Source organism: Micromonospora sp. WMMC273 (genome assembly GCF_027460285.1).
Lineage (GTDB): Bacteria > Actinomycetota > Actinomycetes > Mycobacteriales > Micromonosporaceae > Micromonospora > Micromonospora aurantiaca.
The window spans coordinates 1,248,695-1,475,132 of record NZ_JAPZBE010000001.1; the positions used below are offsets into that span (position 1 = coordinate 1,248,695).

The following is a 226,438-nucleotide window of genomic DNA, read 5'->3' on the forward strand; positions in this document are numbered from 1 at the left end:
GCCCGCCGCCGCAACCGGCCCGCCGTCCCTGTCGTTTGTCGCCAGGACGGGGGACGGGGGCGGACGATGACCGAGCAGCGGGGCGGGGCGCTGCTGCGTACCGGGTCCAGCCCGGGGCGGGCCACGTTCCTGGAACTCTTCTTCGACCTGGTCTTCGTGTTCGCGCTGACCCGGGTCTCGCAGCGCCTGATCAACGGCATCGAGGGCTCCGCCGGGGCGGTCGCCGCCGAGGTGGGCAAGACCCTGCTGCTGTTCCTGGTGCTCTGGCAGGTCTGGACCCTCACCACCTGGGTGACCAGCCGGTACGAGCCGGAGCGCATGGTCATCCAGTTCGTGGTGGTCGGCACCATGTTCGGCAGCCTGGTGCTGGGGGTGACGCTGCCCCGGGCGCTTGAGGAGCGGGCGCTGCCGTTCGCGCTCGCGTACGTGGCGGTGATGGTCGGCCGGCCGCTGCTGATCGCGGCGGCGCTGCGGAGGCATCCGCGCCGGATGGTTCCGCTGCGGCTGGCCGCCTGGGCCGGATTCAGCGCCCCGCTCTGGATCGCCGGCGCGCTGTTGCCCGGCCCGCGCCTCGCGCTGTGGGTCTTCGCGCTCGCCGTGGACCAGGCGGGCACGTTGCTGGGCTGGCCGCTGCCCCGGCTCGGGGCGTCGCGGGTTCGCCGGTGGCAGGTCACCGGGGAGCACCTCGCCGAGCGCTACCAGCAGATCTTCCTCATCGCGCTCGGTGAGTCGATTCTGGTGATCGGCGTGACCTACAGCGGGAAGGAGTTCTCCGGCGAAGCGGCGGTGGCGTTCGCGATCTCGTTCGTGATCACGGCGTTGCTCTGGCGGATCTACTTCTACCGGGCCGGTCACCTGCTGGCGGAGGCGCTGCGGATGGCCGGCACGCCGGGGCGGCTGGCCGAGTCGGCGGCGCAGACCCACCTGTTCATGGTGCTCGGCGTGCTCAGTGCCGCGGTCGGCTACGAACTGGTCATCACCCACCCGTACGACACGGCCCGGCCGAACTGGCTGGTCTTCGTGGTGGGCGGCCCGGCGCTGTTCCTGGCCGCCCGCTCCCGGTTCGAGTACGAGATCTTCGGCCGGGTGTCCCGACCCCGGCTGGCCGGGCTGCTGGTCCTGGTGCTGCTCCTGCCCGCGCTGGCGACCGTGCCGGCGATGTTCGCGCTCGGCGCGGTGGCCCTCGTGCTGGCGCTCGTCGCGTTCGCCGACGCCCGCCGGGCCTGGCACCGGCCGCCGGAGCCCTCCGCCTCGCCGATCGGGCGGGAGGCGCTCGACGAGGCCGGCCCCGAGGCGTGAGCCGTCAGGCGGCGGTCGGGCGGGACAGCGACGCCAGCGCGCGGCGTACGTCGGCCAGCGAGACGGTGGCCGAGTCGTCCAGGTCGGCCAGGCCGGCCTCGATCCACTGCCGCATCAGCGTGGTCACGCCGATGCCGCGCGCGTCGGCGGCGGCACGGACCCGCTCGTACGTCTCCAGCGGGAGCCGGACCGACCGGCTGACCATCGGCACGTCGGTGTCCGGGGTGGGCAGCTGCGCCGGTGACGTGTCGTCGATCAGGTCGGCGAACGCGTCGCCTCCGGCGTGGAACCGCTTGGTCGCCTCGTCACGGTGCATCGTGACCGCCTCCTCGTCGGCGTGATCTCCGCACCACCTCGTCGTAGCGCTTGGCCTCGACGTCGCTCAGCTCGCGGGCGGAGAGGATGTCCCAGTCGTTGTCGGTGCTGTCGGCCTCGGCCAGCAGCACGGCGAGCCGCCGGCCCCGGTGGTCGGTGGCGTAGACCACCATCACGTCGTCACCGAGGTGCCGGATGACCCGGCGGTTGCTGTGCAGGGCCTCCCAGACTTCCCCGGGCGTGACGTCGTAGACCCGCAGGTTAGCCAGCGCCTCGTCGGTGAAGCTGAACCGGTTGGCCACGGGCGAAGCGTACCACGCACGTAACACGCGTCCGGCTGTCACGAATTTCGCCGATCATCCGTCCGGAGTGACAGGATGGGCCCTATCCCCTCGTAGGAGGTCCGTGGTGAAGCGTCAGGCGTACCAGCCGATACTGATCACCGACGCCCCGCGCAGCCAGGACGACCAGCTCAACAGCCGGCAGAAGCGATACGTGCTGATGATGGCCATCCGGGTCGCGTGTCTGGTGGCGGGCGCGATCCTGGTCGGCGCGAAGGCCCCGCTGCTCTGGCTCTGGCTGCCGCTGTGCGCGCTCGGCATGGTGCTCGTGCCCTGGCTCGCCGTGCTGCTCGCCAACGACCGGCCGCCCAAGGAGGAGCACCGGCTGGCGAACCGGTTCCAAAAGCGGCGCCGCGAGGAGCCCGCGCCCACTGCTCTGACCGCCGAGGAGAACCCGCACAAGATCATCGACGCCGAGCCCTGACCGGCCCGGGCGGAGCACCGCCCGGACCGGCCACCGCCGTCAGGGAGCCGGGCGGGCGCCCACCGTCGTCACGGCCAGCGCGCCCAGGTCACCGGCGCGGGCCAGTGCGGCCCGCGGGTCGGCCCCGGCCAGCCACGCGGTGAGCAGCCCGGCCGCGAACGCGTCCCCGGCCCCGGTCACGTCCACCACGTCCACGCCTGGCGCCGGCGCGAACTCCACCACGCCGCCGCGCTCCACCCACACCGCGCCCGCCGCGCCGCGCTTGACCACCACCCGGTGCGCCACAGCGGTCAGCGCCCGCGCCTGCGCCGCCGGGTCCAGCCCGCCGGCCAGCACCGTCGCCTCGTCCGTGTTGACCAGCAGCAGGTCGACGTCGCGTACCCAGGTCAGGAACGCCCCGCCGACGCGCCGCAGCGGCGCCGCGGACGCCGCGTCGACGCTGACGGTCAGCCCGCGCTCGCGGGCGGTGGCCAGCGCGCGTAGGCCGGCGCCGCGCGACCCGACGTCCAACAGGGCGTACGCGGACAGGTGCAGATGCCCGGCGTCGGGCGCGGCGGCCAGCGCCGCGTCCACGTGCGCGGCGGTCAGCCGCAGGTTCGCGCCCCGCTGGCTGATCATCGTGCGCTCCCCGTCGTGGGCGAGCACGATGACGGTGCCGGTCGGGTAGCCCTCGTGCCGCTCGACCGCGCAGTCGACACCGATGCGGGTCAGCTCGGCCACCCGCTCCCGGCCGGTCTCGTCGTCGCCGACGGCGGCGACAAGCGTCACCGCGGCGCCCTGCCCGGCGAGCCAGGCCGCGGTGTTCGCCGCCTGCCCGCCGCCGCTGAACCGGATCCCGGCCGGGGTGTCCGAGCCGGTGGCGAGCGGCCCGGACAGCACCGCGAGCACGTCGGTGATCACGTCGCCGACGACGACTATCCGCGGCGTGGCGCTCATGGGACGCGGCGGGTCGCCGCGGCGACCGCGATCCGGGCCGCGAGGTCGGCGTTGCGCAGGATGATCCGGACGTTCACCGCCAGGCTCGCGCCCTCTGTCGCGGAGTGGAAGTGCGACAGCAGGAACGGGGTGACCGCCTTGCCGGTGATCCCCTCGCGGGCCAGCGCGGCCAGTCCCTCGGCGAGCGTGCGGTCGTGCAGCGCCGGGTCGAGCTGCTCGTCGGCGGGCAACGGGTTGGCCACCACCAGGCCGCCGTGGTGCACGCCGTGCGCCGCGCGGGCGGCCAGCACGTCCGCCACCTGCTCCGGCGACTCGACCGACCAGTCCAGGTCGAAGCCCGCGTCGGTGAGGTAGAAGCCGGGGAAGCGGCGGGTGCGGTAGCCGACCACGCCCACCCCGAGCGTCTCCAGCCGCTCCAGCGTGGCGCCCACGTCGAGGATCGACTTCACCCCGGCGCAGACCACGGCGATCGGCGTCCGGGCCAGCGTGACCAGGTCGGCCGACTCGTCGAAGGTCTGCGCCGCCTCCCGGTGCACGCCGCCGAGCCCACCGGTGGCGAACACGCCGATCCCGGCCGCCGCCGCGACAGCGCTCGTGGCCGCCACCGTGGTGGCGCCGTCGGCGCCGGTCGCCGCCGCCGGGGCCAGATCACGGACCGAGAGCTTGTTCACGCCGTCGACGGTGGCGAGCCGGGTGAGCTGGGCGTCGTCCAGCCCCACCCGCAGCTCGCCGGCGACCATGCCGATGGTGGCCGGCACCGCCCCCGCGTCCCGTACCGCCTGCTCGATCTCGCGCGCCACCCGCAGGTTGTCCGGGCGGGGCAGCCCGTGCGAGACGATCGTGCTCTCCAACGCCACGACCGGGCGGCCGTCCCGCAGGGCGTCGGCCACCTCACTACCGAGACTGATGTGAAAGTTGGTCACGTCGGTTACCGTACGGGCCGCTTCCGGCCGGGGCCCAGGTGGACCGGGGCGGACCGACCTGCAAAACTGGAACGCCGGAGGTGGAGTCGTGAGCACAGAGGTTCTCGAGCGTCCCGAGCTGAAGGACGCGGACACTGGTCCGGAGATGTTCCACTACGTCCGCAAGGAGAAGATCGCCGAGAGTGCCGTCATGGGCACCTACGTGGTCGCGCTCTGCGGCGAGACGTTCCCGGTCACCAAGGCGGCCAAGCCGGGCTCGCCCGTGTGCCCGAAGTGCAAGGAGATCTACGACTCGTACGCCGAGTGATCCCGGGCGGCTCCGCCGCCCCTGGACGTAACCTGCGGCGGTGACCACCTCCACCGCCCTGCTCCTCGCCGACCTGACCGGCGTGGCGGTCTTCGCCGCCTCCGGCGCCTCCGCGGCGGTGGCGAAACGGCTCGACCTGTTCGGGGTGGTATTCGTCGGCGTGGTCGCCGCGCTCGGCGGCGGCATCTTTCGCGACCTGGTCATCGACGAGGTCCCCCCGCTGGCGTTCGCCGACTGGCGCTACGCCGCCACCGCGGCGGTCACCGCCACCGCCGTGTTCTGGCTGCACCCCCAGCTCGCCCGGCTGCGCACCACGGTGCTGGTGCTGGACGCGGCGGGCCTCGGCCTGTTCACCGTCACCGGCACGCTCAAGGCCCTCGACGCCGCCGTGCCGGCCGTGGGCGCCTGCATGATCGGCATGCTCACCGCGATCGGCGGCGGGCTCGGCCGCGACCTGCTCACCGGCGAGATCCCGGTGGTGCTGCGCCGCGAGATCTACGCCCTGGCCGCGCTCGCCGGTTCGATCGCGGTGGCGCTGCTGTCGGCGTGCGGACAGGCCACCGCCGTGCCGCTCACCGGCGCCGCGCTGTTCGTGTTCGGGCTGCGCCTGATCGCGCTGCGCCGCCGCTGGTCCGCCCCGGTGGCGACGATGCGGCCGCCGCGCACCGGCACCCGGGGACCACTGCCCTGACCCGCCTCCCGCCGGGGTGGGCGGATGTGACAGGCGTGGCGTCGAGTGGGGCGTACGGCCCGCGCTGGTTATGCTGAACCGGCCTTCGCGGCACCGGATGCGCGAGGGCGTTTTCATGGGCGGCGGCTCCCGTGGCCCCGGTCGGGCCCGCCGCCGTCCGCGGCGGAGAGGAGCTACGCGTGCCACCGCGGATGCCGGCGCTCGACACGTTCCCGCCCCTGCGCGCGTGGCAACGCAAGGCGCTCGTGGAATACCTGCGCCGCCGGACCGAGGACTTCACCGCGGTCGCCACGCCCGGCGCCGGTAAGACCACGTTCGCGCTGCGCATCGCCGCCGAGCTGCTCGCCGACGGCACCGTCGAGGCGGTCACCGTGGTCGCGCCGACCGAGCACCTGAAGACCCAGTGGGCGCAGGCCGCGGCCCGCGTCGGCATCCAGCTCGACGCCGCGTTCCGCAACGCCGACCTGCACTCCGCCGCCGACTTCCACGGCGCGGTGGTCACCTACGCCCAGGTGGGCATGGCGCCGCAGGTGCACCGCCGGCGCACCATGACCCGCCGCACGCTCGTCATCCTGGACGAGATCCACCACGCCGGCGACTCGCGTACCTGGGGCGACGGTGTGAAGGCGGCGTTCGAGCCCGCGGTACGCCGGCTGATGCTCACCGGTACGCCGTTCCGCTCCGACGACAACCCGATCCCGTTCGTCAGCTACGAGCGCGGCGGCGACGGGCTGCTGCGCTCCCGTGCCGACTCGGTCTACGGCTACTCCGACGCGCTGCGCGAGGGTGTGGTCCGGCCGGTGCTGTTCCTGGCGTACTCGGGGGAGACCCGCTGGCGCACGAACGCCGGTGAGGAACTGGCCGCCCGCCTCGGCGAGCCGATGACGCAGGACCTGATCGCCCAGGCGTGGCGTACCGCGCTGGACCCGGCCGGCGACTGGATGCCGCAGGTGCTGCGCGCCGCCGACGCCCGGCTGAGCGTGCTGCGCGCCAACGGCATGCCTGATGCGGGCGGCCTGGTCATCGCCAGCGACCAGCAGGTGGCCCGCTCGTACGCGAAGCTGCTGGAGCAGGTGACCGGTGAGAAGGCCGCCGTGGTGCTCTCGGACGACCAGGGCGCGTCCGCGCGGATCGCGACGTTCGCCGCCTCCCGGCAGCGGTGGCTGGTCGCGGTGCGGATGGTCTCCGAGGGCGTCGACATCCCCCGGCTCGCCGTCGGCGTGTACGCGACGAGTGCCAGCACCCCGCTGTACTTCGCGCAGGCGATCGGCCGGTTCGTCCGGGCCCGCCGTTCCGGCGAGACCGCGTCGGTCTTCCTGCCCAGCGTGCCGCACCTGCTCGGGCTCGCCAGCGAGATGGAGGCCGAGCGGGACCACGTGCTCGGCAAGCCGAAGGACCGCGAGGGTTTCGACGACGACCTGCTGGAGCGCGCCCAGCGCGACGACGGCGCCAGCGGGGAGCTGGAGAAGCGTTTCGCGGCGCTCTCCGCGACCGCCGAGCTGGACCAGGTGATCTTCGACGGCGCCTCGTTCGGCACCGCCGCCCAGGCCGGCACGCCCGAGGAGGAGGAATACCTCGGTCTGCCCGGTCTGCTCACCGCCGACCAGGTCTCGCTGCTGCTGACCAAGCGGCAGGCCGAGCAACTCGCCGCGCAGAAGCGCCGGGCCGCCCAGCGGACCGCTGAGCCGGCCGCTGCGGTCCCGGCGGCGGCGCCCCCACCGATGAGTGCCGCCCAGCGCCGGGTGGCGTTACGGCGGCAACTGAACGCCCTGGTGGCCGCGCGGCACCACCACACCGGCCAGCCGCACGGCAAGATCCACGCCGAGCTGCGCCGGATCTGCGGCGGCCCGCCCAGCGCGCAGGCCACGATCGAGCAGCTCGAGGAGCGCATCGCCACCGTGCAGACCCTCTGACGGGTCGGCCGGGACGACCGGGCACGAAAAACCGGCCGGAGGCTCCCCTTGCGGGTGCCTCCGGCCGGTCATGTCGGGTTGTGGACTTGTTGTCGGACCTCAGTTCGCCATCAGATCGGCGCCTCGCCAGCTGAACTCCGGGTCCGACGCGTAGCGCACGGTGATCTTGACGAGATCCTCCGCGTACTTGTTCGCGTGGTGCCCACAGAACACCAGCTCGCTCCCACCCGCCAGAGTGATGCGGAGCTTGCCGGCAGCATTGCAGCGGTCGCACCGTTCATCGGCGGCCGGGGGGCTCACCGTCTCGGGCGGCGGCGTGAGGGTCGGGGTCATCGCCTTCCTCCTCTGGTCGTCACCGATGAACACTCTCTTCGGTTGCTCACCTATCGTGCAACACCCATCTCGGGCCCTGCCTTCCCTGTGTGCCCGCGGGGGACCGAGGTCACACCTGGCGTGGAGGACAGTGTGCCGTGCACCAAGGGTGCCACGTCAACGATCACAAACAGGCAACCGAACGATCACCAAAGAGTGTTCTACGGCTGGTGATCAAACCGGCACGATTTGTTGACGTGCGCGGTCAGTCCAGGTAGTCGCGGAGCACCTGGGAACGCGAGGGGTGCCGCAACTTGGACATGGTCTTGGATTCGATCTGCCGGATGCGTTCCCGGGTCACGCCGTACACCTGGCCGATCTCGTCCAGAGTGCGCGGCTGGCCGTCGGTGAGGCCGAAACGCAGGCGCACCACGCCCGCCTCACGCTCGGACAGCGTCTGCAGGACCTGCTGGAGCTGGTCCTGCAGCAGCGAGAACGACACCGCGTCGACGGCGACGACCGCCTCGGAGTCCTCGATGAAGTCGCCGAGCTGGCTGTCACCCTCGTCGCCGATGGTCTGGTCGAGCGAGATGGGCTCCCGGGCGTACTGCTGGATCTCCAGCACCTTCTCCGGTGTGATGTCCATCTCCTTGGCCAGCTCCTCCGGGGTGGGCTCGCGGCCCAGGTCCTGGAGCAGCTCACGCTGGATGCGGCCGAGCTTGTTGATCACCTCGACCATGTGCACCGGGATGCGGATGGTGCGGGCCTGGTCGGCCATGGCGCGGGTGATGGCCTGGCGGATCCACCAGGTGGCGTAGGTGGAGAACTTGTAGCCCTTGGTGTAGTCGAACTTCTCGACGGCGCGGATGAGGCCGAGGTTGCCCTCCTGGATGAGGTCGAGGAAGGCCATGCCGCGACCGGTGTAGCGCTTGGCCAGGGAGACCACCAGGCGGAGGTTGGCCTCCAGCAGGTGGTTCTTGGCGCGCTCGCCGTCCCGGGAGATCCACATCAGGTCGCGCTGGAGATCGCGGACCAGCTTCTCCTCGCCCTCGTCGGCGGCGCGCAGCCGCTCGGCGGCGTAGAGGCCGGCCTCGATCCGCTTGGCCAGCTCGACCTCCTGCTCGGCGTTGAGCAGCGGCACCTTGCCGATCTGCTTCAGGTACGCCCGCACGGAGTCGGCGGAGGCGGTCAGCTCGGCGTCCCGGCGCGCCTGCTTGAGCGCCTCGGACTCCTCGTCGTCCCACTCGAAGTCGTTGTCGGTGGCGGAGCTGGCCGCGTCGGCCTCGGCGGCCTGGGTCAGCTCGGCCGGCTCCTCGACCACCACGTCCTCGATCGCGGCAGCCAGTTCCTCCGGGTCGATCTCACCGTCGGGGCCCTCGGCCTTGCCACCGGCCTTGGCCGGCTTGGCCGCGGCGGTCTTCGCCGCCACCGTGGCCTTGGTGGCGCGGGTCGCCTTGGTGGCCTTCGCCGGGGCCGCGGCCTTCGCCACGTCGGCGGTGGTGGCCTTGCGCGCGGTCGCCTTCCGGGGGGCCGGTGCGGGCGACTCCTCGGCGGCCGGAGCCTGCTTCGGGGCGGGCGCGGCGGCCTTCTTGGTGGTCTTGGCGGTGGTCGCGCGGGAGGCCGGGGTGGCGGACCGGGCGGCGGCGACGCGGCGGCGGGTGCTCGCCGAGCCGTCCACCACCACCGTCACGCCCGCCTCGGAGAGTGCGCGGAGGATCTTCTTGGCCTGGGCCGGGGTCACCTCAGCGGACTCGACGGTGCGCGCGAGCTGGGCCGACGTGAGCTGGCCGCCGGCGCTCTGCGCGTGGGCGATCAGGGTGTCGGTGAGCGAGCGAACGTCGGCGCCGGTCTGGCGGGGATCTGTCACGAAGACCTTCCGGAGGCGAAAGAGCGAGCACGGCCGGGTCGTCCGGCGCAGCATGGGACGGCCGCGCCGGGCGAGTCGTTGAGGACCCCCGTGTCCCGGCCCGTCCGGTCGCTGGCGGTCCGTGGCGCGTGGGCAGGGTGAATTGTAACGCCGTCTGCCGCGATCATCCCGCGCCGCACGGCGGACCCGCGGTCCGGGACCGCAGATTCGGCGCAGATGTGGACTTTGTAAGGATGATACCCGCGCGCGAGACGGCCGGTCCCGATCGTGCGGGAAGGGGAGAAACATGATCACCTCGACGCCCACGGCGCGGGAGTTGCTCACGATCGCTGTCGACGTGGCCCGGGAGGCCGCCGCCACCGCGTACCGGATGCGGGTCGAGGGTGTCTCGGTGGCCGCGACCAAGAGCACGGTGACCGACGTGGTCACCGCCGCCGACCGGGCGGTGGAGCGGCAGGTGGTCGCCGCGCTGCGGCAGCGGCGGCCCGGCGACGCGGTGCTGGGCGAGGAGTACGGCGCGGGGGAGACCGGCCCGGCCGGCGACGACGGCGTGCGCTGGATCCTCGACCCGATCGACGGAACCGTGAACTACCTGTACGGGCTGCCCTACTGCGCCGTCTCGCTGGCCGCCGAGGTGGCCGGTGAGGTGGTCGCCGGGGTGGTTCGCAACGTCGTCACCGGCGAGGAGTGGACCGCGACGCTCGGCGGCGGCGCGTGGCGCGACGGTCAGCGGCTGCAGGGTTCCACCGCGACCGATCTCGGGCAGGCGCTCGTCGCCACCGGGTTCGGCTACGACGCCGGCCGCCGGGCGCACCAGGCGCGGGTGGTGACCGAGCTGATCCCGCACATCCGGGACATCCGCCGGATGGGCGCCGCCGCGCTCGATCTCTGCCTGGCCGCCGAGGGGCGGGTGGACGCGTACTACGAGAAGGGGCTGGCCGACTGGGACCTGGCCGCCGGCGGGCTGGTCGCCCGGGAGGCCGGGCTGCTGGTGACCGGCCTGTCCGGCCGCCCGGCCGGACCGGACATGGTGCTCGCGGCACCGCCGGCGCTGCACGGGCCGCTGCACGACCGGCTGGCCGACCTGGACGCCTCCGGCGGGCCGTGACCGGCACCAGGCACGCGACGGGGCGGCCTCCCCCGCAGGGAGACCGCCCCGCGTCGCCGGGCCGCCGTCGGCTACTTCTCGATCGGCATCGGGCAGGTCTCGGGCGGCGCCTGCGGCGCGCCCAGGTCGCCGAGCGACTGGTTGACCTCGGTGGTGGTGGCGAGCTGCTGGAACTGGTTGCCCAGGACCACGTCGACCACGTCGTCCTTGCGGTTCGCGTCGAAGTCCTGGTTGGCCTCGTTCAGGAAGTACGCGCGCAGCAGGTGCGCCGAGCCGACGGCCTTGGGCCCGAACCGCAACTGGGCCACGCCGTCGAACGCCTTCTTCTCGTTGCCGACCTTCTTGACCTGGAACTTGCGGTTGCGGAAGTCGTCCGCGACGCTGCCGGCCCGGCCGGCCTCGTCGGTGGCGTTGTAGACGTTGATCTTGACGTCCTTCTGCTCCCGCAGCCGCAGGTCGACCAGCGGCCAGCCGTCCGGGCAGGCGGCCGCCGTACCGGCTGTGCCCTGGCTGTCCTTCAGCACGGCGACGACCACGACGACCAGGGCGACAGCCGCCAGCAGTCCGACGACAACGAGTGCTCGCACTCGCGCAAAACTCATCCTGGGCGCTCCCCGGACAGTGATTGGGTGGTGGCGGGCGACGCGGCCGGGCCGCGACCGGTCGGCCGTCAGTACGCCGCTGAGGTTAACGCTTGTCCGGCTCAGGCGTGGAAACAGTCCGACATACCGGCGCGCCGGGCGGTGAACCGGTAGGACTACCCCTATCTTCGTGTCGCCTGAGTCACATTGGGAACAACTTCGGGCGCAGAGGCGTACATCTCTCCCGCGAGGGCGGTATACATGCCTCGCCCACAGGGGGGGTAAGGTTCCGCGCTCACCGGGGGCATTTCGCACCGGCGGGCCCGGCCCACCGCTCGTCGGGTCGGGTGCCCGACAGAGATGGTGGCCGGTCAGGGGAACCGAAACGGCGTCGTCCGGCGTTACAACCGGCAGCGACAATATCGATATTGGAGAGTGAAACCGATGGCCACCGACTACGACGCCCCGCGTCGCGACGAGGTCGACCTCGGCGAGGACAGCCTGGAAGAGCTCAAGGCCCGGCGGGTCGACTCACAGTCGGGCGCCGTGGACGTCGACGAGGCCGAGGTGGCCGAGAGCTTCGAGCTGCCCGGCGCCGATCTGGCCGACGAGGAGCTCACGGTCAAGGTCCTCCCGATGCAGCAGGACGAGTTCCGGTGCGCCCGCTGCTTCCTGGTCCACCACCGCAGCCAGCTGGCGGTCGAGCGCAACGGCGACCTGATCTGCCGCGAGTGCGTCTGATCCCGACCGGGGACACCAGCGGCGGCCTCCTCGACGGGGCCGCCGCTGTTCGAGCCGCCGCCGTGCGCGCGTGGCCGGGAGCTGCTTGACTCGTACGGGCGGCTGCCACGCCGCGCGGAGCAGGAGGGCGGACGGGTGAGCGAGCGCAGCGAACAAGTCGGCCCGGACACGCCCGGCCCGGAGGTACCCGGCCCGGACAGCCCGGACACCGAGGAGCTGGGCGCCACCGTCGCCGCCCTGACCGCCGACGACATCGCGCCCGCCCGCCGGCGGCAGCTGCTCACCCGGCTGGTCGGACAGGCACGCGCCCGCGGGATCAGCGACCTGTTCAAGCCCCGTGCCGCGGTGCGCTGGATGACCGACACGGTCGCCGAGGTCGCACCGCACGTGCCGATCCGTGACCTCGCCACGCTGCGGCGGCACTTCCCCGGCCTGGACGACGAGGCGCTCGCCGACCGGCTGGTCCGCAACGCGTCCCGCGCCACCGCCGGGGTCGGCGCCGCGGGCGGCGGGGTCGCCGCCGTCGAGTGGGCGGTGACGCCCACCCTGCTCTCCGCACCCGTGCTGCTGGCCGCCGAGACGGTGGCAGTGGTGGCGATCGAGCTGAAGCTGATCGGCGAGCTGCACGAGGTCCACCGGGTGGCGCTGCCGGCCGGCGGCACCGGCCGTGCCGTGGCGCTCGTGCAGTCCTGGGCCACCCAGCGGGGGATCAACCCGATGATGCCCGGTGTCGGGGTCAGCGCGGTGCTCGGCACCGCCGCCCGCCGCGAACTACGCGACAGCCTGATGCGCCGTTTCGGGCGCAACCTCACCACGCTCGGGCCGTTCCTGACCGGCGCCGCCGTGGCCGGCTACCTCAACCGCCGGGCCACCCGCGCGCTCGGCGAGCAGCTGCGCAAGGACCTGCGGCGGACCGCGCGGGCCCTGCCGGACAAGCCGTCCTGACCGGCGGCGCCGAGCCTCGGCGGCAGCGCCGGGCCGGGCCGCGAAGGACCGTCAGGCCGCGTCGCGGGCGGCCAGCAGGGCGGTCGCCAGCTGGACCGGATGCCGGGTGCTGACCACCCAGAACGGAGTCGGGTCGGCCGGGTCGTCCAGCACCACCTGCACCGCACCGCCGATCCACGGCCGCTGCACCACGAAGGCCAGCGGGTCGGAGCCGACACCGAGCACCTCGCGCCGGCCGGCCGCGTCCAGCGGCACCACATCCGCGACGTACCGCACCGGCAGGTGGGCGTCGTCCACCCGCAGCTCGCCGTCACGCACCTCGACCCGGATCCGGCCCAGCCACCACAGGCCGGCCACGGCGGCGGGGATCAGCAGGACGAACGGCAGCCAGGCGCGTACCCCGGTCGCGCCCATCCACAGCTCGACCGCGAGCAGGACGGCCGCGGCCAGCCCGGCCGGCCAGGCCCACCAGGGCAGCCCGAGGCGCTCCGCGTACGGCGCGGCGGTGGCCGTCGGGGCGGCCGGAGATGACGACTGACGCACACAGACGAGGGTACGGCGCGCAGGCGGCCCGGCAACCGGCAGGATGGCAGGGGCACCCCGCAGGACCGGACGGAAGAGGATGACCGTGACAGATGTCGTACCCGTGCCCGTGCGGCTGCTCGACCCGGAGCTGCCACTGCCGGCGTACGCCCATCCCGGCGACGCCGGGGCGGACCTGGTGGCCGCCGCAGACGTCGAGCTGCCCCCCGGCGGCCGGGCCCTGGTCCCCACCGGCGTGGCGGTGGCGCTGCCGGACGGCTACGTCGGGCTGGTGCACCCCCGATCCGGACTCGCGGCCAGACTCGGCGTGACGGTGCTCAACGCGCCCGGTACGGTCGACGCCGGCTACCGGGGTGAGATCCTGGTCAACCTGATCAACCACGACCGGGACACACCGGCCAGGATCAGCCGGGGTGACCGCATCGCGCAGCTCGTGGTCCAGCGGGTCGCCCGGGCCGAGTTCCGGCCGGTGGCCGAGCTGCCCGGGTCCCGGCGTGGCACGGGCGGGCACGGATCCACCGGCGGGCACGCCGGGTTGGTCCCGGCGCCGTCCGGCGGGCAGAGCGAAGAGGTGGCAGGGTGAGTGTGAACAGCGGAGGGTGGGCGCAGTGATCTTCTCCCGGAAGCGGGCCGACGAGGCGCGTGACAATGGGGTCCTCGACGCCGAGGAGACCCCGTCGGCGCCGGACCGCGGCCCGTACGACGTCAGCGAGGCGCCGGACGCGCCTCGCCTCGACCTGGGCAGCCTGCAGATCCCGGCGGTGCCGGACGTCGAGGTGCGGGTCCAGGCCGACCCGCAGGGCGTGATCCAGCAGGTCGTGCTCGTGCACGGGCAGAACGCGCTCCAGCTCGGCGTCTTCGCCGCGCCCCGGTCCGAGGGCATCTGGGACGAGGTGCGCGAGGAGATCCGCCAGTCGCTCGTGAACGACGGCGCGACCGCCCGGGAGGTCGAGGGCGAGCACGGGCCCGAGCTGCGCGCCCGCGTGGGTACCCCGGACGGGCCGACCGACCTGCGGTTCGTCGGCATCGACGGCCCGCGCTGGATGGTGCGTGGCGTCTTCCAGGGCGCGGCCGCCACCGACCCGGCCGCGGCCGGCCCGCTCGCGGCCTGCCTGGACGGCCTGGTCGTCGACCGCGGGCAGGAGGCCAAGCCGGTGCGCGAGCCGCTGCCGCTGCGGCTGCCCCGCGAGGTCGCCGAGCAGCAGGCCGCCGACCAGCAGGAGGTCTGAGCCACACGTGCCCGGGCCCGGCGCCGATCGGCGCCGGGCCCGCGCCGTGTCCGGTTCGCCGGCGGCGGTACGCGCGACACGCCGCTCCCGCCGGCGGGCCACACCGGCGTACGCTGGCGGGACGGTTCCGCCGCCCGCGGGGCCCCGCTGTGGAGAGGGTGACGCGGAGGTCATGACGACCGACGAGAGCCGGGGGTCGCTGCGGCGGCTCCTGCACCGGCTCACCGCGAGCGAGGCCGAGATCGAGGCGCAGGAGCTGCGCCGGGAGAGCGCCGAGTCCGGCGGCACGCCCGCCCACCAGTGCAACAGGGGTCAGGTGGTGTCGGTGGCCGGAAGGCTGCGTACCGTCGTCTACACGCCCCGCACGAACCTGCCCACGCTGGAGGCCGACCTCTACGACGGCAACGACGTGGTGACGCTGGTCTGGCTGGGCCGCCGGCACATCGCCGGGATCGAGCCGGGCCGGCACCTGACCGCGCGCGGCCGGGTGGCGGTGCGTGACGACCGCAAGGTGATCTACAACCCGTACTACGAGCTGGAGTCGCCGAAGTGACGACCGGACAGCAGCACACCCCGTCGGGCCTCGGCCCGCAGGACGAGGAGCGGCTGCCCAGCCTCGCCGAGCAGATGGCCGACCAGCTCGGCGGATGGCGCGGGCTGGTCGAGTCGAGCATCCCGGTGGTGGTCTTCGTGATCGCCAACGTGATCGGCGAGCTGCGCCCCGCGGTGTACGCCTCGGTGGCGGTGGCGCTGCTGATCGCCGGGCTGCGGCTGGCCCAGCGCAAGCCGGTGCGGCACGCCGTCAACGGGCTGTTCGGCGTCGGCATCGGCGCGTTGCTGGCGCTGCGCACCGGCGACGAGCGCGACTTCTACCTGCCGGGCATCCTCTACGGCATCGGGTACGGCCTGGCGCTGCTGCTGTCGGCCGCGATCCGGCAGCCGTTGGTCGGCTGGATCTGGTCGGTGCTGGTGGCCAAGGGCCGCTCCGAGTGGCGCGACGACCCCAAGCTGGTCCGCACCTTCACCCAGCTCACCGTGCTCTGGGGCGTGGTGTGGCTGGCCAAGGTCGGCGTACAGGCCGGGCTCTACCTGGCCCACCAGGACACCGCGCTCGGCGTGGCCCGGCTCGCCCTGGGCTACCCGCCGTACGCGCTGCTGCTGCTGATCACGGTGTGGGTGGTGCGCCGGGTCACCCGGGAGACCGCGCCCACCCCGCTACCCGGCTCCTGAGGCCGCCTCAGGCGCGGTCGCGGTGCCGGTCCGCGCTGGCCGGGCCGAGGATGACCGTCCGCACGTCGTCCTCCACCGCGGTGGTGCAGACGAACACCAGCTCGTCGCCGGCCTCGATCGGGTCGTCCGGGGTGGGCACCAGCACCCGCTTGCCGCGCACGATCGCCACCAGCGCCGCGTCCCGGGGGATCGGCACCGCGTGGATCGGCTGCCCCACGTAGGGCGCTGTCGGCGGCAACGTGATCTCGACCAGGTTCGCCTCGCCCTGGCGGAACGTCATCAGCCGGACCAGGTCGCCGACGGTGACCGCCTCCTCGACCAGCGCCGCCATCACCCGCGGCTTGCTCACCGCGACGTCCACGCCCCACTGCTCGGTGAACAGCCACTCGTTCTCCGCCCGGTTGACCCGGGCGACCACGCGGGGCACCGCGAACTCGGTCTTGGCCAGCAGCGACACCACCAGGTTGACCTTGTCGTCGCCGGTGGCGGCCACCACCACGTCGCACCCGGCCACGTCGGCCTCCTCCAGGCTGGCCAGCTCGCACGCGTCGGCGAGCACCCAGTCGGCGGCCGGCACCCGGTCGGGCCGCAGCATCTTCGGCTGCCGCTCGATCAGCATCACCTGGTGGCCGTTGTCGATCAGCTCCTGGGCGATCGAGCGGCCCACGTTGCCGGCGCCGGCGATGGCGATCCGCATGGCTCAGTGCCCCCCTTCCGGCGGCGCCGCCGCCACCGACGTGACCGGGCCGTTGATGTCGTCGGTCACCAGCATGTAGACCTGGTCGCCCTCCTGGATCACCGTGGAGGTGGTGGGCAGGGTGCCGATCCCGAACCGGTTCAGGTAGGCCACCCGGGCGCCGACGGCCTGCTCCAGCTGCCGCAGCGGCCGGCCGATCCAGTCCTTGTGCACCGGAACCTCGATGATCGAGACGGTGCTCGTCGGGTCGCGGAAGATCTCCACGTTGCCCTCGGGGACCAGGTGGCGCAGCATCCGGTCGGCGGTCCACCGGACGGTCGCCACGGTCGGGATGCCGAGCCGCTCGTAGACCTGGGCGCGGCGCTGGTCGTAGATGCGGGCGGCGACCCGGGACACGCCGAACGTCTCCCGCGCCAGCCGGGCCGAGATGATGTTGGAGTTGTCGCCGCTGGACACCGCCGCGAACGCGTCGGCCCGCTCGATGCCGGCCTGGCGCAGCACCTCGCCGTCGAAGCCCGCACCGGTGACCGTGATGCCGGCGAAGTCCGGCCCGAGACGGCGGAACGCGTCCGCGTCCTGGTCGATCACCGCCACCGAGTGCCCACGCGACTCCAGGCTGTGGGCCAGGGTCGACCCGACCCGGCCGCAGCCCATGATCACCACATGCACGGTGTCCGCTCCTCCCACGGCGCCGCCCGCCGACCCGTCGCCTGCGAGCCTGCCACGTCCTCCCACGGGACGGGGGACCGAACCGTACCGCGCGGCCGCACGCGGGGGAGATCGACCACCCCCGCGCCCCGGACCCGGTGGTCGTACGCTTGGCGGTTGTGGCCCGACCCACCTCGCTGCTGAAGCGACTCCTCCTCGGTCGACCGTTCCGGTCCGACCGCCTCCAGCACACCCTGCTGCCGAAGCGCATCGCGCTGCCGGTCTTCGCCTCGGATGCGCTCTCCAGCGTGGCGTACGCCCCGGACGAGATCCTCCTGACGCTGTCCATCGCCGGTGCCTCGGCGTTCTTCTTCTCGCCGTGGGTGGCGCTCGCGGTCGTCGTGGTCATGCTGACCGTGGTGGCGAGCTACCGGCAGAACGTGCACGCCTACCCCTCCGGCGGCGGCGACTACGAGGTGGCGACGGTCAACCTCGGTCCCAAGGCCGGCCTGGCGGTGGCGAGCGCGCTGCTCGTCGACTACGTGCTCACCGTCGCCGTCTCGGTCTCCTCCGGCGTGGCGAACCTCGGCTCGGTGGTGCCGTTCGTGGCGACCCACAAGGTGCTCATCGCGGTCAGCGCGGTGGTGCTGCTCACCGCGATCAACCTGCGCGGCCTGCGCGAGTCCGGCACCGCCTTCGCCATCCCCACGTACGGCTTCGTGATCGTGATCGGCGGCATGCTGCTGACCGGGCTGGTCCGCATCTTCGTGCTCGGCGACGACCTGCGCGCGCCGAGCGCCGGCCTGGAGATCCAGGCCGAGCACAGCGTCACCGGGTTCGCGCTGGTGTTCCTGCTGCTGCGCACGTTCTCCTCCGGCTGCGCCGCGCTCACCGGCGTGGAGGCGATCTCCAACGGCGTACCGGCGTTCAAGAGCCCGAAGTCGAAGAACGCGGCGACCACGCTGCTGCTGCTCGGCGGCATCGCGGTGGCGATGCTGGTCGGCATCATCTGGCTGGCCCGCCTCACCGGCCTGCAGTTCGTCGAGGACCCGGGCAGGCAGATCGTCTCCGGCCCGGACGGGTACGTGCAGAAGACGGTCACCACCCAGCTCGGCGAGACCGTGTTCGGCGGCGGCTCGGTGCTGCTCTACGTGGTCGCCGGGATGACCGCGCTGATCCTGTTCCTGGCCGCCAACACCGCCTTCAACGGCTTCCCGGTGCTCGGCTCGATCCTCGCGCAGGACCGCTACCTGCCCCGCCAGCTGCACACCCGCGGCGACCGGCTGGCGTTCTCCAACGGCATCCTCTTCCTGGCCGTCTTCGCGATCGTGCTGATCGTCGGTTTCCAGGCCGAGGTGACGAAGCTCATCCAGCTCTACATCGTCGGGGTGTTCGTCTCGTTCACGCTCTCCCAGGCCGGCATGATCCGGCACTGGAACCGGCACCTGCGCCGCGAGCGCGACCCGGAGGCGCGCCGGCGGATGATCCGCTCCCGGGCGATCAACACGTTCGGCATGGTCATGACCGGCGTCGTGCTGATCATCGTGCTGGCCACGAAGTTCCTGCTCGGGGCGTGGATCGCGATCGTCGCGATGGCCGTGATGTACGTGGTGATGCTCGGCATCCGCCGGCACTACGACCGGATCGCCGAGGAACTGGAACCGACCGAGCAGCGCGGCGTCCTGCCGGCCCGCAACCACGCCATCGTGCTGGTCAGCAAGCTGCACAAGCCGACGCTGCGGGCCGTCGCGTACGCCCGGGCCACCCGGCCGGACACGCTCACCGCCGTCACCGTGAACGTGGACGAGCAGGACACCCGCGATCTCCAGGCCGACTGGGAGCGCCGCGAGCTGCCGGTGCCGCTCACCGTGATCGACTCCCCGTACCGGGAGATCACCCGCCCGATCCTCAACTTCGTCGCGTCGGTGCGCCGGGAGTCGCCGCGCGACGTGGTCACCGTCTTCATCCCCGAGTACGTGGTGGGCCGCTGGTGGGAGAACCTTCTGCACAACCAGAGCGCGCTGCGGCTCAAGGGGCGGCTGCTGTTCGAGCCGGGCGTGATGGTGACCAGCGTGCCGTGGCAGCTCGCGTCCACCGCCAGCAAGAACCTGGACCGGCTGGACGCCACGTTGAGCCGGGGACCGGCGCGCGGCCCCCGGGTGGCACCGCAGAGCACGCTGCCGCCGCCGGTGGCGTCCACGCCGTCCGCGCCCTCCGCCGAACGGGAGGAGCGATTGTGAGCGCCGACGAGCGTCCCGTTCCTGTGCCGACGGCGCAGCGGCCCGGGCTGGAGGAGGCCGAGCGGGTCGAGCTGACAGTCGACGCGGTCGCGCCGGGCGGGCACTGCGTGGCCCGCGTCGGCGGGCAGGTGGTCTTCGTCCGGCACGCGCTGCCCGGCGAGCGGGTGGTCGCCGAGGTGACCGAGCTGCACCGGGGCTTCGCCCGCGCCGACGCGGTGGAGATCCTGGACGCCGCACCGGACCGGGTCACCCCGCCGTGCCCGTACGCCCGGCCGGGCCGGTGCGGCGGCTGCGACCTCCAGCACGTCGCCCCGGCCGCCCAGCTCGACTGGAAGCTCGCAGTGGTGCGTGAGCAGCTCACCCGGCTGGGGGGACTCACCGCGGAGCAGATCGACGCGCTCGGCGTCCACGTCGAGGCGCTGCCCGGCGGGCCGCTGGGCTGGCGCTCCCGGGTCCGCTACGCGGTCGACGCGGCCGGCCGGGCCGGGCTGCTCAAGCACCGCTCGCACGAGGTGGTGCCGATCGACAGGTGCCTGATCGCGCACCCGGCGATCCAGGACCTGCCGGTGCTACCGCCCACCGGTGCCCGCTGGCCCGACGCCGACGCGGTGGAGACGGTCGCCAGCACCGGCGGGGACGTCGCCGTGGTCGCGTACACCGATGGGGTTCCGACGGCGGTGAGCGGGCCGGAGCGGGTCCGGGAGACGGCGGCCGGGCGGTCCTTCACGCTGCCCGCCTCCGGGTTCTGGCAGGTGCACCCGGCCGCGGCGGACGCGCTGACCGGCGCGGTCCTCGACCTGCTCGACCCGCGGCCCGGTGAGACGGCCTGGGACCTGTACGGCGGGGCCGGCCTGTTCGCCGCCGCGCTCGCCGAACGGGTCGACGGGGCCCGGGTGACGCTCGTCGAGTCGGCGCCGGACGGGGTGGCCGCGGCCCGGCAGAACCTGGCCGACCTGCGCGCCGTCGAGGTGGTCGCCGCGCGGGTGGAGGCGGCGCTGTCCCGGCGCCGGATCACCGGACCGGTCGACCTCGTGGTGCTCGACCCGCCGCGCTCCGGCGCGGGCGCGCCGGTGGTCCGTGCGGTGGCGGGCGCCGGGCCGCGCGCTGTCGCCTACGTGGCCTGCGACCCGGCCGCGTTCGCCCGGGACGTGCGCACGTTCGCCCAGGAGGGCTGGCGGCTGGCCGCGCTGCGCGGCTTCGACCTGTTCCCGATGACCCAGCACGTGGAGCTGGTGGGCCTGTTCCTGCCTGGCTAGCCTGACCCGATGAAGATCGTCGGGCTGATGTCGGGCACCTCCTACGACGGGGTGGACGTGGTGGCCGCCGAGTTCACCGCCGACGGCGACACGCTGCGGCTGCGCCCGCTCGGGCACCGCGAGCTGGCGTACCCGGACGACCTGCGGGCCGAGATCGCCGCGCTGCTGCCCCCGGCGGCCACCACGATCGAGGCGGTCTGCCGGCTGGACAACCGGCTCGGCGAGGTGTTCGCCGAGGCGGCCGCGGCCGGCGTCGAGCTGGCCGGGGGCACCGCCGACGCGGTCGTGTCGCCCGGGCAGACGGTCTTCCACTGGGTCGAGGACGGCCGGGTGCGCGGCACGCTCCAGCTCGGCGCGCCGGCCCGGGTGGCCGCCCGGGTGGGCGTACCGGTGCTGCACGACCTGCGCTCGGCGGACGTCGCCGCCGGCGGCCAGGGCGCGCCGCTGGTCCCGGCGTTCGACGCGCTGCTGCTCGACCCGGCCGCTGGTGCTGCACCCCGCGCCGCGTTGAACCTCGGCGGGATCGCGAACCTGACGGTGGTCGCGCCCGGCGCCCCCGTCCTCGGGTACGACGTGGGCCCGGCCAACGCGCTGCTGGACGCCGCCGCCCGGCGTTTCCTGGACCGGCCGTGCGACGCCGACGGCGCCCGCGCCGCTGCCGGGCGGGTGCACGAGGCGCTGCTGGCCCGGCTGCTCGCCGAGCCGTACTACGCCGCGCCGCCGCCCAAGTCGACCGGTAAGGAGCTGTTCCACGGTGGCTACCTGGACGCCGCGCTGACCGGGCTGGGCGAGCCGGTGGCCGCCGACGACGTGCTGGCCACGCTCACCGAGCTGACCGCCCGCACGGTGGCCGACGCCTGCGACCGGCACCGGGTCACCGAGGTGGTGGCCGCCGGCGGGGGAGTGCGCAATCCCACACTCCGGGCACGGCTGGCTGCCCTGGGTGCGGGACGCTGGCGGCTGCGCACCACCGACGAGCTGGGCGTACCGGCCCAGGCCAAGGAGGCGTACGCGTTCGCGCTGCTGGGCTGGCTGTCCTGGCACGGGCTGCCGGGCGCGGTGCCCTCGGTGACCGGGGCGTCCCGGGCCGCCGTGCTCGGCTCCTGGACCCCGGCGGGCCCGTCCGTCACAGCGCCCCGCCCACCCGCGCCCCGGCGGCTGGTGGTCGACGCCTGACCTGGGTCGATGCACGGCCGGGCTGCGGACTGTTCCGCGGCCGATAGACTCTCCGGTCATGAGTGTTGAAGAGGGCACGGCCAACCACGGTCGGCTGCTGGGCACCGTCCGCGGCCCGCAGGACGTGAAGCGGATGACCGCCGAGCAGCTGGACATCCTCGCCGCCGAGATCCGTGACTTCCTGATCGCCAAGGTCTCCCGCACCGGCGGCCACGTCGGCCCCAACCTCGGTGTGGTCGAGCTGACCCTGGCGATGCACCGGGTCTTCGACTCCCCGCGTGACCGGCTCCTCTTCGACACCGGCCACCAGGCGTACGTGCACAAGATCCTCACCGGCCGGCAGGAGGGCTTCGACAAGCTCCGCCAGCGTGGTGGCCTCTCCGGCTACCCCAGCCAGGCGGAGAGCGAGCACGACCTGATCGAGAACTCGCACGCCTCGACCGCCCTGTCGTACGCCGACGGCCTCGCGAAGGCGTACGCGCTGCGCGGCGAGAAGCGCTCGGTGGTCGCCGTGGTCGGCGACGGCGCGCTCACCGGCGGCATGTGCTGGGAGGCGTTGAACAACATCGCGACCGCCGGCAACCCGCTGGTGATCGTCGTCAACGACAACGGCCGGTCCTACTCGCCGACCATCGGCGGCCTCGCCGACCATCTGTCGTCGCTGCGGCTCAACCCCGGCTACGAGAAGGTGCTCGACACGGTCAAGGACGCGCTGGGCAACACGCCGTTCGTCGGCAAGCCGATGTACGAGGTGCTGCATGCGGTCAAGAAGGGCATCAAGGACGCGGTCGCCCCGCAGGCCATGTTCGAGGACCTCGGCATCAAGTACGTCGGCCCGGTCGACGGCCACGACGTGCCGGCGGTCGAGGCGGCACTGCGCGCCGCGAAGAACTTCGGCGGCCCGGTGATCGTGCACGCGGTCACCCGCAAGGGCTACGGCTACCGCCCCGCCGAGGACGACGAGGCCGACTGCCTGCACGGCCCCGGCGCGTTCGACGCCGAGACCGGCAAGCTGCTCGCCGTGCCGTCGGTGAAGTGGACGAACGTCTTCGCCGACGAGCTGGTCGCGATCGCCGACGAGCGCCCCGACGTGGTCGGCATCACCGCCGCCATGGCCGAGCCCACCGGCATCGCCACGCTCGCCCGCAAGTACCCGGAGCGGGTGTACGACGTGGGCATCGCCGAGCAGCACGCCGCCACCTCCGCCGCCGGCCTGGCGATGGGCGGGCTGCACCCGGTCGTGGCGGTCTACGCCACGTTCCTCAACCGCGCGTTCGACCAGGTCCTGCTGGACGTGGCCATGCACAAGCTGCCCGTCACGTTCGTGCTGGACCGGGCCGGCATCACCGGCCCGGACGGGCCCAGCCACTACGGCATCTGGGACATGTCGGTCTTCGGTGTGGTGCCCGGCCTGCGGATCGCCGCGCCCCGCGACTCGGCCACGCTGCGCGAGGAGCTGCGCGAGGCGGTCGCCGTGGACGACGGCCCGACCATCCTGCGCTTCCCGACCGGCACCGTCGCCGCCGACCTGCCGGCGGTACGCCGGGTCGGCCCGGTCGACGTGCTGGCCGAGTCGGCGCGTACCGACGTACTGCTGGTAGCGGTCGGCTCGTTCGCCGGCCTCGGCGTCGAGGTCGCCGCCCGGGTCGCCGAGCAGGGCTACGGCGTGACTGTGGTCGACCCGCGCTGGGTGCGCCCGGTGCCGGCCGAACTGGTCGAGCTGGCGTCCGCGCACCGGCTCGTGGTCACCGTGGAGGACGGCGTACGCATCGGTGGCGTCGGTTCCGCGCTCGCCCAGGCGATGCGCGACGCCGACGTCCGCGTACCGGTCAAGGACATGGGCGTACCGGCCGACTGGCACCCGCACGGCACCCGCGCGCAGATCCTGGCCGATCTGCGGCTGACCGCGCAGGACGTGGCGCGCGACGTCACCGGCTGGATCTCCGGCCTGGACGCCGCCCCGGTGGACCCGGCCACGAACGGAGCCCGGGCCCAGAGCTGAGCCACCGCCCCGCCTGACTCGTCGATCTTGCACTTGCGGCCCTCCTGATGTCGGTTTCGCCCGATAAAGGAGGGCCGCAACCGCAAGATCGCGGGGTGTCTGGGGTCGAGGGAGGGTGTTGTGGAGATTCGCGAGGCTGGGTTGGGGGATCTCTCGGGGATCGTCGGGCTGCACAGCCGGGCGCGGGTGGCCTACTACGGGGCCGGTGGGCTGCCGGTCGGGGAGATCCTCACTCCGGAGCTGGCCCGGGAGCAGCGGGAGGGCTGGGCGGCGGCGATCAGCTCGGCGCACAAGCGGGTGCGAGTCGCCATCGTGGACGGCGCCCTGGCCGGTGTGCTGGCCGTGGGGCCGCCGCACTCGTCCGACCTGGATCCGCGGACGACGGCGCAGCTCTACCAGATCCACGTCGACCCGCAGCGCTGGAGCCGAGGCGTGGGCAGTGCGCTGCACGCGCTGTTCGTGCGTCACCTGGCGGACGAGGGGCTGGTGCTGGGCGTGCTGGAGGTGTGGGAGCGCAACACCCGGGCTCGCGCGTTCTACACCCGCCACGGCTGGCGCCCCGACGGCACCTCCCGCCCCGGCCCAGCCGAGACCCCCTACCTGGGCATGCAGCTCAGCCCCCGTTGACCCGGTGGGGTGATCATGAGGTTGGCGGTGGTTCGTGTCCGGTTTGTCGCGGTCAACTTCATGATCGACGGGGTGGGCCGACCACGGGGGCCGGTCAGGGGGTGGGGAGGGAGCGGTACCAGGTCTTCTCGGTGCCGGCCAGGCTGAACGTCTGCCTCTGGTCGGTGTGCTCCACCACCACCAGGCCGGGACGGTCCACCAGACGCGTCGTGCCGGGCGGGGCGGAGAACGAGGCGTCCCGGGTACGCCAGGACAGCACCGCCAGCGGCCGGCCCGGCATCGGCAGGTGGTACGCCTGAAGCGTGGTGGACCGGTCGGCGGGGGAGACCACCGGGGTGCCGCCGTCGGCGGGCCGGTAGACCACCGCCGTCATGGTCGCGCCCGGCGTCTCCCAGCTGAGCTGCTCCAACTCGCCCGGCTCCCCGTCACCGAGGGCCACCGAACCGAGCGAACGCGTCGCGATCTTCGCCATCGGCCAGGACTCCGGCGCGGAGCGGGGCGCCTCCCGGTCGCCGATGCGGCGCGGCACACTGCCGAACGGGCCCCGCTCACCGGCGAGCACACAGGTGTCCAGCCCGGTCAGCGCGCGCTTCCCGGCACCCGTCTCGTCGCGTACCAGGGGGTAGCGGGGCGCTTCGGTGGCCGTACCCAGGTCGAGGACGCGGTCCGCGGCCCGGCCGCGCGGCAGCGACGGCGTGGCCCGCAGCGTCGCGGTCAGTTCGACGGCCCGGCAGGCCGGTACGGCGACCGGGTCGCTGACGCCGTCGGTGCCGCCGAGCACCTTGCCGTCGGGGCCGGTCAGGCGTTCGACGCGGGCCGAGGTGAGGTAGCGGCGGCCGGACGGCTCCCGCACCGGCAGCACGTCGGAGTAGACCAGGTAGCCGGGGTCGGTGTACTCGGTGGCGTGGACGACCCGCCAGCGCTGCCCGTCCCGGTCGAGTTGCAGCAGCCACGAGGCGGCGTCACCGGGCACGTCGGCGGCGACCAGCGCGAGCGCCGACCCGGCGACCTGACCGGAGAAGAGGATGCCGGACGTGGGCACGTGCACCCGGTCGTCCACCGGGGAGCGCCAGTCGCGTACCGCTGTGGTGATCGCGGCGGTGGCCGCGGCGTCGCGGGCCAGGCTGCCGCGCGGCGGCCACACCGCGAGGGTGCCGTCCAGACTGTCGTAGCCGACCCGCAGGTCCGCCGGCCGCCGCTCGGCGACCGGTCCGCAACCGGCCGTGACCAGCAGCAGAGCTGCCAGTGCGATGCCCGTCGTAGCGCCTCGGCGGGCTGAAAGCACCCTGATCCCCTCGCCGGTCGTCGGTCGGAAGCCCACATGGTACGAGACGGCCGGTCACCCGGCCGCGCCCGGCTCACCCTTTCGGCCGATCGGCCACTGCGGAACGTGACGGGCGATTCGGGTACCAATATCCGGCTCCGGTAGACTCCGCCGACTGTGACGCCTGCCGAGACCCGCGGCGCCTCGACGCCGGACGCCGCCGCACCGACGGGCCACCGCGCCGTCACCCTGGACCCACCATCGGTCACCATCACCGCCGAGCCGGAGCCGGCGACCACCACCCCGCCCGAAGCGCCGGCCGAGCCGGAGGCGCCGGGCGCACGGCGCGCGCGCCGGTGGCGGTGGACGCGCCGCCGGATCGACCTCACCGTGTACGGCGGATTCCTGCTCGCCGCGATCTGGGTCACCAGCGGCATCTGGGTCGACCCGGCCGGGCGGGTCGCCGCGCTCTACAGCAGCGACCCGGCGCAGGTGCAGTTCTTCCTGGCCCACTCGGTACGGGTGGTGCTGCACGGCGAGTTCCCGTTCTTCACCGAGCAGTTCAACTACCCCGACGGCGTGAACCTGATGGCGAACACCGCCATCCTGGCGCTCGGCATCCCGATGGTGCCGGTGACCCTCCTGTTCGGACCGGCGGTCTCCTTCGTCACGCTGGTCACGCTCGGCCTGGCCGGCACCGCCGCCGCCTGGTACCGGGTGCTGTCCCGGCACCTGATCCGGCACCGCCCGGCCGCCGCCGTGGCGGCCTGGTTCTGCGGCTTCTCACCGGCCATGCTGTCGCACGCCAACTGGCACCCGAACATCATCAGCCAGTTCCTGCTGCCGTTCATCGTGTGGCGGGTGCTGGTGCTGACCCGGTCAGCCCGGCCGGTCCGCGACGGCGTGCTGCTGGCGCTGCTGGTCACCGCGCAGGCGTTCATCAACGAGGAGATCCTGCTCTTCACCGCGCTCGCGCTGGGCGTGTTCCTGATCGCCGTGGTGGTGCAGCAGCGGGAGCGGTGGAGCACCGCGTGGCGACCGCTCGGCGCCGGGCTGGCGGTCTGCGCGGCGCTGGCCGGGGCGCTGCTGGCGTACCCGCTGTGGGTGCAGTTCGCCGGCCCGATGGCGTACCACGGGCTCAGCGACGCGGTGCGCGACTACGGCAACGACATCGCCGCGTTCTTCGCCCCCGGCTCGCCCACGTTCGGCGGCAACGAGCGCGCCAACGTCAACCTCGCGCCGAACTACTCGGAGGAGAACGCGTTCTTCGGCTGGAGCCTGTCGCTGCTCGTCGTGGGCATCGTGGTGTGGCTGCGGCGGGACGTGATCGTCCGCGCGCTCGCCGCCACCGGGCTGTTCTTCGCCGTGCTCTCCCTCGGCGAGCGGATCTCCTGGTGGGACCGGGAGATCGCCACCGGCCCGTGGGAGCTGCTGGTACGGCTGCCGCTGCTCGACGCCGTGGTGCCGACCCGATTCGGCCTGATCACCGGCGTGACGGTGGCGATCCTGCTCGCGTACGCGGTCCGGCGCGCCTGGGCGCTGCGCGGCGTGGACCGGCGGACCGCCCGCAAGCTCACCGCCGCGGGCCTGGTCCTCGCGCTGCTGCCGATCGCGCCGATGCCGTTGCAGGTCACCACGCGGGAGCCGGTGCCGGAGTTCATCACCGCCGACAGGTGGCGCAAGTACGTCGGTCCGGATCAGACGCTCGTCTCCGTGCCGGTGCCCGCGATGGGCAACACCGACCCGATGCGCTGGGCGGCCAGCACCAACCTCGACTTCAAGATCCCCGGCGGCTACTTCCTCGCGCCGCGCAACGGCGTCACCGGCGACCCCGGGCGCTTCGGCGGCCGCCCCAGCGGCATCGGCGAGATGCTGCGGGAGGTATCGTCCACCGGCCGCACGCCGAAGCTGGACGACCGCCAGCGGCGCCGCTACCTGGACGAGCTGCGGCACTGGAACGCGGCGGTGGTGGTGCTGCCGCGCGACGAGCAGAACGCCGAGCCGCTGCGCCGCACCGTGGAGCAGCTGGTCGGCCCCGGACGGCAGGAGCTGGACGTGTGGCTGTGGGACGTGCGGAAACTGACCAGCCGGTCCGCCTGACCGAACCGGCGGTCCCCGCCCCCGCGCCCCGCCGCCGCCGGCCCCGCCCGGTCGACGTGCTGGTGGTGGCCGGCTACCTCGGTCTCGCCGTCCTGCTCACCACCGGCCAGTGGCGCCGGCCGGAACGGCTGTTCCACCAGGCCGGCGACCAGATGCTGTTCGAGTGGATGCTGGCCCGGGCCGCCCGCGCGGTCACCGGCGGCGAGAACCCGCTGTACAGCGGCGCGCTGAACGCCCCGGACGGGGTGAACCTGATGGCGAACACGTCGGTGCTCGGACTGGGCGTGCCGCTCACCCCGGTCACCGTCGTCTTCGGCTCCCAGGCGGCCTTCCTCGTCGCCGTGACGCTCAGCCTCGCCGGCACCGCCACCGCCTGGTACGCGCTGCTCGCCCGCCGGCTGGTCCGCTCCCGGGCCGCCGCCGCGGTGGGCGGCCTGTTCTGCGGCTTCGCCCCGGGCATGGTGGCGCAGGCCGGGGCGCACCTGCACATGGCCGCGCAGTTCCTGGTGCCGGTGATCCTCGCGCTGGTGTTCCGCCCGGCCGGCGATCGGGTCCGGCGCGACGGCGTGCTGCTCGGGCTCGCCGTCGCGTACCAGGTGTTCCTCGGCGAGGAGGTGCTGGTCTTCCTGGCGCTCGCAGCCGGGGTGTTCGCCGGGGCGTACGCGCTCGCCGACCGGGCCGCCGCCCGCCGCCTGGCACCGGTGGTGGCCCGCCGGCTGGGCGTCGGCGCGCTGGTGGCGGGCGTGCTGCTGGCGTACCCCCTGTGGTTCCAGTTCGCCGGGCCGGGCCACTACCGGGGGATGCCGTTCCACACCGAGGGCTACCGGCTGGACGTGGTCTCGTTCGTCACCACCGCCCGGCAGAGCGTCGTCGGGGACGCCCGCCGGGCCGGGCTGCTGTCGCCGAACCCGACCGAGCAGAACTCGTTCTTCGGCCCGTTCCTGCCGCTGCTGGCCGTCCTCGTGGTGGTGCGGCTGTGGCGGCGGCCGCTGGTGCGCGCGCTCGCCGCGTGCGGCCTGCTGTTCGCGCTGCTGTCGCTCGGTTCCCCGATGGTGGTGAACCGGCACGACACCGGGCTGCCCGGCCCGTACCGTCTGCTCGCCGGGGTGCCGCTGCTGGACCTGGTGGTGCCGGCGCGGTTCGCGCTGGTCTGCGTACCGGTGCTCGGGGTGCTGCTGGCGCTCGCGCTGGACCGGGTCCGGCACGGCGGCGTCCGCACCTGGGCGCCGTGGGCCGGCGCGGTCGCCGCGGCGCTGCTGCCGCTGGCGCCGACGCCGATCCGCACGGTGCCGGTCGCGCCGGTCCCGGCCGTGGTGTCCGGCGGCGGCTGGCGGGAGTACGTGCCGGCGGGCCGGACGCTGGTGCCGGTGCCGCCGGTGACCGGGGCGGCGGTCAGCCCCGCCATGTTCTGGTCGGCGCGCACCGGGCTGGCGTTCGACGCGCCGGGCGGCTACTTCATCGGCCCGCGCTCGGCCGGCGACCCGGCGGCCCGCTGGGGCGCGCCGGACCGGCCCACGTCGCTGCTGCTGCGCCGGGCCGCCGAGACCGGCCGGGTGCCGCCGGTCGGCGAGACGGAACGCCGGCAGGCGGTCGACGACCTGCGGCACTGGCGCGCGGCGGCACTCGTGCAGGGCGACTCGTCACCCGGCGACCCGGTACGCGCCACAGTGGACCTGTTGGTCGGCCCCGGCCGGGACGTGCCCGGCGGACACCTGTGGGACGTCCGCCCGCTCGTCGGCTGACCGGCGCGGAGTCACACCCGGTCGCGGACGTCCCAGATCCACACGTCGTCGACCCGCTGCGGCGGGCCGAGCAGCTCGGCCATCAGGTCGCGCAGCACCGCCTCACGCGGGCCGGCCCCGAGCACCACCACCGAGGCCCGCCAGAAGCGCAGGTCGTCCACGGCTTGGCGGCGGTTCTCCTCGGTGATCTCCGGAACCTCGTTCGCGTCCATCGTGGAGTAGATGAGCGTGCTGGTGGGCCGGTTCGGAGCGCCGAACACGCCCTCGCCGCGCTCGTTCGGGCCGATGAAGTAGCCACCCGGGATCGGGAACTCGTGCCCGGTCAGCGCGCTCCAGCGCAGCGTGTGCAGCCCGTGGACGTTGCTCGGGATCGGCACCGGCACGAGCGTACGGCCCTCCGGCACGTACGGCCGCCAGCCGCCCGCGGTGATGAAGTGCGGCGGCGGGTCGATCCGCTCGGCCGGCAGCGGACGCGGGATCAGCGGCAGCACGGCGGCGGCGATGGCCACGAGCCCGGCCAGGCGCAGCACCCGGCGGCGCGTTTCGCGCGCGGCCGTCCCGCCGTCACCGTCGTCGTCTCCGCCGTCGTCGGCGCCGGAGCGGGGGGCGGGCACCGGCGGGCGGCCGGCACCGGCCAGCGCGTCCCACGCCAGGGCGAGCAGGACACCGACGGCGGCCACCACGACCAGGCTCAACCGCGTCGGCATCATCATCTCGACCAGCGGCAGGTCGTCCGGCACGTACGCCCACGGGCCGTCGATGTCGGTCTCCGCGCCGTTGAACCGGACGACCGGGCCGATCGAGGCGATCGTGAACAGCACCACCAGCGCGGCCAGGATCCGCGCCGGCACCGACCGGCGGACCAGCAGCACCAGCGCGGCCAGCGCCACCAGCACCAGCGGCCAGCCGAACCAGGTGTTCTGCTCGGTCAGCCCGATGGTCTTCTCCACCGCCTCGTCACCGGCGATCGTGTCCCGGGCGAACGTGACGAAGGCGACCAGGTCCTCGCCCCAGTTGTGGAAGACGCCGCCCTGCAACCCGCGGTAGGACTGCGGGCCGTTGAACTGGAACCAGATCGGGTACGCGGTCAGCAGCAGCGCCAGGCCGCCGCCGAGACCGAGCGCGGCCACGAACGACCCGGCCCGCTCGCGGGCCGCGCGGGGCCGCTGCACCGCGTACGCCACCACGACGACCAGGCAGGCCAGCGCGGTCAGCAGCAGCATCTCCTCGTTGATGAAGATCTGGTACGCGACCAGCAACCCGAGCGCCGGCCCGTTGCGCCGCCAGCGGCCCGGCTCGCCCAGCCGCAGCACCCGGGCCACGATCAGCGGCAGCAGGAAGTTCGACACGAAGTTGGGCTGGCCGTTGGCGTGGTGCACGATGCCCGGCGCGAAACCGAGGAACGCGCCGCCGACGAACGCCCCGGCCCGGGACCGGACCAGGTGCCGGGACAGCACCCAGTACGACGTTGCCGCGGTCGCGGACAGCGCGGCGCCCAGGTAGAGCGCGTACATCACCTGCGGGCCGAGCAGCAGCGTCAGCGGCGCCAGCGGCAGCGTCACCCCGAGCAGCGAGGTGTTCGCCATCATGTTCACCCCGTCCGGCGCGTTCTGCCGGGTGGTGAAAAGCGGGTTCTCCAGGTGCTGCACCGAGTACGCGCCGTGCGCGAACAGCCACTCGAACCAGCTGTGGTCGGTGGGCAGGTGCGAGGAGACCCGGTTCTCGACGTCGCCCCAGTAGTTGAGGCAGACGAGAACGCCGAGCAACACATAGGCTCCGATGGCCAGCACGTCGGCGCGGGCCGGCCGGCGACGTGCTCGGCGTGGCGGGTCGGCCACGACGGCGTCCGCCTCGACGGGCGAGGGGTTCAACGAGGGGTCCACCACGGGCACGGCCACGACGCGCCATCGTACAGGCGGTTCGTCACACGGCCGGTCACGGTCGGGCGGCGGCTCGGCGCGCGGGAGAGGATGGTCGTGACCGTCATCGATCTGGGGGAGCTGCGCGACGACGCACCGCCCGGCCCGGTGCCCCGCCCCCCGCGTGCCGTCGGACGGCCGTTCCGCCTTCTCGTGGTGCTGTTGGTGGCGTTGCTCACGCTCACCGCCGCGACGCCGCCGCGAGGTCCGGCCGAGTGGACGCTGCCCGGCGGGCTGGGATCGGCCGTGTTCGTCTCCGGCGACGTGGTGTACGTGGTACGGCCGGACCGCGCAGGCGCCGGCGGCGGGCGGGAACTCCTCGCGTACCGGGGCGACCGGGAGCGGTGGCGCAGCCCGCTACCCGGCGTGGGCACCGCCGTGTCGGTGTGGGAGCAGGACGACCGGGTGATCGTGGCCGGCCGGGGCGTCGACGACACGGACTGGCAGACAATCACGTACGACGCGGCCACCGGCGCGGACGTCTGGCGCCGGCCCGGGATCGCGTTCGCGGTGGGCCGGGTGCTGCTGATCCAGTCGGCCGCATCCGACACCACGACGTCGATCGGAGGGCTGGACCCGGCCGACGGCCGTACGGTGTGGACGGCGCCCATGACGGGCGCGCTGGGGTTCGACGCCGAGCCGGCCGGGCCGGTACGCATGGTGTTGTCCCCGGCGACCGGGGAGACGGTGGTCGTGGACGTGCGCACCGGCGCGCGGCTCGTGGCCCGCGACCTGTACCCGGTACGACGGCCCGGCCCGCGCCGGTTGCAGATCGCCCGCGGGCTGCTGCTGGAGTTCCGCGACGGCGACGGGGCCATCGAGGCGTACGACCTGGGCACGCTCCGGTCGCGCTGGACCGTCGCGCGGAAGCTCGTCGGCCACGTCGAGGGTTGCGGCGCCCTGCTCTGCGCCGTCGGGCCGGCCGGCGGGATGACCGCGCTCGACCCGGCGACCGGCGCCGTGCGCTGGAACGTGGACCGGTGGGCGGGCGTGGCGGCGGAGCGTGGCGGGCGGCTGCTCGTCGGCGTCCCCGACACCGCCAGCGACGACGGCCTGGCGGTGCTCGACCAGGACGACGGGCGGCTGATCGCCGACCTGGGCGGCTGGAGACCGGTCCCGCAGCACGAGTCGGGCGGGCCGCTGCTGGCGACACGGCCGCTGGGCGGCGGCAGACGGCTCCTGGCCGAGGTGGGACTGTCCGGCGATGCGCCCTCGATCCGGGGCGCGCTCACCGGCACCGACTGCACCACCGGCGTGACGCTTCTGGTCTGCCGCCGGCCCGGTGGCGACTACATGGTGCGGCGGCTGACGTGAGCCCGGTGATCGAGCTGGGGGAGATGCGGCACGGCGAGTCCGCCGACGAGCCGGTCGCCGCACCGCCCCGCCGGCCGCCGGGCCCCACCGCGCGGGTGGCGCTGCTCGGCTGCCTGGTGCTGCTCGTGGTCACCGCTGCCGCCGGGCCGCCGCGACGGCCCGAGCCGATCCGGGTGCCCGCCCCGCAGGGCGCGGCGTTCGTGGTCCTGCCGGACCGCGTGGTGGTGGCCGACGGCCCGGGCGCGATCGGCCGGGGTGGGCGGGTGGTCGCCGCGTACCGGCTGCCCGGTGGGGACCCGGCGTGGCGGTTCGCGCTGACCGACGGCGACCACGTGCTCGGCCTCACCGCAGTGGCCGGGGGACTGCTGGTGACGAGCAGCCCGGCCGGGGACGGCGACTCCGTGTCGGCGATGCTCGACCCGGCCACCGGCACGCTGCGCTGGCGGCAACCCGGCTACCCGGTCCGGACCGCGTCAGGCGGGCTGCTGCTGGAGAACCCCCGCCCGCCCGGTGCGGGCACAGTGCGGGCCGTGGACCCGGCCTCCGGCGAGGTGCGGTGGACGCTGCCCGTACCCGGCCAGGAGGTGGGGTACCGCCGCGACGACCACGGGGTGACGCAACTCGTGCTGGTCACCCCGCAGGGCCGGGTGACCGTGTACGACGCGGACTCCGGCGCGGTCGCGCACACCGGCCGGGTGGCGCCCGCGGCCGATCGCGCCGCCTACCGGTACGCGCAGGTCGTGGCCGACCTCCTGCTGGTCGAGGACGCCCGGGGCACTGTCACCGGGTACGGCCTGGACCGGCTCGACGAGCGGTGGAGCCTGCCGGTCGGCTCCCGCGCCGGGCTCTGGTTCGCCGACTGCGCCGGGATGGTGTGCCTGCGCGACCAGGTGGGCGGCGCGCAGGCCCTCGACCCGGCCACCGGCCGTCCGGCCTGGACGGACGAGCGCTGGCTGGGGATGGGACCGGTCGGCGACCGGCTCATCGCGGCCGAACGCGGCGTCGGGGAGGAACTGGAACTGTCGGCGCTGGACCCGCCGACCGGCCGCGTGCTGGCCCGGCTGGGCCGCTGGCGCGTCTCCGGCAACGACCTCCCGTCCGGGCCGCTGCTCGGGCTGCGCACGCTCACCGAGGACCGCACGCTGGTCGGCGCGCTCGACGTGGCGGCCGGGCAGGTGCGGATCCGGGGGATCCTGCCCGGCGCCTGGTCCGAGTGCGCGGACACGGGTACGCAACTGGTGTGCCTGCGCCCGACCGGTGGCATGGCGATCTGGCCGGCCGGGCGCTGATCACCAGTTGGCCTGCGCCGGGGCCGGCGGCAGCGGCGTCGACTCGGGCCGCAGCACGTACGCGATCCCGCCGCTGCCCACCTGCCAGGCGCGCTCGAACGGCGCGCGCGGCACGGTGCGGCGGACCCGCTCGTCGTCCGGCGCGTACGGGTCGTTCAGTACCGGGTCGCCGTCGGCGGTGAAACCGGCCAGCACCATGAGGTGTCCCCGGGTGTCGTAGTCCAGTCCGGGTACCTGACCGGCGGTGAACGCGGCCGAGACGATCAGCGGGATGCCGGCGGCCACGAACAGTTCCGCCTCGGCCAGCGAGCGCAGCCGGGTGACGAAGGCGTCCACCCCGTGCGTCGCCGCGTACGCGGTGTTGAACGGCCAGTTGCCCGGCCCGCCGTAGGCGTGGTCGTAGCAGTGCCGGGCGGCGTGCACCACCTGCGGGCGGGGGCCGGGCGGCGCCACCCAGGCGTACCGGTCCGGGGCGGGGCCGGCGTCCCAGAAGTCGAGCACCATCGACACGCAGGTGGGGCTGCACCAGGAGTCGCCGCCGCCACCCCAGCGGGTCTCCCCGGCGGCGTGCAGCCGCTGCGCGTAACGCGGCACGTCCAGCACCCGCCCCCACGCGCGCGCATCCCCGGCGCCCGTGGCCTCCGTGCCGGTGGGCGGGTCGGCCGAGGCGACCACGCCCACCGTGCGCAGCACCGGGCCGTCGGGCGCGTCGAGGCGGCGCAGCAGGGTCACCCGGACCTGCCAGCCGGTCACCGTCGCGCCGGTCACCCGCAGCGTGTCCGCGGCGACCCGCGCCCGGTCGTCCTCCTGCCCGGGTACCGAGGCGCGGTGCACGGCGCTGTCGTCGGCCCCCCAGTGGCCCAGGTCGTACCAGCCGGTGGTGGCAGTGCCGCCGGCCCAGCCGCGCAGCTCGACCCGCAGCCAGCAGCCGGGCGGGGTGTCGGCGATCCACGAGGGCACCAGCTCGGTGACGCCGAAGCCGGCGGACGTCACTGGGGAGGCCCAGGTGCCGGCCGCGTACTCGGCTGTGGTCCCGGAGTGCGGGTCGGTGTGCGCGACCGGGCCGGCCGCGCCGTCGGGCGTGAGCCCGTCCGGCCCGTCGCGCAGCCCGTCCACACGACCCAGGTCGCGGTCCGCCGGGAAGCGGAACCGGCGGTATGCGATGTCGCGGCCGGTCATCGGGAACCCGCCCGGCACGGACGTGGCAGCCGGCTGGAGTGCGTGTCGATCATCGCCGCCGAGCATCGCGTACCCGAAGGTTTTCTGCAACGGCCGCACGCGCCGGGGGCCGTAACCCACCGACCCGCCCCGCGGTCACGGACCGTGGTTGCAGCCCGACCCCGGCAGAGTCACCGCGCAGCGGTATCTCCGGCGCTGCGGAGCGGTCGGCTGTTTCCCCTGGTCAAGGCGATTCGAATCGACGGGGCGTTCGATGTGCCCTGTGGGCCTACATCACGGTGCGTGATACCACGCCGAATCGTCCTCGGTGTTACGGCGAGTGACAATCGTGATCCGCGTGCCGGTGGCCGTCGGCTCCTGCGGCTGCCGGTTTTGCCTGCCGCACTAGGTTGTCAGGGGTCACGAGGTGGGAGGCCGGGATGCGGGTACTGGTGGTCGAGGACGAGCGCAACCTCGCCGACGCGATCGCGCGCGGGCTGCGCAAGCGCGGCATGGCTGTGGACGTCGCCTACGACGGCGACGCCGGGCACGAGGCGGCGTTCGTCACCCGCTACGACGTGGTGATCCTGGACCGTGACCTGCCCGGCGTGCACGGCGACCGGATCTGCGCCGACCTGGCCACCTCCGGCGCGCTGACCCGGGTGCTGATGCTGACCGCCAGCGGCACCGTCGCCGACCGGGTGGAGGGGCTGCAGCTCGGCGCCGACGACTACCTGGCCAAGCCCTTCGCGTTCGACGAGCTGGTGGCCCGGGTGCAGGCGCTCGGCCGCCGCGCCACCCCGGCCGCGCCGCCGGTGCTGGAGGTGGCCGATCTGGTGCTCGACCCGGCCCGCCGGGTGGTGAGCCGGGGCGACGTGCCGCTCGACCTCACCAACAAGGAGTTCGGCGTGCTCGCCGAACTGCTCAAGGCGCGCGGCGCGGTGGTGTCCAGCGAGGAACTGCTGGAACGGGTGTGGGACGCCAACACCGACCCGTTCACCACTATCGTCCGGGTCACCGTGATGACACTGCGCAAGAAGCTCGGCGATCCGCCGCTCATCGACACGGTCGTGGGCGCGGGGTACCGCATCGGTGGGGTACGGCAGTGAGCGCGCCGGCCACGCGCCGGGTACGGCCGACGCTGCGGCTGCGGCTGACCCTGCTCAACGGCGTGCTGCTGGTCGGCGCCGGGGCGATCCTGGTGCTGCTGGCCTGGCTGCTGGTCCGCGACGCGCTGCGCCCCACCGACGAGCTGCTACCCGGCACCACAGTGGTGCTCAGCGACGGGCGCACCCTCGACGCCGGGGAGTGGCAGCGGCAGCTCGTCGACGCGGCGTCGCAGGAACTGCTGGTCAAGGGGCTGCTCGCGCTGGCGGCGATCAGCGTGGTCGGGGTGGCCGGGGCGTACCTGGTGGCCGGGCGGGCGCTGCGCCCGCTGCACCAGGTCACCGCCACCGCCCGCCGGCTCGGCGAGGCCACGCTCGACGAGCGGATCGGCTGGTCCGGCGCCGACGACGAGGTGGCCGAGCTGGCCGAGACGTTCGACGCGATGCTCGACCGGATCAGCGGCGCCTTCGAGGCGCAGAAACGGTTCGTCGCGAACGCCTCGCACGAGCTGCGGACGCCGCTGGCGGTGATGCGTACCGAAATCGACGTGACGCTCAGCGACGACGACGCCGACCTCGCCGAGTACCGCCGCATGGCCGGCGTGGTGCGCGACGCCTCGGAGCGCGCCAACGGCCTGGTCGACGCGCTGCTGGTCCTGGCGCGCAGCGAGGCACAGACCGGCCGGCGGCTGGGCCGGCGCGCCGAGTCGGACCTCGCCATCGGCACCGCCAACGCCCTCTCCGCGGTCTCCCGGGAGGTCGAGCGCATCGGCCTGAAGGTGCACACCTCGCTGCGCCCGGCGCCGGTGGTCGGCGACCCGGGCCTGCTCGACCGGCTCGCCGGCAACCTGGTGGAGAACGCGGTCCGCTACAACCACCTGCACGGCCGGATCTGGGTACGCACCGGCACCGACGGCGAGCGGTCCTGGCTGGTGGTGGGGAACACCGGCTTCGAGGTCGCCCCGGCCGACGTACCCGGGCTGTTCGAACCGTTCCGGCGCGGCGGCCAGGAACGCACCGGCGCGCGCGGCTCCGGTCTCGGCCTGTCGATCGTGCGCGCCGTCAGCGACGCGCACGGCGGCACGGTGAAGGCGGTCGCCCAGCCCGGCGGCGGCCTGGAAGTGACTGTCACGCTTCCGTCGGCCGACCCGGCGGCGGCCACCTGACCGCCGAGCCGGCCCGCCCGGCCGGTGAGACGGCCTCATCTTTTCGTGCGGGCGGCCTCGGCTGTCCTGGCCGGACCCGACGGTGGTCGGCCCCCGGCGCACGGTGGTCGGGCAGAATGCGCCGCCCGCGCTGGACGCGGAGCCGGGGATCAACGGAGAGTAAGCGCAGCGACGCCTCACCCTGCTCACCCACCGGAGCTGCCCGTGACCCACCACTCGGCCCCGCGCCGCCGCCGCATCCTCGCGGTCCTCACCGCCGGCGCCCTCACCGTCGCCGGCCTCTCCCCGGCCACGCCGGCGGCCGCCGCCGCGCCCGGCCACGACAAAGTGGTCCACACCGTCCCCTCGGCCGCCTCGCCCGACGTCCAGGACGGCTCGGTCGACGCGATCCACGACGCCGGTACGAAGATCATCGCGGGCGGCTCCTTCACCCGGGTGCAGAACCGCAACTCCGACGTCGACATCCCCCGGGACTACCTGCTCGCCTTCGACAAGGCCACCGGGCAGGTGGACACCGCGTTCGCGCCCACGCTCGACAACGAGGTGACGGCGGTCGTCGCCGGTCCCACGGCGGGCACGGTCTTCGTGGCCGGCAAGTTCAACACCGTCAACGGCGTGACCCGGCGCAAGGTGGCCCTGCTCGACGTCGCCACCGGGGCGGTCGTCACCAGCTTCGCGCCGCCGGCGTTCAACGGGCTGATCAAGGACATCGCGCTGGTCGGTGACCGGCTGCTGGTCGGCGGCATCTTCACCACGGCCGGCAACCCCAACCCGCGCGGCGGGCTCGCCTCGCTCAACGCCACCACCGGCGCGGTCGACAGCTACCTCACCACCACGCTGACCGAGAACCACAACTGGGACGGCGTCAGCGGCGCCAAGGCCGGCGTGGGCGCGGAGAAGCTCGCCGTCTCCCCGGACGGCACGCAGCTCGTCGTCATCGGCAACTTCAAGAAGGCCGACGGGGTCCTGCACGACCAGATCGTCAAGATCGACCTGGGTGCCACCGCCGCCACCGTCGCGGACTGGAACACGGCCCGCTACACGCCGCGCTGCAAGTGGCAGTCGTTCGACTCGTACGTCCGCGACGTCGCGTTCTCCCCGGACAACAGCTACTTCGTGGTGGTCACCACCGGTGCCCCGTACGGCGGGACGCTCTGCGACACCGCGGCCCGCTGGGAGGCCGCCGCAACCGGCGACAACCTCCAGCCGACCTGGGTCGACTACAGCGGCGGCGACACGTTCCTGTCCGTCGGCATCAGCGAGCAGGCGGTCTACGTCGGCGGTCACCTCCGCTGGCTCAACAACAGCACCGGCGCCGACAACGCCCGGGCCGGTGCGGTCGGCCGGGCCAGCATCGCCGCCCTCGACCCGGTCAACGGCCTGCCGCTGTCCTGGAACCCGGGCCGGCACCCGCGCGGCATCGGCGCCTCGGAGATGCTCGTCACCGAGTCCGGCCTCTGGGTCGGCGGCGACACGCTCTGGATCGGCAACTTCCAGTACCGCCGCGAGCGGATCGCGTTCTTCCCGCTCGCCGGCGGCAAGGCCCCGCACCCGACCAGCACCGCCACGCTGCCCGGCAACGTCTACCAGGCCGGCCTGCCGAAGCCGACGAACGTGCTGTACCGGGTGAACGCCGGCGGCCCGCTGGTCGCCGCCACCGACGGCGGACCGGACTGGGCGGCCGACACCAGCTCCAGCCCCAGCCCGTACCACAACACCGGCAGCTCGACCTCCAGCTTCAACACGGTCGGCAGCCTGGACGCGACGGTGCCGGCCGGCACCCCGGCCGCGCTCTACAGCGACGAGCGGTACGACCCGGCCGGTGGCGCGGAGATGCTCTGGCAGTTCCCCGTGCCCACCGGCACCGAGGTGCACGTGCGGCTCTACCTGGCCAACCGGTACGACGGCACCTCCGCCCCGAACACCCGCGTCTTCGACGTCGCGCTGGACGGCACTGTCGTCCTCGACGACCTGGACCTGTCCGCCGGCGTCGGGCACAACGTGGGCACCATGCGGGAGTTCACGGTGACCAGCGACGGCACCGTCGACATCGAGTTCCGCCACGTCAAGGAGAACCCGCTCGTCGACGCCGTCGAGATCGTCAAGACCGGGCCGCCGCCGACCGGTACCGGCGAGGAGGTGCAGGTCCGCTCGTACGACGGGCTGACCGGCGTCGGTACGCCCAGCCCGGTGGCGAACCCGGACGAGACGGTGTGGTCCGCCACGCGTAACGCGTTCTGGGTCGGCGGGACGCTGTTCTACGGCGCCGAGGGCGCGCTGTGGCGGCGTACGTTCGACGGCACCACGTTCGGCACTCCCGAGCTGGTGGACCCGTACCACGACCCGTACTGGGACACCGTGGTGACCAACTCCGGCCCGGCGGGGCAGACGTACGTCGGCGCGACCACCGGCTTCTACGCCGAGATCCCCAACGTGACCGGCATGTTCTACCGGGACGGGCGCCTCTACTACTCGCTGAGCGGGCAGAACGGCCTGTTCTGGCGCTGGTTCACGCCCGACAGCGGTGTGGTCGGCGCCGACCGGTTCACGGTGGCCGGGGCGAGCGGATTCGCCGACGCGGGCGCGCTGTTCGCGGCCGGCACCACGCTCTACAAGGTGAACCGGAGCACCGGTGACCTGTCCGCCGCCGACTGGACGGGCGCCGCTCCGTCGACGACGTTCACGGTGCGCAGCGGCCCGGCGGTCGACGGTGTCGACTGGCGGGCGAAGGCGGTGTTCGTCGGCCCGTGACGCGGCAGTGCCCGCCGGCCCGGTCCCGCACCCGCGGGGCCGGGCCGGCGGCTTGTTCCGGCCGGCCGGCGATGGCATGATCGACCGGTCAGCCCGAGAGGTGGAAGGGGGTGTGGTCGATGTCCGTCGTGAACCGTCCCGCGCCCCGCGTTCCCCGCTGACGTTCCCACTCCGCCGGGGCGCGCTCCCCACAGGAGGAAGCACAATGAGTGCACAGATCCACTGCGTGACAGTCGAGACCGACGACCCGTACGCCCTGGCCGGCTGGTGGGCCCGCGTGCTGGACCGCCGGCCCGCCGACGACGACCACCCGGGCGACCCGGAGGCGGTCCTCGCCGCACCCGGCGGGCACGGCCCCGACCTGCTGTTCGTCCAGGTGGGCGAGCGGCACGGCAAGGGCGCGTTCCACCTCGACCTGCACCCGGCCGAGGGCACCCGGGACGAGGAGGTGGCGCGGCTGCGCGACCTCGGCGCCACAGTGGTGGCCGACCGGCGCCGACCGGACGGCACCGGTTGGGTGGTGCTGGCCGACCCGGAGGGCAACGAGTTCTGCGTGTGCCGTAGCGCCGCGGAACGGGCTGCGTCCGCCTGATCCGGAAACGACACCGGGCCCCCGCCGTGACGGCGGGGGCCCGGTGCGTGAACCGGTGTCAGTCCTGCTTCTCGATCTCGCCGCGCATCGCCACGAACTCCGACTGGAGCTCGGCCGCGGACTTGAAGTAGACCACCACCATGCCGAGGCTGCCCCGGTCGGCCCAGATGCAGACGGCCACCGGTACGTCCGACGCCTTGCCGTCGGAGCACTTGGCGTCGCCGCCCAGCGGGCCCGCGTCGACCGTCTTGAAGTCCTTGGTGGCCAGGTCCGGGGTGACCGCCGCGGTGGCGTCGGCCAGCTCCTTCTTCGGGTCCGCCATGACGCCGGACACGGCCACGATCATGACCAGGTCCTTCTTGGCCGGGTCGCCGTAGAACGCACCGACGGTGCTGGTCGCGTCCGGCACGTCCTTGCTGAGCTCGGACTTCATCTGCGCCGCGGCGGACTGCAGCTGCGGGTCGGTGACCTTGGCCCGGCCGCCGAGCGTCTGCGGCTCGACCACCCGGGTCTTGGTGGCGGTGACCACCTCGTCGACGGTGTCCTTCGTGGCGAAGTAGGCGGCGACACCGCCGCCGACGCACAGCACCAGGACCACGGCGAGGACGATCAGCAGGACCTTGCCGACGCCGGACTTCTTCTTCGGCGGGACCGGCGCACCGAGCTGGCCACCGTACTGCGGCTGCTGCGGAGTCTGCGGGTAGTCACCGCCGTACTGCGGCTGCTGCGGCGGCTGGAAGCCACCGGGCTGTTGCTGGGGGGAGGGGTAGTTGCCGGAGTAGGGACTGGACGGCGGCTGGGACATGTAGGCAGCTCCTGTGAGAAAACTGGACGCGTGATCGTAGCCAGCACCACCGACAACCCGCTGTCCCGCCCAAGGGCGACGACCGAAAACTGCGACCTGCCCGTGACCTGGGCCGCAGACGCCGATCGCGGTGGCCGGACCGTCCGGAACGGACAGCCCGACCACCGCGATCGATGCGTTGCGGTCGCCTCAGCGCAGGCTTGCCACGCCGCGCGGCAGGAACCGCTTGCCGGTCACCCGCTCGGAGGTGCCGGTCCGGTCCAGGTACGGCGTGACGCCGCCCAGGTGGAACGGCCAGCCGGCGCCGAGGATCATGCACAGGTCGATGTCCTGCGCCTCGGCGACGACGCCCTCGTCGAGCATGAGCCGGATCTCCTGCGCCAGCGCGTCCAGCGCGTTCTGCCGGACCTGCTCGGCGGTGAGCGGCTCGTCGCCGACCACGAGCAGCTTCGCCACCTCGTCGTTGATCTGGTCGTCGACCACGATCGGCTGGCCCGAGTCGGCGATCCGCTTGAGGTTCTCGCTGACGCCGAACCGGTCCGGGAACGCCTCGTGCAGGGTGCCGCCGACGTGGTACGCCACGGCCGGCCCGACGAGCTGGAGCAGCGCCAGCGGACGCATCGGCAGGCCCAGCGGGTCCAGCGCGCTGTTCGCCACGTCCAGCGGGGTGCCCTGGTCGACGGCGGCGAACACGGTGCCGAGGAAGCGGGTCAGCAGCCGGTTCACCACGAACGCCGGAGCGTCCTTGACCAGCACCGACGACTTCTTGAGCTGCTTGCCGACAGCGAACGCGGTGGCCAGCGTGGCGTCGTCGGTCCGCTCACCGCGGACGATCTCCAGCAGCGGCAGCACCGCGACCGGGTTGAAGAAGTGGAAGCCGACCACCCGCTCCGGGTGCTCCAGCTCGGCGGCCATCTCGGTGATGGACAGCGAGCTGGTGTTGGTGGCGAGCACCGCCTCCGGCTTGACGATCTTCTCCAGCTCGGCCCAGACCTGCTTCTTGACGCCCAGGTCCTCGAACACGGCCTCGATGACGAAGTCGGCGTCGGCGAAGACGGACTTGTCGACCGAGCCGGACACCAGGCCGTACAGCTTGGCGGCGGTGCCCTTGTCCATCCGGCCCTTGCTCACGGCCTTCTCGATCTGGGTGTGCACGTAGCCGACGCCCTTGTCCACCCGGGACTGGTCCAGGTCGGTCATCACGACCGGCACCTGCAGCCGCCGGGCGAACAGCAGCGCGAGCTGGCTGGCCATCAGGCCGGCACCGACGATGCCGACCTTGGTGACCGGGCGGGCCAGGCCCTTGTCCGGCGCGCCGGCCGGGCGCTTGGCCCGCCGCTGCACCAGGTCGAAGGCGTACAGGCCGCTGCGCAGCTCCTCGGAGAAGACCAGGTCCGCGAGGGCCTCGTTCTCCGCCGCGGTGCCGGTGGCGAAGTCGGCGTCCTTCGCCGTCTCCAGCAGATCCAGCGCCTTGTACGCGGACGGGACCGCGCCGTGCAGCCGCTGGTCGAGGGTCTGCCGGGCGAAGTAGAGCACGCCCGCCCACATGTCCTTGTCGACCTCGGGCCGGGTCACGGCGACCTCGCCCCGGACGACGCCGGCGGCCCACTCCAGCGACCGCTCCAGGAAGTCGGCCGGCTCCAGCAGCACGTCCGCGATGCCCATCTCGGCCGCCTGCTTCGGCTTGAGCATCTTGTTCTGCATCAGCGGGTTCTGGATGATGACCTGCGTCGCGGCCGGGATGCCGATCAGGTTCGGCAGCAGCTGCGTACCGCCCCAGCCCGGGATCAGGCCGAGCGAGACCTCGGGTAGCGCGAGGGCCGCCGCTCCCGCCGACAGGGTCCGGTAGTGGCAGTGCAGCGCCAGCTCCAGGCCGCCGCCCATCGCCGCGCCGTTGACGAACGCGAAGGTGGGGACGGCGCTGTCCTTGAGCCGGGCGAAGACCCGGTGGCCCAGCCGGCCGATCTCCAGCGCCTGGTCGCGGTTCTCCAGCGCGGGCAGGCCGACGATGTCCGCGCCCACGCAGAAGATGTACGGCTTGCCGGTGACCGCGATGAACGCCGGCTCCGCCGCGAGCGCGGCGGTGATCGCCTCGTCCAGGCTGGTCAGACCGGCCGGGCCGAAGGTGTTCGGCTTGGTGTGGTCGAAGCCGTTGTCCAGGGTGATGAGGGCGGCGGGCCGGTCCAGCCCGGGTACGGCCACCTGGCGCAGCAGCGCCTTGGTGACGACCTCGTTCGGTGCGGCGAGGCTCACTTGTCTCCACCCTCCCAGTGCGGGTTCTCCCAGATCACGGTGCCGCCCATGCCGATGCCGATGCACATGGCGGTGAGGCCGTAGCGGACCTCGGGGTGCTCGGCGAACTGGCGGGCGAGCTGGGTCATCAGCCGGACGCCGGAGGACGCGAGCGGGTGACCGATGGCGATCGCACCGCCCCACGGGTTGACCCGCGGGTCGTCGTCGGCGATGCCGAAGTGGTCGAGGAAGGCGAGGACCTGCACCGCGAACGCCTCGTTCAGCTCGAACAGGCCGATGTCGTCGATGCTCAGGCCGGCGATGCGCAGCGCCTTCTCGGTCGACGGGATCGGGCCGACGCCCATCACCTCGGGCTCGACGCCGACGAAGCCGAACGACACCAGGCGCATGCCGACCGGCAGACCCAGCTCGCGGGCGGTGTCCTCGGCCACCAGCAGTGCGGCGGTGGCGCCGTCGTTCAGGCCGGCCGCGTTACCCGCGGTGACCTTGCCGTGCGGCCGGAACGGGGTCTTCAGGCCGGCCAGCTTCTCCATCGAGGTGTCGCGGGGCGCCTCGTCCACGGTGGCCAGGCCCCAGCCCGCCTCCGGGTCGCGGGTCGCCACCGGCACCAGGTCGCCCTGGAGCTTGCCGTTGGCGTACGCCTTCGCGGTCTTCTGCTGCGACGCCAGCGCGAACGCGTCGGTGCGCTCCTTGGTGATGTGCGGGACGCGGTCGTGCAGGTTCTCCGCGGTGGAGCCCATCACCAGGGCGGACGGGTCGACGAGCTTCTCCGCGACGATGCGCGGGTTGGGGTCGACGCCCTCGCCCATCGGGTGGCGGCCCATGTGCTCGACGCCGCCGGCGATCGCGACGTCGTACGCGCCCACGGCGATGCCACTGGCCACTGTGGTGACGGCGGTCATCGCGCCGGCGCACATCCGGTCGATGGCGAAGCCGGGCACGGTCTTGGGCAGGCCGGCCAGCAGGGCGGCGGTGCGGCCGATGGTCAGGCCCTGGTCACCGATCTGGGTGGTGGCGGCGATGGCCACCTCCTCCACCTTCTCCGGCGGCAGTTGCGGGTTGCGGCGCATCAGCTCGCGGATGCAGCGGATCGCCAGATCGTCGGCGCGGGTGTTGGCGTACATCCCACCCGCCTTGCCGAACGGGGTACGGACGCCGTCGACGAAGACGACATCCCGGACTTCACGGGGCACTTGGAGCCTCCCTCGGCACGGGCATTTCCCCGGATGCTACTCGCCAGTAACCAAACGTGGCACCACCCCCCGCGTGGCCCACCTCACACCTGCCACCGACGTTACTGCTGGGGGGTGCGCAGCGCCTCGGTAAGAGCGGGCAGCAGCAGACCGATCTGCCACTCGCGGGCGCCGAACCCGCGCAGCGTCTCCGCGACCGTGTCGTCGGTGATCTCCGCGGGCGGCTGCCACGCGAGCCGGCGGATCGAGTCCGGCGCGATCAGGTTCTCCGCCGGCAGGCGGTGCGCCCCGGCGGTGCCGACCACCACCTCCCGGGCGCGGGCCAGCCGCCCGGCCGCCACCGGGTCGCGTTCGGCCCACCGGTGCGGCGGAGGCGGCCCCTCCACCGCCGGGCTCACCGGCAGCGCGTCGTCCGGCAGCTGGCGCGCGTCGTCCAGCGCCGCCAGCCAGGTACGCGCCAGCCGGCGCACCGACCGCCCACCGAACCCGGGGAGCGTCAGCAGCGTCTTCTCGTCCTTCGGGTCCAGTTCGGCGGCGGCCACGATGGCCGAGTCGGGCAGCACCCGGCCCGGCGCGGCGTCCCGGCGGGAGGCGATCTGGTCCCGCGCGTACCAGAGGGAACGCACCCGGGCCTGGGCGCGCGCGCCGCGTACCCGGTGGATGCCGGACGTGCGTCGCCACGGCTCGGCGCGCACGCGCGGCGGACGGGCGCCGTTGCGCACCAGCGCGTCGAACTCCTCCGCCGCCCAGCCGGACTTGCCCTGCCGCTGCAACTCCTCGTCCAGCGCGTCGCGCAGGTCCACCAGCAGTTCCACGTCCAGCGCCGCGTACGTCAGCCAGGACTCCGGCAGCGGCCGGCTGGACCAGTCGGCGGCGGAGTGGTGCTTCTCCAGGCTGAACCCGAGCAGCTGTTCGGTCAGCGCGGCCAGGCCGACCCGCTCGAATCCGGCCAGCCGGGCGGCCAGTTCGGTGTCGAACAACCGGCGCGGGCGCAGCCCCACCTCGGCCAGGCAGGCGAGATCCTGGCTGGCCGCGTGCAGCACCCACTCGGTCTCGGCGATCGCCGCGTCCAGGGCGGACAGGTCGGGCAGCGGCAGCGGGTCGATGAGCGCGGTGCCGGCGCCGCCGCGGCGCAGCTGCACCAGGTAGGCGCGCTGGCTGTAGCGGTAGCCGGAGGCACGTTCGGCATCGAGGGCCACCGGGCCGGTGCCGGACGCGAAGCGGGCCACCACCTCGTCCAACTCGGCGGGTGTGGCCACCGGGGCGGGCGTGCCGTCGCGCGGCGCGGTGAGGGGGACGGCCGCGCCCGTGTCGGTCTCGGTCCCCGCGTCCGCCGGCTCCGGCAGGGCCGACGTCGGAGGGGCGGACGCCTCTCCGGTACGGCTTTCGGCGGCCCGACGGCGCAGGGGTGGTTCGTCGGTCACCTGACAACCCTAGTAGGCCGGACGATCCGGTGTGCGCAGCCGGTCCGGCGCGTGTCGGCGCGATGGCCGTCGGGTGACCGGAAAGGTGCGGGTTGCGGGGCCGTGAGAGGGTCGGACAAGGGGGAAGACAAAGCCCGTTCCCGCCGGTACGGTCCATCGAGCCGCGAACGGCGTACGGGTGCCGCAGCGGGTCGGGGGGCGTCGGCGAGGCCGACGGGGAGGACGGGCGAGCATGACAGGCGGGTACGGAACCGGCGACGACGTGCCGGGGCAGGGCGGCGAACCGGCAGCCGACCGGCCGGGACCGCTGCCGCCGCGTTTCGCCCCGCCCGCCGGTTCGGCAGCGGTGCCGGGGTCGTTCCCCGGTGGATCCGAGTGGTCCGGCAGCCCCGGCTACCCGGCGCGGGCCGCCGTCCAGCCGCCCGCCGTCCAGCCGCCCGCCGTCCAGCCGCCCGCCGGCTACCCGAACCGCCCGGACCAGGCCGGGACGCCGCAGGCGACGCCCTACGCGGCCTCGTCCGGCGTCGCGACCCCGCCCGCCACGACCCCGCCCGCCACGACCCAGCCGTCCTACGGCTCCGCGCCGGCCCAGCCGTCGTCCTTCGGCTCCGTACCGGCGCAGACCTCCCGGCCCGCCGCCCCGGCGTACCCGGGACAGCCGGCCGCCTCGCCGTCGTATCCGGGCCGGCCGGTCTCCGCGTCACCGTCCTATCCGGGCGGGCCGGGCTCGTCGTCGTACCCGGACCGGACGCCCGCCGCACCGCCGTACCCGGGCCCGTCCGGCAGCGGCCCGTCGTATCCCGGCCAGCCCGTGTCCGCGCCCGCCTACCCGGGGCAGCCGGTGTCGGCGCCGTCCCAGCCCGGCTCCGCGTACCCCGGTCAGCCGGCCCCTGTCAGCGGCCCGGCCGGCTTCGGCGCTCAGCCGGCGCGGCGCAGCCGGGTGGCCGTGGTGGCGCTGGCCCTGGCCGCGGTGCTGGCGGTGGTCACCGGCGTGCAGGCGTACCAGATCTACCGGCTCGACGACCGGCTCGCCGCCGCCGACAAGCGGATGGCCGAGGGGCAGGGCGCGGACGCCGACCGGCTCGAGGGCCTGGAGCAGCGCGCCGGCAGCCTGGAGAAGCAGGCCGACGCGGCCTTCAACCCGGAGGCGGTGGCCAGCGCGGTCCTGCCGAGCGTGTTCCGGGTGCGGGCCGGGCAGTTCACCGGTACCGCGTTCGCCGTCGGCAAGCCCCCGTCGGGCGGCGGCACCACTCTGCTGACGAACTTCCACGTGGTCGAGTCGGTCTTCACCGCCGGTGAGCGCAAGGTGTTCCTGGAGCGCAAGGACCAGCGGTTCGAGGCGACGATCATCGCCACCGACAAGGACAAGGACCTGGCGCAGCTGCAGACCAGCGCCAAGTTCACCGGACTGGTCGCGGCCCGCGCCCCGGTGCGGTCCGGCCAGCAGATCATCGTGGTCGGCGCGCCGCTCGGATTGCAGGACAGCGTCACCACGGGCGTGGTCAGCGCGTTCCGCGAGGACGAGCGCGGCGGAGGTCCGGTGATCCAGTTCGACGCGCCGATCAACCCGGGCAACTCCGGCGGCCCGGTGATCAACGGCTCGAAGGAGGTCGTCGGCATCGCCACGGCCAAGGCCCGCAACGCCGAGGGCATCGGGCTGGCGGTGCCGATCAAGACCGCCTGCGACCGGTTCCGGCTCTGCTGACGGCGGCCACACCGGCCCCGCCGCACCGCATCGACCCCGGCCCGTCGGGCCACCCCGCGGGGGACCAGCACATCTGGAGGAACGACATGTCCTACCCACCGGCCGGGGGCGACAACCCGCCCCCGGCGCCGGGGGGCACGGTCTACGGCAACCCGTACGGCAGCCGGCCCGCGCCCCAGCAGTACGACCCGAACCAGCCCGCGCCGACCCTGCACCAGCCCGCCGCGCCCGACGGCGCCCCCGGGTACGGCGGATACCAGCCCACCGCGCCGGGACAGCCGGGCTACTCGCCCGGCGCCGCCCCGGTGCCCCCGCCGGCGCAGCCGATGTCGGCGCCGCCGGTGTCCGTCCCGCCGGTCTCCGCCCCCGGTTACGCGCAGCCGATGTCGGTCCCGCCGGCGTCCGCTCCGCCGGTGTCCGGCCCCGGCTTCGCGCCGCCGCCGATGTCCGGGCCGCCCGGCCCGTACGGCCCGCCGGCCGCCGCGCCGGCGACCGGCGGCGGCCGGAAGTGGGCCGCGCTGGTGCTCGGCCTCGTGGCCGCGTTGCTGTTCGTCTTCGGCGGCGTGATGACGTTCCTGTACGTCTCCACGAACGGCGAGCTGGACAAGTCCCGGCAGACGGTCAGCCAGCGTGACGGCACGATCTCGGCGAACCAGCAGGAGATCGAGAAGCTCAAGGGTGAGCTGAAGACGGTCCAGGAGCGGCTGTCGGACACCCAGCAGGACCTGACCGGCACCAAGAACGACAGGGACGAGCAGGCCCGGCAGAAGAAGGTCATCGCGAGCTGCCTGGACAAGCTGACCACCGCCATCGCGGCGGCGTCGCGCGGCGACCGGGCCGGCTTCGAGGCGGCCAACAAGGGCCTGGACAAGGTCTGCGACGAGGCCGAGAACTACCTCTGACCGCGTCCGTCCGAAGGCCGCCCCGGCTCGCCCGGGGCGGCCTTCGCGCATCGGGCGTCAGCGGCGGAGCCGGCCGGGCGGCGTAGAGGGTACGACGGTCAGGCGGCGCCCGCCGAGCGGCGGGTGGGCAGCGCGGTGACACCGGGCGGCGGCAGGCCGGCCGTGGAGGCCAGCAGCGTGCACCAGCCGAGCAGGTGCGGACCGAGGTCGGCGCGCAGCGGCGTCCACGAGGCGCGGATCTCGATGTCCCCGGCGGCGGGCGGCCCGGCCAGCTCACCGAACCGGGTGGAGAGCGTCTGGGTGACGGTGCCGCCGATCGCCCGGTGCCCGGCGCCCTGCGCGTCGAGCGCGTCGGTCAGCCAGGTCCAGCCGACGCCCGGCAGCAGCGGGTCGCTGGCCAGGTCGACCTCCAGTTCGGCGGTGACGTACGTGACCAGGCGCAGCGTGCCCTGCCACGCCTCGTGCCCGGCCGGGTCGTGCAGCAGGATCAGCCGGCCGGTGGCCACCTCGTCGTCGTCGCGCATCACGGCGGCGGAGAGCGCGAACGCGTACGGGGCCAGCCGCTGCGGCGCGCCGACCTCCTCCAGGACGATCTCCGGGCGGGGTGTCACCGATCGCAGCCCCGCGACCGCGCGAGCGAACGTTTCCGGGAGCGCGATCGGGGGGGCCATGCGGGCAGCCTATGCCGCGCTCACCGCACGGCGCGCGACGGCACGCCGGGTGATCGACGGTTGAGGGCCTTCCTTCTACGTCACAAATGCGGACGGTGAGCGCGGGCGCGCGCCGGGGGCGTGGCACGATGGCCGCGATGACCACCGACACCACGGGCACTGCCGCCCGAGACGGAGAACCCCGCCGCGGCGGGCCGGCCGACTCGCCCTTCGTCCGCGCCTGCCGGCGCGAGCCGGGCCCGCACACCCCGGTCTGGTTCATGCGCCAGGCCGGCCGGTCGCTGCCGGAGTACCGGGAGATCCGGGCCAACGTGCCGATGCTGGAGTCCTGCCGCCGGCCCGAGCTGGTCACCGAGATCACGCTGCAGCCGGTGCGCCGGCACGGCGTGGACGCGGCGATCCTGTTCAGCGACATCGTGGTGCCGGTCGCCGCGGCCGGCGTCGACCTGGACATCGTGCCCGGCACCGGCCCGGTGGTGGCCGAGCCGGTCCGGACCGCCGCCGACGTGGAGCGGATCAGCCCGATCGGCCGCGACGACGTGTCGTACGTGGACGAGGCGGTCCGCCGGCTCGTCGTCGAGCTGGGCGACACCCCGCTGATCGGCTTCGCCGGCGCCCCGTTCACGCTCGCCAGCTACCTGGTCGAGGGCGGGCCGTCGCGGACCCACGCCAAGACCAAGGCGCTGATGTACGGCGACCCGGACCTGTGGCACGCGCTGTGCGCGCGGCTGGCCGAGGTGACGCTGGCGTTCCTCCAGGTGCAGGTCGACGCCGGGGTCTCCGCGGTGCAGCTGTTCGACTCGTGGGCCGGCGCGCTCTCCGAGGCCGACTACCGCCGTTTCGTGCTGCCGCACTCGACGTACGTGCTGGGCGGGCTCGCCGACTCCGGCGTGCCGCGGATCCACTTCGGGGTGGGCACCGGCGAGCTGCTCGGCGCGATGGGCGAGGCCGGGGCCGACGTGGTGGGCGTGGACTGGCGTACGCCGCTGGACGTCGCCACCGGCCGGATCGGGCCGGACAAGGCGGTGCAGGGCAACCTCGACCCGACGGTGCTGCTCGCCCCCTGGCCGGCGGTGGAGACCGAGGTGCGGCGCATCGTCGAGCAGGGCCGGGCCGCTCCCGGCCACGTGTTCAACCTCGGTCACGGCGTCCTGCCGGAGACCGACCCCGAGGTGCTGACCCGGGTGGTCGCGCTGGTGCACGAGCTGACCGCGCGACCGGAGCGCTAGGAGGAGACAGTGGTGCGACCGTGGCGGGTGGCGATCGTCGGTGGCGGGATCACCGGGCTGGCCGCCGCCGTCCGGTTGCGCGACCGGGCCCCCGAGAGCACCGAGGTCACCGTGTACGAGCAGTCGGGCCGCCTCGGCGGCAAGCTGTTCACCGGTGAGCTGGCCGGCGGGCCGGTCGAGTTCGGCGCCGAGTCGTTCCTGATGCGCGACCCGGCCGGTGGCGAGTCGGCGGCGGTGACGCTGGCCCGGCGCCTCGGCCTGGACGCATCGATCGTGCACCCCACGGTCGGGCAGGCCGCCCTGCTCGTCGACGGCACGTTGCACCAGGTGCCGGGCGGCACGCTCGTCGGCGTACCCGGGGATCTGGACAAGGTGGCGGCGGTCGCGCCGCCGGCCGCGGACGCCGACCGCGACGGGGGCCGGCCGCTGCTGGCCGACGGCGAGGACACCTCGGTCGGTGAGCTGGTCCGCAAGCGTCTCGGTGACGCGGTGGTGGACCGGCTGGTCGACCCGATGCTCGGCGGCGTGTACGCCGGGCGGGCCGACGACCTGTCGCTGGTCACCACGATGCCGGCGCTGGCCCGCGCGGCTCGCGCCGAGCACACGCTCGTCGGTGCGGTACGCGCCGCCCAGGCCGCCGCGCCGCGCGCGCCGGGCGCCCCGGTCTTCGGCACCCTCGCCGGCGGGCTGAGCACGCTGGTCGAGGCGGCGGCGACGGCGAGCGGTGCGACGATCCGCCGGGGCGCCGCGGTACGCGAGCTGCGGCGCACCCCGGACGGCTGGCGGCTCACCGTCGGGCCGACCCGCGACGCCGAGCACGTCGAGGCCGACGCGGTGCTGCTCGCGGTGCCGGCCCGCCCGGCCGCCCGGCTGCTCGCCGCCGCCGCGCCCGAGGCGGCCGACACGGTCGGCGCGCTCGACTACGCCAGCGTCGCCCTGATCACGCTCGCCCTGCCCGGCCCGGCCCTGCCGGAGCTGTCCGGCTTCCTGGTGCCCGCCGTCGAAGGGCTGACGATCAAGGCGTCCACGTTCTTCACCACCAAGTGGGGGCACCTGCGGCGGCCGGACGGGCTGGCGCTGGTGCGCGCCTCGGTCGGCCGGTACGGCGACGAGACGTCGCTCCAGCTCACCGACGACGACCTGGCCGACGTGGTGCACCGGGAGCTGTCGGCGGTGCTCGGCGCGCCGCTGCCGGTCCCGGTGGCCCGGCACGTGCAGCGGTGGGGTGGCGCGTTGCCGCAGTACACGCCCGGGCACACCGCCCGGGTGGCGGCGGTCCGGACGGCGTTGCGCGCCGCCCATCCGACGCTTGCGGTGGCCGGGGCCGGCTACGACGGCGTCGGCATTCCGGTCTGCGTCCGCTCCGGCGAGACGGCGGCCGAAGAGATCATCACGGCACTGGGAGGATCGGCAGCATGACCGAGCAGACCAACGCGGCGCGGCTGCGGGAGCTCAACGAGACCATCCGCTACACCATGTGGTCGGTGTACCGGGCCACCAGCCCGCTGCCGTCGCTGCGGGAGAACGTCGTCGACGAGGTCGAGTCGCTCTTCACCGAGCTGGCCGGCAAGGACGTCACGATCCGGGGCACGTACGACGTGGCCGGGCTGCGCGCGGACGCCGACCTGATGATCTGGTGGCACTCGTCGTCCAGCGACGCGCTCCAGGACGCGTACCTGCGGTTCCGCCGCACCACGCTGGGCCGGGCGCTCACCCCGGTCTGGTCGCAGATGGCGCTGCACCGCCCGGCCGAGTTCAACAAGAGCCACATTCCGGCGTTCCTGGCCGACGAGCAGCCGCGCGCCTACCTGTGCGTCTACCCGTTCGTGCGCTCGTACGAGTGGTACCTGCTGCCCGACGCCGAGCGGCGTGAGCTGCTGTCCGAGCACGGCAAGATGGCCCGGGGCTACCCGGACGTGCGGGCCAACACGGTCGCCTCGTTCGCGCTCGGCGACTACGAGTGGATGCTGGCGTTCGAGGCCGACGAGCTGCACCGGATCGTCGACCTCATGCGCGACCTGCGGGCCTCCGGCGCCCGCCGGCACGTGCGGGAGGAGATCCCGTTCTACACCGGCCGCCGCCGCCCGGTCGCCGACATCGTCAACTGCCTGGTCTGAGCGTGCCCGGCCGGGACCGCGAGCGCGGTCCCGGCCGGATCCCGGTCAGGCGGTCGTCGTGCAGGACAGGATGCCGGGCACCGGGTTCGTCGCACCGGCCGAGCCGGTGAAGCCGAACGAGGTGCTGGCACCCGGTGCGAGTGAGCCGTTGTAGGCCACGTTGCGTGCCGTCACCAGCGTTCCGCTGGTGGTGACTGTGGCGTTCCACGCCGAGTTGACCTGCTGGCCGTTCTGGTAGTTCCAGCTCACCGACCAGCCGCGGATCGGTGAACCGCTGCCGTTTGTCACCTTCACCTCGGCCTGGAAGCCGCCGCCCCACGAACCGGTGATCGCGTACGTCGCGGTGCAGCCACCGGCCGGGTTCGGCGTGGTCGGGGGCGGGCTGGTCGGCGGCGTGCTGGTGGGCGGGGTGCTCGTCGGCGGGGTGCTGGTGGGCGGCGTACTCGTCGGCGGAGTGGTCGGGCCGGAGCCGCCGAAGTCCACGTCACTGCACAGGTAGTAGGACTGGTCCAGGTGGCTGGCCTGCCAGATGGTGTAGACGATGTGCCGGCCGGTGCGGCCCGGCGCGTTCGCCGGGATCTGGATGGACACGCCGTCCACCTCACGCGTCCACTGGCTGGCCGGGGTGTTGCCGATCTGGCCGACCAGTTCCAGGTCGCTCCAGCGCAACGGCGAGGTGAGCGCGTTGAAACCCTGCTTGGTCACGTACACCCGGATGTAGTTGGCGCCGTGGCTGGCCTGGTCGAAGAACTTGACCCGGAAGCTGTTGGTGACCGGCACGGTCTTCCAGGCGCCGACCGTGTCGAGCGCGTTGTACCGGCCGCTCTGGGTGCGACCGCCGCTGCACAGCTGCCCGTCCGGGATGGCGCCCTGGTGGTTGCCGGCCACGCCCTCGCGGAACAGGCCGTTCCAGTTCCACATGGCGTTCGGGTCGGCCTGCCACGCCTGCCAGCACATCGGGTCCTGGGTGGCCATGGCCGGGTTCTGGAAGTCACCGCCCCAGCGCTGCCAGCAGCTGTAGGCGCGCGAGGCCGGGTCGACGACCGACCCGTGCGCCGAGGCCGGGCCGGAGAACGCGGTGGTGAGCAGCGCCGCCACCACCGCGCAGACGGCGAGGATCGCCGCCGCGAGCGGTAAGGGGCGGCGGTACGGAGTGGACATGGGAAAGCCTCCGGGATGGGGTGTCGGTGCACGACGCCCGGACTGTCGGGAGTTGCCCTCTCCCGCGTGGCGGCTCCGCCCGCACGCTGCCACAAAAAGCGACAAACGTCAATGAGTCGGGTCGCGGCGCATCGGGGTGTGCGGGATGCCGTCCTCGACGTAACCGGGGCCGTCGACGGCGAAGCCGAACCCGGCGTAGAAGCCGACCAGGTGCGTCTGCGCGTCGAGCACGCACGGCCCGTCGCCCACCACGGCCAGGGCCTCGGTCATCAGCGCACCGGCCAGGCCCGCGCCGCGCGCCGCCGGCGCCACCACGACCCGTCCGATCCGTGCGACGCCGCCGGGGTCGGCCAGGATCCGCAGGTACGCGACCACGGCGCCGTCGCTGCTCAGCCACAGGTGGCGGGTGCCGGGCTCGACGTCCCGGCCGTCCAGTTCCGGGTACGGGCAGGACTGCTCGACCACGAACACGTCGATGCGCAGCCGGAGCAGGTCGTGGAAGGTGCGGGCGTCCAGGTCGGCGAAGCCGGCCAGGTGGGACTCGACGGGCATCGGCCCAGGGTAGGCGGCGCGTCTCCGGCCGCTCGTGCTCCCCCCGGCGCGACACGTCGGCTCGGCGCGCGTCAGGCCGGCGCGGCCCGGCGCGTTCAGCCCTTCGACGTGCGCAGCCCGGTGGCGGTGGCGGTGACGGCGCGCTCGAACCAGGTGCCGGTGTCGGCCGCCGAGCGGGTCCAGACCGCGACGCACTGGGTCACCCGGCCGTGGTGCAGGCAGCCGTAGCGGTGCGGGAAGCGCGTGCCGTCGGACACGGTCATGGTCGCCGACACCACCCGGCCCGGCACGCCCAGCCCGGCGGGCAGGTCCGCTGCGGTGTGTCCGGCGGTCACCTGGCCGCCCTCCTCGTCGCGCTCGCACGCCTCCAGCACGCCGAAGACCTGCCGTACCGCGTCCGCCGCCGTCTGCTCGTCCGGGTAGACCACCGTCTCCTGGGCGATCTCGACGAACTCGCCGGCCGGGGTTCCCTCCGGCGTGACGAAGACCCGGGTGGACGCGACGAGCCGCCGGTCGAGCAGGGGCAGGGGGCGACCGCAGGCGACACCGTCGGAGTCGAGCCGCTCGCTGGCGTGCTCGGGCTTCTCGGCGAGGCCGGCCAGGCTGCCGGTCGCGGCGTACCGGTCGCGCAGCGCCGCGGCGGCGCCGCCGTCGGTGGGCGAGGGCGCGACGAGCGCCGGATCGGGGGCGGGGGCGGGCTCGGTGGCGGGAGAGCAGCCGGCGAGGGCGGCGGTCAGAGCCGCCGCGATGATCATCCGTCGGGACACCGGAGGGATGCTAGACGGAGATCGACGCCGGTGGGCGCCCCGGGAGCGCCCGCGTCAGGCGGGGCGGGCGCCGACCGCGTCGCGTACCTCGGCGCCCTGCTCGCCCTCGACGGCGCGGGCGCAGTGGGCGCAGCAGAAGAAGCGGCCGGAGACCTCGACGCCGTGCCCGACGATCTTGATCTGGCAGTGCTCGCAGATCGGCGCCATCTTGTGCACCGCGCACTCGAAGCAGTCGAACGTGTGCCGCGACCCGTCGACTGTGCGCACCTCGAACGCCATCCAGTAGTCGTTACCGCAAACCTCGCAGGTTGCCATGCGAAACCCCCCGAAAACGGACCTGTCATCCGAGAGTCGCGCAGACGACACCATCGAGCAACCGGAACCGGCGAACCTGATCCGGCCCCACGGCGAGTCGCTCCCGGCGTGTCGAGCGTTGACCCCGGTGACCGCCGAAAATCCCCGGAGGATTCGTGATCAAGCGCAACAAGCTCTTCGGCAACCAGACCCGGGTGACGTTCTCGCTGCCCCGGGACGCCCCGGCCGGCACTGTGAGCGTGGTCGGCTGCTTCAACGGCTGGGAGCCCGGCCGGCACGAACTGGTGCCGCGGCGCGACGGCACCCGTACCGTGACGGTCCGGCTCGCGCCGGGGGAGTACCGCTTCCGCTACCTCGCCACCGGTGGGGTGTGGCTGGACGACGAGGCCGCCGACCAGGTGGACGAGGCCGGCGGCCTGCTGCGGCTGTGACGCCGCCGTCAGCCGGCGCTGGGCTCCAGCCGCACCGAGATCGAGTTGACGCAGTGCCGGGTGTCCTTCGGGGTGAAGCCCTCACCCTCGAAGACGTGCCCGAGGTGGCTGTCGCAGCGCGCGCAGCGAATCTCCACGCGCCGCATGCCGAGCGTGTTGTCCGGGATCTCCTTGACCGCGCCCGGGATGGCGTCGTCGAAACTCGGCCAGCCGCAGTGCGAGTCGAACTTGTCCTGGCTGCGGAACAGTTCCAGCCCGCAGGCCCGGCAGTGGTAGACCCCGGGGGTTTTGGTGTCGACGTACTCACCGGTCCAGGGCGCCTCGGTGCCGGCCTCGCGGAGCACCCGGAACTCCTCGGGGCTCAGCCGGACGCGCCATTCGTCCTCGGTACGGGGCAGTTCGTTGTCGGAAAGACTCACCGTTCCACGGTACGTCGGGTGTCGGTGGCATCGCATATGGTCGCGTGATGGCGGGCAGGAGTGCGGTCGAGGAGATCGAGGTAGCCGGGCACACGGTGCGGCTGAGCAGCCCCGATCGGGTGATCTTCCCGCAGCGCGGCTTCACCAAGGCCGATGTCTTCCGCTACTACCTGGCAGTCGGCGACGGGATCATGCGCGCCCTGCGCGACCGGCCGACGACGCTCCAGCGCTTCCCCGACGGCATCGAGGGGGAGATGTTCTTCCAGAAGCGGGTGCCGCAGCGGGGCGTGCCCGCGTGGGTCAGCACCGCGCGGATCGCCTTCCCCAGCGGCCGCCCTGCCGACGAGCTGTGCCCTGCCGACCTGGCCCACGTGGCCTGGGCGGCGCAGATGGGCACCGTGGTGTTCCACCCGTGGCCGGTGCGCGCCGCCGACACCGACCGCCCCGACGAGCTGCGCGTCGACCTCGACCCGCAGCCCGGGACCGACTTCGCCGACGCGGTGACCGCCGCCGGTGAGCTGCGCGGGCTGCTCGACGAGCTGGGCGTGCCCGGCTGGCCGAAGACCTCCGGCGGCCGGGGCGTGCACGTCTATCTGCGCATCCAGCCGCGCTGGACGTTCGTGGAGGTCCGCCGCGCCACCATCGCGCTGGCCCGGGAACTGGAACGCCGCCGCCCCGAGCTGGTCACCACCGCCTGGTGGAAGGAGGAGCGCGGCGAGCGCGTGTTCGTCGACTTCAACCAGACGGCGCGGGACCGCACCATCGCCTGCGCGTACTCGCTGCGCGCCAACGCCCGCGCCACCGTCTCCACCCCCGTCGACTGGGACGAGCTGCCCGAGGTCGACCCGGACGACTTCCACCTGGGCACGGTGCCGGCCCGGTTCGCCGAGCGCGGCGACCCGCACGCCGGCATCGACGACGCCCCGTGGGACATCACACCGCTGCTGGAGTGGGCCGAGCGGGACGCCACCGACGGGCTGGGCGACCTGCCCTACCCGCCGGAATACCCGAAGATGCCCGGCGAGCCGAAGCGGGTCCAGCCGTCCAAGGACCGCGACCGCCCCCGCCCCTGACGGCGTGCGCCGGGCACCGGGTCACGCGCTGCAAGGGCCGCCGTGGTCGTTGCGGTGGCCGCACCGGCCGGCGCCGTCGAGCCGGGCGTCGCACCAGACCCGGGTACGCACGAACTGGCTGTCCTCCTCGCTCAGCGTGGTCTCGCCGAAGTCGAGAACCGTGACGTGGCCGAGCGAGTCGCGCAGCGTCACCGCGAGGGCTGCTGCCTCGTCGGCGCTGGTCAGCGTGGTGGGCAGGTGGATGATCCAGCGCTGTGCGGTCATCGTGGCCACCCGCCCGGCGGGGCGTCCGGGTCACGGAGACGACAGGCGCGGTGCTGGGACTGCCACTGCCGCAGCGCCTGGCGGACGCGTTCGGCCTCGGTCCGCGTGGTGACCAGCTCACGGCTCAGCCGATCGAGTTCGTCGGCCACACGGTCGAGGTGGTCGCGTACCTGGGCCGGGTCGAGGCCCCGCCAGCGCCGGTCGAAGAAGGCGGCGCGGACGTGGTGCGGAAGCAGGCGTTCCCCGGTCACGTAGATCACCGCACGGGTGCCGTCTGCTCGGCGACGAGCGTGAGGATCTGCCGGTCGGTGAGCCCGCGCAGGTCGAGCACCCGCCGGCCCAGCGGTGCAGCCGGCACGGGTGGGGCGCCCGGTCGTTGCGGCAGCGCGGTCCCTCGGGCCACTGCTCGGGGGCGTGCACGGTGATCGCCCGGACCGCGAAGGTGACATCCTCGGCGGTGACGTAGGGCGGAAGCGGAATGTCGCCCAGGATGCGATCGATCGAGTCCATGACTCTCCTTTGGAGATCGGCGCCAGGTGCGGGGACGGATGCCGGGATGAGGTTTCGGGGAAAGGCATCCGTCCCCGCGAACCCGCCGCGTCCCCGGCGGGCACCACAATGGTCAATTCACCTCTGGCCCGGGACAATCTTTCGCGGCAGAATGCAGACCAAGGGATGAGGTGCCTTACGCGACAACACCAAAGGAGATGACGTGGACGACTCGGGAAGCACCGTCCCGCGTAGGCAGCTCGGCAGATATCTGAGAGAACTTCGCGAAGGCGCGCACGTCACGGTGACCGCGGCGGCCAAGGAACTGGAATGGTCGGCGCCCCGGATCTGGCGTTACGAAACGGGCCAGGTGCCGATGCACCCGAACGACGTGGAGGCCATGTGCCGCGTTTACGGCGCGTCGCGAGAAACCATCGAAACCATGCGCGCTCTGGCCCGGGAAACCAAGGCGCACGGCTGGTGGCACAGCTACGGGGAGGCAATCAAAGACTGGTTCAAGCTGTACGTGGGCCTGGAAGCCGCCGCGACGAAGATTCGCAAGTACGAGGCCAATTTGGTACCGGGCTTGCTGCAGACCGTCGAGTACATGACCGAGGTGATTGCTACCGACAACCCGCAGTTGAGTGACGCGGAGCGGCAAGCGAAGGTGGACGTCCGGCTGCGGCGGCAACGGCTGCTGGCCCGTGCAGTGCCGCGAGCTCCCTACCTAGACGTGATCCTGAATGAGGCGGTGCTACGTCGACCGCTGCGCGATCTGTCGGCGATGGGTAGGCAAATCGATGCCCTGGTGGTGGCGAGCCAACAGCACAACATCCGTATCCGGGTGCTCCCACTCAGCGCTGGTCTCTACCGCTGGGCGTCGGCCGGAACTTTCACGATGCTCGACTTCCCGACCGACGTGCGGGAACCGGAGCCGACCACCATCTACATGGACGGTCCATGCGGCGCGGCATACCTTGACAAGGCTCACGAGATCCAGACCTACGAGGACGGATGGCGCTCGCTCGGTGAACGGGCGCTCGATGCTGATGAGTCCCGCAAGCTGATGATGACGATAGCTGAGGAGATGACCGATGGGACGTGATGGAGTGTGGCGCAAGTCGTCCCGATCCGGCGGTGAAGGCGATTGCGTCGAGGTGGCTGGTTTCGCCGATGCGGTCGGAGTGCGGGACACCAAGGATCGGCAGGGGCCGGCGCTGAGCTTCGACTCGACGGCCTGGACCCGGTTCGTCGGCGCGATTCGCACGGGCCGCTTGAACGACCGGGCCTGAACTTGATGGGCGGCGGGTCTGGTGCCATCCAACTCGGCACCAGGCCCGCCGCCCATGCCGTTGGCCCGGCCCCGGCCGAAGCGATCGAAGCAGCGTTGGGCAGGGCGGGGCTGCATGGCCACGGAGTACCTCCACATGCGTGGGGAGGACGAGATCTGGGGTCTGGGGCTGGAGCACGTTGACGGAGCACCCCCACGCGCGTAGGGAGGACACCAGCCCGGACGTCCGCTGCCCGGCGGGCACCGGAGCACCCCCACGTACGGGGGGAGGACAAGGATCTTGACCTTACGCACGTGGGGGTGCTCCGTTCGGCCAGGGCGGCATCCCAGACCGCCGCCAGTCCTCCCCACGCACGTGGGGGTGCTCCGCCGGAGGACTTCCTACCGCCGACGAACGCCGGCCCCTCTCCACGCACGTCAGCGTTTGGTCAGAAAAGTTTGGGCGAGTCCGCTGAGAAGTAGACGCCCTGAAACAGGTCCTTGCGGGCGATTTCCAGGTTGCGTGCAGCGGTGTCCAGCATCCGGGCGAGATCGTCGCACCCGACCGTCATGGACACCGTGCGCTGCGCCCGTTGGGTTCTCCTGATCGCCTGCTCGATGTTGAGCAGCACCTCGGAGACCTCGCGGAGTCCCGCCTCCCGGGCGGCATCCTCGGGGGTCTGGTCAAGATCAGACATCGCGGTCCTTCCGGGGGCCGAGCGGACCCAGCGTACGGCTTCGTGCGGGGGTTTCCCGAGCAGCCAACGGTCACGGCGTGGTGCCTCCCGGTTCCGGGGATGCCGGGGGGCCGATAACGATCATGTAACGGGCGCGAACCTTTTGCCGGGCGTCACTGCTCTTTCTCGGCATCGGCCCGCCGGGGCCAGGAGAGGACGTCGGATGAAGCTGGTGTGGAGGCGGGCGATAGAGGCCCGTGGGCTGCTGCTCGCCGCCGCTGTCGCGGCACTCGTCGCGGTCGCGCTTGTCACCGGGCTCTCCGACTACAACCGCCGGGCGGTCGAGGCGGGCGCGCGGGCGGTGCTCGACGCCGCCCCGGCCGAGGAGCGCAGCCTGCTGATCAGCGGCTCCGGCGGTGCCGACGCCGCCGCGTTCGCCGAGCGGGACCGGGCGGTACGGGAGCAGTTCGCGAACGGGCTCGGTGGCGCTCCGGTCACCGTGGCCGCGACCCGCTCCGGGACCGGGCGGGAGCTGACCGGTGACGTGGGCGCCGCTCGGATCGACGACGACCCGATGTTCGCCAACCTGGCCACGCTCGACGACCTGCCGGCGCACGCCGAGCTGGCCGCCGGGGCGTGGCCGGTGCCCGGCAGCAACCCGTTGCAGGTGACGTTGCCGGAGAAGGTGGCCGCGCAACTGAGCCTGGAGGTCGGGGAGCGGGTGCCGCTGTACGACAGGGGCGCGGAGCGCGCCGGCACCGTGGTGGTCGTGGGCACGTGGCGGCCCCGGGACGCCGCCGAGGCGTACTGGCGTCTCGCCCCGGGGGTGGGGGAGAGCCAGGGCGACGCGGAGATCACCTCGTACGGGCCGTTCGCGCTGGACCCGGCCGACTTCGCCCGTACCTTCCCGGGCTCCACCTCGGCGGCCTGGGTCGTCGACCCCGACCTGGTGGCGGTCGAGCCGGCCCGGCTGCCCGCCGTGACCACGGCGCTGGACGAGATCACCGGGAAGCTGCCCGAGGCCACCGGCCTGGGCTCCTCGACGCAGCAGGTCAGCCACCTGGACCGGCTCGTCGACCGGCTCAGCCGGGCCGACCTGGTGGGCCGGTCCGCGCTGCTCACCCCGCTGCTGCTGATCGTGGTGCTCGGCGGGTACGCGCTGGTGCTTGTGGCCGCGCTGCTCAACGAGGACCGGCGGGCGCAGACCGCGTTGCTGCGGGCCCGGGGCGCCGCCCGGGGGCAGATCGCCGGGCTGGCCGTACGCGAGGCGACGCTCGTGGTGGCGCCGGCGCTGCTGCTGGCCCCGGCGCTGACCGGGCAGGCGATCCACTACCTGGGCGCGGACCTGGGGCTGGCCGGCGGCGATCTGGCCCGGGTGTGGGTGGTGGCGGTCGGCGCGGCGGTCGGCTGCCTGCTCGCCATGGTGCTACCGGCGATGCGCCGGGCCGGCACGTACGTCGCAGACATGGCCGCCCGGTCCCGCCCCTCCCGGGGCGCGGCGGTGCAGCGGGCGAGCGTGGACATCGCGCTGGTGGCCCTCGCGGTGCTCGCCTGGACCCAGCTGCGGCAGTACTCCTCGCCGCTGGCCGGCGCGAACGGCAGCCTCGGCATCGACCCGCTGCTGGCCGCCGCGCCGACCATCGGCGTGCTGGCCGGCGCGGTGATCGCGCTGCGGCTGCTGCCGCCGACCACCCGGCTCGCGGAACGCTTCGTCGACCGGCGGACGTGGAACGCCACCATGTTCGGCATGTGGCAGGCGGGCCGCCGCCCGCACGCCGGCCCGGTGCTGCTGCTCGCGCTCGCCGTCGGCGGCAGCACGCTCGCCTGGTCGCTGGTCGCCTCGTGGGAACGCTCGCAGCGCGACCAGGCGCAGCACACGGTCGGCGCGGACCTGCGGCTGACCGAACGGGACGGCACCGCCCCCGCGGATCGGGCCGCCCAGCTGGCCGCCGTACCGGGCGTGGACCGGGTGCTGCCGGCCTGGCGTGACGACGTACGTGTGGGCCGTGAGGCCCGGCCGGCGACTGTGGTGGCGCTGGACGCCGCCGCCGCGAAGGGGATGATCCGGCTCGACGACGCCGGCGGTGACGCGTCCACCGGCGCCCTGCTGGACCGGCTCGCGAACGGCCGGACCGCGCCGGCCGGCGGGGTCCTGCCCGAGGGCGCGAAGACGCTGTCCGGCACCGTGCGCACCCCGGTCGAGAGCATGTTCGACCGGCCGCAGGTGGCAGTGACCGCGTTGTTCACCACCGACGCCGGGGCCACCTGGCGGGTCCGGCTGGCCGAGGCCGGCGGCGACGGGAAGCCGGTGCGCTTCTCGGTGCCGCTGCCCGACAGCGGCGGCGTCCCGCTGCGCCTGGCCGGCGTCGAGGCCGACGGCGGCGACGCCACCGGCAGTTCCTATCGGCTGCTCCTGGACGAGCTGCGGCTCACCGACGCCGCCGGGGCAACCCTGCCGGTGCCGGTGGAGGGGGCGTGGCGGGTGATCGACCCGGGGTCCGGGCCGCGCGACACCGCGAAGGCGAGCCCGGCCCGGATCGACGGTACGCAGGGCTTCGACGTGCCCGCCGGGCTGTTGCAGTTCGCCCGGATCCCCTCGTCCCGGTTCGCGCTGGTGCCGCAGGCGCCGGACCGTCCGGTGCCGGTGCTCGTCACCCCCGGCGTCGCAGCCGCGATGAGCGTCAAGACCGGCGACACGGTCAAGCTGTCTGTGGCCGAGGTGACGCTCGAGGTCACAGTGGTCGGCCAGGTCGCCGCGATCCCCGGCACCGGGGGCGACGGGGTACTGGTGGACCTGCCGACCGCCACCACGCAGCTCCTCGAACGCAGCGGCGGCGTCCGGCCGGTGGCCGAGTGGTGGCTGGACACCACGCCCGTCGGGCACACCGCTGCCGCCGATGCGCTCGCCCCGACCGGCGGCACGGTGCTGCTGGACCGGCGGGCGGTGGCCGCCGAGGCCGCCGAGGATCCGTACTGGCAGGGCGCCCGCACCGGGCTGCTGGCCGCCGCGCTCGGCTCGGTGCTGCTCGCCCTGGTCGGCCTGGCGGTCGACGTCTGGGCCACCACCCGCCGCCGGCTCACCGAGTTCGCGGTGTTCAACACGCTCGGCGCGAACACCCGGCTGCTGGCCCGCGCGTACCTCGCCGAACAGACGTTCCTGGCCGCGATCGGCGTCGGCGTCGGCATGCTCGTCGGTGCCCTCGTCGCGGCCACCATGGTGCCGCTGGTGATCCTCACCCCGGCCGCCGGTCGGCCGGTGCCCGAGGCGGCCTTCACAGTGCCCTGGGCGCCGATCGGGGCGACGGCCGCCGGGCTGCTGCTCGCCGCGCTCGCCTTCGCCGCCCTCATCACCACCGGCATCCGCCAGCGGGTCGCCGCCGCGCAGCTCCGGATCGGAGGAGAACGATGAGCCTTCCTGGTGCCGCGCGCCGGGTCCGCGCATACGGGGGGCAGTTCCTGCTGCTCGCCGTCCTGACCCTGGTGACCGCCCTGCTGATCACCGGCGTGCCCCGGGTCGCCGACCGGCTGACCGGGCAGGGGCTCACCGAGTACGTGGCCGGACAGCCGGTGGCCCGCCGGGATCTCACCTACAGCACCGGGCCGACCGCGTTCCCGCCGACGACCAGGACCGCCGTGACCGGTCACGCGGCCGAGCTGGCGCGGATCGAGAACACGATGCCCGGCGTGGTCCGGGACACCGTCGGCCAGCGCTGGTACGTCGCCCAGACCGTGCCCGGACGGCTGCGCGGCCCGGCGCTGGCCCCCGAGAAAGGGCTCATCGACCTGCACCTGCGCGCCGGAACCGGCATCAAGGAGGCCACCACCCTGGTCGACGGGCGGTGGCCGGAAAGCGGGATCACCCCGGCCGGCGCGGTCGAGGTGACGCTCGCCGAGACGATCGCCGGCACGCTCGGCGTGAAGACCGGCGACCGGTTCCTGCTCCTGATCCTCGACCAGGACGACAACGTGCTCAAGTCCCTCCCTGTCGCACTGGTCGGCGTGTGGCGGCCGAACGACCCGGCCGACGGCGTCTGGGACACGCTGCCGTCGATGCTGAAGCTCACCCCGCCCGAGGGCGACGGCGACCCGTTCGTGGGCGTCGCCTACACCGCCGACGGTGGCGTCGACGAGGCCGTCGCGACCGGCTGGCCGGTGAGCTTCGGCTGGCGGTACCGGATCGCCCCGGACCGGCTCGAACCGGGCCGCCTCGACGCGCTCATCGCCGGTGTCGACGGGCTGGAGCGCACCCGTCCCGCCGTGGCGACGCTCAGCCAGGGCGTGGACATCCCGCTGCGGCGCTTCGCCGACTCGCTGGCCGCCGCGCGTACCCTGCTCGCCGTCATCGCGGCCGGGCTGCTCGCCACGCTGGCCGGGCTGACGCTGCTGGCCGCCCGGCTGGCCGCGCGCCGCCGCCGCGCCGAGTTCCACCTGATCCGGGCCCGCGGCGGTTCGACCGGCGCGGTGCTGCGCCGCGGCCTGGCCGAGTCGCTGCTGGTGCTGCCGGCCGCGGCCGGGGTCGGCTGGCTGCTCGGCGGGCTGCTGCCCGGCACCGGGGCGTCGTGGCGCTGGGTGGTGCTCGCCGGGCTCCTGGCCACGCTGCTGCCGCCGCTCGCCGCGCTCGCCGTCGGCCGCCGGGCCGGTGGCCGCGCCGACCTGGGCGGCCGGTCGCCCGCCGTCCGGCTCACCGTCGAGGTGGTGGTGCTCGGGCTCGCCGTGCTCGGCGCGTTCCTGCTGCGCCGCCGCGGGCTCACCGCCGGCTCGGTGGACCCGCTGCTGGTCTCCGTGCCGGTGCTGCTGGCGATCGCGGCGGCGCTGCTGGCGCTGCGCGCGTACCCCTGGCCGTTGCGGCTGGTCAGCCGCGTCGCCGCCCGGGCGCGCGGCAGCGTCGCGTTCCTCGGCACCGCCCGCGCGGGCCGGGCCGCGAGCACCGGGCCGCTGGTCGTGGTGGTGCTCGCCGTCGCCACCGCCGCGTTCTGCGGCGTGGTGGCGACCGGCATCGAGACCGGCCGGGACACCGCCGCCGCCCAGGCCGTGCCCGGTGACCTGCTGGTACGCGGGGAGCGCTTCACGCCGGACACCGCGGAGAAGCTGGCCGGACTGCCCGGGGTACGCGCCGTCGCGCCGCTGCTCACCGTGCCGGCCGAACGCCCGTACTCCGACCGCGCCGGACGCCCCGCCCCGATCACCGAGCTGCGCGTGGTGCTCGTGGACGGGGAGCGGTTCGCCGACGTGGCACGGCAGGCCGGCGTACCGGTGGACGTGCCCGACCCGGTGCGGGCCCGCGCCGACGGGAGCACGCCGCTGCCGGCGCTCGTGTCCCCGGCGGTGGCCGAGGAACTGGCCGACGCCGGGCTCGCCGACGCCCGGGGCGAGCGGCCCGCCTGGCTGGACGTGCAGGGCAACCGGCTGCCGGTGCGGACCGCCGCCACGGTCGACGGGTTCGCGCTCGTCGGCGAGGGCGTACGCCGGTTCGTGGTGCTGCCGTGGCCGGCGTTGCCGGCCGACGCGCCGCACCAGCTCGCGCCCACCGGTTTCGTGCTCGCCGGGTCCGGCGTGGACGCGGCCGAGGTGGACCGGGTGGCGCGGGACGGGCAGCGGCGCTACCTGCGCATCGGCGGTGTCGACGCCGGGGACAAGGCCCGCGCGCCGGAGGTGACGACCCGGGCGGCCGTCCGCGCCGACCTGGGCGGCACCGGCGTGAACGGCCTGCTGGTGTTCGGCTTCGTGCTCGGTGCCGGAGGCGGCGCCGCGCTGGGGCTGCTCGGGCTCGCGCTCGCGGTGCTCGCCGGGGCCCGCTCGCGCGGGCAGGTGCTGTCCCGGCTGCGCACGATGGGCCTGTCCCGCCGGCAGTGGCGCGGACTGCTGATGGTGGAGCTGACGCCGCTGGTGCTGGTGTCGGTGCTCACCGGGGCGGTGGTCGGCGCGTTGCTGCCGCTGCTGCTCACACCGGTGCTCGGCCTGCCCGCCTTCACCGGGGGCGTGGAGGTGCGCCCGAGTTTCGAACCCGGCCTGGTGGCCGGGGTGTCGGTCCTGGCCATGCTGGCCCTCGGCTTCGCGATCACCGTGGAAGCCGTGAACAACCGCCGGTTGCGCCTCGGCGAGGTGCTGCGGCTCGGAGAGGAGAGCTGACATGACCGCGACCGCTTCCGGCCACCCGGGCCCGGCGCGTCTCACGCCGCGTGACGAACCGTCGTCTGCCGTACCGGACCTGGCGTCGCTGCAACAGCGGGCCGCCCAGCGGGCCGCCGAACGGGCCGGTGGGCGCGACCGGCTGCGCGGGCACATCGTCTGCGACGGCCTGGTGCGCATCTTCAAGACCGAGGGCGTCGAGGTCGTCGCGCTCCAGGGCCTCGACCTGGTCATCGACCGGGGTGAGCTGGTCGCGATCGTCGGCGCGTCCGGCTCCGGCAAGTCGACGCTGCTGAACATCCTGTCCGGGCTGGACACCCCGACCGCCGGCATCGCCCGGGTCGCCGACTACGACCTGCTGTCGCTGTCGAACAAGCGGCGGCTCGCGTACCGGCGGGACGTGGTCGGGTTCATCTGGCAGCAGACCGGCCGCAACCTGCTGCCGTATCTGACCGCGCTGGAGAACGTGGAACTGCCGATGAAGCTGGCCGGGCGGGCCGGCGGGGGACGCAACCGGCGGGAACGGGCCCGTGAGCTGCTGGACATGGTGGGCGTCGGCTACTGCGCGGACCGCCGGCCGGGCCAGATGAGCGGCGGCGAGCAGCAGCGCTGCGCGGTCGCCGTGGCGGTCGCCAACGACCCGGAGATCCTCTTCGCCGACGAGCCGACAGGTGAGCTGGACGAGGCCACCGGCGCCGAGGTCTTCGCCGCGCTGCGCACCATCAACGCCGAACTGGGGGTCACCATCGTGGTGGTCACCCACGACCACGCCGTGGCCGGCCAGGTCCGCCGTACCGTCGCGATCCGCGACGGCCGCACCGCCTCCGAGGTACGCCGGACCGCGCGCGTGACCGCCGACGGCGGCACCGAGATGGTCAGCGAGGAGTACGCGGTGCTCGACCGCACCGGCCGGATGCAACTGCCGGCGCAGTTCGTGGAGGCGCTGTCCCTGCGCGACCGGGTCCGGCTCAACCTGGAACCCGACCACGTCGAGGTGCGCCCCGGCGACCGGACGCACGCCGAGGAGAGTGAGTGATGACCGACCAGACAGTGGTGCTGCCGGCGGAGCCGGGGACGGCCGTCGACGACGTGGTCCGGGTCGAGGGGGTGAGCCGCACCTTCGGCAAGGGGGAGCACGCCGTGCACGCCGTACGGGACGTCTCGTTCACTGCCGGACGCGGCGAGCTGGTCGCCGTCCGGGGCCGCTCCGGCGCCGGCAAGACCACGCTGCTGAACCTGGTCGGCGGCCTGGACCGGCCGGACGCCGGGCGGATCCGGGTGGCCGGGCACGACGTCACCGCCGCGGGTGAGCGGGAGCTGCTGTCGCTGCGCCGGGGCACCATCGGGTTCGTGTTCCAGACGTTCGGCCTGGTGCCGATCCTGTCCGCGGCGGAGAACGTCGGGGTGCCGCTGCGGCTGGCGAAGGTGCCGGCGGCCGAGCGGGAGCAGCGGGTGGCGGTGCTGCTGGAACTCGTCGGGCTGGGTGGGCACGCGGCGCAGCGCCCGTACGAGCTGTCCGGCGGCCAGCAGCAGCGGGTGGCGGTGGCCCGGGCGCTGGCGAACGAGCCGGACCTGCTGATCGCCGACGAGCCGACCGGTCAGCTCGACTCCGAGACCGGGCGGTCGATCATGGACCTGCTGCGCGCTGTGGTGCACGCCCGGGGCATGACCGCACTGGTCGCCACGCACGACCCGGCGCTGATCGAGCTGGCCGACCGTACGCTCACACTGCGCGACGGCCGGCTGATGTCGGAGGACTGATCCGGGTGCCGGGCCGCGCGCCTTCGGGCGGCGGCCCGGTGCCGGGTTGCGGCGGGTCGCGCCCGGGTCAGAGCGCCAGCTTCATGCCCTCGTGGCTGGCCACGAAGCCCAGGTCACGGTAGAACCGGTGCGCGTCGGCGCGCTGCTTGTCGGTGGTGAGCTGCACCAGCGCGCAGCCGTGCTCCCGGGCCCGGTCGATCGCCCAGCGCATCATCGTCCCGCCGAGCCCTCGGCCGCGCCGGTCGGAGCGCACCCGCACCGACTCGATCAGGCAGCGTTCGGCGCCGTGCCGGCCCAGTCCGGGGATGTACGTGAGCTGGAAACAGCCCACCAGTTCCCCGCCGTCGTCGGCCACGATCAGATGGTTTCGCGGGTCCGCGTCGAGGTCGGCGAAGGCCCGCTCGTACGCCTCGTCCACCTCGGGCAGGTCGCGGGTGCGGCCCAGCACGTCGTCGGCGAGCAGCGCGAGCACGGCGGGCAGGTCGGCGCGAACCGCCTCCCGGAAGATCACCTCGGTCACCGGGCCAGCCTGGCACATCGCCGCGCGCCGGTGCGGCCCGGGCGGCGTCCCGACGCCTCGCCCGGTCGTGCCGTCCGGTTGCGCCGTCCGTGGTCAGCGGTCGTCCAGCCAGCTGCGCAGCGCCCACCACCAGTGCACGGTCTCCGGCACCGTGCACCGCGCCCCCTCCTCGACCGGCGGCCCGCCGGTCAGCTCCCGCAGCCGCCGCAGCCGGTAGCGCACCGTGTTCGGGTGGACGTGCAGCTCGGCGGCCGTCTGGTCCAGCCGCTGGCCGTGGTGCAGCCAGGCGAGCGCGGTGCCCGCCAGCTCCCGGTGGAACTCGTCGGCCGGGTCGAGCGCGCCGAGCAGCGTGCCGCGCAGCAGCTCGGCCAGCAGCGGCTGGGCGGCGAGCGCGGTCTCCCCGGCCAGGTCGGTGACCTGACGCAGCCCGCGCAGCCGCCGGTTCGCCGCCGTGGCGAGGGCCGCCACGCAGAGCGCGTACATGTCCGGGGCCCGCGCCAGTGGCTGCGCGGGCGCCACAAGCGTCAGCAGGTCGGCCGGTACGGCGTCGGGCGGTCGCGGCAGCAGCCCGGCCAGCCGGTCCCCGACCGTGCCGAGCAGGCCGCCCCGCGCGGTGAGCTGCCGGTGCAGCGCGTACGCCCGGACCGGGTCCGGTGGCGCGGCAACCAGGCAGTGATAGCGCCCGTCCGGCCGCAGCCCGAACCGGGTCAGCTCGGCCGGGGACAGGCCCGCGGGGCCGTCGCGCAGCAACCGCCGCAGCAGGTGCGCCCGAGCCGCCGCGCCGGTACCGGCCAGCTCCCGCTCAGCGCCGCGGTGCCCGTCGACCACCGCCCGCTCCACCGCCGCGGCATACCGGCCGATGGTGAGCAGCCCTTCCAGCAGCACCTCGTCCGGGATGCCGGCGGCCCGCCCGTGCCGGACCACCAGCTCCACCGCGCGGTCCCGCCCGGCCTGCACCCCGCGCAGCAGCCCGGCCACCGAGACGCCCTGCGCGGCCCGGTCCGCGCCCAGCCGGCGGGCCTCGGCGAAGTCGCGTCCGGCCGGGTCCTCACGGCGTTCCAGCGCGCCCAGGCCGCTCGTCAGCAGCAGCACGACCTGGCGGCGTACCTCGTCGGCCGGCAGCCGGGCCACCTCGGGGGAGTCCGCGCGGGCCGCCCGCGCCACCTCGTCGACGGCGGCCGGATCGGCGGACAGGTCGCGCAGCAGCGCGCCGAACGTCGGGGCCTGTCCGATCCGGGTCATCGGCGTCCGCCGCCCTCCGGTTGTCGACGCGGCACAACCGGGCCGCGCGGGCGTTGGCGTCGGGTCCCTAGCCCGGGCGGGCGGCCGGTTGCTCTCCTGGTTGTTACCGCAAGGTAACACCGCTCGCGCCACTGAGAAACGTCGATGTCGTACCGGCTGCCAGGAGGCATCCATGACACCCGTGCCACAGCACCCGTCCCGTACCCGCCGCCGTGCCGGCCTGGCCGTGCTGGCCGCGCTCGCCCTGGTCGCGCCGACGCCGCTCGTGACCGCGCCCGCGCCGGCCGCCGCCGCAGCGCTCCAGGAGGTGATGTTCGTCGGCAACAACTGGGACGGCACCGCCGACGTGATCCGGTCCCGCGGCGACTACGCCAGGCTCGGCCGGATCAACGTGATCCCGGACCGCGCCGCGCGGCTGCGCGAGATCTACCTCAACCCGATCAAGCTGGCGTTCTTCCTCGGCATCCGGCAGGGCCCGGGGGAGGGCCACGACCAGCTCATCGACGACATGTACACCACGCCGGACGGCACCGCGCTCGTGGTGTCCCGGCCCAGCTTCGCCGACGTCGTCTCGATCGACCTGGCCACCGGCGCGCTGCGCTGGCGGTTCCCGGTCTCCGGTTACCGCGCCGACCACATGGCCGTCTCGCCGGACGGCACCCGCGTCGCGGTCTCCGCCTCCACCTCCAACACGGTGCACGTGCTGGACATCCGCACCGGTGCGCAACTCGGCTCGTTCGGCGCCGGTGACAAGCCGCACGAGAACATCTACACCGACGGCGGCACCCGGCTGTGGAACATGTCCATCGGCGAGGTGAACACCGACCTGGACGCGCCGTGGCTCGACTGGACCAAGGGCGACCGGCGGATCACCGTCGCCGACACCAGCACGTACCAGGTGGTCAAGGTGATCGACATGCGGGACCGGCTGGACGCCGCCGGCCGCCGGGACCTCTCCGACGCGGTCCGTCCCGCCGTGTTCACCCCCGACGGCAGCCGGCTCTACTTCCAGGTGTCCTTCTTCAACGGCGTCGTCGAGTACGACGTGGCCACCGACCGGGTCACCCGCGTCGCCACGCTGCCGAAGAACCCGGCCACCAGCGAGGACCGCACCACCTGGGTCAACGACTCCCGCCACCACGGCCTGTCGATGAGCCCCGACGGCACCCGGATCTGCGTCGCCGGCACCGTGGACGACTACGCCACGGTGCTGGACCGGGCCACGCTGCGCGAGGGGCCGCTGGTGCCGGCGAGCAAGCCGTACTGGGCCACCGTCAGCGGGGACGGCCGGGACTGCGTGATCTCCGAATCCGGCGCGGACCAGGTCACCGCGATCAACTTCGCGACCGGCCAGAAGGTCGCGAGCGTCCCGGTCGGCGACCACCCCCAGCGGGTGCGCATCGGGCACATCCCGGAGGGCTGGACGCCCCCGGCCGCCGGCTGACCGGGCCGCCGGTCTGCGGCACCCCGGGCGCCGTCGATCGGCGGCGCCCGGCGGGCCTGGGCCGCAGCCGACATCCGGACCCCTTCGCCGGACGGACCGTCACCGGGCGGGGCAGCGCAGCCCCTCCCGGGGGACGGTGAGCGAGATCAGGTACGCGTCGACCGCCGAGGTCACGCACGACGTCTGCGGGTAGGCGGTGTGCCCCTCGCCCTCCCAGGTCAGCACCCGCCCCACACCGAGCATCGACGCGAGCGCCGGCGTCTGCTCGTACGGCGTGGCCGGGTCACCGGTGGTGCCGACGACCAGGATCGGCGGCGCGCCGTTCGCCCGGCCGGTCGGGTACGGATCCCGCTCGCCGGGCCACTCCACGCAGCCCAGCATGCCCACCGCCAGCGCGGGGCCGAACAGCGGGTACTTCTGCCGCCACTGCGACTGCAACGAGCGGACCTGCTCACGGGACGGCTTCTCGGTCTCGTCGGCGCAGTTGACAGCCAGGTTGGCGTCGAACAGGTTGGAGTAGTGCCCGTCCGGCTCGCGGCCCGCGTACGAGTCGGCCAGCTTGAACACGCCGTCCGGGTCACCGCCCTGCAGGTCGTCGATCGACCGGGCCAGCTCCTGCCAGCCCTGCTCGGTGTAGAGCGACGAGATCACCGCGTAGAAGACCCAGCCGGCGGTGGCCTTGCGGCCGTCCTGCGCGCGGACCGGGGAGACCTTCGCCTTGGCGATCGCGTCGGTGACCGCGCCCCGGGCGTCCGGGGCGATCGGGCAGCGGCCGGCGTTCGCCGCGCACCAGTCGGCGAAGTTGTCGAACGCCCGCTCGAAGCCCTTCGCCTGGCTCTCCGACCCGGCGATCAGCTTCTGCTGCGGGTCGACCGCGCCGTCGAGCACCAGGGCGCGCACCCGCTGCGGGTAGAGCTGCGCGTAGGTCGCGCCGAGCAGCGTGCCGTACGAGTAGCCGAGATAGGTCAGCTTGTCGTCACCGACCGCCGCGCGGACCGCGTCCATGTCCCGCGCGGCCTGCTCGGTGCCGTAGAGCGGGAGCTGGTCGCCGTACTTCGCGCCGCACCGCTCGCCGATGCGCCGGTTGAGCCCGACGAAGCCGTCGAACGACGACTGGCTCTCCGGGTCGGGGTCGTAGCCGAAGCTGGCGTCCAGGTCGGCGTCGGAGATGCACTTGACCGGGCTGGACCGGGCCACCCCGCGCGGGTCGAAGCCGACGATGTCGAACCGGTCGGTGATCGCCGTCGGCAGGCCGCCGAACGCCGGGCCGAAGGACAGGTAGACGGCGGTGTCGACGCCGGACGCGCCGGGACCGCCCGGGTTGATCACCAGTGAGCCGATCCGGTCGCGCTGCTTGGTCGAGCGGGCCCGGATCAGCGCGATCTCGAACGTCTCACCGGCGCCCGGCCCGGCGGTCGCGCCGGTGGTGGCCCCGGTGCCCCAGTTGCGTGGCACCGCGATCCGGGCGCAGTCGTAGCGCATGTCCGCCGCGCCCCGGCCGACCAGCTCGTCGGGCACCTCCGGGCAGGCCCGCCACTCCGGTGCGGTACCCGGCGGGGCGGCCTCGCCCTCGCTCTCGGCGCGCGGGGCGAACGCCGGCAGCGTGCAGCCGGCGGTGAGCACCACCGCCGCGACGAACGCGGCCAGGACGGGCCGGAACCGGCGGGTCCGGTCGGGTAAGCGGGTCACGTGGGCGCCCTCCATGATCGTGTCGACCGTCAGGCTACGCCCGGCCGCGGGTGTCACCGACCGTCGCCGCCGGATCGCCGCGCAGCACCTCGTCGACGTCGTAACGGATCGGGCGGTCGAGCTGGCCGTAGTCGCAGGAGCGGGGATCACGGTCGGGACGCCAGCGCAGGAACCGGGCGGTGTGCCGCAGCCGGTCGCCCTCCATCGCGTCGTACGCCACCTCGACCACCAGCGCCGGGCGTAGCGGCTCCCACTCCAGGTTCTTGCCGCCGGTCCACCGGCTCACCCCGCCCGGGATGCGCTGACCCCGCTCGTGGTCGCCGTGCACCCACGGGTGCTCGCCGCCGACGTCGCGGTAGGGCTCCAGCTCGTCGAGCAGCTCCTTGCGGCGGGCCATCGTGAACGAGGAGCTGACGCCGATGTGGTGCAGCACGCCGTCGTCGTCGTAGAGGCCGAGCAGCAGCGAGCCGACCACCGGCCCGGACTTGTGCCAGCGGAAACCGGCCACCACCGCGTCCATCGTGCGGGCGTGCTTGACCTTGGACATGAGCCGCTTGCCCGGCTCGTACGGCAGGTCGGCCGGCTTGACGATCAGCCCGTCGAGCCCGGCGCCCTCGAACACGTCGAACCAGCGGCGGGCCGTCTCCGGGTCGGTGGTCACCTGGGTCACGTGCACCGGCGGGCGCACCCCGGACAACGCCTGCTCCAGCCGCTCCCGCCGCTGCGGATAGGGCTGGTCGATGAGCAGCTCGTCGTCGATCGCCAGCAGGTCGAACGCGACGAAGTCGGCCGGGGTGGTCTCGGCCAGCAGCTTCACCCGGGAGGCGGCCGGATGGATGCGCTGGGCCAGCAGCTCGAAGTCGAGCCGCGGGTGCCCGCCCGGGCCGTCGCGCCGGATCACGATCAGCTCGCCGTCGACCGCGCAGCGGGCCGGGAGCTGCCGGCGGGCCTGCTCGACCACCTCGGGGAAGTAGCGCGTCATCGACTTTCCGCCCCGGCTGGCCAGCTCGACCTCGTCGCCGTCACGGAACACGATGCAGCGGAAGCCGTCCCACTTCGGCTCGTAGGTCAGGCCGGCATCGCTGGGCAACTCGGCCACGCTCTTGGCGAGCATCGGCTCGACCGGAGGGTTGATCGGCAGGTCCACGGCGACCAGTCAACCAGACCCCACCGACAGTGGTGGCGCAGATCACCGCCGGTGGCCGGGCGGCGTGTCCCGTACCGGTCGCGTTCGTCACCGCCGCCCGAATGGTGAAACCGCAGGCCAGAGCTACCGTCGCGGCGTGCCGGAGTGGAGTTGCGGATGCTGTGGGCGCTGGCGGGTCAGCGTCGAGTTGATCCGCGGCCGCTACCGCTACCGGCTGGCGCACCGCTATCCGCCCGAGCACGGCGGCGGCGTGAACGTCCTCGGCGAGGTCGGCTCGGTCACCGAGCTGGAGCGCCTGCTGAAGCGCTACGCCCCGGTCACCCTGGCCGACCTCCACGAAGCCGCCTGACCCTCCGGCCGGCCGGCGAACCGCCGATCTTGGAGTTGTGGCACCTCGCAAATCCCGCCGAACGGACATCCTGGGCGCCACAACTCCAAGATCGACGCGAGCGGGCGAGCGGGGCGAGGGGCGGCGAGTGGGGCGGCGCGGGAGCGGAGCGCGGGCATAGCCTGGGGGGACCGTCCACGGGGGAGGAACGCCGATGCGGTTCACCGAGTCCGTCGAGATCGCCGCCGACGTCGAGCGGGTCTGGGAAGTGCAGAGCGACGTCGAGCGCTGGCCGGAGTGGACGCCGTCGGTCACCGCCGCCCGTCGGCTGGAGCCCGGTCCGCTGCTCCTCGGCTCGACGGCCCGGCTGGAGCAGCCCCGGCTGCGCCCGGCCGTGTGGCGGGTCGTGGAGATCTATCCGCCGTACTCGTTCGCCTGGGAGTCGGCGAGCCCCGGCGTGCGCACCCGGGGTGAGCACCGGCTGATCCCGCTGGAGGACGGGCGCACCCGGGCCGAGCTGATCCTGGCGCAGACCGGTCCGCTGGCCTGGCTGATCGGACTGCTCGGCGGGTCGATGATGCGCCGCTATCTGCGGCAGGAGGCGGACGGGCTCAGGCGCCGCTGTGAGCGGAACTGACCGTCTTCTCCAGCACGGCGAGGCGGTTGCCGTTCTCGTCCGGGCGGTGCGCCACCACCCGGTAGCCGCGGCCCGCGTACAGGGACAGGTTCGCCGCGCTGTCCGCGCCGGTGAACAGCGCGAACCGGGTCACTCGGCCGGCGCACGCCTGTTCGACGGCGTCCAGCAGCCGCCCGCCGACGCCCTGGCCCTGCTGGTCGGGGGCGACCGAGAGGCGGCCCACGTGGGCGGTCTCGCCGTCGAGGCGGGCGCGTACCGAGCCGACCAGGCGGGTGCCGCGCCGGGCGGCGAGCACCACGTCCGGCCCGGCAAGCGCCGCCCGTACCTCGTCCAGCGTCTCGGTCAGCGGCGGCAGGAACACGTCGCGGTAGCGCTGCGCCTCCACCAGGTACGCGGCACGCTGCACGGTGAGGATCTCCCCGGCGTCGGCGAGGCCGGCGGCGGCGATGGTCACGTCGGTCACCGGCTCAGCACACCACAGCGCTCCCGGGCAGCCGTACGCTGGCGGGGGTGTTCCCATGAGCGTGGAGGTGACAGGCGTGCCGGAGCTGACGTACCCGGAGGTGGGCGCGACCCGCGACGGCGCCCTGCCGGCCGGTTACCACCACCTGCGCCACCGCGTCCGGCTGCCGGACGGCGGTTTCCCGCTGGCGGCGGACGCGGTGCTGGGCTGGCGGCTGCACCGCGCCGCGGGCGTGGTGATGCGCGCGGACGCGCCGCGCGCCGCCCCCGGGGTACGTGTCACGCCGGGGGTCGGTGTCGGCCCGGTGCGGCTGTGGGGCCCGACCGAGGTGGTGTGGACGGTGGACGAGCCGGACCGGGCCGGGTTCGGCTACGGCACGCTGCCCGGGCACCCGGAGGTCGGTGAGGAGGCGTTCCTGGTGACCCGGGGCGCCGACGGAGTCTGGTTCGAGGTGACCGCGTTCAGCCGCCCGGCGCAGTGGTACGTGCGGGCCGGCGGGCCGGTCGTGACGGGTTTCCAGCGGGCGTACGCCTGGTGGCTGGGGCGGACGCTGCGGCGGCTGTGCCGGCGGCGCTGAGCGGTCAGTAGCGGGCGAAGGAGCGGATCGGGGCGCGCGGGCCGTACTTCGGCGCCTGCACGCCCGCCGCCTCCAGCAGCACGCACACCCGGCCGCGGTGCCCCCGGAACGGCTCCAGCAGCGCCAGCATCCGGGCGTCGTCGCCGCGCGGCTCCCCGGCCAGCGCCCAGGCGACGGTGTTCGGCACGTGGTAGTCGCCGACGCTCACCGCGTCCGGGTCCCCGTACGCGATGCGCACCACCTCGGCGGCGGTCCACGGCCCGATGCCGGGGAGCGCGGTGAGCCGCCGGGTGGCCTCGGCGGAGTCGGCGCAGCGTTCCAGCCGGTCCGCGACGGCCGCCGCGCGGCGCAGCGTGTCGGCGCGCCGCTGCTCGACTCCGAACGGGTGGAACACCCAGTACGGCGTGGCCGTCACGGCGGCGGGCTCCGGCGGCAGCAGCAGGGGTTGCAGCGGGCCGGGGGCGGGCTCGCGGAAGTGCCGCACGGTGGCGGCGTACGCCCGGTACGCCTCCTTGCCGGTGACCTTCTGCTCGAAGACGGCCCGCAGCAACCGGGGGAAGATCTGGCCGGTGGCCGGCATCCGCAGCCCGTGGTGCGTGTGCGCGAGGCGGGCCACCAGCGGATGCGTGGCGGCGAGCGCGGCGAACCCGGTCAGGTCGTCGCACAGTCCGGCGATCCGGTCGGCCCGCTCGACCACCCAGCCGGCGCCCGGGCCGTACCCCTCGGCGGTCAGCTCCCCCGCTTCCGGGCGCAGCGCCAGCGTGGCCGGGCCGTCCGGGGTGCGGGTGGCCCACCAGAATGTGCCGGCGGCGATCCGCGCGCACGGGTCGTACGGGCTGAACGTGAGCGCCCGCACCGACGGGGCCAGGCGGTAGCCGGCCGGCGGGCGCAGCGTACGGCGGGCGTCGGGCGAGGTCACCAGGCCACTCTGCCACGCGGCCGGGCCGTGACGCCGGGCACGCCCGGCCGGGAGGCGGGCCGATGCCGGTGCGGCCCGCCTCCCGGGGTTCACGACGGTGACCGGCCGTGCCCTCCCCGGCGGCGACCGGTCACCGTGTCCTGGTGCGTCAGTACGAGTAGTCCGAGCCGCCACCGGAGGAGCTGCCGGCCGCGGGCGGCGCGACCGCCTTGGGCGTGCCGGTCGGCAGGCAGGTCAGGTTCTTCTTGCCGTTCGGGTCGACCACGAACCAGGTGCCGCCGACGCCCTGGCCCTTCCACTGGCCGGGCTTCTTGTCGCCGATGTAGCGGTAGACCGGCCAGCCGCCGATGGTGAGCTGCCGCGTGCCGTCCTGGCGGGTGATGGTGCCGACCTTGTCGTCGGAGACGCCCTGCAGCTTCGGGTTGCCGTCGGTGAGCGACGGCGGCCAGACCTCGGCGCACTTGTCCACGCAGTTGGACTGCGGCGGGTCGTCGGAGTCCTTGTCGAACCGGTACAGCACCCAGCCGTCCTGGTCGGTGACGACGCGGCCCATCCGGGGCAGCTTCTTGCCGACCAGCTCGTCCGTGATCTTCACGTTGGCCGGGGGCGCCTTGTCCGCTACCGGCTCCTCCTCGGGAGCCGCCGACGCCTCCGGTTCGGCCGCCGCGGTGGGTTCGGCCGCGGCGACGGCGACCGGCTCGGCCGCGCCCGAGTTCGCCCCGTTGTAGCCTGCTGGGGCGCAGGCCGTAAGTGCGACCATCGCGCTCGCGACGATGACGGTCGTCCGCTTGTGGTGTGCCACGTGCCCTCCTCGTTCTTGGCAGTTCGCCGAGTAGTACGGGTGCGGCACTGTCAAGGTTGAACCGGCAACGGTGGCACATTTCACAGTGGACCGATTGAACCGATGGGCGTCCCGCTGCGTGCGTCAGCACGAGGGGGTCCGTCGGCCGGGCACGACACGACGGCGCCGGGTGGCTCAGCCACCCGGCGCCGCTTCGCGTTCGATCAGATGTCGTCCACAGTCACCAGCGTGCTGGCCACCCCGTTCGCGTCGACCGACTGCACCTGGAGCTTGTCGATGTCTCGCACCGAGGTCCACGTGGACGCGCTCAGCTGTAGCGGAAGCTGGTTCTGGTTCGTTCCGTAGCCGCCGACCGGCACCGACCAGCTGGAGATCACCTCGCTGGTGGCGTCCTTGCGGACCACCACCAGCCGGCACGTGCGCGGCCCCGGCAGGCGGCTGAGCTGCACCGCGATCTGCGTGCCGTACTCCTTGCGGGCCAGCCACATCGTGGTCTGCACGCCCGTCCCCGGGTCGGTCGCGTTGTGCTGGTCGCCCTCGATCGGCTCCCCGCCGACGCCCGGGTCGTTCGGGTTGCCGGGCTCGCCGCTCGGCGCGACGCTCGGCGCGGCCTGCGTCGGCACCGCCTGCGGCGGCGCGGGATCGTCGCCGAGCATCCCGGCGGCGACCCCGCTCAGGCCGCCGAACACCACCACTGCGGCCGCTGTCGCCAGCAACTGCCGCACCCGGGTACGACGCCGGTCCCGCCGTACCGCCACCAGCGTCCGGTCCAGCAGCGCCGGATCGGTGTGCGTCTGCTCCAGCGCGGCCATCGCCTCGCCGTCGATGCCGGAGAGCAGCCCCACCACCGGGACCATCGTCTCCAGTTCCGCAGCGCAGGCCCAGCAGGTGGCCAGATGCTCCTCGAACCGCTCCGCGTCCTGCGCGTCGAGCACGCCGAGCGCGTACGCGGCGACGTCCATGTGATCGGCCCGGCTCATTCGGTCACCCCCCTCTCCTGCAGAGCCGTGCGCAGCGCGCGCAGCGCATAGTAGACCCGCGACTTGGCGGTACCGAGCGGGAGCCCCAGTTCCTCGGCCGCCTCCGGCACGGTGCGCCCCCGGAAGTACGTCGCCACCAGGATCTCCCGGTGCGACTGGCTCAGCGTACGCAGCGCGTCCGCGACGGTCATCGTGCGCAGCACCCGGTCGGTGCTGTCCGACTCGGCGAACATGGTCAGATCCCGGTCGTACGTCTCGGGCGGGCGGGCCTGCTCGCTGCGGTGCTCGTCGATGGCGATCCGCCGGGCCACGGTGACCAGCCAGGGACGCAGCGAGCCCTGGCCCTGCACGCCGAGCCGGTGGGCGTTGCGCCAGGCCCGCAGCAGCGTCTCCTGCACGATGTCCTCGGCGCGCTGCCGGTCCCCGCCGGTCAGGCGCATCACGAACATCAGCAACGGGCCGGCGTGCTCGGCGTACAGCAGGCGGATCAGCTGGTCGGAGTGGCTGGCCTCGGCGGAGGTCGCCTGGTGGCGTCCGGGAGCGGGTCGCGGCGGCACCGGGTCATTCTGGCGATCGGCGGACCGGGCGTCGACCCCCCGGCCCGAACGCGAGGCGCGCGAGTGTGGTTGTGCCCGGGCGAACATCCACTCGGGCCGCGCCACTTCGCCGTGCCAGCCGGCCGCCACCGCATGCATGCAGACCTCCGCTGTCCAATGACATCAGCCGGCCCCCCACGGGCATGGCCGCCCGGTGATACGCAGCGATCAGCCGATCGGATCAACGTTTGACGGAAAAGATTCCCGGCGGTGGGGGAGTGGAGTCGACGGCGTCCGCGTCGTGCACCACCGCCGCGCCGCCGGTGAACCGGTCCAGCTCGGCACCGGCGAGCACCCGGCCGGGGAACCAGTCGCCCGCCGCCCGCCGGGTCAGCTCCGGCACCGGCGGCTCCACCCGGGACGCCACCAGCACCAGGTTGCCGTAGCGCCGGCCGCGCAGCACCGCCGCGTCACCCACCAGGCAGGCCCGGGGCAGCACGGTCCGCACCGTCGCGACCTGGGCGCGGGCGTGCCGCAGCGGCGGGCCGTCGGCCACGTTCGCCAGGTAGCTGCCGCCGGGCGCGAGCACCCGGGCCACCTCGGCGGCGTACTCCACCGAGGTCAGGTGCGCGGGGGTACGGGCGCCGGCGAACACGTCGGCCACGATCACGTCGTACGCGCCGTCCCGGCTCGACGTCAGCGTGGCCCGCGCGTCGGCCACCCGGACCTTCAGGCGCGGATCCGACGGCCAGGGCAGCTCACGGCGGACCAGCTCCACCAGCGCGCCGTCCACCTCGGACACCCGCTGCGTCGAACCGGGCCGGGTGACCTGCACGTAGCGGGGCAGTGTGAGCGCGCCGCCACCCAGGTGCAGCACCCGCAGCGGCGTCCCGGCCGGCGCCACCAGGTCCAGCGCGGCGGCGAGCCGCCGGACGTACTCGAACTCCAGGTGCGACGGGTCGGTCAGGTCCACATGCGACTGCGGCGCGCCGTCCAGCAGCAGCGTCCAGGAGCCCGCACGGTCGGCGTCCGGCACCAGCTCGGCCCGGCCCGTGTCGACGTCGGCCACCACCCGGTCGGAGTCGCGTCGCCGGCCCATCAGCGCCGCATCCCGCGCGCCGCGGCGGTGAGCACCCGGTGCAGCAGCCGCGCATCGCCGAGCATCCCGCGCAGCCGCCGTTCCAGCCCGGCGATCGGCACCAGGTTCTGCGGGGCGCGCGGATCCTTGTACGGGGTGGAGGCGAACCGGGGCAGCGTCACCAGCGACAGGTCGGCAAGCGCGATCGCCTCCGGCACGGTCAATTCGGCCGAGCACTCCACCCGCACGATGCCCGCCCACGGTGCGCCCGCGCGTACCGGCAGCCGCAGATACCACGACCAGCCGCCCCACGCCGTGCCCAGCCGGAACACCGGGCAGCGCTCGCCCGGCGCCAGCCCGGTCACCACGGCGGTGAGCCGCCCGTCGAGGTACTGGCTGTGCTGCGTCTTGATGTACCCGAGCGTGCGCGGCAGGTTGCGCCGGCTGCGCAGCGGCCCGTCCACCACCAGCAGGTCGCCGTCGGTGCGTACCGCGTCGGAGACGGCCACCTCCAGCGCGGTCAGCGGCGCCTGCACCGCCGCCGGCAGCTTGCTCAGCTCACCGGTGCCGCTCACCCGGTGCACCGGGTACCGGACCGAGCCGGCGACCACGTCCTGCGCCGACGGGCTCGCCGTGAACAGTCCCCGGCCCACCCGGGCACCGGCCATCTCGGCGGCGCCCCGGTCCAGGTCGCAGCGCACCACACCGGCCGCGTACGAGGCGGCGATGCCGGGGAACGAGCCGCCGTCCTCCTCGGCCGTCCAGACGCTGGCGTCGATCCGGCGTACCCCGTCGACGAGCAGCACCACGTCCGGTGACCGCACGTCCGCGCGGGGGCCGATCGCCCGCCAGTCGGTGGCCGGCAGCTCGACGTCGGCGTCGACCTGGGCGCTGCTCGGCGCGGCCGGCCCGGCGCCACCGGCCGCCTCGAACGACGCGCCGTACGCCGGATCCCAGGCGTCGACGAAGAACGCCGGCGACGGCCCGGTCACGCGGCGCTCCGCCGGGACGCGCCGGTCACAGGCCGGTCCGTTCCACGCGGGCCGTCCGCGCGTCCTTGCGGACCTCGAACCGGACCGGGATGCGCTCGGCCAGCGCCGGCACGTGGGTGACCACGCCGACCATCCGGTCGCCCCGGGCGGCCAGGTTCTCCAGCGTCGCCGCGACCGTGTCCAGCGTCGCCGCGTCGAGCGTGCCGAAACCCTCGTCCAGGACGATCGACTCCAGGCTGGCGGCGGTGGTGGACATGCCGGCGAGCTGCTCGGACAGCGCCAGCGCGAGCGCCAGCGACGCCTGGAACGTCTCCCCGCCGGACAGCGTCCGCACCCCGCGCCGCAGCCCCGCGTCGTGGTGGTCGACCACGAAGAACTCACCCTTGTCGTGCACCAGGTCGTACTGCCCGCCGGACAGCTCCCGCAGAATCCCCGACGCGCCGTCGACGAGCAGGTCCAGCGCCTCGGTGAGCAGCCAGCGCTCGAAGTTGTTCGCCCGCAGGTGCGAGGCGAGCGCCCGCGCCACCCGCGCCTCGTGCTCGTGCCCGGCCCGCTGTTCCCGCAGCTCGGCGGCCTGCTCGCGGCGCTCGTCGAGCCGGCGCAACTCCGCCTCGGCCCGCTCCACCGCCACCGCCACGTCGCGCGGCGCGTCCTGCGGCGCGTCCAGCCCGGCGGCGGTGAACAACGCGGCGATCCCGCCGGCGACCTCGGCCGCGGCCCGCTGCGCCGCCTCCACCGAGTCGGCCAGCCCGTCGCGGTCCGCGCGCCGCGCCCGCGCCTGCTCGCCGGCCCAGCCGGCCAGCGCCGTCCACGCCGCCGCCACGTCGTCCCGGTCGGCGGCCGGTGGCCCGAAGCGGGCCAGCCCGTCGCGTACCGCGTCGAAGTCACGCCAGGCCCGGCGCAGCCGCTCCTGCGCGGCGTCGAGCGAGCCCCGCGCCCGCCGGGCCGCCTCCCGGCCGGCCCGCACCGCGCCGGCCGCCTCCTCCAGCGCGGTCCGCAGCCGCGCGTGCTCGGCCAGCGACTCGCGCAGCCGCTCCGGCGCCGGCGCGTCCGCGAGCTGCTCGTCCAGCTCGGCCAGGCGCGCGCCGAGCTGGTCGTGCTGGGTACGCGCGCGCAGCAGTACCCGGTCGGAGTCACGCGCGGCGGTGTCGCGTTCCTGCACGACCCGCTTGGCCGCCTCGCTCGCCGCCCGCGCCGCCTTGCCCGCCTCGATCGCCCGGCTCACCGCCGAACCCTTCGGCACCGCCGGCACCGTGGTGACCGTCTGCTCGCACACCGGGCACGGCGCGCCGCCGACCAGGTGCGCCCGTAGCGCGACCGCCTGGTCGGCGGCCTTCGCGTCCTCGTGCGCGCGGAACGCCGACTCCAGCTCCGTCTCGGCCCGCTGCGCGTCCGCCCGCGCCGCCGCCAGCGCCGCGACCGCCGCGTCGTGCTCGGTCCGCGCCGCGTCCACCGCCGCGCGCACAGTCGCCGCCTCCGCGGTCAGCCGGTCCCGGTCCGCGTACGCCTTCAGGTGCAGCCGCAGCGCGCTCTCGTCACCGGCGGCGGCCAGCTCCCCGCGCAGCTTCTCCTCACGCTCCTCGGCCAGCCCGACCGCGGCCGCCGCCTCGTCCGCGGCCACCCGGGCCGCCGCCACCGCCCGCGCCAGCTCGGCGGTGCCGTCCGGCGCCCGCACCCCGGCCAGCACACCCAGCTCGGCGTCGAGGGCGGCAAGCGCCGCGGCCCGCTCACCCGCCGTCGCACGGGCCTGCTCCCATTCGGGTACGGCGGCAGCGACCGCCGCGGCCAGTTCCCGCATCGCGTCCACCCGCTCCCGGGCGGCGGTCAGACTCTCGTCGTCGACGTCGGCGAGCCCGCCGAGCATCTTGTCGACGGTCTCCAGCTTCGCCTCGGCCTGCCCGGCCCGCTCGACCGCCTTCTTCTGCACCGACTCGTAGACGCCCAGCCCGAGCAGGTTCACCAGGATCTGCTGGCGGGTGGCCGGCTTGGCGTGCAGGAAGTCGGCGAACTGGCCCTGCGGCAGCACCACGCACGAGGTGAACTGCTCGTACGGCAGCCCCACCGCGTCCAGCACCGCCTGCTCCATCTCGGCCGGGGTGCCCGCCACCACCTCGCCCAGATCCTCCGGGCTGAGCCCGGTGTCGAGCTTGGTGACGTCGAACCCCGGCGGCATGAGCTGCAGACCGGCGTTGGCCGTCTTCACCGTGCCCCGCCCGTCGCGGCGGACCACCCGGGTCGCCACGTAGCGGTCCCCGGCGGATTCGAAGACCAGCCGGACCCGCGCCTCGGTGGCCGACGGCGCCAGCGCGTTCGCCAGCCCCCGGGCGCCGCCCCAGCGCGGCACCGTGCCGTAGAGCGCGAAGCAGATCGCGTCGAGCACCGTCGACTTGCCCGAACCGGTCGGCCCGACCAGCGCGAAGAAGTCCGCGTCGGTGAAGTCGACAGTCGTCTCGTCGCGGAACACCGTGAACCCGGCCATGTCCAGTCGCATCGGCCGCATCAGTGCTCCACCTCCTCGAGCAGCTCGTCGAAGAGCTCCCGGACACCCTCGTCGGCGTGCCCGCGGCTGTCCAGGTAGTCGCCGAACAACTCGCCCGGCGACCGGCCGGCCCGCTGAGCCGTCCGTGTCCCGCTGCCCGGCGCGGGCACCAGCTCCGGGTCGATCCGGATCTCCAGCGCCCGGGGCAGCAGCTCCTGCACCTCCTCGCGCAACCCGGCCCGGGGCTGCTCCCGGACGTAGACGCGCAGCCAGCCCTCCGGCGCCTCGATCTCGGCGAGCTGCGCGAGCGTGCCGCGTACCGTACGCAGCGGCACCGCGCCCGGCACCGGCACCTCGCGGATCCGGGCGGCGGTGGTGGCGGTCACCTCCACGATCGTCACCGAGCTGACGTTCTCCTGCTCGCCGAAGTCGACGGCGAGCGGGCTGCCGCTGTAGCGGATCGGGCACGGGCCGATGACCCGCTGCGAACGGTGCAGGTGACCCAGCGCCACGTAGTGCGCGTTGCCGGGGAAGACCGTGGCCGGAACCGCGTATCCGAGCACCGTGTGCGCGTCCCGCTCGCCGCCGCCGGTGCTCGCGCCGACCACTGTGAGATGCGCGGTGACCAGGTGCACGCGGTCCGGCTCGGTGAAGCCCTCGGCGAGGCGGTCCAGCACCCGGCCCAGGTGATCGGCGTACGTCTGGTTGGCCTCGGCCGGGGTGAGCGTGTACATCTCCACCGCGCGCACCGCGTACCGCTGGGACAGGAACGGCAGCGCGGCGACCCGCCAGCGCTCCCCGCCGGCGGTGACCCCGTCGACGACGTGCTCGTCCGGGTTCTCCCGGACGCTGCCGCGCAGCGTGATCCCGGCCGCCTCGGCCCACGGGCGCAGCGCGTCCAGCGCCGCGCCGTTGTCGTGGTTGCCGCCGATCGCCACCACGTCGGCGCCGGTACGCCGCAGCGCGGTGAGCGCCCGGGTGACCAGGCGGGTCGCCTCCGGGGTCGGCGCGGCGGTGTCGTACAGGTCACCGGCGACGATCACCAGGTCGGGCCGTTCGCGCTGGGCGATGTCGATGACCTGGGCGAGGACCTGCTTGTGCTCCTCCGCCCGGGACTGCCCCTTGAGGACCTTGCCGACGTGCCAGTCGGAGGTGTGCAGGATCTTCATCTGGGTGCCGCCTAGAACGGGATGTCGTCGTCGGAGGAGCCGGAGCCGACCACCGCGAACGGATCGGCGGCCTGCGTGATCGACCGTAGCGTCTCCGAGGGCGCGCGGCCCGCCTCCGAGACCCGGGTGGCCCACGCCGGGAACGGGAACTCCAGGCAGAGCGGCACCGGGATGTCCGGCTGGTTGACGAACATCGTGCCCGGCTTGGCCAGCAGCGCCCGCTGCCGCTGGGCGGGCGGCAGGAAGCCGTACTCCGGGCGGGACGCCTCGGCCGGGTCGAGCCGGCCCACCACCCGGATCGCCGAGTTGGTGACGATCCGCCGTTCCACCTCGCTCGCGGTCTGCTGCGCGCCGACCAGGATCACGCCCAGCGAGCGGCCCCGCTCGGCGATGTCGAGCAGCACCTCCTTGATCGGCGACGAGCCCTCCCGCGGCGCGTACTTGTTCAGCTCGTCGAGCACGACGAACAGCAGCGGCTTGGCGGTGCCGGCCTTCTCCTTGCGCTCGAACTCGCTCTTGAGCGTCACACCGACCACGAACCGCTGTGCGCGATCCGGCAGGTTGTGCAGGTCGACCACGGTGACCTGGGCGCTCTCCGCGGTGTTGATCGAGTGCGGCCGGCGGGTCGCCAGGTCACCCCGGATCAGCCGGCCCAGGTCCTTCTTGCTGCCGATCAGCCGCCGGGCGAACGCGTTCACAGTGCCCAGCCCGACCGCGCTGCCGGCCCACTCGCCGCGCGTCTCGTCGTCGTTGAGCTGCTCGACCACGTGGTCGACCAGATCCGCGTACGAGCCGAGCCGCACCCCGTCGATGCTCACCCCGCCGTCGGCCGGCTGGGCGTAGCGGGCCAGGTGCGCGGCCACCGAGTGGACCACCATCGTGTACTGCTGGCGCTCGTCGTCCGCGTCGGCGAACACGTACGGCAGCAGGCGGTCGGCGCAGAACTCGGACAGCGTCCAGTAGAAGCTGTCCACCCCGGTGAGCCGGCTGCTCACATCCGGCGTGCCGGAGGAGTCGCCGACCCGCGGCGGGGCGTACACCCGCACGTCCGGGAACGCGCCGGCATCAAGGCCCAGTTTCGCGTACGCCGCCCGGGTCGGGTCGTCGAGCCGGCTGTTCGGGTGGTCGAGGAAGAGCAGGTCCTCGCCCTTCACGTTGAAGATCAGCGCCTTGGCGTTCACGGCGTCGCCGCCCAGCACACCGGAGCGGAACACCGAGTAGAGCAGGAACGTGGCGAAGCTCGTCTTGGTGGCGACACCGGAGATGCCGGAGATCGACACGTGCGCGCCCCGGGTGCCGTCGAGGAAGTCGGCGTTGAGGTAGACCGGCACGCCGTCGCGGCCCATCCCCATCGGGATCCGCCGCTCCATCCGGTCGAAGTGCAGCGCCCGCGCCCGCGCGTCACCCTCCGCCCGGTGCACCACCGCGCCCGGCGTCGGCGGCACGTAGAACTCCGGGTCGACCCGCGTGGTGGTCACCTCGGCCGCCTCCTGCACCTGCGCCGGCAGCGTGCCGTCGGCGATGGCGAAGACGTCGGAGTCGAACTGCGCCCCCTCGTGCCGGGCGCGCACCTGGGTCACCACCCCGGCGATCGTCACCGGCTCACGGTCGGGCAGGTCGCGGCGGGTCACCACCACGTCGTCGAGTTGCAGGTAGCTGCCCGGCGCGACGGCGGTCCAGAAGGTGAGCGGGGTGGCGTCGGCGGTGCCGAGCACCCGGCCGACACCCTCGCCGGGCCCGTCGAGCTGATCGTCGGTCATCGGCGGTCTCCGGTCGGCTGGTCGTACCGTTGGCGGTGCACGTCGTGCATCCTGCCCGAGGGATGCGACAGGTTGCCACGCGACGCGGCGGACGCCACGCCACCCGTGCGCCGAACGGTAGCCCCCCGAATCCGCCCGACCACGATGCGTGCGTTTCCTCCACGTTCGCCCGCCGCCCGCCGGACGTGTCGTTCCACTCGTCGCCTGCCCGTCCACGATCCGGCGACGCCGGTACGTGCCGTCCCGAGCAGCAGGAGTGGCGTCCCGCGTGTCAGGACGACGCGAAGATCTTGGTACGAAAGGGCCCTTATAGGGGCCGTTTGCTACCAAGATCTCGCGTGGCGCGTGCCGCGTGCGGGTCAGGCGGCGGGGGCGGAACCGGCGGGCGGGGTCTCGGCGGCGTCGCGGGCGTAGCGCAGCATCAGCACGCCGTCGCCGGCGGCCAGCACGTGCCGCAGCGGCAAGTGACGCGGGATGCTGGTGTCCCCGGCGGTGATCCGGCCCGGACCGGCGCCGGCGAGCAGCGGCGCCACGGTCAGGCACAGTTCGTCGACCAGGTCGGCCGCCGTGAGCGCGCCGAACAGGTGCGGGCCGCCCTCGCAGAGCAGTTGGTCCAGCCCGCGCCGCCGCAGCTCGGCCAGCCCGGCGGCGAGATCGACCCGCCCGGGCGCGTCGGCGTGGCCGGTGCCGCAGCGGACCACGTCTGCCACGTCGGTCAGCCCGGGCGGCGGTTCGGCGCCGGGTTGGGTGAGCACGATCGGCCGGACCGGGGCGTCGGCGAAGGCGGCCTGCGCCGGGTCGAGGTCGAGCGAGCCGGAGACGACCACCAGCGTCGGGAACTCGGCCAGCCCGTGCTGGCGCCGCCAGGCCCGGCGTTCCGGGCTCAGCCGGACCGCCCGGTAGCCCTCGTGCCGCAGCGTGCCGGCGGCCACCACGAGGCCGTCGCAGAGCATCCGCAGCAGGCCGAAGACCCGCTTGTCCGGCTCGCCGGACAGCCCGGCCGAGTATCCGTCCAGAGTGACCGCGCCGTCGGCGCTGGCGACGAAGTTGACCCGCAGGTGCGGGCGGGCCGCGCGGCCGTAGAGCGCGGTGAGCTGCGGATCGGTGAGCGCACCGGTGACGGGTGCGGGCCAGATCCGTTCGATCGGGGTTCCGACGGTCATTCGCCGGCCGGACCGGTGACCGGCGGGGTGGGTTCGGGGGTACGGTGCTGGCAGTCGCACCACTTCCGGCCAGGACAGTCGTCGTGCCGCCGTTCCCGGCAGGCTCGGCAGATCATGCAGGCAGCCTATGCCCAGGAAGGACGGGACGTCGTGTCGCGTCAGATCTTCCAGCTCATGGTGTCGCTGGCCGGCGTCCGGCCGCCGGTGTGGCGGCGGGTGCTGGTGCCCGGCGGCTACACGCTGGACCGGCTGCACCGGGTGATCCAGCACGCGATGGGCTGGCGCGACTGCCACCTGCACTCGTTCGACGTCGACGGCCGGCAGTACGGCGAGCCCGACCCGGACGGCGAACTGTCGCTGCGCGACGAGCTGGACGTCCGGCTGGACGCGCTGGTGGGCAAGGGCGATCGCTTCCGCTACACGTACGACTTCGGTGACTGGTGGGAGCACGACCTGGTGGTGGAGGACTGCTGCGCCGCCGACCCGGACGAGCGCTACCCGCTCTGCCTGGACGGGGAGCGGGCCTGCCCGCCGGAGGACGTGGGCGGCCCGGGCGGATACGCGGTCCTGCTGGCCGCGCTCGCCGACCCGGCGCACCCGGAACACGTGACCATGCGCGAGTGGGCCGGCCCGGCTTTCGAACCGGCCGCGTTCGACCCCGACCGCGCCACCGTCCTGCTGCGCCGCTGCTGCTGACCTGAACCCCGAGCCACCTCCGCACCGCCGACGCGGTAACGAAATGGGAACGCTCCCAACGGTCTATTGACACCCCTGTCACCTCCCGGCAACCTCATGGGAGCGCTCCCGAGAGTGGTGCGGATCTCCCTCCTGCCCGCTCCGGCCCGCGCGACACGCACCCCCCACCACACAGCAGATATCGCCTCACCACCGAAAGAGGGGTCTCGGATGAGCGTCCCAATCCGTCGTCGGCGCTTCGCGGCCATCGCGCTCGCGTCCGTCGTCGTGCTCGGCACCACCGCCGCCTGCGGCGACGACTCGGACAGCGGCGACAGCGGCAGCGGCGGCGGCCCGGTCACGCTGGTCGTCGACGTCTTCGGCGACCAGGGCTTCGGCTACGAAGAGCTGTACAAGCAGTACGAGGCGGAGCACCCGAACGTCAAGATCCAGGAGCGGGGCAAGGGCCTCGGCCTCGGTGACTACAACACCCGCCTCACGCAGCAGATCACCGCGGGCTCGGGCGCCGGCGACGTGGTGGCCCTGGAAGAGGGCACGATCGTTCAGTTCTACGCCCAGGCCGACAAGTTCGTGAACCTCGCCGACCACGGCGCGAACGACCTCAAGGGCAACTTCCTGCCGTGGAAGTGGGAGCAGGGCACCACCCCCGACGGCAAGGTGCTGGGCCTCGGCACCGACGTCGGCTCGATGGCGCTGTGCTACCGCAGCGACCTGTTCAAGGCCGCCGGGCTGCCCACCGACCGCGAGCAGGTCGGCGCGCTCTGGCCGACCTGGGACGAGTTCATCGCCACCGGCCAGAAGTTCGCCGCCGCCGACAAGAAGCACAAGTTCGTCGACTCGGCGACCAACTTCTACAACGTGGTGCTGATGCAGGTCGCGGGCCAGGGCACCGGCTACACGTACTACGACAAGAGCAACAAGATGGTCATCGACCAGAACCCGGACGTGAAGACGGCGTACGACCTCACCACCAAGATGATCGCCGCCGGGCTGTCCAACAACCTCCAGTCGTTCTCCAACGAGTGGAACGCCGGCTTCAAGAACGGCACCTTCGCCACCATCGCCTGCCCCGCCTGGATGACCGGTGTCATCAAGGGCCAGGCCGGTGACGCGGCGGCCGGCAAGTGGGACATCGCCAAGGCGCCGGGCGCCGGTGGCAACTGGGGCGGCTCCTTCCTCGGCGTGCCGAAGTCGAGCAAGCACCAGAAGGAGGCCGCGGAGCTGGCCAAGTTCCTGACCAGCGCCAAGGGTCAGATCGGCGCGTACAAGGCGGTCGGCAACCTGCCCTCGAACCCGCAGGCGCTCACCGACCCGGCCGTGGCCGACTCGACCAACGACTACTTCAGCAAGGCCCCGGTCGGCAAGATCTTCGCCGCCGGTGCCACCGACCTGAAGCCGGTCTACCTCGGCCCGAAGAACAACGCGGTCCGCACCGCGGTGGAGAACAGCCTGCGCGCCGTGGAGCAGGGCAAGTCGGCCGGCGAGCAGTGGCAGACGGCCCTCAAGAACGGTGCGGCCGCCGGTAAGTAACCGGTTGAGCCGCCCGCGGGTGGCGTCGGCAGCCCGGCTGCCGGCGCCACCCGCGGTGCCCGCAGAGTCCGGCGTCGCCCGTGTGGCGGGTGACGCCGGCCGAGGAGAAGGACTCCCCATGAGCCTCGACCTGCACGCCGCGGCGCCGCCCGAACCCGGCCCGCCGCGCGCCGCCCGTCACTCGCGCCGCCGTGCCGCCTCACTGACGCGCCTGGACCTGAAGTACTCGCCGTACCTGTACGTCCTGCCGTTCTTCGTGATCTTCGCCGTGTTCGGCGTGTACCCGATCGCGTACACGGTCTGGATCGCGCTGACCGACCGGTCGCCGCTGAACTCGACGATCTCGTTCGTCGGGATGGACAACTTCGTCGAACTGATCACCGAGGACCCGCAGTTCTGGAACGCGGTGGTCAACACGTTCGGCATGTTCCTGCTCTCCACGGTGCCCCAGCTGCTGCTGGCGCTGATGCTCGCCAATGCGCTGAACCGGAAGCTGCGCGCGCAGACGTTCTTCCGGATGGCCATCGCGATGCCGATCATCACCTCGACCGCTGTGGTCGCGCTGATCTTCTCGATGATCTACGCGAAGGACTTCGGCCTGGTCAACTGGCTGCTCGACAGCGTCGGCCTGGACCCGATCGACTGGCGGGCGAATCGCTTCGCGTCCTGGTTCGCCATCTCCACCATGGTCGACTGGCGCTGGGTCGGCTACAACGCGCTGATCTACCTGGCCGCCATGCAGTCGATCAGCAAGGACATGTACGAGGCCGCGGCGCTGGACGGCGCCTCCCGGCGGCGCCAGTTCTGGTCCATCACGGTTCCGCAGCTGCGCCCCACGATCATCTTCACGCTGATCATCTCCACCATCGGCGGCCTCCAGCTGTTCACCGAGCCCCTGCTGTTCACCAGCGGCTCGGGCGGTCTCTCCGGTGGTTCGGAGGGCCAGTTCCAGACCATCACGATGTACCTGCTCGACGTGATGAACCAGCGCTTCCGGTGGGGCTACGCCGGGGCGGTCGCGCTCGTGCTCTTCGTGCTCATCGCGTTGATGTCGGCGATCAACTACCTGCTCGCCCGCCGCATCAGCTCCGACAAGTGAGGTGACGAGATGACGACCACCGCCGTCCGCCCGCCCACCCGGCAGAGTCCGCCGGTCAAGACCGCCCACCGCGCCGAGCGGCTCTGGAAGGCCAGCCCGCTCACCATGATCGGCCTGATCTTCGGCGTGCTGCTGTCCCTGTTCCCGTTCTACTGGATGATCGTGATCGCCAGCCGGACGAACGACGCGGCAAACTCCTGGCCGCCGCCGTTCCTGCCCGGCGGCAAGCTCGGCGAGAACATCGAGCGGGTGCTCGCCAATAGCGACGCCAACATCGTCAAGGGCCTGATGAACTCGTTCCTGGTCTCCGGGACGATCACCGTCGCGACGGTGTTCTTCGGCTCGCTGGCCGGCTTCGCGTTCGCCAAGCTCCGCTTCCGGGGCAAGAACGCGCTGCTGCTGATCATCCTCACCTCGATGATGGTGCCGATCCAGCTCGGCGTGCTGCCGCTGTACATCCTGATGGCGAAGCTCGACTGGCTGAACACCATGCCGTCGGTGACCGTTCCGTTCCTGATCGGCGGCTTCGGCATCTTCATGATGCGCCAGTACGCAGAGCAGGCGGTACCGAACGAGTTGATCGAGGCCGCCCGGGTGGACGGCTGCTCCACCTGGCGGGTGTACTGGCACGTGGTGGCGCCCGCGCTGCGTCCGGCCGCCGCGGTGCTGGGCCTGCTGACCTTCATGGAGCAGTGGAACCAGTTCTTCTGGCCGTTCGTGGTGCTGGCGGACCCGTCCAACCCGACCGTCCAGATCTCGCTGCGCAGCCTCAACACCGCATACTTCGCCGACAACTCGCAGATCTTCGCCGGTACGTTGATCGCGACCCTGCCCCTGTTCGTCGTGTTCGTTCTGTTCGGCCGCCAGATCATCGGCGGCATCATGGAAGGCGCCGTCAAGTCGTGAGCAACCCAGCAAGCCCGCCCGCCGTCGGTCTCCTCGACGCCGGTCCGGCCCTGACCTTCCCGCCGGACTTCCTCTGGGGTGCGGCCACCGCCGCGTACCAGATCGAGGGCGGGGCGACGGAAGGCGGCCGTACCCCGTCGATCTGGGACACCTTCAGCCACACCGAGGGCCGGACGGTGGCCGGGCACACCGGCGACGTGGCGTGCGACCACTACCACCGGATGCCTGATGACGTGCGGCTGATGGCCGACCTGGGCCTGCGGTCGTACCGCTTCTCGGTGAGCTGGCCGCGGGTGCAGCCGGGCGGCACCGGCGGGGTCAACCAGGAGGGCATGGACTTCTACCGCCGGCTGGTCGACGAGCTGCTCGGCCACGGCATCGAGCCGTGGCTGACGCTCTACCACTGGGACATGCCGCAGCCGCTGGAGGACGCGGGCGGCTGGCCGGCCCGGGACACCGCAGCCCGCTTCGCCGAGTACGCCCACCTGGTCGCCGAGGCGCTCGGTGACCGGGTGAAGTACTTCACCACGCTGAACGAGCCGTGGTGCTCGGCGTTCCTCGGTTACGGCTCCGGCGTGCACGCGCCGGGCCGCTCCGACGGTGCGGACGCGGTCCGGGCCGGGCACCACCTGATGCTCGGTCACGGCCTGGCCGTGCAGGCGGTACGCGCGATCCGCCCGGACGCGCAGCTCGGCATCACCGTCAACCTGTACCCGGTGACTCCGGCGAGCGGGTCGGCGGCGGACGCCGACGCGGCCCGGCGGATCGACGCGCTGGCGAACCGGTTCTTCCTGGACCCGGTGCTGCGCGGGTCGTACCCGGCCGACCTCGTCGCGGACCTGCGTCAGGTCACCGACATGGGGCACGTGCGCGACGGTGACCTGGCGACCATCTCCACGCCGCTGGACATGGTCGGGATCAACTACTACAGCCGGCACGTGGTGGCCGCGCCGGTCGAGGGCGCGGAGCCGGAGCCCTACTGGCGGGCGCCGTCCTGCTGGCCGGGCAGCGAGGACGTCCGGTTCGTCACCCGGGGTGTCCCGGTGACCGACATGGACTGGGAGATCGACGCGCCGGGCCTGGTGGAGACGCTGGAGCGGGTCCACCGGGAGTACACCGACCTGCCGCTCTACGTCACCGAGAACGGCTCGGCGTTCGTCGACGAGCTGGTCGACGGCCGGGTGGACGACCCGGATCGGCTGGCCTACTTCTCCGCCCACCTGCGCGCGGCGCACGCCGCGATCGAGGCCGGTGTGCCGCTCAAGGGCTACTTCGCCTGGTCGCTCCTGGACAACTTCGAGTGGGCCTGGGGCTACACGAAGCGGTTCGGCATGGTCTATGTCGACTACGACAGCCAGGCCCGGATCGCGAAGTCCAGCGCCAGGTGGTACGCCGACGTGATCCGACGCAACGGACTGCCCGCACAATAAGCTGGGCCAGCCAGTAACGGGCGGCCCGGCGCCGACGCCTCAATCGGTGCCGGGTCCGCCCGACCGTCGGAGGAGCACAACGATGACAACGCAGCGCACCCGCTCGCTCGGGCGCCCGACCCTCGACGCGGTCGCGGCCCGCGCCGGCGTCGGGCGCGGCACGGTCTCCCGCGTGGTCAACGGCTCGCCGCAGGTCAGCCCGGAGGCCCGGGCCGCCGTCCAGCAGGCCATCGCCGAGCTGGGGTACGTGCCGAACCGTGCCGCCCGTGCGCTGGTCACCCAGCGGACCGACTCGGTCGCACTGGTCGTGTCCGAGTCGGGGGAGCGGGTCTTCACCGAGCCGTTCTTCGCGGCCATCGTCCGGGGCGTCAGCTCCGGGCTGGTGGAGACGCCGATGCAGCTCTGGCTGGCCATGGTGCAGTCGCCGATCGAGCGGGAACGGGTCGAGCACCACCTGACCAACCAGCACGTGGACGGCGTACTCCTGCTGTCGCTGCACGACGCCGATCCGCTGCCCACGCTGCTGGAGGAGCGCGGCCTGCCGACAGTGCTCGGCGGCCGTCCGGCGCGGATGCTGCACCCGAACGCGCAGCCGGCGTGGTTCGTCGACATGGACAACGTCGGCGGCGCGCGGCAGGCGGTCGAGCACCTGTTCCGTCAGGGCCGACGGCGGGTCGCGACCATCGCCGGCCCGCAGGACATGGGCGCCGGCCTGGCCCGGCTCTCCGGCTACCAGGAGGCCGTGCGTGCGTCCGGCAGCCGGGTCGATCCGGGCCTGATCGCGTACGGGGACTTCAGCGAGGGCAGCGGCACCGCGGCCATGCGCCGGCTGCTCGACGTCTGCCCGGAACTGGACGCGGTGTTCGTCGCCTCCGACCTGATGGCGTTCGGCGCGTTGCGCGCGTTGCGCGAGGCCGGCCGCCGGGTGCCCGAGGACGTGGCGGTGATCGGCTTCGACGACGCCCCGATCGCGCGTCAGGCCGAGCCGCCGCTGACCACCGTGTTCCAGCCGGTGGAGGAGATGGGCCGGCAGATGGCCCGGCTGCTGGTCTCCCGCATCCGGGGCGAGGAGGTCCCCTCCCCGCACGTGCTGCTGGACACCGAGCTGATCCACCGGGCCTCCGCCTGACCAACCCCGGCGGGGGAGCCGGTCAGGACCAGCGGCGCAGCTCGCGGCGGGCCAGCGAGGCGCGGTGGACCTCGTCGGGGCCGTCGGCCAGGCGGAGCGTGCGGGCCGCCGCCCACAGCTCGGCCAGCGGGGTGTCCTGGCTGACCCCGGCTCCGCCGTACGCCTGGATGGCCTTGTCGATCACCCATTCAGCCATCAGCGGGGTAGCGATCTTGATGGCCTGGATCTCGGTGTGCGCGCCCTTGTTGCCGACGGTGTCCATCAGCCACGCGGTCTTGAGCACGAGCAGGCGGGCCTGCTCGATCCGGACGCGCGACTCGGCGATCCACTCACGGACCACGCCCTGCTCGGCGAGCGGGCGGCCGAACGCGACCCGGTCGAGCACGCGCCGGCAGAGCAGCTCCAGGGCCCGCTCGGCCATGCCGACCAGGCGCATGCAGTGGTGGATCCGGCCGGGGCCGAGCCGGGCCTGGGCGATGGCGAACCCGGTGCCCTCCTCGCCGACGAGGTTGTCCACCGGCACCCGGACGTCGGAAAAGTCGATCTCGGCGTGCCCACCGTGCGGGGCGTCGCTGTAGCCGAAGACCCGCATGCCGCGGCGTACCGTCACGCCGGGGGTGTCCCGGGGGACCAGGATCATGCTCTGCTGGCGGTGCCGGTCGGCGTCCGGGTCGGTCTTGCCCATCACGATGAAGATCTCGCAGCGCGGGTCCATCGCCCCGGACGACCACCACTTGCGGCCGTTGATGACGTAGTGGTCGCCGTCGCGGACGATCCGGGTGGCGATGTTCGTCGCGTCCGAGGACGCCACCTCCGGCTCGGTCATGCAGAACGCGGACCGGATCTCACCGGCGAGCAGCGGCATGAGCCACTGCTTGCGCTGCTCCTCCGAGCCGAACTCGGCCAGCAGTTCCATGTTGCCGGTGTCCGGCGCGGCGCAGTTGAGCGCCTCCGGGGCCAGGTGCGGGCTGCGGCCGGTCAGTTCGGCCAGCGGCGCGTACTGGAGGTTCGTCAGCCCGGCGCCGTAGCGGGCGTCGGGCAGGAACAGGTTCCACAGCCCGCGCTCCCGCGCCTGCGCCTTCAGCTCCTCCATCACCGGCGGGCGGGCCCACGGGTCGCCGGCGGCGGCCACCTGCTCGTGGTGCACCGGCTCGGCCGGGTACACGCACTCGGTGAGGAACGCCTCCAGCCGCTGCCGCAGCTCGACCGTCCGGTCGTCGTACGCGAACTCCATCTAGCTCTCCCTCACCGCGTGCAGCCCGTGTGCCACGAGCGGCGCCACCATGTCGCCGATCCGGTCGAAGCCCTCGCCCAGCGTCTGCCCGAGCGTGTGCCGGTAGTGGATGCCCTCGCAGATCACCGCGAGCTTGAAACAGCCGAGCGCCACGTGCCAGTGCAGCGGGCCGACGTCGACGTCGCTGCGCCCGGCGTACCGCTCGATCAGTTCGGCGCCGGTGGGGAAGCCGGCCCGCGGCCCGATGCCGTCGGCGACCGGGTTGCCCTCGCCGTGGTCGCTGTCGCCGAGCACGTCCCAGTACGTCAGCAGCAGCCCGAGGTCGGCCAGCGGATCGCCGAGCGTGGCCATCTCCCAGTCGAGCACCGCCCGCACCGCCACCGGGTCGACGGTGGCGAGCAGGTTGTCGAGCCGGTAGTCGCCGTGCACGATCCGGCCCGCGTTCGCGCCCTCGGGCACGCTGGCGGCCAGCGCGTCGCGCAGCTCGTCGATGCCGGGCAGCGGCCGGCTGCGGGACCGGTCGAGCTGGCCGGCCCAACGGCGTACCTGCCGGGCCAGGTAGCCCTCCGGGCGGCCGAAGTCGGCCAGCCCCACCTCGGCCGGCTCGACCCGGTGCAGCGTGGCGAGCGTGTCCATCATCGCCACGGCGAGGTCGCGCCGCTGGGCGGCGGTGAGCGCGTCGGTCTGCTCCCGCCGTCGGTAGACCTCGCCGTCGACCTTCGCCATCAGGTAGAACGGCGCGCCGATGACGCTCTCGTCGGCGCAGAGCAGCAGCGCCTCCGGCACCGGTACGCCGGTCGGCGCGAGCGCCGAGATCACCCGGTGCTCGCGGGCCATGTCGTGCGCGGTGGCCAGCACGTGCCCGAGGGGCGGCCGGCGCAGCACCACCTCGCGGTCACCGGCGTGCAGCAGGTAGGTGAGGTTGGACTTGCCGCCGGCGATCAGCCGCGCCGACAGCGGCCCGCTCAGGTCCGGCCGGTGGACGGCCAGGTGGGCGGCGAGCCGGTCGAGGTCGAGCCCGCGGGGGGCCGGACCGGTCGAGGGCGCGGCGACATCGGCGGCCGGATCGGTCATCCGATTAGTTGATGGCAGCTCAGCTTTGTTGTCAAGGTCGGGTTTTCCCGGCGGGACATGCCCTTGCAACAGGGGCGAAATGGTCAACCGGCAGGCTGGGCCCCAGCCTGCCGGCCGCTCGGCCGGCCCGCCGAGCGGAGGGGATCAGACATGCTGCTGAGAGTTCGGGTGACCCTGCCGGACCGTCCGGGCACGCTCGGCCAGGTGGCCCGGACACTCGGCGTATCCGGCGCGGACATCGTGCAGGTGGTGGTGCTGGAACGGCTCGGCGGCCGGGCGGTGGACGACTTCACGGTGGTCTGGCCGGGTGCGGCGCGGGTGGAGCGGATGCTCGCCGGGCTCGCAGCGATCCCCGGCGTCCGGGTGGACGGGGTGTGGCGGGCGATCGGCGCGCCCACCACCACCGGGCAGGACGCCGAACTGCTCGCCCAGGTGGCGGCGAACCCGGTCGACGGGGTGGCGACGCTCGTCGACGCGGTGCCGGGGCTGCTCGCCGCGGACTGGGCGGTGGTCGCCGTCGTACCCCTGGACTGGGCCTCGCGCAGCGGCGAGGCCGGCGTCGCCGCCATCGGACATGCGAGCTGGCGGGCGCCGGTGCCGCCGCGGCTGCCGGAGGTGACCCCGCTGCGGGCGCGCGCCATGACCAGCCCGGACGGGCACCACTACGCGGTGGCGCCGTTCGGCCGGGCCGGGCTGGTGCTCGTGGTCGCCCGGGACCACAGCGAGCCGCTCGCCGCCGCTGGGTTCCACTCCACCGAGGTGGACCGGCTCGCCCAGCTCGTCCGCGCCAGCGCGGTGATCCTCGGCGACCGGCTGGACCTGGTCGGCACGCCGCCCGTGACCACCGTCACCTGACCGGACGGCCCGCGTCACCCCGGGGCAACGGGCCCGCAACAGGCGCACGGCATGGTCGGTGCCGAGGAAGGGAGACAACCATGGCGCTGTGGCGGATCCGAGCCACCGTGGACGACCGGCCGGGCTACCTGTCGGTGCTCACGGCGAGCCTCGCATTGCGCGGGGTCAACATCCTCAGCGTGCAGGTGCACACCACCGAGGCCGGCGCTGTCGACGACTTCCTGGTCGACGCGCCCGAGCAGGTGACCGAGGCGGAGCTGCGGGCCGCCGTGGAGCGGGGCCGGGGCCGGGACTGCTGGATCGCGCGCAGCGGGGCGCGCGGGCTGGCCGACGAGCCGACCCGGCTGCTCGGGCTCGCCGGGCGGCTGGTGCGTGACCCGGAGGCGACCGGCGAGGTGCTGCGGACCCTGCTCGGCGCCGACACGGTGACCTGGCGTCCGACGCCCGCCGCCGCGCCGGGCGGGGTGGGCGGCACCACGATGGTGCTCGCCGACCCGGCCGGCGGCGCGCACGAGCTGCACCGCCGGGAGCCGAGCTTCACCCCGGCCGAGTACGCCCGCGCGCAGGCCCTGGTCGAGTTGGCCGCGACGCTCGCCCGGCGGGACGCCGACCGGATCACGCTGGTGCTGCCGGACGGCGGTGAGGTGTCGGTGCGGGCCGCGACCGCCGAGGACGTCCCCGGCGTACGCGACCTGCACGCCGCCTGCTCGGCGCGCAGCCGGCAGCGGCGCTACCTGAGCGGTGCGGCGGACCCGTCGCCGGCCCGGCTGCGCCGGCTGCTGGAACCGGCGCGGGGCGTGACACTGCTCGCCACGGCGGGCTCCGGCGGGGCGGCGGAGCCGGTCGTGGCGATGGCGAACCTGCTCGGCGAGGGCGACGAGGCCGAGGCGGCGCTGCTGGTCCGCGACGACTGGCAGCGGCGGGGCCTCGGCTCGGCGTTGCTGCGCCGCCTGGTCGGCCACGCCGACCGGGCCGGCTACGCCGCCGTGCTGCTGCACGTGCAGTCCGAGAACACGCCGATGCTGCGGACGCTGCGCCGGCTGGACCGGCCGGTGGCGATGGAACGCGACGGCAGCGTGCTGACCGCGACGCTGCCGCTGGCCCCACGGCCGCGAGTCGAGCCCGCCGCGCGGGCCGAGGTGACGGTGCCGGCGCAGCGGTCGAGTTGAGCTGACGGCCGCCGGCCGGATCCCGGAGGTGCGCCGCAACGGCGCGGCACACCCGAGGGGTACGGCCCGGACGGCCGAAACCGGCGCGGTCACGCGCCACAGGGGCCGACCTCCGATACGGGGGACGGTGACACGGCGGGGCTCCCGATGCGGGGGCCCCGCCCGTCTGTGTGCGATCAGGTGGCCGGGTAGCTGCTGTAGTCGGGGAAGTTGCCGTAGAGCCGGCCGTCACCGCCCACAGTGACCGCCTGCACGAGCAGGTCGCCGCCGACGAACGCGCCCTTCCAGGACGCGCCCCGGCCGCCGAACGGCTCGTCCCGGTCGCCCCGGGAGCGCGGCTTGTTGATGCCCACCTTGAACGCCTGCAGGTCCACCGCCAGCTTGCCGGCGAGTTCCTCGTCGTCGCAGGCGAGCGACGCGACGAGCGCGCCGTTCGAGGCGTTCATCTGAGCCAGCAGCTCGTCGGTGGTGTCCACCACGACGATGGTGTCGACCGGGCCGAACGGCTCGGCGTGCATGAGGCGGGACCGGCCGGGCGGGGCCAGCAGCACGGCCGGTGCGACGTACGCGGACGTGTCCTGCCCGTCCAGGAACGGCGCGCCGTCCAGCTTGCCTCGATGCAGCGGCACGGCACCGCCGCGTACCGCCTCGTCGACCTTGCGCCGCAGCTCGTCGGCCTTGGCGGCGCTGATCAGCGGCCCGAAGGCCAGCTCGGGCAGCGGGTCGCCGGCCGACCAGTCGTCGCCGACGGCGAGCGGGTGCCCGAACCGGATCGAGCGGACAACCGGCAGGTACATGTCGAGGAACTCGTCGACCAGGTCGCGCTGGACCACGAACCGGGGGTACGCGGTGCAGCGCTGCTTGCCGTACTCGAAGCCCTTGCGCAGGTGGGCGGCGAGCGAGTCCCACTGGGAGAAGTTCCAGATGCCCCAGGCGTTCAGGCCCTCCTGCTCGATGAAGTGCCGCTTGTCGCAGTCGAGCAGCGCGGCGGCGACCTTGCCGCCGTTGGAGCGTCCGCCGACGAACGCCACCGCGCCGATCTCCGGCGCGCGGACGAGTACCTCGGACAGTTCCTCGCCGCTGCCGGACAGCAGCGTGGCGGGCAGCCCGGCGCGGCGCATCAGCGCGTGCGCGACGGTGAGGCAGACCGCGCCGCCCTGCGACGGCGTCTTGGCGATGACCGCGTTGCCGGCGAGCAACTGCACCAGCTCGGCGTGCACCAGCACGCTCATCGGGTAGTTCCAGGAGGCGATGTTGCTGACCGGGCCGGGCAGTGGCTCCCGCCCGTCGGCGAGCATCCGCTCGATCTCCTGCACGTACCAGCGCACGCCGTCCAGCGCGCGGTCCACGTCGGCGCAGGCCAGCCGCCACGGCTTGCCGATCTCCCAGACCAGCAGCAGGGCGAGCAGGTCGCGGTGTGCGGTGAGCGCGTCGAGGGCGTCGGTGACCCGGGCGACGCGCTCGGCCAGCGGGGTCCGCGCCCACTCCCGGTGCGCGTCGGCGGCGTGGGCGACGGCGGCGCGGGCCGTGTCGGCGTCGAGCCGGGCGAGGTTCACCAGAACGGTGTTGTCGACAGGGGTGCGTACGGCGGTGGGCGTGCCGAGCGCCCGCCAGTCGCCCTGGACGAGGTTGTGCAGCGTCGTGGTGCCGTCGGGGCCGGTGCCGAACGCCTCGGGCGTGGCGGCCACCGCCCGGGCGAGGGTGTCGGACCAGGAGGTGCCCTCGGCGAGTCGTAGAGCCATCGCGATCTCCTCAGTGTCGTCCGGGGAGCGGCGGCGTCGATGGCACCGCAGGTGAGGCGTACTGTCCCGCGGGCCGAAGCGGCCGGGCAACCGTACGCTCGTATGCCAGGACGGCCGCGCCGCCGGCGACGCCCTCGCGGGCGCATTCGCCACCGTGGCGATGCCGCTGAGCTGGGACCGAACGCGCTCGATATCGAGGTTAATCGATGGTGTGATCCAGCTCCCGATGGTTACCCGCGAGTACGCCCGGCGCCTCGGATCAGCGCGCTCTTCCCCTGTGATGAACGGCGCATTACATTGTCGATTGTCCATGTGGGAGCGCTCCCGAACCTCTCACGGACACCCCACCACCACCGCCACGCGCGGCAGCCGGAGCCCTGCGAGACCGTCCCCGCTCCGGCTGCCGCCCGGCGCCAGCCACAGGAGCTCGCCATGCCCCGTCCGATTCCGCCGCCCGGAGGCCGGTCCCGGCTGCGCCGGTTGCTCGCCGTCGGCGCCGCGCTGGCCGTCGGCGTGGCCACGGCCGTCGCCGCCCCGCCGCCCGCGTCCGCCGCCCCGCAGGCCGCGGCCACGTTCAACTACGCCGAGGCGCTGCAGAAGTCACTGTTCTTCTACGAGGCGCAGCAGTCGGGCCGCAAACCCTCCTGGAACCGGGTCTCCTGGCGCGGCGACTCCGCGCTCACCGACGGCGCCGACGTCGGCATCGACCTCACCGGCGGCTGGTACGACGCCGGCGACCACGTGAAGTTCGGCTTCCCGATGGCGTTCAGCGCCACCATGCTGGCCTGGGGCGCGGTCGAGTACCGCGACGGGTACGTGGCCTCCGGCCAGCTCACCCACCTGCTGAACAATCTGCGCTTCGTCAACGACTACTTCGTCAAGGCGCACCCCGCTCCGAACGTCCTCTACGGACAGGTCGGCAAGGGCGACGACGACCACAAGTGGTGGGGTCCGGCCGAGGTGATGCCGATGGTGCGGCCCGCGTACAAGATCGACGCGAGCTGCGGCGGCGCGGACCTGGCGGGGGAGACGGCGGCCGCGATGGCCGCCTCGTCGATGGTGTTCCGGCCCACCGACGCGGCCTACGCGGACAAGCTGCTCGGCCACGCCAAGCAGCTCTACACGTTCGCCGACACCGTGCGGAAGAGCTACCACGAGTGCATCACCGACGCGACGAGCTTCTACAAGTCGTGGAGCGGCTACCAGGACGAACTGGTCTGGGGCGCGATCTGGCTGTACCGGGCCACCGGCGACGCCACCTACCTGGCCAAGGCCGAGAGCGAGTACGACAAGCTCGGCACCGAGCCGCAGTCCACCACCCGCTCCTACAAGTGGACCATCGCCTGGGACAACAAGCAGTTCGGCGCGTACGTGCTGCTGGCGAACCTGACCGGCAAGCAGAAGTACGCCGACGACGCCAACCGATGGCTGGACTACTGGACCGTGGGCGTCAACGGGCAGCGGGTGCCGTACTCGCCGGGCGGGATGGCGGTGCTCGACTCGTGGGGCGCGCTGCGGTACGCCTCCAACACCGCGTTCGCCGCGCTCGTCTACAGCGACAAGACCACCGACACCACGCGCAAGGCGCGCTACCACGACTTCGCCGTCCGGCAGATCAACTACGCGCTCGGCGACAACCCGCGCAACTCCAGCTACCAGATCGGCTTCGGCGCCAACTCGCCGCGAAACCCGCACCACCGCACCGCGCACGGCTCCTGGTGGGACAGCCAGACCGTACCGACCGAGACCCGGCACGTGCTCTACGGCGCGCTGGTCGGCGGCCCGTCGGCGGCGAACGACGCGTACACCGACAGCCGGTCGGACTACGTGATGAACGAGGTCGCCACCGACTACAACGCCGGCTTCACCTCCGCGCTGGCCCGGCTCGCCAACGAGTACGGCGGCAGCCCGCGCGCCGGTTTCCCGTCCGCCGAGACGCCCGACCTGGACGAGCTGACTGTGGAGACCACAGTCATGCAGGCCGAGCCGCGCGCCACCGGGCTCAAGGCGATCATCTACAACAAGTCGGCGTTCCCGGCCCGGGCGCTGACCACCGGTAAGTTCCGGTACTTCTTCCGGCCCGACGGCACCGGACCGGTGACAGTCACACCCGGCTACACCCAGGGCTGCCCGTCCCCGTCGGCGGCGAAGCAGTTCTCCGGCGACATCTGGTACGTCGAGGTCGACTGCACCGGCTACACCATCGCGCCCGCCGGGCAGTCGCAGCACCGGATGGAGGTCCAGTTCAAGATCGGGGTGCCGGAGGGCGGCACCTGGGACCCGACGAACGACCCGTCCTACCAGGCCACCGCCGGGCCGAACCCCAAGGTGCCGCTCTACTCCGGCGGCGTCCGCGTCTGGGGCGAGGAGCCCGGACCGGCCACGCCGGACACCACCGCGCCGTCGGTGCCCGGCACGCCCGTCGCGTCCGCCGTCACGTCCAGCGGGCTCACGCTGACCTGGGCCGCGTCCACCGACACCGGCGGCAGCGGCCTGGCCGGGTACGAGGTGACCCGTACCTCGGCCGGCACCGACCCGGTCGTCACCGCCTCGACCGGGGCAACCCTGGCCGTGACCGGGCTGGCGCCGGAGCGGACGTACCAGTTCACCGTGCGGGCCCTCGACGGCGCCGGCAACCGGTCCGCGTCGTCGGCCGCGGTCAGCGTCACCACGCCGGCCGGCCCGGCACCGGACACCACCCCGCCGACCGCACCCGGTACGCCCACCGCCTCCGCGGTCGGCCCGACCGGCCTGACGCTGACCTGGGGCCCGTCCACCGACGCGGTCGGCGTCACCGGCTACCGCGTCTACCGCGGCGGGAGCGTCCTGGTCGGCTCCACCACCGGCACCACGCTGGCGGTGACCGGGCTGACCGCCTCCACCACGTACACGTTCACGGTGGTGGCGGTGGACGCGGCCGGCAACGTCTCGCCCGCGTCGCCCGGCGTCACGGTGACCACCACAGCCCCGCCCGCCGTCGGTGCCTGCGCGGTGACCTGGACGGCAAACACCTGGGACACCGGGTTCACCGCGAACGTCACGATCGCCAACACCGGCACCACGGCGATCAACGGCTGGACGCTGGCGTTCACGTTCGGCAACGCCGGGCAGAAGGTCGGGCAGGCCTGGTCGGCGAACGTGACCCAGACCGGTACGGCGGTGACCGCGTCGAACCTGTCCTACAACGGGACGCTGGCGCCGGGGGCGTCGACCAGCTTCGGCTTCAACGGCACCCACACCGGCGCCAACCCGAAGCCCGCCGCGTTCACGCTGAACGGCTCCGCCTGCACCGTGTCCTGACCGTCGAGGCGGCGTGGCGTGGCCGGTGCCGCACCGGGCGACCGGCCACGCCACGCCTCGCGAGGCGAGAACCTTTCCGAAACGTTTCCGAAACACCATTGTCCTCGTCGATGCGCGATGAAAGCATCGACGGAGCTAGATACCCAACCGAGACGTCCAGTCGTCTTCGCCCCGACGGCCTGGGTGTTGGCCAGTAAGGAGGCCAAGATGGCAATGAGCCCATCCATTCATCGCGGCGGGAGCCGGCGGCGGCGATCACCGGCCGTCCGGGCGCTGCTCGCCGGCGCGGTCAGCGCCGTGACGGTGGCCGCCGTCGCGGTCATGATGCCGTCGGCGAACGCCGCCGCGTCCACGCTGGGCGCCGCCGCCGCGCAGTCGGGCCGCTACTTCGGCACCGCCATCGCTGCGGGCCGGCTCGGCGACTCGACGTACAGCACGATCGCGGCGCGTGAGTTCAACATGATCACGGCTGAGAACGAGATGAAGCCGGACGCGACGCAGCCCCAGCGGGGCCAGTTCAACTTCTCCTCCGGTGACCAGATCTACAACTGGGCGACCCAGCGTGGGCTGAAGGTCCGTGGCCACACGCTGGCCTGGCACGCGCAGCAGCCGGGTTGGATGCAGAGCCTGAACGGCAGCAACCTGCGGCAGGCGATGATCGACCACATCAACGGGGTGATGGCCCACTACCGGGGCAAGCTGGCGGCGTGGGACGTGGTGAACGAGGCGTTCAATGAGGACGGTAGCCGCCGTAGCTCGAACCTGCAGGGCACCGGTAACGACTGGATCGAGGTGGCGTTCCGTACCGCGCGGGCGGCCGACCCGTCGACGAAGCTCTGCTACAACGACTACAACATCGAGAACTGGTCGTACGGCAAGACGCAGGGTGTCTACAACATGATTCGGGACTTCAAGTCCCGTGGTGTGCCGATCGACTGCGTGGGTCTGCAGACCCACTTCACCGGCGGCAGTTCGCTGCCGAGCAACTTCCAGACCACGCTGCAGAACTTCGCCGCGCTGGGTGTGGACGTGGCGCTGACCGAGGTCGACGTCACCAACTCGTCCACCAGTCAGTACGCGGGTCTGACGCAGGCGTGCATCAACGTGCCGCGCTGCATCGGCATCACCGTCTGGGGCGTGCGTGACAGCGACTCGTGGCGCTCAGGCGAGAGCCCGCTGCTGTTCGACGGCGGCGGCAACAAGAAGGCCGCGTACAACTCGGTCCTCAACGCGCTCAACGCGGCCGCCCCGACCTCCGGGCCGACCACGACCCCGACCACGGGACCGCCGCCCAGCGGTGGCGCCGGCCAGATCGTCGGCGTGCAGTCGGGCCGGTGCATCGACGTGCCGAACTCCTCGCAGAGCAACGGCACGCGGGTCCAGCTCTACGACTGCAACAACCAGTCGAACCAGCGGTGGACGTACACCTCCAGCAAGCAGCTGACGGTCTACGGCACCAAGTGCCTCGACGCGAACGGCGCGGCCACCGGCAACGGCACCGGAATCATCATCTGGGACTGCAACGGCCAGTCGAACCAGCAGTGGAACATCAACTCCAACGGCACCATCAGTGGCGTGCAGTCCGGTCGCTGCCTGGACGTCTGGGGTACCGGCAACGGCCAGCAGATCCAGCTGTACGACTGCCACGGGCAGACCAACCAGCAGTGGCGGACCGACTTCGGTGGCGGCACCACGCCCCCGACCACGCCGCCGCCGACCACGACGCCCCCGCCGGGCGGCTGCTCGCTCCCGTCGACCTACCGGTGGTCGTCGACCGGCGCGCTGGCCAACCCGCAGAACGGCTGGGTCTCGCTCAAGGACTTCACCAACGTGGTCTACAACGGCAAGCACCTGGTCTACGGGTCGTACGTCAACAGCAGCGGCCAGTACAGCTCGATGAACTTCACCCCGTTCACGAACTGGTCCGACATGGCCTCGGCCGGCCAGAACGGAATGAGCCAGGGCACCGTGGCCCCCACCTTGCTGTACTTCGCGCCGAAGAACATCTGGGTGCTGGCGTACCAGTGGGGACCGACCTCGTTCAGCTACAAGACGTCGAGCGACCCGACGAACGCCAACGGGTGGTCCTCGGCGCAGACGCTGTCCACCGCCACCCTGCCGGACGCCCCGTACGGCGTCATCGACCAGACCCTGATCGGTGACGACCAGAACATGTACCTGTTCTTCGCCGGGGACAACGGCAAGATCTACCGGTCGAGCATGCCGCTCGGGAACTTCCCGGGCAGCTTCGGCTCGAGCTACACGACGATCATGACCGACTCGACGAACAACCTGTTCGAGGGCGTCGAGGTCTACAAGGTGGCGGGCCAGAACCAGTACCTCATGATCGTCGAGGCGATCGGGAGCCAGGGACGCTACTTCCGGTCGTTCACGTCCAACAGCCTGAACGGCTCGTGGACCCCGCAGGCCGCCACGGAGAGCAACCCGTTCGCCGGCAAGGCCAACAGCGGCGCCACGTGGACCAACGACATCAGCCACGGTGACCTGGTCCGCACCAACCCCGACCAGACCAAGACCATCGACCCCTGCAACCTGCAGTTCCTGTACCAGGGCAAGAACCCCGGTGCGGGCGGCGACTACAACCTGCTGCCGTGGCGGCCGGGTGTGCTGACCCTCCAGCGCTGACCGTCACACAGTTACCGGAAGGCGTGCCCGGCACCCGCGTGGTGCCGGGCACGCCGTTCGTTCAGCCGGCCAGGTCCTCGGCGAGCAGGTCCATCAGCAGCGCGTCGTGCCAGCGCCCGTCCGCCCCGCGCTCGTAGCGCCGCATGATGCCCACCGGGCGGAACCCCACCTTCGCGTACGCCCGGATCGCCGCCGTGTTCGCCGCCGCCGGGTCGATGGTGAACCGGTGGTGGCCGTACTCGTCGATCAGGTGCCGGACCAGGGTGCGGATCGCGTCGCCGCCCAGCCCCGAGCCGCGTACCGCCGGGTCGAGGAAGACGTCCAGGCTGGCGTGGCGGTAGTCGGGGTCGGTCTCGGCGTACCACTGGATCGCGCCGACCAGCCTGCCGTCGTGCTCGACGGCGTAGGTCGTCAACGCGTCGTCGGCCAGGTCGGCCCGGACCGACTCGGCCAGGTCGTCACCGCCGCGCCACCAGCGGCGCACCTCGGGGGTGGCCCGGATCGCGGCCAGGGCGGGCACGTCGGCGTCGGTCACCGGCCGCAACGTCACCGCCCGCCCCCGCAGCACGCCTCAGCCCCGCCGCTCGCCGTGCTCGACGCAGACCGCCGACCAGCCGGCCGGTACGACCTGCACCTTCATCCGCCGGCGGCAGGACGCGCACCAGCGCGGCGGCTCCCACGCCCGCGCCGCCTCGCACGCCGGGTGCGGCCCGGCCGTCACCGACTCGCCGCACCTGTCGCACCAGAGCGCGGCGGGGGCGGCCGTGGCGGGGGAGGATTCGGTCACCGCTGCCTCACAGGGTCGCCGAGAGCGCCTTCACCGGCATCTTCAGGTCTTCCAGCAGCTTCAGGTCGGCGTTGGCCGGGCGACCCAGCGTGGTCAGGTAGTTGCCGACGATCACCGCGTTGATGCCGCCCAGCAGGCCGTCCCGGGTGCCCAGGTCACCGAGGGTCAGCTCGCGGCCGCCCGCGTACCGCAGGATGGTGCGCGGCATGGCCAGCCGGAACGCGGCGATGGCGCGCAGCGCGTCCTTGCCCTCCACCACCGGGCGGTCACCCAGCGGCGTGCCGGGGCGCGGGTTGAGGAAGTTCAGCGGGACCTCGTGCGGGTCCAGCTCGGCGAGCTGCGCGGCGAACTCGGCGCGCTGCTCGACCGTCTCGCCGAGGCCGAGGATGCCGCCGCAGCAGACCTCCATGCCGGACTCGCGGACCATCCGCAGCGTCTCCCAGCGCTCCTCCCACGAGTGCGTGGTGACCACGTTCGGGAAGTAGGAGCGGCACGTCTCCAGGTTGTGGTTGTAGCGGTGCACGCCCATCTCGACCAGTTCGTCGACCTGCTCCTTGGTGAGCATGCCGAGCGAGGCGGCGACCTGGATGTCGACTTCGGCGCGGATGGCGGCGACGCCCTCGCGCATCTGCTTCATCAGCCGGGCGTCCGGGCCACGCACCGCGGCCACGATGCAGAACTCGGTCGCCCCGGTCGCGGCGGTCTGCTTCGCGGCCTCGACCAGCGCCGGGATGTCCAGCCAGACCGAGCGCACCGGCGAGGTGAACAGGCCGGACTGCGAACAGAAGTGGCAGTCCTCCGGGCAGCCGCCGGTCTTCAGCGAGACGATGCCCTCGACCTCGACCTCCGGACCGCACCAGCGCATCCGGACCTCGTGGGCGAGCTGAAGCGCGGCGGGCAGGTGCTCGTCGGGAAGGTTCAGCACCGCGAGGACACCGGCCTCGTCGAGGCCGACGCCGTTGCCCAGCACCCGCTCCCGGGCCTGGTCGAGGATCTCTGGCATGGCTCGTAACCTAACAGGCCACCGTGAGCGCGGGAAACCACCGCCGCCGGCCCCCCGGCGAGCCGGGACCGCGCCACGCCGGGGCCCTCGGCGCGGGTGGTAACTTCGCCCCGCGGAAGCGCCCGGCGGGGGGCGGGAGTCGGCGGGAGGGGACGGCACGGTGGCGGACTGGCTGGCGGCCCTGGACCGCCGCGCCGAGCTGCGGGCCCGGGCGGGACTGACCCGCACGCTGCGCCCCCGCGCCGCGGACGACGCCGTTGTCGACCTGGCCGGCAACGACTACCTCGGCCTGGCCACCCACCCCGAGGTCACCGCCGCCGCAGCGCAGGCCCTGTCCGCGTACGGGCTGGGTGCCACCGGGTCGCGCCTGGTGCGTGGGTCCACCGACGCCCACCACGCGCTCGAGGACGACCTGGCCGACTGGCTCGGCGTCGACCGGGCGCTCGTCTTCTCCTCCGGCTACCTGGCCAACCTCGCCGCCGTCCGGGGACTGGCCCAGCCGCGTACGCTGCTCGTCTCCGACGCCCACAACCACGCCTCGCTGATCGACGGCTGCCGGATCTCCGGCGCCGAGACGCTCGTGACGCCGCACGCCGACGTGGCGGCGGTGGCCGCGGCGCTCGCCGCCGCGCCCGGCCGCCCGGCGGTGGTGGTGACCGAGTCGGTCTTCTCCGTCGACGGTGACCTGGCCCCGCTCGCGGAGCTGCACGCGGTGGCCCGCCGCCACGGCGCGCTGCTGCTCGTCGACGACGCGCACGCGCTCGGCGTCACCGGGCCGGCCGGAGCCGGCGGGGTCGCCGCCGCCGGGCTCGCCGGCGCGCCCGACGTGGTGGTCACCGCGACGCTCTCCAAGGCGCTCGGCGGGGCCGGCGGCGTGGTCGCCGGGCCGGCCGAGTTCGTCCGCCACCTGGTGGAGACCGGCCGCACGTTCATCTTCGACACCGCGCCGCCGCCCGCCGTGGTGGCCGGGGTCCGCGCCGCGGTACGCCTGGCCCGCGACGGCGACGCGCTGCGCGCCGAGCTGGCCGACCGGGTCGCCGCGGCGGTGCGCCGGCTCGGTGCGGCCGGGCTGTCCGTGTCCGCCCCGGACGGCGCCGTGATCTCGGTGACCGCGCCCGGACCGCAGGAGGCGACCGCCTGGGCCGCCGCCTGCCGGGACCGGGGCGTGGCGGTCGGCTGCTTCCGTCCCCCGTCCACCCCGGACAGCCGCTCCCGGCTGCGGCTCACCGTCAGCGCCGGGGTGGACCGGGCCGGCTTCGACAGCGCCCTGGACGTGATCGTGGAGTGTGCGCCATGAGCTTCGGCGACGCCTGGACCGGGCCGGTGCTGGTGACCGGCACCGACACCGAGGTCGGCAAGACGGTGGTGACCGCCGCCGTCGCCGCCGCCGCGCAGGCGGCCGGCCTGCGGGTAGCTGTGGTCAAGCCCGGCCAGACCGGTACGGCGACCGGCGAGCCCGGCGACGTCGACTCGGTGACCCGGCTGGCCGCCCCGCTCACCGGCCGGACGCTCGCCAGCTACCCCGATCCGCTGGCCCCGCTGGCCGCGGCCCGGGTGGCGGAGCTGCCGCCGCTGGAGCTGTACAACGCGGTCGACGCGATCCGCGAGGAGGCGGACAAGCACGACCTGGTGCTCGTCGAGGGCGCGGGCGGGCTGCTCGTACCGATGGGTTTGCGGCCGTCCGGCGAGCCGTGGACGGTGGCCGACCTGGCGGTGTCGCTCGGCGCACCGGCGGTGGTGGTGGCGCGGGCCGGGCTCGGCACGCTCAACCACACCGCGCTGACGCTGGAGGCGCTGGAGCGGCGGGCCGTCCCGGCCGGCGTGGTGATCGGCGCCTGGCCGACCGAGCCGGAGCTGGTGCACTGGCTCAACCTGTCCGAGCTGCTGCCGAATCTGCTCGGCGCGGTACCGGCCGGCGCGGGCGGCATGGACCCCGGTGTGTTCCGCCGGTCCGCGCCCGGCTGGCTCACCCCCGCCCTCTACGGCGTGCTCGACGACTGGCGGGCCTGGGCCGAGGAGACCTGACTTTCGTCGGTGCCCGGCCCGGCCGGGCGTGGGTAGCGTGACCGCCGTGGAACCCCGCGAACGACAGCGCCGGGCCGGTGACCTGCTGCTCTGGGCCGTGCTCGCGGCGCCCGTCGCGTACGGCCGGCTCACCCCGCCGCAGATCGGCGAGCTGCCGCCGCTGGCCGCCGCGCTGGCGCTGCTCGGCACGGCGGTGTGGATCGGGCGCCGGTGGCCGCTGGTCGCGGTGCTCGCGGTGGTGGCGGGCTCGCTCGTCGACGGCAACGTCGTGTTCGCCATCCCGGTCTTCGGCTACCTCGCCGGGCAGCGCAGCGACCGGGCCGCACCGGCCGCCGCCGTCTTCGCCGCCATCGCGGTCACCGGCTCGGTGCTCAACCTCGGGCTGCTCGGCACCGAGCCGTCCACCTGGTTCCTGCTCTCCTCGGTGCTGCTGTTCGCCGGGGTGTTCCCCTGGCTGCTGGGCCGGCTGCGGCGGCAGCACCGCGCGCTCGCCGACGCCGGGCTGCGCCACGCGCAGGCCGAGCGCCGGGCCGAGGTCGAGCGGGTACGCCTGCGCGAGCGGGCCCGCATCGCCCAGGACATGCACGACTCGCTCGGCCACGACCTGAGCCTCATCGCGCTGCGGACGGGCGCGCTGGAACTGGCGCCGGACCTGTCCCCGGCGCACCGGGCGGCGGCCGGTGAGCTGCGGGCCAGCGTCGCCGCCGCCACCGAACGCCTGCACGACGTGATCGGCGTGCTGCGCGAGGAGCGCACGTTGCGGCCGCCGGGGGAGACGGTCGCCGACGTGGTCGACGGCGCGCGCGACGCCGGGATGACAGTCGACCTGCGCGGCGACGAGGCGGACCTGCCGCCGCTGCCCGCGCACGCGGTGCACCGGGTGGTCCGGGAGGCGCTCACCAACGCCGCCCGCTACGCCCCCGGTGCCCCGGTCACCGTCGATGTGGCCCGCGCCGAGGGCACTGTGACGGTCGCGGTGGTGAACGCGCCACCGCCGGCCGGTCCGCTGCCCGGGCCGCCGTCGCACGGCTCCGGGCTGCTGGCGCTGCGCGAGCGGGTACGCCTCGCCGGCGGCGCCCTGGACGCCGGTCCCCGCGACGGTGGCTGGGCGGTCACCGCACGCGTCCCGCTGGACCGGGCGGCCGGCCCCGGCACACCGGACGTGGGCGCCGACCCGCTCGCCGGTGCGGGCGTACCCCGGCGGGGTGAACCGGGGGATGCGGCCCGGCGGCTGCGGGAGGCCCGGCGGCGGGTGCGGCGAAGCCTGCTCGTCGCGATCGGCGCGCCCGCCGGACTCGCACTGGTGCTGGCGCTCGTCTACTACCCGCTCGCCACTGCGGGCGCGGTGCTGGACCGGTCCGGCTACGAACGGCTGCGGCTGGGTGAGCCGCGCGACGCGCTCGGGCTACCAGGGCGGCAGGCCGACCCGCCCGCGACCGGCGCCGCGCCGGGCTGCGAGTTCTACACCGACGGCAACTTCCCGTTCGCCCAGCCGACCTGGCGGCTCTGTTTCGCCGGCGGGCGGCTGGTCAGCAAGGAGCAGATCGCACGATGAGCGACGACCACGACCGCCCGCTGCGGGTGGTGCTCGCCGACGACGAGGCACTGGTCCGGGCCGGGGTCCGGGCGATCCTGGCCGCCGACCCGGGCATCGAGGTGGTCGGTGAGGCGGGCGACGGCCTCGCGGCGGTGGAACTGGTCCGCGCGCACCGGCCCCGGGTGGCACTGCTGGACATCCGGATGCCCCGCTGCGACGGGCTCAGCGCCGCCGCGCAGATCCGCCGGCTGGTGCCGGAGACGGCGGCGGTCATGCTCACCACGTTCGGCGACGACGACCTGATCGCCCGCGCGCTCGGCCACGGTGCCGCCGGGTTCCTGCTCAAGTCCGGCGACCCGCGCGAACTACTGGCCGGGGTGCGGGCGGTGGCCGACGGCGGGGCGTACCTGTCGCCGCGGGTCGCGCGCCGGGTGATCGAGCTGAGCGGGGGCCGGCTGGCCCGCGGCCCGTACGCGCGGGACCGGCTGGCCGGGCTCACCGACCGGGAACGCGACGTGCTGGCGCTGGTCGGCGCGGGACTGTCCAACGCCGAGATCGCCCGCCGGCTGCACCTCGTCGAGGGCACCGTGAAGAGCTACCTGACCAGCATCTTCACCCGGCTGGACGTGCGCAACCGGGTGCAGGCGGCGATCCTCGCGTACGAGGCGGGGCTGGTCCCGCCCACCGGCTGACCAGCCCCGCCCCCGTTCACGCGTCGCGCCGTGCCAGCGCCCATCGGCCCAGCGCCAGCGCGGCGGCGGCCCAGGCGGCGAGCACCAGCAGCCCCACCGCCGCCGGGTACGGCTCGGTGTCCCCGGCCAGGAAGTGGTTGCCCGCCACCCCGGGGAACGCGTCGGCGATCCGGGTGAGCACCGTGATGTCCGGTTCCTGCAACGACAGCGGCACGATCATCAGCAGCGCGAACAGGACGGTCAGGGCCAGTACCGCGCCCCGCAGCGCCGCCGCCAGGCCGAGCGCCAGCACGCCGATCAGCGCCAGGTACGCCGCGGCGGCCACCACGTCGGCCACCGTCGCGCCCAGCGGGGCGCGGCCCCACTCGCCCAGCACCGGCCGGGCCGTCGCCGCGCCGACGGTGCCGAGCAGCAGCCCGACGCCGAACGTCACCGTGCCCACCACCACTGCCTTGGCCGCGAGCACCCGCCCCCGCGACGGGGTGCACCGCAGCGTGGTGCGGATCGTGCCGGTGGTGAACTCGCTGGTGATCGCGAACAGGCCGAGCGCCAGCACCACGTACTGGGTCAGCTCCAGCGACCCGGCCACGATCTCGCCGACGCTCACCACGCCCGGATTGTCGGCCGGGTCGTCGTCGGTGTTGGCGTTCTGGGCGTAGATGGCGAGCTGGGCGCTGGTGGCCGACATGGTCAGCACCGCCGCGAGCAGCGTCCACCAGGTGGAGCGCACCGACCAGAGCTTCGTCCACTCGGCGGCCACCGCCCCGGCGAGCGGATGCCCGGCCGTGACGGGCCGGGCGGACTGCCGGGCCGGGTCGAGCGTGGACCGTTCGGTCATCGGGTGCCACCTCCGGTCGGGCCGGCGGCGTACTCCACGCTGTCGGCGGTCAGTTCCAGGAACGCCTCCTCCAGGGAGGCGGCGACGGGGGTCAGCTCGTGCAGGCGTACCCCCATCTCGTGCGCCAGGTCGCCGATCCGGCCGGCGGTGCTGCCCGCGACGGACATCCCGTCCCCCTCGGCGGTGACAGTCGCGCCCTCGGCGGCCAGCCGGTCGCCGAGGGCGGCGAGCGCGGCCGGCTCGGGACCGCGTACGCGGACCGACGCGGCGGGCCGGGCGGCGATCAGCTCGGCCAGCGGCGCGTCGGCCACCAGCCGGCCACGCCCCAGCACCACGACCCGGTCGGCGGTCTGCTGCATCTCGCTCATCAGGTGGCTGGACACGAGGACGGTGCGCCCCTCGTCGGCGAGACGGCGGGTGAAGCCCCGGATCCACCGCACCCCGTCCGGGTCGAGCCCGTTCACCGGCTCGTCGAGCAGCAGCACCGGCGGGTCACCGAGCAGCGCGCCGGCGATGCCGAGCCGCTGACCCATGCCCAGCGACAGCGCCCGGCCCGGCTTGCCGGCGGCGCGGGCGTCCAGGCCCACCAGGTCGAGCACCTCGCTCACCCGGCGGGCCGGTACGCCGTTGCTGCGTGCCATCGCCCGCAGGTGCGCCATACCGGAGCGGGCCGGGTGCACACCTGTCGCGTCGAGCAGCGCGCCGACCTCGTGCAGCGGGTGCCGCAGCGTGCGGTAGTCCCGGCCGTTGACCAGCGCCTGGCCGGCGGTGGGCCGGTCCAGGCCGAGCACCATCCGCATCGTGGTGGACTTGCCCGCGCCGTTCGGGCCGAGGAACCCGGTGACCTGCCCGGGGCGGATCTCGACGGTCAGGTCGTCGACGGCTGTCACGTCGCCGAACCGTTTCGTCAACGCACGAAGTGTGATCATGCGGCGACGCTATTCAGCCGGGATGCCCCCGCACCGCCGTCGAACGGCAGCCACCCACCCCGACTTTCGTCAGGTGCGGCGGACCACGAACGCGTCCGGCATCCGGAAGGTGAGGTTGTCCGGGCACCACGGCGGACGCACCACCGTCACCCCGTCGAGCAGCGCGGCCGCCTCCGCGACCACCACTGCGGCCTCCATCCGGGCGAGCTGCGCGCCGACGCAGCGGTGCGGCCCGGCGCCGAACGCCAGGTGCCGCCGCGAGCCGGGTTGCCCGGGGCGGAACTCGCCCGGCGCGTCGACCACGGCCGGGTCGCGGCCGGCGCGGGCCAGCCAGGCCACGATGCTGGTGCCCGCCGCCACCGGCACCTCGCCGAGCGCGGTGTCGACTGCTGCCACCCGCCGCCAGGTGACGATCGGCGGCTCCAGCCGCAGCCCCTCCTCGATTACGTCGTCCACGCCGATCTCACCGGCGCGCAGCCCGGCCCGTACCGCCGGTTCGCCGGACAGCCGGTGCAGCAGCAGGGTGAGGAACTGCGAGGTGGTCTCCTGGCCGGCGACCAGCAGGAAGAACAGCGCCCCGACGACCACGTCGGGGGAGTGCCCGGCGTCGCGCAGCCGCGCGGCGAGCCCGCCCCCGGTGGCGGCGAACTCCCGCAGCACGGTGTGGAACCGGCCCACCTCGGCGGCGAGCGCCAGTTGCCGGGACTCCTCCAGCGGCGCCCAGAACAGCTCCAGCGCGGCCCGGGCGAAGTCCTTCACCGCGCCGACCGGGGCGGCCGGCAGCTCGACCAGGCGGGCCAGCACCAGCAGCGGCAGGTCGGCGGCGAGGCCCGCGTACAGGTCGACCGGGCGGCCCGCGTCCAGCTCGGCGGCGAGTCCGGCCACCCGCTCCCGAACCAGCCCGGTCAGCCACCGGCGCTGGGCGTCCACCCGGTGCGGGTGCAGCGCGTCGGCGACGATGCCGCGGATCTCCGGGTGACTCGCGCCGCCGTTGTTCGCCAGCGTCGGCGGCAGCCGGAACCGGTGCCCGGCGAGGATCCGCAGCGCGGCCACCGGGACCGGGGTGACGGCGTCGAGCGCGTTGTCCGGCCGGAACGTCACCGGATCGGTGAGCAGCTTGCGGACGAGCGCGTGCCGGGTCACCACCAGGTGCGGCACGCCGACGTGGTCGACCACGGTGGCCGCGTCGGGCCACTGTTCGTCGACGGACTCCCCCCAGCCCCGGAACAGCACGCGGTAACGCTAGCGGCGGGCACCCGGCGGGTTCGGGTCCAGCTCCCACACGGTGGTGTGCTTCACCCGTACGCTCTCCAGCGCCTCGGACACCGGCACCTCGTACGCGGCCAGCTCGTGGAAGCGCTCGCGCGGAAGGAACGCCCGGCCCGGGTCGCCCACCAGGACGCGGGCACCGGAACGGGCGGCCTTGAGCAGGAAGCGCAGCATCCGGCGGGCCATCGCCTCGCTGTAGAAGACGTCCCCGGCCAGCACCACCTCCGCGTCGCCCGCGTCGGAGTCGAGGATGTCGCCGAGTTCGGCGTCGACGCGTACCCCGTTGGCCTCGGCGTTGAGCGCGACGGCGGCCACGGCCCGCTCGTCCACCTCGACCGCCCGGACGGCGGCGGCGCCGGCGCGGGCGGCGGCGATGGCGACCAGGCCGGAGCCGGAGGCCAGGTCGAGCACCCGGCGGCCGGCGACCGTGTCGGGGTGGTCGGTGACGTAGCGGGCCAGGCCCTGCCCGCCGGCCCAGGCGAACGCCCAGAACGGCGGCGGCTGGGAGCTGCGGAACTCGCCCTCGGTCAGCTCCCACAGACCGATCGGCTCGTCTGCCTGGTGCAGCCGCACCTCGGGTACGAACGCCACCGGGGCGAGGCGGGCGTGCAGCCGGACGAACGCGGCGGACAGCTCGGACATCGGAAGATTGTGTCCCACAGGGGTTCCGGAACCGATCCCGGGCGTGTCGCGGCGAGGTCGTGACCGGTTCACCACGCTCGGTGAAATCGCCCCCGTGTTGTGGCGTTGGATGCGAACACGCCCGTCTACCGGCGTGCCCGGCGCGCTCCTAGCGTTGCCTGTGGACACGACCGAGGGTGAGGAGGCGTGGTGAGCGGCTGGCGGCACGCGCTGCGGATCGGACTGGTACTGACCTTCGTGGCCGGGACCGGGTACGGCGGTGCCCTGCCGGCGCGGGCGGCGGCGGCCTTCTCCACGGAGTTGAGCGGCCTGCCGGACGAGTTCACCGCCGGGAACCGGGTGGAGACGTTGTCCGCCGTGGTGTCCCGCTCCGACGGGGGCGGCTGTGTCAAGGTGCGCTGGTCGATGCTGGTGCGGGTGCAGGGCCTGCGGCTGGACCAGCTCAAGGTGGACCGGGTGGAGGACAGCGGCTCGTTCCCGCTGGAGATCCGCACCGAGGGAGACACCGCCCGGCTCACCGACCGGCAGCTCGACCCGGGTGTGCTCTGTCCCGGCCGTACCGTGACCGCCCGCTACCGGGTGGCGTTCGCCGAGGACGTCGGGCGCGGGCGGGTGAGCTTCGCCGCCGAGGCGTACGACCCGCAGTTGCGGCTGCTGGCCCGGCGGACCGCCTCCCGTGAGGTGGTGGGGGAGGAGGCGGCTTCGCCGACTCCCTCGCCGAGCAGCGCGGAGCCCACACCGAGCGACGAGCCGTCTTCCGAGGCGCCCGACGAGGAACCCACCGACGAGCCGACCGACGCCGCGGTGGTGGAGCCGCCCGCGCCCGGTGGCGTGGCCGGGCGGCCGGTGGCGGACAGCGGCGGATTCGGCCTGGTGCAGGCCGCGTTCCTGCTCGGCGGTCTGCTGCTGTTCCTGGGCGCCGGTCTGCTGCTGCGGATGCGCCGCCTGCTGCGCCCGTCCGCGCAGCCCGAGCCGGAGACGCTCCCGCCCCCCTTCGAACGCCCTCGCCCCCGCTGGCACTGACCCGCCGCGGGCAGGGGTCAGTCGAGCTGGCTGGGCTCCAGGCCCAGCTCCCGGGCTGCCACCAGGCGGATCCACTCGGCGATCTGCCGGCGGGTGATCACCCGCTCGTGCACCGCGAGCTGGACCGCCAGCCCGTCCATCACCGCGCTGATCCGCCAGGCCGCGCCGGCCGGGTCGGGGCAGTCGAACGTGCCCTCGGTGACCCCGGCGCTGATCACCGCGGCCAGATCCTCCCGCCACCGCAGGTCGAGGCGGCGGGAGAGCTTCTCCAGCTCCGGCGTACGCAGCGACTCCGCCCAGCCGTCGATCCACATCGACCAGGAGGTGGCCCGGCCGGTCGGCGCGTAGAGGCGCAGCATCCGGCGCAGCTTCGCCAGCGGCGGGGCGGAGGAACGCAGCACCGCGTCGAGGCGGGCGAGGTCCTGCTCGACCGCGTACGCGAAGGCCTGCGCGAGCAGCCGGTCCTTCGTCGCGAAGTGGTAGAAGACGAGTGCCTGGCTGACCCCGGCGGCCTCGGCCACGTCAGCGGTGCGGGTGTTGGCGAGCCCTCGCTCCGCGATCACCTCGCAGGCCGTACGCAGCAGCGCGTCCAGGCGGATCTCGGCGGCTCGTCTCGTCACGGCGTTACGGTAACCCATCCGTATGACCACAGGGAGTTACCGAAGCGGCCGGTCGGCGGCGGGACAGTCGGATGCCGGACACTCGACTCGCCGAGCGGATTCCGCAGGTCGCGGCCCTGCCCACCGGCCTCCGACGGCAACCACCCAGGCTCCTAGGACGCCTGCGCCACGGGACGTCGGCCACATCCGGACGCGCCGGAAGGGGCCCCGATTTGGCAACCGTTCCCGGGCTCGGCTAAAGTTCTCATCCGTCACCGGATAACACCGGGGGCGTGCGGACGTAGCGCAGCTGGTAGCGCATCACCTTGCCAAGGTGAGGGTCGCGGGTTCGAATCCCGTCGTCCGCTCGGAGATGCCGCCACGCAGTTCGGGGGCAACCTCGGTGGAGTGGCCGAGAGGCGAGGCAACGGCCTGCAAAGCCGTGTACACGGGTTCAAATCCCGTCTCCACCTCGCAGTAGACGAGGGCGATTGGCGCAGTGGGAGCGCGCTTCCTTGACACGGAAGAGGTCACTGGTTCAAACCCAGTATCGCCCACCAGCGGAAAGGCCGTGCCGATGAGATCGGCACGGCCTTTCTCGTCGTCGATCAGTCCAGTACCGCGCCGCCGGCCATTGCCGCGCCCGGACCGCTCCACCCAGACTGGACCGGTGGACGATCAGCAGACCCGAGCCCAGCGGTTCCGCGCCCTGCACCAGCCCGGTGACCCACTGATCCTCGTCAACGCCTGGGACGCGCTGAGCGCCCGGATCGTCGCCGCGGCCGGCGCCCGCGCCGTGGCCACCACGAGCGCCGCCGTCGCGTGGAGCCGCGGCGCCCCGGACGGCGACGTGCTCGCCCGGGACACCGCCGTCGACGTGATCCGCCGGGTGGCGGACGCGGTTCGCGTACCGGTCACCGCCGACATCGAATCCGGGTACGGCGACAGTCCCGCCGAGGTCGCCGAGACGATCATCGCGGTGCTCGCCGCCGGGGCCGTCGGCGTCAACGTGGAGGACTCCCGGCACGACGGCGGCGGGCCGCTGCGCCCTGTCAACGAGCAGGTCGCCCGGCTCGCCGCCGTCCGGGCCGCCGCCGACCGCGCCGGCATCCCGCTGTACGTCAACGCGCGGGTGGACACCTGTCTGCGCCGGACCGGCGGCGTACCCGAGACTGTCGCGCGCGCCGAGGCGTACCTGGCGGCCGGCGCGGACGGGATCTTCGTTCCCGGAACCGTGGAACCGGAGACGGTGGCCGCGCTGGCGGCGGCGATCCCGGCGCCGCTGAACGTGCTGGCCGGGCCGGGCGCACCGCCGATCGCCGAACTGGCCGGGCTCGGCGTGGCCCGGGTCAGCATCGGACCGGCGGTGGCCGAGGCCGCGTACGCGGTGGCCCAGCGGGCGGCGGCGGAGGTGCTCGGCGCCGGGACGTACGACGCGCTCGCCGATGGGCTCGACTTCGACGCGCTGAACGAGCTGATGCGGGGCTGACCCGGCGGCGCGGCATCGACCGCGGGACGGGGTACCGGGTTGAATGTGGCGGTGGCCGCGCATCCGATTCGCAGAGCCGCCGCCCGGCGGGGGCGCCGCCGGTGACCGCCTCCGTCCGCCCGGTGCCCGCGTTGCTGGGCCCGCCCGTGGTCACGGGGGCCACGGCGGGGACGTGTGTGGCAGCGCTGGCCGCCCTCGGGGCGGCGGGTCACGGCGGCTTCGCTACCGATCCGGCCGGTGCCCTCGCCCTGGCCGGGGGCGCCGTGGCCGCGGCGGTCGCCGCGTCCCGTCTCGCCCGCTCGGGCCACCGCGCCGCCGGCCGGCTGGCGACCGGGCTCGCCGCGTCGCTGCTGGCGTACCTCGGGCTCGCCGTGCTGGCCGTCGCCACCGTCGCGGCCGGCCACCGGTGGGCCGGGCCGGCCGTCGCGGCGTGGAACTCGGCGTGGATCCCGCCGCTCGCACTGATGCAACTGACCGCCTCGGCCGCCGTCCGCACCGGCGCGGCCACCCCGAGAACCCACCGGTACGTGGGTCTCGCCCTGGGTGCGGCCACGCTCGTCAACGCGCTGCTGACGACGGCGAGCGAACCGTTCGACGGGGTGCCGACGATCGCCGGGGAGTCGTGGCGTACCACGCTCGCGCCGGTCGGTGCCGCCGTCACCCTGCTCGGCGTCGCGGCGCTGCTCCTGCTGCCGGTGACGCTCTGGCGGGCCGCCCTCGGCTCGCACCACACCGTGCGGGCACGGCTCGGCGTGGCCGCCGCGGCCACCACCGCGGCGCCGCTGACTGTCGTCTTCTGCCTGCTCCTCGCGGTCGCCCGCGCGCCGGGTGACGTCGAACCGGCGCTGGGCTCGGTCGCGTTCCTGGTGACCCTGTCCGGCGCCGCCGTGTTCGCCGCCGCCTGCGCGGTCACCGCCGCCCGGGGCGCCACCGAGGCCCGGCGGGTCGGCATCGTGGTGCGCGCCACCGGCCTGGCCGCCGCGGCCCTGCTGGTGGTCGGCGCCGGCACGCTCGTGGCCGCTCCCGGCTCGTCCCTCGGCCCGACCTCGGTCGCCCTGGTCGTGTCGGCGCTGACAGTCGTCGGCGGCGGCGGGGCGTGGGCCGGCACCGGCCGGCTGGCGGCGCTGCTCACCGCCGCGCCCACAGCGCCGCCGGTGACGCCGCACGACGGAGCAGAGGGTACGGAGGCAGGCAGCGCCGCGGGCACGGCGGACGTCGCCGAGCCGGCGGACCCGGCCGGTGGGGCAGCCTCGCCGGAGGTGTCCGCCACAGGGGTGTCCGCCGGGGTGGGGCCGGCCTCGGTCGGCGGCCTGACGGCGCGCGAACGCGAGGTGCTCGCCGCACTCGCCGAAGGCGCCAGCAACGCGGGGATCGCGGCGCAGCTCGTGGTGTCGGAACGGACCGTGGACGCCCATCTGCGCGCCATCTTCGTCAAGCTCGGCCTGACCCCCGGCGGCGACACGAACCGGCGGGTAAGAGCGGCGCGGATCTGGCTGGAGCACGCGGGACAGCCGCGCTGAGCAGGGGTTTCCCGAAGATAGGTGCTGAGGCCGATGCCCGGGCCGGTGGTACCTCGGCACGGTGGGGCGACACCTGAATCGACGGAGGCTCCCACAGTGCCCGTACCGAAGTTGCGCCGCGCCGCGCTCGTCGCCCTTTTCGTCCTGCTCCTGGTGGCCTTGGCCGGCCGTACCCTGTTCATGTTGTGGGAGCCGCCGTTCGACGGCGCGATCCACTACGACGACGTCCGTGAGCTGGGGTCCGCGTATTGGCCGATGAACCTCTACCTGGGCGGGCCCGCGTACGCCGTCTCCTGGATCGCCGCGGCGGTCTTCATCGTCGGGCTGGCCCGGGGCCGCGCGGGCGTGCTGAACCTCGTGGGGGCGTTCCTGGCCGGCCTCGGCGGGGTGGTGTTCGCGCTGGCGATCACCGCTGAGGTGCTGCCGTTCGCCTACGCCGCCGACCCGGGCGTCCTGCCGGAGCAGCAGGGACGCGCGTTGTTCGACGCTTTCAACGATCAGTTGGACGGGCTGCTCCCGGCCATCCTCGGCAGTCAGGTGGCGATCGTCCTCGGCATGGTCCTGGCGCTCGTCGGCATCCTGATCGGCCGGACCATGCCGCGCCCGCTGATCGTCGCCGGGCTCGTCTACGTCGTGGCGTTCGTCCTGGTGCCGCAGGACGCCGGTCGGGCGGTGGTCGTCGCGAGCTACCTGGTGCAGGTGGCGCTGGTGGCCGCGATCGGCTGGTACGGGCTGCGCGCCGCCACCGACCTCGCCGCTGTCGACCTCGCCGTGACCGACGGCGAGCGGCCGTAGCAGAGCGGGCCGGCCGGATCGGGTGATCCGGCCGGCCCGATCCGGGACCGATCAGCTCCGTCGGCCCCGGTCACTGTCACATCGGCGGGGCGACGTCCCGGCGCTCCTCGACGCGGCGGTACTCCACCGGCTGCTCGGCGGTGGTCGTGACCACCTGGCGACGGCGGCCCCACACCAGCGTGGTCATGATGAGGCCGAGGACGCCGGCCGCCATCAGGATCCAGCCGACGACGTCGAGGTCGACCCCGCCGACGCTGGCGTTGAGCGCGAACGTGAGGATCGCGCCGACCGCGATCAGGAAAATGCTCGTACCGATACCCACGACAGCCTCCTTCGGGGGGATGGTTGTGCTGTCACCGGCCTCAGTACCCCGGCGGCGAGCAGCGCAACCACACGGCCACCCGGCGCGGCGGGGGTCTGCCACACGGCGATCTTGGGATCGGGTAGAGTTCACCCCGTCGCCGGCGCGAATCCGGCGGCACGCGGACGTAGCGCAGCTGGTAGCGCATCACCTTGCCAAGGTGAGGGTCGCGGGTTCGAATCCCGTCGTCCGCTCGCGATTGCCCGGGCGATTGGCGCAGTGGGAGCGCGCTTCCTTGACACGGAAGAGGTCACTGGTTCAAACCCAGTATCGCCCACCGAGAGTCACCCTCCCCGCCCGCCGGCGCCGCCGGTCGATCGGCGGACGTATCCCACCGGACGGTTCGTACCGGCCACATCGGTCACCCGGCTCCACCGTGCGGGTTATTCAGCCGCTGCCACCACGCGTGTCACTGTGATGCCCGATACGCAGGGAGGCGGTCACATGGCAACGATCGAGCGGGGACGGTGGCGGCGGACAGCCGCCCGATTAGGGGTGGCGACTGTCGTCGCGGCGGCCGGGGTGACGGTCTCGGCCGCGCCCGCGCAGGCCACCGCGACGCGGACGGTGGCGTTCTACAGCATGGACGAACCGGCGTCGTCGTCGACGGTGCTGACCGACTACAGCGGCAACGGCCGCCACGGCACGATCGGCGGTGAGGTGGTCACCGGCGCGCTCTACGCCGGGGCGACCGGCCACCGCTTCGCCACCCACCTGCCCACCGACAAGGAGTACGTCCCGGGCCACGTCGACCTGGTGCCGCACACCACCGACTTCAACCCGGACGCCGGGGACTTCTCGCTGACCATCCGCTACCGGACCACGTACTCCTTCGGGAACATCCTCCAGAAGGGACAGGGCAACACGGCGGGCGGCTACTGGAAGTTCGAGGCGCCGAACGGCAAGCCGAAGTGCCTGTTCCGGGGCGCGGACGGCGCCTCCCGTACCGGCTACACGGACGTGCCGATCTCCGACGGCCAGTGGCACACGGTCACCTGCAACCGCACCTCCGCGTACGTGGAGATGTACGTCGACGGCGTGCGGACGAGCCGCCTCAACGGGCCGACCGGCACCATCGCCAACACCTGGCCGCTGTCCGTCGGCGGCAAGAGCCAGTGCGACGGTACGAAGGTCACCTGCGACTACTTCGCCGGCGACATCGACTACGTGAAGATCCTGAAGGGATCGGGCGGCCCGGCCAACCAGGCGCCGCTGGCGGCGCTGACGCCCACCTGCTCCGGACTGGTGTGCACGTTCTCCGGCGCGGCCTCCACCGACGTCGACGGCGCGATCCAGGACCACAGCTGGTCGTTCGGCGACGGAGACACCACCGGCACCGCATCCGTACCGGCCACGTCGCACACGTACGCGGCCGCCGGCACCTACCCGGTCACGCTCACCGTCACCGACGACCGGGGCGCCACCGGCACCGCGACAGTCGACGTGACCGTCGCGCCCGTACCGGAGCGGATCTCGTTCGTCGGCCAGGCCACCGCGAACGCCAACTGGACCAGCCACACGGTCACCGTCCCGGCGGGCGTGCAGGCCGGTGACACGCTGCTGCTCGTGCTCAGCCAGAACACGCACACCGGTACCGGCGAGCCGACCGGGGTGACCGGCTGGACCCGGCTCGACCGCCTCGACGGCGGCTTCGCCACCACCACCGCCTGGTGGAAGACCGCGAGCGCCGGTGACGCCGGCAGTGCGGTCCGGGTGACGCTGGACAGTCAGGCGAAGGGCAACCTGGTGCTGGCCGCGTACCGGGGGGTCGCACCGGGCGCGCCCGTCTTCACCAGGGCCACCGACCCGGCGAGCACCGCTACCCGGATCACCCCGTACGCGCCGGTGAGCACGGCGCAGAGCTGGGCCGTGTCGTACTGGCTGCACGGCGACAGCACCTCCACCGCACTCACCCCGCCGTCCGGCGTGGCGGTGCGCAGCAACTCCTCGCAGACCGGCGGCGGCCGGGCGACCGGCCTGCTCGCCGACTCGGCGAGCAGCGTGCCGACCGGCAGCTACGGCGGCCTCACCGCCACCGGCGCCGCGGCCAGCACGACCACCACCACGTGGACGTTCGTGCTGCCCCCGGCCTGACCCATCGGGTAAGCGTGAAGGCCGGCACCCCCGTCTTGGGGTGCCGGCCTTCAGTTCTTGGTCTTAGCTGTTCCAGTGCTGGGCGACGAGGTCGGCGGCCTGCTGCTCCCACTGGGCGTAGTGGTCCGGGTAAGCGGAGACCTGGACGGTCTGGGCGGCCTTGGTCAGCGGCATGTCCTTCCAGCCGTCGACCTGCTTCAGACCCTTCAGGAACGCCGTCGTCGAGTACTCAGGATCGGTGATCTGCTCCACCGTGCCCCAACCACTGGAGGGACGCTGCTGGAACAGGCCCTGCGAGTCGTGGTCGTTACGGTCACCCAGGTGGCCCAGGTTCTCCAGCTTCGACTCCTGCAACGCGGTGGCGATGGAGACGACCGCGGCACGCTCGTCCATGCCGGCCTTCTTCGTCGCCGCGATGATCGCCTTCACGTTCTTGGTCTGCTCGTCGTTCAGCTCGATGCGCGACTGCTCACCCTGCACACCGTGCGGGATCAGCTTGTCACCCTGCACGCTCACACTCACCGGCTTCACGCTCGCGGTGGTGTCCGCCGCGTGGGCGGCGACCGGACCGGCGAACACGCCACCGGTGAAAGCCAGACCAGCAATACCCAGAACGCTCTTACGCAGAATCGTGTTCATCACAAGTGCTCCATTCGGGGGTCGACGCACCCGCCGGGGAACGGGATACGTGGGCACCGTCAGGCGCTCAAAAAGTCTTCGGGGGGATCTCTCGGCTGCTCGCGGGGGCGGGGCCTCTACGCGGCGCCGGAAGCATGTCCAACGACCTGCGACCCGGCATCATTCCCGGGCCGGCTCACGCCGTCGGAACCGTGTTCAACGACCAGCCCGCCGGGATGATTCCCGGGCTCACGGACGCCGCCCGGCTCGCGGGGCACGGCTGGTCCTCGGTCGTTCACCCGTCTACAACGCCACCCACCCGCCGACGATTCCGCCGCCAGAGTGCCGCCCACCACCCCCGAACCGGACACCCCCACCCACACGCCCCCCGACCTACCGCGCCTCACCAGCACCTCGGATCCCTCTCGCCAGCGCGGTCTCCCATCACCTGGGACACATGGCCGTTTCCCGAGAGCATCCGCAGAGCTTGGTAGGAAAGTGCCCCCATAGGGGCCGTTTCGCACCAAGTCTCCGGACAGCTCGGGTCGCCAGGCGGGAGGGGGGGCAGGCGGCAGAGTGGCCGCCCCGCCGGCATCCTCTGCATCGCCTGCGCGGCTCGCACCACACGCACCCGCCCCCACTTGGTCGATCATGAGGTTGGCGGCGACAAACCGGACACCGAACGTCGTCAACTTCATGATCAACCAGGTCGGGGCGGGGTCGTGAACTCCGGGTGGACTCGTCGACCTTGGAGTTGTGGCACCTCGCGAACTGCGCTAACCGGGCATCCGAGGCGCCACAAGTCCAAGATCGAGGGTGACCGGACGGCGCGGGACAGGTTGGGGCGGGGTGTTGCTCAGTGACGGGAGGGCTGGGTTCTGCCGTTGGCAGATCCGCTGACCGTGAAACAGGGCAGCCGTACCCGACGCGCGGCGGCAGGCTGGGGCCTATGCGACTTCTCATACTTGGTGGTACGGGCTTTGTCGGTGGTGCGGTCGTGGCCGAGGCGGTACGCCGCGACTGGCAGGTGACAGTGTTCAACCGGGGTGTGCACGGGCGGGTGCCGGACGGCGTACACCGGTTGCGGGGTGACCGGACCGCGCCGGACGGGCTGGCCACGCTCGTCGGCGGTGAGTGGGACCTGGTGGTGGACACGTGGGACGGCGCGCCCCGCGCGGTACGGGACGCGGCGGCGGCGCTGGAAGGCGCGGTGCCGCACTACGTCTACGTGTCCAGCGGATCGGTGTACGCGCCACCCGTCGCGCCCGGCAGCGGCGAGGAGGCGCCGACAGTGGCGGCCGACGCGAACGCCGACGACGGTGACTACCCGGCGAACAAGGCCGGCGGGGAACTCGCCGCGACGCGGGTGTTCGGCGACCGGGCGCTGCTGGCACGCGCCGGGCTGATCCTCGGGCCGGGGGAGGACATCGGGCGGCTGCCGTGGTGGCTGAACCGGGTCGCCCGGGGCGGGGACGTGCTGGCGCCGGGGCCGCGTGACCTGCCGATCCAGTACGTGGACGTCCGGGACCTGGCGACCTGGCTGCTGGACCGGGGTGCCGAGGGCGTCGGCGGGGCGTACAACGTGGTGGGTCGCACCGGGCACGCGACGATGGGTGACCTGCTCGACGCGGCGGTGACGGTGACCGGGTCGGACGCGAGGCTGCGGTGGACCGCGCCGGAGCCGCTCCTGGCCGCGGGGGTGGAGCCGTGGAACGACCTGCCGGTGTGGATTCCGCGCGGGCACGAGTACCGCTGGATGCAGGAGCGGGACGTGGAACGGGCGTACGCGGCGGGGCTGGTCTGCCGGCCGGTGACCGAGACGGTCGCCGACACCTGGCGGTGGCTGCGCGAGGTGGGGCGCGTGCCGGACCGGGCGGGGCGGCCGGCGCGCGCACCGGTCGGGCTGGCGCCGGAGCGGGAGACGGCCCTGCTGGCCGCGCTCCCGGCCTGACCGGGGAACAGCACCGTACGGCGGACCTGGGGCCCGCACAGGCGGCCTGAGCCCGGCCGGCGCGGGCGGGCGGGCGGGGCGAGCACTCCCGGCCTGGCCTGCGGAGGGATACGGGTCAGGCCGGCACGACCGGCAGGTCGAGCACCTCCTCGACCGAGCGGCGCGGGGTGGCACGACCCGGCTGGCCGTACCCGATCCGCATCACCATCTGCGGGGTGCCGAACCGGCCCAGCGACATCCGCAGCGCCTCACGCGCGGCGGGCACCTCGATCGGCTGGGACAGCATCGACACGCTCAGCCCGGCGTCGGTGGCGGTGAGCAGCACCCGCTGCAGCGCCTGTCCGGCCAGGATCTGGTCGGCCGAGGTGTTGCCGGCCGAGCCGAGCACCGCGACCAGCGGCTCCGGCTCGAAGTCGCGACCGGGGGCGCGGTTGCGTCCGCCGAAGCCGCGTTGCGGCAGCAGGTCCTGCGGTTCGCTCTGCGGCCCGCCGGCGCCGGTCGGCACGCCGTCCGGGGCCGGCTCGGAGCGGATCCACTCGGCCCGCTCGGCCACGTAAGCGGGGTCGCGTTCCAGCACGCGGTGGGCGCTGCGGGCGACCTCGGCGACCGCGTTGACGGCGCTGGTGCCGATCACCAGCTCCAGCCAGCACTGCTCGGCGCGGGCCGCCTCGCCGAGCCGCCAGCGGGCCTCGGCCGGCACCGGGTCGGGCCAGAACGGTGCGCGGTTGCTGAACCGGTGGCCGATCGCCCCGTACAGGCTCTGCTCGACCGGGGTGGGACGGCGCGGCACGTCCGGCACCAGCCGGGCCACGACGTCCGGGTCGGCGGGGTACGGGCGCAGCCGCACAGTGGCCGGGGTGCCCGCCACGGCGAGCGCCAGGCGCAGGTTGAACAGGGCCGCACCGGCGGCGATCCGCGCGCCCCAGCCGGTCGGGTCGGTGGCGGGCAGGCCGCGCAGCGGGTCGACGGAAACCTCGATGCCGCCGTCGACGAGCCGGAACCGCCACGGCTGGGTGTTGTGCAGTGACGGGGCCCGGACCGCGTCGGCGACCGCGGCCCGCAGTTGCTCGGCGGTGTATTCGGTCGTCATGGTGCTGCTCCCTCTCGTGCGGCGCCGGCTCCCCCGGCCGGGTACACCACTACGGTGCGTCAGGGGACGGCGCGGTGAGCAGGGCCGGAGGTCCCCACCTGGGCCCGGCCGTCGGTCCCGGCCGGCGCGCGCAGGACGGGACTTTCGACCCGTGCTACGGGGGCGGGAAAGCGGGTAGAAAGGACGGATGATCCGGGTGTTCCTGCTCGACGACCACGAGGTCGTCCGTCGTGGCCTTGCCGACCTGCTCCAGAGCAGCGGCGACATCGAGGTGGTCGGTGAGTCCGGCCTGGCCCAGGAGGCGGCGCGCCGCATTCCGGCGCTGCGCCCCGACGTGGCGATCCTCGACGCCCGGCTGCCCGACGGCAACGGCATCGACGTCTGCCGGGACGTCCGCGCCGTGGACTCCTCGATCAAGGGCCTGATCCTCACCTCGTACGAGGACGACGAGGCGCTGTTCGCCGCGATCATGGCGGGCGCCGCCGGGTACGTGCTCAAGCAGATCCGCGGCACCGACCTGGTGGACGCGGTCCGCCGGGTGGCGGCCGGGCAGTCGCTGCTCGACCCGGCGATCACCACCCGTGTGCTGGAGCGCATCCGCAGCGGTGTGGAGCAGCCGCGGGAGCTGAAGTCGCTCACCGAGCAGGAGCGGCGGATCCTGGAGTACGTGGCTGAGGGGCTCACCAACCGGGAGATCGCCGGGAAGATGTTCCTCGCCGAGAAGACGGTGAAGAACTACGTCTCCAGCGTGCTCGCGAAGCTCGGCCTGGAGCGGCGTACCCAGGCGGCGGTGCTGGCCACCCGCCTGCTCGGCAAGAACACCTGACGGCTGTCAGTCGAGCGGGGCGCTCCAGCGCACCTCGGTGCCGCGCGGCTCGGCCCGGCGCAGCGAGAACTCGCCGCCGAGCCGCTCGGCCCGTTCCCGCAGGTTGACCAGCCCGCTGCGGGCCGCCTCCGGGTCGCAGCCGATCCCGTCGTCGGTGACGGTGATCTCGACCCGGCCGGAGTCGACGCGGACGCGCACCGACACCCGGTCGGCCTGCGCGTGGCGTACCGCGTTGGAGAGCGCCTCGCGCAGCACGGCGGTGAGTTCTCCGCGCAGGTCGTCCGGGACGGCGCTGTCGATCGGGCCGATCAGTTCCAGCTCGGGCCGGTAGCCGAGCGACTCGGCGGCCACCTCGATCGCCTCGCGGATCTCGGTGCGCAGCGCCGCGCTCATCGGGGTGCGCAGCTCGAAGATGGTGCGGCGGATGTCGCGGATGGTGGCGTCCAGGTCGTCGACGGCCTGGTTGATCCGCTTGGCGGCCTCGGGGCGGGCGTTCATCGCGCCGCTCTGCAGTTGCAGGCCGGTGGCGAACAGCCGCTGGATCACCACGTCGTGCAGGTCGCGGGCGATGCGTTCGCGGTCCTCCAGGACCACCAGCAGTTCCCGCTCCTCCTGCCCGCGGGCGCGTTCCATTGCGAGCGCGGCCTGCCCGGCGAAGCTGGCGAGCAGCGCGAGGTCGTCGTCGGCGGCGGGCCCGTGGTCGGGCCGGTAGCCGATCACCAGGACACCGTGCAGCGTGTCCGCGGCGGCGAGCGGGGAGACGACTGCGGGCCCGGCGACCACCGGCCGGGGCCAGGGCGCCGCGGCGGCGAGGTCGTCGACCTGGTCGTGGCGGCCCTGCGTGACTGATGCGGCGAAGCTGGTCTCGGCGGCCGGCAGCACGGCGCCGACCAGTTCCCGGGTGACCGGGTCGGCGCCGTCGACGACCTCGACGGTGAACTGCGCCTCGTCCTCGTCGTAGAGCAGCACCAGCGCCAGTTCGGCCTCGGCGACCTCGCGGGCACGGCGGGCCACGAGCGTCAGCGCGTCGGTACGGCGTACCTCGCCGAGCAGCACCGAGGTGATCTCCGCGGCGGCGGCGAGCCAGCGTTCCCGCCGGTGCGCCAGCGCGTAGAGGCGGGCGTTCTCGATGGCCACGCCGGCCGCGGCGGCCAGCGCCACCACGATCTCCTCGTCGTCCTCGGTGAACTCGGCCGCGCCCTGCTTCTCGGCCAGGTAGAGGTTGCCCCAGACGTGGTCGCGGATGCGTACCGGCACGCCGAGGAAGCTGTGCATGGGCGGGTGGTTCGGCGGGAAGCCGTACGACTTCGGGTGCTTGGTGATGTCCGGCATGCGTACCGGTTTCGGCTCGTCGATGAGCAGACCCAGCACGCCGCGGCCGTGCGGCAGCTCGCCGATCTTGGCGTGCAGCTCGGGACTGATGCCGTGGACGATGAAGTCGTGCAGCATGCGGTCGGGGCCGATGACGCCGAGCGCGCCGTAGCGGGCGCCGGCCAGCTCGCACGCCGACTGCACGATCCGCTGCAGCGTGCTGCGCAGATCGAGGTCGGACCCGATGCCGACGACCGCGTCCAGCAGGGCCCGTAGCCGCTCGCGGCTGGTCACCACCTCGCCGACGCGGTCGAGCATCTCCTGGAGCAGTTCGTCCAGGCGGACACGGGACAGCGGGGTCAGCCCGAGCGACGGCGTGAGGTGCTCGTGCGGGGACTGAGGTGCGGCGGCCACCGGGCGATGGTATCGCCCGGTGGCCGCCGTGATCGAGACCGGTCAGGCGAGCCGGTCGCGGACCGCCGAGGTGTCGACCGTCTGCGTGACGTCCAGCCGGGGCGTGTGCGGCGGTCCGGCGTGCGTCGGGTCGGCCAGGCCGAGCCGCATGCTGATGTACGGGAACCCCAGGCCGGAGAGCATCTGCCGCAGCACCTCGCGGGTGCCCTCGACCTCCACCACGCCGGACAGCGGCACCAGCGACACCCCGTGCCGGGTGGCGGTGAGCCAGGCGGCGGAGAGCGCCTCACCGGCGCGCAGCCAGCTCATCAGCTCGTCGTCTGAGCCCCACAGGATCCCGTACACGGCGGCCTTGTCGTGGCCGGGCCCGATCGGCAGCGAGCCGGCGCGGCCGAAGTCGCGGGCCGGAACGGTCGTCTGCGGGGCCTGCTCGGGCAGCACCTCCGGCGGCAGCCCGGTGCCGGTGCCGGCCCGGCTGGTCCAGTACGCCAGTTCCTCGCGCAGCTCCGGGCTGTCCGCCTCGACGGCGGCGGCCTGCTGGGCGGCGGCGGCGAGCTGGATCTTCTGGGTGTCGTCGAGCAGTTGCAGGTTCACGCCTTCCAGCGTGGCGGCCCGGTCGATGTCGTTCAGCGCGTCGGTGGGGATCGGCTCGTCGCTGACCGGCCGCCGGTCGGTGTGCCGCACCTGCATGCACTGCACGACGCGCATGGCGTCGGGGTCGGCGCCGGTGTGCTTCAGGCTGGTGATCCGGGCCAGCAGGTCGGGTTCCTTCGGGTCGGGCAGCCGTTCCACCACCGGGGTCCAGCCCTCGGCGGCCAGCGCCACCCGGGCGTGGTGCAGCGCGGCGCCGCAGCTCACCACCAGCAGGTGCCCGTCCGGGTCCAAGGCGCTGAGGTGCCGTTCGCGGACCACCCGCAGCTCCAGCGCGTCGGGCAGGACCGTCCAGTGCCACGGCTGCGTGTTGTGCACCGAGGGGGCGTGGCCGGCCATTCCGGCGGCCTCCGCGAGCGCGGTGGTCAACGGGCGATCGCCGGCCGGCGTCTCGTGGCTCATCGTCACGACCTTTCCTGTTTTCCCCATCGTGCCCCACGGGCGGGTGGGGACGCCGTTCCATCCCCCGGATTACCCGCATCGCCCTGCCCGTCCCACGTCGGGGCTGAGACGATCCACACGTGGGAACCGAGCCACGCGAGTGCGTACCCGAGCAGCCGGCCCGCGCCCGGCGGTGGGCCCGGGCCGAGTGGGCGCCGCTGGTGCTGCTCACCGTGGCCGTGCTGGCCGGTGCGGCGCTGTGGTTGGCCGGCGCGCACGACGCCGCCCGGCTGGTCTGGGCGGCTGTCACGGTGGTCGCTCTGGTGCCGGCGGCCTGGACGACGCTGCGCCAGCTCTGGCTGCGGCAGTTCGGGGTGGACGTCATCGCGGTGCTGGCGCTGCTCGGCGCGCTGCTGGTGCGGGAGTTCCTGGCCGGCGCCGTGATCGCGGTGATGGTCGCGACCGGGCGGGCGCTGGAGGAGTACGCCCAGCGCCGCGCCACCCGTGACCTGCGGGCGCTGCTGGAACGCGCGCCCCGGCAGGCTCGGCGGCGTACCCCGGACGGCGGGATCGAGGTGGTGCCGCTGGACCGCGTCGAGGCGGGGGACCGCCTCGTGGTCGGGCCGGGCGACGTGGTGCCTGTGGACGGCGTGGTCGAGGAGGCGGCGACGCTCGACGAGTCGGTGGTCACAGGCGAGTCGCAGCTGGTCACCCGCGCGGCAGGGGAGCAGGTCGCCAGCGGCGTCGTCAACGCGGGCGCCGGCTTCGGGCTGCGGGCCAGCCGCAACGCGGCGGAGAGCACCTACGCCGGCATCGTCCGCCTGGCCGGCGAGGCCACCGCCCGCAAGGCCCCGATGGTACGGCTGGCCGACCGGTACGCCGCCGCGTTCGTGCCGTTCACGCTGGTGCTGGCCGGGCTGGCGTGGCTGCTGTCCGGCGAGTTCACCCGGGCGGTCGCGGTGCTCGTGGTAGCCACCCCGTGCCCGCTGCTGCTGGCGACCCCGATCGCCGTGGTCTCCGGGCTGTCCCGGGTGGCCCGGCGCGGCGTACTGGTCCGCGACGGCGGGTCGCTGGAACAGCTCGGCCGCGCCCGTACCCTGCTGCTGGACAAGACCGGGACGCTCACCGCCGGGCGGCCCCGGGCGGCCGAAGTGGTGGTGGCGCCGGGCGGCGACCGGGACGAGCTGCTGCGGCTGGCCGCCTCGGTCGAGCAGCTCTCCCCGCACGTGCTGGCCGCCGCGCTGGTCCGGCAGGCCCGCGAGCGCGGGCTGGCGCTGGCCGAGCCGACGCAGGTCACCGAGGAACCGGGGCACGGGGTGAGCGGCCGCGTCGACGGACGGATGGTGCACGTCGGGCAGCTCGCCGGGGAACCGCCCGAGTGGGCGGACCGGCTCGGTGAACGCGCCGAACGGGCCGGGCGTTCCGCGGTCTGGGTCAGCGACGACCAGGGGCCGCTCGGCGCGATCCTGCTGGAGGACCCGGTCCGCCCGGACGCCCGCCGGACCGTGCGGCGGCTGCGCGAGGCGGGCCTGGAGCGCCTGGTCATGGTGACCGGCGACCGCCCGGGCACGGCCCGGCAGGTGGCGCAGATCGTGGGCGTGGACGACGTGATCGCGCGGTGTTCGCCGCAGGAGAAGGCCGATCGGGTACGCGAGGAGTCGGCGCACGCGGTGACCGTGATGGTCGGCGACGGCGTGAACGACGCGCCCGCGCTGGCCGAGGCGCACGTCGGTGTGGCGATGGGCGCGACCGGGGCGACCGCCTCGGCGGACGTGGCCGACGCGGTGCTCACCGTGGACCGGCTGGACCGGCTCGCCGACGCCGTCGAGATCGCCCGGTACGCCCGCCGCATCGCGGTGCAGAGCGCGACCGTCGGCATGGGACTGGCGGTGCTGGCGATGCTGGTGGCCGCGGCGGGCCGGCTGCCCCCGGTGGCCGGCGCGTTCCTCCAGGAGGGCATCGACGTCCTGGTGATCCTCAACGCGTTGCGCGCGCTCGGCGGCGGCCTGCGGCGGCGGGACCTGCCGGCGCACACCCGCGAACTGCTCGACCGGTACGCGGGCGAGCACGGCGGCGTCCGCGACGTGCTCGCAGGGCTGCGGGACACCGCCGACATGGTGGCGACCCGCCCGGACGACCCGGCGTGCCTGCCGGCGCTGCGCGAGGTGCACCGGCGCCTGGTCGACGAGGTGCTGCCGCACGAGGCGGCCGAGGACCGGCAGCTCTACCCGGCGCTGGCCGGGCCGCTCGGCAGCGACGAGGCGACCTCAACGATGAGCCGGGCGCACGTGGAGATCGTGCGGCTGGTGGAGCGGATCGGCGGGCACCTCACGGCGCAGCCGGACGGCCGGCTGCGCCGTGACGAGGTGCCCGATCTGCTGGCTGCGCTCTACGGCCTGGACGCGGTGCTGCGCCTGCACCTGGCTCAGGAGGAGGAGGACTACTTCTCGCTCAACCCGGAGGACGGCTCGACCGCGTCCGGCCGCTGAGTCAGCGCTCGCGTACCACGGCGACCGGGCAGTGCGAGTGCTGGATGAGCTGCTGGCTGACCGAGCCGAGCAGCATGCCGCGCAAGCCGCCCCGGCCCCGGCTGCCGACCACCACGAGTTGCGCGGACCGGCTCGCCTCCACCAGCAGCGCGGACGCGCTGCCGGGTACCGCCTCGATCTCGACCGGCACGTCGGGGAAGCTCTCCCGCCACGGCGCCAGTTCCGCCTCGGCGGCGGCCCGCTCGCTCGCGGCGACCTGCTCCGGGTCGAAGTCCGGCGGCACCCACCTGTCACCAGGCGGCTCCCAGGCCCGCAGCACCCGTAGCGGCACGTCCCGCTGCGCGGCCCGCTCGACGGCGAAGCCGAGCGCCCGCAGCGCCGACTCCGAGCCGTCCGATCCGACCACCACCGGCCCGGACGTGGCGGCCTGGCCGTCGCGGACCACCACCACCGGGCAGTGGGCGTGCGCGGCGACCGAGACCGCCGTGGAGCCGGCCAGCAGTCCGCCGAAGCCGCCGTGGCCCCGGCTGCCGAGCACCAGCATCCCGGCGTCGGCGGACCGCTCCTGGAGCACCAGCGCGGGCGGCCCGTCGAACACCTCGCCGTGCACGGTCAGGCCGGGCCGGTCGGCGGCGGCGTCCGCCGCCGCCTTGCGGACCAGTTCGTCGACCTGCTGCCGGGCCGCCTCGTCCGGCCACACGCCGGGTGCCACGCCGGGGCCGATCCAGCCGGTCACTGTCAGCCACTCGAAGACGTACGCCAGGCGTACCGGCCGCCCCGACCGGCCCGCCTCGTCCAGCGCCCAGTTCAGGGCCACCGACGCGTCGGCGGACCCGTCGTAGCCGACCAGGATCTCCTCGCCGCTCATTCGCCACTCCTCAGGGCCGGGTCGTTCTCGCGGATCCAGCGCCACTCGGCGACCCGGGGGTCGTCCTCGCCGTAGCGCCGGGTGTAGTCGCGGCAGGACTGGCGGGCGTCCACCATGTCCTGGCGCAGGTGCGCGGCGCGCGACCGCAGCCCCGGCACCCGGTCGATCACGTCGATGACCAGGTGGAAGCGGTCCAGGTCGTTGAGCATCACCATGTCGAACGGCGTCGTGGTGGTGCCCTCCTCCTTGTAGCCGCGCACGTGGAGGTTCTCGTGGTTGGTCCGGCGGTAGGTGAGCCGGTGGATCAGCCACGGGTAGCCGTGGTAGGCGAAGATGACCGGCTTGTCGCGGGTGAAGATGGTGTCGAACTCGTTGTCCGGCAGGCCGTGCGGATGCTCCGACGGCGGTTGCAGGCGCATCAGGTCGACCACGTTGACGACCCGCACCCTCAGGTCCGGCAGGTGCCGGCGCAGCAGGTCGACGGCGGCGAGCGTCTCCAGCGTCGGCACGTCGCCGGCGCAGGCGAGCACCACGTCCGGCTCGGTGCCGTCGTCGCTGCTGGCCCAGTCCCAGATGCCCAGGCCGCGGCGGCAGTGCTGGATCGCCTCGTCCATGGTCAGCCAGTTCGGCGCGGGCTGCTTGCCGGCCACCACCACGTTGATGTACTGCCGGCTGCGCAGGCAGTGGTCCATCGTGGACAGCAGGGTGTTGCCGTCCGGCGGCAGGTAGACCCGGACCACCTCGGCCTTCTTGTTCATCACGTGGTCGATGAAGCCCGGGTCCTGGTGCGAGAAGCCGTTGTGGTCCTGGCGCCACACGTGGCTGGACAGCAGGTAGTTCAGCGACGCCACCGGCTCCCGCCACGGGATGTTCCGGGTCACCTTCAGCCACTTGGCGTGCTGGTTGACCATCGAGTCGACGATGTGGATGAACGCCTCGTAGCTGGTGAAGATGCCGTGCCGGCCGGTCAGCAGGTAGCCCTCCAGCCAGCCCTGGCACAGGTGCTCGGAGAGCACCTCCATCACCCGGCCGTCGGGGGAGAGGTGGTCGTCGCCGGGCACCTCGGCACCCACGAACGCGCGGTCGGTCACCTCGAACGCCGCGCCGAGCCGGTTCGAGGCCACCTCGTCCGGGCCGAACAGGCGGAACGTCTCCGGGTTGCGGGCGATCACGTCGCGGACCCAGGGGCCGAGCACACCGGTCGCGCCGGCCATCGGCTCACCCGGCGTCGGTACGTCGACCGCGTAGTCGCGGAAGTCCGGCAGTTCCAGGTTGCGCAGCAGCCGGCCGCCGTTGGCGACCGGGTTGGCGCTCATCCGGTGGTCACCTGTGGGCGGCAGGCCGGCCACCTCGGCGACCGGGCCGCCGGTGGCGTCGAACAGCTCCTCCGGCCGGTAGCTGCGCAGCCAGCGCTCCAGCTCGGCCAGGTGCTCCGGGTTGTCCCGGACCTCGGAGATCGGCACCTGGTGGGCGCGGAACGTGCCCTCGACCTGCTTGCCGTCGACCCGGTTGGGACCGGTCCAGCCCTTCGGCGTGCGCAGGATGATCATCGGCCAGCGGGGACGCTCGACGTGCTCGCCGGAGCGGGCCCGGCGCTGGATCGCGGCGATCTCGTCGAGCGCGCGGTCGAGCGTGCCGGCCAGCAACTGGTGCACCGTCGCCGGGTCGTCGCCCTCGACCACGTACGGCTCGTAGCCGAAGCCGCGCATCATGTCCCGCAGGTCCTCGGCGGGGATCCGGTCCAGCACCGTCGGGTTGGCGATCTTGTAGCCGTTGAGGTGCAGGATCGGCAGCACCGCGCCGTCGCGGGCCGGGTTGAGGAACACGTTCGACAGCCAGCTCCCGGCCAGCGGGCCGGTCTCCGCCTCGCCGTCACCGATCACGCAGGCCACGAGCAGGTCCGGGTTGTCGAACGCGGCGCCGTACGCGTGGCTCAGCGCGTACCCCAGCTCGCCGCCCTCGTGGATCGAACCCGGCACCTCCGGCGCCACGTGGCTCGGGATGCCCCCGGGGAAGGAGAACTGCCGGAACAGCCGCTGCATGCCGGTCTCGTCCCGGGGGATGTGGTGGTACAGCTCGCTGTAGGTGCCCTCCAGCCAGGTGTTCGCCACCAGTGCCGGGCCGCCGTGGCCGGGGCCGGTGACGAAGATGGCGGACAGGTCCCGGTTCACGATGACCCGGTTGAGGTGCGTGTAGAGCAGGTTGAGCCCGGGGCTGGTACCCCAGTGGCCCAGCAGGCGAGGCTTGACGTGCTCAGGCCTGAGCGGTTCGCGCAGCAGCGGATTGTCGAGCAGGTAGATCTGGCCGACGGTCAGGTAGTTCGCCGCGCGCCAGTAGGCGTCCAGCCGGCGCAACTCGGCTTCGGTCAGGGGGCTGTGCAGGTTCACCGCGGTGTCCATGCTGCCTTAGCCTCTCGTGGCTCGGGGTCGGCTGCCACTCGGGGACCACGTCTTCTCCCCGGCGCGTCCAGCGTCGTCCCCATCGGGGGTCGCCGGTCAGGGCCGTAGGTCCCGCCTCGCGCGGGCGTCATGACCCGTCCTCCGCACCTGCGGCGACTCCCCGCACCACGATCAGCGGAGCCGGCGAGTGGTAGAGCAGGGACTGGCTGACCGCGCCCAGAGTGGACCCTACCGGCCCGTCTCCCCAGGCGGCGACCACCGCGAGCTGCGCGGCGCGGGACCGGTCGAGCAGGACGGACTTCGGGTCACCGTGGACGGTCTCGCAGTCGGCGGCGACCCGGGGGTACCGCCGGGCCGTCCGGGTGACCGCCTCCTCCAGCCGCCCGTCGACGCGGTCGCCGGACTCCGGCTCGATCACCCGGACGGCGAGCAGGCGGGCACCACGGTGCTGCGCGCAGTCGAAGGCGTACCCGAGGGCGGCCTGCGAGCTGGGTGATCCGTCGAAGCCGACGAGCAGCGGCCCTGGTGGGGCCGGCTGGGTGCGCCCGACCAGCACCGGGCAACCGGCCCGGGCGGCCACGTCCACCGCAGGCGTGTCGGCCGGTACGCGGTCCGGGTGGGCGGACATGCCGCCGTCACCGAGCGCGATCAGGAACGCGGTGTCGGCGACCCGCAGCAGCGCCTCGACCGGCGAGCCCTCGACGATCCGGCCGCTGACCGGCACCCGCGGCGCGCACTCGGCAACGACCTGCCCGGCGTGCTCCAGCACGTTCTCCGCGTCCGTGCGGGTGCCACCGGCCGGGGCCGGGCCGGGCGTGGCGGCCCAGTTGAACGCGTGCAGCAGGTGCAGCGGCCGGTCGTGGGCGGCGGCCTCGGCGGCGGCCGTGCGGACCACCGTCAGGTCGGCCTCGGACCGGCTGACGCCGACCACCACCGCGCCGTGGCTGGGTGCGGCCACCCCGGCTCACCTCCCGACCCGTGCTTTTCACTCACCGTAGTCGCGGGACCGGGTGCGCCGGAGCGGGTCGGCGGAACTGGCGGTCAGCGCGGGGCGGGCAGCGCCGGGTGGACGCGCAGTACGACGGCTGTGGCGTTGTCCTCACCGCCCTCGTCCAGGCTGGCGGCGAGCAGGGCCTCGACGGTGCGCGCCGGGTCGCGCCGCGCGGCGAGCAGGTCGCGCAGCCGGTGGTAGCCGAGCTGGTCGCTGATGCCGTCGGTGCACAGCAGCCAGGTGTCGCCACGGCGCAGTGGCACGGCGAGCAGGTCCGGTTCGGGGCGGTCCGGGTGGCCGACGTAGCGCAGCAGCTGGTAGCGCGCCCGGGCCGCCTCCGGCGAGTCGGCCGGCCACCAGCCGTGCAGCAGGCCGAGCCAGGCCATCGTGTGGTCGACGGTGACCAGTTCGAGCAGCCCGTCGCGCAGCCGGTACGCCCGCGAGTCGCCGAGCTGCACCAGCCAGCCCTGCTCGCCGTCCGGCTCGACCACGAGCGCGGTGAGCGTGCACCCGGTCAGGCCCGGGTGCGCCGCGCCGGCCTGGCGTACCCGCCGTTGGGTATCGGCCACGGCGGCGCGCAGCGCGGCGGCGCCGACGGCGGGCCAGTCGGCGCGGACCCGCGCGGTGAACGTCCGGGCCGCCGTCGTGCCCGCCACGCGGCTGCCTTCGCCGTCGCCCATCCCGTCGCAGACCACCGCGAACGGCAGCTCGGGGTCGACGTGCAGCACGTCGTAGTTCTCCGGGTAGCGGTGCCCGACCACGCTGCCCCCGGCGATCTCCAGGGTGAGGCGGCCGGCGGTGAGCCGGCGCGCGGACTCGACCGGCCGGTCCAGCGGACGGCGGCGGAACACCAGCGGACCGTAACACCGGGACGGGCCGGGCAGCGGCAGGCCGGGTCGCCTGTCAACCAAGGTTGACAGTTGGGTGCTGTCAACCTACATTGACAGCATGAGTCAGGCGACGGAACTCGCGGCGGCGGCCGGCAGCACCGACCCCAAGGTCGGCCTGCGTGCCGTACTCGCCCTGCGCCGGCTGCTGGAGCGGCTCGAGGTGATCCAGGTCGACAACGCCCGCCGGCAGGGCTGGTCGTGGCAGGAGATCGCCGACGCCCTCGAGGTCAGCCGGCAGGCGGTCCACAAGAAGCACGCCGGACGACCGGCGGTGCGCGAGAGCTGGGAGGCGTGATGTTCGAACGATTCACCGACCGGGCCCGCAGCGTGGTGCACCACGCGCTCGACGAGGCCCGCACCGAGGGACGGCGGCCGGTCGGCACCGAGCACCTGCTGCTGGGCGTGCTCGCCGACCGCGACAACCTGGCGGTACGGCTGCTCGCGGCCGGCGGCGTCGAGGCCGACGCGCTGCGTGCCGCGGTGGCCCGCCACACCGCGCAGGGCGTGGACGGGCTCGGCGCGGCGGACGCCGCGGCGCTGCGCGAGATCGGCATCGACCTCGCCGCGATAGTGGCCCGGATCGAGGAGTCCTTCGGCCCCGACGCGCTGCGCGAGGCGACCCCGCGTCCGCGCCGGTGGTGGCGTCGTGGGCCGCACCACGGCACGTTCTCGCCCCGCGCCAAGAAGGTGCTTGAGCTGTCGCTGCGCGAGGCGCTGCGGCTGCGTCACCGGCACATCGGCACCGAACACATCCTGCTCGGCCTGCTGCGCGAGGGGAACGGCCCGGCCGCCGTGGTGCTCACCGAGGCCGGGGTGGACATCGACGACCTGCGGCGGCGCGTCGACGCGGCGCTGCGCGAGGCGGCCTGACCCGCACCCGGATTTCAAACCTGTTTGCGGTCCTCGCAACGTCCCGCTGCGCCGGGTCGCCGTCACGCCCCGTGTCCTGCACACTGACGCCGTGGACGGTGCAGACGACAAGCGCCCGGTGAACGCGGAGAACCGCACCCCGCGCTCGGCAGTGGTGGTCAACCCGGTGAAGGTGGCCGACCTGGACGAGTTCCGCCGCACCGTGGACGGCGCGCTCGCCGCCGCCGGGTGGCCGGCCCCGACCTGGTACGAGACGACGGTCGAGGACCCGGGCCGCGGGCAGGCGGAACAGGCCGTGAAGGCGGGCGCGGAGGTAGTCTTCGCCTGCGGCGGCGACGGCACGGTGATGGCCTGCGTGACCGCGCTGGCCGGCACCGACGTGGCGCTGGCCGTGCTGCCCCAGGGCACCGGCAACCTGCTGGCCGCCAACCTCGGCCTCTCGAACGACCTGGCCGCCGGGCTGGAGGTCGCCGTCGAGCGCGGGATGCGCCGCCTCGACGTCGGCGTGGTCGGCGACAAGTGCTTCGCGGTGATGGCCGGGATGGGCTTCGACGCCCAGATGCTCGACTCCACCTCCGAGACCACGAAGAAGCGGATCGGCTGGCCCGCGTACGTGGTGGGCGCCGCCCGCCACCTGCGCGACCGGCCGATGCGGGTCTCGGTGCGCATCGACGGCAAGCCGCCGCTGCGCCGCCGGGCCCGCTCGGTCCTGGTCGCCAACGTCGGGCGCCTGCAGGGCGGGGTACGCCTGCTCACCGAGGCCGAACCGGACGACGGCTGGCTCGACGTGGCGGTGCTGACGCCGCGTACGCTGCGCCACTGGCTCGCGATGGGCTGGGCGGTGCTGCGCCGCCGCGACAGGGTGCCGGGGATGGAGGTGTTCCGGGCCCGCTCGGTCGAGATCACCAGCACCCGGGCGCAGCCCCGGCAACTCGACGGCGACCTGATCGAGCCGGGCCGGTCGCTCAAGGCCACCATCCGGCCCGAGTCGCTCTGGCTCTGCGTACCGCGCCCGGAGGAGCACCCCGACCTGGCGGTGGACGCCGACGCGGCCGGTGAGCGCGGAGAGCACCTGGTCGAGGAGGCCCGCCGTGAGTAGCACCAAGCTGGTCCCCGAGACCCGGTTGATGACCGAGAACGAGCTGTCCGCCGACGACGCCTGGCACACACTGCGCCGGCACGGCGGCTGGTGCCTGCTGCGGGACGCGTTCATCCGGTTCCGCTACGGCGACGGGTTCAGCCACTCCCGGGCGCTGGCGTTGCAGCTCTGCCTGGCCGTGGTGCCGTTCCTGATCGCGCTCACCGGCCTGATCACCGACCTCGGTGTGGACGAGGGCGGCAAGGTCGTCGCCGACACGGTGCTGGCCATCACGCCCGGCCAGAGCGAAGCCATGGTGCAGGACCTGCTCACCGACAGCGAGCGCACCGAGGACGCCGGCGAGCTGGCGCTGACCCTCGGTCTGCTCACCGGGCTGGTCGCGCTGACCACCACGATGGCGCAGATCGAGCGAGGCGCCAACCGGATCTACGGCGTCGAGCGGGACCGCCCGGCGCTGGCGAAGTACCTGCGCGCCGCGATCCTCGCGGTGGTCGCCGGCGTGCCCGCGCTTGCGGGCTTCCTGATCCTGGTCGGCGGCCGGGCGATGGGCGATTCGGTACGGCGGCACTACGAGTGGGGCGACGTCGCCATGGCCGGGTGGGACGTGATCCGGTGGCCGCTGAGTCTCGGCCTCACCGTGCTCGCCGTCGCGGTGCTGTTCCGGCACGCGCCCCGGCGCCGCCAGCCCGGCCTGTCCTGGCTCTTCTTCGGCGCGTCCATCGCCATCGCGATCTGGTGGCTGGCGAGCCTGCTGCTCGCCGCCTACGTGAAGTACAGCGGCGGATTCGGCCAGACCTACGGCGCGCTGACCGGCATGATGGCCCTGTTGCTCTGGGCCAACCTCACCGGGATCGCGCTGTTCGGCGGGCTGGCGTTCGCCGCGCAGCTCGAAGCGATGCGCATCGGCGTGGAGGAGCCCGCCAAGCCGGACCTGTGGGAGCCGGAGGCGCAACGCGAGGAACTTTTCGACACCGGTGAGATGACCTCGCTCTGACGCCGCGCCGGTACGGCGTGAGACGCCGCGCCGGTGCGGCGTGTACGGGACACGCCGATCGGGTACAGCGCGCCTCGCAGAAGAACGAGGGAGGTGCGGTGTGACCGCGGTCAAGGAAGCCGGGCGCCGGCCGCTGGGCCATTTCGCCGAACGGAGCCTCGCGGGCCTGCTCGCCGTGGCCGGCGCGGGAGTCGGGTTCGGCGTGCTGCTCATGCTGGTCCGGTTCCGGTGGAGCCCGCTGGGCGACGCCGACCACGCGGTGGCCGAGTGGTTCAACAACCTGGTGGCGCCGCACGGCCCGCTGGTCACAGTGCTCCAGGCGATCACCGACCTGGGCGGACGGCCGGTGCTGATCTGGCTGGTCACCATCGCGGTGGTGGGCCTGCTGATCCGCCGCCAGTCCCGGCTGGCGGTCTACCTGATCGTCACCGGCGCCGGCGGGCTGATCCTCGACCCGTCGCTCAAGGCGCTGGTCGGGCGGCTGCGCCCGGTGGTGGACGTGCCGATCGCCAGCGCGCCGGGGAACAGCTTCCCCAGTGGCCACGCGCTCGGCTCGTTCGTCGCGTACGGGGCGCTGCTGCTGGTGTTCCTGCCGGCCATGTCGCCGCGCTGGCGCAAGCCGGCCATCGCCGTCGCCGGCGTGCTGATCTTCCTGGTCGGGCTGACCCGGATCGCGCTGGGCGTGCACTTCGTGTCCGACGTGATCGGCGGCTGGCTGCTCGGCGCGGCCTGGCTCGGCGTCACCGCGTACGCCTTCCGGCTGTGGCGGCGCGAGCGCGGCCGGCCGGTGCCGCCGCTGCGTGAGGGCCTGGAGCCGGAGGCGGGCGAGGACCTGGCGCTCGCGCCGGACGAGGAGAAGGTGCTGGAGCACCCGCGCTCGGCGGTGGCCGAGCTGCTGGTCGGCTGGGTGCTCGTCTTCGGTGTGCTCTACGCGTTCGGCATGTTCGTCAGCTACCACGCCAAGGGCACGTTCTTCGACACGCTCGACACCGAGGTGCCGCGCTGGTTCGCCGAGCGGCACACCGACGCGCTCACGGAGCTGAGCTGGTGGTGGAGCAAGTTCGGCGACACCCACGCGATCCTGCTGGTGTCGCTGGTGTTCTGCCCGATCGTGCTGGCCGTGTGGCGGCGCTGGCGGCCGGTGCTGTACGTGGTGCTGGCGATGTTCGGCGAGCTGAGCCTGTTCCTGGCCAGCGCCCGCGTGGTGGACCGGCCCCGGCCGCCGGTGGAGAACCTGGACGGGCAGATGCCCACCTCGTCCTTCCCGTCCGGCCACATCGCGGCGACCATCTGCCTCTGGGTGGCCATTGCGGTCATCGTGTTCCCGCGTACCGACAGGTGGTGGCGGTGGCTGTTCGTGGGCACGGCCGTGCTGATGCCGGTCGGCGTGGCGACCTCCCGGATGTACCGGGGCATGCACCACCCGACCGACTTCATGGGCGCGATCCTGCTCGGCGCGCTCTGGCTGTCGCTGCTGTACTGGGTGATCAAGCCCAACGCCGACGTCCACGAGGGCAACCGGCCGGCGATCGAGTCCGAACAGGTCGACGAGCTGGACGACGAGCTGGCCAAGGCCGCGCGGCCGGACTGAGCCGATGCTGCGGGTGATGACCTGGAACATCCGGACCGGCGGGCGGGACGGCGGCGGCGCCGACCGCCGGGACCGGATCGTCTCGGTCGTCACCGCGCAGCGTCCCGACGTGCTGGCCCTGCAGGAGCTGCGCGGCATGGACGCCACGCTGGACGGCCTGGCCGACCGGCTCGGGATGGCGGCGTACCCGGCCCGGTCCTGCTTCGGTCAGCCGGTGGCGGTGCTGGTCCGCCCGCCGCTGCGGGTGCTGCGTGCCGGCCGGGTCCGCCGCCCGTTCCACCACGCCGCCGCCCGGGTGCAGGTCGCCACCGGCGCGGGACCGCTGACCGTGCTGAGCACGCACCTCTACCCCTACTCGGGTGGGCGGCGGCGGATGGAGGCGGACTGGCTGGCCGCCGCGCTGCGGCGTACCGGGGGAGACCTGGCCCTGCTCGCCGGGGACATGAACACGCTGGAGCCCGCCGTGGACCACACCGCCCGGCTGGCCGGGCTGGCGACGGCGTACCGGCGGCGGCACCTGCGCCGTGACGGCCGTACGGTGGACACCCGCGCGGTGGCCCGGCTGCTCGACGCCGGCCTGGTGGACCTTTGGCCGCGGTCCGGTGGCGACGAATCCGGCGGCCTGACCGTGCCGACCCGGCACGGCGGCGTCGAGTTCGCCGGGATGCGGCTGGACTACCTGCTCGCCACCCCGGCGCTGGCCGACCGGGTACGCGCGGTGCGGGTGGTCCGCGACGGTGACGCGGACACGGCGTCGGACCACTATCCGGTGCTGGCCGACGTGGACGTCACGGCCGGCTGAACGACCCGGACGCCAGGTCGGCCACCACGAAGGCCACGAAGATCAGAATGACCGCCTCGCTGACCAGCCAGGAGTGCCTGTCGGTCCAGGAGCGGAACACGGGCAGAAGCCGGTCCGCGCGCTCGCCGAACAGCAGCAGCGCCAGCAGCGGAAGCGCCAGCAGCAGCACGGTGAGCGCCGTGAACGGCAGCAGATGCCACCACGGGCGGCCGTGCCCGGCCATGCTGCCCGCGACCGACGCCATGACCAGCTCGTCGCTCGGCACCGCGACGGCGAGCACCAGCCCCAGACCGAAGGCGTAGGTGGGCCGCGGGTCCTGCAACCGGCGCAGCCACCCGGGCGGCCGGTCGCGCCGCCGCCTGCGGAACGTGACGACCATGAGGACGGCCAGCAGGCCCAGCACGATCCAGTCGATGAGCCGGCGGCTGCCGCCCACCCCGATGCCGTGCACGGCGGTGTGCCGTACCACCCGGAACGCCGCGTACCAGAGCGTCAGCGGCCCGAGGACGCCGATCGCCACGCCGCCCAGGAAGGCCGCCGAGCTGCGCCGCGGATGGTGGCCGCCGGCGAGGACGACGGCGCTGACGAGCTTCGACCCGGCGACCATCTCCAGCGCCAGCGGCAGCGTGGTCAGCAGGGGCATGCCCCATTCTGGTGCCGCCGTCGCGCGCGCCGGGCCGGGTTCTACAGGACCAGGTTGAGCAGCACGGTGAGCACCACCGAGGCGACGATCGAGAAGAGGATCATCAGCAGGCAGCCGAGCCCGCCTCCGGCGGGACGGATCTCGGTGTTCCCGATACGCATGGCGTCAACTCCTCAGCGGTCACAGCTCGCGCAGCCGGGGCAGCAGCTCCTCCTGGGCCCAGTCGAGGAACATCGGCTGGGTGTCACCGCCCACCTGGACCAGCGCGACGTGGGTGAAGCCCGCGTCGACGAACTTCTTGAACGCCTCGACGTGCCGGTCCGTGTCCGGGCCGCAGGAGATGCCCTCGGCCACGTCCTCCTCGCGGACGAACTGGGTGGCCGCCTCGAACGACTCCGGGCCGGGCAGGTCGGCGTTGACCTTCCAGCCCAGGCCGAACCAGCGGAACTGGTCGTGCACGATCTTGCGGCACTCGTCCTCGTCCGGGCCGTAGCAGATGGCCACCTGACCGTAGCGGGGCCGGCCCGCGCCGCCCGCCTCCTCGTACATGTCGATCAGGTGGGACAGCGGGTCGGTGGCGATCATGGCGTCGGCGTACTCGGCGGCCAGCGTGGCCGACTGCCGCCCGGACGCGGCCACCGCCATCGGCACCGGCCGTTCCGGGCGGTCCCAGACGTACGCGTCCGGCACGTCGAAGTGGTTGCCGGAGAACGTCAGCGTCTCGCCGTTGAGCAGCGGCCGGATGATCTGCAGCGCCTCCTCGAACATCTCGTGCCGCTGCTGCACGTGCGGCCATCCGCCCACCACGTGCTCGTTGAGGTTCTCCCCGGCGCCGAGACCGAGCGTGAACCGCCCGTCCGAGAGCACCCCGATGGTGCTGGCCTTCTGCGCCACGACCGCCGGATGGTACCGCCGGATCGGGCAGGTCACGAACGACATCAGCTCGGCCCGGCTGGTGGCGTGGGCGACCGCGCCGAGCACCGACCAGGCGTACGGGGAGTGGCCCTGGGACTCCAGCCAGGGGTAGTAGTGGTCGGACATGACCAGATGGTCGAAGCCGGCGGCCTCGGCGCGTACGGCGTGGTCGACCAGTTCCTTCGGGCCGGCCTGCTCGCACATGAGGGTGTAACCGACGTTGACCATGACACGTCTCCTTCCCGGGCGGATCGTCCCCGGATACCCCGCCCCGCGCGGGTCAACCCTGCTGTCCGCTTCGCCGCCCGCGTCCGGTCGATTGTCTTAACCGGTTCAGCACGTGTGGCCGGTCAAACCCCGTCGCCCACCGGCGCGTTCCGCTTAACCGGTTGCCTAAAGTCTTCCATCGCCCTACGCTGATGCCTGCGTCCGTTCGGGAACCGGGCGGCGGCTACCGGGCTCAGTCGCCACCACCCTCTCACCGTCACCGCACCCCCGCTCGGGCGCGGGGGAGACCTTCCCCTGAGGACAGCCATGAAGAAACTGCTCTCCGTCGCGGGCGCCGCCCTGCTGACGGCCCTCGCCGCCGTCTTCGCCCTCGGGCAGCCGGCCCAAGCCGCCACCGGGTTCACCGTCTCCAACGGGCGGCTCTACGACGCCGGTGGCGTCGAGTTCGTGATGCGCGGCGTCAACCACGCGCACACCTGGTACCCGCAGCAGACCAGCTCCTTCGCCAACATCAAGGCGCTCGGCGCGAACACCGTCCGGGTGGTGCTGTCCAGCGGCGACCGCTGGACGAAGAACAGCGCCGCCGACGTGGCGAACGTGATCTCACTGTGCAAGGCCAACCGGATGATCTGCGTGCTGGAGGTGCACGACACCACCGGGTACGGCGAGGACGGCGCCGCCACCACGCTGGCGAAGGCCACCGACTACTGGCTGAGCATCGCCGACGTGCTCAAGGGCCAGGAGAAGTACGTCATCGTCAACATCGGCAACGAGCCGTTCGGCAACCAGGGCTACAGCGCCTGGACCACCGACACCTCGAACGCGATCAAGCGGCTGCGCGCCGCCGGCCTGACCCACACGATCATGGTGGACGCGCCGAACTGGGGCCAGGACTGGTCGTTCACCATGCGCGACAACGCCGGCACCGTGTTCGCCGCCGACCCCCAGCGCAACACCGTCTTCTCCATCCACATGTACGGCGTGTTCGACACCGCCGCCGAGATCAGCGACTACCTCGGCCGGTTCCGCACCGCCGGGCTGCCCATCGTGGTCGGCGAGTTCGGCTTCAACCACTCCGACGGCAACCCCGACGAGGACGCCATCATGGCGTACGCGCAGGCCAACGGCATCGGCTACCTCGGCTGGTCGTGGAGCGGCAACGGCGGCGGCGTGGAGTACCTCGACATGACCACCGCGTTCAACCCGGCCCAGCTCACCAGCTGGGGTCAGCGGATCTTCAACGGAGCCAACGGCATCGCCGCCACCTCCCGCGAGGCGTCGGTGTACGCGAGCACCACCCCGACCGTCAGCCCGACGGTCAGCCCCACCGTGAGCCCGACGACCAGCCCGACCGTCAGCCCGACCCCGCCGCCGCCCACCACGCCCCCGCCGGCCGGTGGCTGCACCGCCACCTACACCGTCGCGAACTCGTGGCAGGGCGGCTTCCAGGGCGAGGTCAAGGTGACCGCCGGAGCCGCCGCGATCACCGGCTGGACGGTGCGCTGGACGTTCGCCAACGGCCAGTCCGTCACCCAGGCGTGGAACACGAGCGTCAGCAACAGCGGGTCGGCGTACACCGCCCGCAACGTCGACTACAACGGCCGCCTCGGCGCCGGCGCGAGCACCACGTTCGGCTTCATCGGCAGCTGGACCGGCACCAACTCCACCCCCGCGACTACCTGCACCGCGAGCTGACCCGCACCCCTAGTGGTTGATCAAGGAGTTTGTGTCCAGATCGGACCTCGACGGAGACGCAAACTCCTTGATCACCGGGGTGAGGCGGGGTGAGCCCCAGGGAGCGGTCAGGCCGTGACCACCTCCAAGAGGAGGGCCTGTTCGGGGTGCAGGGCGGGGAGCTGAACGCCGACAGTGCCCAGCACCGAACCGCTCACCGTGATGCCGTCGCCCGGCCAGGCCAGCCAGCCCGGCGGGGACAGCTCCAGCAGAGCCGGTTCCGGCACCCCGGCGGGCGGGCGCACGAGGTAGCGCCGCTGCGGGTCCAGCCCCGGCAGCCGTACCGCGCCCGGCACCTGCGCCGCGGAGGTGGCGAGCCGGCTGACCGCGTACACCGCATGGGAGCTGTCATGGGCGACCACGCCGTGGGCCTGCACGGCCGGGTCCGGGTGGTCGACCCGGACCACCCGGCCGGTGTGCAGCAGCGGGCGCAGCCGCTTGTGCAGCGCCACCCAGGCGGCGAGTTCGGCCCGCTCGCCGGCGTCGATCGCGCTGATGTCCCACTCGATGCCGTGGTGGCCGAACAGCGCGGTGACCGCCCGGAAGCTCAGGTCGTGCACGCGGTGCGTGGTGTGCGAGCGTTCCGGGCCGATGTGTGTGCCGATCAGTTCCGGCGGCAGCAGCAGGCCGGTCCAGCGCTGGATGGACAGCCGTTCGAGCGCGTCGTTGCAGTCGCTGGCCCAGACCCGGTCGGTGCGGCGCAGGATCTCCAGGTCGACCCGGGCGCCGCCGGAGGAGCAGCTCTCGATCTCGACGTCCGGGTGCCGGGCGCGCAGCTCGTCCAGCAGCCGGTAGACCGCGAGGGTCTGCGCGTGCACCCCCGGCCGTCCGGCGTGCCCGGCCTCGGTGAGGTCGCGGTTGTGGTCCCACTTCAGGTACGCGAGCCCGTCGTGCCCGCTCAGCACCGCGTCGAGCCGTTCGAGCAGGTACGCGTACGCGTCCGGGTGGGCCAGGTCGAGCACCTGCTGGTGCCGCCACGGTGGCGGCAGTCGGCCCGGCGCCTGGAGCACCCAGTCCGGGTGGGCGCGGAACAGGTCGGAGTCGGGGTTGACCATCTCCGGTTCGACCCACAGCCCGAACTGCATGCCGTGCCCGCGAACGTGGTCGATCAGCGGCTGCAACCCGTCCGGCCAGACCTCGCCGTCGACCCACCAGTCGCCGAGCCCGGCCTGGTCGTGCCGCCGGCCGCGGAACCAGCCGTCGTCGAGCACGAAGCGTTCCACCCCGACCTCGGCGGCCCGGTCGGCCAGTGTCCGCAGCCGGTCCAGGTCGTGGTCGAAGTAGACCGCCTCCCACACGTTCAGCGTCACCGGCCGGGGCGTGCGCGGGTGCGACGCGCGTGCTCGCAGGTGCGTGTGCAGCGCGTCGCTGAGCCCGTCCAGCCCGTCGGCCGAGTGGGCCGCGTAGAGCAGGGGAGTGGTGTACTCCTCGCCCGGCCCGAGCACTACTTCGCCGGGTGCGAGCAGCTCACCGCCGCCGAGCGTGGACTCACCGGTCGGGCGACGCTCGGCGGCCGTGACGTGGTCGCCGCTCCACGCGGTGTGCACGGCCCACACCTCGCCGTGCCGAAAGCCGAACCCGGCGGTGCCGGCGACCAGCAGCAGAGTGGCGTCGTGGCCGGTACGGCCGTGCCGTCCCTCGCGTACCCAGGCGCCCATCGGCCACGGGTGCCGCTGCGGGGCGCGTTCCCGGCACCAGCGGCCGGTCAGGTCGAGCAGTTCGGTGGCGACCGCCGGCACCGGCAGCACCGGCGTCAGCTCCCGGACCTCGTACCGGCCGTCGCCGTCGTTGCGCAGCCGGTGCCGCAGCGTCAGCACCCCCGCCGCATCCAGCGTGATCTCGACGGTCAGGCTCAACCCCGCGCCCGGGTCCGCCGCCCGCACCGTGACCCGCGCGGCGCCGGCCCCGTCGCGGTTGCGCTCCTCATCGGATACGCGCACCGCGTCCCCGCCTTCGGCCACGCCGCCCGGAGCGGGCGTGCCCGCCGTGCCGCCAGGCGGGGACGGTGCATCGTGCACGTCGAGGCCGGTGAGGCGGAACGCCGTCGACCAGTCCCGGCCGTCGCGATGACCGGCGAGACCGGGCCGCCCGCTCCACCCGGCGCTCGCCTCGGGCAGCAGCGACAGCACAGTGGGCGCGTCGAAGCTGCTCGGCACCACCGGCGGCACCGTGGCGTCGACGACTGCGGGCAGGTCCTCGTCGGGCAGCGGGCCGAGGTCGGCGCCCCAGTGCACGACCCGGGGCAGCCCCGGGCCGCGGGCGTCGAGCACCAGGCTGGTCCGCGCGCGGCGCAGGTGGACGATCGTCATCCCTTGGAGGCTCCCAGCGTCAGACCCCGGACGAACTGCTTCTGGAGGAGGAAGAAGATCACCAGGGTGGGGATCGCGACCAGCACCGAGCCGGCCGAGACCAGGTTGTTGTCGGTGAAGAACTCGCCGCGCAGGTTGTTCAGCGAGCTGGTGACCGGGAACTTGTCGCCGGTCCGCATGAGGACAGTGGCCCAGAAGAACTCGTTGTAGATCCAGGTGACCTCGAGCGTGGCGAGGGCGGCGAGCGCCGGGCGGCACAGCGGCAGCGTCACCTGCCAGTACTGCCGCCACACGTTCGCCCCGTCGACCATCGCGGCCTCGTACAGCTCGTGCGGCAGCGCCTTCATGTAGTTGCTGAGCACGAACACGCAGAAGCCGCACTGGAACGCGACGTTTACCAGGATGAGTCCCCAGTAGCTGTCGTACAGCAGCTCCGAGTCGCTCATCCAGGCCGGCAGCGGGATCTCGGTGAACATCCGGAACAGCGGGATGAGCAGCGCCTGCTGCGGCAGCAGGTTCGCCGCGGTGAACAGGCCGAGCAGCGCGATGTTGAGCTTCCAGCTGAACCGGGCGATCACGAACGCCACGCACGAGGCGAGGAAGAGCGTGAGCAGCACCGCCGGGACGGTGATGTACGCGGAGTTGAGGAAGTGCTTGCCGAACTCGGCGGTACGCCAGGCGGTGACGTAGTTGTCGATCGTCCAGCCGCCGAGCGACACGTAGCCGTTGGCGGCGGTGTACTCGTAGGAGCGGAACGAGGTGAGCACCGCCCAGAGGATGGGGAACAGCCAGCCCACGGCGACCGCACCCAGGAACAGGTGCAGGACGACCCGGGCGGGTCGCACGGGGCGGCGGCGGCCGGCGGAGACGGCGGTCATCGCTTGTCCTCCCGCATCACGGTCCAGAGGTAGATGGTGATGAAGACCAGCGAGACGGCCAGCATGATGGTCGCCAGCGCGGAGCCGAAGCCGATCCGGCTCGCCTCGCCCACCACGTTCTGGGTGACCAGCGCGGAGATCAGTTCCAGCCCGTTGCGGCCCTTGTTGATGACCCAGACCAGGTCGAACGCGCGCAGCGACTCGATCACGGTCACCACCAGCACGATGATGTTGATCGGGCGCAGCACCGGGAAGACGACCCGGAAGAACGTGCTGGTCTCGGACGATCCGTCGACCGCGGCGGCCTCGCGCAGCGACGGGTCGACGCCCTTGAGGCCGGCCAGGTAGAGCAGCATGATGTAGCCGACGTGCCGCCAGCCGGCCGCCACCAGCACGGCCCAGATGTTGACGTTCGGGTCGCCGTACCAGTCGGTCTCGCCGCCGAACACGCCGTTGAGCAGCCCCTGGTCGCGGCTGTAGATGAGCTGCCAGACGAAGCCGATGAGCGCCAGCGACAGCACCACCGGCAGGTAGAGCGCGGTCTGGTAGAAGCGGCTGCCGCGGATCTCCTTGTCGAGCAGTACGGCGAGGAACATGCCGAACGGGGTGGCCACCACGAACAGCGCGGCCAGCCAGAGCAGGTTGTTCTGCACGGCGGGGACGAACGGCGGGTAGATGTTCACCACGTCGTCGTAGTTCTTGGCCCCGACCCACTCGATCTCGGAGATCGGGCCGATGCCGTCCCAGTTCGTGCCGGAGAGCAGCACCGTCGCCACCGCGGGCAGCCAGACCAGCCCGGCGACGAGCAGCAGGGGTACCAGCACCATGAGCGTGATGACCACGCGGTCGGTGCGGGACAGGAGCCGTAGCCGGCGACCGCGACCACCGTTCGTGGTGGTCGCGGCCGGCGGCGGCACGGCGCGATCCGCTTGGATCAGGGGCAGGTCGGACATGATGTCCTTCCCCCTTCCGCCGTCAGCTGGTGAAGATCGACTTCTTCTGGTTCTCGATGCTGGTGAGCAGCCCGCTGATGTCCTTCGGGTCCTTGATGAACTGCTGCAACGCCGGGATCATCACGGTGGAGGCGAAGTCCGGCCGGGTGTCGCGATCGAGGAACTGGGCGATCTCGGTGGCGGAGCCGACCAGCTCGGCCGCCTTCTTCTGCAGCGCGGTGTAGGCGCCGGTGTTCGCGCCGCTGTTGGCGACGAGCGTGCTCGGGTCGTTCTTCACAGTGATGTCCGCCGCCTCCTTGGAGCCCAGGTAGGTCAGCAGCTTCTCCGCCGCGTCCTTGGACTTCGGCTTGCGGGCCATCATGTAGCCGTCGATCGGGGCGTCCAGGGCCTTCGCGCCGATCGTGGAGTCGACCTCGGGGAAGGTGAAGAAGTCCAGGTCCTCCAGGTCCGCGCCGCTGAACTGCTGGCCGACGAACAGGCCGAGCAGGTACATGCCGCTCTTCTTCTGCTGCAGCGACTGGGCGGCCTCCTGCCAGGTGCGGCCGAGCGAGTCCGGCTGGTGCAGGGGGAGCAGCCCGGCCCAGGTGTCGAAGACCTTCTTCACCTTGTCGGAGGTCCACGCCTCCTTGCCGGCCATCAGGTCGATGTGGAACTGGTAGCCGTTGATCCGCAGGTTGAGGATGTCGAACGTGCCCATCGCGGGCCAGCCGTCCTTGTCCGCGAACGCGATCGGGTTCAGGCCGTCCTTCTTCATCTGCGCGCCGAGTGTGTTGAGGTCGTCCAGCGTCTTGGGCACCTCGTAGCCGCGCTGCTGCCACACCGACTTGCGGTAGAAGACGGCCCACGGGTAGTACGACGCCGGTACGAAGTACTGCTTGCCGTCGTCGCCTGTGGACGCCTTCTTGAACGCGTCGGAGTAGCCGTCGAGCTTGCCCCACACGTCGCTGAGGTCACCGGCCAGCCCCTTGGCGGCGAAGAACCGCATCCGGTAGCCGGCGAACCAGGTGAACACGTCGTCCGGCTTGCCCTGCAGGTAGTTGTTGATGTTCTCCTGGAACGTGTTGTGGTCGACCGTGTTGATGTCGACGGTCACGCCGGAGGACGTCTTGAAGCCGTCCATCACCTTGGCGACGACGTCCTTGGGCTTCGGGTCCGACTGGTTCGAGCCGAGCGAGACGCTCTTGGCGTCGCCGCCGGAACCGGAGTCGGAGTCGCCGCAGCCGGCGAGCAGCCCGGTGCCGAGCAGCGCCCCCGCGCCGGCCGCGCCGGCGAGCAGCGAGCGCCGGTTCAGGCCGGCGACGGACGGGGGTACGAGCCGGGCGAGGTATTCGGCTTGCGAGCGGGGACGGGACATGGTGCCTCCTGCGTGGAAGAGGTGCGCTGCGCTCATGGACCGTGATCGTTGGCGGTGAGCGGTGTTCGTGTCGGCAGTGGCAGATCCACCGAGAATCCACACGTCCGAACACAAACAGCCGGTGGCGCTTGAAGCTACCCCTTGGCGCGGCGCTGTCAAGAGGGCAAAAAGACGACGCTGTCAGCGGCAGGGCAGGGCAAAGAGCCGGTAAACGTTGGAACTTCAGTCGATGTTGGAAAGTGTTGACTTGGGTGCTGTTCGGGGGCAACCTCTGCTGTCATGCGGAACTGGCACGGCGAGGGCATCTGGTACGGCGCCGACTACAACCCGGAGCAGTGGCCCGAGCAGACGTGGGCCGAGGACGTCGACCTCATGCGACGCGCCGGGGTCAACCTGGTCTCGGTCGGCATCTTCTCCTGGGCCCTGCTCGAACCCACCCCGGGGCGGTACGTCTTCGACTGGCTGGACCGGGCGATCGACCTGCTGCACGACGGCGGCATCAGCGTCGACCTGGCCACCGCCACCGCCAGCCCACCACCGTGGCTGGCACACCGGCACCCGGAGACGCTGCCCCGCCGGGCCGACGGCACGGTGCTCTGGCCCGGCGGCCGGCAGGCGTACTGCCCCAGCTCGCCGGTGTTCCGGGACCACTCGCTCGCCCTGGTCGAGGCCGTCGCCCGGCGATACGCGCGGCACCCCGCGGTCGTGCTCTGGCACGTCTCCAACGAACTCGGCTGCCACAACGTGCACTGCTACTGCGACGTCAGCGCCGAGGCGTTCCGCGGCTGGCTGCGCGAGCGCTACGGCGACCTGGACTCGCTCAACGCCGCCTGGGGCACCGCGTTCTGGAGCCAGCGCTACCACGACTGGGCCGAGATCAATCCGCCGCGTACCGCGCCGACGTTCGCCAACCCGACCCAGCAGCTGGACTTCCTGCGGTTCTCCTCCGACGAGCAGCGCGCCCAGCTGCGCGCCGAGCGGGAGCTGCTGAACCGGCTCGTCCCGCAGCCGGTCACCACGAACTTCATGATCGGCACCGGCATCAAGTACCTGGACTACCACTCCTGGGCCTCCGACGTGGACGTGGTCGCCAACGACCACTACCTCACCGCCGCCGAGCCGCAGCCGCAGGTCGACCTGGCGCTGGCCGCCGACCACACCCGGGGCGTCGCCGGCGGTGCGCCGTGGCTGCTGATGGAGCACTCCACCAGCGCGGTCAACTGGCAGCCCCGCAACGTGGCGAAGACGCCCGGCCAGATGCGCCGCAACAGCCTCGCCCACGTCGCGCGCGGCGCCGACGGGGTGCTGTTCTTCCAGTGGCGGGCCTCCCGGGCCGGCGCGGAGAAGTTCCACTCCGCGCTGGTGCCGCACGCCGGGCCGGACACCAAGGTGTTCCGCGAGGTCTGCCGGCTCGGCGCCGACCTGCGCGCGCTCGCCGAGGTACGCGGCAGCCGCGTCGACGCCGACGTGGCGATCCTGTTCGACTACGAGGCCTGGTGGGGCGCCGAACTCGACTCCCACCCCAGCGTCGACGTCACCTACACCGACCGGCTGTCCGCGCTGCACGCCGCGCTCTGGCGGGCCGGGGTCACCGCCGACGTGGTGCACCCGTCGGCCGACCTGTCCCGCTACCGGCTCGTCCTGGCGCCCACGCTCTACCTCGTCCGCGACGCCGACGCCGACGCGCTGCGCCGGTTCGTGGAGGCGGGCGGCACGGCTGTGGTCACCTACTTCAGCGGCATCGTCGACGAGCACGACCACATCCGGCTCGGCGGCTATCCCGGCGCGTTCCGCGACCTGCTCGGCGTACGCGTCGAGGAGTTCTTCCCGCTGCGGGCCGGCGAGACGGTACGCCTCGACGACGGTGCCCGCGCCGACGTGTGGACCGAGTGGCTGCACGCCGAGGGCGCGGACGTGCTGGCCGCGTACACCGACGGGCCCCTGCCCGGCGTGCCGGCGCTGACCCGCAACGCCGTCGGCGCGGGCGCCGCCTGGTACGTCGGCACTCGCCTCGACGACGAGGCCACCGACCGGCTGGTGGCCCGGCTGCTCGACGAGACGGGTGTCCGTCCGCCGGTGGGCGCGCCGCCCGGGGTGGAGGTGGTCCGCCGTCGCTCGGCGGACCGGAGTTGGCTGTTCGTGGTCAACCACACCACCGAGCCGGCCCGGCTGGCGGTCACCGGCACCGAGCTGCTCGGCGGCGCCCGGTGCGACGGCGAGCTGGAGGTGCCGGCGGGTGAGGTGGCGGTGGTCCGCGAGGAGCCCGCGCCGGTGCCCGCGACCGCCTGACCGGTACGTGGCCGTTCGCGCCGAGGAGGTCCCCCATGCTCGCCCAGCAACGGCAGAGCGCCATCCTGGAGTTGATCCGCCAGAGCGGCGGCGTCCGGGTCAGTCACCTGGTCAGCCGCTTCGGTGTGTCCGACATGACGATCCGCCGCGACCTGGAGGTGCTGGCCGACCGCGGCCTGATCGACAAGGTGCACGGCGGCGCGACGCTGGCCGGACCGGGCTCCACCGAGGAGCCCGGCTTCGCCGCCAAGTCGGTACGCCAGCAGGCCGAGAAACGCGCCATCGTGGAGCGGGCCGCCGGCCTGGTCGAGCCCGGCATGGCGGTGGCGCTGTCCGCCGGCACCACCACCGCCGCGCTGGCCGCCCGGCTGGCCGAGGTACGCGGGCTGACTGTGGTCACCAACTCGATCCCGGTGGCCGACGCGCTCTACCAGAATCCCCGCGCCGACCAGACGGTGGTGCTGACCGGCGGCATCCGTACCCCGTCGGACGCGCTGACCGGCCCGGTCGCCGAGGCGGCCATCGCCGCCCTCAACGTCGACCTTCTCTTCCTCGGCGTGCACGGGATGAGCCCGCGTACCGGATTCACCACGCCCAACCTGCTGGAGGCGGCGGTGAACCGCCGGCTGATCGGGTCCGCACGGCGGCTGGTGGTGCTCGCCGACCACACCAAGTGGGAGACCATCGGCATCGCCACCATCGCGCCGCTGGAGGAGGCCGACGTACTGATCACCGACGGCGGCCTGCCGCCGGAGGCCCGCCGGCAGCTCGGCGAGCAGGTCGGCGAGCTGGTGGTGGTACGCGCCGACTGAGGCCACGGCGTGCCTCACAGCCACTTTTCAGCCGGGCCGTTTAGGGTGCCCTGACGAAGCGTCCGACGGTCCATGTCGGAGTGCCGTTCAGCGGGAGTGACCGATGGTCTTCAAGAAGATGTTGAGCGCGTTCGGCGTGGGTGGCCCGAGTGTCGACACGGTGCTCACCAACCCGAACACCCGGCCCGGGCTGACCCTGGACGGTCACGTCAACCTGGTCGGCGGCGACAGCCCGGCGCGGATCGAGCAGATCAACCTCGGCCTGGTCACCCGCGTCGAGATCGAGGGTGGCGACCACGAGTACGCGGGCGTGATGGAGTTCCACCGGATGCCGGTCAGCGGCGCCTTCGAGCTGGCCCCCAAGCAGCAGCTCTCCATCCCGTTCCAGATGCCGGTGCCGTGGGAGACCCCGATCACCGACGTGTACGGCCAGCGCCTGCACGGCATGACGATGGGCCTGCGCACCGAGCTGGCGGTGGCCCGCGCCGTCGACAAGTCGGACCTGGACCAGGTGTCGGTGCACCCGCTGCCGATCCACGAGCGGATCCTGGAGGCGTGCCAGGCGCTCGGCTTCCGGTTCAAGCACGCCGACCTGGAGCGCGGCCACATCTACGGCGTGCCGCAGACGCTGCCGTTCTACCAGGAGATCGAGTTCTTCGCCGCGCCGCAGTACGCGCAGACGGTCACCGAGGTCGAGCTGACGTTCGTGACCAGCCAGCAGGGCGTCGAGGTGATCCTGGAGTGCGACAAGCGCGGCGGCTTCCTCAGCCCCGGGCACGACGTCATCGGCCGCTACTCGGTCCCGCACACCGACGCCACCCGTACCGACTGGGTGCAGGTCGTCGACGGCTGGCTGCGGGAGACCACCGGCCGTTACGGCAGCATGCGGGCCCAGGGCTTCGGCATGCCGCACGGCGGCCACGGCTACCCGGGTCACCACGGCTATGCCGGCCACGGGCGGCGCGGCCCGGGCATGGGCGGCGTGGTCGCGGGCGCCGCGCTGGGTGTCGCCGGCGGCATGATCGCCGGGGAGATGCTCGACGACGCGTTCGACGGCGGCGGCGACGACTTCGGGGACTTCGGCGAGGAGTGAGCGGACGCGACGACGCCCCCGGGACGGATCCCGGGGGCGTCGCCGTTCGCGCGGCGTACGGTCAACGTCCGCGGCGCTCCTTGCCGGAACGGCGCGCGCTGCCCGCCTTCGACAGGCCACGGCTGACCAGGTACGCGCCGGTCAGCGCGGTCAGGTACCACCACGCCTGGTTCGGGTTGTTGATGTTCAGGCCGTTGGTGGCGGCGCCTCGCCAGAACGCGGCGATCACGACGACCGCGACCGCTGCGGCGTACACCCAGAACTCGGTGGTCAGGAACGCCTGCTTCGTCTCCGTACCCGGGGACGGCATGTTCTCCCGGTGACCGTCGTGCATCGACGGCATGTGCCGGGTCGACGTGTCCTGCATGCTCGACCGGTTCTGGACGTCGGACATCGGCCGGTTCATCGGCCTGGTGGATGCAGCCTGCGTGCTCATCTGGTCCTCCTCAGGATTTGATGAGTCGTACCTGCACACCCTCGCCCCGCTACCGCAGGTCGGCCACGGCGCGGTTCGCGCTCTGTGGCGGGGGCACCCTGGGTCTACCCGGGGCCGGAGACAAGGTAACCGCCGGTCACCGTCGAATGGCCGCCGCGCTCGGCTCGCGGCCGGAACCGGACACCGGGGCGCACACCGGTCCTCCCGCCGCCGCTTCCGGTTTCAGCCACCCGCCCTCGGGCACGCACCACCGATACCCCGAGAGAGCTGCGAGGTGGTTGACGTGCGTGAGGACGACATGCGGCAGGACGCCGCCCGGCGGGCCGAGCAGCGGGTCGCCGGAGGCGTGTACGGCGAGGGCGCGCTGGACGAGGTCACCGTGCCGCAGACCGACGTGGAGCGGGTGCGGCAGGAACTCGACCCGGACGACCCGGCGGACGTACCCGTCGACCCGACGGTGCTGCGCGACGGCGGACCGACCCGGGGTCAGGGCGCGGTGACCACGACCGGTGGCACCGCGGGCCCGGCGAGTGTGCGCCGGCTGGCCCGCCAGCCCGAGAAGCACCCGGGCAAGGTGGCGCCCACGACGACCGGTGACGCCGGTACGGGTGGCCTGAGCACCCCGGCCGGCGGTTCCACGAGCGACAACTCGGCCACCGGTGCCCAGGTTGGCAACTTCACCAACAACCGCTCCAACCCGGGCTGACCGAGGCAGGGACGGCGGGACGGCCTCCGGCCGCCCCCACCATGCGCACCCCTGACTGCGCCACTTCGCCGAAGTGGCGCAGTCAGGGCGGCCATGTTGTGGCAACTTCCCCGATGTGGCGCACGCGACCACCACTCCGGCGCTGGCGTGTTCGCCGCACCCGATCCCGCCCTCTCTGGCCATGTGCTTTCCCCGGCTGGCGCTGGCGACGTCCCGCCACTTCGGGGAAGTGGTGTGGTGAGGGTGGCCGTGATGTAGCAACTTCCCCGATCTGGCGAACGGGCCGCAACTCCATGATCGCGGAGCGGAGCGACGGCGGAGAGGGGGCGGAGAGGGGGCGCAGCGGGACTTGAGGCAGCACGTGCTCGACCCCGTTGACCATGAAGTTGACGGCCGATTTGGAGATCCACATCGCCGCCAACTTCATGATCAACGGGGTGGGAGGGTGGGAGGGGGTGGGGGTTACGGGGTGCGGAGGATGCCCAGGCGCTGGGTGGCTCTTGTGAGGGCCACGTAGAGGTCGCTGTGGCCCCTCGGGGACTCGGAGACGATGCGGGCCGGGTCGACCACCAGCACCGAGTCGAACTCCAGGCCCTTTGCCTGCTCGGTGGTCAGCACCACGATCCGGTTCGCCAGCTCCGGCTGCTCGCCCACTGTCGCCTCCGGCAGTGCCGTCACCACCGCGCCGCCCAGCTCGGCCACCCGGCCGGTCGGCACCAGCACGCCGAGCCGCCCGTCACCGAGCGACGCGGCCTCCCGGGCCGTGGCCTCGACCAGCTCCGCCACCAGCCGGTCCGCCGGTACGGTCCGGTCCCACGGCGGTACGCCGGTGGCGCGTACCGAGCGGGGCGGCCGCAGCGCCGGATCGATAGCGGCCAGCACGTCGGCGGCGACCGCCATGATCTCGGCCGGGGTGCGGTAGCTGACCGTCAGCTCCTCCAGCCGCCACCGGTCCGCCACGTACGGCGCCAGCGCCTCGCCCCACGACGGCGTGCCCGCGAGCGCGCCGGTCTGCGCCACGTCACCGACGATCGTCATCGACCGGCTCGGGCAGCGGCGCATCAGCAGCCGCCACGCCATCGGCGACAGCTCCTGCGCCTCGTCCACGATGACGTGCCCGAACGCCCAGGTACGGTCGGCGGCGGCGCGCTGGGCGGTGGTGAGCCGGTCGGACTCCTCCTGCCGCTCGGAGAGCCGGTCGGCGTCGATCAGGTCGGTGACGCCGAGGATCTCACCGCCGTCGGCCTCGTCCTCGACGTCGATGGAGCGGGAGCCGCGCCAGATCTCCAGCACACCCTCGGCGTACTCGCGTTCCAGCGCCCGGATCCGCTCCCGGCGCGCCACGGCGGCGCGCTCGTCCTCGCCGAGCAGCTCGGCGGCCTCGTCCAGCAGCGGCACGTCGGCTGGTGTCCAGCCGCCGGGCTCGCGGTGCAGCGCGGCCCGCTCGGTATCGGTGAGCATCGGCGCGGCGGTGGCGATCCGCTCCGGCGAGGCGTACAGGTCGGCGAGCAGGCGCTGCGGGGTCAGTACCGGCCACAGCTCGTCCAGCGCGGCCCGGATCTCCGGCTCCTCGCGCAGCTCGCGGCGGATCTCCGCGCGGTCGGCCTCGGAGAGCAGGTTCTCCCCGCCCAGCGGGTCGGCGCCGATCCGCTCGGCCACCTGGTCGGCGAGCGCGTGCACGATCTCCACGTCGAACAGGGCCCGGGCCAGGTTGTGCGGGCGGCCGGTGCGGCGTACCCGGTCGCGGGCCTGCCGCACGGTCTCCGGGTCGAGCGTCAGCACCTCCCGTTGCGGCAGCTCGATGGTGACCGGCTCGTCGGGCACCCACTGCCGGTCGCGGACGGCGGCGGCGAGCACGTCGGCCAGCACCGCGCGGCCCTTGAGCGCCGCGGTGGTGGCCGGCTCCGCGCGGCGGGCGTGTACGCCGGGGAACAGGTCGGCCTGGGTACGCAGCAGCACGCCGGTCTCGGCCAGCGTGGGCAGCACCTGGGAGATGTAGCGCAGGAACGTGGCGTTCGGGCCGACCAGCAGCACGCCGCGGGTGGAGAGCTGCTGGCGGTGCGTGTAGAGCAGGTACGCGGCCCGGTGCAGCGCCACCGCCGTCTTGCCGGTGCCGGGCCCGCCCTGCACCACCATCACGCCGGGCAGGTCGGCGCGGATGATCCGGTCCTGCTCGGCCTGGATGGTCTCGACGATGTCGCGCATCCGGCCGGTACGCCCGGCGTTCAGCGCGGCGAGCAGCGACGCCTCGCCGGTCAGCTCCTCGTGCGCGGTGGGGGAGGCGGCGGCGATGTCCAGCACCTCGTCGTTGAGCCCGGTCACCTTGCGGTCGCGGGTGCGCAGGTGGCGCCGGCGGCGTACGCCCTGCGGGTTGGCGGCGGTGGCCAGGTAGAACGGGCGGGCGGCGGGGGCGCGCCAGTCCATCAGCAGCGGGTCGTAGTCGCCGGACGAGTCGAAGATCCCGATCCGGCCGATGTAGCGGACCGCGCCGTCGTCGCCGTCGAGGCGGCCGAAGCACAGGCCGCTCTCCACCGCGGAGAACTGCTCGACCTGGTCGGCGTACATCGCGACTGTCGAGTCGCGCTGCGAGCGGGCCTGCTGCGTGCCACCGGTGTGGCGCAACTCCTCGTCGAGCCGCCGGGCGGCCTGTTCCCGCATGCCGTCCAGCCGGTCGTACAGCATCGAGACGTATTCCTGTTCCCGGCCGATCTCGTCGTCCTGGCGCAGGTCAGCCGACACGTCGGAGTGCGTTGACAATCCGGCTCCTCATTGACTAGAATTGCCGCAGGAATGGCATTCAGAAGCCATTCCTTTTTTGTGCCTGAACTGAGAAAGATAGCGCGTCGGCAGCCACCCGACCAAGCCCGGACACGACTCGGGGCCCGGCCGGCGTCAGCCGACCGAGCCCCGGGCACGGCGATTCTCAGCCCTTTGCCGCCTCGTAGAGCCGCTCCGGCGTGACCAGACCGGCGATCACCCGGCCGTCGTCGGTCAGCAGCACGCTGAACAGCTTGCCGCTGAGCAGTCGGCCGCTGCCCCAGTCGCCGCTGACCTTCGGCAGGTCACCGAGCACGCCGGCCAGCATCTGGGCATCCGGCGCGTCCGCGCCGGGCTTCGCGCCGCCGCCGGTCGCCGCGTCGCCGATCTTGGCGACCACCACCGTGGTCCAGCCGGTGCCGACGGTACGGACGTCCGGCTTCTCGGCGTCCTTCTTCTCGAACCGCTCGCCGGCCGGTCCGGGCCGCTCGCCCTCGGTCGCCTCGGTGACCTTCACGCCGGGCGGCGGGTTGAACCGGAACTGGTCGGCCTCCGGCGTGCGGAAGTCGACCTGGGTGAACGCCACCTGGAACGCCGGCTCGTCCTGCCCGTCGGCGAGCACCTGCAGGCGCAGCGGCACGTGCTCCTTCGCGTCCAGCGCGATCCGGACCTGGTGGACCAGGGACGCCTTGTCGCGCGGCGTGAGCACCAGCTCGTACGCGTCCCGCCCGGCGACTGTGGCGGTGCGGCCGACGGTGACCGCGGTGGTCGGGTCGATCGCCTCCAGCGCCCGGTCCGCGGCGTCGGCCGGGGTGGCCGGCACGGTGGCCCGCTCCGGCGCGTCGGCCGGCAACTTCCGGTGCGTGGCGGTGTTCTCCCGGCTGTTCCAGGTCCAGACGTCGCGGCCGTTGCGCAGGATGTCCTGCTCGCCGAGCGTGTCGACGAGCGCGAGCCGCTGCCGGTCCTCGCCGCCGTACCAGACGCGCAGCGTGTGCGTACCGGAGACCAGGCCGGCCAGGTCGTTGCCGGTGGCCTGGCCGGCGAGCGCGGCGATCGGCGGCAGGCCCAGGTCGGCGCGCTGCACCACGGTGCCGGAGAGCCCGTCCAGGCGGGACGTGCGCAGGTCTTCCAGGAGCTGGGCGGCGCTGCGCGGCGGCAGCGCCGGGTCGGCGCCGGCGGCGAACGTGCCGACGGCGGCGCCACCGCCGATCACGGCGACCCCCGCGGTCACCGGGACCAGCCAGCGCAGCACGGCGCGGTTCTTCATCACTGACATAGTGTGCACCTCCTGCGCTCCATGCTGCGCGACCGTCGCTGTGACCACGCTGAGGAGATCCCCTACGGGTGAGCCCGTGGTGGCACCCTGGACCGGTGCGGTTGCTGGTGGTGGAGGACGAGACGCGGCTCGCGGCGGCGCTGCGCCGGGGCCTGTCGGCGGAGGGTTTCGTGGTCGACGTGGCGGTTACCGGCCCGGACGGGCTGGACGCTGCCCGGCACGGCGAGTACGACGCGATGATCCTCGACGTGATGCTGCCCGGCCTGTCCGGCTACGAGGTGGTGCGTCGGCTGCGCGCCGAGCAGCGCTGGCTGCCGGTGCTGATGCTGTCGGCCAAGGACGGGGAGTACGACCAGGCCGACGGCCTGGACTGCGGCGCCGACGACTACCTGACCAAGCCCTTCTCGTACGTGGTGCTGCTGGCCCGCCTGCGGGCGCTGCTGCGCCGTGGCGCGCCCCGGCGGCCGGCCGTGCTCACCGTCGGCGACCTGCGCCTGGACCCGGCCCGCCGCCGGGTCACCCGGGCCGACGTCGAGGTGGTGCTGACCAGCCGGGAGTACGCGCTGCTGGACTACCTGATGCGCCGCCCCGGCGAGGTGGTCTCCAAGACCGAGCTGCTGGACCACGTCTGGGACGCCTCTGTCGAAACCGCGCCGAACGCGGTGGAGGTCTACGTCGGCTACCTGCGGCGCAAGATCGGCCGGGAGCGGCTGGAGACGGTACGCGGCGCCGGTTACCGGCTGGCCACATGAGCCGGTGGATACGCGGCCCGCTGCCGCGCCTGGGCCTGCGCGCCCGGCTGCTCGCGCTGGGCGTGCTGGGCCTCGTGGTCGGGTTCGCGTTCGGCGGGGCGCTGCTGCTCGGCGCGCTGGGCTGGACGCTGCAACGCTCGGTCGACGAGGAGGCGCTGCGCACCGCCGACGCGGTCGCGTTGCTGACCGCCGAGGACGCGCTGCCGGACCCGCTGCCTGTCGCGGGCGGGCAGTTGCGGGTGCAGGTGGTCGACGCGCAGGGCCGGATCCGGGCCGCTTCGATCGACGCGGACCGCCTGGTGCCGATGCTGGGCCCGGACGAGCTGCGTCCCGGGCAGCGGCAGCGGCTGGTGGTGGACGGGCGGCGCGCCGGGATGCCCGGCCCGGTCCGGGTGGTCACGGTGCCGGCCGGCACGCCGCAGGAGCCGCGGACGGTGCTCGTCGCCAAGTCGCTCACCGACGTGCGGCACAGCCTGCACGTGGTCCGCAACCTGCTGCTCGTCGGCTTCCCGCTGCTGGTGGCGGGGCTCGGCGTGGTGGCCTGGCGGGTGGTGGGCGCGACGCTCCGGCCGGTCGAGCAGTTGCGCAGCGGCGCCGCCGAGATCACCGGCCGGGCCGGGGCGGAGCGGCTTCCCGTACCGGCGGGGCAGGACGAGATCCACCGGCTCGCGGTCACGCTCAACGACATGCTGGACCGGCTGGCCGCGTCCCGGGACCGGCAGCGGGCGTTCGTCGCCGACGCCGCGCACGAGCTGCGCAGCCCGCTGACGAACATGCGTACCGAGCTGGAGGTGGCCCGGCGTCTCGGCGACGACACGGACTGGCCGGCGGTCGCCGACGACCTGCTCGCCGACACCGAGCGGCTGAGCCGCCTGGTGGACGACCTGTTGCTGCTTGCCCGCCTCGACGAGCAGGACGCCCGGCCGTCCCCGGTGGGCCCGGTGGAGCTGGGGGAGCTGTTGCGTACGGTGGCCGCCCGCTATCCGTCGCCGCCGCTGCGCCTGACGCCGCCCGACGCGCCCCGGTGGGTCGAGGGCGACGCGGGGGAGCTGCGCCGGGTGCTGGTGAACCTGGTGGACAACGCGCTGCGGCACGCGTACACCGGTGTCGATCTGGCGGTGAGCGGGCCGGACGGTGCGTACCACCTGATCACGGTGACCGACGACGGTCCGGGCATCCCGGCGGCGGACCGGGAGCGGGTGTTCGCCCGGTTCACCCGGCTCGACGACGCGCGGGCCCGCGACGCGGGCGGCGCCGGTCTGGGCCTGGCCATCGTGCGCGAGCTGGTGCGCCGGGCCGGCGGCACGGTGGAACTCGCCGACGCGACGCCCGGCGCCGCCGCGCCGGGGCTGCGCGCGACGGTACGGCTGCCCGTGCTGGCCGAGCCCGAGCCGGAGTGAGCGGTCATCGGCGTTTCGTGCAGACCGGCCCGGTGCGGGCGACGCTGTCGGTGGACCAGACCAGCGCCACTGTGAAGCAGTAGTCGGTGGTGCGGTCGAGCCCGTAGGCGATGTAGTCGGCCGACCCGGCGGGCAGCGTCGCGAACGTGCCCTGCGGCTGCCCGGCCCGGCCCCCGGCGACCACCACCGGTCCTTCCGCGCCGGCCGGGTACGTCCAGCTCAGCACGATGCTGTCGCGCCGGTCGGTGAGGGTGAGCCGTCCGGGCGGCGTGCCGGGCTCGGCGGCGGCGGGGGTGGACGGCGCGGGAGCGGCGGAGGTCGCCGGCGGCGCGCTGGAGGCCGGCGGCGGGGTGCCGCGGCCGTCGTCGACCCGGGACACGCCGGCGATCACCGCGATGGTGCCGAGCAGCAGCGCCACCGCCACGCCGAGCACCACGAGCGGCAGCCAGGGACGGGCGCGCCGCTCGGCCGCGGGTGGCCGGGGCACGTGCACCGGCAGGTAGCGCGACGGCGGCTCGGGCGGTGGCGGCGGCACGCGGCGTACCCCGTCGGGCTGGTCGTCGGCGAGCCCGACCACAGTGGGCGGCAGCGGGTCCGCGCCCGGTCGCCACGGTTGCTCGGCCGGCTCGTCGGGCGGCCACGGGTAGTCGTCGAACGCGTCGCCGTCGGCCTCCGGCGCGGTACGCGGTGTCGGCACGTGCGCTGTCTCGGCGGCCCGGCCGGGCGGGTGGTAGAGCGGCGTCTCGACCGGCTCGTCGAGCGCGGGCGGGCTGTAGGGCGGCAGGTCGTGCGGGCCCTCGGTGGCCGGGGGAACCCGGGCGGCGGGCACCACGGGCGTGGTCCGGGCGGGCGGCGGCTCGGGCGGCGGAGCGGCGGGCGCGGGGCAGACGTGGTCCGGGTCGGCGGCGGCGCGGGCCAGCCCGGCCACCTGGGCGGCGAGTGGGTCGTCGAAGTCCAGGTGCAGGCGGCACAGCTCCTCGGCGAGCGTCAGGTGCTCGTGCGAGTCGGCGTACCGGCCGCAGTCGCGTTCCATCGCGCCGAGCTTCGCCAGCATCTTGATGCCGCTGGGGTGGCCGTCGCCGTACACCTCCCGGTGCAGCTCCCAGGCGTCCTGCAACCGGTCGCGGGCCACCTCGCACTGGCCGCGCGCGTACTCCACGGTGGCCAGATCGGCGTGCGCGGCGAGCACCTGCTGCGACTCCGGGCCGTTGCGGGCGGTCAGCTCGATGATGACGTCGGAGTAGAGCCGGGCGGCCCGGGCGTCGCTGCCGACCCGGTGCAGCACCGCGGCGAGCGTCGCGGCGGCGGTGACGGTGCGCTCGTCGGAGCGGCCGTACAGCCGGGTGGCGGCCGCGTACGCGAACGCGGCCCAGCCGCGGGCGGAGTGCGGCTCGCCGAGCGCGACGAGCACCTTGGCCTGGAGCCCGGCCGCCTCGGCCAGCTCGGGGGAGGCGTTGCCGGGTCGGGGATCGGCGTCGCTGAGCGCGTCGGCGAGCAGCCGGTGCGCGCCGTCGAGGTCGCCTTCGGACACCAGATGGTGCGCCTGGACGGTCAGGTCAGCGAAGCCGGAGGACACGCCCCATCGTGCTCGTCCGGCGACGGTATGTACAAGACCCGGAGTGGATCAGTTTGGTCCCGAATCCGTCAGGTGGTCGGCGAGCGTCTCGCTGATCCGGCGGAGCTGGTCGACCTGGGCCGGGCTGAGCGCGTCGAACAGGTGCCGGCGTACCCCCTCGACGTGGCCGGGCGCGGCGGCGGCCAGGGTGGCGAAGCCCTCGTCGGTGAGCACGGCGACCTGCCCGCGCCGGTCGGTGGGGCAGCCCTCCCGGCGGATCCACCCGGACGCCTCCAGCCGCGCGGCGGCGTGCGAGAGCCGGCTGCGCGACGAGCCGGTCAGCTCGGCCAGCTCGCTCATCCGCAGCCGCCGGTCGGGGGCCTCGGAGAGGCGGACCAGGATTTCGTAGTACGCGTGCGGCATGCCCGCGTCGCGTTGCAGCTCGCGGTCGAGCGTCTCCATGAGCCCTCGGGAGGCGGTCAGGAAGGCCCGCCAGGTCCGCTGCTCGTCGGGGTCCAGCCACCGGGTCATGGCGCCCATCATACCGTCGATAGTTGAACGCTCAACAAAACCGGGGTACGGTCGGTGACATGGGCATCCACCGACTCAACCACGCCGTCCTCTACGTCAGTGACCTGGAACGCAGCGTCGCCTTCTACGGCGACGTGCTGGGCTTCCGCCGGGTGCCGATGACGCCCGAGGGCTTCCGCGGCGCCGCGTTCCTCCAGGCGCCCGACTCCACGAACGACCACGACCTCGGCCTGTTCGAGATCGGCGCGGCGGCCGGGGCGTCCCAGGCCGGCCGGGCCACCGTCGGCCTCTACCACCTGGCCTGGGAGCTGGACACGCTCGACGAGCTGGCCGCCACCGCCGAACGGCTCTCCACCGCCGGAGCGCTGGTCGGCGCGTCCGATCACGGCACCACCAAGAGCCTCTACGGCCGCGACCCGGACGGGCTGGAGTTCGAGATCGTCTGGATCGTCCCGGCCGACCTGCTCGACGACGCCGCGCTCGCCGCGCGTACCCGCATCGGGCGGCTCGACCTGGACCGCGAGCGGCAGCGCTACGGCGGGCAGACCCGCGGCGGCGTGGGCATCTCCGTGCCGGTCTGAGCGGGGTTCGCGGCCGGGCCCGCCGCGCCGTGCGGTAGAAACGGCACCATGCCGACCGACGCCGTCCTGCGCGAGCTGCTCGTCCGCCAGCTCGACCACTGGCTCCCCGCCGCGCTGCACCGGGCGCGGCGGGCCACGCTCGCGCTCGCGTACGCCGGGGGAGACGCCACCGGCGCGGAGGATGCGCTGCGGGTGGTGGCCGAGTTCGCCGACCGGCTGCGCGGGCGGCGGCTGACCGTGCTGGTGGTCGCCGACGACGGCACCGACCTGCCGGTACGCCTCGGCGCCGCCGAGGCCACCCTGCCCGCCGACGTCGCCGTGCACCTGGTGCCCGGCGGCCCGGACCGGCTGCCGGTGGCGCTCAAGGCCGCAGGTGCGGCCGGCGCGCCGCTGCTCGTCGTGGCCGACGGCGCCGACCCGGACCCGGCCCTGCTCGCCGCCGCCGCGTCCGGGCGCCCGGCCGAGCTGCTGCTCGTCACCACGCCCGGACGGTCGCTGCGGCCGGCGCTCACCGGTGCCGGGTTCCCGCTCGTCACCGAGGTCGAGCTGGTGCCCGACGGGGACGGCCCGGCGCGGCTGCTCGGCTACGCCACCGGCTCCGACAGGGGGCTGGAGGCGGTCAAGGACGCGCTCTGGGCGGTCGACGAGTACGCCGGCGTGCGCTACCGCGACCCGGCCGATCCGCAGGGCCGCCTGCTCGACATCTCGCTCGATCCCGAGCCCGGCCCGCTGCGCCGGGAACTGCTGGCCGAGCTGGCCCGCTCCGGCCCGCAGACGGTCACCGATCTGCGCCGCTTCGCCACCACGGCGACTGTCTACCGGGCCGCCGACGCCAACCGGGCGCTCGCCTCGCTGCTCGCCTCGGGCGCGGTGACCCGCGACCCGGAGCACGGCCGGCTCGGCGGGGACGTGTCGATCAGCGTCGTCCCGAGCGCTGGGTCATCTGCTTGACCACTATCGACGCCCCGGTGGCGACCACGCCGATGCTGAACACCATCTGCGCGCACACCGCCACCCGGGCGATCTGACCCTGGGCGTGCACGTCGCCGTAGCCGACAGTGGTGAGCGTCGCGAGCGCGAAGTAGAGCGCGTCGACCCGGGTGCGCAGGCCGACGAACTCGCCGGGCCGGGTGTTCGCCACCACGTAGTCGCCGAGCGCGAAGACCAGCAGCCCGGCGATCAGCGCGACCGCGAGCCGGGTCAGCGCCCGGTCCTCGTCCCGGCCGGTCGGCTGGTCCTTGACGAGCTGGCGGCGGACCTGGCCGGTGACCAGGAACGCGATCACTGCCACCAGGACCAGCGTGCCGGCCGAGCGCAGGACCAGCCGCAGGCCGTTCGGGTCGGCCTCGACCGGCACCAGGAAGTAGCCGACGAGCATGAGCAGGCAGGCCGCCACGGCCCGCCGTCGTATCCGCCGCAGCAACAGGTCCGCCATGTGGCGATTCTCCGGCCACCGCAACGCCGTGACGGGCGGAACCGCGATCCCGGCCGCAGACGACGAGCGGGGTGCCGGCGAATCGCCGGCACCCCGCTCGTCGCCTGGAAGGTCAGGCCTTGTCCTGCTTCCACGACAGCGGCCCCGGAAGGTCCACGCGGTGGGCGCGGGTGTTCGAGTTCCAGGACCAGCGGCCGATCTTGATGCTCCACGACGAGAAGCCGTTCTGGGTGAAGTGGAGGATCAGCGGCCCGTACTTCTTACGCTTGCGGAACTGGACGCCCATCGGGGGTGCCTCCTTCGTCTCCCTGCCTCTGCAGTCGTCTGCATGCCTTCGCGGCATCGAACATGCCCGGATCGACGATTCGCGAAACCCTGCCCGATCCGCTCTGGACGGTGGGACCGGCGCCCGGCAGAATCTCTATCCAACGGGTAGGTGTTAAGGAGTAGTAAATGCTGGTGGATACGCGCTGTAACAAAGCCAGCGATGAAAGTCTCACTGACTGGAAGGGCGTTGACCGGCGCCGTGAGTGGTCGGCAGCATGAGTGCCGGGTCGCCCCGCATCGCCTCCCTCATCCGGGGGTACCGAGAGAGAACACAGCGCCGCCGCTGCTACCCCTGGACTGGAGGCTCTCGTGGACCACGTGCATGCACCGTCACGTCGTGAGCTGGTGGCGTCGTGACCACCGTGGACCGGCCCGGTGCCACCACCGTCGAGCTGCGCCCGGTCGACGTCGACTCGTTCCGCGGCCTGCTGCGCCGCCAGGCGTCCACAGTCACCGTGGTCACCACCCCCGGCCTGCGCGGCAACCGGATGCGGCCGGACCTGCCGCCGGCCGGTTTCACCGCCACCTCGTTCACGTCGGTGTCGCTCGACCCGCCGCTGGTCTCGGTCTGCCTGGGCCACGCGTCGTCGAGCTGGCCCACAGTCGAGCAGGCCGAGCACGTCGCCGTGCACCTGCTCGCCTCCGGCCAGCAGGAGATCGCCCAGATCTTCGCCACCAGCGGCATCGACAGGTTCAGCGCCCACCCGGGCTGGACCACCGGGCCGTTCGGCGTGCCACTGATCGGCGACGCGCTCGCCGTGCTGCTGTGCCGGGTGGTCCGCCGAATCGAGGCGGGCGACCACACCATCCTGCTCGGCGAACCGCTCGCGCTCGGCGCGGGCGAGGACGGCGATCCGCTGCTGCACCACCGGGGCACCTACACCACCACGCTCGGCGACTGGCCCGAGGCGTGGTGACCACCGCCGCCGAGGAGCTGATCGCGCTCGACCGGGCCGCCCAGGACCTGCTGTTCCGGGCGGCCCGCACCGCAAACGCGTTCACCGACGAGCCGGTCGCCGACGAGCACGTCCGCGCCGTCCACGACCTGATCCGGTACGGCCCGACCGCGATGAACGCCCAGCCGCTGCGGGTGCTGCTGCTGCGCTCCGCGGCGGCCCGGGCGCGGCTGCTGCCGTACGTCAGCGCCGGCAACCGGGACAAGACGGCCTCCGCGCCGCTGACCGCTGTGCTCGCCGCCGACGTGGACTGGCACGACCGGCTGCCCGAGCTGTTCCCGCACCGCCCCGGCGCCCGCGACTGGTTCACCGGCGACCCGGCCGGCCGGGAGGCGCAGGCCCGGTTCAACGCCGCGCTCCAGATCGGCTACCTGCTGGTCGGTGTCCGCGCCGCCGGGCTGGCCGCCGGACCGATGGCCGGGTTCGACGCCGCAGGCGTGGAACGGGAGTTCTTCCCCGGCGGGCGGCACCGGGTGCTGCTGCTGATGAACATCGGCCGCCCGGCGCCGGACGCCTGGCGGGAACGGCTGCCGCGCCTGCCCTACGAGGAGGTGGTCGACACGCTGTGAGTCAGCGCGGCTCCCACGCGTCCGGCTGGGCGGTCAGCTTGCGTACGTGGGCCGGCAGCCGGCCGCTGACCAGCTCGTCCAGGCTCACCTCGTCGACCACGCGGCGCACCGAGGCGCGGACCGCCACCCAAAGCCGGGGCAGGTTCTCCGCCGCCCCCTCGTACTGCGTCTCCTCGGGGCGCAGCCCGCGTACCCCGGCGAGCGGACCGTCGACGGCGCGCAACACGTGCCCGATGGTGATCTCGCGCGGCGGCCGGGCCAGCGTGTAGCCGCCCTCGGCGCCGCGCTGGGCCCGGACGACCCCGGCCCGGCGCAGGTCGGCCAGGACCGCCTCGAGGAACTTGCGCGGCATGTCCTGCTCCGCCGCGATGGCCTGGGTGGACAGCAGGGTGGGGTACGCGGTGGCCAGGCTCAGGGCTGCCCGGACCGCGTAGTCGCCGCGCGCGGAGATCTGCACAGTGCCATCATGCCTGGCCGGTGGGTGCGGGGGAGTCGGCGGGCGGCCGGGGTCGCACCAGACGGACTGGCAGCGGCCGATCCCGGTTGGCCCGGAACGTGCCCGGGCTCACCCCGACCTCCCGGGTGAAGAAGCGGCCGAAGTTCGTCGGCTCGGGAAAACCCAGGTCCCGGCCGATCCGGGCGATCGACTCGTCGGTGGCGGCCAGCAGCCGGCACGCCTGCAACGCGACCCGCTCGTCGATGACCTGCTTGGCGCTGTGGCCGGTCACCGCCAGGCAGGCCCGGGTCAGCGTACGCACCGAACAGCCCAGCTGGGCGGCGTAGTCCTCCACCCGGCGGGTGTGCCGGTAGCCGCGTTCCACCTCGCGGCACAGCCGCCGGAACGTGTCGGTCTCGGCCCGCGGCGCGGCACCGTTCTCCGGATGCGGCAGCAGGCTCAGCCGCAGCAGCAGCACCGCGAGCTGGTGACGCAGCAGCGCCGCGGCGGGCGGCACCATCGCGTGCCGTTCGGCGTCCACCGCGAGCTGACTCACCTCGCTGATCACCGCGTCCTCGTCCTCGCCGGCGAGCTGACGGTGGGCGGGCACCGCCTCCGGATCGACGTCGAGGCCGGCCAGCGCGTCCGGCCGCCAGCTCACCACTGTCGCGTCGAGCTGCGCGCCGACGAACCGCAGCGCCTGGCCGGGACGGGCGCGCAGCAGCGTGCCCGGACGGCAGGGGACCGGACGGAAGTCCAGCTCGGCGGTGCCGTGCCCGTGGGTGACCAGGATCAGCAGATCACGGTCGAGCAGGACCGGGCGGGGCCAGCCGGGCTCGGCGGCGAGGTCGCCGAGCACACCGGTGACGATCTCGTCGGTGCCGGGGCGGAGCTCCGGCAGGCCGGTGCGGGTGGCCGGGGAGGGCTGACCGGTAGTGACCATCATCCCGACGGTAACCGGAGCGCCCGCACGTTGCATCTCGACGGTTTCACCCGCTCGGGCCGCTCTTGTCGGCACCCGAGCCGGACGGTTAGGTTACCGATCGGTAAGACCCTGGGGCCGGTGTGCGTCGTGCACCCGGCCGACGCGGCCCCGGCCGACCGGCCCGCGGCCGGGCGACGGCGATGGGATGGGCATGACGGATCTGTTCTCGGTCGACGGCAAGACGGTCCTGGTGACCGGCGGCTCACGCGGCATCGGGCTGATGATCGCGCGGGGCTTCGTCCGGGCCGGCGCGAAGGTGATCATCTCCTCGCGCAAGGCCGACGTGTGCGAGTCGGTCGCCAAGGAACTGTCCGCCGAGGGCCACTGCGAGGCGATCCCGGCCGACCTGGGCAGCGACGCGGGCGCGCTGGCGCTCGCCGAGGCCGTGCGGGAGCGCCATGACCGGCTGCACGTGCTCGTCAACAACGCGGGCGCCACCTGGGGCGCGCCACTGGAGGAGTACCCGGAGGGCGCCTTCGACAAGCTCTGGGCGGTCAACGTCAAGGCCGTCTTCCGGCTGACCACCGCGCTGCTGCCGCAACTGCGCGCCGCGGCGGGCGCCGACGACCCGGCCCGCGTGATCAACATCGGGTCGATCGACGGCATCCGGGTGCCGTGGATGGAGGTGTACGCGTACTCCGCCACCAAGGCAGCGGTGCACATGCTCACCCGCGGCCTCGCCCACCAGCTCGCCGGCGAGCAGATCACCGTCAACGCGATCGCGCCCGGACCGTTCGAGAGCAAGATGATGGCGTTCGCGCTGGACGACCCCGAGTCGCGCGCGGCCATCGAACAGCAGGTGCCGCTGGGCCGGATCGGCCGCCCCGAGGACATGGCGGGCACCGCGATCTACCTGGCGTCCCGAGCGGGCGCGTACCTGACCGGAGCGGTCATCCCGGTCGACGGCGGGATCACCACGCGCGGCTGACGCGTACCCCCGGTTGCAGACGGCCCGGGGCCGCGCGGACTCGGCAGATCCGCGCGGCCCCGGGTGTCGCCGTGTCAGCGACCGGCCAGCAGCCGGTTCACCGCGGTGTCGACGTCCAGGTGCTCGGCCTCGCGGCCGCGCGGGACGACGACGTAGGTCCGGCGCAGGAAGCGCACCAGCACGCTGCGCGGAACCTCGAACAGGGCGTTGCCGTCCGGCGACGACAGCGCCAGCGCGACGAAGTCGCCGCGCGGGGTGGCCCACGGCCAGACCCGCACATCACCGATGCCGGCCGGTTCGTCGAGCCCGGTGACCAGCAGTTCGCGTGCGAACGACCAGCTCACCGCCTCGCCGCCGGCGGACTCGGCGTGGAACAGGACATGGACCGCATACGGGTCAGCAGGGTCGTAACGCAGGCTGGCACGCACCGGCAAGGCGGTGGCGTCAGGCGCGACGAGCCTTAGCGACGTCTCGACCTCTACGGTCGTCGGTCGGATGACACTCATGGACGTTCTCCCCCCGGCACCGCTGCGGAACGCGCGTGTCCCGCTTTTCCCATACTCAGGTGCTGCTCCTGGCTACGCTCCGCCATACGCTGACTTCACCCAGTGGTGGGAAGGGGTTCCGAAAGCCCCCGGGACCGCGTGGCCCCGCGTAGAATTTCCGGTTCCGCCCACTCCGTCGTTCCGCCCGGCAACGGGTGGTTCAGTCGTCGACTTACTCCGGTAACGTCCAGTCGTGAGCAGGGGTGACGGTCCCGCGCGACACTGGGGGTGGAAATGGTCACGAGGGGCTCCTCGGTGACGTCGCGGGCCACGGCCGAATCGCCGAAAGGTGCGGCCCGAGCAGCCAAAAGTCGGGGGTACGAGGTGCCGGTGGAAGGGCGGTCGCAAGGCGCTCTCATGGAGCAGCGCCGGCGGCGAAGGGGCTGGCGGCTGCGCCTGCACACCACGCTCGACCTGATCCGCGCCAACCCCACCGGCCGCGTCGCCCTGAAGATCTTCATCGGCATCCTCGGCGCCATCGTCGTCACAGTCGGCATCGCGCTGATCCCGCTACCAGGGCCCGGCTGGCTGCTGGTCATCGCCGGCCTCGGCGTCTGGGCGGTCGAGTTCCACTGGGCGCGACGGCTGCTCGCGTTCACCCGCCGGCACGTCAACTCCTGGACGCGCTGGGTGAAGATGCGGTCGCTGGGTGTGCGGTTCGTGCTCGGCGCGGTCGGGCTCGCGTTCGTGTCCGTGGTGGTGTGGCTGTCGCTCAAGTACAGCTTCGGCATCGACGTGGTGGCGGAGGCGCTGCACTACCTCGCGACGCACTGAGGCCCGGTTTTTGGTCCGGGCGGGTGATCGGGTAGAGTCATGCGCGCTGAGGGCGATTAGCTCAGCGGGAGAGCGCTTCGTTCACACCGAAGAGGTCACTGGTTCGATCCCAGTATCGCCCACCATGAATATAGGCAGGTAGGAAGCCCGTCACCGGGATCACCGGTAACGGGCTTCTCCGCTGTTGCCCCTTAAGTTGGGAGCAGATTGGGAGCACGGCGCTCCCGCCCTTGGTTGGCCTGGCATTCCCAAGGCCCTGGGCGGACGTTCATCGGCGTGCTGCGGCTCGGACCGTCGGTTGGCAAAGTCCACTTGCGACCGGCCTGATCGCATCTCCCGCCGCCCGCAGCAACTTGAGTTCCACCAGCAGGCCTGCTCGACCTATGGGTTCGACGGCCGAGCCAGCATTCATGCCCAGGAACGCTCGCTCCGGCGGCCTTGCTAGGGGTTGTGCCGGGTATCTTGCCCCCTTGTGCCGCCCAGAATTGGGATGCTGTCTAGCTGATCTTGACGGAGGTCTTTGGCGATGATGCCTGCCGGTCGATCTCGGTCCGCCGTGCAGGTAAGCACCTCGGTGGGGGTGATCGCAAGATCGACGTTGAAGTCGTGGCTTGCGTGGGGGAGTTCCTCGTCGAGGAGTTGGATCTGGTGGATGGTGGTGGCGATGGCGGTGCCCTTGGACACGAGTCCAGCCTCGGTGAGGAGCGCGATCTCTAGGTCGGAGTAGCCGGCGCCCTTGCCGACTCGTACGCCGTTTCGCCGGCTGACGGCGACGCTGCCGCAGACGATCAGGTCCACCGGGCGCATGTCGTCGGGGCCGATTGTAGGGGCGACGTCCGGTGCGCCGGTGCTGGTGACGGCAGCCTCGAACGGAGCGGTCAGAACGGTCGGGTCGAGCAGGTAGAAGGGCTTCGGCGTGGCGAGTCGCGGGACCGCCACGTAGAGCAGCTTGCCCTCTTGAAGAGCGCGTACTCGTACGGGCAGTTGGGCCCGGTCGGGATTGCACTTGATGACCCGTGCCTGCTTCCAGACATCCAGCTCGGCGAGTCGGGCAGCGGCGTCTTCTTTGCCGGTGAAGTCAGGGATGTGACCGTGAACGCCGATGGGTGCGGCGCCTTCGCGTTCAAGGAGATCCCAGACCCGTCGCCGAACGGACTGCTTGGCATCGCCAATGCTGGTCACGCTGCTCCTCCTACCGGGTCATGAGGGTGAACAGTCGGTCGTTGACGTCCTCGACCGAGGGCAGGTCGCGCCAGGGACGCAGTTGACGGGCTGCGGCGAAGGCGAGGTTGAGACCACCGCCGGCGCGGGTCCGCTCGATGACCTCGATGGTCTGGCGCAGGTGGGACGTGGCTGCATCGACGTCACGATGAAGGATGCTGGCAAGGGCAAGATTGCCGAGGACAACGGCGGTCGACTTGCGGCGTGCGGCGATGAGTTGCCGAGCCTCCTCTAAAGGCTGTGATGGCGTCGGCCGGCTTGCTCAGCGACAGCCAGCAAGACCCCGCGAGTCGCGCGTGATGGCTGGGACAGAAAAGGGCAGCGGCTGGATCTCGACGATCTATCGAAGCGAAGTGATCTTCAGCGATGCCAAGGGCATCGAAGCAGTCCCGGGCCTGGCCAAGCATCGCGTGCGCCTCGGCACGGTGCAGTTGGGCGAGGCCCGTGATCACATGGCTGTCGTTGCGGCTTACGGCGGCGGCGCGCGCCGTCAATCCAACGCCAGCGGTCGGCTGCTTGGTGCCGTATAGAGCGAGGTAGCTCTTGCGAAGCAGCGCGTTGGCCTCGGTATGCCCTTCCCCTCGTAGCGTGGAGGCCAGAGCTTGAGGGATAGAGGTTCATGGCTGAGATGAGACGCCAGTTCGATCCGGAGTTCCGGGCGGGCGCGGTGCGCATCGTGCGTGAGACGGGTAAGTCGATCGCGCAGGTCGCCCGTGACCTGGGGATTAACAGCGGGACCCTGGCCAACTGGGTGAAGAGGGACCGCGAGACTCGCGGTGAGGCCGCTGCCGGGAAGTTGGCCGAGGACGAGCGGGCGGAGCTGGCCCGGTTGCGGCGGGAGAATGCCGAGCTGGCGATGGAGCGTGATGTTCTCAAGCGATCGGTGGTCCTGTGGGTCAAGGAAGCGACGGGCCGGTGAGCGTGGCCGGGTTCATCGCTTCCCAGAGGACCGAGCATTCCGTGCCGCACGCGGTGGCCTGTCGGGCGTTGGGGGTGTCCGAGTCGTGGTTCTGCAAGTGGCGTGACCGGCCGCCAACGCGCCGCGATGACCAGCGTGTCCGGCTGACGGCCGCGGTCCAGAAGGTGTTCGACGACTCGGGCGGCACCTACGGCAGCCCTCGCATTGGCATCGAGCTGCGCGAGTCCGGCTGGCAGGTCTCCGACAACACGATCGCGCAGCTCATGGCCGAGCTGGGCTTGGCCGCGCGGGTCAAGCGCCGCCGACGCGGCCTGACCCGCCAAGGTAAGCGTCCGGCCGCACCGGACCTGGTCAAGCGGGTGTTCACCGCACCGGCGCCGGATGTCGCCTGGTGCGGCGACATGACCGAGATCCGTACCGACGAGGGCAAGCTCTACCTGGCCACCGTCATCGACCTGTACTCCCGTCGGAATCTCGGCTACGCGATGAGCGCCCACCACGACGCCGGGCTGGTCGTCGCCGCGCTGAACATGGCCGCCGTCACCCGCGGCGGCAACGTCGAAGGAGTGATCTTCCACAGCGACAGGGGCAGCGAGTACACCTCGGCCGACTTCGCCCGGGCCTGCAACCGGTGGAACGTACGCCAGTCGATGGGCCGGGTCGGGTCATGCTTCGACAACGCCGTCGCCGAGGCCACCTTCTCCACCATCAAGGTCGAGTACGTGCACCGCCGTCACTTCCGCACCCGTACCGAGGCCCGCCTGAAGATCGCCACCTGGATCACCGACTTCTACAACCGGCGCCGCCGGCACTCCGTCTGCAACTGGCGCTCACCCATCGACTACGAACGATCAGAAACCCGCGCCCTGGAGGCCCAGGCCGCATAACGGAGCCCTCCACGATTCCAGGGGATTGACAGTAACCGCGTCGCGGGTGTCCTGTGCGGCGCGGATCGCCTCGTCGAAATATGCGGCGCTGGCGGCGTGGTCGTGACGTTGGGAGGCGTCCCACACGAGCTGACCCATCAGCGTGGCGGACTCGGCGACGGCTGCGGCCAGTTCACGCTGAACCAAGCCGTCGCTGGCGTGCTGGCGGAGGAAGGTCGCCTGGCCGTGTAGCTGCCCCGCCTCGACGAGCAGAAGCGTCGAAGGCGTCCGGTCGTAGCGCTCGTCAAGGTGCTGCACCCGCTCCCGTAGGTAGGCAACGGTGACCAGGTCGACCCGGCGGGGGTGCCGCAGCACATAGTTGAGACGCTCGTTGGGCGGCGACGGTGGCTGGCCGACCTCGACCAGCAGGTCGGCCAGCTCCTCGACCGACAGCTTGAGAGCTGCAGCCAAACGCGGTCGATGCCACGGCTGTGGATCAGTCTCTGCCCGCTCCCACCGCACGACGGTGGAGCGGTCGACACCAAGAACTTCGGCAAGGCGTTCCTGACTCAAGCCGAACGCCTTGCGGCGCTCGGCCAGCCGATGCCGACGCTTGCCCGCGCGCCGCCCTCCTCCGCCGCTGACCATCACCGATCCATTCATCCAGCTAACGCCGTGTAGCGCAATGAGGATGCATCAGTTCTGCGTCATCGCCGCCCTGGGAACCACATGTCCTCCGCGATTAGGTGAAGACACGGGCGGCGATCAAGCCCGACCTAACGAGCGGGGGCGCGAGGTGAGCTCCGAAGAGCTAGATCCAACTGAGACAGCTGCCGAGGACAACCTTGATCATGGGTTGCTAACGCCGCATCGCACTTCCGCTCGCTTGTTGGTGATGCCCCATCTGCGTACTGCCATGAGGGCTGCGTGGGTGGGTGACCGGCGGCCTGCTCCTAGCCGCTGTAGTGCAGCGGTGGGTTCGCCTTTCCCCGGCGAGCCCACCACTCACAGACTTGGAAGGGGGCGGCGGCATGACGGTGTATGTCTCGCGTAACGCGAGGGACGACCAGACCTGGTGAGCCACCCCCGCTTTCATGGAGCTTCTTGATCATGGTCTTATGGCCGTGGGGAGGAAGTCGTCCGTGGCAGCACCGAAGAAGTACCCCGACGAGCTACGTCAGCGCGCCGTGCGCCTGTATCGCGAGTCGGACCCGAAGCCGGTGATCCGGCGCCTGGCCGAGCAACTCGGCGTGCATCACGAGGCGTTGCGGAACTGGATCCGCCAGGCCGAGGCCGACACGGGTGAGCGTCACGACCGGCCGACCAGCGAGATGGCGGACGAGAACCGGCGGCTGCGCAAGGAAGTTGCCGAGTTGCGGCGGGCGAACGAGATTCTGAAGGCCGCGAGTGCGTATTTCGCGGCGGAGCTCGACCCGACCCGGCGACGGTCATGAGGTTCATTCACGAACACCGTGACCAGTTCGCGGTCGCGCTCCTGCTACGGGTCCTCAACATCGGCGCTTCAACCTACTACGCGTGGGTCAAGCAGGCCGAGCAGCCCTGCGACCGGGACGTCGTCGACCTGGGGCTGATCTCCAACATCCACGAGATCTGGGAGACCTCCGGGCGCACCTACGGCGCTGACCGGGTCCACCGGCAGCTGCGCCGTGACGGCATCCGCGTGGGCCGCAAGCGCGTCGAGCGGCTGATGGCCGAGCAGGGCTGGCAGGGGGCGTTCCTGCGTCGAGGCTGGCGTGGTGGCTCCACGAAGCAGGATCCCCGGCACACGCCGGCGCCGGATCTGGTCAATCGGCAGTTCACCGCCGACGGGCCGAACCGGCTCTGGGTTGCCGACGCCACCCGCATCCCGTGCGGTGAGGGTGTGTTCTGGTTGGCTGCGGTCCGCGACGCGTTTTCCCGCCGGATCGTCGGGTGGAAGACGTCTGACCGCTGCGACACCGACCTGATCCTCGCCGCCCTCGAATACGGCATCTGGTCGCGCGACGTCCGCGACGGCCAGTTGATCCACCACAGCGACCGCGGGTCGAACTACACGTCGTTCCGCTTCGCGGAACGCTTGCAGGACAACGGGATCCTGCCGTCGATGGGCTCCGTCGGCGACTCGTACGACAACGCCCTGATGGAGAACTTCTGGTCCACGCTGAAGATCGAACTCGTCTACCGCACGTCCTGGCGGACCCGCGACGAGGCCGAGAACGCGATCTTCGCCTACATCGACGGCTGGTACAACACCCGCCGCATACAGAAGGAACTGGGCTACCTCAGCCCGAACGAGTACGAGACCGCCTGGCACCCGCCAGCCGCAACCAGCCGAGCCACCTATCGCCACCCCTGCGCCAGCCGGCAGCAGGTAACCACCGCTCCATCAAAGCGGGGGGAACTCAGGTCGAGCTGGGGGATGTCCCATGGGCCCGCGCACCTCGCCGCCTTAAACATCCCGGACTCGGCGCTCAGCTACTTACAGTCCTGAACGAGGCAGGCGATCGCGAGCCCCAGGACTGGCCCTCACTTGCGCGGCTGCGGTTGGCGGTCCGTCTAGCCCGAGAGGCGGGGGTCCCGGAACTGGTCGGCCCGCTGCTCGACTTGGCGGCGAAGGACGGATGGAGTAGTCACCTACGTCTTCTGGCGGCTATGACAGCGTTTGAGACGAGTCCCACAGATGCCGCGCCGCAACTGGCGCAGGTTGCCAGCAGCCTCGTGGACGCCAGCTACGCCTCACGGGTCGATCCAGACGACGAGCTACGGGGGGCACTGCTAGACATGCTGTGGCCCGCTTACATCTCTGTTGAGGACGTGCTCCAACACCTTCGACCTCGGCGAAACCGCAACCTCGGGTTGCGTCCACGGGAGTGGTGTACGACTTGCCCGTGATGGGCGTGTTGCGTAGATGAGAGACGGCCATCGCGTCGATCCTTCAAGACGACCAAGTCAGAGAAGGAAGAAGGAACGCGATGGCCGCTTCAGAGAGTGTGAACCCTGTTGACCTGCTGCGCGAGCAGATCGAGGGCGCGTCGCCGGATGTGTTGCAGGCGATGATCAAAACGTTCGCGCAGGCGGTGATGTCCGCCGAGGCTGACGCGATCTGCGGCGCTGGCTACGGGCAGCGCAGCGACGAGCGGGTCAACTCGCGCAACGGCTACCGGGCTCGGGAGTGGGACACCCGGGCGGGGACGATTGACCTGGCGATTCCCAAGCTTCGTCAGGGCAGCTACTTCCCCGACTGGCTGCTCACCCACCGGCGGCGGGCCGAGCAGGCCTTGGTCTCGGTCGTGGCCACGAGCTATCTGCTCGGGGTGTCGACGCGGCGGGTGGAGAAGCTGGTTGAGCAGCTCGGGATCCGGCAGTTGTCGAAGTCGCAGGTCTCGGAGATGGCCGCCCACCTCGACGCCCAGGTCGAGGCGTTCCGCAACCGGCCCCTCGACTCTGGGCATTACACGTTCGTGTGGATGGACGCGTTGACGATGAAGGTCCGCGAGGCCGGACGCACCGTCAATGTCCACGCCCTGATTGCGGTCGGGGTCAACGCCGACGGTCAACGGGAAGTCCTCGGCGTCGACGTCGCCTCGGACGAGGACGGCGCCGGCTGGCTGGCGTTCCTGCGATCGCTGACCGCCCGCGGACTGTCCGGCGTCCAGCTCGTCATCTCCGACGCCCACCGCGGCCTCGTCGCGGCGATCGGCGCGGCGTTGCCCGGCGCTACCTGGCAGCGGTGCCGCACCCATTACCTGCGCAACCTGCTCACGAAGGTGCCGAAGTCCGCGCAGCCGTGGATCGCCACCCTGGTCCGCACGATCTTCGACCAGCCTGATACCGACGCCGTCCACGCGCAGTTCCGGCGGGTCGTCGCCACGATTGAGGCGAAGTTCCCGGCCGCCGCTGAGCATCTCGACGCCGCCCGCGACGACCTCCTCGCGTTCACCAGTTTCCCGCGCGAGATCTGGCGTCAGATCTGGTCGAACAACCCGCAGGAACGCCTGAACAAGGAGATCCGCCGGCGCACCGATGTCGTCGGGATCTTCCCGAATCGGGCGGCGATCATCCGCCTCGTCGGCGCCGTCCTGGCCGAACAGACCGACGAATGGACCGAAGGACGCCGCTACATGGGCCTGGAACTCCTCGCCAAAGCCCGCCTGATCACCATCGACACCAGCCAACACGACACCGACCAGACCGACGCGGCATCGATCGCCGCATAACATCAGACCGGATCACACGATGGCCGTCTCTTACACCACCAGCGCGGACGTGACCCAACCTCGTCGGCTCCTACCTGGGCTTTGAGATGCGCTTCGCATCAGAGCTGTCGGAAGAGGACCTGCCTGCCGTACTCGAGTGGGCTATCGGGCAGCTCCACAACGGTCGCAGCCCCTCCGAACTGCGATCCTCGACGGCGGATGTACAAGGAAGCGACGAAGAGCCTCCTGACGAACGTCCGGTCGGCCGGTTGGACATTGAACTCATTGACGGGATCGTAGAGCGGGCATTATCCGGTGACGGTGCCTTAAGCCGAGCGCGCGAGGTTGCTCTGATCTTGCGACCGCGACTTGAGCGGTTCGACCATCCACCGTTACCCACAGCGGTAGATGCTGAGGACGAGGATGGCCGAGAGCCACCACGCTTCCGCGACCTCCGTCATGCCCTCGCGCACTCGTTGGTCGAGTTAGCGGCGACCACCGATACGTTCGATCGCGCCAAGATCTGGGCGATTGCTGACGGCTGGGGCACGAGAGACCGCTCCTGGCGCGTCCGAAAACCCGTTCTTCCTGACGGGCTGCGTCGAGCCAACCGTGGCTACCTTCTAACGGGTGCCGACTTTCCATGGGCATACGAGCGGGCGTCCGAGGCACTAGGTGTCGGCAACAGAATTCTTGCGGAAGCGCTTGCACAGGTGGCTGGCTACCTCTTCGACCTATCCGATGCCGCATCGGGCGAACTTGCCTACTCGAACCCGGACCATCCAGTCTGGCCACACGTCAAATGGTGGTTTGAGCCCGTCCCGCTTGACAGCGACCTCGCGAATCTGTGGCGACAGGCCCACGGCAGGAGGCGGGATCGAGTAGATGATGGTTTGCCGTCAGTCGAGCGAGAGGAATTTGTCGCAAAGCTCAACCAACTGCTTGCCGATGCCGCAGCCGGCAATGTCGACGCCTTTTGGCGCCTGGCCTGGCAGCTTCAGGCCGATCCCAACAGTGGCGAGGGGACACTCCGTCTCGATGACGACATCCTAGACTTCCCCGGTCTAGCCGCACTCGATGGGAGCGGGGTGGACGTGCTGATCGAAGCAGCGGTCCATTTCATCGCCAACGAGCACGACCACTCGGGCGAATGGCTCGGCACCAACCGATACGACAAGCGTGGATGGGCCGGGTATCTGGCGCTGGCACTCCTCGAAAGGAAAGACCGCCTTTCGGAAGTGCCGAACGCAGCCTGGTCGTCCTGGGCAGGGGCGCTGATTTGGTTCCACACCGTGCCCAGCAACGCCGGTGATAGGGAAATCAAGTTGAGACTCCTGTCGCGAGCCGTCGAGCACTCGGCGTCACAGCTCGCAGCGGCGGTCGACGCTTATGTGCGTGGGGAACTGATGCAGGGACATCTGGCATCTGAGACGGAACTTGTAGACCCGGCATGGCACGTTGAACTGGCCGACACGTTTGCGGCACTACTCACCGAACTTGCTGACGCTATCACCCGAACGAGAGGAGACGACGGACCAAGCGACGCCGCGGGTCAGCAAGCCCCTCACCCGGCACCCGACGAGCCGCCCAACGGCCGGAAGGCGGACCAGGCCGCGCTTTCGCTTACGACGGACGAGAGTCGAACGCATGCCCTGCAACGGTGGGAGGAGATGCTCGTCGCTCTCTTACAAGCACAGGACCAGCGAGCAGTCGACACCGCACACCATGCGCTGGAGGCAGATGTCTCAAGCGGATGGCAACGGCAGCTCGCGGCGCGAGCAGCCAGAGCGCTGCTCACCGTGGATTCTCACCAGTACCTCGCCACCGTGCTATCGGCCGTAGGCAAAGATGCTGCCCTAGGTCGGGACGTAGCTCTGTGCCTCGGCGCCAGCTACAGCGACTTTCTCGCTGACCTAGAGGAAGAACAACTGGCGGAGCTTTATCGGTGGCTTTCGGGACTATTTCCGCCCGAAGATGACGTCCCCATCGAAGGAGTACACTTCGTTGGCCCCGAGGAACAAACTCGGGAGTGGCGGGATCGCGTCCTTCAGAGCATCAGCAGCCGCGGCAGCGAGCAAGCCTTGCGCGCGCTCACAAAGCTTCGCGACGAGTACCCCAGCCGCGTCATCATAACCTCTCATATTCTTCGGGCTCGGACCAACCTATTCGCTTCGGCCTGGTCCCCACCGACCCCCGTCGAACTGGCAGCGTTGTTTGAGGACGCCAACCGGCGACTTGTTCGGTCCGAACGCGAATTGGCCGATCTGCTTGTGGAGGTCCTCGAAGCCATCGGCAACGATCTGCCGACGCACGGAGAATTGTTGTGGGACCGCTTACCCGCACGCGTTCTGCCCAAGTCATACCAACTGAAGGAAGCCTGGCTCCCGAAACCCGAACCTGCACTCTCGGCGTACATCTCACACGAACTCACCAAGAGGCTCGAGCGGCGCGGATTAGCTGTCAACCGCGAAGTCCTAGTCCGCCCAACTGACGCCTACGGTGCTGGAGACCGCACTGACATCCAGATCGAGGCGACAATGCGCGACGATCCGGTGAAAGGACCAACGCCGGACCGCATCGTTGTCGTCATCGAGGTGAAGGGACCTTGGAATAGAGAGTTGCTGAGCGCTCAGCAGCAGCAACTAGCCCAGCGCTACCTTCCGGAAGCCGGCACACGAACTGGCATCTATCTCGTGGGCTGGTATCCGCTCGAACAATGGACCTACAAGGGTGACTACCGCAGGAGGCGCGTCGCGCAACTCAGCGAGCATGCCCTTCTCGCGAGCCTCGAAACGCAGGCGGCCAGCATCACCCGATTGGACGCGCTCACCGTACCATTCCTGCTGACAATACCTAGACCTCACCGCAATAGTGACGGCACCTGACTCGATTTCCATTAGTTGATTCGTACCGCAGGGCGCCGCCGCCTGCCCGTCCTGCTGGTTGATCGGTGGGTTGCGGCGCCGGTGTGTATTGGCAAGTGGGATGAGGCCGGTCAGGCACTGCGCGCGTAGCCGGCGAAGCGGTCTTCGGCTTCGTCGAGGATCAGCGGCACGTCGTACACCGACAGATCCGGCCTGGGCCGCGCGTACCGCACCCGGTGGCGCCACCGGTGGTGCTCGTACGCCGTGTCCACCTGAATCTCAGCCACCACGGTCGCCTCGACCTGCGCGTAGTTCAGCCGCTCAGGCCGCTCGAACTGGCCCGACCAGGCAGCCGGGTAACGGATCGGGCCAGGGGTGGATGACAACACGGCGCTCGGTCGGACGTGGCGGGGAAAGCAGTCTCGCCAGCTGCTGGCGCTGCGGCGTGGCCAGCGGATGCGTGCGGCCGGTGTGCCGGCAGCCGGCCGCGCCGGTCGAATCGGCCGAGGAGAAGCTTCTCGGGGTTGCGGATGCTGCTAGGCGAGAGAACTGGTCGAGGTGACCCTGTCACTATGTTGATTACCACGATGCTGGTCGTTCCGTCAGCTGCTCGGCTGTGGGCTTCAGCTCTGTGGGGCGGCGACAACCGCGACTCTATGCTCATCCTTCGCGACGAACTGCTGCTGGCGCCAAGATTGGGGCCCGCCATGCTGATCCGGCAGAGCGACGATGATGGCGTCAGGAGTCACGGTTGCCGGCGCGCGGCGCGGGCGGCAGCTATACGCGCCTGGTAGATTGCCCAGCCTTTTCTGAACATCGCCGCCTCGATAGCATCCGGGCGCACGGCCGCTTGGTTAGTGGACTCAGTTCTGGCATGGTTGTGGGCGAATTCGAGCCACCGCTGGTATTGATCTGGGCCCCAAGGGCCGCGTTCCGTAATGTCCCAGTGTTCGACTTCCTTCAAAGCTATGGCAACGAACTGGTCGAGGATCAGCGCGCGACCAGGTTGTGCGTCGGGCCGGGCATCCGCGAAGTACAGCAGCTTGGTGTAGAACGAGGGCCCGAGGTAGGGAAGCTTCTGCTCGCCGCCCAGGGCCAGCATCTCGTACGCCTTCGCCGGTCCCTGATCACGAAGGACGGTCAAAGCCTTAACGAGCTTGGCCGTGGTGGACTCAGTCGTGTTCTTAGTGAAGACCTGAGCTCGACGACCGACGAGGAATGCTCGGTCGCCGGTGCCCCAGGCGTAGCTGCCGACCAGCAGTCGCCCGACGTCGTCTGGACCGCCATTCGCTGCGGTGAGGAGGTCGCTACGCGTGATATGTCGGTACTGCCGACCCCTGTTGGCCTCGGGCAGGTCGGATAGCCATGCCGTCCACCCTTCGGCGGGGACGCGTTGCTGCCACCAGCGTGGACGAAAGTCGAACCCGTGTGTGAGAACCTCACCAGGGGTCCAGAACGCGTCGACGCCAAGTCGGTCTCTGAGCCCCATCGTCGTCTCCTGCCCGGTGTGGGCAGACTGTACCGGCGGGCATCGACCGGAAACGACCCATGCTGCGTAAGCCCGGCCCAGGACGCCGAACTAGAAGGACTCTTATACCACGGTACTCGGACTTCTCCACTCGGGCCGTAAGGCGTTGGCCGCGAGGTATGGGGCCAGTCGTCCGTCCGCTCGCCGGGGCCGCGCCGCGCTCGGCGTGCTCCTGAGGACGGCCAACAGAGCACCGGTTTCCTAAGACCGTCATCTATGCATGTCGGTAGGCCGACTGCCTGCGATTCAGCCGTTCATTACCTCTGTTTGTTGGTCGCATTGGATAGCTGCTGCGCTCCGTTGCTGGCGGTTACAGTAGCAAACCGGCCGCCTCTGTTGCTTTTTGTGTCAACTTTCTCGATTCTAAATCCTCGTCACGGCATTTTGCGACTTGACGTAGCGAGGATGCTGTCCGGGGAAGCACGTGCGATCCTCGCCCAACCCGCTCCTTTACGCCGCACGCCGAGTTACGCCTGGGCACCGGAGTCGGAAGTGGGCGCAAACGCGTTGCCAGGCTGATGCGCCAGGCCGGGCTGCAGGGCTTCTGCCGGCGCTGCCGTCAGGGCTGCAAGGTGCGCGAGTTGGACGCGTGAGTGGATGCCGAGCTTCCGGTAGACGCGGGTGAGGTTTGCTTCGACTGTTTTGACACTGATGGTGAGGGCGGTGGCGATGTCGCGGTTGGTCGCTCCGCTGGCGGCGAGCTCGACGCAGCGCTGTTCGGCGGAGGTGAGGCAGGGGAGCGTACTGCTGTGCGCGGGGACGGGCTCCAGTTGGTGGAGGGTGCGGGTGGCGGCTTCGATCCAGGGGTGTGCCTGGTGCGTGCTGAAGAGGTCGGCGGCGCTCTGCGCCGCGGTGCGGGCGCTGGCGCGTCGGCGTCCGCGTCGTTCGGTGTGGCTGAGGGCCAGGAGGGTTCGACCGTGTTCGATGGGCAGGTGGCGGAGGTGGTCGGCTGCTGCGGTGAGGAGGTCGGCGGCCGCATCGTAGTTGCCCAGGGTGGCTTCCAGGAGTGCCTGGGAGCGGTCGAGCACGGGGAGGACGCAGCTTCTATCTAGATCAGTCGCGGTGCGACGGGTATCGGTCAGCAGTTTGCGGGCTTGGTCGAGGTAGCCGAGGGAGATGAGGGCTTGGGCGAGGTCGGCGTGCCAGCGCAGGACGGACGGGTCGCGGACCTGCTGGCGCTTCTCAAGCGTACGGACCTCTTCCAGCGCCTCCAGGGCTTCTTTCGGACGCCCGGTGACCAGGAGAAGATGTCCGAGGACGAAGAGGTTTCGGGAGAGGAAGACTTTGTTGTCCTCCCGGCGGGAGGTGTCCGCCCCGCGGCGTGCGTGAGCGAGGGCGGAGTCGGTGCACGAGGCGGTGCCCTCGACCAGGGCGGAGGTGTAGCACGTTGGTGCGGGGTCCAAGGCGGCTCTGTCGGTAAGCGACAGGGCGCGGCCGGCGTAGTCGAGGGCCAGTCCGCACCGTCCGGCGCGGATCTCGACTTCGGCGAGGCTGCGCAGGACATCCACGGTGGCTTCGGCGTCTCCGGTCCGCTCGGCTTCGACGAGCAGAGGCAGCAGTGCGCTGCGGGCTTCGTCCAGACGGTCGTCGAAGATGGCGTGCCGGGCGGAGAGCTGTTCGGGCCTGGCGTTGACGGGGATGTGAGTGCTGCGTGGCAGGGACAGGGCGTGGCCGAGCGTGGTCTCGGCTTGGGGGCGGCCGAGGATGCGTTGGATGCGGGCCTGCATCGTGAGGGCCATGGCGGTGGTGGCGGTGTCGCCAGCGCTCCGGGCGAGGCTGGCGGCCCGGGCAGCCTGGGCGCACGCCCGGTCGGGATCGCCGTTGACGTTGGCCCAGATCGCCTGGCGGACGAGGATCTGCGCGGTCAGGTCCGGATGTCCGGCCGCTTCGTGAAGTGCGTCGGCGAACAGCTTGTCGCCGTTGTACAGGTGCTGTCCGCCTGAGTCGATCAGGGCGATGAGGGCGTTGACGCGGTTGGCGGGGCTGCTGTCGTGGTTCAGGACGAGGCGGACGGCAGCCTGGCCGCGGGGCAGGTCGCCGTTGTGGGCGGCGTCGCGTACGGCGGTCAGCGCCCGTTCGGTGAGCAGGTCGGCGTCGGTCTCCGGGGTACGTTCGGCGGCGAGCAGGGAGAGCTCGGCCGCTAGTGCGGGTTCTCCGCGCAGCCGGGCGCGGGCGGCGGCGCGGTCGGCGCAGTCGGCCGACTGCGGGTCGTTGGTGTCGGCCGCCAGCGTGGTGTGACGGTCGCGGCGGATGCTGTCGCGGCTGGCTTCGGCCAGGCGGGCGTGCAGGAGCCTGCGTGTGGCGACCGGCGGTCGGGCCGCGAGTTCGGCACCGATCGCGGCGGCGGCGAACCGGATCTTCCCGTCGACCTGCCCGATGTTGATCAGTCCGGCTGCCTCGGCCTCTGCGAGAAGGTTTTCGGCGGGCGGGCCGGCGAGGCGGCTCAGCAGTTCGCGGTCGGGCCGGTCGTCGAGTGCGGCGACCGTCAACAGTTCCTGAACTTCGGCCGACACAGTGCCCAGCCATTCGTTCACCAGTCGGCGGGCGGCCGGCGGCAGGACCAGGTCGTCTACGAGACCCTGAGCGGCCGGCAGGTCGGTGGCGCGGCTGCGGGCCCCGGCGAATGCGAGGGCTAGGGCCGGGTTCCCTCCGCTGCGGATGTGGGTCTGCGTGACCTCGTAGGGGGTTAGCCGGTACGGCGACAGCAGGGTTGCGACCTGATCGGGTGTCAGCGCCGGGATGCGTACCGCACAGGGGTCCTCGCCGCACCAGTGGCCTTCGCTCCCCGGGCGCCAGATTCGCTCTGCGGCTATGACGGGAAGGTCGGGAGCCAGGCGCAGTGCCCAACGCAAGACGGCCGCGCTGGCCGTATCCAGCCACTGGGCGTTGTCCACCACCAGTGTCAGAGGCGGGGTGTCCAGCAGCAGGGTGGCGGTCAACCGGCGCAGCCGTAGAGCGGTCCCGGCGGGATCGGCAGAGCCCGGCACTCCGACGGCCTTGTCGATTCCGGTCGCGAGTTCCCGCGCGGCCGGCAGCGGTTGGAGGGCCAGTGCGAGTTCGAGCAGTCCGGTGTAGGGGACCTGGGCGTCCTGTGGGCTCGGAGCCAGCCTTAGGACAGGCATGCCCAGCTGCTGCCCGAGTACACCGGCCGCAGCGGTCTTGCCGATCCCGGGCGGACCGAACAGCACCACCCGACGGGCGCCGCGCACGACGCCCGGTACCACCGGCAGCATGGTGCCGGTGGCCCCCTGATGCGCATTCACTGCCGTCGCAGAATCTGGCACCGGATCATAGTGCGCCCGACGGTCCTTCGCGCACCAGAGCAAGGGGTTGCCCTGATTTCGGCCAGCCTCCGCCGTTCCTAGTGTCATCGCCAAAGCCGAGCTGTCACCGGTTGCCGGAGATCCCATCAACACGGGCCCTGCTGCCACACCCCTCAACCCATCTCGGCGGGAGGATTGCGATGTATCGAAGAACTGCCATGGCGGCCGCTGTCGCGGTTGCGCTTACCCTGGGCACCGTGACCGGGGTGGCCACCCAGTCGACCGCAGCCACCCCGCCCCCTACACCCACGGTTGCACAGAGCCCGCTGTCGCTGGCGATCTCTGCAGCCGACCGCGCTGCCGACGGCGGTCACGACGCGCTGGCGAAAGGCCCCTTCGAGCAGTACGACCGTCGCATGGTGATCCCGTGGGTGGACGGCCTGTTCTCCATTGCCTACGAGCGCACCTACCGGGGCCTGCCGGTGGTCGGCGGCGACGCCGCCGTGCTCGCCGACGGCAAGGGCGCGATCCGGGCGATCTCGGCCGCCACCAAGACGAAGATCAACGTGTCGGTGGTGCCGACGGTCGCCGTCGACCGTGCCGAGCAGACCGCCAAGAGCCTGCTCGCGAAGGTCGACCGGGTCGAGTCGCGCACCCTGGTGGTGCACGTCAAGGACAGCACCGCGCGACTCGCGTGGGAGGTCGTCGTCGCCGGGCGCACCGCCTCGGCCCCCAGCCACCTGCATGTCTTCGTGGACGCGCGCAACGGCCAGGTGCTGGCCAAGCAGGAGGACGCCGCGGCCGGTTCCGGCACCGGCAAGTGGAACGGGCCCAGCCCACTGTCGATCACCACGTCGCAGTCGGGCAGCACGTACTACCTGCGCGACACCACGCGCACCGGCCTGAACTGCCAGGACTACAGCACCAGCACCGTCTTCTCCGGCGCCGACGACAGCTGGGGCAACGGAGTGGGCACCAGCAAGGAGACCGGCTGCGTCGACGCACTGTACTCGGCGCAGAAGGAATGGGACATGCTGTCGGCCTGGCTGGGCCGCAACGGGCACAACGGCAACGGCGGCAGCTGGCCGATCAAGGTCGGCCTGAACGAGCAGAACGCCTACTGGGACGGCTCGACGATCACGATCGGCAAGAACTCGGCAGGCAACTGGATCTCCTCGATGGATGTGGTGGGTCACGAGTTCGGCCACGGCATGGACCAGAACACCCCCGGCGGCACCAGCTCCGAAGCCGGCCTCGGCGAAGCCACCGGCGACATCTTCGGCGCCCTGACCGAGGCATACGCCAACCAGTCCAGCGCCTACGACGAACCCGACTACCTGGTCGGTGAGGAGATCGACCTCGTCGGCGACGGCCCGATCCGCAACATGTACAACCCCTCGCTGGTCGGCGGCCACCCGAACTGCTACTCCTCGTCGATCCCGAACACGGAGGTACACGCGGCCGCAGGTCCGCTCAACCACTGGTTCTACCTGCTCGCCGAGGGCAGCGCGCCGGGCGGCGGCAAGCCGAACAGCCCCATCTGCTCGGGCGGCCCGTCGTCGGTCACCGGCGTGGGCATCCAGTCCGCCGGAAAGATCTTCTACGGCGGCATGCTGCTGAAGACCTCCGGCATGACCCACAAGAAGTACCGCACCGCGACCCTGACCGCCGCGAAGAACCTGGACTCCTCGTGCGTCCTGTTCAACCGGACCAAGGACGCGTGGAACGCGGTCGCGGTCCCGGCCCAGACCGGCGACCCGACCTGCACCGCGACCAGCACCGACTTCTCGATGTCGGTCAGCCCCACCTCGGGCAGCGTCAACGCGGGCTCCTCGGTGACCGCGACGGTCAACACCGCGACCGTCTCCGGCAGCGCGCAGACCGTGTCGCTGACCTCCTCGGGTGCCCCGTCGGGGGTCACCGTGTCGTTCAGCCCGACGTCGGTGACGTCGGGCAACAGCTCCACGATGACGGTGGCGACCACCTCCAGTGCGGCTGCGGGCACGTACACCATCACCGTGACCGGCACCGGTTCGATCACCCACACCGCGCAGTACACGCTCACGGTCAACGGCGGCACCCCCGGTGGCACCGCGCCGGACATCGACGTCGCCAACGTGCAGGCGCACCTGACACAGCTCAGCACCATCGCCACCAACAACGGCGGCACCCGCCGCTCGACCGGCCAGGGCTACCTGCAGTCGGTGGCGTACGTCAAGGGCAAGCTGCAGGCCGCCGGCTTCACCGTCACCGAGCAGCCCTGCACCTCCGGCTGCACCAGCGGTGCAGGCCCGAACCTGATCGCCGAGTGGCCGGGCGGTAACGCGAGCAACGTCTACATGTTCGGCGCCCACCTGGACGGCGTCTCGGCCGGTCCGGGCATGAACGACAACGGCTCCGGCTCGGCGGCGCTGCTCGAGGTCGCCCTCGCGCTGGCCGCGCAGAACCCGACCATGCTGAACAAGGTCCGCTTCGGCTGGTGGACCGACGAGGAACAGGGCCTCAACGGCTCCAAGTTCTACGTCAACTCGCTGACCAGTACCCAGCGAACGGCGATCAAGGCCTACTACAACTTCGACATGATCGCGTCGAAGAACGGCGGCTACTTCATCAACAACATCACCTCGACCGCGTCGCAGCCGATGAAGGCATACTGGGACTCCCTCAGCCTGCAGCCGGAGGAGAACGTCGAGGGCCAGGGCCGTTCCGACGACTACTCGTTCCAGAACGCGGGCATCCCGACCTCCGGTTACGCGATGGGCGCCAGCGCCACCAAGACGTCGGCCCAGGCGTCGAAGTGGGGCGGCACGGCCGGTCAGTCCTACGACTCCTGCTACCACTCCTCGTGCGACACCCTCAGCAACATCGACGCCACCGCGCTGAACCGGGCTGCCGACGGCATCGCCTACACGCTGTGGAACCGGGCGGTCGGCACCTCGACGCCGACCAACGACTTCTCGATCTCGGCCAGCCCCGCGTCGGGCACCGTGAACGCGGGGTCCAGCACCACGACCACCGTCGGCACCGCCACCACCTCGGGCAGCGCCCAGACGGTTACCCTGACCGCCAGCGGCGCCCCCACGGGCGTAACGGTCTCGTTCAGCCCGTCGTCGGTCACCTCCGGCAGCTCGTCGACCGCCACCATCGCGGTCGGCTCGTCGGTGGCCGGCGGCACCTACACCATCACCATCACCGGCGCGGGTTCGGTGTCGCACAGCACCACGTACACGCTGACCGTGACCGGCGGGCCGGGCGGCTGCACCGCCGCCCAGCTGATCCTCAACGGCGGGTTCGAAAGCGGCACCTCGCCGTGGACCGGCTCCACCGGCGTGATCGGCACCTCTATCGGGCAGGTGCCGCGCAGCGGCACCCGGTACGCGTGGCTCGGCGGAAACGGCTACACCGCGACCGAGGCCATCAGCCAGACCGTCACCATCCCGTCGGGCTGCACCAGTGCGGTACTGACCTACTGGCTGCACATCGACACGAGCGAGTACGGGGCGCTCGCCTACGACGTGTTCACGATCAAGGCCAACGGCACCACCGTGGCGTCGCTGTCCAACATGAACGCTGCCACGGGCTACACGCAGCGCACCGTCAACCTCGGCGCGTACGCCGGCCAGACGGTCACGCTGACCTTCACCGGCACCGAGGACGCCTACCTGCAGACCAGCTTCGTGCTGGACGACGTGACCCTGCAGATCGGCTGAGTTCAACGGCAGGGTGGGGCGCTCGCCCCACCCTGCCGCAGGTCCTGCGCCCCTGTTCCGCTGCCGGACCGGACCTTAGCCTGAATCCGTGGATTGGATTCTGGGTGCGTTGTCGGGTTGATCTAGCCGATTGGGGGTGTGATGGATCCGCTGGCCCTGGTCTCCGTAGAACGCCAAGTAACCCGGCTCCGCCTTGACCTGGCGAGAGGCGAAGTCCATCGCCTCCGGGCGCAGATCTGCCCAACCTCGCGGGAAGCGGCCGTCCGCGTTACCCACATGAAATCCGGTTCATAACTCGGCCCGGCCCCGGCGAGCGCGGGTCGCCGGAAGACGGCAGACATTTCGCTGCCGTGGTGCCCACCCGGCCCGATGTCGCCGCTGCCGCCAGGGAGCATGGCCGGGTGCAGTTCTAGGAAGTCTTGGACGGTGGACTCCTCCGGGTCCGTCTTCAGGAGGTCGTACCACTGCGACATGACCTCATCGGCATAACTCTGCCAATCGATAGCCTTTGGGCGGGTTGGGTCCGTGTCAGGCTCCAGCCCTTGCCAGTCACTGGTCGAGGCCTGCTCGGTGGTCGACATGTGCAGAGCGTAGGCGCACGAGTTGCGCAGTGTCAGCCTTCATGGATTGCGTCGCTGGTCCAACCCGAGCAACCTCGGCTGCTGGTGCAAGCGGCACGCATGCGAGCATGCACAGTCCCGCTGGCGTCTAGCTCAGCGTCAGCTCGGAGTCAGCAAGAAGGGCCACGTTGTCGATCATTGGATGATGTTGCGCGAGGGCAGCGGTGCACCGTACGGCATCAGTTGGCACGCTGGGAGCACGGCTGATACGTGAGATCGTCGTTCACGCCGAAGAGATCACTGTTTGATCCGCGGGTGCGGTGGGTCCCAAGGCCACTTCACTGAGAAGCGAGCAGCCTGGGGCGTCCACGTGGGAAGAGTCGGGGTACCGTCGATGGGGTGGCGGCCTGCTGATTCGCCAGGCCTCTTGAGCTGGGAGCGACGCTATGGCCTCGTCCGTCGATCCGCGCTTTGGGGTAGCTCTGCGGGAGTCTCGGGAGCGGCGTGGCCTGTCGCTTCGGTCTCTCGGGCAACTCGCTCACCGGAGTAAGAGCCATCTGCACGAGTTGGAGGCAGGGCTCAAAGCCCCGACGGTCGACACAGCCCGCCACCTGGACCGGGTTTTGGATGCCGGGGGAGTGCTTGCTCGGCTGGTTGATGCGCCGATCGACCATGCGGCCGAGGCAGGCGAGTTGCGGGCGAGAGTCGCCGCCAGTGATGTCAGCAACGACACGCTCGAACGGATCGAGCAGGGCGTTGACGACCTCGCCAGCTCCTATCCGACGATGGCCCCGGCGGATCTGTTGCCGTTGGTGCGGCGGCACCTCTCCTATGTGGTGCGGCTGCTCGACGGGCGGCTAACGCTTGCTCAACAGCGGCGGCTGCTGGTTGCCGGCGGTTGGCTCGCGGTGCTGAGGGCCACGGTTCACATCGACCTGCGGCAGCGGAATTCTGCGGCTGCTCACCTGCGAGCCGCTCGTGAGCTTGCTGAACATGCCGAGCATCCCGAGATCCAGGCGTGGTGTCTGGAGACGCGAGCTTGGGACGTGTTGACGCAAGGTGACCACCGTTCAGCGCTCGATCTTTCCCAGCAGGCGCAACGGGTCGCGCCTCCGGGCAGCTCTGCCAGGATCCAGGCGACTGCTCAGGAGGCCCGTGCATGGGCTCGCATCGGAGACGTTGCTGCTACCCGACGAACCCTGGATCGGGTAGAGCGGTTGGCGGCGAACTTGCCCGTTCCCGAGCGAGCCGAGCATCACTATCGCTACGACCCTGCCAAGGCCGCCGCCTACACGGCCACGACTTTGGCATGGGCTGGTGACCCGGGCGCCGAGCAGGTGGCTCGGGCCGTACTGGCCGATCTGGATCCGCACGGCGATGGGGGAGCGCGGCCACGCCGGTCGGCATCGGCGGTTGCGTCCACGGGAGTGGTGTACGACTTGCCCGTGATGGGCGTGTTGCGTAGATGAGAGACGGCCATCGCGTCGATCCTTCAAGACGACCAAGTCAGAGAAGGAAGAAGGAACGCGATGGCCGCTTCAGAGAGTGTGAACCCTGTTGACCTGCTGCGCGAGCAGATCGAGGGCGCGTCGCCGGATGTGTTGCAGGCGATGATCAAAACGTTCGCGCAGGCGGTGATGTCCGCCGAGGCTGACGCGATCTGCGGCGCTGGCTACGGGCAGCGCAGCGACGAGCGGGTCAACTCGCGCAACGGCTACCGGGCTCGGGAGTGGGACACCCGGGCGGGGACGATTGACCTGGCGATTCCCAAGCTTCGTCAGGGCAGCTACTTCCCCGACTGGCTGCTCACCCACCGGCGGCGGGCCGAGCAGGCCTTGGTCTCGGTCGTGGCCACGAGCTATCTGCTCGGGGTGTCGACGCGGCGGGTGGAGAAGCTGGTTGAGCAGCTCGGGATCCGGCAGTTGTCGAAGTCGCAGGTCTCGGAGATGGCCGCCCACCTCGACGCCCAGGTCGAGGCGTTCCGCAACCGGCCCCTCGACTCTGGGCATTACACGTTCGTGTGGATGGACGCGTTGACGATGAAGGTCCGCGAGGCCGGACGCACCGTCAATGTCCACGCCCTGATTGCGGTCGGGGTCAACGCCGACGGTCAACGGGAAGTCCTCGGCGTCGACGTCGCCTCGGACGAGGACGGCGCCGGCTGGCTGGCGTTCCTGCGATCGCTGACCGCCCGCGGACTGTCCGGCGTCCAGCTCGTCATCTCCGACGCCCACCGCGGCCTCGTCGCGGCGATCGGCGCGGCGTTGCCCGGCGCTACCTGGCAGCGGTGCCGCACCCATTACCTGCGCAACCTGCTCACGAAGGTGCCGAAGTCCGCGCAGCCGTGGATCGCCACCCTGGTCCGCACGATCTTCGACCAGCCTGATACCGACGCCGTCCACGCGCAGTTCCGGCGGGTCGTCGCCACGATTGAGGCGAAGTTCCCGGCCGCCGCTGAGCATCTCGACGCCGCCCGCGACGACCTCCTCGCGTTCACCAGTTTCCCGCGCGAGATCTGGCGTCAGATCTGGTCGAACAACCCGCAGGAACGCCTGAACAAGGAGATCCGCCGGCGCACCGATGTCGTCGGGATCTTCCCGAATCGGGCGGCGATCATCCGCCTCGTCGGCGCCGTCCTGGCCGAACAGACCGACGAATGGACCGAAGGACGCCGCTACATGGGCCTGGAACTCCTCGCCAAAGCCCGCCTGATCACCATCGACACCAGCCAACACGACACCGACCAGACCGACGCGGCATCGATCGCCGCATAACATCAGACCGGATCACACGATGGCCGTCTCTTACACCACCAGCGCGGACGTGACCGCATCGGCGCGTCTCGACCTCGGACTTGCCCTTGTCGCCGCCGGTCAGCCGGACGAAGCGGTTGCGCTCGGGGCGCAGGCCGTGGCATCCGGGCGAGTGGTGCCGTCGAACTGGTGGCGAGCCGCGGAACTGCTGGCAAAGGTTGAGGATCTCGGAGTGCCCGAGGCCGCGATGTTCCGTGAACTGTGCGTCGAGTACGCGCCGGGCGGGCGATCAATAGCGGACAGCACACCTAGTTAGCGGACAGTCACCTTCTGGATCGTAGACGCGCGCGGCGTGACGCTGGACCTCACTGAACCGGGCGCGGATCGAGGCACATCAGCAGGTGCCCCTTCGTGCCCTCATCATGGAGGGCCAGAAGATGACGGTGCCTATCGGGCTCCTGCGGCGACTCGTGGGCCGGTACCTCCCGTCGATTCCGGCGGCGTACGGCGTCGGGCAGCGCATCCAGATGATGGAGCAGGACATCGCCCGGCGGCGGTTGCTGGACCAGGCGCGCGGCGGGCAACAGGCCCCGGCGGGTGTCGGGGACACATCGATGTCGCGAGAGCGGCGCGTCTCGTATGACGAATACCTTTTTGCCACAGCGCTGACTCTTGCCCGACGGCACCGGCCGGTGTGGTCGTGGCGGCTCTGGCGGCGCATCTGCCGCTGCGGGTCCGACCTGCCCTGCCACGCCCGGCACCGGATACCGATCAATCGTGGCCACTGGCCACAGGAGGGCGAGCAGTGACCGGCGGGCAGGAACAGGCGATCCTCGCGGTACACGTTCGAGGGCTCGACGGCATGTGTGTCGGCTGCCGACTGTGGTGGGCGCGACTGACTCCGTACCCCTGTTGGCAGGTGGAATGGGCGACCAGCCGGCAGGCGCGGGCGATCACCGCGCGGTTCCTGGAGGGTGTGCGGTGACCACCCACGGCCCGGTCATGCCGGTCTGGAGCTGCGGCGGCTGCGACCTGCCCTGGCCCTGCCCGACCCGGAAGCGGGAGCTGCGGGCGGAGTTCATGGATGCGCCGGTGTCGCTGGCCCTCTACCTCGGTGCCTACCTCGTTCAGGCCACCGAGGACATGCCCTGGACGCCGGCCGGCGTGCTGCACCGCCGCTTCCTCGGCTGGACCAGGGAAACCGGCCACCTCATGCCGGTAGTGCAGCAGCGAAGTACCGCAAGCGTGCGAGCCGAGCCCGGTCGGGACGAGTCGCACCAGGCCCTCTGACCTCGCATCGAGCCTGACCCGGCCATCTCGCCGACAGCTCACACCGAAGCGGTCGGCGTTGGTTCTCCGCGACCCGAGCCTGCGGGCGCCGATCAGGTGCCGACGCGGCGTGTCTCGTAGGCCCACATCACGATCTCGACGCGGTTGCGGGCGTTGAGCTTGCGCATCAGGGCGGCGATGTGGGTCTTGACGGTGCTGAGGCTGATGGACAGCTCATCGCCGATCTCGCTGTTGGTCCGGCCGCGAGCGGCAGCCAGCAGGACCTGTTCCTCGCGAGCGGTCAGCGGCTCGACAGGTTCAGGTGGCACCGAGCGCGGGCGGCTGTTCGCGAAGGAGGACAGGAGCCTCGCGGTGATGTTCGGTGCGATGAGGGCGTCACCTCGGGCGGCGGCATGGACGGCCTGGGCGAGCATCTCGGCGCCGGCGTCCTTGAGGAGGAAGCCTCGGGCGCCCGCCTTGAGCGCCCCGTAGACGTACTCGTCGAGGTCGAAGGTGGTGATGACGACGACGGCCAGAGGGTCGGCGACGTCGGCCCCGGCGAGCTGGCGGGTGGCTTCGATTCCGTCGACCTCGGGCATGCGGATGTCCAGCAGGCACACATGGGGACGCAGCGCACGGGCCATGGAGATCGCCCGGCGGCCGTCGGCGGCGTCGCCGACGACGGCGATGCCCGGTTGGGCGTTCAGGATCATGCAGAGCCCTGCTCTGACGATGTCCTGGTCGTCAGCGACAAGCACGCGGATGGTCATGACGTCAGCGCTGTCCGAGGCAGCGAGGCGTCGACGCTCCAGCCGCCGTCCGGGGCAGGTCCCGCCCGGAGGGTGCCGCCGAGCAGGCTCGCCCGCTCGGCCATGCCGCGCAGCCCGTAGCCGGCGTGCGGGGAGCTGGTCGTGGTCGCCTCGCCGTCATCGTGCACCCGCAGGTGCACCTGGTCGCGGGATGCGGTGACGTCGACGGTGACTCCGGTGGCGCCGCGGGCGTGGCGGGTCGCGTTGGTGACCGCCTCGGCGGCGATCAGGTAGAGGGCGGTGCCGACTGCCGGCTCAACGGCCTCGACGTCACCGGAGACCTGCACGCGGACGCCCAGCACCTCGCCGCCGGGACGAGCGAGTCGTTCGATGTCCGCCACCCCTCGCCGAGGGGCGAGATCGGCGTCCGTACCGTCGCGCAGCACGCCCACGAGGGCTCGCATCTCCCTGAGCGTCCGGGACGCCTCCTCCTCGATGGTGACCAGGGTGGCCAGCGCGCGCTCCGGATCTGCGGCGGCCAGCGCGCGACCTGCCTGTGCCTGGACGGCGATGGCCGAGACGTGATGGCCGACCGTGTCGTGCAGCTCGCGGGCGAGTTCGTTGCGCTGATGGAGCCGGACCTGCTCGACGTCGCGGTCGTGGCTCCTGGTGCGGTAGCGCACTGCCGCTCCGAGCGCGGCCGAGCACAGGAAGAAGCCGTAACCGGCGACCCTCTCCGCGGGTGAGGTCTGCTCCGCGACGAGGGTGACGGGCAGCCAGACGAGGATGATGCCGAGTCCGAAGGCAGCCTCGCGCCCTGCCCCCCAGCGCAGCAGGGCGTAGGGCAACACGAGCAGCCCTGCGATGCCCAGCAGGCCGGTGGCGTCGATTACCGCGATCCTCGCGATGTCGAAGGCGAGAACGGTTCCGAAGGCAACGGCTACTGCGGCCAGCGGTCGCGTGCGTCGATACAGCAGGCACGCCGCGACCACGACGCTGACACCGACCAGCAGCGGCGCCCATGCCCTGTGGTCGCGCAGCAGCACCTCGACGACCGAGATCACGACAAGAGCCGAGGACAGCGCCCAGTCCCGCCACACCCGCACCGGCGCACCTGTGGGGCGAGGCTCAGCCCAGATCCCAGCAAGCATGCTTCCCCCTTTCCGGAGAACGTAAGGGGGCCGCCCCTCGGGCGGATCAGCCGAAAGTACGGCGAGTGTCCCGCGCCTGGGACCAGGACAGCCCGAGCCCGCAAGCGGATGTGGCGCCTGCCAACGCTGGTCAGTGTTGAGACATCGAGTGAGCCGACCCGGCTGACGCCAGCAAACAGGAGACGTGATGACCAGAACCGACAGATCAGCCGGTGCGCTCCGGGAGGCGCACATCCCGGTCCAGGCGAAGCTTGCCGCGGCCTGGGCCAGCTTCATGTTCCTCTACATCTACGTCGACTACCTCGCCCTGTACAAGCCCGGCTTCATCGACGACATCCTGGCCGGCACGGTGCACGAGTTCGACACCGGCCCAACCTTCGTCGCCCTCGCGCTCACACTCATGGCCGTCCCGATCCTCATGATCCTGCTCTCCGCGACACTCCCCGCCCGCGTCAACCGCGGCACCAACCTCGTCGTGGCGACGCTCTACATCCCCGTCACGGTGTACAACGCGGACGGCGAGTCCTGGAGCTACCTCTACTTCTACGGCTTCTCCATCGGGCTCGAGCTGCTGCTCCTGGCCTTCATCCTGCTCACCGCATGGACCTGGCCCCGGGCCGTTCGAGCCCGCCGAGACCTCGCCCAGGCCCCGCTGTGACGCTCGATGCACGCCCCGTCTGCGGGGTCGGTTGCAGCTGCTCCGGCAGCAGTGACCGCGAGCAGCCGGTTGCGTCGAATGTCGTTATATCTGCGTCTTCGCAGAACTTCATGGCATCCGCGAGACCGCATTGACCTTCTTCTTCTTTCCTCTGGCTCCTGGTAGAAGTGCGACATGCCCTCACGGCGTATCACGTCACTGGTGGATGAGCGCGGATCGCGACGTGCTGGCTCGCCGCCGTTGCGCGGGGTTTGCCTCGCCGGGGCGGGCGGTGCCTCGGGTTTCATGATCGGTCGACTGCTGCTCGCGGTGCTCAGTGCGGGCACGCAGCTGGTCACGGCAACTCGTCGTCCAGCACTGGAGGTGTGATGAGCGAACCTGCCGAGGTCGACCGCCTGCTCAGCGCCGCCGACGAGATCACCGCGCGGGCCGGTCTCGGCCCGGACACCCGGGCGGCCGTTGAGCAGGCGGTTGCCGCTGCCCGTGGTCTGGGCGATCCGGGGCGTCTGCTGCACGCTCTGGGCCGCGCCACTCTGAACCTCTCTCAGGAACGGCTCGCCGATGGCGGTGACGTCACTGAGCTGCGGGGACAGGCCGAGGAGGTCATCGCGCTCGCCGGCGATCTGCTCTCCGATCCGGACTGGCATGCCGATGCCGTGGTCCGCACCGTGCAGGCGGGCCAGATCCTGGCCGGCATCGGGCTCGTCGATCGCGGGCGCGATGTCGTCGAACGGGTGTGGCGGTTGGTCGCGCCCCGGCCCGCCGACGGCCTCGACGCCCGCCGCGCTCGGACCGCGGCACTGACTGGGCTGGTCACCCTGAGACTCGGGACGGACCCCTCCGTCCTGGGACCGTTGGCCGCAGAGATGGTCGACCTGCAGCGTGGGCTCGCCCGCGACACGGGCGAGGCGGCCGCCGTGATCGACCTGGCGGATGCCCTTGGAATCTTCGCGCGGGTCGCCAGCAGTCTGGGGCGGCCGGACCTGATGCGGGTGGCGCTGACCGAACAGTACTCAGTGGAACAGATGTTCCAGGGTTCCGGAGCGCAGAAGCGACTAGAGCGGATCGAGGCGTCGCTGGCGCAGCTGCGACAAGCCGCGCCGGCAAACCTCGTGGTGCCCGACTCGGGCGCATGGCGGATCCGCCGCTCCTACCTGGACCTGCTGGCCCAGCCCGCACCATCCGGCGTTACCGCCGGCGGGTTCGCGGCTCGGCTGGCGGCGGAGTCGCGGGTGACCGGCCGTGCACCCGGCAACCGCCCGCCCGCTGACCCGTCGGTGATCGCCGATTGTGCCTCCCGGCTCGATCAAGGGATCTCTCTGGCCGACGCAGATCAGATCATTGAGGCCGACCGCGTCCTCGCCGAGCTCGCCGACGAGTTGAGCCTGTACGACGGGGCGACGTCGGACCCGGCCCGGCGGGACGTCCGGCGCCTCTGGTCCGCGGCCCTCTACCAGCGGGCGATGCTCCGGCACCGGATCGGCCACTGCGACGACGCCTGGGACCTTGCCTGGCTGTCCGTGGTCGTTGCCGTCCGGCGGCACGAGGGCCTGCTACGCGGGACTGCCACCGAGCGGGAGGCGCTGGCCGACGCGGTCACTCACATGGTCGACGCCGCCGTGGTCGCGGAAGCCACCGGACGTGACGAAGACCAGATCATGCTGCTGTCCGAGGTCATCGACCGCTGCGCGGACGCGGACGCGGCCTACCCAAGGTTGCGTCGAATCCTCGGCACGGCCCTGCACAATCTCGCCGCCGCGATGCTCGAACGCCAGCAGACAGCGACCGCGGCGCCCTTGGCCGAACATGCCTACGCTATCCGTCATGAGCTGGCCGTGCTGGACCAGCGCGCAGCCTGGGAGTATGCGAACACACTGCTGCTCACCGCCGCCCTCGCCGTCGACCGTCAGGACTGGCGAATCGCCGTCGAACGTCTCAGCGCAGTTGGGCGACTGCTGGTTGCCTTGCGGACGTACCCGGAAGCGATGGCCGGGTATGCAGGACAGCTCGCCATCGAGGTCACCACCCGGGCGCCCGAGCTGGTGGACCGGGCTCGTGCCGCCGGCACCTGGCCGTATCAGACTTGGACCCCTCAGGCGTAGCGCCGCCCGTTCGGCGTGAGACCTCGCCCACGCGCGGGATGCCAAGCCAGGGGTGTCCGGTCGGCGGCTGCCAGCCGGTTACCGGATCTGGCAGGTCCCGGCCGGGCCGATGGTCAGCTGCTCCGCCCCCAGTTTGACGCGAGCCTCGGTAGGGAAGTTTCGCGGACACCTCGATGAAGGAGGGGGTATGGAGACGTCCGCTAGCGTCGGGCGCAGTTATCAACAGCCGACAAGGCCATGCGTGGCGGCGCCTGCTGCAGCGCCAACGCCGAGGGGGCGAGCCTGATGGCTCGCGTCGGTCGCTACGGGATCCCGAGGTTCGTGTGGTCCCTGATCTGGCTCGTCGTCTGCATCTTGATCGTAATCCTGTTGGCCCTGGTCATTCACCACTTCGGAGGCGCCTCTCTGTCGCTCAAGCTCGGCCACTTCTACCTGAACATCGGCGTCACCTGACCTGCTGCCTCGTCGACACTCCGGCGGCGGTCCGCCGCAGTACCGGCCCGGACCGCTCGGAGGGTGCCCGCGCGACGTGGGCACCCTCCGAGGGCAGGCGGTGCCGGATCCCCGGCTCGCCCTCAGCTCGTGGGGCCCGACGTCGCCCCGCCGAGGGTCACCTTGAGGATCTTCTCGTTGCTGTTGTTCGGGGTGCTGTCCTTGTCCCCGCCGGTGCTCGTGGTCAGCCACAGGTTGCCGTCGAGGGTCGGTTCGACGGTACGCAGCCGGAAGTACGTCCCGACGAAGTACTGCTGGACGTTGGTGAGCGTGTTGCCGCTGATCTCCGCACGGTACATCCGGTTGCCACGCAGGCAGGCGATGTAGAGCACGTCCCGGACGATCGCGATGCCGCTGCACGAGGCCTCGGCCACCGGGTACGTCCGGATCGGGGCCCTGAAGTTCGGGTTGGCGCAGTCACCGGAGGTGCCCTCGCAGGCGGGCCAGCCGTAGTTGCCGCCCTTGACGATGATGTTGGTCTCGTCCATGACGTTGTTGCCGAACTCCTGCTCGAAGAGCCGGCCCTGGGAGTCGAAGGCGAGTCCCTGCGGGTTGCGGTGGCCGTAGCTCCACACGTGGTTGCCGAAGGGGTTGTCCGCCGGCACGGTGCCGTCGGGGTTGAGCCGCAGCACCTTGCCGCCCAGGTTGCTGGTGTCCTGGGCCACGTCCGGGTCCTGTCCGTCGCCGGTGGCGGCGTAGAGCTTGCCGTCGGGGCCGAAACGCAGCCGGCCGCCGTTGTGGTACTTGTTGCGCGGGATTCCGGTGACGAGCACCTGCCTGGTGTCGGTCTGCAGCGTGCCGTCGTAGCGGATGCGCACGATCCGGTTGTCGGTCGTGGTGGTGTGGTAGATGTACAGCCAGCGGTCGGTGGTGAAGGTGGCCGAGACCGCCAGCCCGAGCACGCCGCCCTCGCCGCTGGTGCCTGCCACGTTCGGCACGGTGCCGATGCTGCGCTTGTCGGTGCCGTCCGGGTTCATGGCGACGATGTCGAACAGGTCGCGCCGGCCGTAGAGGACCGTGCCGTCGGGCAGTTGCACCAGGCCCCAGGGCAGGTCCTTCTCAGTGGTGATCGTCGTGGCGCCGCAAACCGGGCTCGTGCAGCCCGAGCCGGTGTGCGCGGTGACCGCGGCGCTCGCCCCGGAGACGTTGCCCTGGGCGTCCCGGGCGGTCACGGTGTACCGGTAGTCGGTGTCGGGCGTCAGCCCGGTGTCGGTGAACGTGATCGCCGGTGGGTTGCCTGCGGTGCCGGTGGTGGAGCCGACCGCCGTACCGTTGCGCAGGATCGTGTAGCCGGTGACCGCGACGTTGTCGGTGGAGGCCGACCAGGTGAGGGTCACGGCCGTGCCGTTCACCGTCGCGGCCAGGTTGGTCGGCGTGCTGGGCGGCGACGTGTCCTGCTGGCAGAACGGCGGGGTGACCGAGAGCGTGGAGCTGGCCTGCGAGACGTTGCCGGCGGCGTCGCGGGCGTTGACGTACCAGCCCCAGGTGACACCCTGCACGACGCTGAGCGTGGCGGTCAGCGTCCGTCCCGAGACCGAGGTGACGAGCTGGCCGTCGTGGTAGATGTCGTAGAAGGCGACGCCGACGTTGTCCCGGGAGGCGTACCAGGCGAGCGTGACGGACTGGCAGGTCAGCCGGGTGCGGCGCAGGCCGGTCGGCCGGGTGGGCGGGCTGGTGTCGGCGGCGAGCTGGGCCACCTGCCGGCTCCCGGCCGCCGGTGCGGCCGGCGCGGCGTTGGCGGGTACGCCGGTCACGATGACGCCGGCGCAGACCAGCAGGGCGAGCGGGACGCGGTGTCGGAAGTGGTGAGGATTGATCCGCACGGGTGTTTTCCTTCCCGGGGTTTTTGGTCAGTACGGGTAGCCGGGGACGTTGAGCCGCGCGCTGTACAGGCCCGAGTCGTTCGTTCGGCCGGAGGTGATGTAGAGGGTCTGGCGGTCGGGTCCGCCGAACGCCACGTTGGTGGTGCCGGCGCCGCCGGAGCGGATCGTGCCGAGCTGCGCGCCGGCGGGCGAGTAGACGTGGATCAGGCCGTCCGAGCCGGAGGCCCAGTACACGTTGCCGGCGCAGTCGACGGTGACCCCGTCGGGACCGCCGAGGTAGTTCACGAAGACGCTGCGGGCGCCCGTGCTGCCGTCGGGCTGGACGACGTACTTGTAGATCTTGTTCTCGGAGTAGGCGCCCACGTAGAGCGTGCCGCCGTCCGGGGAGAGCGCGATGCCGTTGGGTTGCCGCAGCCGGTCGTCCACAAGCGACACCTGGCCGCCGGAGACGCGGAAGACACTGGTACGTCCGCTCATCTGGTCGGGTCGGTTGCCGCGCTGGAAGTTGGGGTCGGTGAAGTAGACGACGCCGTCGGACCGGACCGTGACGTCGTTTGGTGAGTTGAACGCCCGGCCCTGGTGGTCGGCGGCGACGGTGCTGCGGGCCCTGTCGCTCAGCCGGTATGCGGAGACGTTCCGCTGGTCGTGGGTGGCGGCGATGATCTGCTGGGCGTCGGGACTGAGTGCCAGGCCGTTGCTTCCGGCGTCGGCGATGAAGGTGTCGAAGGTCGCGGGCGGGGTGAACCGGCGGATCGTGGAGGGCTGCACGTTGTTCGGTCCGGCGCCCGCGGCCATGTCCGACATCAGCAGGTAGCCGCCGTCGGCGATCCAGACCGGTCCTTCGAGGAACGAGAACCCGCTCTGGATCTTCGTCGCGGACACGAGGCCGACCGGCAGGGGCGGGCCGTACGCGGCGCCCTCCGGGCAGACTCCTGGTGGAGCGCCGGGTGGGCCGGTGAACGGGTAGGTGTGAACGTTCACATGAGGGGCGTCCCGAGATGCCGGGGGTGCGGCACCGGCGGGGCCTTGTGCGGTGGTGAGCGCCAGGCACAGGCCGGTGAGTGCGGCGATGGTTGGACGCCAGGTCATCGGGTACTCCAATCGGAGTCGGTGAATGCTTGGTGGGGTCGGCCTCGACCCCACCATCACCTATCATTGATCAGTGTCGATGCATATGGAACGCAGCTTAGGCGAGGAAGCGGCGCCCCGCATCAGTTGTCCACGATCACCTTCGGCGCATGCCCCGACAGGCACCCGATGACCTGGCCGGTTGAGCGCTGACACTCCGTACACCTTCGTGGTGACCGCCCGCGAGGCGGCGGGCGACGGGTCCGCGGCCCCACCCGGGTCCTTGACTTCCCGCATCCGCACCGCTTCCACGCCGATGGATTCCGCCGGCATCGGCGAAGGCCGCCTGGCTCCTACCCGAGCCTGCTGTCCGTGCGGGCGGCGGCGAGAGCGGCTGCCATCCGGGTCAGGCGTGCGCCCTGGAAGCAGGCCGTCTCGAGGACAGCTCTGGCGTACTCGGGATCCCGGCCGGCGCGGCTCTCCACCAGGCTGACGCCGTACGGGTTTCCGCCGGCGGCGTGAGCGGTGTCGTAGTTCAGGTAGCCCGTAGGGAGGATGATCGACCCCCAGTGGTGGAAGGTCTGGTAGAGGCTGAGCAGGGTCGCCTCCTGGCCGCCGTGTTCCTCATAGGTGGCGGTGAAGCCGGTCGCCGGCTTGTCGGCCAGTTCCTCCGCCTGCCACGGGACGGTCGTGGTGTCGAGAAACTGGCGCAGCTGGGAGCAGATGTTCCCGAAACGGGTCGGCGTGCCGAAGGCGTACCCGTTGGCCCACCGGAGGTCGTCCAGGGTGGCGACCGGGATGTCGGCAGTGGCGTCGAGGTGGGCTCGCCACTGCGGCTTGGCATCGATGACGTGCTCCGGCGCCAACTCCGCCACCCGGCGCAGGCGGACCTCCGCGCCGGCGTCCGCGGCTCCGTCGACAAATGCCTGCGCGAGCCGGTGCACGGTGCCGGTGGCGGAGTAGTAGATGACGGCGATCCTGGCATCGGTCTGCATGGTGCCTCCTGGGTCGGCTCGGTTCTCGGTCAACCGTGCCGAGCAGGCTTACCGTTCGCTGACGATCCCCTTACCGACGCCGCTGAACGGCTGTTCGTCGAGGTCGAGCTGTGCGCCGCGGCTCATCTCGGCTGTGAGTTCGTCGCTGCCGAGCGCCTCCCGGAGGCGGACGGTGATGCGCTGGACGTCGTGTTGCTCGCCGGGAGGCAGCGGCGCTCCGGCGGCCTCGCGCAGCGTCCGTGCCGCGGCGAGCAGCCGCGCGGCGGGGCGGCTGTCACCGCCGAGGCTGATGGCCCCGGCAAGGCCCTCGAGAGCCAGGGCGATCGCCCGTTGATCCCCGGTGGCGCGCGCCGCGTCGAGCGACTCACGGTGGTGGCGCTCGGCGAGGACGGCATCACCGCGGTGCTCCGCGATGAACCCCAACTCGGCCAGCGCGAGCGCGCAGCCCGGCAGGAAGCCGGCACGGCGGTTCCAGTCGAGCAGATCCCGCTGCTGGGTCTCGGCGGCGTCGAGGTCGCCCCGCCGTCGCGCGATCATTGCCAGGCCCGTGCCGGCGAAGGCGACGGCGGAGGGGCTCGACTGTTCCTGGGCCACCTGTAGCGCGCGGTTGTGACTGACGGCGGCCTCGTCGAGGTCGCCTCTCAACATGGCGAGCCGGCCGATGCATGCGAGCTGCCGGGACACCGACGTCCACAGCCGCAGGTGTTCGGCGATGCGCAGCGCCTCCCGATAGCGCGTGGCGGCGCGATCGTAGTCGCCGTGGATCTCGGCCAGGGTTCCCAACAGGCTCGTCGGATGCACCTGTCCCCAGCGGTCGCCCACCTGCTCGAACAGCGACCGGCTGGTCTCGCAGTCACGCTGCGCGGCGGGCAGGTCGCTGCGGAGTACGAGCGCGAGGTCCGCCCGGATGGCGCAGGCGGCGGCGATGCCCCACCGGTCCCCGCCGGCGCGGAACGCCGCCAGCGCCGCGTCGACCAGGGCGGCGGCCTCGCCCGGATCTCCGGAGCCGAGCATCATGGAGGCGAACAACCACTGCGCGAACGCCTTCTCCGGCCCCTCGGTGTCCTGGTAGCTCTCCAGGATCCGCTGCCGGGGAGCGGTCGGATCGCCGTCCCGGGTGGCGAGAGCGGTCAGCCACATCTGCGCATGTCGCCGCAGGCCGTCCGGTGCGACGTCGTCCTCACTCCTCGGGACGATGTCCAACGCCGTCCGCAGTGACCGGCTCACCTCTCCGAATCGACCCCGGAGCAGGCGGTACCAGGACAACGAGGTCGCGAGCGCCAAGCCCACGCGGGCCTGACCGTCGGTGGCGGCGACGTCGAGTGCCGCCCGGAGGTTGGCGCTCTCGGCGTCGAGCTCACGTAACGCACGACTCTGATCGTGCCCACGTAGCCGTCCGGCGGCCTGCTCGGCGAGACGGGCGAAACACGTGGCGTAACGGCGACGAGTCGCGGGCAGTTCGGCGGCGCTGTCGAGCTGTTCCAGACCGTAGGCAGCCACCGTCTCCGGCAGCCGAAAGCGTCGCGGAGTCTCGCCGCTCCGCACCATGACCAGCGATCGGTCGATCAGGCGTGCCAGCACGTCGAGGACCTCGTCCGATGCCACCTGCCCGCCCCCGCACACCTGCTCGGCGGCGGCCAGGGTGGCGCCGTCGGCGAAGACCGCGAGCCGGCGCAGCACCGCGCGTTCGGGAGGTGACAGCAACTCCCAACTCCAGTCGATCACGGCGCGAAGCCCTTGCTGACGCGGGGGCGCGGTGCGCCGGCCGGATGACAGCAGCCGGAAGCGATCGTCGAGCCGTGCCGCCAGCTCGCCCGGGTCGAGAACGGCCAGACGGGACGCGGCCAGTTCCAGCGCCAGCGGTACGCCGTCGAGACGCCGGCAGATGACGGCGACCGCGTCCGTGTTCCGCTGATCGACGGTGAACCCTGGCTCGGTGGCGCGGGCGCGGGCCACGAAGAGTCGAACCGCCGGAGCCTCGGCGATCTGCCGCGCGCCGGCTCCGGGCTCCGGCAGGGTCAGCGGCGGCACCGGAAAGACGGCTTCGCCGGGGATCCCGAGCGGCTCGCGGCTCGTCGCCAGGATGCGCAGGTCGGCCACGGCGCCGAGAAGCTTCTCGGTCAGTCGAGCGACCGGCGCCACCACGTGTTCGCAGTTGTCGAGCAGCAACAGCATCCGCCGACCTCGCAGCGCGGCGACCAACCGGTCCATCGGCTCGCGCGGTGGTCGATCACCGGGCAGGCCGGGCGGGCTGTCGTCCCGGATCTCGAGCGTCGCCGCCACCATGTCGACGATCTCGGCGCAGGTCGCGTGGTCGCCGCAGTACGGCTGGCCGGCCAGCTCGACGAGCCACAATCCAGCGGGGAACGTGTCACCCAGCGCACGAGCGGCCTCGATCGCCAACCTGCTCTTTCCCACCCCACCCAGACCGGTCAGGGTCACCAGCCGCTCGTTCGTCAGCCGCTCCCGCACCGCCTCGACGGCCCCGTCGCGCCCGATCAGCCCGCCGTACGGACCAGGCGACAGAGGCGCCGGCAGATTGGTCCGGGCCGGACTCGACGCCGGTGCCGGCGGCTGGAGGGCGGGATCCTGGCGCAGGATCGCCCCGTGCAGCTCGACCAACTCTCTACCGGGATCGATGCCGAGTTCGTCGCGCGCCTGCCGACGGAACTGCTCGTAGGCGAACAGTGCCTCATGCTGGCGTCCCGAGCCGTACAGGGCGCGCAGGTGCGCGGCCCGTAGTCGCTCACGCCACGGATGGCGTGCGACCAGGTCGGTCAGTTCCCCGGCGAGCAGGTGGTGCTCACCGAGATCGAGCCGGGCCTCGGCCAGCTCCTCCAGCGCGGTCAGGCGCTGGTCGTTGAGCCGCTCGACCGCCTGGCGGACGAACCGCTCGTCGCTGAACTCGGCGTACGGGGAACCGCGCCACAGCGACAGGGCCTCCGTCAGCGTCGCCGCCCGCACAGCCGGCTCCCGCTGCGCGCCCGAACGTACCAACAGAGCGGCGAAGCGACCGGCGTCGACCGATTCCGACGGCGTCCGCAGCCGGTAGCCGGCTTCACCGGACTCGACCAGCGCACGGCCGCCCGCCTCGCCCGCCCCCAGTGCGCGGCGCAGCTGCGACACCTTGGTCTGGAGCGCCCCGAGCGCGTTGCCGGGTGCCTCGTCACCCCAGAGATCCTCGATCAGCCGGTCGGCGGTCACCGGGCGCCCCTCGTGAACCAGCAGGTCAGCCAGCAGACCACGCACTTTGAGGCCGGGCACGGCGACAGGTGTGCCGTCCGACGTCCACACCGCGACGTCGCCCAGCACTCCGAACCTCATCGCTTCACACTAGCCAGCCGGCTGTCCCGCCCCGCGAACGTCCGCCGACCGACGGTCTGCTCACCGGGAAGCGGCGCGGGGTCACCGACGCGTACGTCAGCCGGCCGTCAGCCGGTGGTAAGGAGCCCCGGGCAGGCTGAACCGAGCCGACACCGGAGGAACGACATGGATCAGCTACAGCGGCGCCGAGCCGCTGCCCGCCACAGGCCGCTCGCACCAGGGCGGGTGGCCACACCCTGGCTCGCCCTGCTGGCCGGTCCGCTGTCGTTCGGGATTGCCGCACCGGCACTGCTGCTTGACGACCTGGCGCGCGCGACGGGTAGCGGGGAACAGGCCGCGACCGCCGGTGTGACCGCCTTCGGCTGGGGGATCGCGTTGGGGACGCCGCTGCTGGCGGCGCTGCTCGCCCGTCGCGGCGTACGAGCGGTCCTGACCGTCGCGTCCGCGCTGGTGGCCGCGGGGACGCTCATCCTCGTGCTGATCCCGAGCGTGCCGGCGATGGTGGCCGGTGCGGCGGTGCAGGGACTCGGGTCCGCCGGCCTCACCGTGACCGCGATGAAACTGGCCGACTCGGCCCGGCAGATGGGCGTGGTCGCCGCGTCGCTGGCGGTCGTCGGGGCCACCGGTCCGCTGACCGGCGCACTGATCGCCGACGTCTCCTCGTGGCAGGCGGCACTGGCGTTGCCGCTGCTGGCGGTGCTCGCCGTGCCCGCGGCTCGCCGCGGCACCACCTCACCGGACGCGGTGCCGGCGCCGTTCGACGTCTTCGGGATGACCATCCTGGCGATGCTGGTCACCGCAGCCGTCCTCATTCCGCACCGGCCGCTGGTGGCCGGCCCGGCCACCGTTGTACTGCTGCCTCTGCTGGTGTTCTGGACCAAGGTCCGTCCGGACGGCTTCCTGCCTGCTGCGGTGGCACGGAACGGCCGGTTCCTCGCGGCGTGCGCGCTGGCCTTCGCGCTGGGAGTGGGGAACTTCGCCCTGCTCTACGCCGCGCCGGACCTGCTGCGACAGCACGCGGGATGGGCAGGCACCCGGAGCGGGATCGTGCTGCTGGCGCCCTACCTGATCGGCGGCGTCTGCTCCGGGTTCCTGGTCGCGGCATCCGTGCGAGTGTCACGCCGCGTCGCGGCCGCCACGTTGCTCGTCACCGGCGCCGCCGCGCTGCTGCTGGCGGCGATCACCACCGCCGTACCGCTGCTGCTCGCGGCGATGACGCTCGGCTCCTTGGCCGCCGCGACCGGCCAAGGCGTACTCGCCCTGCACGCGGCCGGCGTCGTATCCGCCTCCCACCGGGCCGAAGCACTGGGTCTGTTCAACCTCGCCTACCTGCTCAGCGTTGCGATCGGACCAGTGGTTGCCGTGACGCTCTCGCACCCGACCACTTGAGGGCCCCGACGCGCAGTTCACCGTCGGCCGCCTCGGGCGTCGTGGCCTGCGTGGCGCGGCGTTCGGTTGGGCTTCTGGATCACCGCAGCGCGCGGAAGAAGGCGCGCAGATCGGCAGCGAGCAGATCGGGCTCTTCCTGGGCGAGGAAGTGGCCGCCGACGCTGGGCTCGCGCCAGTGGGTGAGGTTGGCGTAGGTGCGTTCGGCGAACGACCGGGGCAGGCCGGCGTCCTCCACGCTGACCGTGATGCCGGCGGGCACGTCGACCATCGGCAGATGCGGGGCCAGGTGGTCGTCCCGGTAGGGCCGGAAGGACGTGCCGATGCAGTTGGTGACCCAGTACAGCATCACGGTGGTCAGCAGCTCGTCGGAGCCGAACCGGCGGGAGAGGTCGCCGCCGCAGTCGCTCCAGCGCTGGTACTTCTCGATGATCCATGCGGCCAGTCCGGCCGGCGAGTCGCTCAGCGCTGCCGCAAGGGTGTCGGGCCGTGTTTCCTGGAGGATTCCGTAGCCCCAGTCATCCTGGGCCTTCGCGTCGAGCATGGCGATGAACGCCTCCTCGGCCGGGCTGAGGTTGCCCCTGCGGTCCGCCGGCGGGAACTTGATGTGCTGCGAGAAGACCCCGATGACCCGATCTGCGTGGCGGGCGCCGAGCCACGTCGTCACGCCGGATCCGATGTCGCCACCGTAGGCGCCGAAGCGGTCGTAGCCCAGACGGGTCATCAGCTCGGCCCACACGTCCGCGACGGCCGCCTCGGTCGTCGGGCCCTCGGCGAGCGCTCCGGAGAAGGCGAAGCCGGGCAGGCTCGGTATGACGAGGTCGAAGTCTGCGAGCCGGGACACCAGGGGCAGCATCTCCGTGTACGTGCTGGGCCAGCCGTGGGTGAGGATCAGCACCGTGGCGTCGGGCGATGCCGAGCGGACATGAACGAAGTGGACCGGCGTGCCTCGGATCGTGGTGACGAACTGAGGGTGCCGATTGAGGGCACGCTCGACCGCACGCCAGTCGAATCCGTCGAGCCAGTACCGCACCAGATCCGCCAGGTACCCCGGGTCGGTGCCGGCGGCCCACGGCTGTCCCGGTGCGGCCGGCGCGAGCCTTGTCCGCGAGAGCCGAGCGCGCAGGTCGTCCAGGACGGTTTCGGGCACATCGATGCGGAAGGGCGTCACCCGCTCATGGTCCCATCGCCAGGAGTCACTCGGCAGCCGCCCGAATGGGCAGCCTGCCGGGGAGCGTGATTCAGGCCGGAACCGCTGGAGACGGCACTATCGTGTTCACGTGCCTTCAGACGTACATCCGGCCCTGGATGTCTTGATGCCCGCGGCGTTCCTGGGCCACGGCAACCCGATGAACGCCCTCGAGGTGAACCGGTACACCTCCGCATGGAGAGCCTTCGGCGCCGCGGTGCCGCGTCCCCGCGCGATCCTGGTGGTCAGCGCACATTGGTACATCAACGCCACGGCCGTCACCGCGATGCCCCGGCCGAGGACCATCCACGACTTCTACGGGTTTCCGCAGGAGCTGTTCGAGGTGCAGTACCCGGCGCCGGGGCTGCCCGAGCTGGCCGAGGAGGTCAGTGACGTCGTCCATCCGACCTGGGTCGGGGCGGACGTCGACAGCTGGGGCATCGACCACGGCACCTGGTCGGTGCTGATGCACGCCTTTCCGGACGCGACGATTCCCGTCGTCCAGCTCAGCATCAACGCCGACAAGGCGATGGACTACCACCTTCAACTCGGCGCCCGGCTCGCTCCACTGCGCCGGCGCGGTGTGCTGATCGTGGCGAGTGGCAACGTCGTGCACAACCTGCGCGGCATGGACTGGGCGCTGACCGACGACGGCTTCGACTGGGCGCGACGCTTCGACGAGGACGCCAAGGCCCGGATGCTGACCGACCCGGGCGAGTACGCGACCCTCGACGCCCACCGGGACTTCCGCCTTGCGGTACCGACACCGGATCACTTCATCCCCGCGTTGTATCTCGCCGGTCTGGCCGCCGCCACGGACACCCCCGACACCGAGGTCCTCGTCGACGGCTACGCCTACGGCTCGCTGTCCATGACGGCCTACACCCTGGGCATGTCCTGTCCACCGGCCGCCGGCCGGGGCGGATCCCCCCAGCCACCGCCCGGCCTGCCGCCGGACGGCTCCAACATCTGAGGGGGCGCCGGCTGGTCGAATGCTCTTATGGATCAAGGTGCGGTCGCGGTCGGTCCGGTGCTCGCCGCCGTACTCGTCGCTCTCGTGTCGTCGCCGTGGCGACGGTGCGGGCCGGAAACCCCCGCCGCAGGCGGGAGTGGTTCGGTCAATCCTTTGTGGCCCGCTCGGTCGCGGCACGGTCGCTCGCCACGATGAGGTCCAGCAGTTCCTTGCCCAGCCCGGCCGCGATCCGGACGCGACCGCCGCCGGTCGAGATCGCCTGCGGGCATGTCGCGTCACCCAGCATCACTGTGACTTCGCCGAGGTTGATTCCGACCGCGCCGGGCTTCTGCAGTGTGCATTCCTCTCCTGCGGGCACGGGGTCGCGCAGCGCGGCGAGGGATGTCCGGATCTGGTTCAGCGTCTCGGCGTCCGTCGCGACGACCATGCCGTTTGTGGGCGGCGCCTCGGTGGTGGCGTTGGTGATGCGGTCGGGCAGCACCAGGCCGCCGGAGGCCGGGGCCGCCGGGCCGGCGGGCCAGGTGACGTGCTTGAGCAGCTGCTCGCGGCCCTTCTCGTCCCCGGAGATGAAGGCCGTCGTCGCCTGAATCTCGTCGTTGAAGGCGCGGTAGGTCCACACGGACGGGATTGCGTACTGGTTGGGCTGATCGACTTGGATCAGCTGCCCGTCCTTGACGACCAGCCGGTTCGGGCTGACGGCCGCGGCGACGCCCTGCTGCACGACAGCCATCCACGCCTGGCCATCCGACTTGCACCTGAAGGGTGCGGCCCCGGGCGGGACAGACGTCGGTCGCGTGGCCCGGGGATCCCACTGTGCGGCGAGGTAGACGGTGTGCGGCTCGGCGGTGCAGGGATCGAGGGTGGTGACCTCGCTCGTCCGCCAGCCCTCCGGAACGGCGACGGACAGGCCACCCAGGCTCACCGTGGCCCCCGCGGTCTCGGACCCCTTCGGGGGCGCACTCACCTGGGGCAGGGCCACGACGGCCGCGACCGCGGCCGCGACGGCGACGGAGCCGGCAGTTCCGAAGGCACGACGGCGGCGCTGCACGCTGCGCCGCCCGAGGCGGACCAGCCGGGAGGCGGGATCGGTCTCGGCCGGCGTCACGGAGGCGGCTACGCGGTCGAGCAGTTCGCTGACGTGGGTGGGATTCACGGCGTCTCCTTGGAGGATTCGGCGAACAGACCGCTGGCGCGAAGCGCCGCCAGGGCACGGGACGTGCGGCTCTTGACCGTTCCCACCGCGACGCCGAGGGTCTGCGCCACCTCGGCCTCGGAGGCGTCGGCCCAGAACCGCAACACGAGCACCACCCGCTGGTCGGCAGGCAATCGCCGCAGACTGGCGAGCACCTGCACGCTGAGATCCGACTGATCCGCGAACCCACCACGGGACGCGTCCGGCAGCTCCCCGGTCGGCACCTCGTCGCGCCAACGCCGGCGCCTGGCCCGCATCGCGGCACGGATCATCACCTGGCGGACGTACGCCTCCGGCCGCCCCTCCGGCACGCCCAACCGGTGCCACGACCGGTAGGCCGCGATCAGACCCTCCTGGGCGAGGTCTTCACCCAGCCGTCCGTCACCGGTCAGCAGCACGCCGAAGCGAACGATCTCGCGATACCGGCCGGCGACGAATTCCTCGTAGCCGACAGGTTCCGCTCTGCGAAGCAAGCCCATACCTCATTAAGGGACCTGGACCCACCCGATGGTTCCCCCGTGTCGGTGCCCGGGTGACCCGGGTACGGTCGCCCGGGCACCGCGGGCTATGCCGTCGGCCTGGCTTCGTGCAGGATCCGGGCCAGCTCGTCCGGCCGGCTGAGCATCGGCCAGTGCCATGTCGGCAGTTCCTCGTACCGCCACGAATCGCCGGCCATGTGCCGGCACAGCGGCACGGTGGTGGCCATCTCGCGTGCCTGCTCGGCGGTGAAGCTCGACAGCACGCCGAGGCGGGGCAGCTTCTCCCACGCCCCGGTGAGCCGTACCGGGGTGGTGGCGGTCGCCCACGGCTGGGCCACCGACCGCTCACCGAGCAGCGCGACGACCGAGTCATCCACGTCTGCTGCTCCCGCCGCCAGTTCGGCCCACGGCGGGGGCGGCAGCCGCCAGCCGTCGCCGTGTTCGGCGACCACCGCCGCGTTGCGCTCACGCTCCGGGGGCGGGCTGAAGTCCTCGTTCGCCGCCCCGTCGGGCAGCGGGCCGGTGTCGACGAAGACCAGTTGGGCGATGCGGTCGGTCATGCGGTCGGCAACGGCTGTCGTCACGACCGCGCCGGCGTAGCTGTGCCCGACGAGAACCACGTCGTGCAGGTCCTCGTAGCGCAGCAGGTTGACCACGTCGGTGACGTGGACGTCGAGGTCGGTGTCCGGGCGGGCCAGGTGGGCGCGCTCGCCAAGGCCGGTCAGGCTCAGCGGGTACACCTCGTGGCCGTGCTCACGCAGGATGGCGGTGACCGGCCGCCAGGCCCACGCGCCGAGCCAGAACCCCGGAACCAGTACGAATGTCGTCATGCGTCACACGCTACGATCAATACCGGACAGGTTCCGCCCGGATTGGAAGTGGGGATTTGTGACCCGGCCGACCGCGCGCGTACTGGCGTTGCTGGAGATCCTCCAGGCCGGCGGCGACTTCACCGTCACGGACCTGGCCGGTCGGCTGGGCGTCGACGAGCGCACGGTCCGCCGATACGCCGCGCATCTCGCCGACCTGGGCATCCCGGTCGAGGCCCGGCGCGGTCGCTACGGCGGATACCGGCTCGCGCCCGGATACAAGCTGCCGCCACTCATGCTCACCGACGAGGAGGCGGTCGCCGTCATGCTCGGGCTCGTGGCCGCCGGCCGGGCCGGGCTGGTCACCGCCGAAGGCGCGGCCGCCGAGAGCGCGACCGCGAAGATCCGCCGGGTGCTGCCGGCCGTTCTCGCCCGGCGGATCGATTCGCTGCTGGAGACCGTGGACTTCACCGCACGGGTCCGGAAGTCCGCTCCGGCCGGCATCGAGGTGCTGCTGGTGCTCGCGGACGCGGCCCGACATCAGCAACCGGTGGACATCACCTACACCGCCTGGCGCGGCGAGTCCGCCGAGCGTCGGCTCGACCCGTACGGGCTGGTCTTCCACGCCGGCCGGTGGTACGTCACCGGCCACGACCACAACCGCCGGGCCGTACGGACGTTCCGGCTCGACCGCATCGGGACCGCCCGCCCCACCCCGGGCAGGTTCGAGATCCCGGCCGGCTTCGATCCCACCACGCAGGTACTCACCGGTCTGGCAGCAGTGCCGTACGCGCACGACATCTCCGTGGTGCTGCACACCAGCCTGGCGCAGGCGCAGCGACGGATTCCGCAGTCGGTCGGCACGCTCATCGAGGTTCCCGGCGGAGTGCGCCTCACCGCCCGAGCCGAACGGCTCGACGGTGCGGCGCAGATGCTCGCCGGGCTCGGCTGGTCGTTCACGATCGACCGACCGGACGAACTCAAGGACGAGGTACGGGCCCTGGCCAACCGGCTGCTCGCCGACGCCTGAGGGGCGGCAGAGGTGGTCAGGCGCGGCCGGGTCAGGCCGGCGGATCGTCCCGGAAGAGAGCGTCCCGCACGCCTCGGCCGCCCCAGCGGGTGGCGACGAGTTCGGGACGAGGGCGGGTCGGCTCGGGCATCCAGCGGTGTCGTCTGGTGTCGGGCGCGGGGCGGTCCCAGTCGGCGATCAGCGCGAAAGGGTCGACGCCCCGGCCGCCTGGGCCGTCGTCACACAGCTCGCGGACAACCATCGCTGGATGGAAGCGTAGTTCCTGGGCCATCCTGCAGTCGTCGGCCCGCGAGGCGACCACGGCCCCGCAGCCTCGACAGGCGACGCAGGGGATCCATCCCACCAGCGACCAGCAGCCCGTGCGGACACGGTCATGGACGAAGCGCGTCCCGCGTACGTCGCCGGGTGAGAGGACGAAGGTGCCGGTGAGCTGATCACGGCCGTAGGCGGCCTCGTCGATCGCGTACGCGCCGGGATCCAGGAGTGGTGGATTCACGTGGTGGCAGTCCAGGACCGACCAGTGCGGCGCCGCCGGCAGTTCCACCAACCGGACCGGGACGCTCAGCGTGTTCCCGCAGCCCGCACACCGAAAGCGCTCCACTGCCGCAGTGTGACATCGCACCCGAGCCACGGCATCCGAAATGTGCTTTCCTCGGCGGGCCTGACCCAGCTGGTCCTCGATACCCCGGCGCGTCGCCGATAGGCTCGCGGCATGTGGACCTTCCGCAGTCCCCAGCTGGTCCTCTTCAGCGACGATCTCACTCGGGCAGTCGCCTTCTATAACCGGCTGGGATTCAGGGAGACCTTCCGGGTACCGACTGACGGCCAACCGATTCACGTTGATCTCGTCCTCGACGGATACAAGATCGGGATCGCCTCGGTCGCGTCCACCCGCGAGGACCACGGCTTGGACCCGGTCGCCGAAGGCCAGCGCGTCGCGGTCATCCTCTGGACGGATGACACCACCGCGGCCTACGAGGGCCTGGTCGCAGACGGAGCACCCGCTCTCGCACCTCCACACGTATGGCTCGGCCGGTTACTGATCGCGTGGACCGCCGACCCCGACGGCAACCCGATCCAGATCGTTCAATCCCTGTGATGCTGCCAACCCGCGGCTCGGTCTGCGGCCGGCCGTGTGCGCTCGCGCCGGGAAGCGGAAGTCCGATCACGGCAGGAATCCGGACCTGGCCTGGCGCTCAGCCAGGCCCGCATCGCAGGTGAGCTACGCATGGTGAGTGCTGAGCAAATTTCCACCACGCGAGGTTGGCGGTCACGTGGGCCACCGGCTCGATGATTTCCCACGCCTCGGCGATCAGCCCATCGTCGATCCGCCAGATGTCGACGACCGCGATCTCCGGTCCTGCGTCGGGAAGCCAGCGCCGCGAGTACATCACGACGTGATCGCCGTCGGCCAGCACCTGATTGATCTCGACCTGCATGCCGGCAAGCGGTACGAGCGCGGCGCGGACGGCGGCGAGCCACTCCGCTTTGGTCGATGTGGTCGTACCCGGCCTGTGGTGGACGAAGTCGTCACTCAGGAACGGGGCGATCGCATCGACGTCGCCCGTCTCGATCAGTCCTGCCAGCGCCCGTTGGACGATGCTCTTGTTCGCCGTGGTCATGGATGCAGTGTTCGCGTGACCGCTCCGGTTGTCGATGAACTCGGATTTCATGGCGTCCGGCGCGACGATGAGTACGCTCCATGATCGTGCGCACGGTCGGGGAACTCCTGCGGCAGTGGCGGCAGCGCCGGGGGCTCAGCCAACTGGATCTCGCGATCGCTGCGGACGTCTCGGCTCGTCACGTCAGCCTGGTCGAGACCGGTAAGTCCAAGCCGAGCCCCGACATGATCCTTCGACTCGCGGATCAGCTCCACGTGCCGCTGCGTGAACGCAACCGGCTGCTGCTCGCCGGGGGCTTCGCACCCCGGTACGCCGAGAGTCCGCTCGACCACAACGCACTGTCAGCCGTCCACGACGCTGTCCGGAGGGTGCTCCGCGCGCACGAGCCCTACCCGGCGGTGGTCTTCGATCGCCGGTGGAACATCGTGATGACCAACCGCGCCGTCGAGCCGTTCTTCGCACAGGTGGCTCCTCACCTGCTGCGACCGCCGGTCAACCTGGTACGGCTGGGACTGGATCCGCGCGGTCTCGCGCGCATGGTCGTCAACCTGGCCGACGTGCGCGCGGTGTTCCGCACCCGGATCTCACGCCAGCTCGCCACTGCTCCCGACGCTGAGCTCACCGCACTCTACGAAGAACTGTTGGCGCCCGAGCCGGAGAACACGTCGAGTCAACGGATCGAAGCGGACGTCGTGATACCGATGATCCTTCGCGTCGGCGGACGAGAGCTGCGGCTGTTCTCGACCATCACCACATTCGGCACCCCGATGGACATCACGATCGACGAGATCGCGATCGAGTCCTACTACCCGGCCGACGCGGAGAGCGCCGCCTACTTCACGACGTAGCGTCCTGTCAGCCGCTGGCAAGTCGGCTCCGACGGCCGACGGCACCCGGGTGTCACCCCCGGCTCAGGCCGAGCGCCTCGTCCACCCGATCCAGCACCGTCACGTCGTCGTGGCCGACGCCGCGCAGCAGGTCGATCGCTGTCGCCCGGATCTGCCCGACGATCATGGTGACCGGCAGCGGCGGGTCGGTCCGCAGCAGGCCCGCGGCGATCCGGACCGCCTCCAGCGCCGCCGCGTCGGCCCGCTGCGCGTGCCGGTCGGCGTCGGCGCCGGTGAGGTCGTGGGCCATGGCCTCACCAGCCGACCGTACGGCGGAGGTCAGCGCGCCGATCGCGGCGGCCAGCTCCGGCGGCGTGGCGGTGTGCCGGCGGGTCAGGGTCACGCCGGCCCGGGCCAGCACGCGGATGTTGCGGGCGGCGTAGTCGAGCTGCCGCAGTGTGGCCTCCACCTCGGCGAGCTTGCCCAGGTGCCGGCGGCGCAGTCCCAGCCGCAGCGTCTCGCCGGTGGCGAGCACCGCGGCCTGCATCTCGGCGACGCAGTCGTCCACCTGCCGCGCCCGGTCCAGCGCGGCGCGGGCGGCGTCCTCGTCGCAGCCCTTCAGTGCCGCGTTGACCTGGTCGAGCAGGTCGGCCAGGTCGGTGTAGCTGCGCCGGGCCTGGGCCACCAGTGGTGCCAGCGGGTCACGGGCGGCCATCAGCTGGCTGGCGGCGAGCGCCACCGCGCCGCCGATGAGCGCGTCGACGAAGCGGAACGGCATCAGCGTCCCGTTCGGCGCGGAGACCACGACCAGGTACATGGCCGAGACGCTGGCCTGCACGACCAGGGCACGTCGGGCCCCGATCACCACGAGCGTCGTGGTGGTCAGCAGCAGCACCAGCAGGACCGTCTCGGTGCCCGGGCCCAGCGCGTACACCAGCAGCTCCGCGACGAGGACGGCGGCTGCCACGGCGAGCAGGATCTCGACGGTCTGCCGCAGCCGTCGCCCGCGGGACTCGCCGAGTACGACGAGCGCGGCGGTCGGTGCGAAGAACGGGTCCGGGTGACGGATCACCAGCGCCGCCACGATCCAGGCGACCACAGCGGCGGCGGTCAGCTCGACCACTGTCATCCCGTCGCCGCGCAACCGCCCGACGGCGTCGCGCACCCAGGTCCGCACCGGTCGTACCCCTCTCGCCGGACAGGCCGGGACCCGGCCGCCGATTGATCTTCCGCGAGGAGGGCCACTACCCCGGCCGTGACCTGCTCAATCGCTGACGCCGGCAGCCGGCCTGGCCGACGACCCGCACCTGCCCGGGGTCAGCGGCGGATGAGGCCGAGTTCGGTGGCGGTGGCGACGGCGGCGGTACGCGACTCGACGCCGAGCTTGGCGTAGATGCGGGCCAGGTGGGACTTGACGGTGCCTTCGGTCAGGTGGAGGCGGGTGCCGATGCTGTGGTTCGACAGACCGTCGGCGACCAGGGCGATGACCTCGGTCTCGCGCCGGGTCAGGGTGGTGGCCGGCGTACGCAGGCGGTTCATCAGCCGGTTCGCGACGGTGGGCGCCAGCGTGGTGCGTCCGGCGGCGGCGGTGCGGACGGCGGCGGCCAGGTCCTCGGGTGGGGCGTCCTTGAGGAGATAGCCGGTGGCGCCGGCCTCGATGGCGGGCAGGGTGTCGGCGTCGGAGTCGTACGTGGTGACGATCAGCACACGCGGCGCATCCGGGCGGGCGGTGATCCGGGCGGTGGCTTCGGCGCCACCCATGCCCTTGCCGAACTGCAGGTCCATCAGGACGACGTCGATGTCGCCTGCGGCGGCGCGGGTGACTGCCTCCTCGGCGGTGGCGGCTTCGGCCACGACGACCAGGCCGGGTTCGGTTTCCAGCACGGCGCGCAGCCCGGCCCGTACGACCGGGTGGTCGTCGGCCAGAAGGAGGCGGATGGGGACGTCGTCGGTCACGGGCGGCCCTCGGGCTCGGTGCTGGTGGGCGGGGTGAGGGGAAGCTCGGCGGTCACGGCGGTGCCCCGGCCGGGCGCGGATGCGACGGCCAGGGTGCCGCCGAGGGCGGCCATGCGGGCGCGCATGGCCGCCAGGCCGAAGCCGCCGCCGTCTACGTCGGGGGCGGGCAGGTGGTCCGGGTCGAAGCCGCGCCCGTCGTCGACGACGTGAAGGGCGATGCGGTCGCCGAGATGACTGAGGGTGATCTCGGCGGTGGTGGCCTGGGCGTGGCGGACCGTGTTCGCGACTGTGGACTGGGCGATACGCAGGAGCGCCACCTCGTGGGCGGTCGGCAGCGATACGGGGTCGCCGACGAGGTGGAAGCGGGCGGTGAGGCGGTGGCGGGCGCTGGTGGTGGTGCACAGGCGTTCCAGGGCCCCGGCCAGGGTGGTGCCTTCCAGGGTGGGCGGGGTGAGCGCGGCGACGAAGCGGCGGGCCTCGGCGAGGTTGTCCACGGCGACCTGACGGGCCGCGTCGACGTGACCCGAGGCGGCACCGGGCCGGCCGGGCAGGGCGCGCTCGGCGGCGCGCAGCAGCAGCTGGATGCTCGACAGGCCCTGGGCGAGGGTGTCGTGGATCTCGCGGGCCAGACGCTCGCGCTCGGCGAGCACGCCGGCGGTGTGCTCGGCGCGGGCCAGGTCGGCCCGGGTGGCGGTGAGTTCCTCGATCAGCTGCCGGCGCTGCTCGCTCTCCCGATACAGGGCCTGGTACCCCCACACCACCCCGACGGCGACGGCGGCACCGAGCGCGGGACCGATCACCGTGGCCGGGGTGAAGGAGCCGGTGTGGGCGCCGAACCCGGCGACGGCCGCCACGGCGGTGACGATCACGGCGGCCAGGCCGGCGCGGCGCGGCAGCAGGTGGAGCTGGAGGAAGTACAGCGGGAACGCCACCCAGATCGCGTCGGGGGACAGGCCCAGCAACACCAGCCACACGGCCCCGACGGCGGCCAGCCACCAGGCGGCGGCCCGCCGCGAGCACCGGATGCGGGGGAGGAGCGGCCCGATGGCGTACGCCAGACCGCACGCCACCGCCACGGCAACGATCGAGCCGGCGTGCGGCCGGTCGTCGGCCACCGCCCGGCCGGCGGCCAGGACGAGCAGGCCGATGATCAGCAGGTGCAGGCACCAGGCCAGGGCTCGGGTGGTCGGGGTCAGGGCAGGGGCAGCGGTGCTCACAGTGCGTCCCACGTTACCGACGCCGGCGCCCCGAGGGCCTCTATCGAAAGTTAGAACCCGGGCGCCGTCCTTCGGCCCGCGAAGTGCCGCCCTAGGCCAGACGCGGACACGGGCGCCGGCCGCGATCGTGGAGTCGTACCGCTTCCACCGCCGAAAGGACAGGCCACTGCCGTGTTCGTCGCCTGGAGAGACCTGAAGTTCGCCAAGGGGCGCTTCGCCCTGATGGGTACCGTCATCGTGCTGATCACCCTGCTGGTCGGGCTGCTGTCCGGGTTGACGGCCGGACTGGGCCGGCAGAACATCTCCGCCATCACCGACCTGCCCGTCGACAGGATCGCCTTCCAGGCGCCCGGCGAGGGCCAGGACGTGTCGTACTCCAACTCCACTGTCACCGAGAAGCAGTGGCGGCAGTGGGCCGCGGCCCCCGGCGTGACCGGTGCCGAACCGCTGGGCATCACCACGACCAGGGCCACCGCCGGAGGCCGAAGCGCCGGGGTCTCCGCCTTCGGCGTCCAGTCCGGCTCCCGCCTGGCCCCCGACAGCGGCCGGATCGACGACCGCTCGGCGGTGCTGTCCACCAAGGCCGCCGACGACCTCGGTGTGCAGGCCGGCGACTCCGTCACCCTGGCCGGGCAGCGACTCACGGTGGCGGCCGTACGCGGCGACGCCTCCTTCAGCCACACCCCCGTGGTGTGGATCAGCCTGGGCGTGTGGCAGAGGATCGCGCCTCCGGCCGGCACCGGCGACGGCAGCCAGACGGCCACCGTCGTCGCCCTGACCACCACCTCGGACGCCGAGCCGGGAGCCACCGACCGGCAGGCGGGCACCAGGACGGTCTCCGTGGCCGACTCACTGTCCGCGATCGGCTCCTACACCTCCGAGAACGGCTCGCTACAGCTGATGCGCGGCTTCCTGTTCGCCATCTCCGCCCTCGTCATCGGGGCCTTCTTCACCGTCTGGACCATCCAGCGCAGCGGCGACGTCGCAGTGCTCAAGGCACTCGGCGCCCCCACCGCCAACCTTCTCAAGGACGCCCTCGGACAGGCCGTCGTGCTGCTCGTCGGCGGCACCCTGCTCGGCACCGGCATCGCCGCCGCGCTCGGCGCCCTCGTCGCCGGGTCCACGGTGCCGTTCCTCCTCACCCCGGTGACCGTCCTCCTTCCCGCGGCCGTGATCGTCGTCCTCGGCGCCCTCGGCGCCGCTCTGGCCATCCGCCGGATCACCTCCGTCGACCCGCTGACCGCCCTGGGGAGCGCCCGATGAGCCTGAACCTGACCGACATCACCCTCACCTACCCCGACGGTGAGGGCCGCCTGACCGCCCTCGACCGCGTCACCCTTGACGTACCCAAGGGCAGCCTGACCGCCGTGATCGGCCCCTCCGGCTCCGGCAAGTCCAGCCTCCTCGCGGTCGCGGCGACCCTCATCACCCCCGACTCCGGCACCGTCACCATCGACGGCACCGCCACCACCGGAATGACACGGGGCGAACTTGCCGACCTGCGCCGCCACAAGATCGGCATCGTCTTCCAGCAGCCCAACCTGCTGCCCTCCCTCACCGCCGCCGAGCAGCTCCAGGTGATGGCCCAGATCGACGGCCGCCGACCGGCCGGAGCCCGTACCCGCGCCGTGGAACTCCTCGACGCGGTCGGCCTCGCCGGCCAGGCCGACCGCCGGCCGCACCAGCTCTCCGGCGGCCAGCGCCAGCGCGTCAACATCGCCCGCGCCCTGATGAACGACCCCACCGTCCTGCTCGTCGACGAACCCACCAGCGCGCTCGACCACGAACGCGGCGCCGCCGTCATCGAGCTGATCACCCGTCTCACCCACCAGCAGAGCACCGCCACCGTCCTGGTCACCCACGACCGCACGAACCTCACCGCCGTCGACCAGGTCGCCGAAGTCCACGACGGCCGCCTTCACCTTCCGACGCCGGCCCGCTGAGGTACGGGTCGAAGGTGGTGCCTGCTGTACCCGGACTGGGCAGCCCGCTGGATGGTCGCTGTTCCCCCAGCTCAATAGCGTTTCTGGTGCGCGCAGATCCTGCCGAAGACACGGAGAGAGGCCACCAGAATGGGACAGACCGTCGAGCCGGCGGTACGCGTCGAAAGACTCACCCGCGTGTACGGCACCGGCCGCAACCAGGTGACCGCGCTCGCGGGCGTCGATGTCGACTTCGGCCGGGGCACCTTCACCGCGGTGATGGGGCCCTCGGGCTCCGGCAAGAGCACGCTGCTGCAGATCGCGGCCGGGCTCGACCGCCCCACGGACGGCCGGGTGGTCCTCGGCGGCACCGACCTGTCCGGGCTGTCCGAGACGCGCCTGACCGAGCTGCGGCGTACCCGGATCGGGTTCGTCTTCCAGGCGTTCAACCTGATCGGCGCGCTCACCGTCGAGGAGAACATCGTGCTACCCCTGCGCCTGGCCGGCGGCCGCCCGGACCGGGCCTGGCTGACCCACGTGGTCGAGCGGGTCGGCCTCGCCGATCGGCTGCACCACCGGCCGGCGGCGCTGTCCGGCGGTCAGCAGCAGCGGGTGGCTATCGCCCGGGCGCTTGCCACCCGCCCCGAGGTGATCTTCTCGGACGAGCCCACCGGCGCCCTCGACTCGAGGACCGCGGCGGAGGTGCTGGCGCTGTTGCGCGCGGTCGTGGACGAGCACGGGCAGACGGTGGTGATGGTGACCCACGACCCGATCGCCGCCTCGTATGCGGATCGGGTGCTGGTGCTGGCCGACGGTGCGATGGTCGCGGACCTCCCGCAGCTCGGCGCCGTCCGGATCGCCGAGCACCTGGCGTCGCTGGACGGGCGGGTCCTCCGATGACCGGCCTCGCCGCCCGCCTGCTGCGGCACCGCACCGGCCCCGCCGCCGCGACCCTGCTGGCCCTGATCGTCGGCGTGCTGATCCTGGTGGCGATGGGCTCGCTCGTCGAATCGGGGCTGCGGTTCCGCCCGGAGCCGCGGCTCTGGGCGAGCGCCGACGTGGTCGTCGCCAACCGCACGATCAGCCACACGTTCCGGGAGTTCGACGGCGACACCACCACGAGCACGGTGACGCTGCCCGAGGGTGGCACTGTGGACGCCGGCCTGGTGGACCGGATCCGCCGGGTGCCGGGCGTCACAGCAGTCACCGGCGACGACCGGGTGCTGATCGGCTCAC

At 72.6% G+C, this 226,438-nt stretch carries 204 protein-coding genes, 6 tRNA genes and 3 pseudogenes (1 of these 213 only partly in view); 116 read left to right on the forward strand and 97 right to left on the reverse strand.

The features are described from left to right. The first annotated feature begins 66 nt into the window (after positions 1–66). The gene (locus tag O7611_RS06020) at positions 67–1,299 is read left to right on the forward strand and encodes a low temperature requirement protein A (protein WP_194802993.1); all 1,233 of its coding nucleotides are present in this window, start codon (positions 67–69) and stop codon (positions 1,297–1,299) included. Between the two features lie 4 nt (positions 1,300–1,303). Here O7611_RS06020 and O7611_RS06025 read toward each other — a convergent pair whose 3' ends face one another. Together O7611_RS06025 and O7611_RS06030 are read right to left on the reverse strand one after the other, a co-directional pair. Then, the gene (locus O7611_RS06025; RefSeq protein WP_013284778.1) at positions 1,304–1,615 is read right to left on the reverse strand and encodes a hypothetical protein; all 312 of its coding nucleotides are present in this window, start codon (positions 1,613–1,615) and stop codon (positions 1,304–1,306) included. Continuing rightward, positions 1,605–1,916, reverse strand: a complete 312-nt coding sequence (locus O7611_RS06030) for a hypothetical protein (RefSeq protein ID WP_269696350.1) — start codon at positions 1,914–1,916, stop codon at positions 1,605–1,607. Before O7611_RS06030 ends, O7611_RS06025 begins: the two co-directional genes overlap by 11 nt. Before the next feature lie 106 nt (positions 1,917–2,022). Between O7611_RS06030 and O7611_RS06035 the strand changes: the two genes are divergently transcribed. Further along, positions 2,023–2,379, forward strand: a complete 357-nt coding sequence (locus O7611_RS06035; protein WP_194803036.1) for a DUF3099 domain-containing protein — start codon at positions 2,023–2,025, stop codon at positions 2,377–2,379. Positions 2,380–2,418: 39 nt separating this feature from the next. Here the strand turns inward: O7611_RS06035 and O7611_RS06040 are convergent, their stop codons facing one another. Together O7611_RS06040 and O7611_RS06045 are read right to left on the reverse strand one after the other, a co-directional pair. After that, positions 2,419–3,315, reverse strand: coding sequence for a carbohydrate kinase family protein (locus tag O7611_RS06040; RefSeq protein ID WP_194802995.1), 897 nt, complete (start codon positions 3,313–3,315; stop codon positions 2,419–2,421). Continuing rightward, a complete protein-coding gene (locus O7611_RS06045; protein ID WP_194802996.1) occupies positions 3,312–4,238 on the reverse strand; it encodes a pseudouridine-5'-phosphate glycosidase in 927 nt (308 codons plus the stop codon). The genes O7611_RS06040 and O7611_RS06045 overlap by 4 nt, the downstream gene beginning before the upstream one ends. Positions 4,239–4,326: 88 nt before the next feature. Between O7611_RS06045 and O7611_RS06050 the strand changes: the two genes are divergently transcribed. The 3 genes from O7611_RS06050 to O7611_RS06060 all read left to right on the forward strand — a co-directional run bounded on the left by O7611_RS06050 (position 4,327) and on the right by O7611_RS06060 (position 7,149). Next, a complete protein-coding gene (locus tag O7611_RS06050; RefSeq protein ID WP_013284783.1) occupies positions 4,327–4,545 on the forward strand; it encodes a DUF3039 domain-containing protein in 219 nt (72 codons plus the stop codon). A 40-nt stretch (positions 4,546–4,585) separates the two neighbouring features. After that, positions 4,586–5,236, forward strand: a complete 651-nt coding sequence (locus O7611_RS06055) for a trimeric intracellular cation channel family protein (protein WP_269696351.1) — start codon at positions 4,586–4,588, stop codon at positions 5,234–5,236. 191 nt (positions 5,237–5,427) lie between these two features. Then, the gene (locus O7611_RS06060) at positions 5,428–7,149 is read left to right on the forward strand and encodes a DEAD/DEAH box helicase (protein WP_194803037.1); all 1,722 of its coding nucleotides are present in this window, start codon (positions 5,428–5,430) and stop codon (positions 7,147–7,149) included. A 99-nt stretch (positions 7,150–7,248) separates the two neighbouring features. On the opposite strand, the gene O7611_RS06065 is transcribed toward O7611_RS06060, so the two are convergent. Together O7611_RS06065 and O7611_RS06070 are read right to left on the reverse strand one after the other, a co-directional pair. Beyond that, positions 7,249–7,482 (reverse strand): DUF7455 domain-containing protein, encoded by a 234-nt coding sequence (locus O7611_RS06065; protein WP_013284786.1) that lies wholly within the window; start codon positions 7,480–7,482, stop codon positions 7,249–7,251. 244 nt (positions 7,483–7,726) lie between these two features. Next, the gene (locus tag O7611_RS06070; protein WP_194802998.1) at positions 7,727–9,328 is read right to left on the reverse strand and encodes an RNA polymerase sigma factor; all 1,602 of its coding nucleotides are present in this window, start codon (positions 9,326–9,328) and stop codon (positions 7,727–7,729) included. A 286-nt stretch (positions 9,329–9,614) separates the two neighbouring features. Between O7611_RS06070 and O7611_RS06075 the strand changes: the two genes are divergently transcribed. Next, positions 9,615–10,436 carry an inositol monophosphatase family protein gene (locus O7611_RS06075; RefSeq protein WP_194802999.1) on the forward strand — a complete coding sequence of 274 codons (822 nt, stop codon included), beginning with the start codon at positions 9,615–9,617 and terminating at the stop codon, positions 10,434–10,436. Positions 10,437–10,507: 71 nt separating this feature from the next. Here the strand turns inward: O7611_RS06075 and O7611_RS06080 are convergent, their stop codons facing one another. After that, positions 10,508–11,023: a LytR C-terminal domain-containing protein gene (locus O7611_RS06080; protein WP_194803038.1), complete on the reverse strand. Its 516-nt coding sequence runs from the start codon at positions 11,021–11,023 to the stop codon at positions 10,508–10,510. A gap of 438 nt (positions 11,024–11,461) precedes the next feature. On the opposite strand from O7611_RS06080, the gene O7611_RS06085 reads away from it, so the two are divergent. Together O7611_RS06085 and O7611_RS06090 are read left to right on the forward strand one after the other, a co-directional pair. After that, the gene (locus tag O7611_RS06085; protein WP_013284790.1) at positions 11,462–11,758 is read left to right on the forward strand and encodes a DUF4193 domain-containing protein; all 297 of its coding nucleotides are present in this window, start codon (positions 11,462–11,464) and stop codon (positions 11,756–11,758) included. A 216-nt stretch (positions 11,759–11,974) separates the two neighbouring features. After that, a complete protein-coding gene (locus O7611_RS06090) occupies positions 11,975–12,703 on the forward strand; it encodes a hypothetical protein (RefSeq protein ID WP_194803039.1) in 729 nt (242 codons plus the stop codon). A gap of 51 nt (positions 12,704–12,754) precedes the next feature. On the opposite strand, the gene O7611_RS06095 is transcribed toward O7611_RS06090, so the two are convergent. Next, positions 12,755–13,246: a DUF3093 domain-containing protein gene (locus O7611_RS06095; RefSeq protein ID WP_194803000.1), complete on the reverse strand. Its 492-nt coding sequence runs from the start codon at positions 13,244–13,246 to the stop codon at positions 12,755–12,757. An 85-nt stretch (positions 13,247–13,331) separates the two neighbouring features. On the opposite strand from O7611_RS06095, the gene dut reads away from it, so the two are divergent. The 4 genes from dut to O7611_RS06115 all read left to right on the forward strand — a co-directional run bounded on the left by dut (position 13,332) and on the right by O7611_RS06115 (position 15,705). After that, complete coding sequence (gene dut / locus O7611_RS06100; protein ID WP_181726802.1) at positions 13,332–13,829, forward strand: dUTP diphosphatase; 498 nt, start codon at positions 13,332–13,334, stop codon at positions 13,827–13,829. A 25-nt stretch (positions 13,830–13,854) separates the two neighbouring features. Next, entirely contained in the window at positions 13,855–14,475 is a 621-nt protein-coding gene (locus tag O7611_RS06105; protein WP_194803001.1) for a DUF3710 domain-containing protein, read from the forward strand. A 172-nt stretch (positions 14,476–14,647) separates the two neighbouring features. Continuing rightward, a complete protein-coding gene (locus O7611_RS06110; RefSeq protein WP_013284795.1) occupies positions 14,648–15,028 on the forward strand; it encodes an OB-fold nucleic acid binding domain-containing protein in 381 nt (126 codons plus the stop codon). Then, on the forward strand, positions 15,025–15,705 hold the full coding sequence (locus O7611_RS06115) for a DUF3159 domain-containing protein (RefSeq protein ID WP_194803002.1): 681 nt from the start codon (positions 15,025–15,027) through the stop codon (positions 15,703–15,705). The genes O7611_RS06110 and O7611_RS06115 overlap by 4 nt, the downstream gene beginning before the upstream one ends. Before the next feature lie 7 nt (positions 15,706–15,712). Here the strand turns inward: O7611_RS06115 and O7611_RS06120 are convergent, their stop codons facing one another. Then, the gene (locus O7611_RS06120) at positions 15,713–16,402 is read right to left on the reverse strand and encodes a potassium channel family protein (RefSeq protein WP_194803003.1); all 690 of its coding nucleotides are present in this window, start codon (positions 16,400–16,402) and stop codon (positions 15,713–15,715) included. A 3-nt stretch (positions 16,403–16,405) separates the two neighbouring features. Next, positions 16,406–17,071, reverse strand: a complete 666-nt coding sequence (locus tag O7611_RS06125; RefSeq protein ID WP_194803004.1) for a potassium channel family protein — start codon at positions 17,069–17,071, stop codon at positions 16,406–16,408. A gap of 158 nt (positions 17,072–17,229) precedes the next feature. Here O7611_RS06125 and O7611_RS06130 point away from each other — a divergent pair, with 158 nt between their 5' ends. From O7611_RS06130 to O7611_RS06150, 5 genes are all read left to right on the forward strand, one after another. Beyond that, positions 17,230–19,290 carry an APC family permease gene (locus tag O7611_RS06130; protein WP_269696352.1) on the forward strand — a complete coding sequence of 687 codons (2,061 nt, stop codon included), beginning with the start codon at positions 17,230–17,232 and terminating at the stop codon, positions 19,288–19,290. Beyond that, entirely contained in the window at positions 19,287–20,546 is a 1,260-nt protein-coding gene (locus tag O7611_RS06135) for a class I SAM-dependent RNA methyltransferase (RefSeq protein WP_269696353.1), read from the forward strand. The genes O7611_RS06130 and O7611_RS06135 overlap by 4 nt, the downstream gene beginning before the upstream one ends. A 9-nt stretch (positions 20,547–20,555) precedes the next feature. Then, a complete protein-coding gene (locus tag O7611_RS06140) occupies positions 20,556–21,722 on the forward strand; it encodes an anhydro-N-acetylmuramic acid kinase (RefSeq protein WP_194803006.1) in 1,167 nt (388 codons plus the stop codon). 58 nt (positions 21,723–21,780) lie between these two features. Further along, complete coding sequence (gene dxs / locus O7611_RS06145) at positions 21,781–23,724, forward strand: 1-deoxy-D-xylulose-5-phosphate synthase (protein WP_194803007.1); 1,944 nt, start codon at positions 21,781–21,783, stop codon at positions 23,722–23,724. Positions 23,725–23,844: 120 nt separating this feature from the next. Continuing rightward, complete coding sequence (locus O7611_RS06150) at positions 23,845–24,351, forward strand: GNAT family N-acetyltransferase (RefSeq protein ID WP_269696354.1); 507 nt, start codon at positions 23,845–23,847, stop codon at positions 24,349–24,351. A 94-nt stretch (positions 24,352–24,445) separates the two neighbouring features. On the opposite strand, the gene O7611_RS06155 is transcribed toward O7611_RS06150, so the two are convergent. Next, a complete protein-coding gene (locus tag O7611_RS06155; protein ID WP_194803008.1) occupies positions 24,446–25,636 on the reverse strand; it encodes a hypothetical protein in 1,191 nt (396 codons plus the stop codon). Between the two features lie 249 nt (positions 25,637–25,885). Between O7611_RS06155 and O7611_RS06160 the strand changes: the two genes are divergently transcribed. After that, positions 25,886–27,715 carry a hypothetical protein gene (locus tag O7611_RS06160; protein WP_370585025.1) on the forward strand — a complete coding sequence of 610 codons (1,830 nt, stop codon included), beginning with the start codon at positions 25,886–25,888 and terminating at the stop codon, positions 27,713–27,715. Further along, positions 27,673–29,457 carry a hypothetical protein gene (locus O7611_RS06165; RefSeq protein ID WP_194803010.1) on the forward strand — a complete coding sequence of 595 codons (1,785 nt, stop codon included), beginning with the start codon at positions 27,673–27,675 and terminating at the stop codon, positions 29,455–29,457. The genes O7611_RS06160 and O7611_RS06165 overlap by 43 nt, the downstream gene beginning before the upstream one ends. An 11-nt stretch (positions 29,458–29,468) precedes the next feature. Here O7611_RS06165 and O7611_RS06170 read toward each other — a convergent pair whose 3' ends face one another. Then, positions 29,469–31,355, reverse strand: a complete 1,887-nt coding sequence (locus tag O7611_RS06170; protein WP_442929328.1) for a hypothetical protein — start codon at positions 31,353–31,355, stop codon at positions 29,469–29,471. Positions 31,356–31,427: 72 nt separating this feature from the next. Between O7611_RS06170 and O7611_RS06175 the strand changes: the two genes are divergently transcribed. After that, the gene (locus tag O7611_RS06175) at positions 31,428–32,690 is read left to right on the forward strand and encodes an outer membrane protein assembly factor BamB family protein (RefSeq protein WP_269696356.1); all 1,263 of its coding nucleotides are present in this window, start codon (positions 31,428–31,430) and stop codon (positions 32,688–32,690) included. Next, positions 32,687–33,979 (forward strand): outer membrane protein assembly factor BamB family protein, encoded by a 1,293-nt coding sequence (locus O7611_RS06180; RefSeq protein WP_194803012.1) that lies wholly within the window; start codon positions 32,687–32,689, stop codon positions 33,977–33,979. Before O7611_RS06175 ends, O7611_RS06180 begins: the two co-directional genes overlap by 4 nt. Here the strand turns inward: O7611_RS06180 and O7611_RS06185 are convergent, their stop codons facing one another. Further along, positions 33,980–35,158: a peptidase C39 family protein gene (locus O7611_RS06185; RefSeq protein ID WP_269696357.1), complete on the reverse strand. Its 1,179-nt coding sequence runs from the start codon at positions 35,156–35,158 to the stop codon at positions 33,980–33,982. A gap of 419 nt (positions 35,159–35,577) precedes the next feature. Here O7611_RS06185 and O7611_RS06190 point away from each other — a divergent pair, with 419 nt between their 5' ends. From O7611_RS06190 to O7611_RS06205, 4 genes are all read left to right on the forward strand, one after another. Then, the gene (locus O7611_RS06190) at positions 35,578–36,246 is read left to right on the forward strand and encodes a response regulator transcription factor (RefSeq protein WP_194803013.1); all 669 of its coding nucleotides are present in this window, start codon (positions 35,578–35,580) and stop codon (positions 36,244–36,246) included. After that, positions 36,243–37,409, forward strand: coding sequence for a sensor histidine kinase (locus O7611_RS06195; protein ID WP_194803014.1), 1,167 nt, complete (start codon positions 36,243–36,245; stop codon positions 37,407–37,409). Before O7611_RS06190 ends, O7611_RS06195 begins: the two co-directional genes overlap by 4 nt. 204 nt (positions 37,410–37,613) lie before the next feature. Then, positions 37,614–40,160, forward strand: a complete 2,547-nt coding sequence (locus O7611_RS06200) for a malectin domain-containing carbohydrate-binding protein (protein ID WP_269696358.1) — start codon at positions 37,614–37,616, stop codon at positions 40,158–40,160. A gap of 205 nt (positions 40,161–40,365) precedes the next feature. Beyond that, on the forward strand, positions 40,366–40,752 hold the full coding sequence (locus O7611_RS06205; protein ID WP_269696359.1) for a VOC family protein: 387 nt from the start codon (positions 40,366–40,368) through the stop codon (positions 40,750–40,752). Positions 40,753–40,810: 58 nt separating this feature from the next. On the opposite strand, the gene O7611_RS06210 is transcribed toward O7611_RS06205, so the two are convergent. The 4 genes from O7611_RS06210 to O7611_RS06225 form a co-directional block, all read right to left on the reverse strand. Beyond that, positions 40,811–41,557 (reverse strand): hypothetical protein, encoded by a 747-nt coding sequence (locus tag O7611_RS06210; RefSeq protein ID WP_135238961.1) that lies wholly within the window; start codon positions 41,555–41,557, stop codon positions 40,811–40,813. Positions 41,558–41,746: 189 nt separating this feature from the next. Next, positions 41,747–43,810: a 3-hydroxyacyl-CoA dehydrogenase NAD-binding domain-containing protein gene (locus tag O7611_RS06215; protein WP_269696360.1), complete on the reverse strand. Its 2,064-nt coding sequence runs from the start codon at positions 43,808–43,810 to the stop codon at positions 41,747–41,749. Beyond that, positions 43,807–45,003: a thiolase family protein gene (locus O7611_RS06220; protein WP_269696361.1), complete on the reverse strand. Its 1,197-nt coding sequence runs from the start codon at positions 45,001–45,003 to the stop codon at positions 43,807–43,809. The genes O7611_RS06215 and O7611_RS06220 overlap by 4 nt, the downstream gene beginning before the upstream one ends. A 101-nt stretch (positions 45,004–45,104) precedes the next feature. Further along, the gene (locus O7611_RS06225; RefSeq protein ID WP_269696362.1) at positions 45,105–46,427 is read right to left on the reverse strand and encodes a ribonuclease D; all 1,323 of its coding nucleotides are present in this window, start codon (positions 46,425–46,427) and stop codon (positions 45,105–45,107) included. A 232-nt stretch (positions 46,428–46,659) separates the two neighbouring features. Between O7611_RS06225 and O7611_RS06230 the strand changes: the two genes are divergently transcribed. Further along, on the forward strand, positions 46,660–48,132 hold the full coding sequence (locus O7611_RS06230; protein WP_269696363.1) for a S1C family serine protease: 1,473 nt from the start codon (positions 46,660–46,662) through the stop codon (positions 48,130–48,132). A gap of 86 nt (positions 48,133–48,218) precedes the next feature. Further along, a complete protein-coding gene (locus O7611_RS06235) occupies positions 48,219–49,034 on the forward strand; it encodes a hypothetical protein (protein WP_269696364.1) in 816 nt (271 codons plus the stop codon). 98 nt (positions 49,035–49,132) lie between these two features. Here O7611_RS06235 and O7611_RS06240 read toward each other — a convergent pair whose 3' ends face one another. Beyond that, positions 49,133–49,705 carry a DUF3000 domain-containing protein gene (locus O7611_RS06240; RefSeq protein ID WP_269696365.1) on the reverse strand — a complete coding sequence of 191 codons (573 nt, stop codon included), beginning with the start codon at positions 49,703–49,705 and terminating at the stop codon, positions 49,133–49,135. A 128-nt stretch (positions 49,706–49,833) separates the two neighbouring features. On the opposite strand from O7611_RS06240, the gene hemE reads away from it, so the two are divergent. Genes hemE through hemQ form a run of 3 tightly spaced genes read left to right on the forward strand, consistent with a single transcriptional unit; the run spans position 49,834 to position 53,051 of the window. Beyond that, positions 49,834–50,934, forward strand: a complete 1,101-nt coding sequence (hemE, locus tag O7611_RS06245; protein WP_194803022.1) for a uroporphyrinogen decarboxylase — start codon at positions 49,834–49,836, stop codon at positions 50,932–50,934. 9 nt (positions 50,935–50,943) lie between these two features. Further along, positions 50,944–52,353 carry a protoporphyrinogen oxidase gene (gene hemG, locus O7611_RS06250; RefSeq protein WP_269696366.1) on the forward strand — a complete coding sequence of 470 codons (1,410 nt, stop codon included), beginning with the start codon at positions 50,944–50,946 and terminating at the stop codon, positions 52,351–52,353. Beyond that, complete coding sequence (gene hemQ, locus O7611_RS06255) at positions 52,350–53,051, forward strand: hydrogen peroxide-dependent heme synthase (RefSeq protein WP_120570998.1); 702 nt, start codon at positions 52,350–52,352, stop codon at positions 53,049–53,051. Before hemG ends, hemQ begins: the two co-directional genes overlap by 4 nt. Before the next feature lie 45 nt (positions 53,052–53,096). Here the strand turns inward: hemQ and O7611_RS06260 are convergent, their stop codons facing one another. The 4 genes from O7611_RS06260 to O7611_RS06275 form a co-directional block, all read right to left on the reverse strand. Continuing rightward, positions 53,097–54,212, reverse strand: coding sequence for a lytic polysaccharide monooxygenase (locus O7611_RS06260; protein ID WP_269696367.1), 1,116 nt, complete (start codon positions 54,210–54,212; stop codon positions 53,097–53,099). Between the two features lie 108 nt (positions 54,213–54,320). Continuing rightward, complete coding sequence (locus tag O7611_RS06265) at positions 54,321–54,764, reverse strand: GNAT family N-acetyltransferase (protein WP_269696368.1); 444 nt, start codon at positions 54,762–54,764, stop codon at positions 54,321–54,323. A 95-nt stretch (positions 54,765–54,859) separates the two neighbouring features. Beyond that, positions 54,860–55,531: a hypothetical protein gene (locus O7611_RS06270; protein WP_269696369.1), complete on the reverse strand. Its 672-nt coding sequence runs from the start codon at positions 55,529–55,531 to the stop codon at positions 54,860–54,862. Between the two features lie 54 nt (positions 55,532–55,585). Further along, positions 55,586–55,846, reverse strand: coding sequence for a hypothetical protein (locus tag O7611_RS06275; RefSeq protein WP_030503017.1), 261 nt, complete (start codon positions 55,844–55,846; stop codon positions 55,586–55,588). A 155-nt stretch (positions 55,847–56,001) separates the two neighbouring features. Here O7611_RS06275 and O7611_RS06280 point away from each other — a divergent pair, with 155 nt between their 5' ends. After that, entirely contained in the window at positions 56,002–56,277 is a 276-nt protein-coding gene (locus O7611_RS06280) for an isoamylase early set domain-containing protein (protein ID WP_269696370.1), read from the forward strand. An 8-nt stretch (positions 56,278–56,285) separates the two neighbouring features. Here O7611_RS06280 and msrB read toward each other — a convergent pair whose 3' ends face one another. Then, on the reverse strand, positions 56,286–56,696 hold the full coding sequence (gene msrB, locus O7611_RS06285) for a peptide-methionine (R)-S-oxide reductase MsrB (protein WP_013284828.1): 411 nt from the start codon (positions 56,694–56,696) through the stop codon (positions 56,286–56,288). Positions 56,697–56,743: 47 nt separating this feature from the next. Between msrB and ligD the strand changes: the two genes are divergently transcribed. Continuing rightward, positions 56,744–57,769, forward strand: coding sequence for a non-homologous end-joining DNA ligase (gene ligD / locus O7611_RS06290; RefSeq protein ID WP_269696371.1), 1,026 nt, complete (start codon positions 56,744–56,746; stop codon positions 57,767–57,769). Between the two features lie 21 nt (positions 57,770–57,790). Here ligD and O7611_RS06295 read toward each other — a convergent pair whose 3' ends face one another. After that, positions 57,791–58,033 carry a hypothetical protein gene (locus O7611_RS06295; RefSeq protein ID WP_269696372.1) on the reverse strand — a complete coding sequence of 81 codons (243 nt, stop codon included), beginning with the start codon at positions 58,031–58,033 and terminating at the stop codon, positions 57,791–57,793. Then, complete coding sequence (locus O7611_RS06300; protein ID WP_194803030.1) at positions 58,030–58,293, reverse strand: DivIVA domain-containing protein; 264 nt, start codon at positions 58,291–58,293, stop codon at positions 58,030–58,032. The genes O7611_RS06295 and O7611_RS06300 overlap by 4 nt, the downstream gene beginning before the upstream one ends. 452 nt (positions 58,294–58,745) lie before the next feature. Between O7611_RS06300 and O7611_RS06305 the strand changes: the two genes are divergently transcribed. Both O7611_RS06305 and O7611_RS06310 read left to right on the forward strand, forming a co-directional pair. After that, positions 58,746–59,627, forward strand: a complete 882-nt coding sequence (locus O7611_RS06305) for a helix-turn-helix domain-containing protein (protein ID WP_269696373.1) — start codon at positions 58,746–58,748, stop codon at positions 59,625–59,627. 4 nt (positions 59,628–59,631) lie between these two features. Beyond that, the gene (locus tag O7611_RS06310) at positions 59,632–59,814 is read left to right on the forward strand and encodes a DUF397 domain-containing protein (RefSeq protein WP_194803286.1); all 183 of its coding nucleotides are present in this window, start codon (positions 59,632–59,634) and stop codon (positions 59,812–59,814) included. Between the two features lie 427 nt (positions 59,815–60,241). Here the strand turns inward: O7611_RS06310 and O7611_RS06315 are convergent, their stop codons facing one another. Next, entirely contained in the window at positions 60,242–60,490 is a 249-nt protein-coding gene (locus tag O7611_RS06315; RefSeq protein ID WP_194803284.1) for a hypothetical protein, read from the reverse strand. Between the two features lie 202 nt (positions 60,491–60,692). Here O7611_RS06315 and O7611_RS06320 point away from each other — a divergent pair, with 202 nt between their 5' ends. The 4 genes from O7611_RS06320 to O7611_RS06335 are packed head-to-tail and all read left to right on the forward strand — an operon-like array spanning position 60,693 to position 68,359. Then, positions 60,693–63,878, forward strand: coding sequence for an FtsX-like permease family protein (locus tag O7611_RS06320; protein WP_269696374.1), 3,186 nt, complete (start codon positions 60,693–60,695; stop codon positions 63,876–63,878). After that, a complete protein-coding gene (locus O7611_RS06325; RefSeq protein ID WP_194803282.1) occupies positions 63,875–66,598 on the forward strand; it encodes an FtsX-like permease family protein in 2,724 nt (907 codons plus the stop codon). Before O7611_RS06320 ends, O7611_RS06325 begins: the two co-directional genes overlap by 4 nt. Before the next feature lies 1 nt (position 66,599). Beyond that, complete coding sequence (locus O7611_RS06330; RefSeq protein WP_194803281.1) at positions 66,600–67,634, forward strand: ABC transporter ATP-binding protein; 1,035 nt, start codon at positions 66,600–66,602, stop codon at positions 67,632–67,634. Then, positions 67,634–68,359 carry an ABC transporter ATP-binding protein gene (locus O7611_RS06335; protein ID WP_194803280.1) on the forward strand — a complete coding sequence of 242 codons (726 nt, stop codon included), beginning with the start codon at positions 67,634–67,636 and terminating at the stop codon, positions 68,357–68,359. The genes O7611_RS06330 and O7611_RS06335 overlap by 1 nt, the downstream gene beginning before the upstream one ends. A gap of 67 nt (positions 68,360–68,426) precedes the next feature. On the opposite strand, the gene O7611_RS06340 is transcribed toward O7611_RS06335, so the two are convergent. After that, positions 68,427–68,879: a GNAT family N-acetyltransferase gene (locus O7611_RS06340; RefSeq protein ID WP_194803279.1), complete on the reverse strand. Its 453-nt coding sequence runs from the start codon at positions 68,877–68,879 to the stop codon at positions 68,427–68,429. Positions 68,880–68,972: 93 nt separating this feature from the next. Beyond that, complete coding sequence (locus tag O7611_RS06345; protein WP_194803278.1) at positions 68,973–70,121, reverse strand: helix-turn-helix domain-containing protein; 1,149 nt, start codon at positions 70,119–70,121, stop codon at positions 68,973–68,975. A 172-nt stretch (positions 70,122–70,293) separates the two neighbouring features. On the opposite strand from O7611_RS06345, the gene O7611_RS06350 reads away from it, so the two are divergent. Continuing rightward, positions 70,294–71,565, forward strand: a complete 1,272-nt coding sequence (locus O7611_RS06350; protein ID WP_269696375.1) for a YncE family protein — start codon at positions 70,294–70,296, stop codon at positions 71,563–71,565. Positions 71,566–71,664: 99 nt separating this feature from the next. Here the strand turns inward: O7611_RS06350 and O7611_RS06355 are convergent, their stop codons facing one another. After that, a complete protein-coding gene (locus tag O7611_RS06355) occupies positions 71,665–73,254 on the reverse strand; it encodes an alpha/beta hydrolase (RefSeq protein WP_269696376.1) in 1,590 nt (529 codons plus the stop codon). Positions 73,255–73,288: 34 nt separating this feature from the next. Beyond that, complete coding sequence (locus tag O7611_RS06360) at positions 73,289–74,401, reverse strand: ATP-dependent DNA ligase (RefSeq protein WP_269696377.1); 1,113 nt, start codon at positions 74,399–74,401, stop codon at positions 73,289–73,291. 136 nt (positions 74,402–74,537) lie between these two features. Here O7611_RS06360 and O7611_RS06365 point away from each other — a divergent pair, with 136 nt between their 5' ends. Both O7611_RS06365 and O7611_RS06370 read left to right on the forward strand, forming a co-directional pair. Beyond that, the gene (locus O7611_RS06365; RefSeq protein ID WP_194803274.1) at positions 74,538–74,750 is read left to right on the forward strand and encodes a hypothetical protein; all 213 of its coding nucleotides are present in this window, start codon (positions 74,538–74,540) and stop codon (positions 74,748–74,750) included. Between the two features lie 193 nt (positions 74,751–74,943). Further along, on the forward strand, positions 74,944–75,366 hold the full coding sequence (locus O7611_RS06370) for an SRPBCC family protein (RefSeq protein WP_269696378.1): 423 nt from the start codon (positions 74,944–74,946) through the stop codon (positions 75,364–75,366). Here O7611_RS06370 and O7611_RS06375 read toward each other — a convergent pair. After that, positions 75,341–75,886 (reverse strand): GNAT family N-acetyltransferase, encoded by a 546-nt coding sequence (locus O7611_RS06375; RefSeq protein ID WP_442929329.1) that lies wholly within the window; start codon positions 75,884–75,886, stop codon positions 75,341–75,343. The two genes, O7611_RS06370 and O7611_RS06375, sit on opposite strands and share 26 nt — an antisense overlap. Here O7611_RS06375 and O7611_RS06380 point away from each other — a divergent pair. Beyond that, positions 75,885–76,406, forward strand: coding sequence for a DUF1990 family protein (locus O7611_RS06380; protein ID WP_194803271.1), 522 nt, complete (start codon positions 75,885–75,887; stop codon positions 76,404–76,406). The genes O7611_RS06375 and O7611_RS06380 overlap by 2 nt on opposite strands. Before the next feature lie 4 nt (positions 76,407–76,410). On the opposite strand, the gene O7611_RS06385 is transcribed toward O7611_RS06380, so the two are convergent. From O7611_RS06385 to O7611_RS06430, 10 genes are all read right to left on the reverse strand, one after another. After that, on the reverse strand, positions 76,411–77,325 hold the full coding sequence (locus O7611_RS06385) for a DNA-3-methyladenine glycosylase family protein (RefSeq protein ID WP_194803270.1): 915 nt from the start codon (positions 77,323–77,325) through the stop codon (positions 76,411–76,413). Between the two features lie 148 nt (positions 77,326–77,473). After that, a complete protein-coding gene (locus tag O7611_RS06390; RefSeq protein ID WP_047893130.1) occupies positions 77,474–78,127 on the reverse strand; it encodes a COG4315 family predicted lipoprotein in 654 nt (217 codons plus the stop codon). A gap of 203 nt (positions 78,128–78,330) precedes the next feature. Then, on the reverse strand, positions 78,331–79,107 hold the full coding sequence (locus O7611_RS06395) for an anti-sigma factor family protein (RefSeq protein WP_194803269.1): 777 nt from the start codon (positions 79,105–79,107) through the stop codon (positions 78,331–78,333). Further along, a complete protein-coding gene (locus O7611_RS06400; protein ID WP_047893132.1) occupies positions 79,104–79,802 on the reverse strand; it encodes a sigma-70 family RNA polymerase sigma factor in 699 nt (232 codons plus the stop codon). Before O7611_RS06400 ends, O7611_RS06395 begins: the two co-directional genes overlap by 4 nt. Positions 79,803–79,884: 82 nt before the next feature. Next, the gene (locus O7611_RS06405) at positions 79,885–80,742 is read right to left on the reverse strand and encodes a spermidine synthase (protein WP_194803268.1); all 858 of its coding nucleotides are present in this window, start codon (positions 80,740–80,742) and stop codon (positions 79,885–79,887) included. Next, positions 80,742–81,713 (reverse strand): hypothetical protein, encoded by a 972-nt coding sequence (locus O7611_RS06410; protein WP_269696380.1) that lies wholly within the window; start codon positions 81,711–81,713, stop codon positions 80,742–80,744. The genes O7611_RS06405 and O7611_RS06410 overlap by 1 nt, the downstream gene beginning before the upstream one ends. A 25-nt stretch (positions 81,714–81,738) precedes the next feature. Next, positions 81,739–84,213 (reverse strand): AAA family ATPase, encoded by a 2,475-nt coding sequence (locus O7611_RS06415; protein WP_269696381.1) that lies wholly within the window; start codon positions 84,211–84,213, stop codon positions 81,739–81,741. Next, the gene (locus O7611_RS06420) at positions 84,213–85,361 is read right to left on the reverse strand and encodes an exonuclease SbcCD subunit D (protein WP_269696382.1); all 1,149 of its coding nucleotides are present in this window, start codon (positions 85,359–85,361) and stop codon (positions 84,213–84,215) included. Before O7611_RS06420 ends, O7611_RS06415 begins: the two co-directional genes overlap by 1 nt. 11 nt (positions 85,362–85,372) lie before the next feature. Next, a complete protein-coding gene (locus tag O7611_RS06425) occupies positions 85,373–87,121 on the reverse strand; it encodes an ATP-binding protein (protein WP_043325613.1) in 1,749 nt (582 codons plus the stop codon). Between the two features lie 359 nt (positions 87,122–87,480). Beyond that, on the reverse strand, positions 87,481–88,284 hold the full coding sequence (locus tag O7611_RS06430; RefSeq protein ID WP_194803264.1) for a pyrimidine reductase family protein: 804 nt from the start codon (positions 88,282–88,284) through the stop codon (positions 87,481–87,483). A 150-nt stretch (positions 88,285–88,434) separates the two neighbouring features. On the opposite strand from O7611_RS06430, the gene O7611_RS06435 reads away from it, so the two are divergent. From O7611_RS06435 to O7611_RS06460, 6 genes are all read left to right on the forward strand, one after another. Further along, positions 88,435–88,980 carry a plasmid pRiA4b ORF-3 family protein gene (locus O7611_RS06435; protein WP_194803263.1) on the forward strand — a complete coding sequence of 182 codons (546 nt, stop codon included), beginning with the start codon at positions 88,435–88,437 and terminating at the stop codon, positions 88,978–88,980. Positions 88,981–89,190: 210 nt separating this feature from the next. Continuing rightward, positions 89,191–90,510: an ABC transporter substrate-binding protein gene (locus tag O7611_RS06440; RefSeq protein ID WP_194803262.1), complete on the forward strand. Its 1,320-nt coding sequence runs from the start codon at positions 89,191–89,193 to the stop codon at positions 90,508–90,510. Positions 90,511–90,628: 118 nt separating this feature from the next. After that, positions 90,629–91,609, forward strand: coding sequence for a carbohydrate ABC transporter permease (locus O7611_RS06445; RefSeq protein ID WP_194803261.1), 981 nt, complete (start codon positions 90,629–90,631; stop codon positions 91,607–91,609). A 105-nt stretch (positions 91,610–91,714) separates the two neighbouring features. Then, positions 91,715–92,515: a carbohydrate ABC transporter permease gene (locus O7611_RS06450; RefSeq protein ID WP_030274682.1), complete on the forward strand. Its 801-nt coding sequence runs from the start codon at positions 91,715–91,717 to the stop codon at positions 92,513–92,515. After that, positions 92,512–93,945 carry a GH1 family beta-glucosidase gene (locus O7611_RS06455; RefSeq protein WP_269696383.1) on the forward strand — a complete coding sequence of 478 codons (1,434 nt, stop codon included), beginning with the start codon at positions 92,512–92,514 and terminating at the stop codon, positions 93,943–93,945. The genes O7611_RS06450 and O7611_RS06455 overlap by 4 nt, the downstream gene beginning before the upstream one ends. Before the next feature lie 82 nt (positions 93,946–94,027). Then, the gene (locus O7611_RS06460) at positions 94,028–95,074 is read left to right on the forward strand and encodes a LacI family DNA-binding transcriptional regulator (RefSeq protein ID WP_135238999.1); all 1,047 of its coding nucleotides are present in this window, start codon (positions 94,028–94,030) and stop codon (positions 95,072–95,074) included. A gap of 22 nt (positions 95,075–95,096) precedes the next feature. On the opposite strand, the gene O7611_RS06465 is transcribed toward O7611_RS06460, so the two are convergent. Then, on the reverse strand, positions 95,097–96,308 hold the full coding sequence (locus O7611_RS06465) for an acyl-CoA dehydrogenase family protein (protein WP_194803259.1): 1,212 nt from the start codon (positions 96,306–96,308) through the stop codon (positions 95,097–95,099). Further along, positions 96,309–97,382, reverse strand: a complete 1,074-nt coding sequence (locus tag O7611_RS06470; RefSeq protein ID WP_269696384.1) for a phosphotransferase family protein — start codon at positions 97,380–97,382, stop codon at positions 96,309–96,311. Positions 97,383–97,532: 150 nt separating this feature from the next. Here O7611_RS06470 and O7611_RS06475 point away from each other — a divergent pair, with 150 nt between their 5' ends. Further along, on the forward strand, positions 97,533–98,237 hold the full coding sequence (locus O7611_RS06475; protein ID WP_194803257.1) for an amino acid-binding protein: 705 nt from the start codon (positions 97,533–97,535) through the stop codon (positions 98,235–98,237). Between the two features lie 80 nt (positions 98,238–98,317). Beyond that, positions 98,318–99,406, forward strand: coding sequence for a GNAT family N-acetyltransferase (locus O7611_RS06480; protein ID WP_194803256.1), 1,089 nt, complete (start codon positions 98,318–98,320; stop codon positions 99,404–99,406). Between the two features lie 176 nt (positions 99,407–99,582). On the opposite strand, the gene O7611_RS06485 is transcribed toward O7611_RS06480, so the two are convergent. After that, entirely contained in the window at positions 99,583–101,148 is a 1,566-nt protein-coding gene (locus tag O7611_RS06485; protein WP_194803255.1) for an aldehyde dehydrogenase family protein, read from the reverse strand. Positions 101,149–101,580: 432 nt separating this feature from the next. On the opposite strand from O7611_RS06485, the gene O7611_RS06490 reads away from it, so the two are divergent. Further along, positions 101,581–104,448, forward strand: coding sequence for a glycoside hydrolase family 9 protein (locus O7611_RS06490; RefSeq protein WP_269696385.1), 2,868 nt, complete (start codon positions 101,581–101,583; stop codon positions 104,446–104,448). Positions 104,449–104,655: 207 nt separating this feature from the next. Continuing rightward, entirely contained in the window at positions 104,656–107,094 is a 2,439-nt protein-coding gene (locus O7611_RS06495; RefSeq protein WP_269696386.1) for a non-reducing end alpha-L-arabinofuranosidase family hydrolase, read from the forward strand. Positions 107,095–107,155: 61 nt separating this feature from the next. Here O7611_RS06495 and O7611_RS06500 read toward each other — a convergent pair whose 3' ends face one another. The 3 genes from O7611_RS06500 to bioB are packed head-to-tail and all read right to left on the reverse strand — an operon-like array spanning position 107,156 to position 108,884. Then, positions 107,156–107,662, reverse strand: a complete 507-nt coding sequence (locus O7611_RS06500; RefSeq protein ID WP_194803252.1) for a GNAT family N-acetyltransferase — start codon at positions 107,660–107,662, stop codon at positions 107,156–107,158. Between the two features lie 3 nt (positions 107,663–107,665). Beyond that, on the reverse strand, positions 107,666–107,881 hold the full coding sequence (bsaP, locus tag O7611_RS06505; protein WP_194803251.1) for a biotin synthase auxiliary protein BsaP: 216 nt from the start codon (positions 107,879–107,881) through the stop codon (positions 107,666–107,668). 7 nt (positions 107,882–107,888) lie between these two features. Then, positions 107,889–108,884 carry a biotin synthase BioB gene (gene bioB, locus O7611_RS06510; protein ID WP_194803250.1) on the reverse strand — a complete coding sequence of 332 codons (996 nt, stop codon included), beginning with the start codon at positions 108,882–108,884 and terminating at the stop codon, positions 107,889–107,891. 160 nt (positions 108,885–109,044) lie between these two features. Between bioB and O7611_RS06515 the strand changes: the two genes are divergently transcribed. From O7611_RS06515 to O7611_RS06530, 4 genes are read left to right on the forward strand one after another with little or no spacing between them, the layout of a single operon-like run. Beyond that, a complete protein-coding gene (locus O7611_RS06515) occupies positions 109,045–110,181 on the forward strand; it encodes an 8-amino-7-oxononanoate synthase (protein ID WP_194803249.1) in 1,137 nt (378 codons plus the stop codon). Continuing rightward, positions 110,178–110,909 (forward strand): dethiobiotin synthase, encoded by a 732-nt coding sequence (gene bioD / locus O7611_RS06520; protein WP_135243865.1) that lies wholly within the window; start codon positions 110,178–110,180, stop codon positions 110,907–110,909. The genes O7611_RS06515 and bioD overlap by 4 nt, the downstream gene beginning before the upstream one ends. 46 nt (positions 110,910–110,955) lie before the next feature. Continuing rightward, positions 110,956–112,464, forward strand: coding sequence for a sensor histidine kinase (locus tag O7611_RS06525; RefSeq protein ID WP_269696387.1), 1,509 nt, complete (start codon positions 110,956–110,958; stop codon positions 112,462–112,464). Continuing rightward, the gene (locus O7611_RS06530; RefSeq protein WP_194803247.1) at positions 112,461–113,138 is read left to right on the forward strand and encodes a response regulator; all 678 of its coding nucleotides are present in this window, start codon (positions 112,461–112,463) and stop codon (positions 113,136–113,138) included. The genes O7611_RS06525 and O7611_RS06530 overlap by 4 nt, the downstream gene beginning before the upstream one ends. A 16-nt stretch (positions 113,139–113,154) precedes the next feature. Here O7611_RS06530 and O7611_RS06535 read toward each other — a convergent pair whose 3' ends face one another. The 4 genes from O7611_RS06535 to O7611_RS06550 form a co-directional block, all read right to left on the reverse strand. After that, entirely contained in the window at positions 113,155–113,976 is an 822-nt protein-coding gene (locus O7611_RS06535) for an ABC transporter permease (RefSeq protein WP_269696388.1), read from the reverse strand. After that, positions 113,973–114,905: an ABC transporter ATP-binding protein gene (locus O7611_RS06540; protein WP_194803245.1), complete on the reverse strand. Its 933-nt coding sequence runs from the start codon at positions 114,903–114,905 to the stop codon at positions 113,973–113,975. Before O7611_RS06540 ends, O7611_RS06535 begins: the two co-directional genes overlap by 4 nt. Positions 114,906–114,974: 69 nt before the next feature. Further along, complete coding sequence (locus O7611_RS06545) at positions 114,975–116,138, reverse strand: cytochrome P450 (RefSeq protein ID WP_269696389.1); 1,164 nt, start codon at positions 116,136–116,138, stop codon at positions 114,975–114,977. Positions 116,139–116,147: 9 nt separating this feature from the next. After that, positions 116,148–116,816 (reverse strand): class I SAM-dependent methyltransferase, encoded by a 669-nt coding sequence (locus O7611_RS06550; protein ID WP_269696390.1) that lies wholly within the window; start codon positions 116,814–116,816, stop codon positions 116,148–116,150. A gap of 189 nt (positions 116,817–117,005) precedes the next feature. On the opposite strand from O7611_RS06550, the gene O7611_RS06555 reads away from it, so the two are divergent. Then, positions 117,006–117,839: a hypothetical protein gene (locus O7611_RS06555; protein WP_269696391.1), complete on the forward strand. Its 834-nt coding sequence runs from the start codon at positions 117,006–117,008 to the stop codon at positions 117,837–117,839. 17 nt (positions 117,840–117,856) lie between these two features. Here O7611_RS06555 and O7611_RS06560 read toward each other — a convergent pair whose 3' ends face one another. Next, a complete protein-coding gene (locus O7611_RS06560) occupies positions 117,857–118,459 on the reverse strand; it encodes a TetR/AcrR family transcriptional regulator (protein ID WP_269696392.1) in 603 nt (200 codons plus the stop codon). Positions 118,460–118,733: 274 nt separating this feature from the next. Between O7611_RS06560 and O7611_RS06565 the strand changes: the two genes are divergently transcribed. The 6 genes from O7611_RS06565 (at position 118,734) to O7611_RS06590 (ending at position 122,242) form a co-directional block, all read left to right on the forward strand. Then, positions 118,734–118,806, forward strand: a tRNA-Gly gene (locus O7611_RS06565). Positions 118,807–118,840: 34 nt separating this feature from the next. After that, positions 118,841–118,911: transfer RNA gene (locus O7611_RS06570), tRNA-Cys, on the forward strand. A 12-nt stretch (positions 118,912–118,923) separates the two neighbouring features. Continuing rightward, positions 118,924–118,998, forward strand: a tRNA-Val gene (locus O7611_RS06575). A gap of 110 nt (positions 118,999–119,108) precedes the next feature. Further along, positions 119,109–119,927 (forward strand): isocitrate lyase/PEP mutase family protein, encoded by an 819-nt coding sequence (locus O7611_RS06580; RefSeq protein WP_194803240.1) that lies wholly within the window; start codon positions 119,109–119,111, stop codon positions 119,925–119,927. 176 nt (positions 119,928–120,103) lie between these two features. Then, positions 120,104–121,447 (forward strand): response regulator transcription factor, encoded by a 1,344-nt coding sequence (locus O7611_RS06585; RefSeq protein WP_269696393.1) that lies wholly within the window; start codon positions 120,104–120,106, stop codon positions 121,445–121,447. 96 nt (positions 121,448–121,543) lie between these two features. Further along, positions 121,544–122,242: a hypothetical protein gene (locus O7611_RS06590; protein WP_194803239.1), complete on the forward strand. Its 699-nt coding sequence runs from the start codon at positions 121,544–121,546 to the stop codon at positions 122,240–122,242. Between the two features lie 76 nt (positions 122,243–122,318). On the opposite strand, the gene O7611_RS06595 is transcribed toward O7611_RS06590, so the two are convergent. After that, on the reverse strand, positions 122,319–122,564 hold the full coding sequence (locus O7611_RS06595; protein ID WP_013284878.1) for a DUF6458 family protein: 246 nt from the start codon (positions 122,562–122,564) through the stop codon (positions 122,319–122,321). 160 nt (positions 122,565–122,724) lie between these two features. Here O7611_RS06595 and O7611_RS06600 point away from each other — a divergent pair. The 3 genes from O7611_RS06600 (at position 122,725) to O7611_RS06610 (ending at position 124,697) form a co-directional block, all read left to right on the forward strand. Then, a tRNA-Gly gene (locus O7611_RS06600) sits at positions 122,725–122,797 on the forward strand. Between the two features lie 11 nt (positions 122,798–122,808). Further along, positions 122,809–122,880 (forward strand) — tRNA-Val (locus O7611_RS06605). Positions 122,881–123,047: 167 nt separating this feature from the next. After that, a complete protein-coding gene (locus tag O7611_RS06610; RefSeq protein WP_194803238.1) occupies positions 123,048–124,697 on the forward strand; it encodes a PKD domain-containing protein in 1,650 nt (549 codons plus the stop codon). 63 nt (positions 124,698–124,760) lie between these two features. Here the strand turns inward: O7611_RS06610 and O7611_RS06615 are convergent, their stop codons facing one another. Then, positions 124,761–125,336, reverse strand: a complete 576-nt coding sequence (locus tag O7611_RS06615; RefSeq protein WP_269696394.1) for a hypothetical protein — start codon at positions 125,334–125,336, stop codon at positions 124,761–124,763. A gap of 928 nt (positions 125,337–126,264) precedes the next feature. On the opposite strand from O7611_RS06615, the gene O7611_RS06620 reads away from it, so the two are divergent. Beyond that, positions 126,265–127,266: an NAD-dependent epimerase/dehydratase family protein gene (locus O7611_RS06620; protein WP_269696395.1), complete on the forward strand. Its 1,002-nt coding sequence runs from the start codon at positions 126,265–126,267 to the stop codon at positions 127,264–127,266. Between the two features lie 115 nt (positions 127,267–127,381). Here O7611_RS06620 and O7611_RS06625 read toward each other — a convergent pair whose 3' ends face one another. Beyond that, entirely contained in the window at positions 127,382–128,356 is a 975-nt protein-coding gene (locus O7611_RS06625; RefSeq protein WP_194802571.1) for an Acg family FMN-binding oxidoreductase, read from the reverse strand. Between the two features lie 187 nt (positions 128,357–128,543). Here O7611_RS06625 and O7611_RS06630 point away from each other — a divergent pair, with 187 nt between their 5' ends. Beyond that, positions 128,544–129,182 (forward strand): response regulator, encoded by a 639-nt coding sequence (locus O7611_RS06630; RefSeq protein WP_013284884.1) that lies wholly within the window; start codon positions 128,544–128,546, stop codon positions 129,180–129,182. 6 nt (positions 129,183–129,188) lie between these two features. Here O7611_RS06630 and O7611_RS06635 read toward each other — a convergent pair whose 3' ends face one another. Then, on the reverse strand, positions 129,189–130,856 hold the full coding sequence (locus O7611_RS06635; protein ID WP_269698055.1) for a sensor histidine kinase: 1,668 nt from the start codon (positions 130,854–130,856) through the stop codon (positions 129,189–129,191). Between the two features lie 93 nt (positions 130,857–130,949). Then, positions 130,950–131,960 (reverse strand): Acg family FMN-binding oxidoreductase, encoded by a 1,011-nt coding sequence (locus tag O7611_RS06640; protein WP_269696396.1) that lies wholly within the window; start codon positions 131,958–131,960, stop codon positions 130,950–130,952. A gap of 119 nt (positions 131,961–132,079) precedes the next feature. Between O7611_RS06640 and O7611_RS06645 the strand changes: the two genes are divergently transcribed. Continuing rightward, complete coding sequence (locus O7611_RS06645) at positions 132,080–134,428, forward strand: heavy metal translocating P-type ATPase (RefSeq protein WP_194802573.1); 2,349 nt, start codon at positions 132,080–132,082, stop codon at positions 134,426–134,428. Between the two features lies 1 nt (position 134,429). Here O7611_RS06645 and O7611_RS06655 read toward each other — a convergent pair whose 3' ends face one another. The 4 genes from O7611_RS06655 to O7611_RS06670 form a co-directional block, all read right to left on the reverse strand. Beyond that, the gene (locus O7611_RS06655) at positions 134,430–135,296 is read right to left on the reverse strand and encodes a universal stress protein (RefSeq protein WP_194802574.1); all 867 of its coding nucleotides are present in this window, start codon (positions 135,294–135,296) and stop codon (positions 134,430–134,432) included. Next, positions 135,293–137,695 carry a phosphoketolase family protein gene (locus O7611_RS06660; protein WP_194802575.1) on the reverse strand — a complete coding sequence of 801 codons (2,403 nt, stop codon included), beginning with the start codon at positions 137,693–137,695 and terminating at the stop codon, positions 135,293–135,295. The genes O7611_RS06655 and O7611_RS06660 overlap by 4 nt, the downstream gene beginning before the upstream one ends. A gap of 127 nt (positions 137,696–137,822) precedes the next feature. Continuing rightward, positions 137,823–138,653: a universal stress protein gene (locus O7611_RS06665; protein WP_194802576.1), complete on the reverse strand. Its 831-nt coding sequence runs from the start codon at positions 138,651–138,653 to the stop codon at positions 137,823–137,825. Positions 138,654–138,736: 83 nt separating this feature from the next. Beyond that, the gene (locus tag O7611_RS06670; RefSeq protein WP_194802577.1) at positions 138,737–139,537 is read right to left on the reverse strand and encodes a PP2C family protein-serine/threonine phosphatase; all 801 of its coding nucleotides are present in this window, start codon (positions 139,535–139,537) and stop codon (positions 138,737–138,739) included. A gap of 97 nt (positions 139,538–139,634) precedes the next feature. On the opposite strand from O7611_RS06670, the gene O7611_RS06675 reads away from it, so the two are divergent. The 6 genes from O7611_RS06675 to O7611_RS06700 all read left to right on the forward strand — a co-directional run bounded on the left by O7611_RS06675 (position 139,635) and on the right by O7611_RS06700 (position 144,932). Further along, positions 139,635–139,871, forward strand: coding sequence for an HTH domain-containing protein (locus tag O7611_RS06675; RefSeq protein ID WP_030275209.1), 237 nt, complete (start codon positions 139,635–139,637; stop codon positions 139,869–139,871). Next, complete coding sequence (locus tag O7611_RS06680) at positions 139,871–140,446, forward strand: Clp protease N-terminal domain-containing protein (protein WP_194802578.1); 576 nt, start codon at positions 139,871–139,873, stop codon at positions 140,444–140,446. The genes O7611_RS06675 and O7611_RS06680 overlap by 1 nt, the downstream gene beginning before the upstream one ends. A 91-nt stretch (positions 140,447–140,537) precedes the next feature. Next, positions 140,538–141,545: a diacylglycerol/lipid kinase family protein gene (locus tag O7611_RS06685; RefSeq protein WP_269696397.1), complete on the forward strand. Its 1,008-nt coding sequence runs from the start codon at positions 140,538–140,540 to the stop codon at positions 141,543–141,545. Then, a complete protein-coding gene (locus tag O7611_RS06690; RefSeq protein WP_269696398.1) occupies positions 141,538–142,539 on the forward strand; it encodes a YihY/virulence factor BrkB family protein in 1,002 nt (333 codons plus the stop codon). Before O7611_RS06685 ends, O7611_RS06690 begins: the two co-directional genes overlap by 8 nt. A 100-nt stretch (positions 142,540–142,639) precedes the next feature. Further along, on the forward strand, positions 142,640–144,130 hold the full coding sequence (locus tag O7611_RS06695) for a phosphatase PAP2 family protein (RefSeq protein WP_194802581.1): 1,491 nt from the start codon (positions 142,640–142,642) through the stop codon (positions 144,128–144,130). Positions 144,131–144,134: 4 nt separating this feature from the next. After that, positions 144,135–144,932, forward strand: coding sequence for an endonuclease/exonuclease/phosphatase family protein (locus tag O7611_RS06700; protein WP_269696399.1), 798 nt, complete (start codon positions 144,135–144,137; stop codon positions 144,930–144,932). Here the strand turns inward: O7611_RS06700 and O7611_RS06705 are convergent. Then, on the reverse strand, positions 144,919–145,575 hold the full coding sequence (locus O7611_RS06705; RefSeq protein ID WP_194802583.1) for a GAP family protein: 657 nt from the start codon (positions 145,573–145,575) through the stop codon (positions 144,919–144,921). The two genes, O7611_RS06700 and O7611_RS06705, sit on opposite strands and share 14 nt — an antisense overlap. Positions 145,576–145,755: 180 nt before the next feature. Then, a complete protein-coding gene (locus tag O7611_RS06710; RefSeq protein ID WP_121683197.1) occupies positions 145,756–146,718 on the reverse strand; it encodes a TIGR03557 family F420-dependent LLM class oxidoreductase in 963 nt (320 codons plus the stop codon). A 306-nt stretch (positions 146,719–147,024) separates the two neighbouring features. On the opposite strand from O7611_RS06710, the gene O7611_RS06715 reads away from it, so the two are divergent. Beyond that, positions 147,025–148,413, forward strand: a complete 1,389-nt coding sequence (locus tag O7611_RS06715; RefSeq protein ID WP_269696400.1) for a cellulase family glycosylhydrolase — start codon at positions 147,025–147,027, stop codon at positions 148,411–148,413. A gap of 107 nt (positions 148,414–148,520) precedes the next feature. Here O7611_RS06715 and O7611_RS06720 read toward each other — a convergent pair whose 3' ends face one another. From O7611_RS06720 to O7611_RS06735, 4 genes are read right to left on the reverse strand one after another with little or no spacing between them, the layout of a single operon-like run. Continuing rightward, on the reverse strand, positions 148,521–150,761 hold the full coding sequence (locus tag O7611_RS06720; RefSeq protein ID WP_269696401.1) for an alpha-galactosidase: 2,241 nt from the start codon (positions 150,759–150,761) through the stop codon (positions 148,521–148,523). Next, positions 150,758–151,639, reverse strand: coding sequence for a carbohydrate ABC transporter permease (locus O7611_RS06725; protein ID WP_194802586.1), 882 nt, complete (start codon positions 151,637–151,639; stop codon positions 150,758–150,760). The genes O7611_RS06720 and O7611_RS06725 overlap by 4 nt, the downstream gene beginning before the upstream one ends. After that, complete coding sequence (locus O7611_RS06730) at positions 151,636–152,592, reverse strand: carbohydrate ABC transporter permease (protein ID WP_194802587.1); 957 nt, start codon at positions 152,590–152,592, stop codon at positions 151,636–151,638. Before O7611_RS06730 ends, O7611_RS06725 begins: the two co-directional genes overlap by 4 nt. Positions 152,593–152,614: 22 nt before the next feature. Beyond that, positions 152,615–153,982: an ABC transporter substrate-binding protein gene (locus O7611_RS06735; RefSeq protein ID WP_228532741.1), complete on the reverse strand. Its 1,368-nt coding sequence runs from the start codon at positions 153,980–153,982 to the stop codon at positions 152,615–152,617. A 243-nt stretch (positions 153,983–154,225) separates the two neighbouring features. On the opposite strand from O7611_RS06735, the gene O7611_RS06740 reads away from it, so the two are divergent. From O7611_RS06740 to O7611_RS06750, 3 genes are all read left to right on the forward strand, one after another. Further along, positions 154,226–156,235: a beta-galactosidase gene (locus O7611_RS06740; RefSeq protein WP_194802588.1), complete on the forward strand. Its 2,010-nt coding sequence runs from the start codon at positions 154,226–154,228 to the stop codon at positions 156,233–156,235. A 35-nt stretch (positions 156,236–156,270) separates the two neighbouring features. Then, entirely contained in the window at positions 156,271–157,047 is a 777-nt protein-coding gene (locus O7611_RS06745) for a DeoR/GlpR family DNA-binding transcription regulator (RefSeq protein ID WP_194802589.1), read from the forward strand. A 103-nt stretch (positions 157,048–157,150) separates the two neighbouring features. After that, complete coding sequence (locus O7611_RS06750; RefSeq protein ID WP_194802590.1) at positions 157,151–158,140, forward strand: sporulation protein; 990 nt, start codon at positions 157,151–157,153, stop codon at positions 158,138–158,140. 61 nt (positions 158,141–158,201) lie between these two features. On the opposite strand, the gene O7611_RS06755 is transcribed toward O7611_RS06750, so the two are convergent. Then, positions 158,202–158,576, reverse strand: a complete 375-nt coding sequence (locus O7611_RS06755) for a hypothetical protein (protein WP_036343163.1) — start codon at positions 158,574–158,576, stop codon at positions 158,202–158,204. A 283-nt stretch (positions 158,577–158,859) separates the two neighbouring features. Here O7611_RS06755 and O7611_RS06760 point away from each other — a divergent pair, with 283 nt between their 5' ends. Further along, positions 158,860–159,282, forward strand: a complete 423-nt coding sequence (locus O7611_RS06760; RefSeq protein WP_269696402.1) for a hypothetical protein — start codon at positions 158,860–158,862, stop codon at positions 159,280–159,282. Positions 159,283–159,744: 462 nt separating this feature from the next. On the opposite strand, the gene O7611_RS06765 is transcribed toward O7611_RS06760, so the two are convergent. Further along, complete coding sequence (locus tag O7611_RS06765) at positions 159,745–161,964, reverse strand: HelD family protein (protein ID WP_269698057.1); 2,220 nt, start codon at positions 161,962–161,964, stop codon at positions 159,745–159,747. Between the two features lie 241 nt (positions 161,965–162,205). Then, entirely contained in the window at positions 162,206–163,315 is a 1,110-nt protein-coding gene (locus O7611_RS06770; RefSeq protein WP_269696403.1) for a LolA family protein, read from the reverse strand. Between the two features lie 95 nt (positions 163,316–163,410). Here O7611_RS06770 and O7611_RS06775 point away from each other — a divergent pair, with 95 nt between their 5' ends. Further along, positions 163,411–164,067, forward strand: coding sequence for a response regulator transcription factor (locus O7611_RS06775; RefSeq protein ID WP_269696404.1), 657 nt, complete (start codon positions 163,411–163,413; stop codon positions 164,065–164,067). Then, a complete protein-coding gene (locus O7611_RS06780; RefSeq protein WP_194802595.1) occupies positions 164,064–165,467 on the forward strand; it encodes a sensor histidine kinase in 1,404 nt (467 codons plus the stop codon). The genes O7611_RS06775 and O7611_RS06780 overlap by 4 nt, the downstream gene beginning before the upstream one ends. Before the next feature lie 4 nt (positions 165,468–165,471). Here O7611_RS06780 and O7611_RS06785 read toward each other — a convergent pair whose 3' ends face one another. Both O7611_RS06785 and O7611_RS06790 read right to left on the reverse strand, forming a co-directional pair. Then, complete coding sequence (locus O7611_RS06785) at positions 165,472–167,043, reverse strand: tetratricopeptide repeat protein (protein WP_194802596.1); 1,572 nt, start codon at positions 167,041–167,043, stop codon at positions 165,472–165,474. Between the two features lie 48 nt (positions 167,044–167,091). Further along, a complete protein-coding gene (locus O7611_RS06790; protein WP_194802597.1) occupies positions 167,092–167,562 on the reverse strand; it encodes a MarR family winged helix-turn-helix transcriptional regulator in 471 nt (156 codons plus the stop codon). 50 nt (positions 167,563–167,612) lie between these two features. Here O7611_RS06790 and O7611_RS06795 point away from each other — a divergent pair, with 50 nt between their 5' ends. Together O7611_RS06795 and O7611_RS06800 are read left to right on the forward strand one after the other, a co-directional pair. Then, a complete protein-coding gene (locus tag O7611_RS06795; RefSeq protein ID WP_194802598.1) occupies positions 167,613–168,134 on the forward strand; it encodes a VOC family protein in 522 nt (173 codons plus the stop codon). Between the two features lie 48 nt (positions 168,135–168,182). Continuing rightward, positions 168,183–169,085 carry a hypothetical protein gene (locus tag O7611_RS06800; RefSeq protein ID WP_194802599.1) on the forward strand — a complete coding sequence of 301 codons (903 nt, stop codon included), beginning with the start codon at positions 168,183–168,185 and terminating at the stop codon, positions 169,083–169,085. Here O7611_RS06800 and O7611_RS06805 read toward each other — a convergent pair. Together O7611_RS06805 and O7611_RS06810 are read right to left on the reverse strand one after the other, a co-directional pair. Continuing rightward, on the reverse strand, positions 169,051–169,569 hold the full coding sequence (locus O7611_RS06805) for a potassium channel family protein (RefSeq protein WP_194802600.1): 519 nt from the start codon (positions 169,567–169,569) through the stop codon (positions 169,051–169,053). The two genes, O7611_RS06800 and O7611_RS06805, sit on opposite strands and share 35 nt — an antisense overlap. A gap of 112 nt (positions 169,570–169,681) precedes the next feature. After that, positions 169,682–169,855 (reverse strand): DUF4236 domain-containing protein, encoded by a 174-nt coding sequence (locus O7611_RS06810; RefSeq protein ID WP_064498970.1) that lies wholly within the window; start codon positions 169,853–169,855, stop codon positions 169,682–169,684. 394 nt (positions 169,856–170,249) lie between these two features. Here O7611_RS06810 and O7611_RS06815 point away from each other — a divergent pair, with 394 nt between their 5' ends. Continuing rightward, positions 170,250–170,813 (forward strand): flavin reductase family protein, encoded by a 564-nt coding sequence (locus tag O7611_RS06815; RefSeq protein WP_194802601.1) that lies wholly within the window; start codon positions 170,250–170,252, stop codon positions 170,811–170,813. Then, the gene (locus O7611_RS06820) at positions 170,810–171,421 is read left to right on the forward strand and encodes a malonic semialdehyde reductase (protein WP_269696405.1); all 612 of its coding nucleotides are present in this window, start codon (positions 170,810–170,812) and stop codon (positions 171,419–171,421) included. The genes O7611_RS06815 and O7611_RS06820 overlap by 4 nt, the downstream gene beginning before the upstream one ends. A 1-nt stretch (position 171,422) precedes the next feature. Here the strand turns inward: O7611_RS06820 and O7611_RS06825 are convergent, their stop codons facing one another. Then, entirely contained in the window at positions 171,423–171,878 is a 456-nt protein-coding gene (locus O7611_RS06825) for an RrF2 family transcriptional regulator (protein WP_104114498.1), read from the reverse strand. A 7-nt stretch (positions 171,879–171,885) separates the two neighbouring features. Then, a complete protein-coding gene (locus O7611_RS06830; protein WP_269696406.1) occupies positions 171,886–172,803 on the reverse strand; it encodes a helix-turn-helix transcriptional regulator in 918 nt (305 codons plus the stop codon). A gap of 190 nt (positions 172,804–172,993) precedes the next feature. Here O7611_RS06830 and O7611_RS06835 point away from each other — a divergent pair, with 190 nt between their 5' ends. Then, on the forward strand, positions 172,994–173,770 hold the full coding sequence (locus O7611_RS06835) for a glucose 1-dehydrogenase (RefSeq protein ID WP_091427952.1): 777 nt from the start codon (positions 172,994–172,996) through the stop codon (positions 173,768–173,770). 74 nt (positions 173,771–173,844) lie between these two features. On the opposite strand, the gene O7611_RS06840 is transcribed toward O7611_RS06835, so the two are convergent. Next, positions 173,845–174,276, reverse strand: a complete 432-nt coding sequence (locus O7611_RS06840) for an SsgA family sporulation/cell division regulator (RefSeq protein ID WP_007457244.1) — start codon at positions 174,274–174,276, stop codon at positions 173,845–173,847. A 273-nt stretch (positions 174,277–174,549) separates the two neighbouring features. Between O7611_RS06840 and O7611_RS06845 the strand changes: the two genes are divergently transcribed. Together O7611_RS06845 and O7611_RS06850 are read left to right on the forward strand one after the other, a co-directional pair. Beyond that, positions 174,550–175,089 (forward strand): TIGR02611 family protein, encoded by a 540-nt coding sequence (locus O7611_RS06845; RefSeq protein ID WP_269696407.1) that lies wholly within the window; start codon positions 174,550–174,552, stop codon positions 175,087–175,089. Positions 175,090–175,139: 50 nt separating this feature from the next. Beyond that, a tRNA-Val gene (locus O7611_RS06850) sits at positions 175,140–175,214 on the forward strand. A 316-nt stretch (positions 175,215–175,530) separates the two neighbouring features. Here the strand turns inward: O7611_RS06850 and O7611_RS06855 are convergent. After that, complete coding sequence (locus O7611_RS06855) at positions 175,531–176,271, reverse strand: 5-formyltetrahydrofolate cyclo-ligase (protein WP_051611175.1); 741 nt, start codon at positions 176,269–176,271, stop codon at positions 175,531–175,533. On the opposite strand from O7611_RS06855, the gene O7611_RS06860 reads away from it, so the two are divergent. From O7611_RS06860 to O7611_RS06875, 4 genes are all read left to right on the forward strand, one after another. Further along, entirely contained in the window at positions 176,261–176,545 is a 285-nt protein-coding gene (locus O7611_RS06860; protein WP_043325511.1) for a hypothetical protein, read from the forward strand. The genes O7611_RS06855 and O7611_RS06860 overlap by 11 nt on opposite strands. Before the next feature lie 64 nt (positions 176,546–176,609). Then, a complete protein-coding gene (locus O7611_RS06865; RefSeq protein WP_140946609.1) occupies positions 176,610–176,840 on the forward strand; it encodes a hypothetical protein in 231 nt (76 codons plus the stop codon). An 89-nt stretch (positions 176,841–176,929) separates the two neighbouring features. Next, positions 176,930–177,229: a transposase gene (locus O7611_RS06870; RefSeq protein ID WP_043325510.1), complete on the forward strand. Its 300-nt coding sequence runs from the start codon at positions 176,930–176,932 to the stop codon at positions 177,227–177,229. Between the two features lie 2 nt (positions 177,230–177,231). Further along, positions 177,232–178,116, forward strand: a complete 885-nt coding sequence (locus O7611_RS06875; protein ID WP_223201435.1) for an IS3 family transposase — start codon at positions 177,232–177,234, stop codon at positions 178,114–178,116. Here O7611_RS06875 and O7611_RS06880 read toward each other — a convergent pair. Then, the gene (locus O7611_RS06880) at positions 178,081–178,758 is read right to left on the reverse strand and encodes a helix-turn-helix transcriptional regulator (protein WP_198033296.1); all 678 of its coding nucleotides are present in this window, start codon (positions 178,756–178,758) and stop codon (positions 178,081–178,083) included. The genes O7611_RS06875 and O7611_RS06880 overlap by 36 nt on opposite strands. A 479-nt stretch (positions 178,759–179,237) precedes the next feature. Here O7611_RS06880 and O7611_RS06885 point away from each other — a divergent pair, with 479 nt between their 5' ends. The 4 genes from O7611_RS06885 (at position 179,238) to O7611_RS06900 (ending at position 185,176) form a co-directional block, all read left to right on the forward strand. Then, positions 179,238–179,549: a transposase gene (locus tag O7611_RS06885; RefSeq protein ID WP_194803493.1), complete on the forward strand. Its 312-nt coding sequence runs from the start codon at positions 179,238–179,240 to the stop codon at positions 179,547–179,549. After that, positions 179,546–180,586: an IS3 family transposase gene (locus O7611_RS06890; RefSeq protein ID WP_269696408.1), complete on the forward strand. Its 1,041-nt coding sequence runs from the start codon at positions 179,546–179,548 to the stop codon at positions 180,584–180,586. The genes O7611_RS06885 and O7611_RS06890 overlap by 4 nt, the downstream gene beginning before the upstream one ends. A 481-nt stretch (positions 180,587–181,067) precedes the next feature. Further along, entirely contained in the window at positions 181,068–182,312 is a 1,245-nt protein-coding gene (locus O7611_RS06895; RefSeq protein WP_194803563.1) for an IS256 family transposase, read from the forward strand. A gap of 86 nt (positions 182,313–182,398) precedes the next feature. Further along, positions 182,399–185,176 carry a hypothetical protein gene (locus tag O7611_RS06900; protein WP_269696409.1) on the forward strand — a complete coding sequence of 926 codons (2,778 nt, stop codon included), beginning with the start codon at positions 182,399–182,401 and terminating at the stop codon, positions 185,174–185,176. A 110-nt stretch (positions 185,177–185,286) separates the two neighbouring features. Here the strand turns inward: O7611_RS06900 and O7611_RS06905 are convergent, their stop codons facing one another. Both O7611_RS06905 and O7611_RS06910 read right to left on the reverse strand, forming a co-directional pair. After that, a complete protein-coding gene (locus tag O7611_RS06905; protein ID WP_269696410.1) occupies positions 185,287–185,544 on the reverse strand; it encodes a hypothetical protein in 258 nt (85 codons plus the stop codon). A gap of 356 nt (positions 185,545–185,900) precedes the next feature. Beyond that, the gene (locus tag O7611_RS06910) at positions 185,901–186,644 is read right to left on the reverse strand and encodes an 8-oxoguanine DNA glycosylase OGG fold protein (protein WP_043325497.1); all 744 of its coding nucleotides are present in this window, start codon (positions 186,642–186,644) and stop codon (positions 185,901–185,903) included. Positions 186,645–187,156: 512 nt separating this feature from the next. Between O7611_RS06910 and O7611_RS31975 the strand changes: the two genes are divergently transcribed. After that, positions 187,157–187,276, forward strand: coding sequence for an IS3 family transposase (locus O7611_RS31975; protein WP_223201434.1), 120 nt, complete (start codon positions 187,157–187,159; stop codon positions 187,274–187,276). Here the strand turns inward: O7611_RS31975 and O7611_RS06915 are convergent. Continuing rightward, a pseudogene (locus tag O7611_RS06915) lies at positions 187,262–190,093 on the reverse strand (LuxR C-terminal-related transcriptional regulator); the annotation flags it as partial. The gene O7611_RS31975 and the pseudogene O7611_RS06915 sit on opposite strands and share 15 nt — an antisense overlap. A gap of 71 nt (positions 190,094–190,164) precedes the next feature. Here O7611_RS06915 and O7611_RS06920 point away from each other — a divergent pair. The 6 genes and pseudogenes from O7611_RS06920 (at position 190,165) to O7611_RS06945 (ending at position 198,259) form a co-directional block, all read left to right on the forward strand. After that, positions 190,165–193,656 (forward strand): M28 family peptidase, encoded by a 3,492-nt coding sequence (locus O7611_RS06920; protein ID WP_442929387.1) that lies wholly within the window; start codon positions 190,165–190,167, stop codon positions 193,654–193,656. 1,006 nt (positions 193,657–194,662) lie between these two features. Continuing rightward, positions 194,663–195,646: pseudogene (locus O7611_RS06925) on the forward strand (helix-turn-helix domain-containing protein); the annotation flags it as partial. Positions 195,647–195,745: 99 nt separating this feature from the next. Beyond that, complete coding sequence (locus O7611_RS06930; protein WP_194803563.1) at positions 195,746–196,990, forward strand: IS256 family transposase; 1,245 nt, start codon at positions 195,746–195,748, stop codon at positions 196,988–196,990. 52 nt (positions 196,991–197,042) lie between these two features. Continuing rightward, positions 197,043–197,285, forward strand: a pseudogene (locus O7611_RS06935) (transcriptional regulator); the annotation flags it as partial. 330 nt (positions 197,286–197,615) lie between these two features. Beyond that, complete coding sequence (locus O7611_RS31905; protein WP_332367430.1) at positions 197,616–197,954, forward strand: hypothetical protein; 339 nt, start codon at positions 197,616–197,618, stop codon at positions 197,952–197,954. Next, on the forward strand, positions 197,951–198,259 hold the full coding sequence (locus O7611_RS06945) for a hypothetical protein (protein WP_269696411.1): 309 nt from the start codon (positions 197,951–197,953) through the stop codon (positions 198,257–198,259). The genes O7611_RS31905 and O7611_RS06945 overlap by 4 nt, the downstream gene beginning before the upstream one ends. A gap of 92 nt (positions 198,260–198,351) precedes the next feature. On the opposite strand, the gene O7611_RS06950 is transcribed toward O7611_RS06945, so the two are convergent. Continuing rightward, positions 198,352–199,008, reverse strand: coding sequence for a response regulator (locus tag O7611_RS06950; protein WP_194803501.1), 657 nt, complete (start codon positions 199,006–199,008; stop codon positions 198,352–198,354). Then, positions 199,005–200,051, reverse strand: coding sequence for a sensor histidine kinase (locus O7611_RS06955; RefSeq protein ID WP_269696412.1), 1,047 nt, complete (start codon positions 200,049–200,051; stop codon positions 199,005–199,007). Before O7611_RS06955 ends, O7611_RS06950 begins: the two co-directional genes overlap by 4 nt. A gap of 274 nt (positions 200,052–200,325) precedes the next feature. Here O7611_RS06955 and O7611_RS06960 point away from each other — a divergent pair, with 274 nt between their 5' ends. The 3 genes from O7611_RS06960 (at position 200,326) to O7611_RS06970 (ending at position 203,351) form a co-directional block, all read left to right on the forward strand. Next, the gene (locus O7611_RS06960) at positions 200,326–200,796 is read left to right on the forward strand and encodes a DUF6326 family protein (protein ID WP_269696413.1); all 471 of its coding nucleotides are present in this window, start codon (positions 200,326–200,328) and stop codon (positions 200,794–200,796) included. A gap of 368 nt (positions 200,797–201,164) precedes the next feature. After that, positions 201,165–202,898: a hypothetical protein gene (locus tag O7611_RS06965; protein WP_269696414.1), complete on the forward strand. Its 1,734-nt coding sequence runs from the start codon at positions 201,165–201,167 to the stop codon at positions 202,896–202,898. Between the two features lie 237 nt (positions 202,899–203,135). After that, positions 203,136–203,351, forward strand: coding sequence for a hypothetical protein (locus O7611_RS06970; RefSeq protein ID WP_194800743.1), 216 nt, complete (start codon positions 203,136–203,138; stop codon positions 203,349–203,351). A 122-nt stretch (positions 203,352–203,473) separates the two neighbouring features. On the opposite strand, the gene O7611_RS06975 is transcribed toward O7611_RS06970, so the two are convergent. The 4 genes from O7611_RS06975 to O7611_RS06990 all read right to left on the reverse strand — a co-directional run bounded on the left by O7611_RS06975 (position 203,474) and on the right by O7611_RS06990 (position 210,600). After that, entirely contained in the window at positions 203,474–205,213 is a 1,740-nt protein-coding gene (locus O7611_RS06975) for a PQQ-dependent sugar dehydrogenase (protein WP_269696415.1), read from the reverse strand. A 27-nt stretch (positions 205,214–205,240) separates the two neighbouring features. Beyond that, complete coding sequence (locus O7611_RS06980) at positions 205,241–206,302, reverse strand: SMP-30/gluconolactonase/LRE family protein (RefSeq protein WP_269696416.1); 1,062 nt, start codon at positions 206,300–206,302, stop codon at positions 205,241–205,243. Positions 206,303–206,634: 332 nt separating this feature from the next. Next, a complete protein-coding gene (wrbA, locus tag O7611_RS06985; protein WP_269696417.1) occupies positions 206,635–207,276 on the reverse strand; it encodes an NAD(P)H:quinone oxidoreductase in 642 nt (213 codons plus the stop codon). Between the two features lie 48 nt (positions 207,277–207,324). Continuing rightward, a complete protein-coding gene (locus O7611_RS06990; RefSeq protein ID WP_269696418.1) occupies positions 207,325–210,600 on the reverse strand; it encodes a BTAD domain-containing putative transcriptional regulator in 3,276 nt (1,091 codons plus the stop codon). A 225-nt stretch (positions 210,601–210,825) separates the two neighbouring features. On the opposite strand from O7611_RS06990, the gene O7611_RS06995 reads away from it, so the two are divergent. Then, complete coding sequence (locus O7611_RS06995) at positions 210,826–211,989, forward strand: MFS transporter (RefSeq protein WP_269696419.1); 1,164 nt, start codon at positions 210,826–210,828, stop codon at positions 211,987–211,989. A gap of 79 nt (positions 211,990–212,068) precedes the next feature. On the opposite strand, the gene O7611_RS07000 is transcribed toward O7611_RS06995, so the two are convergent. Beyond that, a complete protein-coding gene (locus O7611_RS07000) occupies positions 212,069–213,157 on the reverse strand; it encodes an epoxide hydrolase family protein (protein WP_269696420.1) in 1,089 nt (362 codons plus the stop codon). Positions 213,158–213,302: 145 nt separating this feature from the next. Between O7611_RS07000 and ygiD the strand changes: the two genes are divergently transcribed. After that, positions 213,303–214,148, forward strand: coding sequence for a 4,5-DOPA dioxygenase extradiol (ygiD, locus tag O7611_RS07005; RefSeq protein WP_194800748.1), 846 nt, complete (start codon positions 213,303–213,305; stop codon positions 214,146–214,148). Positions 214,149–214,293: 145 nt separating this feature from the next. Here the strand turns inward: ygiD and O7611_RS07010 are convergent, their stop codons facing one another. The 3 genes from O7611_RS07010 to O7611_RS07020 all read right to left on the reverse strand — a co-directional run bounded on the left by O7611_RS07010 (position 214,294) and on the right by O7611_RS07020 (position 216,649). Beyond that, entirely contained in the window at positions 214,294–215,301 is a 1,008-nt protein-coding gene (locus O7611_RS07010) for a hypothetical protein (RefSeq protein ID WP_269696421.1), read from the reverse strand. Further along, the gene (locus tag O7611_RS07015; protein ID WP_194800751.1) at positions 215,298–215,813 is read right to left on the reverse strand and encodes a SigE family RNA polymerase sigma factor; all 516 of its coding nucleotides are present in this window, start codon (positions 215,811–215,813) and stop codon (positions 215,298–215,300) included. The genes O7611_RS07010 and O7611_RS07015 overlap by 4 nt, the downstream gene beginning before the upstream one ends. A 92-nt stretch (positions 215,814–215,905) precedes the next feature. After that, a complete protein-coding gene (locus tag O7611_RS07020) occupies positions 215,906–216,649 on the reverse strand; it encodes an alpha/beta fold hydrolase (RefSeq protein ID WP_269696422.1) in 744 nt (247 codons plus the stop codon). A 58-nt stretch (positions 216,650–216,707) separates the two neighbouring features. Between O7611_RS07020 and O7611_RS07025 the strand changes: the two genes are divergently transcribed. After that, the gene (locus O7611_RS07025; RefSeq protein WP_269696423.1) at positions 216,708–217,658 is read left to right on the forward strand and encodes a helix-turn-helix transcriptional regulator; all 951 of its coding nucleotides are present in this window, start codon (positions 216,708–216,710) and stop codon (positions 217,656–217,658) included. A gap of 31 nt (positions 217,659–217,689) precedes the next feature. Here the strand turns inward: O7611_RS07025 and O7611_RS07030 are convergent, their stop codons facing one another. Then, the gene (locus O7611_RS07030; RefSeq protein ID WP_269696424.1) at positions 217,690–218,202 is read right to left on the reverse strand and encodes a hypothetical protein; all 513 of its coding nucleotides are present in this window, start codon (positions 218,200–218,202) and stop codon (positions 217,690–217,692) included. Between the two features lie 168 nt (positions 218,203–218,370). On the opposite strand from O7611_RS07030, the gene O7611_RS07035 reads away from it, so the two are divergent. Continuing rightward, positions 218,371–218,757: a VOC family protein gene (locus O7611_RS07035; protein ID WP_269696425.1), complete on the forward strand. Its 387-nt coding sequence runs from the start codon at positions 218,371–218,373 to the stop codon at positions 218,755–218,757. 97 nt (positions 218,758–218,854) lie between these two features. Here the strand turns inward: O7611_RS07035 and O7611_RS07040 are convergent, their stop codons facing one another. Then, positions 218,855–219,280, reverse strand: coding sequence for a nuclear transport factor 2 family protein (locus tag O7611_RS07040; protein WP_269696426.1), 426 nt, complete (start codon positions 219,278–219,280; stop codon positions 218,855–218,857). Positions 219,281–219,360: 80 nt separating this feature from the next. On the opposite strand from O7611_RS07040, the gene O7611_RS07045 reads away from it, so the two are divergent. Further along, the gene (locus O7611_RS07045; RefSeq protein WP_269696427.1) at positions 219,361–220,128 is read left to right on the forward strand and encodes a helix-turn-helix domain-containing protein; all 768 of its coding nucleotides are present in this window, start codon (positions 219,361–219,363) and stop codon (positions 220,126–220,128) included. 52 nt (positions 220,129–220,180) lie between these two features. On the opposite strand, the gene O7611_RS07050 is transcribed toward O7611_RS07045, so the two are convergent. The 3 genes from O7611_RS07050 to O7611_RS07060 form a co-directional block, all read right to left on the reverse strand. Further along, positions 220,181–221,284, reverse strand: a complete 1,104-nt coding sequence (locus tag O7611_RS07050; protein WP_194800756.1) for an FUSC family protein — start codon at positions 221,282–221,284, stop codon at positions 220,181–220,183. 140 nt (positions 221,285–221,424) lie between these two features. Further along, a complete protein-coding gene (locus O7611_RS07055) occupies positions 221,425–222,063 on the reverse strand; it encodes a response regulator (RefSeq protein ID WP_194800757.1) in 639 nt (212 codons plus the stop codon). Next, positions 222,060–223,280, reverse strand: coding sequence for a sensor histidine kinase (locus tag O7611_RS07060; protein ID WP_194800759.1), 1,221 nt, complete (start codon positions 223,278–223,280; stop codon positions 222,060–222,062). Before O7611_RS07060 ends, O7611_RS07055 begins: the two co-directional genes overlap by 4 nt. 171 nt (positions 223,281–223,451) lie before the next feature. Here O7611_RS07060 and O7611_RS07065 point away from each other — a divergent pair, with 171 nt between their 5' ends. From O7611_RS07065 to O7611_RS07080, 4 genes are all read left to right on the forward strand, one after another. Next, entirely contained in the window at positions 223,452–224,543 is a 1,092-nt protein-coding gene (locus O7611_RS07065; protein WP_269696428.1) for an ABC transporter permease, read from the forward strand. Next, on the forward strand, positions 224,540–225,223 hold the full coding sequence (locus O7611_RS07070; protein ID WP_194800761.1) for an ABC transporter ATP-binding protein: 684 nt from the start codon (positions 224,540–224,542) through the stop codon (positions 225,221–225,223). Before O7611_RS07065 ends, O7611_RS07070 begins: the two co-directional genes overlap by 4 nt. 129 nt (positions 225,224–225,352) lie before the next feature. Next, positions 225,353–226,102: an ABC transporter ATP-binding protein gene (locus O7611_RS07075; RefSeq protein ID WP_194800762.1), complete on the forward strand. Its 750-nt coding sequence runs from the start codon at positions 225,353–225,355 to the stop codon at positions 226,100–226,102. Continuing rightward, positions 226,099–226,438: the 5' portion of an ABC transporter permease gene (locus O7611_RS07080; RefSeq protein ID WP_269696429.1), read on the forward strand. Its footprint extends 2,132 nt past the window's final position; the window shows 340 of its 2,472 coding nt (coding positions 1–340); it begins with the start codon at positions 226,099–226,101; its stop codon lies beyond the right edge, outside the window. Before O7611_RS07075 ends, O7611_RS07080 begins: the two co-directional genes overlap by 4 nt.

What these genes read in the sequence shown, in the direction of transcription:
- O7611_RS06020 (WP_194802993.1), top strand. Translation starts at nt 67, where the DNA reads ATGACCGAGCAGCGGGGCGGGGCGCTGCTGCGTACCGGGTCCAGCCCG.
- O7611_RS06025 (WP_013284778.1), bottom strand. Translation starts at nt 1,615, where the DNA reads ATGCACCGTGACGAGGCGACCAAGCGGTTCCACGCCGGAGGCGACGCG.
- O7611_RS06040 (WP_194802995.1), bottom strand. Translation starts at nt 3,315, where the DNA reads ATGAGCGCCACGCCGCGGATAGTCGTCGTCGGCGACGTGATCACCGAC.
- O7611_RS06060 (WP_194803037.1), top strand. Translation starts at nt 5,428, where the DNA reads ATGCCGGCGCTCGACACGTTCCCGCCCCTGCGCGCGTGGCAACGCAAG.
- O7611_RS06065 (WP_013284786.1), bottom strand. Translation starts at nt 7,482, where the DNA reads ATGACCCCGACCCTCACGCCGCCGCCCGAGACGGTGAGCCCCCCGGCC.
- O7611_RS06075 (WP_194802999.1), top strand. Translation starts at nt 9,615, where the DNA reads ATGATCACCTCGACGCCCACGGCGCGGGAGTTGCTCACGATCGCTGTC.
- O7611_RS06085 (WP_013284790.1), top strand. Translation starts at nt 11,462, where the DNA reads ATGGCCACCGACTACGACGCCCCGCGTCGCGACGAGGTCGACCTCGGC.
- O7611_RS06110 (WP_013284795.1), top strand. Translation starts at nt 14,648, where the DNA reads ATGACGACCGACGAGAGCCGGGGGTCGCTGCGGCGGCTCCTGCACCGG.
- O7611_RS06120 (WP_194803003.1), bottom strand. Translation starts at nt 16,402, where the DNA reads ATGCGGATCGCCATCGCCGGCGCCGGCAACGTGGGCCGCTCGATCGCC.
- O7611_RS06140 (WP_194803006.1), top strand. Translation starts at nt 20,556, where the DNA reads ATGAAGATCGTCGGGCTGATGTCGGGCACCTCCTACGACGGGGTGGAC.
- dxs (WP_194803007.1), top strand. Translation starts at nt 21,781, where the DNA reads ATGAGTGTTGAAGAGGGCACGGCCAACCACGGTCGGCTGCTGGGCACC.
- O7611_RS06175 (WP_269696356.1), top strand. Translation starts at nt 31,428, where the DNA reads ATGGTCGTGACCGTCATCGATCTGGGGGAGCTGCGCGACGACGCACCG.
- O7611_RS06185 (WP_269696357.1), bottom strand. Translation starts at nt 35,158, where the DNA reads ATGACCGGCCGCGACATCGCATACCGCCGGTTCCGCTTCCCGGCGGAC.
- O7611_RS06190 (WP_194803013.1), top strand. Translation starts at nt 35,578, where the DNA reads ATGCGGGTACTGGTGGTCGAGGACGAGCGCAACCTCGCCGACGCGATC.
- O7611_RS06205 (WP_269696359.1), top strand. Translation starts at nt 40,366, where the DNA reads ATGAGTGCACAGATCCACTGCGTGACAGTCGAGACCGACGACCCGTAC.
- O7611_RS06210 (WP_135238961.1), bottom strand. Translation starts at nt 41,557, where the DNA reads ATGTCCCAGCCGCCGTCCAGTCCCTACTCCGGCAACTACCCCTCCCCC.
- O7611_RS06230 (WP_269696363.1), top strand. Translation starts at nt 46,660, where the DNA reads ATGACAGGCGGGTACGGAACCGGCGACGACGTGCCGGGGCAGGGCGGC.
- O7611_RS06235 (WP_269696364.1), top strand. Translation starts at nt 48,219, where the DNA reads ATGTCCTACCCACCGGCCGGGGGCGACAACCCGCCCCCGGCGCCGGGG.
- O7611_RS06240 (WP_269696365.1), bottom strand. Translation starts at nt 49,705, where the DNA reads ATGGCCCCCCCGATCGCGCTCCCGGAAACGTTCGCTCGCGCGGTCGCG.
- hemE (WP_194803022.1), top strand. Translation starts at nt 49,834, where the DNA reads ATGGCCGCGATGACCACCGACACCACGGGCACTGCCGCCCGAGACGGA.
- hemQ (WP_120570998.1), top strand. Translation starts at nt 52,350, where the DNA reads ATGACCGAGCAGACCAACGCGGCGCGGCTGCGGGAGCTCAACGAGACC.
- O7611_RS06260 (WP_269696367.1), bottom strand. Translation starts at nt 54,212, where the DNA reads ATGTCCACTCCGTACCGCCGCCCCTTACCGCTCGCGGCGGCGATCCTC.
- O7611_RS06265 (WP_269696368.1), bottom strand. Translation starts at nt 54,764, where the DNA reads ATGCCCGTCGAGTCCCACCTGGCCGGCTTCGCCGACCTGGACGCCCGC.
- O7611_RS06275 (WP_030503017.1), bottom strand. Translation starts at nt 55,846, where the DNA reads ATGGCAACCTGCGAGGTTTGCGGTAACGACTACTGGATGGCGTTCGAG.
- ligD (WP_269696371.1), top strand. Translation starts at nt 56,744, where the DNA reads ATGGCGGGCAGGAGTGCGGTCGAGGAGATCGAGGTAGCCGGGCACACG.
- O7611_RS06295 (WP_269696372.1), bottom strand. Translation starts at nt 58,033, where the DNA reads ATGACCGCACAGCGCTGGATCATCCACCTGCCCACCACGCTGACCAGC.
- O7611_RS06315 (WP_194803284.1), bottom strand. Translation starts at nt 60,490, where the DNA reads ATGTCTGATCTTGACCAGACCCCCGAGGATGCCGCCCGGGAGGCGGGA.
- O7611_RS06320 (WP_269696374.1), top strand. Translation starts at nt 60,693, where the DNA reads ATGAAGCTGGTGTGGAGGCGGGCGATAGAGGCCCGTGGGCTGCTGCTC.
- O7611_RS06325 (WP_194803282.1), top strand. Translation starts at nt 63,875, where the DNA reads ATGAGCCTTCCTGGTGCCGCGCGCCGGGTCCGCGCATACGGGGGGCAG.
- O7611_RS06330 (WP_194803281.1), top strand. Translation starts at nt 66,600, where the DNA reads ATGACCGCGACCGCTTCCGGCCACCCGGGCCCGGCGCGTCTCACGCCG.
- O7611_RS06335 (WP_194803280.1), top strand. Translation starts at nt 67,634, where the DNA reads ATGACCGACCAGACAGTGGTGCTGCCGGCGGAGCCGGGGACGGCCGTC.
- O7611_RS06345 (WP_194803278.1), bottom strand. Translation starts at nt 70,121, where the DNA reads ATGACCCGGATCGGACAGGCCCCGACGTTCGGCGCGCTGCTGCGCGAC.
- O7611_RS06350 (WP_269696375.1), top strand. Translation starts at nt 70,294, where the DNA reads ATGACACCCGTGCCACAGCACCCGTCCCGTACCCGCCGCCGTGCCGGC.
- O7611_RS06370 (WP_269696378.1), top strand. Translation starts at nt 74,944, where the DNA reads ATGCGGTTCACCGAGTCCGTCGAGATCGCCGCCGACGTCGAGCGGGTC.
- O7611_RS06380 (WP_194803271.1), top strand. Translation starts at nt 75,885, where the DNA reads ATGAGCGTGGAGGTGACAGGCGTGCCGGAGCTGACGTACCCGGAGGTG.
- O7611_RS06375 (WP_442929329.1), bottom strand. Translation starts at nt 75,886, where the DNA reads ATGGGAACACCCCCGCCAGCGTACGGCTGCCCGGGAGCGCTGTGGTGT.
- O7611_RS06395 (WP_194803269.1), bottom strand. Translation starts at nt 79,107, where the DNA reads ATGAGCCGGGCCGATCACATGGACGTCGCCGCGTACGCGCTCGGCGTG.
- O7611_RS06400 (WP_047893132.1), bottom strand. Translation starts at nt 79,802, where the DNA reads ATGCATGCGGTGGCGGCCGGCTGGCACGGCGAAGTGGCGCGGCCCGAG.
- O7611_RS06405 (WP_194803268.1), bottom strand. Translation starts at nt 80,742, where the DNA reads ATGGGCCGGCGACGCGACTCCGACCGGGTGGTGGCCGACGTCGACACG.
- O7611_RS06415 (WP_269696381.1), bottom strand. Translation starts at nt 84,213, where the DNA reads ATGCGGCCGATGCGACTGGACATGGCCGGGTTCACGGTGTTCCGCGAC.
- O7611_RS06420 (WP_269696382.1), bottom strand. Translation starts at nt 85,361, where the DNA reads ATGAAGATCCTGCACACCTCCGACTGGCACGTCGGCAAGGTCCTCAAG.
- O7611_RS06425 (WP_043325613.1), bottom strand. Translation starts at nt 87,121, where the DNA reads ATGACCGACGATCAGCTCGACGGGCCCGGCGAGGGTGTCGGCCGGGTG.
- O7611_RS06430 (WP_194803264.1), bottom strand. Translation starts at nt 88,284, where the DNA reads ATGACCGTCGGAACCCCGATCGAACGGATCTGGCCCGCACCCGTCACC.
- O7611_RS06440 (WP_194803262.1), top strand. Translation starts at nt 89,191, where the DNA reads ATGAGCGTCCCAATCCGTCGTCGGCGCTTCGCGGCCATCGCGCTCGCG.
- O7611_RS06445 (WP_194803261.1), top strand. Translation starts at nt 90,629, where the DNA reads ATGAGCCTCGACCTGCACGCCGCGGCGCCGCCCGAACCCGGCCCGCCG.
- O7611_RS06450 (WP_030274682.1), top strand. Translation starts at nt 91,715, where the DNA reads ATGATCGGCCTGATCTTCGGCGTGCTGCTGTCCCTGTTCCCGTTCTAC.
- O7611_RS06460 (WP_135238999.1), top strand. Translation starts at nt 94,028, where the DNA reads ATGACAACGCAGCGCACCCGCTCGCTCGGGCGCCCGACCCTCGACGCG.
- O7611_RS06465 (WP_194803259.1), bottom strand. Translation starts at nt 96,308, where the DNA reads ATGGAGTTCGCGTACGACGACCGGACGGTCGAGCTGCGGCAGCGGCTG.
- O7611_RS06470 (WP_269696384.1), bottom strand. Translation starts at nt 97,382, where the DNA reads ATGACCGATCCGGCCGCCGATGTCGCCGCGCCCTCGACCGGTCCGGCC.
- O7611_RS06475 (WP_194803257.1), top strand. Translation starts at nt 97,533, where the DNA reads ATGCTGCTGAGAGTTCGGGTGACCCTGCCGGACCGTCCGGGCACGCTC.
- O7611_RS06480 (WP_194803256.1), top strand. Translation starts at nt 98,318, where the DNA reads ATGGCGCTGTGGCGGATCCGAGCCACCGTGGACGACCGGCCGGGCTAC.
- O7611_RS06485 (WP_194803255.1), bottom strand. Translation starts at nt 101,148, where the DNA reads ATGGCTCTACGACTCGCCGAGGGCACCTCCTGGTCCGACACCCTCGCC.
- O7611_RS06490 (WP_269696385.1), top strand. Translation starts at nt 101,581, where the DNA reads ATGCCCCGTCCGATTCCGCCGCCCGGAGGCCGGTCCCGGCTGCGCCGG.
- O7611_RS06495 (WP_269696386.1), top strand. Translation starts at nt 104,656, where the DNA reads ATGGCAATGAGCCCATCCATTCATCGCGGCGGGAGCCGGCGGCGGCGA.
- bioB (WP_194803250.1), bottom strand. Translation starts at nt 108,884, where the DNA reads ATGCCAGAGATCCTCGACCAGGCCCGGGAGCGGGTGCTGGGCAACGGC.
- bioD (WP_135243865.1), top strand. Translation starts at nt 110,178, where the DNA reads ATGAGCTTCGGCGACGCCTGGACCGGGCCGGTGCTGGTGACCGGCACC.
- O7611_RS06530 (WP_194803247.1), top strand. Translation starts at nt 112,461, where the DNA reads ATGAGCGACGACCACGACCGCCCGCTGCGGGTGGTGCTCGCCGACGAC.
- O7611_RS06535 (WP_269696388.1), bottom strand. Translation starts at nt 113,976, where the DNA reads ATGACCGAACGGTCCACGCTCGACCCGGCCCGGCAGTCCGCCCGGCCC.
- O7611_RS06540 (WP_194803245.1), bottom strand. Translation starts at nt 114,905, where the DNA reads ATGATCACACTTCGTGCGTTGACGAAACGGTTCGGCGACGTGACAGCC.
- O7611_RS06550 (WP_269696390.1), bottom strand. Translation starts at nt 116,816, where the DNA reads ATGTCCGAGCTGTCCGCCGCGTTCGTCCGGCTGCACGCCCGCCTCGCC.
- O7611_RS06610 (WP_194803238.1), top strand. Translation starts at nt 123,048, where the DNA reads ATGGCAACGATCGAGCGGGGACGGTGGCGGCGGACAGCCGCCCGATTA.
- O7611_RS06615 (WP_269696394.1), bottom strand. Translation starts at nt 125,336, where the DNA reads ATGAACACGATTCTGCGTAAGAGCGTTCTGGGTATTGCTGGTCTGGCT.
- O7611_RS06620 (WP_269696395.1), top strand. Translation starts at nt 126,265, where the DNA reads ATGCGACTTCTCATACTTGGTGGTACGGGCTTTGTCGGTGGTGCGGTC.
- O7611_RS06625 (WP_194802571.1), bottom strand. Translation starts at nt 128,356, where the DNA reads ATGACGACCGAATACACCGCCGAGCAACTGCGGGCCGCGGTCGCCGAC.
- O7611_RS06630 (WP_013284884.1), top strand. Translation starts at nt 128,544, where the DNA reads ATGATCCGGGTGTTCCTGCTCGACGACCACGAGGTCGTCCGTCGTGGC.
- O7611_RS06640 (WP_269696396.1), bottom strand. Translation starts at nt 131,960, where the DNA reads ATGAGCCACGAGACGCCGGCCGGCGATCGCCCGTTGACCACCGCGCTC.
- O7611_RS06655 (WP_194802574.1), bottom strand. Translation starts at nt 135,296, where the DNA reads ATGAGCGGCGAGGAGATCCTGGTCGGCTACGACGGGTCCGCCGACGCG.
- O7611_RS06660 (WP_194802575.1), bottom strand. Translation starts at nt 137,695, where the DNA reads ATGGACACCGCGGTGAACCTGCACAGCCCCCTGACCGAAGCCGAGTTG.
- O7611_RS06675 (WP_030275209.1), top strand. Translation starts at nt 139,635, where the DNA reads ATGAGTCAGGCGACGGAACTCGCGGCGGCGGCCGGCAGCACCGACCCC.
- O7611_RS06680 (WP_194802578.1), top strand. Translation starts at nt 139,871, where the DNA reads ATGTTCGAACGATTCACCGACCGGGCCCGCAGCGTGGTGCACCACGCG.
- O7611_RS06700 (WP_269696399.1), top strand. Translation starts at nt 144,135, where the DNA reads ATGCTGCGGGTGATGACCTGGAACATCCGGACCGGCGGGCGGGACGGC.
- O7611_RS06705 (WP_194802583.1), bottom strand. Translation starts at nt 145,575, where the DNA reads ATGCCCCTGCTGACCACGCTGCCGCTGGCGCTGGAGATGGTCGCCGGG.
- O7611_RS06710 (WP_121683197.1), bottom strand. Translation starts at nt 146,718, where the DNA reads ATGGTCAACGTCGGTTACACCCTCATGTGCGAGCAGGCCGGCCCGAAG.
- O7611_RS06715 (WP_269696400.1), top strand. Translation starts at nt 147,025, where the DNA reads ATGAAGAAACTGCTCTCCGTCGCGGGCGCCGCCCTGCTGACGGCCCTC.
- O7611_RS06720 (WP_269696401.1), bottom strand. Translation starts at nt 150,761, where the DNA reads ATGACGATCGTCCACCTGCGCCGCGCGCGGACCAGCCTGGTGCTCGAC.
- O7611_RS06725 (WP_194802586.1), bottom strand. Translation starts at nt 151,639, where the DNA reads ATGACCGCCGTCTCCGCCGGCCGCCGCCGCCCCGTGCGACCCGCCCGG.
- O7611_RS06730 (WP_194802587.1), bottom strand. Translation starts at nt 152,592, where the DNA reads ATGTCCGACCTGCCCCTGATCCAAGCGGATCGCGCCGTGCCGCCGCCG.
- O7611_RS06735 (WP_228532741.1), bottom strand. Translation starts at nt 153,982, where the DNA reads ATGAGCGCAGCGCACCTCTTCCACGCAGGAGGCACCATGTCCCGTCCC.
- O7611_RS06740 (WP_194802588.1), top strand. Translation starts at nt 154,226, where the DNA reads ATGCGGAACTGGCACGGCGAGGGCATCTGGTACGGCGCCGACTACAAC.
- O7611_RS06745 (WP_194802589.1), top strand. Translation starts at nt 156,271, where the DNA reads ATGCTCGCCCAGCAACGGCAGAGCGCCATCCTGGAGTTGATCCGCCAG.
- O7611_RS06750 (WP_194802590.1), top strand. Translation starts at nt 157,151, where the DNA reads ATGGTCTTCAAGAAGATGTTGAGCGCGTTCGGCGTGGGTGGCCCGAGT.
- O7611_RS06755 (WP_036343163.1), bottom strand. Translation starts at nt 158,576, where the DNA reads ATGAGCACGCAGGCTGCATCCACCAGGCCGATGAACCGGCCGATGTCC.
- O7611_RS06765 (WP_269698057.1), bottom strand. Translation starts at nt 161,964, where the DNA reads ATGCTGTACGACCGGCTGGACGGCATGCGGGAACAGGCCGCCCGGCGG.
- O7611_RS06770 (WP_269696403.1), bottom strand. Translation starts at nt 163,315, where the DNA reads ATGTCAGTGATGAAGAACCGCGCCGTGCTGCGCTGGCTGGTCCCGGTG.
- O7611_RS06780 (WP_194802595.1), top strand. Translation starts at nt 164,064, where the DNA reads ATGAGCCGGTGGATACGCGGCCCGCTGCCGCGCCTGGGCCTGCGCGCC.
- O7611_RS06790 (WP_194802597.1), bottom strand. Translation starts at nt 167,562, where the DNA reads ATGGGCGCCATGACCCGGTGGCTGGACCCCGACGAGCAGCGGACCTGG.
- O7611_RS06795 (WP_194802598.1), top strand. Translation starts at nt 167,613, where the DNA reads ATGGGCATCCACCGACTCAACCACGCCGTCCTCTACGTCAGTGACCTG.
- O7611_RS06800 (WP_194802599.1), top strand. Translation starts at nt 168,183, where the DNA reads ATGCCGACCGACGCCGTCCTGCGCGAGCTGCTCGTCCGCCAGCTCGAC.
- O7611_RS06805 (WP_194802600.1), bottom strand. Translation starts at nt 169,569, where the DNA reads ATGGCGGACCTGTTGCTGCGGCGGATACGACGGCGGGCCGTGGCGGCC.
- O7611_RS06810 (WP_064498970.1), bottom strand. Translation starts at nt 169,855, where the DNA reads ATGGGCGTCCAGTTCCGCAAGCGTAAGAAGTACGGGCCGCTGATCCTC.
- O7611_RS06830 (WP_269696406.1), bottom strand. Translation starts at nt 172,803, where the DNA reads ATGATGGTCACTACCGGTCAGCCCTCCCCGGCCACCCGCACCGGCCTG.
- O7611_RS06835 (WP_091427952.1), top strand. Translation starts at nt 172,994, where the DNA reads ATGACGGATCTGTTCTCGGTCGACGGCAAGACGGTCCTGGTGACCGGC.
- O7611_RS06840 (WP_007457244.1), bottom strand. Translation starts at nt 174,276, where the DNA reads ATGAGTGTCATCCGACCGACGACCGTAGAGGTCGAGACGTCGCTAAGG.
- O7611_RS06845 (WP_269696407.1), top strand. Translation starts at nt 174,550, where the DNA reads ATGGTCACGAGGGGCTCCTCGGTGACGTCGCGGGCCACGGCCGAATCG.
- O7611_RS06860 (WP_043325511.1), top strand. Translation starts at nt 176,261, where the DNA reads ATGCTGGTCACGCTGCTCCTCCTACCGGGTCATGAGGGTGAACAGTCG.
- O7611_RS06865 (WP_140946609.1), top strand. Translation starts at nt 176,610, where the DNA reads ATGGCTGGGACAGAAAAGGGCAGCGGCTGGATCTCGACGATCTATCGA.
- O7611_RS06870 (WP_043325510.1), top strand. Translation starts at nt 176,930, where the DNA reads ATGGCTGAGATGAGACGCCAGTTCGATCCGGAGTTCCGGGCGGGCGCG.
- O7611_RS06880 (WP_198033296.1), bottom strand. Translation starts at nt 178,758, where the DNA reads ATGAATGGATCGGTGATGGTCAGCGGCGGAGGAGGGCGGCGCGCGGGC.
- O7611_RS06890 (WP_269696408.1), top strand. Translation starts at nt 179,546, where the DNA reads ATGAGGTTCATTCACGAACACCGTGACCAGTTCGCGGTCGCGCTCCTG.
- O7611_RS06895 (WP_194803563.1), top strand. Translation starts at nt 181,068, where the DNA reads ATGGCCGCTTCAGAGAGTGTGAACCCTGTTGACCTGCTGCGCGAGCAG.
- O7611_RS06900 (WP_269696409.1), top strand. Translation starts at nt 182,399, where the DNA reads ATGCGCTTCGCATCAGAGCTGTCGGAAGAGGACCTGCCTGCCGTACTC.
- O7611_RS06910 (WP_043325497.1), bottom strand. Translation starts at nt 186,644, where the DNA reads ATGGGGCTCAGAGACCGACTTGGCGTCGACGCGTTCTGGACCCCTGGT.
- O7611_RS06920 (WP_442929387.1), top strand. Translation starts at nt 190,165, where the DNA reads ATGGCGGCCGCTGTCGCGGTTGCGCTTACCCTGGGCACCGTGACCGGG.
- O7611_RS06930 (WP_194803563.1), top strand. Translation starts at nt 195,746, where the DNA reads ATGGCCGCTTCAGAGAGTGTGAACCCTGTTGACCTGCTGCGCGAGCAG.
- O7611_RS06950 (WP_194803501.1), bottom strand. Translation starts at nt 199,008, where the DNA reads ATGACCATCCGCGTGCTTGTCGCTGACGACCAGGACATCGTCAGAGCA.
- O7611_RS06960 (WP_269696413.1), top strand. Translation starts at nt 200,326, where the DNA reads ATGACCAGAACCGACAGATCAGCCGGTGCGCTCCGGGAGGCGCACATC.
- O7611_RS06965 (WP_269696414.1), top strand. Translation starts at nt 201,165, where the DNA reads ATGAGCGAACCTGCCGAGGTCGACCGCCTGCTCAGCGCCGCCGACGAG.
- O7611_RS06970 (WP_194800743.1), top strand. Translation starts at nt 203,136, where the DNA reads ATGCGTGGCGGCGCCTGCTGCAGCGCCAACGCCGAGGGGGCGAGCCTG.
- O7611_RS06980 (WP_269696416.1), bottom strand. Translation starts at nt 206,302, where the DNA reads ATGACCTGGCGTCCAACCATCGCCGCACTCACCGGCCTGTGCCTGGCG.
- wrbA (WP_269696417.1), bottom strand. Translation starts at nt 207,276, where the DNA reads ATGCAGACCGATGCCAGGATCGCCGTCATCTACTACTCCGCCACCGGC.
- O7611_RS06990 (WP_269696418.1), bottom strand. Translation starts at nt 210,600, where the DNA reads ATGAGGTTCGGAGTGCTGGGCGACGTCGCGGTGTGGACGTCGGACGGC.
- ygiD (WP_194800748.1), top strand. Translation starts at nt 213,303, where the DNA reads ATGCCCGCGGCGTTCCTGGGCCACGGCAACCCGATGAACGCCCTCGAG.
- O7611_RS07020 (WP_269696422.1), bottom strand. Translation starts at nt 216,649, where the DNA reads ATGACGACATTCGTACTGGTTCCGGGGTTCTGGCTCGGCGCGTGGGCC.
- O7611_RS07035 (WP_269696425.1), top strand. Translation starts at nt 218,371, where the DNA reads ATGTGGACCTTCCGCAGTCCCCAGCTGGTCCTCTTCAGCGACGATCTC.
- O7611_RS07040 (WP_269696426.1), bottom strand. Translation starts at nt 219,280, where the DNA reads ATGACCACGGCGAACAAGAGCATCGTCCAACGGGCGCTGGCAGGACTG.
- O7611_RS07045 (WP_269696427.1), top strand. Translation starts at nt 219,361, where the DNA reads ATGATCGTGCGCACGGTCGGGGAACTCCTGCGGCAGTGGCGGCAGCGC.
- O7611_RS07070 (WP_194800761.1), top strand. Translation starts at nt 224,540, where the DNA reads ATGAGCCTGAACCTGACCGACATCACCCTCACCTACCCCGACGGTGAG.
- O7611_RS07075 (WP_194800762.1), top strand. Translation starts at nt 225,353, where the DNA reads ATGGGACAGACCGTCGAGCCGGCGGTACGCGTCGAAAGACTCACCCGC.